Raw genomic sequence first — 216,343 nt, 5'->3', positions numbered from 1 at the left:
GATCCGAGGGATGTGCTGGTATCCGGTTACTATTCCTACAGCAAGAGCCACGCCGTCCCGAAGTCCGAGGAGAAGGCGCAGGAATTCCTCGCCTTGAGGGAGCGCTTGAATAAAATGACCGTGGACGAATACGTCGTGGAGATGACTGAGAATGCCCGCTGGCGGATGGAGCAGTATCTCGATATCAGCCGGACGGGGCCTGCCGTGTGCATCCTGAAGTACGAGGATATGCTCGCCGATTTCCCCGCGTGGCTGGACCGCTTGATAGCGCATTGCCAGTGGCGGATAAGCCCGGCGCTGAAAGACCGCCTGCTGTCAGAGGCGGACCAGGGGAAGCGCGTCAAGCAGGAAGACACCGGCAAGCACAGGCGCCAGGTGACGCCGGGGGACCATCGGCGCAAACTCAAGGACGAGACCGTCGAATATCTCAATTCCCATCTGTCCGGGATACTGACGGCGTTTGGATATCGATGACGGTGTCCGGAGAGGGTGAATGCCATGAATTGCACGGAGTATCACCGTTCGATGGCGTTGCCGGCAGAGTTTGGTCCGGAACGTGCCCCGCCGTCCGGTCCGCGATTCGCGACATAGGGCAGGCAGTATGTTTCAGTTGAGGCGCCGGTGGACGTCGTTCTGGGTGAAGCGGTCAGGGTTAACGCCCACAGGCCGCGTCGCGTCCCGGCTGGCGACTCTGTTCGTACCGCCCTATAAGGGGCAGGTGCGGTTGGCCAGGCTCAACGTCAGGGGCTTCGTGTCTCCGTCCGCGGCTGTCCACCACGACCGGCTTGTGATGGGGCGCAACGTCTACATCGGGGATCGCGTGGTGATTTACAATGCGAAGACCGGCGGCGAAGTCCGGCTGGGTGACGGGGTCGCCTTGTACAGCGATATCGTCATCGAGACATGCGATGATGGCGGCGTTTCCATCGGCGAGGAAACGCACGTGCAGCCGCGTTGCAGCATCATCGGCTGCAAGGGGTCGGTGTACATCGGAAAACGGGTTGAAATCGCCTCGAATTGCGCCTTCTATCCCTACAACCACGCCATTGTGCCCGGGGTCAGGATCCGCGAGCAGCCGCTGGTGTCCAGGGGCGATATCCACGTGGGTGACGATGCCTGGCTGGGCTACGGGGTGATCGTGCTCGACGGCGTTCGCATCGGCGCGGGAGCGGTCATCGGCGCGGGTTCCGTCGTGACCCGTGACATTCCCCCCGAGGCGATCGCCATGGGAGTCCCGGCCCGCGTGGTGGGTTCCCGGAGCGGCCCTGACGCCAGTGCGGGTGCCGGACAGGGCGAAGGCGCTGGCGGAGAATGAGAAATTCCCCGGATTATGCTTGCGTATCCGTGCCGGCTGCCGTTAACTTAGTAGGCACAGTTTAGGTTTAAGTGAAACAAGAGTCTGATGTACGAGCAATTTTATAAACTCAACGTCAAGCCGTTCGCGCTCAATCCCGATCCGAAGTTCTTTTTCGGGAGCCGGGGTCATAACGAGGCGATGTCCTATCTGCGTTACGGCCAGCAGCAAGGCGAAGGTATCGTTGTCATCACCGGCGATATGGGGACGGGCAAGACCCTGCTCGCACGCAACCTGCTGGTCGAACTCGCCAAGGAGAACGTGGTGGCGGCGCACCTTGGGGCCGCGCAACTGGATCCTGACGAGATGCTCCACATGGTCGCCGCCTCGTTCGGGATCCCGCACGAGGGAAAGGACAAGGCCGCGTTATTAAGGGATTTGGAAAATTTTTTCACCAGGAAGGCGCGGGAGCGCCGGCGGCTGCTGTTGATTGTCGATAATGCGCATGGCCTTTCGACGCGTTCCCTGGAAGAGTTGCGTATGTTGTCCAACTTCGAACTGGAAGGACGCATCCTGCTGCAGACCTATCTGATCGGACAGCCCGCGCTGCGCGGCACCCTGCAGTCGCCCGGCATGGAGCAGTTGAGGCAGCGCGTGATCGCGGCCTATCACCTGAACCCGCTGGGTATCGATGAGATCCGGGGCTACATCGAGCACCGTCTTCGTTTGGCCGGCTGGCAGGGAATCCCCCGGCTGCATGAATCCTCTTTTGCAGCGATCCATGCAATCACCGGCGGCGTACCGAGACGAATCAACCAGCTTTGCGAACGACTGCTTCTGTTCGGATACCTGGAAGAACTGAATGAACTCGGCGAGGCGGAGGTCTGGAAGACCGACCAGGAGATCAGGAATGAAATCTCCATGATCACGCCGGCGATGGAGCCCGCCGTTGAGATGGATTCGCCCAGGCCGGATACCGGGCAGACGCTCACGGAAGGTGCGGGCAAGGTGGTTACGTTCGAATCAAGGCACCGGTCGAATGACCCTGGCGGAAGGGGGCTGGAGCAGTCCGCGCCATCCGCCGGGACGCGTTCAGGTAATCCCCGCCCGAACGAGTACGGCGACGATCGAACCGCGATGATACTGGAGCGTCTGCAGAAGGTCGAGGAGCAATTGCGCGCGCTGGACGACATCGCGACACGACAGCAGGGAGACGATCACATCGAGCTGATGCGCAGGATCGACGAGATTCAGGAGCAGGTGAATATGCTGCTCTCGGGTCTGCGGCCCAGCAGGCACGCCGGCGAGTAGGACGGTTCGGGTAACCTACCGGGGTTTCTTGACGAACGGGCGCAACAGGGGTTTGACCAATCTGACTACGGGATTCGCGGCGAGCCGCGAGTAGAAGCCCTGGTATTCGGTTAACTGGTCAGCCAGTTTGTCCAGATGTTTCCTGACGTAAGGTTCCCCTCCGGCCCGGATAACCGTGAGTGAGCAGTCCACGATCATCCTGTTTCGGAAGGCGGTCGTCTTGGCGCCTTCGTGCGCGAGAGCCGTCGAAAGCAATGCGTCGATGGCCTGGAACCTGACGTGCTTGACCATTCTCAGCCACAGGTCGACGTCGAGCGCAATGTGGATGTTCTCGTCGAGCGGGCCTGCGGCCTCCCAGGCGGAACGGCGGAAGAAGCATGAGGGCTGCATGAAGTTTCCGCCTTCCAGCCACTGACAAAAGCGCTCGAATGTCAGTTCCCCCGGTTTTTTCAGATAGGTAATCTCCCCGCCTACGGTGATTTTCCGGCCTGTGCCGACAAAGGCGCCGGCATCAGGATGGGCGGCAGCGTACGAAGCGACTGTGTTCAGCGCGTCAGGCTCCAGATAATCGTCCGAGTTCAGCCAGCTCATGATCTCGCCCGTCGCCCGGGCGAAGCCCTTGTTTATGGCATGGCTCTGGCCGCGGTCCTTCTCGCTGACCCAGTAGTCAAGATGCGGTGCGTACTTGCGGATGATGTCGAGGCTGTCGTCAGTGCTGCCTCCGTCGATGAGGATGTATTCGAGATTCGGGTAGCCCTGCGATAATACCGAGTCGATGGTTTTTTCCAGAAAGGCGCCCTGGTTGAATGAGGGCGTCACGATGGAGATCTTTGGGGGATGTGTCATGCAGGTGTCGTGCGGTCAGTTGCGTCAAGGTGGCTGCGGAGTCGCCAGGCGTCATACCGGCCCGCGCAGAGGCGGGGATTCCCCCGCGAGCGGTCATTTCTTCAGCAAGACATTGATGCCGAGGGTCCATTGAGTGTCCTGATAATCCGAGGACTGTATGGTCGAGTCGCGGTTTTCCTTCACGTATCCAAACGTTATTCCGAAATTTCTGGTCAGGTTATAACGACCCGACAGGCTCATCCAGTCGGTATCGTCTTCACGGGACAGGCCTTCGTAGCTGATGTTCTCGCGGGTGAATCCGCCGGTGACGGTGACCTTGGCGGTCACATCCCAGTCGCCGTCGATGCGCATGCCGCGCGTGAAATAGGAGTTCGTCAGCTCGGAGCGCGACGCGTGCTCCTGCCAGCTGCTGAGATTGAGGGTCGATTTTCCGGTGATCCTGTTTTCATAATCGACTCGCCACACCCGGTTCTGATTGTCCCGGTCCGTGAGTTCGTCGTAGCGTTGCTTGTCCCGGCCGAGGCTGGCATTGAGGCTCGATTTCCCCGTGGCCTCCCAGTAGAGCACCCCGCTGTATCCGGTCTGGTCGTAATCGTTATTGGTCGGCGTTCCGCCCACGAGCTGTGAGTTGAGGTAGTCCACCGTTGTAGACCTCGCGCGAACGCCGATGCGGGTATTTGCGCCCGATCGGTACAGGACCTCGACTGAGTTCGAGGTGATGGTGCGCTCAAGATCGGGACGTTGCTGCTGCTCCAGTTTCCTGTCCGAGAGAGCGGCGGTCAGCCACCAGCTTGGATGAAAGTGGTAGGAGGCATTAAAGCCCTGGACGCGGGTTGTTTCGATATCCAGCACGTACTCGTCCAGTTCCAGAAAGGATGACAGCTCGCGCTGGTATTCGGATGACAGGCTGCCCGACCAGAGGTTGCCGACCTTCCACAGCCAGTTGGCCTTTGCGCGTCCGTTGGTATGATCGAGTTCATTGAAATAATCGTAACTGGTCTGGTTGATGTTCGCATTCAGCTCAATCGCCTGCCGGCTTAGGTCCAGGCGGGAAGCCAGGCCGAAACCGTAGGTGGTAATCGCATCGTCCTTCTTGGTGCCCCCGGTCACGGCGATGGCTTCCGCGTCATCGACGACCCGGAAGACATTGTCATCCAGTCGTACATTGACAAATGCATAAGGGTCGAACTTCTCGACCGTGACCGCTTGCGCGGGAAACGCGGCCAAGGCGGCAATCACGGTGAGTGGCGCCGGTAACAGCCTGGTCATGTAGCGTCGGTCTCCGTTTTGTATCCGTGGCAACATCAGTATGATGCCCATGTGACTCTATTAAGCAACATTGGTGCCATTACTGGACGGCAGAGGCAGGTTGTCGATGCAGTCGAGAATGGCCCCCGCATGTCTCTTCCAGGAGTTTTTCTCGAGCCAGGCGCTATTGCGGGGATATTGGAAATCCTGTCGGGACAGCGACTCGCACACCCGGTCCAGCTTTTCGGCGGCATCCTGGAGATCGCCCGGAGTGAAACTTTCGCCCCACCAGCCCTCCATGGATTCACGGAAGCAGCCAGTGTCCGGGTAGACGGCCGGCCTGGCGAAGGTGGCGGCGAGCGGTAAGATGCCGGAGTTGAGCGCGCGGTGCTGACCGAGGAAGAGCAGATCGGCGGCGCACAGGACAGCGGCCATTTCTTCCTCGTTGAACTTCTTGTAGATAAAGCGTACCGAGTCTCGTGGCAGTGACTCTCGAACGTGATTTTTCAGCCGTAGCAGCGCACGTCGCATGGTGCCCGCGGGCGGGTAGACGAACTCGCCGGCAATCAGCAGGCATTTATCGGGGTATCGCATCTTTCGTAGCGCGGAGATCACGAATGGCTCGTTCTTGTACGGCCTTTGTTTTCCGAAGTTGAGGATGATCAGGCCGTCTTCCGGGAGATGCAGCCGGCGGCGTGCCTCGAGACGGTCTATCTCGTGGAAATTTATCAGGTAGTCCCCATGATGACAGACGATGTTCTGCTTGTGGCGAGCCGCGGGGAAGCGCCCGGTCAGTTCCTGGATCGAATTTCTGCAGTGATGGACGAGGATGTCCGCGTAGGCGATGACCAGGCTGAACACGGACGTGCTGTCGGCAACGCGGGACTCGTGCGGTTGCAGGTTGTGCACGGTATGGACAATGATGGTTTTGTTTTCCCGATACCATCGCAGGCGTGCTTCGATGAGGTTGCGCCACGCCTCTGGATCGCCGCCTCTATGCGGGTACCAGTCGTACAAACGCTCCGGCCAGTGAATGTGCAAAACATCGGGAACCACGTTGGAATGGAAAAAATTGGTGACATCGCCGATCACCGAGTGCCCGGCCGCCTTGTAGGCATCCAACAGGGACTCGATGTAGGCGTTGTCCGAGGGTTTTTCCGTGACGAGTATCAGCATGGGCGCGGCTGCTTGAATCGGGATGACGGGATGATCAGCGTGCGGTCAGTCTGACCCGGCTGCCGGCGGAAATTCTCTGCTCAGGTGGCGCATCGCGCCAGCGAGGACAGTTGGCCACGGGCCGTGCATTTGACGTCCGAAGCGGTGAGGTAATAAATTAACTTATTGTTATACATTGGATTATAACCGCCGTGCTAGAATTTTCATGATCCTGCCGTCGTCAGGTGCGAGTTTTGCATTACAAACAGAACGGCATGTGTTCAGTTAGTTTATACAACAAGCGGGATTCCAGGATAGGCCCCTTGCGGCAATTCGGGTTGAATAGAAAGGACTTTTGAAGACTCAATGTACGAGGAATTTTACCAGCTTAGGGAAAAGCCCTTCCGGTTGAGCGCGGATTCCAGGTTTTTCTTCGAAAGCGGCGGTCACAAGCGCGCCCTGGCCTACCTGAGCTACGGTCTGGAGCAAAAGGAAGGTTTCATCGTCATCGCCGGCAGCATCGGCGCCGGCAAGACTACGCTGCTCGAAAAACTGATCAGCCAGATCCGGGACAAGCGGATCGTGGTAGCGAAGCTCGTCTCGACTCAACTCGAGCCCGATGATTTCCTGCACATGGTGGCGGCGGCCTTCAAGCTGACTCATGAACCGCAGAGCAAGGCGGGGATTTTGAAGGGCCTGTCGAAGTTCTTCCAGCAACAGGCCATGAAAAATGAGGGCGTGCTCCTGGTCGTCGACGAGGCGCAAAATCTTCCAAAGCGCTCTTTGAACGAGCTGTTGACGCTCACGTACATCCACGCGGAAGGCGTGCCGGGGATGCAGGTTGTCTTGCTGGGCCAGAACGAGCTGCTCGCCACCCTCAAGTCACCGGAAATGGAGGAATTCCGCCAGCATATCATCACCACTTACACCCTGCAGGGCATGACGAAGGAGGAAACCCGGCGCTACATCGAGCACCGGATGAAGCTGGTGGGATGGAAAGGCGACCCCGCCTTTTCCGCGGACGCCCACGATGAAATCTTTGCCCAGACAGGCGGGGTGCCGCGGCGTATCAACACATTCTGCAACCGGCTGTTGCTGTACGGGTATCTGGAGGAGCTTCACGCCTTCACGCGGGAGACGGTCAGAGTCGTCGCCGATGAACTCAAGACCGAGTTGGGGCAGAAGTCGGGCGGGCTGTCATACCCCGACGATGGCCCGGCCGCGGCGCCCGAGCCGGAAGCCTCCATGCCGTTGCACGAGGAATCGGCGCCGGTCAGGGAGGCAACGGCTGCGCCAGATGCACCAGATGCGCCAGTCGGCGCGTCGCAGGCCCCGGATTCCATACCCGTCGTCGAGACGGTCCCGGACCCGGTCGCGCCATCGGAGCCGCCCGCCGATCCGGTCGATATCCCGCCTCCTGATAATGTCCAGGCGGTGCCCGCGGGCCCGGCTCCCGTCGCCACCGCAAGTGAGACGCCGGGGGGGGCGCGGCAGCGGCGCGTGTTCGCCCTGGATCAATCGACGATCGCGCTGGTGGGCGCCGTGATCCTGGTGGTCGTGGTCTATCTCATCGTGCTTCCAAACCGCGCCCCGGATGATTCCGAACAGGATTTGGGTCTTTCTTCCGTTTCCGGTGAGAAGGTCACCGGCAGCCTAGAGCTTCGCACCCCTCCAGCAGCGGATGTCGGCCAGGGAGAAGGGGCGCCGTCTGGGCCCGACATGGAGCTGAAGGATATGTCTCCGCCATCCATGGCGGACAGCGGACTGCCCCAGGAAGCGGCGCCGGAGACCCCGCGGGCGGCGGCTGCGCCCGTAGCCCCGGTGGTGGACAATAAATCCGTTGCGGCCGCCGGATCCGCGGCCGCCGTGCGGGCAGACCGCGCCTCCGGAGACCGGCTTGCCGCGGCAGGTTCGCCGGAGCCGGCCGCCAGGGCGAAGGCGCCGCCGACGGGTGCCGGTGGTGCCGGCGATTCGCCCGCCAGGAAGCTGGAATCGCTTCGTCAGCAGCTGCAGGCGGATGATCCGGTGGCCTCGCCGACGACGGTACCTTCACAGGAAACGAACCGGGTCCCGGTGACGCAGACGACGCCCGGCAGGCCCGTCGCGCCCAGGACGCCGCCCAAACCTGCCGAGGAATCGAGCCGGACGGCCAGCGCAGAGCCGCGGCCCTCGGCGGCGAGCGTCCCTGCGTCCCCGCCCGCGGATCGGTCGCCTGCGCCGCCGTCGGCGCGACAGGACAATAGCATCACCATTCAGGAACTGGACCGGCTCGCCGGGACCTTTTCCCGGGCCTATGAAGCCGGGGACCTGAGTACCCTGGTAGGTTTGTTCGCGGAAGACGCGAGCACCAATGATCAGAACGACAGGGCCGGCATTGCCCGTGACTATCAGGAACTGTTTCAGCTCAGCGAGAGGCGCAGCTTCACGATCAGCCGCTTGCGGTGGGAGCAGGATTCCGGCGACGGGCTGAAGGGAGAGGGGGACTTTCAGGCCAATGTCGTCCTGAAGAATGGCCAGGGCGTGACCTCGGTCGACGGCAAGGTGGTTTTCCACGTAAAAAAAGGGCCGGACGGCGTCCAGATCACCGAGATGCTGCATACCTATAACTGACGGGTTCGCCCGGCGCCGTGTGGCATGTGGCTCCCCGAGCCGGTATGATGAGCTACGTCGTCTTGAGATGATCCGCGGTGTCCCGGGCGTGATGCGGAAGATGCCGATTTTTCAGAGGGGACCATGAACGTGCCAAAACTGTGCCTTGGAGCTGGAATCGTCATGGCCCTGTCTTTGCCGGTTTGGGTTTATGCGCAGGAGCACGACGCTCAGCCGCAGCCCAGGCCGGTTGTGTCCCCGCGCCTGGCGGCGCCGCTGAACTGAAATTGGCGGCCGCCATCGGCATCATCAAATCTGCCCCCGAACCCGAGAAGGCGGAAACCCCGCCCGCGCCAGCCCCGGCGCCGGCGGCGGCGCCCGAGCCGCCAGTCGCGCCGGCGCAGCCCCCGCTGGCCGAGGCTGAGGAAACCGTTGTGGCCGAGGAAGACACGACCGGATCGGCCGGGGTTTCCCGAAACCAGGTCCTGATCGGGGCCGGTGTTGCCGTCCTGCTGGGTGTCCTGGCCGGCAGCGGCGGCAGCTCGAGTACCTCTTCGCACGGACAATAATGAACGGGACGACCGGGCACGGCATGAGAGGACAGAGACCGGCTCTGTTGCCTTAACCCGATCGACGGGCACGGACTCCGAATGCATTCCCGTCTGCGCCGGTTTCTCGCCCAGGTCCTGTTGCTTCCGGCGCCCCTTGTCCTGCCGCACGTGAGCGTGCTCGCCGAGCCCTCGGTGCTGGGTCAGACCGGTCTTATCCACATGCCGGATGCGAGGCTGGCGCCAGACGGCGGGTTCCGCATCGGTATCAGCGACGACTCTCCCTATTCCGCGATCTGGAGCAGCGTGACCCTCCTGCCCCGGGTCGAGGTGTCGGCGAGATACACCACGATCGACGGCATCCCGGTATTTGAAGACGACGCCAACGTGGGCGATTTCCGCGATAAGGCCTTCGACGCCAAATTGTTGTTGTTCCGCGAGCGCGGACCACTGCCCCAGGCGGCCGTCGGGATACAGGACTACCTCGGTACCCGGCTGTTCTCGGCCCGCTTCCTTGCTCTCGGCAAGCAGCTCGGAAACGCCGATCTCACGCTTGGATATGGCGATGACCGGATCGACGGATGGTTTGGCGGAATACGATATCGCCTGGGTCGAGGCGGGCGTTTCAGCCTGGTGGCTGAATACGACGCGAATGATTATTCGCGCGACTACCGGGCTGAGTCGTCCGGGGCGGCGTCACGGGCGGGCGGCGCCACGTTGGGGCTCGAATATCGATACGGCTGGTTAGGCGCTCAGATTGCCTCGCAGGATGGTGACGTCGGTTTCAATGCCTACGTATCGATCCCTCTGATGGAGCGCGAATTCATCCCGAAGATCGATGAGCCGGCGCCTGTGCCGGCCTCGGCGTTGCCACAGACAGATCTTGAGGCCTGGAGCGTCGACGGGCGATATGCGGGGTCTCTTGAGGATGGATTGAAGCGCGAGGGGTTCCAGAACATACGGGTCACATTGCGTGGAAACGCCGTCTCCGCCAGTGTGACGCATCCCCGCATATCTTCGGTCCGTCGCGCTGTCGTTCGGGCCGCTCGCATTCTGGTTCAGGAGGGCCCCCGCGATCTGGCGGCCGTGAACGTGACCTATACCGCGAACGACCTGCCGGTAGTTACCTATCAGTTCCGGGATATTCCGCTGTTGCGTGAATACCTGGCGGACGCGCTCCCCTGGGAGCAACTGGAGCCAGGGCTTGATGTCGTCTACGCGGATGTGCCGCCCGATGATTCGGTTCGGGATGATTTCGATGAGGCAACCGGATCCGGCCAGGCAGAGGACGCAGAGCCCGTAGCGATTATCGACCAGGGCGGGGGACGCTACGCTCAGGATGAATTCAGCTTCAGCCCGCTGGCCTTGAATTTTCTGTTCAATATCACGCGCACCGATCCCGGCCGCGCGTTCCACTATGACGTGTTTTCCCTGCTCGGCTACAGGAAACATTTCGGTGAGGGCCTGTTCTTCTCTGCCGCGGGCCGGATCCAGATCTATGAGGATGTCAGTGACGCGGCGGTGGAGTCCGACAGCCTGCTTCCCCATGTGCGTTCCGATATCGCCGAATACAAACAGGGCGGTCGGCTGAGCCTCGATTCGTTGCTGGTGAATAAATATCTTGATCTGCCCGGGCGCGTGAACGCGCGGGTGTCGGCCGGATACTATGAGGAGATGTACGGGGGTATCGGCGGTCAGCTCCTGTACTTGTCTCGAGACGGAACCTGGGCCGTGGATCTCGCGATGGATGGCCTCAGGCAGCGCGACCCGGGGGACAATCTTGCATTCCGGGATTATTCAGTACTCACCACTCTGTTGTCGGGCCACTACCGCTGGCCCGGGTATGGATTGACGGGCACGGTTCGGGTAGGGCAATTCCTCGCCAGGGACGAGGGCATCCGTTACGAATTGAAGCGCAGATTTGGTTCGGGAGTGGAGATCGGCGCCTGGTACACCATTACCGACGCGCATGACGAAACCGGGCCGGGAAGCCCGGGAGATCCGTATCGGGACAAGGGGGTGTTCGTGAGCATTCCGCTGAGTTCCATGCTGACAATGGATACGCAGGAGAGCGCCAGTCTGTCGATCTCGCCCTGGCTGCGGGACGGGGGGCAGATGGTGGCTTCGCCGGGAGATCTCTACGGTTTGATGGAGCGCGGAGTGATTGGCGGGCCGGATTTCACCGCCGGCTATTGAACCGCGGCATCACGCCTGATTGGTGATCTTCCGGTAGAGTTTCTTCAGGAGCAGTATCATGACGTGCGCCGACCGCGCCGCGTCTTCCCCTTCCGCCTCGGGCGTGACGCTCAGGACGTGGCGGAGCACCTTCTTGTAATAGAAGCGACGGACGGGGTTGTCGATCAGGGCGGCGAAGTAGTCGGGGGATGAGCGGAAGAAATAGAGATGGCGATCCCCGCCCCCCGCGATGGCACGGGCGGGGTTGAGGTTGAATAATTGTTCCAGCAATTCATCGATCACGCGCCGGACCGAGGGGGTCTCGCGCAATCTCGCGGCGATCAGGGCGGGCAAGGGCATGTCGTAGAGCGTGTGAACGACCCCCAGTGCCGCCATCAGCATGCGTTCACACCGGAGCGCGCGCGCGCGACCGGTGATCCGCTCCCAGTCGAGATCTGCATGATGCAGCAGGAATTCGGGGATATCGCAGTAGGCGTAGAGCCGTTGCTCCCAGAATTCCTTGGTGGCATTCACGCACAGGATGAGAAACATGTCATCCCTTGAAAAGGTCGGTATTTTCATTCCCCCGAGGGTGGTATACGCGCGGTTTCTCAGGATCTCGCCGGCATGGATGCCGAGTTCACGCGGCGGAATTCCCCAGTGCAGGTCGATTTTCAGGCGGCGGTCCTCATGCCACAGGCCCGACTGCAGGCAGGCAATCTCGGCCTTGTCCGACATGGTCGACAGGAATCCCTCGGCAAGAAACAGTTCCTTGGCCCGGGGGTAGTCGGACTCCGGCACCAGGAGGTCGATATCGCCGCACTTGCGGGCGGAAAAGTCTCCATAGGCGAGTTGAGTCGTGATGAGGCCCTTGAAGACGGTGCACTCGATACCCTGCGCACCCAGCCGCACCGTGAAGAGCACCTCCTTCAGCAGGCTGAGGTTGGACTGGGTGGTGGCGATTGAAAGGATTTTCAACCGTTCGATCATCTCCGCGGGCGCCATGTCTTCGAAATGACGCCGCAGGTTCCGATATGCGAGGCTGCCGACGCCGTGATCTTCCGCGAGTCTTTCGACTTCATGCCAGTCAACGCCCGCCGCCAGTTCTCGTGCCCGGATGAGTTCTGCCGGCGTCATCGCCGAGCGCGCGCAGGCCAGCAGCAGGGCCTCGGCCGCGGGCAATTCCCGCACATAGGGGGTATTACTGGGCTTGGACATGATCCAGGTCAATTCAAAATAGGGTAAATATAATCCGATCAATAAATTAAGATATTCCAGGGTATGTGCTGGTTGTCGGCCCGGGGGGGATTTTCGTGAGTAAAGGGACGCGGTCTTTCGAACCGTTTCTCTGGTCGCCGATTGTTGTTTCCCCCCTGTTTTAGTAGACTGAAAGCGGTTTTCTCGGGGGAGAGAATGCAGTATCGCAAACGTGAAAACTTAACGGTTCAATCGGTTGATGAAGAAACTCTGATTCTGGATCTGGATAGCAATCATATACATCAGCTAAATCCCACGGCAAGTTTCATCTGGGAGTTGTGTGACGGAAACATGTCGGTTGATAGATTGGCGGAGCTGTTTGCCGAGAACTATGGAATCGACGGTGCATCGGCGCGAACGGATGTGGAGAATGTTATCAGGCAGTTACTCGACTTGGGGTTGATCAAAACAGATTGAGATACATGATCAGGACATGCAGTGCGCAGGACGCGGTAATTCGGAGGGTTGGAAAATGAGTGATGTGCAAAGCAATTCCCGGCGTGATTTTCTGAAGAAGTCCGCCTATGTGGTTCCGGTCATCATGACGATGTCGGCTACGCCCGCGCTGGCCGGTCAGGGGTCGCACCACAAGGACTACGACAAGAAGAAGCGCAAGAAGAAAGAAGACAAGTACAGCAAGAAGAAATACGACAAGAAGAGCAGGAAGCACTAAGTAGCTTTCTTGTTACTTGGTATCTCGCCTGATTCGGACGAACCCGCTCTGATTTCTTGAAGATACTGAGCCTCCGCATTCTGGAAGTCGGAATAAGGGTCCGCTGCGCGGACCCTTATTCTTATGGCTTGCTGTTGAAGGGTTACAGCGCCTTTGTCACCGGGTCGATACCCGATCCCGTTCTCGAGTACTCCGTTCATCCCCTGGATCCCTCCGGGTTCGAACTCCTCTTCGCCGGCGAACTCGCGCAGACGGCGGAGGACGAGTACGATCTGCTCTACTATTTCGAGAAGCACATGACCATGGAGGTCCAGAAGCTGCGGCAGGACCTCCTGTTCATGCACGCGGCGGCGCTGGAATACGACGGCCGCGTACTGTTGCTGGTCGCGCCCTCCGGCAGCGGCAAATCGACCACCACCTGGGCGCTGATCAACAGCGGATTCCGCTATCTGAGCGACGAACTCGCCCCGATCCATACCGGGACCCTGCAAGTGCATCCCTATCCCCACGCACTGTGTCTGAAGGCGGAGCCTCCCGAACCCTTCGGCTTGCCCGGCGAGACCCTGCACACCTCCTACACCCTGCATGTGCCGGTGGAGAGCTTCCCGGGCGACTGGGGCCGGGAGCCCGCTCCGCTCGCGGCGATATTCTTCCTGCGCTACGACCCGGAGATCGGCGATCCTCAGGTCAGGCCGATCTCCAAGGGTGAAGCCGGCGCCCGGATCTACAGCAATGCCCTGAACCTGCTGGCCCATGCCCGCTACGGGCTGGATGCGGCGGTGAAAGTGGCGGGCCACAGCCTGTGCCTGGAGCTCGTCACCAACGACCTGCGCAAGACCTGCGACTTGATAAAATCCACGCTGCGGAACTGACGCGGTCCCCGCCGCGGTCTCTTGCTCCACGTCCGGATCTGGTATTGTGGCGCGGTAGCCGGAAAGTCCGCCCGCGCGCGCCGTCCGATGCGCGCAGGGACGATGCTGCGCGAGATCGGGAACGGGCCATGAGCGATGCCATGAGGATGAAATGATCGATCGACGGTTGCGCGCGCGCCTGCTGTCCGCCAGCGTGCTGTGCCTGTCCGCCGTACTGGCGCAGGCGGCCGACGCGCTGCCGGGCGCGGACCAGCTGAGACAGCAGTTTGAACAGCTCTCCCCCGAGCAGCGCCAGGCGGCGGCGCGCGCCCTCGCGATGCCGTCCGCGCCGGCGACCGTCGCGCCACAGCCGGTGGGAGAATCCCGGACTGCGGCCGTGATGCCATCCGATGCCGCGCCGCGCCCGCATGCCGCCGATGACTCCCGGTCCTTGCGCGGGGATACGCTGCTGCTCACGCTGCGCACCCCGCTCGCGGCGGAGGCGGGGGCCGCCGCCGAGAAGAGACTCTACCGGCTGGACCAGGCGGGGGCCGTCGTGCTGCCGGATGCCGGCCGTGTCGTACTCGCGGGCCTGAACGAACGGGAGGCGGTCGAGCGGCTGTCGGTCGAGCCCGGGCTCGCGGGACGCGTGATCGCGGTGCAACGGCTGCCGATCGATCCCGAGCTGAAGCTGTTCGGACTGGATCTGTTCAGCGGCGCGCCCACCACCTTCTCTCCGGCGGTCAACATCCCGGTTTCCGCCGACTACCTGATCGGGCCGGGCGACAGCGTGATCGTCCAGTTGTTCGGCAAGGAGAACAACCAGTACGAGTTGACCGTGACCCGGGACGGCACGCTGCTGTTTCCCGGCATCGGCCCGCTGTCGGTCGTCGGACTCACCTTTTCGCGCCTGCAGGACGAGATCCAGACCCGCGTGCAGCGGCAACTCAGCGGCGTGACCGCATCGGTCACCCTGGGCCGGATCCGTTCCATCCGCGTCTTCGTGCTGGGGGACGCGCAGACGCCCGGGTCGTACGTGGTCAGCGGGATGTCCACCCTGACCAACGCCCTGCTCGTGAGCGGCGGCATCACGCCGGTCGGCAGCCTGCGCGACATCCAGCTCAAGCGGGAGGAAGGCCCTGTCTCCCGGCTGGATCTTATATGACCTGCTGCTGCGCGGTGACACCCGCGGCGACGCGCGCCTGCTGCCGGGCGATGGATCTTCGTGCCGCCGAGCGGCAGGCAGGTCGGCATCGCGGGACAGCGGTGCGCCGTCCGGCGATCTATGAGCTCAAGGACGAGAAGACCGTCGAGGACCTGATCGGGCTCGCGGGCGGGCTGCTGCCGGAGGCCTTCCCGCGCAAGGCCCGGATCGAGCGCATCGGAGCCGACCACGAGCGCATCCTGCTCGACCTCGATCTGACGCGCGCGGAGGACAGGCGGACCGAGCTGCGCGACGGGGACCTGGTCCGGGTCGATTCCGTGCTGGATCGGCTCACCGGCGCCGTCACGCTGTCGGGTCACGTCAATCGGGCGGGCGATTATCAGTGGTTCTCCGGCATGCGCCTCACGGACCTCATCCCGGCGCTGAGCGACCTGCAACCCAGGGCGGACGCGCGTTACCTGCTGATCATGCGCCATGATCCGGTCAGCCGGAACACCGAGTTCCTCGACGCCGATCTCGCCGCGGCCCTGAGCGGCGCGGAGGCGGCGCGAAATCCCGAATTGCAGCCGGGGGACGAGATCCGCGTCTTTGCCCTCGACGAGGACCGCGCCGCCACGATCCGGCCGCTGCTGGCGCTGAGCGAGGCGCAATCCTCGCCCGGCCGTCCGTTGCACATGGTCGGCATCGACGGCACGGTGCATCACCCGGGGCAGTACCCCCTCTCGCCCGGCATGCGAGTGAGCGATCTGCTGCGCGCGGCGGGCGGTCTCACCGATCGCGCCTACACGCTCGCGCTGGAACTGACGCGGCACGACATCGTGGCGGGCGACCGCCGCGTGATGTCGCGCCACGACATCGATCTCGCCGCGGTGCTGGGGGGATCGGCCGCCGCCGACATGACGCTGGCGGCCTATGATCAGGTGATCGTGCGCCGCATCCCGCGCTGGGACGAGGCCGGCAGTATCGAGCTCAGGGGAGAGGTGCGTTTCCCGGGCAATTATCCGGTGGCGCGCGGCGACAAGCTGTCCGAGGTCATCCGCCGCGCCGGCGGGCTGACGGCCGAGGCGTATCCGCGCGCCGCGGTCTTTCTGCGCGAATCGGTGCGCCAGCGCGAGCAGGACTCCCTCGACCAGCTCGCGCTCCGTCTCGAGCACGAGCTGGCCAACATGAAGCCCGACGAGGGCGAGGTGGCGGTCGTCGAAGGAGGGCTGTTGCTCAAGCAGCTCCACGCCGCGCGCGCGACCGGGCGCGTGGTGATCGATCTCGAGCAGTTGTTGCGGGAGGAAGACTACGACATCTCCGTCAACGTCGGCGATCGGCTGTACATACCGCAGAAGCCCGAGGAAGTCACCGTGATCGGCGAAGTGTACAACCCGACGTCGCATCTTTATAATTCCAGGCTCGGTCGTGACGACTATGTCCGTCTGAGCGGAAACGTCACCGAAAGCGGCAACGGGAAGGCGATCTACGTCATCCATGCGGATGGGTCGGTGAGCCCGGATCCCGGCTGGTTCGGCGGCAAGATCGTCATGGGACCGGGTGATACGGTCGTGGTGCCCATGAAGCTCGAGCGGCTCAGCAAGCTCAAGCTGATCACGAGCGTCAGTCAGATCCTGTATCAGCTCGCTCTCACTGCGGCCAGCCTCGACGTCGTCGGCGTGTTCTGAGCCTCGGACCGTCTCTACGCTGGCAATCATGGGTCGGCGGCACTTCCTGGACGCGGCTTGATGGATGACAAAACCCGCCAGCGCTATCCGGCGCCGAATCTCTACCGCGAGGAAGACGAGGAGATCGACCTCGCCGACGTCTGGCGCGCGCTCGTCGCCGGGCGCACCCTGATCGCTGTCCTGACCGTTCTCTCCGTCGCGGCGGCGGCGGCCTTCGCCTTCCTGGCGACGCCGGTCTACCGCGCCGAGACCCTGCTCGTTCCGGTCGAGAACTCGGACAAGACGACCAGTCCCCTGCTGCAGCTCGGCGCGCTGGAGAATCTCGCCGGGATCGGCGCCGGCGGCGCGTCGGCCGAGGCGCTGGCGGCGCTGGGCTCGCGCGTATTCACCGACGCCTTCATCCGCGAAGAGAAGCTGATGCCCGTGCTCTTCTCCGAACGCTGGGACGGCGCGCGCGGGACCTGGAAGACGGACGCGGAGATCCCGACGGCGTGGGACGCCTATCAGACGTTCAACCGCAAGGTGCGTTTCGTCAGCAAGGACGTCAAGACCGGACTGGTGACCCTGGCGATCGAGTGGCGCGATCCGGAACTGGCGGCGCAATGGGCCAACCGCCTGGTGCAGAGGATCAACGCCGAGCGGCGCGCGGAGGCGATCCGCGAGGCGGAGACCAGCATCACCTACCTGAAGGAGCAGCTCGCCGAGACCAGCCTGGTCGAGATGCAGCAGGCGATCTATCAGTTGATCGAGGCGAAGATCAAGAAGATCATGGTGGCGAAATCGCTCGATGAATACGCCTTCAAGGTGATCGATCCGGCCGTGCCCCCGCAAGAGATCTCCTCTCCCGGCGCGTCCCGCTCATCCTCCTCGGGCTGCTGTTCGGCCTGATCGTGTCGGCGCTGGTCGTGCTCGTGCGCGCCAGGATTTCCGGCCGCGCCCCGGCATGAAGCCCCCGGCCGCAAGCTACTGACGCGAAATATGTTTGGCCCCGGCCAGCGCCCGCCCCGGGACGCCGGGCGCTGGCCGCGTGTCCGCTCCCACAATGACTTTTCTTGGGAAATGATTGTGTTATCCTTGTAAGCTCTCGGAGGGTCCTATTCTCGTCAAGGGCTATGCCAGAAGTGTCCCGACAGAGGATACCGGTCCAATAATCTATAAAAACAGGCGGGTAAAATTATGGAATTGGATTTCATGGCCAAGATGCGCGTTGTGTTCAGTGGGGTGCTGGCGGGTGCTGTGCTGTCGATCGGCTCTGGAAACGCATTCGCCGCGTTCGAGGGCGGGGATGCCGCCGCGGGTGAAGCCAAGGCCGCCCTCTGTGCGGGTTGCCACGGCGGTGACGGCAACAGTCCCGCCGCCGATTTCCCGCGCCTGGCGGGTCAGTACGCGGGTTACATCGTCAAGCAGGTGAGGGATTTCCAGAGCGGCCTGCGCGCCAATAACGACACCATGGCCGGCATGGCGGCGACGGTGGCCAGCGTCGAGGATGCCAAGGACATCGCCGCTTTCTTCGCCAGCAAGAAGATGGCGAAGGACCCCCTGATGCCGGTCAATGCCGACCTGGCGAAGAAGGGGGAGAAGCTGTTCAATGACGGCAATGCGCAGTCCGGCGTCTATGGCTGCGTCCACTGTCACGGTGAGCGCGGCAAGGGCAAGGCCGCCAACATCACGCAGTTTCCGCGCATCGGCGGTCAGCATCGCGATTACATCACCAAGCAGCTGAACGATTTCCGCGCCGGCACCCGCAAGAACGATCCCGGCGGCATGATGGCGGACATCGCCAAGAAGCTCTCCGAGGACGAGATCAAGTCGGTCGCGGAATATCTCTCCGCGCAGCTGCCCTGAAGGTTTGATACTCCCCGGGCTGGCCTTGCGCCGGCCCGGGAATGTTCCGATCGATTTCCGGATTCCACTGCGCCATATCCGGGCTACCACGCGTTCTCGTAGGTTGGGCTGAACGCAGTGAAGCCCAACGAATAACGAGCCGATTTCCGACGATGTCGGGCTTCGCTTTTGCTCAACCCAACCTACGTCCCCCGATCAGCCTTGCCGTCCCGCCGTCACTCGGCGGCGAACGCGACCACGTGTTCGGCGCACACCCGCAACCGTACCTGTTCTCCGACCGCGTGGTCGCGGTGACTGGGGAACAGGGACAGCAGATGGATTCCGGTGGCCAGCTTCAGGGTGTAGAGTATCTCCGCCCCCTTGAACGCCTTCTGGACGATCTCGGCCCGCAGTTCGCCCTCGGGGTCGGGGACGATGTCGTCCGGACGCAGCAGGACGTCGACCGCGGTGCCCACGGGCCAGGGGTAGGCCTGCCGTCCCCGCAGCGCGCCGAAGTCGGTCTGGACGGCGTTCGCCGCCGTCAGCATGCCCTTCACGAAGACGCCATTGCCGATGAATCCCGCGACGAAGCGGTTCGCCGGCTGATGATAAAGATTGAACGGCGTGTCCCACTGGATCAGGCGCCCATCCTTCATGATGCCGACCCGGTCGCCGAGCGCGAAGGCCTCCTGCTGGTCGTGCGTCACCAGCAGGGCCGTGATGTGGCGGGACCTGAGCAGCTCGCCGACCTCCTTTCCGAGCCGTTCGCGCAGCTCGACGTCGAGGTTGGAGAACGGTTCGTCCAGCAGGATCAGATCGGGGTTGACGGCCAGCGCCCGCGCCAGCGCGACGCGCTGCTGTTGCCCGCCCGAGAGTTCGTGCGGGTAGCGCCGTTCGGCACCGGACAGGCCGATGACCTCCAGCAGCTCGCCGGCGACCCTGCGCTGTTCCGCCTTGCTCCGGCCGCGCAGGCCGAAGATCACATTGTCGTGGACGTTGAGGTGCGGGAACAGGGCGTAGTCCTGGAACACCATGCCGAGTCGCCGCTTCTCCGGGGCCGTCAGGCGTCCCGGGCGGGAGACGACGGCGCCCTTCAGGGTGATCTCGCCGCGCTGGACCGGCTCGAAGCCGGCGATGGCGCGCAGCACGGTGGTCTTGCCGCAGCCGCTGGGCCCGAGCAGGCAGGCGATGTCGCCGCGTTCGATGGCCAGGGTCAGCCCGTCGATGACGGTATGATCGCCGTAGCGGCACTCCAGGTCCGTGATTTCCAGTTGCCGCGGCATCGGTTCAGGATAATCCGGGTTGCGGATGGAATCCGGGGTATGGAAATGAGCGGGTCATATTTGTGTGTGGGAGAATCCGCCTGCAGTTCTCTCGTGTTGGGCTTCACGTTGTCAGCCCAACCTGCATAACTGTGCTTCGGTGATCAATCCGTAGGGTGGGCACGGTATTTTTTGTGCCCACCGAATGCATGACCTGTTTCCGCTGGCCGCCCCCCTACGTGAATCAGCCGGCTCCCCACCACCCTGACCGGCGTTGGGCTCATTGTCGTAGCCCGGATGAAGCGCAGCGGAATCCGGGGATAATCTGCTCCCGGATTCCGGCGCTGTGCGCCTCCATCCGGGCTACGAGAACACGGCACCGTGCCCAACCTACGTGATTCAGACCGGCTTGACCAGCAGAAATTCGAGCAGTGCCTTCTGGGCATGCAGGCGGTTTTCCGCCTCCTCCCAGGCCACGCTCCGGGGTCCGTCCATGACCTCGGCGCTGACCTCCTCGCCGCGGTGCGCCGGCAGGCAGTGCATGAACAGCGCGTCGGGGCGCGCGCGCCGCATCACGGCGGCGTTCACTTGGAAGGACGCGAAGGCCTGCTCGCGCTGTTGGGCCTCTTCTTCCTGGCCCATGCTGGCCCAGACGTCGGTGACGACGAGATCGGCGCCGTCCGCCGCCGCCAGCGGGTCCCGTCCGAGCCGGACGACGGCCGCGTTGTCGCGGTCGTCCAGGATGGTCGGGTCGTAGCCTTCCGGGCAGGCGATGCGCAGCTGGAAACCGAAGCGGCGCGCGGCATGGATGTAGGAGTGGCACATATTGTTGCCGTCCCCGATCCAGGCCACGGACTTGCCGCGGATGTCGCCGCGCAGCTCGAAGAAGGTCTGCATGTCCGCCAGCAGTTGGCAGGGGTGATGCAGGTCGGACAGGCCGTTGATGACCGGGACGCGCGAATGCGCGGCGAAGCGCTCCTGCATCTCGTGGGTATTGGTGCGCAGCATGATGGCGTCCACCATGCGTGACAGCACGCGCGCCGTGTCCTCCACCGGTTCGCCGCGTCCGAGCTGGGTGTCGCGCGGGGACAGGAAGATGGCGCCGCCGCCGAACTGGATCATCGCGGTCTCGAACGAGACCCGGGTGCGCGTCGAGGATTTCTCGAACACCATGCCGAGCACGCGATTCTTGAGCGGTTCGTAGATCTCGCCGCGGTACTGCATCGCCTTCAGTTCGCGCGCGCGCCGGATCAGGCCCAGCAGTTGCGCGGAGTCGAGGTCGAGCAGCGTGAGGAAATGACGGGGCGGGGTCATGCGCGTGTGGACGCGATCAGGCGGCGCGCGCCGCCTCTTCCCGGACGAGGGCGCCGATACGGGAGACGATCTCGTCCGCCTCGGCGTCGCTGATGATGAGCGGCGGCAGCAGGCGGATCACCTTCTCCGACTGCACGCTGAACAGGATGCCGCGCTCCAGGCCGATCGCCGGCAGGTGGGTCGACGGCCGCGTGAGTTCGATGCCGAGCATCAGTCCGCGGCCGCGGACGTCCGCGACGAGTTCGCAGCCGGCCAGTGTCGCGCGCAGACCGTCGAGCAGGCGTTGCCCGAGGCTCGCCGCGCGTTCGGTCAGGCGCTCGGTGCGCATGGTCGAGACCACCGCCAGCGCGGCGCTGCAGGCGAGCGGGTTGCCGCCGAAGGTGGAGCCATGATTCCCCGGCTGGTAGACGTCGGCCGCGGCGCCGCGCGCCAGGCAGGCCCCGATCGGCACGCCGTTGGCGAGGCCCTTCGCCACCGCGATGACGTCCGGGTACAGAGCGTGGTGCTGGTAGGCGAACCAGCGTCCCGTGCGCCCCATGCCGGTCTGGATCTCGTCGAGCATCATCAGCCAGCCGTGCCGGTCGCACAGCTCGCGGATGTGTTGCAGATAATCGTCGGCGGGGATGTTGATGCCGCCCTCGCCCTGGATCGGCTCGACCAGCACGGCGACCACCTGCGGCGAGTTGCGCGCCACCGCGTGCAGGGCCTCGACGTCGTTGTAGGGCACGCGGATGAAGCCCTGCACCAGCGGCTCGAATCCGGCCTGCACCTTGCGGTTTCCGGTGGCGGAGAGGGTGGCCATGGTGCGGCCGTGGAAGCTCTTTTCCGCGACGATGATCGCGGGCTGCGCGATCTGGCGCTGATGACCGTAGAGGCGGGCCAGCTTGATGGCGGCCTCGACGGATTCCGCGCCGGAATTGCAGAAGAAGACGCGATCCATGCCGGCGACCTCGGTCAGCGCGTCGGCCAGCCGTTCCTGTAGTGCCACGCCGTACAGGTTGGAGGTGTGGATCAGGCGGCCCGCCTGCTCGCACAGCGCCGCGCTCACGGCTGGGTGCGCATGACCGAGCCCGCACACGGCGATGCCGCTCAGCGCGTCAAGATACTTGTTGCCCCGGGTATCCCACAGCCAGGCCCCTTCGCCGCGTTCGAAGGTGACCGGGAGTCGGGAGTAGGTACTCATCAGATGATCCACCTGGATGCGCCCGTGCCTGGTTCGTTGATCGAAGCCGCGCGTGGGTCGCGGCCCGTGGCCGCTGAACGCGCGAGGAAACCGCCAATTATACCGATTTTTCCCCGCGCGCAAACCGCGCGGCCGAAGGGTTCAGGCGCGCGCCCGCGCGCGCGTCTTCGCCACCATGCGCCCGATCGACGGTCCGCCGCCCAGGGCGGCGATCTCATCGAGGCCGAACCAGCGCACCGCGTTCGACTCCGGGGAGACCTCGGGCTGCGCGCCGGCCTCGGCCTCGAGCAGGAAGCGCACGTCGTAATGCAGGTGGGCAGCCTCCGCGCCGCGCGCCGGTATCGGGTGGATGTCGATGTCGAATACCGCCTCATCCGCCGCGCGACAGGCCAGCCCGGTCTCTTCGCGCGCCTCGCGCAGGGCGGAGTCAAGCAGGGAGGCGTCGTCCTCGATGTGGCCGCCCGGCTGCAGCCAGCGGTCGAGCTTGCCGTGATGGAGCAGCAGCGCGCGCCGGCGCTCCGGGTCGACGATCCAGGCCGAGGCGGTGAGATGTCCCTGACTCGTATCGCGCCGGTGGAAACCGGGGGTCTCCCGCACGAAACGGAGCATCTGTTCGAGAAAGCCGCGTTCGGTCTCGTCGTGCGGGGTGTGCGCGGCCAGCAGGCGGAGGACGGCGGACTGTTGCATGGCCGCGGGTCCGCTCAGGTGAGCAGCCGGATCACCTCGGCCACCTCGCCCTTGGCCTCGTCGATGACCTTGAGGCTGGCCTGCGGGGAGAGCGTTTCCGGGGCGAGCTTGGCGAAGGCGGGCAGCTGTTCCATCTGCGGATAGAGCGCGCCCTTGCCGGCCTTCATGTAGCTGTGCAACTGGGCGAGGATGACGAGATCCGCGTAGTCGGCCCTGGAACCGGAGTCGTACTGCCATTCGTCGGCCATCCGCGCCGCCTGCGCCAGGGCTTCGTGGAAACCCCAGCGCCGGAGGATCATCGCGCCGACCTCGCCGCGCAGTTCCGCGCTGGCCTGGTCCAGTGCGGCGGCGTCGGCGGCGAGGGCGCTGTCGTTCTGCACCGCGCACAGGATCGGCACCACGCCGATGTCGTGCAGCAGGCCGGCGAGCAGCGCCTGCTCCGGATCCAGGTGTTCGGTGAGCTTGGCCAGCACCATGCTGATGGCGCCGACCTCGGTGCTGTGGCGCCACGTTTCCTGTACGCGGCGCTTCAGCTCCGGGTTGTTGATCCGGAACAGGTCGCGCAGCGCGAAGCTGATGACCAGTTGCTTGGTGGTGTTCATGCCGATGCGCACGATGGCGGCCTGGCAGTTGTCGATCGGCACGTTGCCGCGGTAGAGTGGGCCGTTCGCGGCCTTGATCAGCTTGGCCGTGATGGCGGGGTCCGCGCTGACGATCCTGGCGATCTTGCTGATGTTCGCGGTCTCGCTCTCCACCGCCTTTTTGATGCGCAGCGCGATCTCCGGCAGGCTGGGGACGCTCAGGCGGTCGGCCTCGAGGTCGGCGCGGAGGGCCTGGTAGACCCGGTTCTCCCGCAGCGCGGCGGTGCGTCCGGAGTCGTCTTCGGGGCCGGCGCCGTCGGTCTTGCCGAGTTTCGCCAGCACCTCCTCCCCGATCGACAACAGACGCGCCGGAGACAGGGCGATCACGCCGTAGTCGCAGGGGCGCGCGGCCGCGATCGCGCTCCGCGCCTTCCCGTCACCGCTCTCGATGACCTGGCGCATGCCGTCGCGCGCCTCCAGTTCCAGCGTGCCGGACAGCAGGAAGTATTGGTGGGGAGAGGCCTCATCGAGGGCGAGGATGCGCGTGCCTTCCTTGATCTCTTCCTGCCGGGCGAGGCCGGCGAGCAGGATCAGTTGTTCGTCGCGCAGGGCTTCGAAGGGCGCGAAACGGCGCAGGTCGGCGGCGTGCAGCGGAGGGTGTTGCGTGTCAGTCAATGATGAACCGCCATGGTGTGTTGCGTTTCATCGCATCCGCCCCGCCCGACGTTTGCCGCGGGCGGGACGGCGCAATGAGAAGCGTGCTGTGCTTAACCGAAATTCCGTGCGACGTACTCCCAGTTCACGAGTTCCCAGAATTTCTCCACGTACTTCGGGCGCGCGTTGCGGTAATCGATGTAGTAGGCATGCTCCCACACGTCGCAGGTGAGCAGCGCGGTCTTGCCCTCGGTCATCGGCGTGCCGGCGTTCGAGGTGCTGGCGAGGGCGAGCGAACCGTCCGCGTTCTTGACCAGCCAGGCCCAGCCGGAGCCGAAGGTCGTGATCGCCGTCTGGCTGAACTTGGTCTTGAACTCGTCGAACGAGCCGAACGTGGCGTCGATGGCCTTGGCCAGCGCGCCGCCCGGTTTGCCGCTGCCGTTCGGGCTGAGGCAGTTCCAGTAGAAGGTGTGGTTCCATATCTGCGCCGCGTTGTTGAACACGCCGCCGGAGGATTTCTTGATGATGGCCTCCAGCGAAAGGGATTCGAATTCGGTGCCCTTGATCAGGTTGTTGAGGTTGGTAACATACGTCTGGTGATGCTTGCCGTAGTGATATTCCAGCGTCTCCGCCGAGATGTGCGGCTGCAGGGCATCCATCGCGTAAGGCAGTTTGGGCAGTTCGTGTACCATCGTTCGCTCCTCATGGGGTGTAAAGCGACGCTCTCTCTGGAATCGTTATTATGCGAGACCGTCGCCTGGGATATTCAAGTTGACAGCGCGTGGTCCATGGCTCCCGGCTGCCGCCGCTGCGCCCGCTTTCCGCCGGGCAAGTTATTCGCAAGGGAACAGACTGGCGGGAACGGCTTAGTGGAACGCTTGAGCAAGTGTAGAGCAGCCTCCTGACCAGTTCAAGAAATCGGGGACAGATTTATTTATTGGAAACCCCTACATTTACAAGAGCATGCAAAAAATAAATCTGTCCCCGATATGAACTCTGTCGAACTCAGTCTGTTTGCCGGCCGCATGGCGGCGGTGTGCGAGGAGATGGGCGCGGTGCTGCGGCGCACGGCATTTTCCCCCAACATCAAGGACCGGCTCGATTTCTCCTGCGCGGTGTTCGACGCCGCGGGCGAGCTGTGCGCGCAGGCGGCGCACATCCCGGTGCACCTCGGCAGCATGGCCTTCGCGATGCGCACCATCGTCGGCGGGCTGGAATGGCGGCCGGGCGATATGGTGATCCTGAACGACCCGTTTCTGGGCGGTACGCACCTGCCCGACGTGACCCTGATCGCGCCCGTGTTCGCCGGCAGCGGGGCGGAGCCCCGGCTCGCGGGCTTCGTGGCCAATCGCGCGCATCACGCCGACATCGGCGCCGTGACCCCGGGCTCGATGCCGATCTCGGGCCGGCTGGAGGAGGAGGGCATGATAGTGCCCCCGACCTTCATCCTGCGCGATGGCGAGATCGATGCCGCCGTGATGGGGCGGATCACCGGCGCGACGCGTAACTCGTCGCAGAACCACGGCGATTTCGCCGCGCAGATCAGCGCCAACCGCTGCGGTGGCGCGCGCCTCGAGGCCCTGGTCTCGGCCCTCGGCCTGCCGGCCTATCGCGAATCACTGGAGGCGCTCAACGATTATGCGGAGCGGCTGGCGCGTTCCGGGCTCAGCGCGATCCCCGACGGCGAATACCGCTTCCGGGACGTGCTCGACGACGACGGACGGGGCACGCGCGATATCCCGCTGGCCTTGACGCTGCGCGTCGCGGGTTCGGACATCGAGGCCGATTTCACCGGTACCGCGCTTCAGGTCCCCGGCAACGTCAACTGCCCGCTGGCGGTGACGGCCGCGGCGGTGTACTACGCCTTCCGCTGTCTGATGCCGCCGGAGGTTCCAGACTGCCTGGGGAGCTTCCGGCCGCTGCGCCTGACGGTGCCGGAGGGCTCGCTGCTGAACGCGCGCCGCCCCGCGGCCGTCGCGGCGGGCAATGTCGAGACCAGCACCCGCGTCGTCGATCTGGTGCTGGGGGCGCTGGCGCAGGCCGTACCCGAGCGCATCCCGGCGGCCAGTCACGGCAGCATGAACAATATCGCCATGGGCGGGCGCTCCGGCGCGCCGGGCTGGGATTACTACGAGACCCTGGGCGGCGGCATGGGCGCGGGGCCCATAGGCGGTGGACTCAGCGGCGTGCAGACCCACATGACGAATACGCTGAATACCCCGATCGAAAGCCTGGAGCTGCATTACCCGCTGCGCATCCGTCGCTACGAACTGCGCGACGGCTCGGGCGGGGCGGGCCGGCGGCGCGGCGGTGACGGCCTGGTGCGCGAGTACGAGCTCCTTGCGCCCGCGACCGTCACGCTGATCACGGAGCGCCGTACCCATGCGCCCTGGGGGCTCGCGGGCGGCTCCGCGGGGGCTCCGGGGGAAAACCGGCACAACGAGCGCCTGCTACCACCCAAGATCTCGTTCGAGGCCGCGGCCGGGGATTGCGTGCGGGTCGAGTCCGCGGGCGGCGGAGGCTGGGGGGAATCTTTGGACTAAGGATGTAGCGCGGATTCCGGCGCTGCGCGCCTCCATCCGGGCTACATTGGTTTTTTCCTGCCGCCGCGGGCGAGGGGTTTGCGCGCCAAGCCTTGGATTTTGCCTGCCGCGCCTATAGTTTAGTGCGTGTTGCCGGTTGGGAGGTCTGACCAGGGCGCGTAATACCTGATTGAAATAGTCGGGTATTGAATCTATCATTTGAACACAGTTGAGATCCGCCGATCCCGGCGGGTATGAGCCGAAACGAGGTGTGGTCATGGATGTAATGGAGAGGATCAAGCAGCAGGTCGAAGGCAACCCGATCGTGTTGTACATGAAGGGCAACCCGGATTTCCCCCAGTGCGGCTTTTCGCAGCGCGCCGTGCAGGTGCTGCGCGGCTGCGGCGCCCAGTTCCAGTACGTTGATGTCCTGCAGGAACCGGAGATCCGCCAGAACCTCCCGCGCTATGCCAACTGGCCGACCTTTCCCCAGCTCTACATCAAGGGCGAACTGGTCGGCGGTTGCGACATCATGATGGAGCTCTACCAGAGCGGTGAACTGCAGAGGCTGGTGAAGGAAGCGGCTTAAGAACCGGTGAGGTGTGAGGGGTGAGGAGTTAGGAGTAAAAAACCGGAATATTCGGTAAAGATAAAGTCTTGACAGCTCATGTGAGGCCGGCAAGCATTTTGCTCACGCCTCACGCCTCACGCCTCACGCCTCACGCCTCACGCCTCACGCCTCACGCCTCACGCCTCACGCCTCACGCCTCACGCCTCACGCCTCACGCCTCACGCCTCACGCCTCACGCCTCACCTTGTCCCATTCATTCACGATCGCACAGAACAGGTCCGCCGTACGTTCGGCGTCATAGATGGCCGAGTGGGCCTCGTCCTGGTTCCAGGTGAACCCGGCGCACTGCACCGCGCGGGCCAGCACGGTCTGGCCGTAGGCGAGTCCGGCCAGAGAGGCGGTGTCGAAGCTGCTGAAGGGATGGAACGGGTTGCGCTTGATCCCGTTGCGTTCCACCGTCGCATTGAGGAAGCCGAGATCCAGGATGGGATTGTGGCCGACCAGGATCGCGCGCGTGCAGCCGGTCGCGCGCACCTTGTGGCGCACCTCGAGGAACAGCGCCTGCAGGGCCTCTTTCTCATCGACCGCGCCGCGAAACGGGTGATGGGGATCGATGCCGTTGAAGGCGAGCGCCTCCGGATTCAGCACGGCGCCGGGAAACGGATGCACATGGTGGCTGTGCGTCGCGGTCGGCGCCAGCCGGCCCTGCGCGTCATAGTCGAGCAGCACGATCGCGATCTCCAGCAGGGCGTCGGTGGCGGGATTGATCCCGCCCGTCTCGACATCGACGACGACGGGGAGGAAGCCGCGAAAGCGGTCGGCGATGCGCTTGGGTTCTGAAACTGACACTGAATGTGATCCTGACGGGGTTTAGCGCAGGGTACCCATCGCCGCGTGTTCAGTAAAGCTCGAACCCCGTTCCGGTGCCAGCATTCAGTCGGGGAGGCGGCGGAACGGCGCGGGATCGATGCCGAGCTTGCGCATCCGGGAACGCAGCGTGTGCGGGTTTATATTGAGCAGCCGCGCCGCGCCCTGCGGCCCTTCGACTCGCCCCAAAGTGCGGCGCAATGCATTGCGTATGTGATCCGCCGCCGTTTCCTCGAGCGTGGAGAAGGTTATCCGGCGATCCGAGTGCGGGTTGTCCGCGGTCGCGCCGCCGGGGGTGGGTCCGAGACCGAGTGCCGCGCCGATCGCCAGCCGCTCGCCCTGGCCCAGGATCGCCGCGCGTTCGATCACCGCCGCCATTTCGCGCACGTTTCCCGGCCAGGTGTAACCGCGTAACTGCTCGATGTCGGCGGTGGTCGGCAACTGCAGATGCAGGCCGAGTTTCATCGCCGCGCGGCGCGCGAAATGGCGCGCCAGTTCGGGGATATCGTCCAGCCGTTCGCGCAACGGCGGGATCAGGACCGGGAAGATCGCGATGCGATACCACAGGTCCTCGCGGAAGCCACCCTGCTGCACCATGGCGGCAAGGTCGCGGTGGGTCGCGGCGATGACCCGGATGTCGACCTGGAGCGGTTGTTCGCCGCCGACGCGGGTCAGGCTGCCATCCTGCAGGACCCGCAGCAGGCGCACCTGCACCGAGGCGGGCAGTTCGCCGATCTCGTCCAGGAACAGCGTGCCGCCGTCGGCGCGCTCGAACCAGCCCTTGCGCTGCGCCAGCGCGCCGGTGAAGCTGCCCTTCTCGTGGCCGAACAGCTCCGAATCGATCAGCTCGGGTGCGATCGCGCCACAGTTCACGCGGATGAATGGTCCCTGCGCGCGCGTCGAGTGCTCATGGATGGCGCGCGCGACGACTTCCTTGCCTGAGCCGGTCTCGCCCAGCAGCAGCACCGAGGTATCGGTGCGCGCCACCTGGTCCGCCCGCGCCAGCACGGCGCGCAGCCCCATGTCGGCGCCGACGATGGTGTCGCTCACCTTTTCCCGCCCCAGCCGTGTCAGCAGTGACTGCTTGTCCGCCTCGGCGCTGGCGCGCAGCTGGCTCAGTTCGCGGAGCCGGCTGTCGTTCTCCAGCGCGACGGTCAACGGTTCGAGCAGGCCTTCCAGCAGGCGGTGATGGCGCGGTTTGAGTTGGCCGCGATCGAGCAGGATCACGGCCAGGCCTTCGGGGTGCCGGGCGCGATTCTTCAGTACCCCTATCAGCACATCCCTGCCGGCGTACAGATCCTGCAGCGGCACCAGGGCATCGGGCCAGTCCGTGCCGGCGGGCAGTGCCGCCATGGGTTCCCGGCGCATCCATTCGACCAGGCGCTCGAGGCGCATCGTGGTCATGCCGAGGCGGCGGCCGTGTGCGGACGGGCGCCCATCGCGCACGCCGACCGCGCTGGTCTCGATGTCGCCGCGCCTCGCATCGAGGTGGAGTATCTCCAGGACGGTGAGCGGCAGGGCAGGGGCCAGCAGGGTGCAGATGTTGTCCACCGCCTCACTTAGCTCCATGTGGCGTCCCACCTCGCGCCATACGTCCAGCAGCAGATGCTCGAATTTATCCATCAGGTTCGTTTCATTTAACGGTTTTCCGATATTTATTAACAGAAATCCATGAAATAAAACAGTCAATATTGGCACGATGCATCACGTCATATCGAACAATCAATTAATTAACAAAGGGTTAAAAGGAATTTTCGGCTCTGGCACGAAAGCTGAAATACCCGAATTGGACCGGAATGACAGACCGGCATGCAAACCGGCCAGGGATGGCCACCCCGGAACACATGAGAACGGGCGCAATCACGAGGCGCGGTAAACACAATGAAGCCACTGCATCTGATCGGCAAGGAAACCGACGAGGTCATCGAGGTCCTGCGCGAGACCCTGGGTTCACTGCGTTTTGGTTCCATCGAGATCGTTGTCCATGACGGACGCGTGGTCCAGATCGATCGCAAGGAGAAGCTGCGTTTCCAGTCCGCGTCGGAGCACGGGCCCCAGGGCGCCCGGGGAAGCCGGACCAGATGAAGCGCAGCTTCTGTCCATTCTGATAAATCCATTGCCGACCGGGTATCCGGAGGTTTTTACCTTGACCACCCTGCAGTCTGAAACAGTTCGCGCTGACCGGATGTCCGGAGGCCGCGCTCATGTTTCCGGCGAGAGATGAAGACATGAAAAGCAAAAATCGAATTCTGGTACTTGCGATCGGCCTGGTCGGTGGATTGACGGCACAAGATACATTTGCCGCGGCATCCATTTACGGTCAGCTCAACGTTTCACTGGACAGCCTGGATAACGGCACCGACAGCGCGCTCAATATCTCCAGCAACTCGAGCCGGATCGGCTTCAAGGGCGATATCCAGGTCGGCGGCGACGTCGCCGGCATCTATCAGGTCGAATCCGAGCTGCGCGCGGATACGGCCGCGCCCAACGAGAACAACGTGCTGGCCACGCGCAACACCTTCCTCGGGTTGCAGGGCGGCTTCGGTACCGGGCGCATCGGTCGCTTCGATACCCCGGTCAAAGTCATCGGCCGCGCGGTCGATCTGTTCGGCGACCAGGTGGGGGACGCGCGCAACATCACCCGCGCCGGCTCCGGCATCAACCGCTTCGATGAGCGCCCGAACAACAGCATCGACTACACCTCGCCGGAGAAATCCGGCTTCAAGGGTACGTTGCAGTATTCCACCAACGTGGACACCGCGGTCACCCCGACCAACGACAACGACCTGCTGAGTCTTGCGGTGAACTACGCCCAGGGCCCGCTGTTCATCGGCCTGGGTTACGAAACCGCAGGTAACCCGACTGGCGCGCAGGATGATCCGAACATCATCCGGGTGGGTGCCTATTACGATCACGACGCCTGGCGCTTCACCGGCCTGTGGCAGGCGATCAGCGGGGCGGCCAGCGACGGCAGCCAGGACGAGGATGCCTTCGGCCTCGGCGTGCGCTACAAGCTCGACGCCTGGACGTTCAAGGGCCAGTACTACCTGCTGTCGGCGGAGGCCGGGGACCGGGATGCCGGTTTGGCGGCGATCGGGGCCGAATACGCCCTGCAGAAGGGGCTTGCGCTCTATGTCGACTACGCCGCCACCGACAACGATGACGGTCGCGGTGTCACCCCGTATCGCGAGGGCCGCAGCGACAACCTTGCCGTGGCCGCCAACGGCGATTCGGCCAGCGCCATTTCGCTCGGCGCAATCATCAAGTTCTAGGCCCCGATCGGGGACAGATTTCTAATCTGTCCCCTTACCCATATGAACGAGGAGAATGGATCATGAAATGCATCATCACCGTCATCGCCGGCATCGCGCTCGCCGCCGGCGCCAGCGCCGCTGCGCTGGCCAAGGACATCAAGCTGCTGAATGTGTCCTATGACCCCACGCGTGAGCTGTATCAGGACTTCAATCAGGCCTTCGCCAGGTACTGGAAGGAAAAGACCGGCGACCACGTCGTGGTCAACCAGTCCCATGGCGGCGCGGGCAAACAGGCGCGCGCCGTGATCGACGGCCTCGAGGCCGACGTGGTCACGCTCGCGCTGGCCTACGATATCGACCAGATCAGCGAGAAGACCGGCTGGTTTCCCAAGGACTGGCAGAGCCGCTTGCCCAACAACAGCTCGCCCTATACCTCCACCGTCGTGTTCCTGGTGCGCAAAGGCAATCCCAGGGGCATCAAGGACTGGGACGATCTGGTGAAGCCGGGCGTCGGCGTGATCACGCCGAATCCGAAGACTTCGGGCGGCGCGCGCTGGAACTATCTGGCGGCATGGGCCTACGCGCTGGACAAATACGGCTCCGAGCAGGCCGCCCGGGACTTCGTCACCAAGCTGTTCAGGAACGTGCCCGTACTGGATTCCGGCGCCCGCGGTTCGACCAACACCTTCGTGCAGCGCGGCATCGGCGACGTGTTCCTGTCGTGGGAAAACGAGGCCTTCCTCGCGCTGAACGAACTGGGTCCGGACAAGTTCGAGATCGTGCTGCCCTCGCTCAGCATCCTGGCCGAACCGCCGGTGACGCTGGTGGACGCCGTGGCGAAGAAGCACGGCACCACGGAGGTGGCGAGCGCCTACCTTGAGTACCTGTACTCGCCGGAGGGGCAACGCGTTGCCGCGAAGCATTATTACCGCCCCATCAAGCCCGAACTTGCCGATCCGAATGACGTCAAGCGGTTTCCCGCGTTGAACCTGGTCACTATCGATCAGGTGTTCGGCGGGTGGCAGAAGGCGCAGAAGGCGCACTTCAGCGATGGCGGGATATTCGACCAGATCTACGTACCGTCGAACTGAGCAATCATCACTTACAAGAGAAAAGAGAGAGGAATACGCCATGGCCGTCATTGCCCTCAATTCACGCAACCAGTTCCGCGGACGGGTCACGCGCATCATCCGCGGCCCGGTGGTCTCCGAGGTCCAGTTGGAGACCCCTGCGGGCACCATCTCGTCGGTGGTGACGTCCAGCTCGCTGGAGGAACTGGGATTGCGCGAAGGCCATGAGGCCATGGCGGTATTCAAGGCGACCGAGGTGGTGCTGGCCAGATTCCAGCCGGTGTCCGGCGATTCGGGTCGGGAGTGAAGACGATGTCCGCGTCCCTGTTCACACTGCGTCGCCCGAGCGTGATTCCCGGCTTCGGCATCACCATCGGGATCACCCTGTTGTATCTGAGCCTGATTATCCTGATCCCGCTGTCCGCCACCTTTCTTAAGTCCACCCAGCTGGGCTGGGACAGTTTCTGGGCGACGGTGACCGCGCCGCGGGTGGTCGCCTCCTACAGGCTGAGCTTCGGGGCCTCGTTCCTCGCCGCCGTGATCAATCTGGTCTTCGGCCTGCTGGTCGCGTGGGTGCTGGTGCGGTACCGCTTCCCCGGCCGGCGCCTGATCGATGCGCTGGTCGACCTGCCGTTCGCCTTGCCGACCGCGGTGGCGGGCATCGCGCTGACCGCGATCTATGCGCCGAACGGCTGGATCGGCCGGTATCTCGAGCCACTTGGCATCAAGGTGGCCTTCACGCCCACGGGCGTGCTGGTGGCGCTGATCTTCATCGGCCTGCCGTTCGTCGTCCGCACCGTGCAGCCGGTCCTGCAGGAGCTCAAACCGGAGCTGGAGGAGGCGGCGGCGAGTCTCGGCGCCTCGCGCCGGCAGACCTTCTTCCGCGTCCTGCTGCCGAGCCTGTGGCCGGCGCTGCTGACGGGCTTCGCGCTCGCCTTCGCGCGTGCATTGGGGGAGTACGGGTCCGTGATCTTCATCGCCGGCAACATGCCGATGGTGTCCGAGATCACGCCGCTGCTGATCATCACCAAGCTGGAGCAGTACGACTACGCCGGCGCCACCGCGATCGCCGTGGCGATGCTGGTCATCTCGTTCCTGCTGCTGCTGCTCATCAACCTGCTCCAGTGGTGGGGCAGACGCCGTCACCAGTGAGGTTCCCATGAATCCGACCGTGCCCCCGACATTGAACGAACCCGCATGGTTCCGCCGCCTGCTGATCGGCGCCGGCCTGGCGTTTCTCGGGTTGTTCCTGCTGCTGCCGCTCGCCGCCGTACTGACCGAGGCGCTGCGCCAGGGGCTGGACGCCTACCTGGCCGCGCTGCGGGAACCGGTGGCGCTCGCCGCGATCAAGCTGACGCTCATCGCCGCGCTCATCGCTGTTCCGCTGAATCTCGTTTTCGGCGTCACCGCCGCGTGGGCGATCGCGAAGTTCGAATTCCGCGGCAAGAGCCTGCTGATCACGCTGATCGATCTGCCGTTCTCGGTATCGCCGGTGATCGCGGGGCTGATCTACGTGCTGGTCTTCGGCGCGCAGGGCTGGTTCGGCCAGTGGCTGTTCGACCATGACATCAAGATCATCTTCGCTGTGCCCGGCATCGTGCTGGCGACGATCTTCGTCACCTTCCCGTTCGTCGCCCGTGAACTGATCCCGGTGATGGAGGAGCAGGGCACGGCGGAAGAAGAGGCCGCGCTGACGCTGGGCGCCAGCGGCTGGCAGACCTTCTGGCGTGTGACGCTGCCCAACATCAAATGGGGCCTGCTGTACGGCGTGATCCTGTGCAACGCGCGTGCGATGGGTGAATTCGGCGCCGTGTCCGTGGTGAGCGGCCACATCCGCGGCGAGACCAACACACTGCCGCTGCACGTCGAGATCCTCTACAACGAGTACAACTTCGTCGCCGCCTTCGCCTGCGCCTCGCTGCTGGCGCTGCTCGCGCTGGTCACGCTCGCGGCCAAGAGCTTCGTCGAATGGCGCGGCCAGGCACAGCGCGCCGCGACGCCGATTTCCATGCCGGCGTTACAGCCGTCCACCTGACACCCGGGAGACCTGTCCATGAGCATCATCATCGAGAACGTCAACAAGCACTTCGGCGGCTTTCACGCGCTGCAGGACGTCAATCTGACCATCCCGACCGGCGAACTGGTGGCCCTGCTCGGCCCGAGCGGCTGCGGCAAGACCAGCCTGCTGCGCATCATTTCCGGGCTGGAGCAGCCGGACAGCGGCAGCATCCGCTTCGACGGCCAGGACGCCACGCGCCGCCATGTGCGCGAACGCGGGGTGGGCTTCGTGTTCCAGCACTACGCCCTGTTTCACCATATGACGGTGTTCGATAACGTCGCCTTTGGACTGACGGTACGCCCGAAGGCCGAGCGCCCGGGAAAGGAGGCGATCCGGGAGAAGGTCCGGGAGCTGCTGCGCCTGGTGCAACTGGAGTTCGTGGCGGACCGCTACCCGAACCAGCTGTCCGGCGGCCAGCGCCAGCGCATCGCGCTCGCGCGCGCGCTGGCGGTCGAGCCCAAGGTGCTGCTGCTGGACGAGCCGTTCGGCGCGCTCGACGCCAACGTGCGCAAGGAACTGCGCCGCTGGCTGCGGAGATTGCACGATGAGATCCATGTCACCAGCGTGTTCGTGACCCATGACCAGGAGGAGGCGATGGAGGTGTCGAGCCGGGTGGTGGTGATGAACAAGGGGCGCATCGAGCAGGTCGGCACGCCGGACGAGGTCTACGAGCAGCCGGAGACCGCCTTCGTTTCACGCTTCCTCGGCAGCGTGAACCTGTTCCACGGCCGTGTCCACAACGGCTGGGCGCACATCGGCGACCTGAAGGCGCCGACGCCGGAAGGCGCGGCCTTCGCCCCCGGTTCCACCGCGGTGGTGCACCTGCGCCCGCATGAGATCGATCTGTCCGCGCTCGCCGAGGGTTCGATCGGATCGGGGCGGGTGAGCAGCATCTTCACCATCGGACCGATGGTGCGCATCGAGCTGGAGCGTGAAGGCGAGGAGGACGGCCTGGTCGAGGTCGAGTTCACGCGCGAACGGTATCAGCGGGCGCCGCTCGTGTTGGGTGAGCGGGTGTTCATCAAGCCGCGCAACCTGCGGGTGTTCGTGGGCAGTTAATCGAGATCGGGGGCGGATTTGAAATCCGTCCCCCTGGCTATTTGATTCGCCACTCGATGCGCATGCCCGCCCGCAGCGGCACCAGCGCGCCGTCGCCGAGCGGGTACTGCTCCGGTGCATCCCAGGCCTGCCGCACCAGCGTGATGCGGTCGCTGTTGCGCGGCAGGCGGTAGAAATCGGAGCCGTGATGGCTCGCGAAGCCTTCCAGCCGGTCGAGCGCGCCCGTCTGCTCGAAGGCCTCGGCGTACAGCTCGATCGCTGCGTACGCGGTGTACGAGCCGGCGCAGCCGCAGGCGGTTTCCTTGCGCGCGCGCTCGTGCGGGGCGCTGTCGGTGCCGAGGAAGAACTTCGGGCTGCCCGAGGTGGCCGCGCGCAGCAGGGCCTGGCGGTCCGCTTCGCGCTTCAGCACCGGCAGGCAGTAGTAATGCGGGCGCACGCCGCCGGCGAGCAGGGCGTTGCGGTTGTACAGCAGGTGATGCGCCGTGATGGTCGCGGCGATCGTCGCGGGCGCGCGGGTGACGAAATCCACCGCGCCGCGGGTCGTGATGTGCTCGAACACGATGCGCAGCGCGGGAAAGCGTTGCGTCAACGGCGCCAGCACGCGCTCGATGAAGGCGGTCTCGCGGTCGAAGATGTCGATCGCGGAATCGGTGACTTCGCCGTGCACCAGCAGCGGCAGGTCGTGGGCCTGCATGGCCTCGAGCACCGGATAGACCTTCTCGATCGCCGTCACGCCGGAGTCCGAGTTGGTCGTCGCGCCGGCCGGATACAGTTTCAGCGCCGCGACCCCCGCCGCCTTCGCGCGCCGGATCTCCTCCGCCGGGGTGCTGTCGGTGAGGTACAGCGTCATCAGCGGAGCGAATGTCACGCCGGCCGGCACGTGCCGCAGGATGCGCGCGCGGTAGGCCAGCGCCTGCTCCGCCGTGACCACCGGCGGCGCCAGGTTCGGCATGACGATCGCGCGTGCGAACTGCGCCGCCGCGTGCGCCACCGTCGTCTTCAGCGCCGCGCCGTCGCGCAGGTGGATATGCCAGTCGTCGGGGCGGGTGAGGGTGAGTTCGTTCATGGGCCGGCGGCGATGGGGACGGATTTGAAATCCGTCCCCATGGCGGATTACTCGTCCTTAGGCAGTTCGGCGTTACAGCCCGCCAGGCGGTTCAGCGCCGCGACGCCGAACAGGCGGAAGCCGCGCAGGGCCTCGGGCGGGTGGCCGGCGACGCAGACGATGGGCTTGCCTTTGGCGTGGCCCATGATCAGCGGGCGCCCGGAGCGCATCGGCACGCCGTCGACGAGCAGTTCGCCGACGGCCTTCACCAGGTCGGAGATGAAGTCGCGGCCGCCGACGGCGGTGCCGCCCGAGATCAGGATCATGTCCGAGCCCTCGAGCGCCTTGCGCACGGCGGCGACGAAGGCATCGAAGTCGTCGTTCATGATGCCGCCGGTGAGCGGGCTGGCGCCGGCGGCGGTCACGGCCGCCGCCAGCATCAGGGTGTTGCTGTCGCGGATCGCGCCCGGCGTCAGCGCCTCGGTGTAGGGGATGACCTCGTCGCCCGAGGCGAAGACCGTGACCTTCGCCCGCGCCGACACGTCGATGCGCGGGATGCCCAGCGCGGCGATGGTGCCGATCGCGGCGGCATCGATTTGGGTCCCGGCCGGCAGCGCCGTGGCGCCCTGCTTCAGGTCGCAGCCCTTTTCCTCGATGAAGAAGCGCGGCGGAAAGGGGCGGCTGATGGTGAAGGACTCGCCGTCCTCCTTCGCCTCCCACGCGCGCACGCTCGAATAGGGACCATCCGGCACCAGGCTGCCGGTTGCGATGCGCACCGCCTGGCCGCGCTTGAAGGTCGGGCACTGCCGGTCGCCGGGCTTCACCGCGCCGACGATCCTGAACGAGGCCGGTTTCTCCTCGGAGGCGCCGGCGCCGTCCTCGGTGTGGATCAGGAACCCCTCGACGATGGCGCGGTTGTACGCCGGCATATCCTCGGGCGCGGTGATATCCCGCGCTGTCACGCGGCCGAGCGACTGTTCGAGCGCGCAGCTCTCGCTGCCCAGGCGGCGGAAGGGGATGGCGTCGCTGAATTTCTGTTGTGCCTCGGTGAGTGGAGATGGCTCGCTCATGATGGGCCCTTTTTCGGCTGGATTTTGGAGGGGTTTCGAGTCCCAGCAGTATACGCGGAGTGTTTGCGAAGATAAAAGGCCAGAGAGACAGTAATCGTAGCCCGGATGAAGCGCAGCGGAATCCGGGAATGGATCTGCGCTCCCCCGGATTTCGGTGCCTCGCGCCGGCATCCAGGCTGCGAAAACACGAGGCCCGATGCAGACCCGCGAGCAACCTCAGTCAGATCGCAATCCATCCATGATCTTACGGTCGAGCAGCAGGTTGAGCGTGAAGCGCACGCCGAAGCCGGTGACGTCGGAGGGGATATGCGCGAGGCCGCCCTTGTTGTTGCCGGCCGACAGGTCGATGTGCAGCCACGGGCGATCGGCGACGAAGCGCTTGAGGAAGCGCGCGCCGAGGATGTGATCGGCCTCACCCTCCAGCGTGCACTGCTTGATGTCGGCGATCGTGCTCTGCAGCGCCTCTTCATAGTCCTCGTCGAGCGGGAACGGCCACACGCGCTCACCGCTTTCGCGACCGGCCGCGATCACCTCGGCGATGAGCGCCTCGCGGTTGGTGAAGGCCCCGCTGTAGCGCGTGCCGAGCGCGTACACGCAGGCGCCGGTGAGCGTCGCATAATCGATGATCAGATGCGGTTTTGCGCGGCTTGCAAGCGCCAGCGTGTCGGCGAGTACCATGCGTCCCTCGGCATCCGTGTGCACGACCTCGATGGTAGTGCCGTCGCAGGCGGTGACGACGTCGTTCTGCTTGTAGGCGTGCGGGCCGATGTGGTTCTGCGCCAGCGCCAGCCAGCAGTCCACGGCAAACGGGACCTTGAGACGGCTCAAGGCGAGCAGGGTGCCGAGCGCCACCGCGCTCCCTTCCATGTCCTCGTGCATGCCGTGCATGTGCTTGGCCGATTTCAGGTTCATCCCGCCGGTGTCGAAGCAGATCCCCTTGCCGACCAGGGCCAGCCTCGGCGCGCGGCGGGCGCGCGGCGGGGTGTAGCGCAGGTGCACGATGGAGGCATCGTCATGCGCGCTGCCCTGGGCGACGGCGAGGAATGCGCCGGCCTTCAGCCGCTGCAAGGCCCGGCTGTTCAGTGTCGACATCCGCCAGCCTTGCTGGCGCGCCAGCAACGCGATCCGTCGCCGGTATTCACCGGGCGTCAGCAGATTGGGCGGCAGTGTGGTCAGCGAACGGGCCAGGTGATTGCCCTCGGCCTCGGCCGTCAGCCGTTCGGTATCGAGGGCGGCCGCGACACCGTAGATGTCGATCGTGTTCAGGCGGCGCGCCCTGGCCGGCGTGCTCTTGAGCGTTGGCAGTGTGAAATGGCCGGCCAGCGCCGCGGCGACCAGCGCCTCGGCGGCGCGCCGTGCCGGTTCCGGAGCGAAGCCGGCGACCAGCAGCCCGATCCGGCGCGGATTGCGTTGCAGCACCGGGGCCAGCAACTTGCGGGCCAGCGTCAGCAGTGTGAACGGACTGGCCGCGTCGTCGGCCAGCGCCAGCACCACGTGCGTGGCGCGGCGGTTCGGCAGATCGGTCGCAAACGGGCCGGTGGCGTCGTCGCCCAGCGCCCGGTGCAGTCGCTGCAGCAGCAGACCGGCGTCGGTGAACCCCGGTGGCGGCCGGTGGCGCCGGGAGGCGGGCAGCAGCACGACGAGGTGTTCCAGCGCGGCCAGCGGCGCGGCGCCCGGGACTTTATCATGTTGTTTCAGAGTGACTTTCATTTTTGTCAGGTCCGGGCAGTTCGGGCGTCAACTTGACCTGACCGGGGAAAAACCTGATCATGTCTGCCCGAATTTTGATGGTTTGGCACGGTCGCCGAATCGGATCCGGTGGCGAGAAAAAGCGTAGCAAAAACAACTGCGATTGCCTATAAGCGGCCGTGATGGGACCGGTCCTGCGGGTCCCCACGGCGGTTCGAGGGTCAGCCTGCATCGGCCTGTGCAAACGGAACACTCTGTTCAAGTTCCACCGCTGACGATTGACCTCAACAGTGCCGGGCTGATCGAGTTTAGCGAGGTTGGAACCATGTCTCAGCAAGCGGAATACCTAGATGTCGATGCGATCGAAACCCAGGAATGGATCGATGCGCTGGAGGCCGTGATCGCCAACGAAGGCGTCGAGCGTGCCCATTACCTGCTGGAGCAGATGATCGACATCGCGCGCCGGACCGGTGCGCACCTGCCGTTTTCGGCCAACACCGCATACGTCAATACGATCCCGACCCAGCTTGAGGTCCCGATGCCGGGCGATCCGGCGCTCGAGGACCGGGTCCGCGCCTATATTCGCTGGAATGCGATGGCGATGGTCGTCAAGGCCAACCGCAAGGCCTCGGAACTCGGCGGCCACATTGCGACCTTTGCCTCGGCGGCGACCTTGTACGACGTCGGTTACAACCATTTCTGGCGCGCGCCGAGCGAAGGTTTCGGCGGCGACCTGATCTTCTCGCAGGGACATGCCTCGCCGGGCACCTATGCCCGGGCGTTTCTCGAAGGCCGGCTGACCGAAGAGCAACTGGATCATTTCCGCCAGGAGGTCGACGGCAACGGGCTGTCATCGTATCCGCATCCGTGGCTGATGCCGGACTTCTGGCAGTTTCCGACCGTGTCGATGGGACTGGGGCCGATCATGTCGATCTTCCAGGCCCGCTTCATGAAATACCTGGGCGACCGCAAGCTGGCCGACACCGACGGCCGCAAGGTGTGGTCGTTCCTCGGCGACGGCGAATGCGATGAACCGGAGAGCCTCGGCGCGATCTCGCTGGCGTCGCGCGAAAAGCTCGACAATCTGATCTGGGTCGTCAACTGCAATCTGCAGCGGCTCGACGGCCCGGTGCGCGGCAACGGCAAGATCGTCCAGGAACTCGAGGCGATCTTCCGCGGCGCCGGCTGGAACGTGATCAAGGTGCTGTGGGGCAGCTACTGGGATGCGCTGCTGGCCCGCGACAAGGACGGTCTGCTGAAGCAGCGCATGATGGAGGCCGTCGACGGCGATTTCCAGAACTACAAGGCCAAGGACGGCGCCTATGTGCGCGAGCACTTCTTTGGCAAGTATCCGGAACTCAAGGCCATGGTCGCGAAGATGACCGACGCCGACATCTGGTCGCTGAACCGCGGCGGCCACGATCCGCACAAGGTGTACGCGGCCTATCATGCCGCGGTCAATCACGTCGGCCAGCCGACCGTGATCCTGGCGCACACGGTCAAGGGTTATGGCATGGGGGCGGCCGGCGAAGGCCAGATGCGCACCCATTCGCAGAAGAAACTGCAGGCCGAGGACATGATCGCGTTCCGCGATCGCTTCAACATCCCGCTGTCCGACGAGGATGCGGCCGAAGGCAAGTACTACATGCCGCCGGCGGACAGCCCGGAGATGCAGTATCTGCATCAGCGCCGTCAGGCGCTGGGCGGCTACCTGCCGGCGCGCCGCACCCAGGCGCCACCGCTCGAGATCCCGGACCTGTCGGTGTTCGCGCCGTTGCTCGAGGGCAGCGGTGACCGCGAGATGTCGACGACGATGGCCTATGTCCGCCTGCTGACGCTGCTGTGCCGCGACAAGAAGATCGGCCAGTACATCGTGCCGATCGTACCCGACGAGGCGCGCACCTTCGGCATGGAGGGCATGTTCCGCCAGCTCGGGATCTATTCGTCCGTCGGGCAGCTGTACACGCCGCAGGACAAGGACGAGATCATGTTCTACAAGGAGGACAAGAGCGGCCAGATCATCGAGGAAGGGATCAACGAGGCCGGCGCGATGTCGTCGTGGATCGCGGCCGCGACCGCCTACAGCTCACACGGTGTCAGCACGATCCCGTTCTACATCTATTATTCGATGTTCGGTTTCCAGCGCATCGGTGACCTGGCATGGGCCGCCGGCGACATGCAGGCGCGCGGTTTCCTGATCGGCGGCACCGCCGGCCGTACCACGCTGGCCGGGGAAGGCCTGCAACACCAGGACGGCCACGGTCTGGTGCTGGCCGGGACGATTCCGAACTGCATCAGCTACGATCCGACCTTCAGTTACGAACTGGCCGTGATCATCCACGACGGATTACGCCGGATGTATGTCGAGCAGCAGAACGTCTACTACTATGTCACGGCGATGAACGAAAACTACCACCACCCGTCGATGCCGGCCGGGGCCGAGCAGGGCATCATCAAGGGACTGTATCAGTTCAGCGCCGCAAAGCAGGGCGCGGCCGCACAGGTGCAGCTGCTCGGCTCCGGAACGATCCTGCGCGAGGTCATCGCCGCCGCCGAGCTGCTGGCCGCCGACTGGGGCGTGCAGGCCGATGTCTGGAGCGCGACCAGTATCAACGAGCTGGCCCGCGAGGCCCAGGCGGTCGAGCGCTGGAACCGGCTGCATCCGACCGCGCCGGCGCGGACTCCGTATGTCAGCGAGTGTTTTGCCGGACGCGGCGGCCCGTTCATCGCGGCGACCGACTATATCCGCAACTATGCCGAGCAGATCCGGCGCTGGGTGCCGGGACGTTACGAGGTGCTTGGCACCGACGGCTTCGGCCGCAGCGACACCCGCGCCCAGTTGCGCAAGCATTTCGAGGTCAACAGCCACCATATCGTCATCACGGCGCTGAAGGCGCTGGCCGACGAGGGCAGGTTCCCGCTGGCGAAGGTCGGCGAGGCGATCGCGAAGTATCGCATCGACACCGAAAAGACCTATCCCCTGTATGCATAGCCGCAGGGGAATCCCGTCATGAGCAAGCAGATTCTGGTGCCGAATATCGGCGATTTCTCCGATGTCGAGGTCATCGAGATCCTGGTCGCCCCGGGTGATACGGTCAAGGCCGAGGATTCGCTGATCTCGGTCGAGTCCGACAAGGCCTCGATGGAGATCCCGTCACCGGAGGCCGGCACCGTCAAGGAGCTCAAGGTCAAGGTCGGTGAAAAGGTCTCGGAAGGCAGTCTGATCCTGCTGCTCGAGCCCAGCGCCGGCGGCGCCACCGCCGCGGCTTCGACCGGGACAGTGAAGGCGGCGCCGGCCGCCGCGCCCGCTCCCGCGTCACCGCCCGTCGCGACGAAGCCGGCCGCGCCCGTGGCGGCGCCGGTACGGGCCGCGCCATCACCGGCAGCGCCGGTAACGACGCCGATGATGGCGCCGGGCCGGTTCGACGAGGCCGGATTCGCCCGGGCCTACGCCAGCCCCGGCGTACGCAGGTTCGCCCGCGAACTCGGTGTCGATCTCGGCCGGGTCGGCGGTTCCGGGCGCAAGGGCCGGATCACCCAGGACGACGTCAAGGCCTTCGTCAAACAGGTCATGACCCAGGGCCTGCCGGCGGCCGGCGGCCTGCAGGTCGCGCCGCTGCCCGCGATCGATTTCGCCAAATGGGGCGAGGTCGAGACCCGGCCGCTGACCAAGATCAACAAACTGACCGGCCAGTTCCTGCACCGCAACTGGGTCACGATCCCGCACGTGACGCAGTTTGACGAGGCCGACATCACCGACATGGAGGCGCAGCGCAAGGCGATGGCGGCCGAGTACAAGGCCAGGGACATCCGGATCACCCCGCTGGTGTTCCTGATGAAGGCGATCGTCAAGGCGCTGCAGGAATACCCGCGCTTCAATTCGTCGCTGGATGCCGGCGGCGAGAACCTGGTGTTCAAGAAATATTTCAATGTCGGGATCGCGGTCGACACGCCGGACGGGCTGGTCGTGCCGGTGGTGCAGGACGTCGACCGGAAGAGCCTGGTCGACCTCGCGGTCGAACTCGGCGAGATCAGCGCCAGGGCGCGCGACAAGAAGCTGAAGCCCGCGGACCTGCAGGGCGGCTGCATCACGATCTCCAGTCTCGGCGGCATCGGCGGCACCAAGTTCACGCCGATCGTCAATGCGCCGGAAGTGGCGATCCTCGGCGTGTCGCGCTCGAAGATGCAGCCGGTGTGGAACGGCAAGGAATTCATGCCGCGGCTGATGTTGCCGCTGGCGCTGTCCTACGACCACCGGGTCATCGACGGTGCGGACGGCGCGCGGTTCACGACCTTTCTGTGCGGCGTGCTGGCCGACCCGAAGACCCTGGCGTAATCACCGTGAGCACTGTCATCGAAATCAAGGTGCCCAACATCGGCGACTTTTCCGGTGTCGAGGTCATCGAAATCCTGGTCAAGCCCGGCGATACGGTCAGCGCCGAGGATTCGCTGATCTCGGTCGAGTCCGACAAGGCCTCGATGGAGATCCCGTCGCCCCAGGCCGGCGTCGTCAAACAGGTGCTGGTGGCGCTCGGTGACAAGGTCTCGGAAGGCAGTTCGATCCTGACGCTGGAGACCGCCGCCGCGGCCCCGTCGGCCGCGCCGCCGGGCAAGGCGGCGCAGCCGTCCCAGCCGGCCAATCCGGATCAGGGGGGGGCGCCCGTCGCGGCACCGGCGCCGGCCGCCGCGAGCTACCACGGCAAGGTCGACATCGAGGCCGAGGTCGTCGTGCTCGGATCCGGACCGGGCGGCTACACGGCGGCGTTCCGCGCCGCCGACCTCGGCAAACAGGTGGTGCTGATCGAACGCTATCCGGACATCGGCGGCGTGTGCCTGAATGTCGGCTGCATCCCGTCCAAGGCGCTGCTGCATACCGCGCAGGTGATCAACGAGGCCGCGGAGTTCCACGACATCGGCGTCGGTTTCAATACGCCCGAGATCGACCTCGACAAGCTGCGCGCCCACAAGAATGCCGTGGTCGGCAAGCTGACCGGCGGTCTGAAAGGGCTGGCGCGCCAGCGCAAGGTCAAGATCGTGCAGGGCTACGGCAGGTTCACGTCGCCGCATACGATCGAGGTCGAGGCGACCGACGGCGGCAGGACCGTGATCGGTTTTCAGTATTGCATCATCGCGGTCGGCTCGCGGGTCACGAAGCTGCCGTTCATCCCGTGGGATGACCCCCGGGTCATGGATTCGACCGACGCGCTGGAGATCCGGCAGGTGCCGCGCCGGCTGCTGGTCGTCGGCGGCGGCATCATCGGCCTCGAGATGGCGACGGTCTATGACGCGCTCGGCGCCAAGGTCACGATCGTCGAGTTGTCACCCGGCCTGATCCCCGGCGCCGACCGCGATGTGGTGCGGCCGCTGGAGCGGCGGATCAAGAAGCGCTACGAGGCCATTTACACCAATACCAAAGTGACCGCGATCGAACCGGCCGCCGACGGGCTGGTGTGCCGTTTCGAGGGCAAGGGCGCGCCGGCCAGCGATACCTTCGACCAGGTGCTGGTCGCGATCGGCCGCAGCCCGAACGGTTTGTTGATCGCCGCCGACAAGGCCGGCGTCCGCGTCGACGAACGCGGGTTCATCGCGGCCGACAAACAGCAGCGGACCAATGTGCCGCACATCTTCGCGATCGGCGACGTCATCGGCCAGCCGATGCTGGCGCACAAGGCGACCCACGAGGGCAAGGTCGCGGCCGAGGTGATCGCCGGACAGAAGTCCCACTTCGATGCCCGGACGATCCCGGCGGTGGCGTACACCGATCCCGAGGTCGCATGGATGGGCAAGACCGAGGACCAGTGCAAGGCCGAGGGCATCGCCTACGAAAAAGGCGTGTTTCCGTGGGCCGCGAGCGGTCGCTCGCTGTCGCTGGGGCGCGACGAGGGTATGACCAAGGTGCTGTTCGATGCCCAGCACCGGATCATCGGCGCCGCGATGGTCGGCCCGAACGCCGGCGAGCTGATCGCGGAGGCGGTCCTGGCGCTGGAGATGGGGGCGGATGTCGCGGACATCGCGCTGACGGTGCACCCGCACCCGACGCTGTCCGAGACCTTCAATTTCGCCGCCGAGGTCGCCGAAGGCAGTTGCACCGACATCTACGCACCGAAGCGCAAATAGCCATCGAGACAGCCATAATCGGGGACAGATTTCAAATCTGTCCCCCATCTCTTGCCGTCTCCTGATGGATTTACACATCTTTACCTTCCGCTGACCCACGTTTGCACCATGCCCGTCTAGTATGTCGGGCATGGACATCGTGGATCGTGCGGTATCGACAGGTGAGACGGGGAGGGTGCCAAGCCTGTCCCCACCGCTTGGGGTTGCGGTAAACTACGCCTCACACCTGATTCCTCACACCTCACGGGATTAACCATGGCAGATATCAAGAAAGTCGTCCTCGCGTACTCGGGCGGTCTGGACACCTCCGTCATCCTGCGCTGGCTGCAGGACACCTACGGCTGCGAAGTCGTCACCTTCACCGCCGACATCGGCCAGGGCGAGGAACTCGAGCCGGCGCGCGCCAAGGCGCTCAAGCTCGGCATCAAAAACCAGAATATCTTCATCGACGACCTGCGCGAGGAATTCGTGCGCGACTTCGTGTTCCCGATGTTCCGCGCCAACACCGTCTATGAAGGCGAGTACCTGCTCGGCACCTCGATCGCGCGCCCGCTGATCGCCAAGCGCCTGGTGGAGATCGCCGACATCACCGGCGCGGACGCGATCTCGCACGGCGCCACCGGCAAGGGCAACGACCAGGTGCGCTTCGAGCTCGGCGCCTACGCGCTCAAGCCCGGCGTCAAGATCATCGCGCCGTGGCGCGAGTGGGACCTGCTGTCGCGCGAGAAGCTGCTGGGCTATGCCGAGCGCAACGGCATCCCGATCGACATGAAGCACAAGCAGGGCGGTTCGCCCTATTCGATGGACGCCAACCTGCTGCACATCAGCTACGAGGGCCGCCACCTCGAAAATCCCTCCGCCGAGGCCGAGGAATCGATGTGGCGCTGGACCGTGTCGCCGGAGGCGGCGCCCGACGCGGCCGAGTACGTCGAACTGGAATTCGCGCGCGGCGACCTCGTCGCCATCAACGGCAAGCGCATGCCCGCGCATGCCCTGCTGGCCGAGCTCAACCGGCTCGGCGGCAAGCACGGCATCGGCCGCCTCGACCTGGTGGAAAACCGCTATGTCGGCATGAAATCGCGCGGCTGCTACGAGACCCCGGGCGGCGCCATCCTGCTCAAGGCGCACCGCGCCATCGAATCGATCACGCTCGACCGCGAGGTCGCGCACCTGAAGGACGACCTGATGCCGCGTTACGCCAGCCTGATCTACAACGGCTACTGGTGGAGCCCCGAGCGGGTCACGCTGCAGACGCTGATCGACCACACGCAGCAGCACGTCAACGGCTGGGTGCGCGTCAAGCTCTACAAGGGCAATGTCATCGTCAGCGGGCGCGATTCGAAGACCGATTCCCTGTTTGACGCGACCATCGCCACCTTCGAGGACGATGCCGGCGCCTACGACCAGAAGGACGCGGGCGGCTTCATCAAGCTGAACGCCCTGCGCATGCGCATCGCGGCGCGCAAGAAGCGCCCGCTCGCCTGACGCGCACGGGCTCCCGCGCGGCCCCGCCGCGTCGGGAGTCCGCGGATCGCGCTGCCGCCGCTACGGGTTTATTTTTGAACAAGGCTGGACGGTTTTTCGCGCAGATCCTTATGAGGCATCCCTTCGATTTCCCGCGCGCCCTCAGGCGCCCCGTCCCGTGGATGGCAGCGTCCGCGGCGCTGATCCTCGCGCTGGCCGGATGCGCCGCCGCACCGTCCGCGCGCCAGACGCCGGACCCCGGCGTCGCCGTGCCCGCCGCCTGGAGCGACGCGACGCCGGCCGCCGATGCCGCCTCCGTCGCGCTCGCGCACTGGTGGGAGCGCTTCGACGATCCCGTCCTGACTGACCTCGTCACGCGGTCGCTGGCCGCGGGCACCGACGTGCGCGCCGCGCAGGCGCGCCTGCGCCAGGCCCGCGCCCAGCGCGACGTGACCGCGGCGGGGCTGGGTCCGTCCGTCACCGCGTCCGCCTCGGCCCAGCGCAGCAAGACGGGCGGCGACAGCGCGGTGAGCCAGTATCGCGCCGGGTTCGACGCCAGCTGGGAGCCCGACATCTTCGGCGCCACGCGTTCCGGCGTGGTCGCGGCTGATGCCGACGTCGAGGCCAGCGCCGGCAGCCTGGCCGATACGCGCGTGTCGGTGGCCGCCGAAGTAGCGGTGGCCTACCTGCAGTTGCGCGGGTTGCAGGCGCGCCTCGCCATCGCGCGCGCGAACCTCGCCAGCCAGGAGCAGACCCTGGAGCTGACGCGGTGGCGCGCGCAGGCCGGGCTGGTGACTTCGCTGGAGGTGGAGCAGGCGCGCGCCGCCGTCGAACAGACGCGGGCGCAACTGCCGGTGCTGGAGACGAGTATCGCGCAGACCCTGAACAGCCTCGCGGTGCTCGCCGGGCAGGCGCCCGGCACGGCGCCTGCCGCGCTGTCCGCGGCGGCGCCGCTGCCCGTGGCGCCGGAGGATCTGGCGCTCGTCATCCCGGCCGAGACCCTGCGCCAGCGCCCCGATGTCCGCGCCGCCGAGGCGCAGGTCGTCGCGGCCGCCGCGCGCGTGGATCAGGCGACGGCCGATCGCCTGCCCGCGTTTTCGCTCGGCGGCTCGCTCGGTCTCAGCGCGCTCACCGTCGCGGGCCTGTCCGAGGGCGAGGCGGTGGTGCGCTCGCTGCTCGCCAGCGTGAGCCTGCCCGTGTTCGACAACGGCGGCCGGCGCGCCCAGGTGCGCCTGCGCCAGGCGGCGCTCGACGAGGCGCAGGAAAATTACCGCGCCGTCGTGCTGGCCGCGCTCCAGGATGTCGAGGACTCCCTGGTCGCGCTGCGCAAGGCGCGCGAGCAACTGGCGGCGCAGCGGCGCGCGGCGGAGGCGGCGCGCAACGCCGCGCTGCTGGCCGACAACCGCTACGCGAGCGGACTGATCGATTTCCAGACGGTGCTCGAGACGCAGCGCACGCTGCTCAGCGCGCAGGACGGCGTGGCCGGCACCGAGGCGGAACTGGGCGCCGATTACGTGCGCCTGTACAAGGCGCTGGGCGGCGGCTGGACGCCCGCGGCCGCCGACGAAGACAGCGAACGCATGCCGCCCGCGGCGGCGCAAGGGAGTACCTGATGGTGACGCAGAATTCCACGACCCCCGATTCGAGCGGGGACATCGACCGCCTGCTCGGCGACGGCGGCGCGCGCCCGTGGTGGCGCCGGCCCGGGACCTGGGTCGTGAGCGTCCTGGTCGCCGCCGCGATCGGCGCGGTCCTGTTGTGGCAGTCGTATCAGCGCGCCGACGCGCTGCCGCGTTACGTGACCTCGGCCGTCGCGCGCGGCGATCTCACGGTGCTGGTTACCGCCAACGGCATCCTGCAGCCGACCAATCAGGTTGACATCGGCAGCGAGCTGTCCGGGACGGTCGCGCGCGTGCTGGTGGACGTCAACGATCACGTCAGGAAGGGACAGGTCCTGGTCGAGCTCGACACCGCCAAGCTGAACGACCAGGTCACCCAGGCGCGCGCCGCGCTGACCTCGGCCGAGGCCACGGTGCGGCAGGCCGCCGCCACGGCCAGCGAGGCGCGCGACAACCTCGCGCGCCTGGAGGAAGTGTCGCGCCTGTCCGGCGGCCAGGTCCCCTCGCAATCCGAACTCGCCACGGCCCAGGCGGCGCTGCAGCGCGCGCTGGCGGACGAGGCCGGCGCCGGCGCCGGCGTGGCCGAGGCGCGCGCCGCGCTCAGCTCCGCCGAGACGAACCTGTCCAAGGCCGCCATCCGCTCGCCCATCAACGGCGTCGTGCTGGCGCGCTCGGTCGATCCCGGCAACGCCGTCGCGGCCTCACTGCAGGCGGTCACGCTGTTCACGCTGGCCGAGGACCTGACCCAGATGAAGCTCGAGGTCAATGTCGACGAGGCCGACGTCGGACAGGTCAGCGAAGGGCAGCGCGCCACCTTCACCGTCAGCGCCTATCCCAATCGCGATTATCCCGCCACCGTCACCCGGGTCGATTTCGGCTCGACGACCCAGGACAACGTGGTGACCTATGTCACCGTGCTGGCGGTGGACAACTCGGATCTCAGCCTGCGTCCGGGCATGACGGCGACGGCGCAGATCACGGCCACCGAGCGGCGGGACGTGCTGCTGGTGCCCAACGCGGCGCTGCGCTTCACGCCGGCGGACGGCGCGGAGGCCGGCGCGGCGCCGCGGCAGGACGGCGGCGGACTGGTGTCGAGCCTGATGCCACGCCCGCCGCGCACCGGCGTCAAGAGCAAGACCGTCAACGACAAGGTCGTGGTGGCGCGTCAGGTGTGGGTGCTGCGCGACGGCCAGGCCGTCGCCGTGCCGGTGGAGGCCGGCGTCAGCAACGGCTTCCTGACCGAGGTCAGCGGCGAGCAACTGCAGCCGGGCATGGCGGTCATCACCGGGCAGCGGGCGGCGGGGGCGTCGTGAATGCCGCGCCGCTGATCCGGCTGCGCGGCGTCACCAAGGTGTACGGCCAGGGCATCGCCGCGTTCCAGGCCCTGCGCGGCGTGGACATGGACATCGAGTCCGGCAGTTTCGTCGCGATCATGGGGCCGAGCGGCTCGGGCAAGTCCACGATGATGAACATCCTCGGCTGCATGGACACGCCGACCGGCGGCGACTACCTGTTCCTCGGCACGCACGTCGAACGCCTGACGCGCGACCAGCGCGCACGCCTGCGCCGGCGCTATTTCGGCTTCGTGTTCCAGGGCTTCAATCTGCTGGCGCGCACCTCGGCGCAGGAGAACGTCGAGTTGCCGCTGCTCTATCGCGGCGAGGGCGCGGCCGCGCGCCGCGCCGCGGCGCGCGAGGCGCTGGCCTCGGTGGGGCTGGCGGGCTGGGAGCATCACAACCCGGCTGAGCTGTCGGGCGGACAGCAGCAGCGCGTCGCCATCGCGCGCGCGATCGTCACGCATCCGCGGGTCCTGCTGGCGGACGAACCGACCGGAAACCTCGATACCCGGCGCAGCCACGAGATCATGGAGCTGGTGCGCGCGCTCAACGCGGAACGCGGCATCACCGTGCTGATGGTGACCCACGAGTCCGAGATGGCGGCCTACGCGAGCCGGGTCGTGCATTTCCTCGACGGCCGCATCGACGGCGACGGCGCGCCGCGGGCGCCGCAACGCGCGGAGACGGTCTGATGTGGTGGAATGCGCTGCTGCTCGCGCTGCGCGAGATCCGCCGCAACCTGCTGCGCTCGTTTCTCACCATCCTCGGCATCGTCATCGGCGTCAGCGCGGTGATCACCATGGTGACGCTCGGGCGCGGCGCGACGCAGGCGGTGTCGGACCAGATCTCCAGCCTGGGCAGCAACCTGCTCATGGTGCGCCCGGGCCAGCGCCTGGGGCCGGGCGGCGGCGGCTTCGGCGCGCCGCCGTTCAAGGAGGCCGACGGCGTGGCGATCGCGACCCAGATCGGCGGCGTGCGGGCGGTGGCGCCGCAGGTGACGTCCACCGTGACGGTGGTCTATGGCGCCAACAACTGGTCCACCAGCGCCTCCGGCTCCAGCGCCAATTACTTCGACATCAGCAACTGGACACTGGCCGGCGGCCGCATCTTCGACGCGGCGGAGGAGCGCGCCGGCGCGGCGGTGTGCGTCATCGGGGCCACGGTGCGGCGCGAGCTGTTCGGCGGCGCCGACCCGCTGGGACAGAGCATCCGCGTCAAGCAGTTCTCCTGTGTCGTGATCGGCCTGCTGGCCGCGAAGGGGCAGGGCGCCATGGGCATGGATCAGGACGACACTATCGTGCTGCCGCTGCGGACCATGCAGCGCCGCGTGACCGGCAACCTCAATGTCCGCACCCTGCTGGTGTCGATGGAGGACGGCGCCGACAGCGCGCAGGTGCAGGCGGCCGTCACCGAGCTGCTGCGCGAGCGCCGCAAGCTGTCCGCCGCCGACATCGACAATTTCAACGTGCTCGACACGCGCCAGATCGCCGATACCATGTCGAGCGCCACCCGCGTGATGACCACGCTGCTCGGCGCGGTCGCCGCGGTCAGCCTGCTGGTGGGCGGCATCGGCATCATGAACATCATGCTGGTCAGCGTCACCGAGCGCACGCGCGAGATCGGCCTGCGCCTCGCGATCGGCGCGCTCGAATACGAGGTGCTGCTGCAGTTCCTGATCGAGGCCGTGGTGCTCGCCTCGCTGGGCGGACTGATCGGCGTGCTGATCGCCACCATCGCCTCCTTCGTGCTGGCGCAGGTGATGCAGGTGCCGTATCTGTTCCAGCCCGGCATCAACCTGGTGTCCTTCCTGTTCTCGGCGGGCATCGGCGTGCTGTTCGGCTATTTCCCCGCGCGGCGCGCGGCGCGGCTCGACCCGATCGAGGCGCTGCGCCACGAGTAGGGCGTCCCCGCGCCGCACTTTTCTCGGGCGGCGTTTGCCCGTACACTGGCGCCATGCGCATTCTCCATACCATGATCCGCGTCGGCGACCTCGACCGCTCGCTCAAGTTCTATACCGAGGTGCTCGGCATGCGCCTGCTGCGGCTGCAGGAGTATCCCGAGGGCAAGTTCACGCTGGCCTTCGTCGGTTTCGGCCCGGAGGCCGAAGGCGCGGTCATCGAGCTGACCTACAACTGGGGTACCGACAAATACGAGATGGGCACCGCCTTCGGCCACATCGCCGTCGAGGTGGCGGATGCCTACGCGGCCTGCGACGAGATCCGGCGCCGCGGCGGCAAGGTGGTGCGCGAGGCGGGCCCGATGAAGCACGGCACCACCGTCATCGCCTTCGTCGAGGATCCCGACGGTTACCGCATCGAACTGATCCAGGCAAAACCACACTGAGGGGATCATGAAACGCACCTTTGTTCTGACCGTCCTGTTGGGGCTCGCCGCGTGCTCCGGCTGGGGCGACGCGCAGACGACCACGGTCGATGGCTACACCGCCGCGCTGCGCACGAACCCGGCGCCGCTCAAGGTGGGTTCGCCGGCGGAACTGAAATTCACCCTGAGCCGTGACGGATCACCCGCCGACGGCTGCGCCGTCACGCTGCAGCAGCACATGCCCGGAATGGAAATGTCGAGCGATACCACCGTCATCCCGATGAAGGATGCGGGCGGCGGCGCCTACACCGGGACCGGGTTCGAGTACTCCATGGGCGGCGACTGGCGCATCGAGGTCACCTTCACCTGCGCCGGCCAGGCCCGCACCGCGGCGTTCGAATACACGCTGGAATGGCCGGAATAAAACGTGAGGTGTGAGGAGTGAGGCGTTAGGCGAAAGTTTGGACGTGATTCATACTTGACTCCTCACACCTAACGCCTCACTCCTTACCGTCGTTTGTATGGGCCCCCACTATCTCGATCGCCTGTTCGCCCCGCGTTCGGTCGCCGTCTTCGGCGCCACCGAGCGGCCCGAGGCGGTGGGGGAGATCGTGCTGCGCAATCTGCGTGCGGGCGGTTTCCGGGGCGCCATCCATCCGATCAATCCCAAGCACACGACCGTACAGGGGTTGACGTGCCACGCCACGCTGGCGGAGGCCGGCGCGCCGGTTGATCTCGCCGTCATCGCGACGCCGGCCGCCACCGTGCCCGCGATCATCGATCAGTGCGGGGCCGCCGGCGTGCGCGCGGCGGTGGTGCTGTCGGCGGGCTTCGGTGAAACGGGCGAGCCCGGGCGCACGCTGGAACAGCAGGTGCGCGCGACCGCGCAGGCTCGCGGCGTGCGCCTGGTCGGGCCGAACTGCCTCGGCATCATGGTCCCGCGCGTCGGGCTGAACGCGACCTTCAGCAACAACCAGGCGCCGCCCGGCCAGCTCGCGCTGGTCTCGCAGTCCGGCGCGCTGTGCACCGCCATCCTCGACTGGGCGCAGGCGCGCGGCATCGGCTTCTCCGCCGTGGTCTCGCTCGGCAACGCCATCGACGTCGATTTCGGCGACCTGCTCGGTTACCTCGCGCTGGACGCGCCCACGCGTGGCATCCTGCTCTACATCGAGAGCGTGCGCGACGCGCGCAACTTCATGAGCGGCCTGCGCGCGGCCGCGCGCCTGAAGCCGGTGGTGGCAATCAAGGCCGGGCGCCACGGCGAAGGCGCGCACGCGGCGATGTCGCACACCGGCGCGCTGGTCGGCGGCGACGACGTCTTCGATGCGGCCTTGCGTCGCGCCGGCGCGGTGCGCGCCTTCACCGTGCAGCAGATGTTCTCCGCCGCCGAGATCCTGGCCGGCGGCAGCCATGCGCAGGGCAACCGTCTCGCCATCGTCACCAACGGCGGCGGTCCCGGCGTGATGGCGGCGGATCGCGCGGCGGAGCAGGGCGTGGCGCTGGCGCGCCTGTCCGATGCGACCGTGAACGCGCTTGCGCAACAGCTCGGCGCGCGCTGGTCGCGCGGAAATCCGATCGATCTGCTCGGCGATGCCGGCCCGGAGCTGTACCGCGCGGCAGTCGCCGGCTGTCTCGCCGACCCAGCCGTCGACGGCGTGCTCGCGATGCTGACGCCGCAGGCGATGACGCACCCGCGCGCGGCGGCCGAGGCCGTGGTCGCCGCCGCGACGGGCGCGTCCAAGCCGGTGCTGGCCTGCTGGATGGGCGATACCCAGGTGGAGGCGGCGCGCGCGCTGTTCGCGCGCCACCGCATCCCGCAGTTCGAGACGCCGGAGGAGGCGGTCGAGGCCTTCTCCTATCTCGCCAGCCACCACCACAACCAGCAGTTGCTGCTGCAGGTGCCGGCGCCGCTGTCCTATCACGAGCCGCCGGACCTCGCGCGGGCGCGCGGGCTGGTGCGGGTCGCGCTGGCGCAGGGGCGCGATACCCTGACCGAAACCGAGGCCAAGGCGCTGCTGGAGGCCTTTCACATCCCGGTGATCCCCAGTATCGCGGCGCGCGATGCCGACGCGGCGGTCGCGGCGGCGGAGCGGCTGGGGTATCCGGTCGCGCTCAAGATCGATTCCCCCGATATCACGCACAAGACCGACGTCGGCGGCGTGCGCCTCGACATCGCCGGCACGGCGGAGCTGCGCGCGGCCTGCGCCGACCTGCTCGAATCGGTCCAGCGGCAGCGCCCCGACGCGACGCTGCATGGCGTGACCGTCGAGCCGATGGCGCGCAACCCGAATACGCGCGAACTGCTGGTCGGCGTGGTGGCGGACCCGGTCTTCGGCCCCGCCATCAGCTGCGGCGCCGGCGGCACGCTGGTGGAGGTGCTGCACGACCGCGCCGTCGCGCTGCCGCCGCTGAACGACTTCATCGCCAGCGAGATGATCGCCGGCACGCGCGTGTCCCGCCTGCTGCGGGAGTTTCGCGGCATGAAGCCGGCGAAGCTGTCCGCGCTGGTGACGGTGCTGCGGCGCGTGTCCGACCTGGTCTGCGCGCTGCCCGAGCTGCGCGAGCTGGACATCAATCCGCTCGTCATCGACGATCGCGGCGTGCTCGCGCTCGACGCGCGTGCGCGCATCGCGCCGGCCGTCCCCGGCGCGCGGCCCTATGCCCACATGGCCATCCATCCCTATCCCGCCGAGCTGAGCATTTCCTACCCGTTGCCCGACGGTACCGACGTCACACTGCGTCCGATCCGCCCTGAGGACGCGCACATCGAGCAGGAATTCGTGCGCGGCCTGTCGCCGCAGGCGAAATACCTGCGCTTCATGCAGAGCCTGCAGGAACTCACGCCCGCGATGCTGATGCGCTTCACGCAGATCGACTACGACCTCGAGATGGCGTTGATCGCCGTCGTCAGCCAGGGTGGTCAGGAGCGCGAGGTCGCCGTGGCGCGTTACGTCGTCAACCCCGACCACCGCTCCTGCGAGTTTGCCATCGTCGTCGCCGACGCCTGGCACCGCAAGGGCATCGGCCACCGCCTGATGCAGCGCCTGATCGAGATCGCCCGTGCGCGCGGACTCGAAAGCATGGAGGGCGAAGTGCTTGCGCAGAACACCGAGATGCTCGCGCTGGCGGAGGCGCTGGGTTTTTGTGTCAGCGAAGTGGCAGGGGCGGAGAATGTCAGGCGGGTGACGCTGGCGCTGTAATGATATGAAGATACTAAGACTTTCGGGTAATCGATGCGGTCATCTATACAATGCAGGCGATCCCGATTGAAGCTATGAGGGCTGACACCAATAAATTATCCGTATTCCCTGGAGCCTGTCTCGAATACGGCATGGAATCAATGGATTCATCGGTGCGGATGCGTGTTATGTATAGAATTACTACGTTATAACGTATAACTTTTATACCTACTCAATACTGGGTGCTCCATGCGGCACGTTAGAAACGGTATCGTTATGCTTTAATGGATCTACTTGGGTGATCTTCTTGGCGAGAGGAATACATGTCTGAACTGAGATCTTATGCGGTCTGGGACGCGGGCACCCGCTGGTTCCATTGGATCAATGTGGTCTGCGTCATCGCCCTGGGGGCTGTGGGCTTCACGATTCTCAACGCGGGCGATCTCGATGTGTCCAATGCCGGCAAAGTAACCCTCAAGACAGTTCACGTTTTGATCGGGTACGTCTTCGCATTGAACTTTCTCTGGCGCATCGCATGGGCCTTTATGGGTAACCGCTATGCTAGGTGGCGTTCGATCCTTCCGGGCGGTGAGGGATACTTCCACGCGGTACGCAGCTATGTCGCAGCCTTTATCGCGGGTCACCCGGAGCAGTATCTAGGGCACAACCCGGTAGGACGGCTGGGTATTGCGGCTCTGTTTATCCTCATTTCCTGTCTCGGTATTACCGGCCTGGTTCTCGCGGGTACTGATCTGTTCTACCCCCCGATCGGGCATTGGATCGCGCAGTGGGTAGCGGCGCCGGGTATCGATCCGGGCTCCCTGTTGCCCTATGCCCGCGAGATGTATTCTGCCGCGGCCTACGAAAGCATGCGCGCGTTCCGCAAGCCCTTCGCAGCAATACATCTCTACAGCTTCTATGTCCTCGTGGTCGTCGTCGTTGTGCACATAGCCGCAGTGGTTATCACCGAGCTGAAGGAAGGCGGCAGCATCATTTCGGCGATGTTCACGGGACGAAAGATAGTTCGTGGACGTCCTCGGGACGAAGATCGCAATGACCATGACTGAGTCCGTTCGGTTCAAGCGAGCGCCCAACAAGGCGCTCAAGCGGGCGCGCTTTGCGCGCTGCTTAGCTCTGCGTTAGATACGCTAGGAGATGTCGCGTGTCCGCTGACCAAAACGACTGGCACTTGCAGGAAACGTATCGCTCGATGATTGAGTACGGGCGCTGCACGTACAATACGGGGTAGCTCAGTCTGTCCTCTATTATTCCGAGACATATGGTGCTAACCAGTGCATCGAATTTGATAAGCGCAGCCCCTTGATTGTAACTACAGTATAACTACAATATAATGCCATGGATGGGCTGAAATTCGAATGGAATCGTCGGAAGGAAACGACAAATCGAAAGAAACATGGTGTTTCTTTCGCAGAAGCTAAGACTGCATTTCTTGATGAAAATGCGCGCGTTATTTTAGATCCTGACCACTCTGACGAGGAAGATCGCTTTATCCTGCTGGGTCTGAGTTCGCGGCTTCGCCTTCTTGTCGTATGTCATTGCTATCAAGAAGATCAGGATACCATTCGAATCATTTCGGCCCGTAAGGCAACTCGCTCTGAGCAGCGTGAATACGAGGGCATTGGTCATGCGTGAAAAATATGATTTTTCAAATTCAAAAAAGAATCCCTATGCTTCGAAACTGAAGAAGCAGATTACCATCAGGCTTGATGAGGACACTATTGCCTACTTCAAAGCACTGGCTGAACAGAAAGGCATCCCATACCAGAGCCTGATTAATTTGTATCTCCGGGATTGCGCAGAACAGAGTAGGGATTTAAAGATAAAGTGGGCATGATGTACAGGGGAAAATGCAGGGGAAAATGGGGACAGCCCACAGTTTCAAAAATGCAATATTAAGCTTCCCGGATTTCGCTGCGCTCCATCCGGGCTACATCGATGGGGCTGTGGTGGAGGGGTAGGGCAGTGAAGAGGATGCGGCTCAATAAGGCCTTCACCCTGATGGAATCCGGCCCGGTCGTGTTCATCACGACGAGCGACGGCAAGAAGGCCAACCTTATGACCATCTCCTGGACCATGGTCATGGACTTCACGCCGCTGTTCGCCATCACCACGGGGCCCTGGAATCATTCCTATTCCGCGCTCAGGAAGACGCGCGAGTGCGTTATCGCGATCCCGACGGTGGATGTGATCGATACAGTCGTCGGCGTGGGGACCTGTTCCGGCGCAGACACGGACAAGTTCGCGCGTTTCGGGTTGACGCCGGTGAAGGGCAAGTATGTCCGGTCGCCGCTGATTCGTGAGTGCCTCGCGAATATTGAATGCAAGGTCGTTGATATCGTGAAGAAGCACAATATCGTCGTCCTCGAAGGCGTGGCCGCGTATTTCGACAGTGTTCGTAAGGAAAAGCGCACCCTGCATGCCGTCGGCGACGGCACCTTCATCGTCGACGGGCGCCGGCTGGATCGCCGCAGGGCGATGCGTGCCAGGCTTCCGCCGGGCATATAGCCTTCCGGTACGCCGCTGCGGTCATCTGTTTATCTCGCGCGCTGGGTAGTTGGGTCCGGGACGGAAACGCAGTACAGTATCCCTGTTCCATCCTGCGGGCGGCGACGCTTTCCACACAGAACGGGGAGGTACGATCATGGCGGGCTACACATGCAAGAAATGCGGCATGTCGATCGGCAGCATGACATGCGGCAAATGCGGCACGGAACTCAGGCACGGCACCATCACCACGGCCGACGGCAAGTCGGTGCACGTCTCGGAATGCCCCAACGGTCACGGCAAGGTGAAGTCGCCGATGTGCTGTGGCCAGGACATGGCGTGCGCGGTGTGAGGTCAGGCCGGGTGGAGACGGCCAGGTAGGTTGCGGTGGGATTCGGAGCGGTGTACCGGTGAGGCCTTCTCCCGGATGCCGCTGCGCTTTATCCGGGCTACATGGATATCGTGACGTGACCCGGATGGAATGCAATGGAATCCGGAGTGGTGACGTTCAGATCCTGTCGCGCAGGCCCAGCGGGTCATTCGGGTCGATGCCGGCCTTGAACGGCAGTTTGCGGTCGAGGTGGGTGACCTCGTAGACCTTGCCGATCCAGTTGTCGAGCACGCCCTCGGCGGTGTCGTGCCAGGTGTTGTGCAGCGACCCGGTGACGTGCTCCTCCGGGAACGGCGGCGCCGGCTCGCCCTTCGCCAGGGCGGCGTCCATGCGGTCCTGGTATTCCTCCAGGATCGCCTCCGACTTCAGCGTGAAGTAGTTGTGCGGGAACGGCGGGTAGTCGGTGCGCTGGCCCTGCGCATAGAGCTTGACCTCGCGCTTGTATTCCTTGAGCAGGCTGATGGTGTCGTATTCCGGGTGGCCCTGGAAGTAGACGAAGCGCAGCAGGTCCTCGCTCACCGCGAGGTGTACGCCGGCGGTATCGCTTTCGACCAGCACCCGCAGCCCGGCGGCCTCGAACTGGTCGCGTCCGATCTCGTTGAAGCGTGAGTGCGGCACGTCGAACAGGGAATTGACGTCGGCGACCAGCGGGTGGAGGTCGTTGACGACCTTGTGCGGGTACACGCCCCAGCACTTCGCCGGCAGGCGGCGGCGGTGCTGGCCGTGGCGGAACTGCAGTACGGCGTGCGTCGCCAGGCAGGAGCACAGGATCGAGGTGACGTGCTCGGCGGCCCAGTCGATGACCTCGATCAGCGGCTCCCAGAACGCCTCGGCCGCGAGGTCGGGCTGGGTGACGTTGGCGCCGGTGATGATCAGCGCGTCGAGCCCGTCCTGCTTGAGCTGGGCGAAGGAGTCGTAATAGGTGTCGATGTACTCCTGCGTCGGCGCGCCGCGCTTCAGCTCCTTCAGCGTGAACGGGTGCATGAAGAACTGCGCGATCTGGTTGCTCTCGCCGACGAGGCGGAAGAACTGGCGCTCGGTGGCCTGCAGCGCCGCGTCCGGCATCATGTTGAGCAGGCCGATGTGCAGCTCGCGGATGTCCTGGCGCTGCGCCTCGTCGCTGGTGAGCACGCGCCCGCCTTCCCGGCGCAGGTAGTCGAAGGTGGGCAGATTGGATTTGGCGACCAGTGGCATGGGGCGTACGGTTCCGTGTCAGTTCAGTGTGTCGATGGCAAGTACGTCATCCGCCGCGTTCGACGGCCTGTTCGACCAGGCGCAGGAATCCCGCCGCGTCGCGCACGGTGGCCAGTTCATCGGTGGTGACGGTGTAGCCGTATTCGGCCGCGATGCGCTCGTAGCGCGGGATGCGCGCGTAGAACAGGCGCGGGAACACCCAGCGCACGAAGTCGTCGGGCACGATCTCCGCCACGTATTCGACGCCCTTTGTCCGCATGTACTCGGCGAGCTGCTCGTCGAGGAAGTCCTCGCGGTAGTAGAGTGGCTTGGGGTCCCTGACCGCGCGCTTGATGAGCTGCTGCTCGTCGGTCGTACTGGCCTTGATGTAGAGGATCAGCGTATGGCGGCTGAGCACCTCGATGACGCCGCTGTTGTCGAGTTCGCACAGGCTGCCGCCGGCGTCGTTGAGGAAGTGCTCGTAGCCGTAGATGATCTGCGCGTTGCGGATGAAGGCGGGCACGTCCTTCATGGCGGCGATCTCGGCCAGCCGGTGCAGCTCCTGGCGGCGCTTGAATTCCTTCAGCGGCAGGCCGCCCAGCTCGGGGTCGCCGAGCTTGCCGAGGAAGCTCGACACCGGCTGCAGGTTGTGCACCGAGATGTTGTTGCGGATGTAGATCGAGTCGGTGCGCAGCAGGTCGCGCAGGAACGGCACCTCCATCGCCATCAGCTTGATGTTGTCGATGATGGCCTCGTCGAGGTAACGGGTGCCGATGCGGTAGTCGCCCGAGTAGTGGAACCAGTGATCCTTCATCAGCAGGTTGGACAGGTGGGTCTTGCCCACCCCCGACATGCCGAGCAGGGTGATCGACTTGTTCTTCCAGTGCCTGAAGTCCGCCGCGCTGAATTTCATGGGGTCATCCTTTCGGTCGTGCCGGTATTCTACCGCAGACTCGTCCCCGCTGCCGAGGCGGTCGCCGGCCGCGCGGGTCGCTGTCCGGTTTTGGTATCATCCCCGGAGCGATTCTCCCGGGGCACTGGCCGCGCCCGGACGCCGGAGACCAGACCATGAGCGACGACGAAGCATTTCCCCTGCGGCTGGCGACGACCATCCCGGTGCGGGCGCTGTTCCTCGGTTCCCGCATCCAGGCGCGCGCGCTGGAGAAGCGCTCCGCGCTCGCGCTGGCCCCGCTGACGCTGCGCGTGGGCGAACGCGGATGCGCCGTGGTGTTCCGCTACGGGGCGGTGGTGTTCTTCGACGTCCCGGTCGCGGATGAGGCGGGCTTTCTGGATTACCTGCGCCCCTACCTGGTCGAGCCGCGCCCGCAGCCGGAGCACGAGGAGGTCCTGCTGCGGGTCGATCCCGGCAGCGGGGACATCGTGCAGGGCGGCGAGGTATTCCTGGCCGCGGTCAGTCTGCAGCATCTGCAACTGGTGGCCGAGGTGCTGGCCCGGAGCGTCGTCCTCGAGTACTACGAGTCGCGCACGGCGCGCAGCTTCGATCTGGTCGAGCCGTTCGCGCGCCGCCTGGTGCGGCCGCAGACGCGCTGGAGCCGGCCGGGCGAGTTGCTCGTGCATATCGGCGAGGTGCTGCTCAACCAGCAGGAGATGGTCGGCCGCATCGAGATCAGCGAGAAGCCCGAGCTGCTGTGGGATCATCCGGCGCTGGAACGGCTGTATGCCCGACTCGAGTCGGAGTACGAGCTGCGCGATCGCTATCGCGCGCTGGAGCGCAAGCTGGAACTCATCTCGCGGACCGCCGAGACGGTGCTGGAGATCCTACAGGCACGCCGCAGCCTGCGCGTGGAGTGGTATATCGTCATCCTTATCGTGGTCGAGATTGTACTGTCGCTCTATGAAATGTTCTATTTCGGCCACGCCTAGGCGCCCGGCGGAGGATTTATGGATGGCACGCCGCGGATGTGCCTGTGCGCTTGTGCTAGCATCGACTTGAGCTCGCACGTGATCATCACCGGTCGGTCCTATGACCGACCTGGCCGCCGGAACCCGATACGTGACGGTGCTTCGCCTCAGCTGCCACAACTAGGTAACACCCGCAACGCTTGCTTCGAGATACAATTCGTTCAGCCCTGCCTTGCGCGCTGGACGCATGAGATTCGTTAACCTTAGATCGGCGCAGTCGAGCAGACTGGAGAAATTGACAACGCCAGGGACGCAACCTGTAGGGCATGACGTATGAGCCATGTATTTCCCCTTGAGATACTGCGCGGGTTGCGCGTGCCTGCCAGTGGATTGAGCACCCAGGATGTCGCGGCGCGCCAGGAACAGTATGGGCGTAATGTCATTATCGAGACGGTTGATGCCGGCTGGCGGAAAATCGTAGCGGAAACCTTCAAAGATCCCATGTTGTGGTTCCTGCTCGGCACCAGTGCATTATTTGCGGCCATTGGCGAGATGACGGACTCCCTCATCCTGCTTGCGGCATTGATACCGCTGTTTGGTATGGATGCCTTCCTGCACCGGCGTACCCGGGCATCGATGGAAGGCTTAAGCGGTCGATTGGCCTCAGATGCCGTGGTGGTTCGTGATGGCGCACAAATTACCGTGACAGCAACTGACCTGGTGCCTGGCGACGTGGTGATCCTTAAGATTGGTGATCTCATACCGGCTGATGGCCTGTTTTTTCATGCAGACCAGACACAGGTCGATGAATCGGCATTGACAGGCGAGGCGTACCCGGTACGCAAGCACGCGCTGCAATCACTGCCGCTCGCGGAGGACGAAACCAGATTTGATGAATGTTATTGGGGCTACGCCGGCACGCGCATGCTCACCGGTAATGGGCGATTGCTTGTCGCATTTACTTCGAGAAATACACTGTACGGAGAGATTGTGCAGGCGGTTGCCAGCAGCGCGCACGAGCGCACGCCTTTGCAGCGTGCCGTTATGTCGCTGGTAAAAGTTTTAATCGTTGCCGCGGTTCTTTTCTGTCTTATCCTGGCGAGCGTCAGGATCAGTCAGGGGTATGGGTGGATTGACGCGCTCTTGAGCGCCCTGACGCTGGCGGTTGCGGCCATCCCCGAGGAATTCCCCGTCGTGCTGACGTTCTTCCTTGGGGCCGGGGTCTACCGATTGGCTAAAATCCAGGCCCTGGTTCGTAGAAGCGTAGTCGTGGAAAGCATTGGTCGTGTGACCTGCATCTGCACCGACAAGACTGGAACCCTCACTAAAGGATCACTGCAGCTGATGCATCATGTGACGTCAGGTGCCGTCTCAGAATCACGACTGCTTGCGCTGGCTGGGGCCGCGTCTCGGCGCGAGACGGGTGATCCGATGGATGTCGCCATCCTGAAAAGTGTACCTGACTTCTCAGGATTGGTTCCCGTCACAAGCTTTCCATTTACCGAAGACCGGAAATGCGAGGTCGGCGTATTTCGAGAAGACGATGTACTGATTGCGGCTGTCAAAGGCGCCCCGGAAATCGTGTTTAAGCTCTGTGACTTTGATGCGTCAGCCGAGTCTGCGTGGATGGATCGGGTGGGCGGCCTGGCGAACGCTGGGCACAAAGTCATTGCCTGTGCCTGGCGTGAGCTGAACCCGGAGATTTGGGAAGGCGGTGAGCCCGTCAGCGGTTACCAGTTCGCGGGATTGCTCGCCTTCGAAGATCCGGTTCGGGGCGGCGTGCCTGAAGCCCTGCAGGCATGCCTGCGCGCCAATATCCATGTGATTATGGTGACTGGAGACCATCCTGCCACGGCGGCTGCCGTGGCCAGGGAGATTGGCCTGTCCAGCGACGCACCGAGAATGATAGATGGAAATGAGATGGAGATACGGATTAAGCGAGATGGGGGTGCGTTCCTGCAGGATATCGATGTGGTGGCGCGCGCCATTCCCATGCATAAATTGCGTCTGGTGAAGGCGCTTCAGCAGCAGGGGGGGATTGTAGCGGTAACCGGGGATGGCGTTAATGACGTACCGGCATTACAGGCTGCCGATATAGGGATCGCGATGGGACAGCGTGGCACGCGCAGCGCTCGCGAAGCCGCAGCGATTGTCTTGCTGGACGATAATTTTAGAAGCATTGTGCGGGCGATTGCCGAAGGCCGGCAGCTCTTCAGTAATCTTCAAAAGAGTTTTCAGTACCTGTTGATGATTCATTTGCCGCTGGTCATGTCGGCCGCGCTCATTCCCATGGCTGGCTACCCGCTGCTGTATTTGCCGATTCACATCGTATGGCTGGAGTTGATCATTCACCCCACTGCAATGCTCGTGTTTCAGGGGATGTCTCGCCATGATCAGCTGGAGTACCGGCCGCCGCATAACGGGGTGAAATTCTTCGATCGACGGCAATGGGCCTCCATCTTGATGACGAGTGCCGCGATCCTTGTCGTCGTGATCTCAGGGTATGTTCTCGCCTTGGATGATGGTGGTGATGTTGCTCATGCGCGGGCCATGGCCTTGGTAACGTTAACAGTATCGAGTGCTGGTATTGCCGCGGTTCTGAGCGGGCTGCGTGGGCTGACGGCGCAGGTTACCGTCGGCGCATCGCTACTGGTATCCATGATGCTGGTGCAGATGCCAGGGCTTTCGACACTATTACATATAGAGCCTCTGCACCCAAAAGATCTGGCATATGCCGTGGGCGGTGGTTTGCTGGCATCTTTCATCTCGTTCTCGGCCAGGCACGCCCGATATCGAGGCTAATCGCGCCTGGCATCCATTGGACGCTCGCATCTAAGGAAATTCAATAATACTGCGGGTCAGTTCGGGATGGATGGTGGTCAGCTGATGAAGAGTTTGCGCAGGCAGCCGAGGTAGGCCGCCTCGTCCGGCGCCGTGCCGCTGCGCTGCGCCTGCCACAGGGCCTCCGCGAGGCAGTCCATCATGCGGTGTTCGGCGTCGTGCGCCGAGGCCGCGCCGCGCAGGATGGCCCGGTGCAGCTCGGCGATGCCGGCCGGGCGCGCGCTCGCGATCTGTTCGCGCAGCGCGATGTGCATGCCCATGTGCAGGAACGGGTTGGGGGCGCCGGACTCGGGCGAATAGTCGCGGTCGATCCGCGCGGGGTCCAGCAGCGCGTGGTACTCGGGGTGTTCGGCGATCACCTCGGCGACGCGGTGTTCCAGCGGCGACAGCGGCAGTCCTTCCCGGTGCTTGCGCCAGGAATCGAGATAGACCTTCCGCAGTTGTTCGCGGTCGTTTCCGTACAGCATGGGTTCGGCTCCGTCTCAGGCCCGCCGCGTGGCGCGGGCCGGCGCGGCCGCGGGCTCGGCGGTTTCCTTGTGGGGATATTCGCACAGGTCCGCGATGATGCAGCTCGCGCAGTGCGGGCGGCGCGCGGTGCAGACGTAGCGCCCGTGCAGGATCAGCCAGTGATGGGCGTCCTGGCGGAACTCGGGCGGCACCGCGCGCAGCAGCGCCTTTTCCACCTCCAGCACGTTCTTGCCGGGCGCGAGCCCGGTACGGTTGGCGAGGCGGAAGATGTGCGTGTCCACCGCGATCGTGGGCTCGCCGAAGGCGGTGTTGAGGATGACGTTGGCGGTCTTGCGGCCGACCCCGGGCAGGGCCTCCAGCGCGGCGCGCTCGCGCGGCACCTCGCCGCCGTGACGCTCGACCAGCAGCCGGCAGGTCTTGAGGATGTTGCCCGCCTTGGTGTTGAACAGGCCGATGGTCTTGATGTATTCCTTCAAGCCCTGCTCGCCCAGCGCCAGCATGGCGGCCGGGGTGGGCGCGGCGCGGAACAGCGCCGGGGTGGCCTTGTTGACGCCCTTGTCGGTCGCCTGCGCGGACAGGATCACGGCGATCAGCAACTGGAACGGCGTGGCGTAGTGGAGCTCGGTGGTGGGGCTGGGATTGGCTTCCTTCAGGCGCGTGAACAGGGCGCGGCGCTGCCGGGCGTTCATGCGGCGGACATGATCAAGGGATCAACGGGGCCGGCTCAAACGGCATGCGGTTCCGGCGCGGTGACGGCGGCGGGGGCGGTCCTGCGTTCGGCGCGACGCCGGTCGATGGCGTTCTTCAGCGCGATCAGCAGGCCGAGTCCGATGAAGGCGCCCGGCGGCAGGATCGCGAGCAGCATGCCGTGATAATCCCCGAGCCTGACCGTGAGGCCGCGCGCGCCCTCGCCGAACATCAGGTGGGCGTTGGCGAACAGGGTCCCGGAGCCGATCATCTCCCGCATGGCGCCGAGCGTGACCAGCACGAGCAGGAAGCCGGTGCCCATCATCAGTCCGTCGAACAGCGCGGGCAGCAGCGGATTGCGCGAAGCGAAGGCCTCGGCGCGCGCGATGATGTTGCAGTTGGTGACGATCAGCGCGATGAAGATGCCGAGCAGGTTGTAGAGTTCATGGAAGTAGGCGTTCATCGCCAGCTCGATGACGGTGACGATGCAGGCGATGACGAGCACGAACACCGGCAGCCGGATTTCCGGGGTGACCCAGTTGCGGATCAGGGAGACGATGCCGTTTGAGATCACCAGCGTCATCATGGTGGCCAGGCCGAGTCCGATCCCGTTGATCGTGGTATTGGTCACCGCCAGCAGGGGGCACAGGCCGAGGATCTGCACCAGCGCCGGGTTGTTGTTCCACAGTCCGTCCCGCGCGATGCCCGCGAAATTATTCTGCGCCATGCTCGCCTCCCGCCGCGCCGTCCGCGGCCGCTTCGTTTCCGAACAGTTCGTCTTTGTGTGCGTGGAAGTATTTTAAGCTGTTGTGCACCGCCTTGACCACCGCGCGCGGGGTGATCGTCGCCCCGGTGAACTGGTCGAAGATGCCGCCGTCCTTGACGACGCGCCAGCCCAGTTCGTCGGGGTCTGACAGGGAATGGCCCGTGAAATGGCTGATCCAGTCCGAGCGTTCGGCGTCGATCCAGTCGCCCAGCCCCGGGGTTTCCCGGTGGTGGATTACCCGCACGCCCATGATGGTTTCCTCCTGGTAGCGCACGGCCACGAGCAGGGTGATCGCCCCGGTGTAGCCGTCGGGCGCCACCGTGGTCATGACCGCGGCCACGGGCGCGCCCTGCTTGCGCGCGCGGTACACCGTCATCGGCTTCGCGCTGCCGAGCATGGGTTTCGAGGTCGCCTCGACGGTGTCGGTGGTGATGCTGTTGTCGTAGGCGTCCTTCGGGATGACCTCGTTGAGCTTGCGGCGCAGGGCCTCGCGCTCGTTCTGCGCGATCAGGTCGCGGGTGTCGTTCTCGGTCAGGGCCACGAGCGCGGTGCCGAGCACGGCGAAGGCGCCGAGCAATGCAGCCGTGATCGCCATGTGACGCAGCAGCACGGGTGCTACTTCCTGCCGTGCCCGAACACGCGGGGCTTGAAGTGATCGTCGATGATCGGCACGACCATGTTCATCAGCAGCACCGAGAAGGCGATGCTGTCGGGATAGCCGCCCAGCACACGGATGACGTACACGAGGATGCCGATGCCGGCGCCGTAGACCAGGCGGCCGGTGGGGCTGGCGGCGGCGGTGACTGGATCGGTGGCGATGAAGAAAGCGCCGAGCATGACCGAGCCGCTGAACAGGTGGAACAGCGGCGAGGCGTGGTGCTCGGGGTCGTAGAAGGCGAACGCGCCGGAGATCAGCGCCAGGGCGCCGAGCATCGCGACCGGGATCTGCCAGCCGATGATCTTGCGGTACATCAGCCACAGGCCGCCGAGCAGGAAGCCCGCGTTGACCCATTCCCAGCCCTTGCCGCCGATCGCGCCGAAGATCGGGATGACGCTGAGCAGCAGGCTGGTCACATCGTCGAGACCCAGCTGGGCGCGGATCTCGGCCACGGTATTGCCCTGGCCGAGGTTGTTTTTCAGGGTGTCGAGCGGCGTGGCCTCGGTCAGGGCGTCGAAGGTGATCCCGGGCGGCAACTGGCCGCCGAAGATGAAGGCGGCCGTCTCGGCGAAATTCATCTCATAGCTGCTGAAGGTGCTTATGGGCAGCCAACTGGTCATCTCGACCGGGAAGGAGACCAGCAGGACCACGTAGCCGACCATCGCCGGGTTGAAGGGATTGAAACCCAGTCCGCCGTACAGTTGCTTGGCGATCACGATGGCGAAGAAGACGCCGATGACGGTCAGCCACCACGGCGACAGCGGCGGCAGGGCCAGTCCCAGCAGCAAGGCGGTTACCAGGGCGCTGCAGTCGCCGAGGTACTGTCGTAGCGGGCGCCGGCGGATCATCAGCATGACGGACTCGGCGGCCACCGCCGCCGCGGCCGCGATGGTGATGTTGATGATGACGCCCCAGCCGAAGAACCACACATAGGCCACGATGCCGGGGACGAGGGCGAGCAGCACCTGCAGCATGACCGCGGTGACCGAGGCCGGAGCCCTGGTATGGGGGGAGGACGATGTCGTGAGTGGCATGGTTATTGTTATGGTGCGTGGCCGCGCGCCGGCGGCGTCCGTCTAGTTCGACTCGCGATTGCTCTCCCGCGGGCGGTCGGTGTCGTCCTTGTGTCCCTGCCAGCCTTCGCCGCGGCGCTTCTCCGCTTCCCTTAGGGCGGCGTCGCGGCGCGACTCGGCCTGCTGCTGGGCGGCCGCCGCCGCCTCCTGGCCTTTCTCTGCCATGGCGGCGGCATCGAGGGCGGATTTCTTCTGCTGGCGCTTGGCCTCGCGTTCAGCCTTCTCGCGCTCGAGCCGCTTCTGGCGGCTGTCGTGACGTCGGCGCGCCAGCTCGGCCTTTTCCTTCTCGCGCTCGCGCGTCCAGATGTCGCCCTTGGCGTAGCGGAAGTATTGTACCAGCGGGATGTTGCTCGGGCAGACATAGGAGCACGCGCCGCATTCGATGCAGTCGAACAGGTCGTATTCCTGCGCCTTGTCCAGGTTCTTGGTCTTGGCGTGCCAGTAGAGCTGCTGCGGGAGCAGGTTCACCGGACAGGCGTCGGCGCAGGCGCCGCAGCGGATGCACGGCATCACCGGCTTGACCGGCGGCAGGTCGTGCGCGGTCGCGGCCAGCACGCAGTTGGTGGTCTTGATCACCGGCAGGTCGGTCCGGTGCAGCGCGAACCCCATCATCGGGCCGCCCATGATCAGGCGGTCGATGCGATTGATGTTGCCGTCGCACTGGCCGATCAGCTCGTTCATCGGCGTCCCGATCAGCACCTCCATATTGCAGGGCCGGCCGACGGCGCCGCCGGTGACCGTGACGATGCGGGAGATCAGCGGCTCGCCGAGATGGATGGCGCGGTGCACCGCGGCGGCCGTGCCCACGTTGACGCAGACGACGCCGACGTTCAGGCACAGGCCGTCGCGCGGCACTTCCTTGCCGGTCAGCACCCTGACCAGCTGCTTCTCGCTGCCCTGGGGATACAGGGTCGGCACCTGCACCGCCTCGACCTTGTCCATGCCCGCGACCGCCCGGCGCATCGCCTCGTAGGCCGCGGGCTTGTTGTCCTCGATGGCGATCAGGCATTCCTCGGCCTGCAGGGCGTGGCGGATGATCTCGATGCCGCCGCGGATAGCGTCCGCGCGCTCCCGCATCAGCATGTCGTCGCAGGTGATGAACGGCTCGCATTCGACGCCGTTCAGTATCAGCGTCTTGATCGTCTTGTGGTGGCCGGGATTGAGCTTGATGTAGGAGGGGAAGCCGGCGCCGCCGAGGCCGACGATGCCGGCCTCGCGGATCAGGTTGCGCAGGGCGCTCGGCGGCAGATCGCGGTAATTTTCCACCGGGCCGTGCTCGATCCAGCGCTCTTCGCCGTCGGGCTCGATGACGATGCAGGGGGCGGACAGTCCGGACGGATGCGGGATCGGCGCCTCGCCGATCTCGACCACCGTGCCCGAGGTCGAGGCATGCACCGGCGCGCTGACGTAGCCGCTGGCATGGGCGATCATCTGCCCCTTCAGCACGCGCTCCCCGACCCGCACCAGCGATTCCGCCGACTCGCCGATGTGCTGGTGCAGCGGCAGGACGATGCGCCGGGGCAGACGCGGCTGCTGGATGGGCAGATGGGTCGAGACGTGCTTGTGCTGCACCGGATGGACCCCGCCGTGGAATGACCACAGGCGGCGCTTGAGGGCGCCGATCACGATGCCTGTCCCGCCGTCTTCTGTTCCGGATAGGGCCACTTCCAGGCCAGGATGTGCTGCTTGACCGGCACCATGTCGATGCAGTCGACCGGGCACGGCGGCACGCACAGGTTGCAGCCCGTGCACTCCTCCGCGATCACGGTGTGCATGTGTTTCGCCGCGCCGACGATGGCGTCCACCGGGCAGGCCTGGATGCACAGCGTGCAGCCGATGCAGCGCTGCTCGTCGATGACCGCCACGGTCTTGGGTTTTTCCACGCCGTTGTCCGGGTTGAGCGGCTTCGGGTCGCGGTCGAGCAGGTCGGCCAGGGCTATGATGGTGGCCTCGCCGCCGGGCGGGCACTGGTTGATGTCGGCCTTCCCGCCGGCGATCGCCTGGGCATAGGGGCGGCAGCCCGGAAAGCCGCACTGGCCGCACTGCGTCTGCGGCAGCAGCGCGTCGATGCGGTCGACCAGCGGGTCGCCCTCCACCTTGAAGCGGATGGCGGCATACCCCAGGGTGAGGCCGAACACGACCGCGAGCACGCTGAGGGCGATGATGGCGGCGATCATGCGTGATTACTCCCGGATCAGTCCGGTGAAGCCCATGAACGCCAGCGCCATCAGTCCGGCGGTGATCAGCGCGATGGGCGGTCCGCGGAAGGACAGCGGCACGTCCGCCGCCGCGATGCGCTCGCGCATGGCGGCGAACAGGATCAGCACGAGCGAGAAGCCCACCGACGCCCCGAAGCCGTAGACGGCAGATTCGAGGAAGCCGTATTCCTGCTTGACGTTGAGCAGGGCGACGCCGAGCACCGCGCAGTTGGTGGTGATCAGCGGCAGGAAGATGCCGAGCACCTGATACAGCACCGGGCTGGTCTTGTGGATCACCATCTCGGTGAACTGCACCACGGCGGCGATCACCAGGATGAAGGTGATGGTGCGCAGGTATTCCAGTCCCAGCGGGGCGAGCAGGTAGGTGTCGGTCAGGTAGCTGCACACCGAGGACAGCGTCAGCACGAAGGTGGTCGCGAGCCCCATGCCGACGGCGGTCTCCAGTTTCCGCGACACGCCCATGAACGGGCACAGGCCGAGAAACTTGGTCAGGACGAAGTTGTTGACCAGGACGGTGCTGACGAGGATGAGGACGTACTCGGTCATGGCGGGGGAAGACGGATCGGCGCTGACTTCATGGGTTCGTGCATTTTATCTGATCTCGGTTGAGCCGGTGAATCGAATATGCATATAAGCCCGGAGAAGTCCGGTATAAAAAACCGTTATAACGACCGCGGCCGGCACGAGTTCGCAATGCACCGATCGCGCGCGTCCGTGCGCTCCGGTCCGGCTACTTCACCCGCATGCCGGCCTGCGCGCCCGCGTCGGGCTGGATCAGCCACAGGTCCTTGCCGCCCGGCCCCGCCGCGAGCACCATGCCTTCGGACACGCCGAAGCGCATCTTGCGCGGCGCGAGGTTGGCGACCACGACGGTGTGGCGTCCAATCAGTTCGGCCGCCGTGTACTTGCCCTTGATGCCCGCGAACACCTGCCGCGTCTCGCCGCCGCCGATGTCGAGCGTCAGGCGCAGCAGCTTGTCGGCGCCTTCGACGTCTTCCGCCGCCAGAACCCGCGCGATCCGCAGGTCTATGCGCGTGAAGTCGTCGATACTGATTGTCTCAAGGGCGGGAGGGTTATCGTGCTGCTGGGCCGCTCCCCGGGCCGATTGGGGTCGGGTCTCGCTGTGCGGCGCTCCCCCCGTCGCCGTCAGCTGCGCCTTGTTTTCGCCGATCAGGGCGTCGATCTGCGCGCGCTCGACCCGCTTGGCCAGATGCGTATACGTTTTGATGGCGTGCCCGGCGAGAAGTTCCGCCGCGTCCCGCCACGCGAGCGGCGGGATGGCGAGAAATTCCTCCACCGCGGCGGCCATGCGCGGCAGGATCGGCTTGAGGTACAGCGTCAGCAGGCGAAAGGCGTTGATGCCGACGCTGCACACCTCCCGGGCCTGTTCCAGCGCGGCGGGATCCTTGACCAGGCGCCAGGGCTGGCGGTCGTTGATGTAGGCGTTGGCCTGGTCCGCCAGCTCCATGATCTGGCGCACCGCCTCGCCATAACGACGCTCCTCGTAGGCGCGGGCGATGTCGTCCGCCGCGCCCTGCATGCGCGCCAGCAGGGCGGCGCCGTCGGCGTCCGGGCGCGCGGCGAGCGTGCCGCCGAAGCGGTCGCTGATGAAGCCGGCGGTGCGGCTGGCGATGTTGATGTATTTCCCGACCAGGTCGCTGTTGACGCGCGCGGTGAAGTCGTCGAAGTTGAGGTCGAGGTCCTCGATGCGCTCGTTCAGCTTGGCGGCGAAGTAATAGCGCAGATATTCGGGATCGACGTGGTTCAGGAACGAGCGCGCGGTGATGAAGGTGCCGCGCGACTTGGACATCTTCTGGCCGTCCACGGTGAGGAAGCCGTGGACGAAGATGCGGTCCGGGGTGCGGTAGCCGGAGAAGTGCAGGGTGGCCGGCCAGAACAGCGCGTGGAAGTAGAGGATGTCCTTGCCGATGAAGTGATACAGCTCGGCCGTGCTGTCATGCGCCCAGAACTCGTCGAAGTCGAGGCCCTTGCGGCTGCACAGCTTGCGGAAGCTCGCCATGTAGCCGACCGGGGCGTCGAGCCAGACGTAGAGGAACTTGCCGGGCGCGTCGGGGATCTCGAAGCCGAAGTAGGGCGCGTCGCGCGAGATGTCCCAGTCCCGGAGGCCGGCGTCGAACCATTCCTCGAGCTTGTTGTGGGCCTCGTCCTGCAGCGGGGCCGCGCCGCGGCGGCGCCCGTGGCGCACCCAGTCCTGCAGGAAGTCGCGGCACTCGCTCAGCCGGAAGAAATGGTGCTCCGATTGCTTCCGCACCGGCGTGCTGCCGGAGATGGCCGACACCGGATTGATCAGTTCCGTCGGGTCGTAAGTGGCGCCGCAGCGCTCGCAGGCGTCGCCGTACTGGTCCGGGGCGTGACAGCGCGGACATTCCCCCTTGATGTAGCGGTCGGGCAGGAACATCTCCTTCACCGGGTCGTAGAACTGCTCGATCGGGCGCACCTCGATCAGCCCCTTCTGCCGGAGACGGCGGTAGATTTCCTGCGACAGTTCCCGGTTTTCTTCCGAATTGGTCGAGTAGTAATTGTCAAAGCCGATGTGGAAGTCGGTGAAATCGCGCAGGTGCTCCTGTTGCATGCGCGCGATCAGTTGTTCCGGCGCGATCCCCTCCTGCTCGGCGCGCAGCATGACCGGCGTGCCGTGGGTGTCGTCCGCGCAGACGTAATAGCACTCGTGGCCGCGCATCTTCTGGAAGCGGACCCAGATGTCGGTCTGGACGTATTCGACCAGGTGGCCGAGGTGGATCGAGCCGTTGGCGTAGGGCAGCGCGCTGGTGACGAGGATCTTCCGGGTCGGGGCCTGGGGCGGATGGCTGGGCATGATGTGGGCGCGTTTGAGTGTTTTTTTGGGCCGGGATGGCGCTAAATCGCGGTATTATAACCCAGTTGCCCGCGGGATGGTCATGTCCGGGCGGTATCCGCGGACGCGATGGTGTAGAATGCTCCGCCTGGTTTTTTACCCGCGCGCCGCGCCGGCGCCGGACGCAGAGGAGATCGGACATGCAGACGCCCGAAGCGCAGATCGAGGCCGCGCTGAAACAGTACATCGACCCGTATTTCAAGCGGGACCTGATCGCGGCCGCGGTCGTCAAAGGGATCGCCGTGCGCGACGGCCGGGCGGAGATCCGCGTCGAGCTCGGCTATCCCGCGCGCGGCTACGAGGCCGCGCTGGCGCAGGCGGTGCGCGAGCGCGCCGCGACGGTGCCCGGCATCACGTCGGTGGACGTCGAGATCCGCACCAGGGTGATCACGCACGCGGTGCAGAAGGGCGTCAAGCCGCTGAAGAACATCAAGAACATCATCGCCGTGGCCTCCGGCAAGGGCGGTGTCGGCAAATCGACCACCGCGGTCAACCTCGCGCTCGCGCTGGCGGCGGAGGGGGCGAGTGCCGGGATCCTGGACGCCGACATCTACGGGCCGAGCCAGCCGCGCATGCTCGGCGCGCGCGAGCAGCCCAAGTCGCGCGACGGCAAATCGATGGAGCCGATCATCGCCCATGGCATCCAGTCGATGTCGATCGGCTACCTGATCGACGAGGAGACGCCGATGATCTGGCGCGGGCCGATGGTGACGCAGGCGCTGGAGCAGCTGCTGCGCGACACCAACTGGCAGCCGATGGACTACCTGGTCATCGACCTGCCGCCCGGCACCGGCGACACCCAGCTGACGCTGGCGCAGAAGATCCCGGTGAGCGGGGCGGTGATCGTGACGACGCCGCAGGACATCGCGCTGCTCGACGCGCGCAAGGCGCTGAAGATGTTCGAGCGCGTGGACGTGCCGGTGCTCGGCGTGATCGAGAACATGAGCACCTATGTCTGCAGCCACTGCGGCCACGAAGAGGCGATCTTCGGCTCCGGCGGCGGCGCGCGCATGGCGGAGCAGTACAATGTCGACCTGCTCGGGCAACTGCCGCTCGATCCGCGCATCCGCGCCGAGGCCGACAACGGCAATCCGAGCGTCGTCACCGATCCGGAAGGGCGCATCGCGCATGCCTACCGCGAGATCGCCCGCCGGGTGGCCGCGAAGTTGTCGCTGCAGGCCAAGGACTACAGCGCGAAGATCCCCAACATCGTCATCGAACAGAACTGAAGCCGACACCGAAACCTGATACAGAAACAGGGAGCAGTCACCGACATGAGCATCAAATCCGACCGCTGGATCCGCGAAATGGCGCACAAGCACGGCATGATCGAGCCCTTCGAGCCGGGCCAGGTCCGCGAGCACCATGGCGGTCGCGTGATCTCCTACGGGACTTCGAGCTACGGCTACGATATCCGCTGCGCCGACGAATTCAAGATCTTCACCAACATCAACTCGGCGGTGGTCGACCCCAAGAACTTCGACTCGAACAGCTTCGTCGACCTGAAGTCGGACGTCTGCATCATCCCGCCCAACTCCTTCGCGCTGGCGCGCACGGTGGAGTATTTCCGCATCCCGCGCAGCGTGCTGACCATCTGCCTCGGCAAGTCCACCTACGCGCGCTGCGGCATCATCGTCAACGTCACCCCGCTGGAGCCTGAATGGGAAGGCCACGTCACGCTGGAATTCTCCAACACCACCACCCTGCCGGCGAAGATCTACGCCAACGAGGGCGTGGCCCAGGTGCTGTTCTTCGAATCCGACCAGGTGTGCGAGACCTCGTACAAGGACCGCGGCGGGAAGTACCAGGGGCAGCGGGGAGTGACGCTGCCGAGGACGTGAACGAGCAGGACTGAGGACTCAGGGTTAAGCTAAAGAAAAAACTCGCAGGGATGTAGCCCGGATGAAGCGTAGCGGAATCCGGGCCCACGCCTCACGCCTTACGCCTATGGCTCGAAGCCTCCCCCGTCAGTTCGCCAGAATCAGCCCCGCCTCCTTGCTCTTACTTAGTCCTGTGTCTTAAATTCCATAATCTCCATCGTCACCACCTTCCCGTCCTTGTGCTGCTCGATGCGCACGGGCAGGTACTCGAGGGCGCTGGCGCACCAGATCAGGTCGCTCCGGCTGCCGTGGAGGCGTTGCAGCTTCACGGTCTCCAGTTTTCCCAGCGGGGTGCTGATGACTTCCGTGCCGACGCGCTCGAAGCGGAAGTTCTTCAATTCGCCGCCGTCGGCGATTTCATAGGAGAGGGTTTTGCGTCCCGCCTGCAGGTCGCGCATCAGCGTGTACTGGTAGAGCAGCTTGTCCTGGGTCCCCGTCGGCACCTTCATGGTCCACGGGTCGTTGTTGATGCGGTTGGTGACGACGCCTTTCTTCCAGTCGAAGGTGAGCACCGCATTGCGCTCGTCGCCCTGCTTGCGGCCGGTGTGGCTGTACTGGTACCTGAGCGGGCGCGGCTGGCCGTCGCTGAGGGTCCAGATGCTGCTTTCCTCGATGTTGTCGTTCAGCACCAGCGCCAGCAGGCCGGTCGCCTCCATGCTCGAGGTGAAGGTGTAGCTGCCGTCGGTATTGCGCGCCAGCCGCCGCTCCATCTTCGCGCTCAGCAGCATGCCGGCCTTGTAGTGGTAATCGGCCTTGTAGTGCGCGGTGAACTCGCGCACCGGTGCGTCGGCCGCGCGTCCCGGGCCGCCGGGCCATGTGGCGAGGCACAGGCACAGGGCCAGCAGCGCGGTCGCGCGCGTCATCACGCAAGTCCTCCGTCCGCGGGCAGGTCCGCGAGGTCGAGCGGGGCGTCCAGCGGGCGCCCGTCGAAGTATACGCGGTCTCCGTCCTTGCGCAGGCGCCCGGCGGCGAACCAGCCGATGACACGCGGCAGGATGCGGTGTTCCACCCGGTGCACCCGGTCGGCCAGGGCGTGCTCGTCGTCGCCGGCGCCGACCGGCACCCGCGCCCGCAGGATCACCGGCCCGCCGTCGAGTTCCTCGGTGACGAAGTGGACGCTCGCCCCGTGCTCGGTGCTGCCCGCCGCGAGCGCGCGCCGGTGGGTGTGCAGGCCGGTGAAGGCGGGGAGCAGCGAGGGATGGATATTGATGAGGCGGCCGTCGTAATGACGCACGAATTCCGGGCTCAGCACGCGCATGAAGCCGGCCAGCACGACCAGGCGCGCGCCGCTGGCGTCGATGCGTTCCCGCAGCGCGTGATCATAGCTCGCGCGGTCGGCGTGGCCGGCGGATTCGATCACCGCGGTCGCGAGACCGGCCGCGCGGGCGCGCGCCAGGCCCGGGGCGTCGGGGCGGTTGCTGAGCACCAGGCGGATGTCCGCGGCCAGCTCACCCGCGCGCACGGCGTCGATGATCGCCTGCAGGTTGCTGCCGCGCCCCGAGATCAGCACGGCGACGGGCAGCGCCTGGCGCGGAGAGCTCATGTGTCCGCCGCGCCGCCGCGAGTGCCGGTGGTCGCGTCCATGGTGTTACCGGATGATGACGTACGCGTCGTTTGCGGCGCGGGCCGCGATGGCGCCGATGCGCCAGGCGCGCTCGCCCGCGCGCTGCAGCAGCGCCAGCGTGCGTTCGACGTCCTGTTCCGCCACCACGAGGGTCATGCCGACGCCGCAGTTGAAGGTGCGGTGCATCTCGTTCGCCTCGACCTTGCCGGCGCGCTGCAGCCAGTCGAACACCGCCGGGCGCGGCCACGAGGCGGCGTCGATGACGGCCCGGGTGTCGTCCGGGAGCACGCGGGGGATGTTCTCGAGCAGGCCGCCGCCGGTGATGTGCGCGATGCTGCGCACGTCGACTTCCTGCAGCAGCGCGAGGACCGGCTTGACATAGATGCGCGTCGGCGCGAGCAGGGCGTCGCCCAGCGTGGCGCCGTCGAAGGGCTGGCTCAGCGCGGCGCCGCTGCGCTCGACGATCTTGCGGATCAGCGAATAGCCGTTGGAATGCGGGCCGGAGGAGGCGATGCCGATCAGCGCGTCGCCCGCGCGGGCGCGCGAACCGTCGATGATGCGGTCCTTCTCCACCACGCCGACGCAGAAGCCGGCGATGTCGTAATCCTTGTGCGCGTACATGCCGGGCATCTCGGCGGTCTCGCCGCCGATCAGGGCCGCGCCCGCCAGCTCGCAGCCGGCGCCGATGCCCTTGACGACTTCGGTGGCGACCTCCACATCGAGTTTCCCGGTGGCGTAGTAATCGAGGAAGAACAGCGGTTCCGCGCCCTGCACGACGAGATCGTTCGCGCACATGGCGACGAGGTCGATGCCGACGGTGCCGTGGCGGCCGAGTTCGATCGCCAGCTTGAGCTTGGTGCCGACGCCGTCGGTGCCCGCGACCAGCACGGGCTGGCGGTAACGCTTGGGCAGTTCGATCAGGGCGCCGAACCCGCCCAGGCCGGCGAGTACCTCGGGTCGGGTGGTGCGGCGCGCGATCGGCTTGATGTTCTCGACCAGGCGGTTGCCGGCATCGATGTCGACGCCGGCGTCGCGGTAGCTGAGCGGGGAGGAGGCTTTCTCGGTGTCGTCCACGGGATTGTGCTCTAACGCTGGATGATCGGCGGTCGCGATCCGGCGCGACAGTGGCGCGACGCGGATTTTTTCGGCGCCATTGTAGCGCATTATCACCTGCCCTCCTAGTAAGCCGTACGCCGGCGCAGGTGAAACACGCGGGCGTTTCGCTTAGACTGGAGCACGTGTAAAAACGTCTCCGTTCAACCGGATCCGAGGATATGAACTGCATGTGGTTCGCTGATGAGTCGTCCCTGCGCCGCGGACTGCGTCTGGGCCTGCTGCTGTGTCTCGTGCTCGGCGCCGCCGGCGCGCGCGCCGGCGAGGTCGAGGGGCTCTACGAGGCGCAGGTGCCGGTTGCCGGGCAACGCGAGGCGGAGCGCACGCAGGCCTTGCGCGAGGTCTTCGGCCAGGTACTGGTCAAGATCACCGGCGACCGTGACGCGGCCACGCGTCCCGGGCTGCAGGCGCTGCTGCGCTCGCCGCTGACCTACGTCCAGCAATACCTCTATCGTCCGCTGCCGCCGGGATACCTGCCCGAGGCGGCGGTCGATCCCGCCCCGACCCAGATGTTGTGGGCGCGCTTCGACGCCCAGGCGGTCAACCAGTCGCTGCAACGGGTCAACGAGCCGGTGTGGGGGCGCATGCGGCCGTCCACCCTGGTGTGGCTCGCCGTGGAGGAACAGGGCAGGCGCTACCTCACCGGGAGCGAAGCCGGCGCCGATCTGCGCCGCGAGGTGGAGGAACGGGCGGACGCGCGCGGGATTCCGCTGCTGTTTCCGCTGCTGGATCTCGAGGACCAGCGCCGCGTGAGTTTCGGCGACGTGTGGGGCGGCTTCGATCAGGAGGTGCGCGCGGCCTCGGCGCGCTACCAGTCCACCGCGGTGCTGCTCGGGCGCGCCTACCGCGCGCCGTCGGGCGCGTGGTCCGCGCGCTGGTCGCTCTATCTGGACGATGGCGCGGAGCACTGGCAGTCGGCCGAGGGGACGCGGGCCCAGGCGCTGGCGGACGGTGTCGATGGCGCCGCCGACCGGCTCGCCGCGCGCTTCGCCCGCGCGCTCGACGACGGCGCGGCGGAACCGGTGGATCTGCTCGTGACCGGCGTGAACAGGCTGGAGGACTACAGTCGCGCGCAGCATTACCTGCGTTCGCTCGACGCCGTGAGCGAACTCGAGGTGCGGCAGATCGACGCGGCAGGCGCGCATTTCCATCTCGTGCTGCACGCTGACCGCGCGGCGCTGGTTCAGGCCATCGGCTTCGGCAGGGTGCTCGTTCCCGCCGCCGGCGCGGCCACGGGGGATGAGCTGGCCTACCGGTTGGTGCCGTGACGCGCGCCGACATCCCCAACATCATCAGCGTGCTGCGCATCGGGCTGGTGCTGCCGGTGGTGGCGGCGCTGGTGCACGAGCAGTTCACGCTCGCGCTGCTACTCTATACCGTCGCGGGGGTCTCTGACGCCCTGGACGGCTACATCGCCAAGCGCTTCCATTACACCAGCCGGCTCGGCTCGATCCTCGACCCGCTGGCCGACAAGCTGCTGCTCGTGTCGACCTATGTCGTGCTGGCCTGGCTGGACCTGCTCCCGGTCTGGCTGGTCGCGGCCGTCGTGGCGCGCGATGTCCTGATCCTGGCCGGCGCGGTCTCCTATCACCTGCTGGTCGGCGAGTACGAGATGGAGCCCACGCTGATCAGCAAGCTCAATACCTTCGCGCAGATCGCGCTCGGGCTGGCGGCGGTGTTCTCCGCCGGCGTCTATCCGCTGCCACCGGCCCTGCTGGCGGGAATGGTGTGGGCGGTGCTCGCCACCACGCTGCTGAGCGGCATCGATTACGTCTGGACCTGGGGGGTGCGCGCCTGCCGCGCGCGCCGGCTCCCGATGAGACGGCTGCGGCGCGGCGGAGACGGGCGATGAAAGGTCCGCAGGTGGCGGGCTGGGTGGCCGCCGGCGCGGCGGCGGCACTGCTGGTCTATCTGCTGGCGCCGATCCTGACCCCGTTCCTGATCGCCGCGCTGCTGGCCTATCTCGGCAGTCCGCTGGTCGAGCGCCTGACGGCGCGCCGCCTGCCGCGGGTCGCGGCGGTGGTGCTGGTATTCCTGCTCATCTTCGGCGTGCTGCTGCTGGCCCCGGTGGTGGCGTTTCCGCTGCTGGAGCGCCAGATCGCCGTGTTCATCGAGCGCTGGCCCGACTACCTGAATGCCCTGCAGACCCGGCTGATCCCGTGGCTGCGCGATACCCTGGGCATCGGCGTGCAGACGCTCGACCTGACACAGATCCGGCAGGCGCTGCTCGATCAATGGCAGCAGGCCGGCGGCATCGCCGCGCGGGCGGTGGTCGCGGTGACGCAGTCCGGCCTGGCGATCGTGCAATGGCTGCTCAACCTGACGCTGGTCCCGGTGGTCACGTTCTATCTGCTGCGCGACTGGAACGACCTGGTGCGCCGGCTGCGCGAACTGCTGCCGCGCCCGATCGAACCCGAGGTGGCGCGGCTCGCGCGCGAGTGCGACGAGGTGCTCGCGACCTTTCTGCGCGGACAGCTCTGGGTCATGCTGTCGCTCGGACTGATCTATTCGGTCGGCCTGTGGCTGGTGGGGCTCGATCTCGCCTTCCTGATCGGCATGGGCGCCGGGCTGGTCAGCTTCGTTCCCTATCTGGGGCCGGTGGTCGGCCTGCTGGCCGGCGGCATCGCGGCGGCGGCGCAGTTCCACGACCTGCTGCACCCGCTGCTGGTGCTCGGGGTGTTCATGCTCGGCCAGGCGCTGGAGGGCATGGTGCTGACGCCCTGGCTGGTGGGCGATCGCGTCGGCCTGCATCCGGTGGCGGTGATCTTCGCCGTCATGGCGGGCGGGCAGCTGTTCGGGTTCGTCGGCGTGCTGCTGGCCCTGCCGGTGGCCGCGGTGATCGCGGTGCTGGTGCGCGACCTGCACCGGCGCTATCTGCACAGCGAGGTCTACGGGATGGACGATGAGACGCCGGACAAGGGCTGAGCCGGCGCGGCGGCGCGCGCGCCCGACCGGGCCGTGGGTGTCGTGAGCGGGCAACTGCCGCTGCAGATCCGCTTTCGCGACGACTCGACCTTCGCCGGATTCGAGCCCGGGCGTAATGCGGAGGCGGTGCACTACCTGCAGTCCGGTTTCGCCGCCGGCCAGTCCGTCTACCTGTGGGGCGGGGCGGGCGCCGGCAAGACCCACCTGCTGGAGTCGGTGTGCCGCCTCGCCGCCGCGCGCGGCGAGTCCGCGGTCTATCTCCCCCTGCGCCAGCGCGCCGATCTGGCGCCCGCCCTGCTCGAGGGACTGGAGGCGCTGGCGCTGGTCTGCGTCGACGACATCGACGCGATCGCCGGCGACGCCGACTGGGAGGCCGCGCTGTTCCACCTGTTCAACCGCGTGCGCGCGGGCGGCGGCCGCATCGCCATCGCCGGCGCCGCGTCGCCGCGCGCGCTGGGCCTCGGCCTGCCCGATCTCGCGACGCGGCTGTCCTGGGGCCTGGTGTTCCAGCTCCAGCCGCTGCTCGACGATGAGAAGGCCCGGGTGCTGCGCCAGCGCGCGCGCGCGCGCGGCATGGAGATGCCGGAGGCCGTCGCCCACTACCTGCTGCAGCGCCATGCGCGCGACATGGGCGCGCTGTTCGAATTGCTGGAGCGTCTCGACCGCGCCTCGCTCGCCGCGCAGCGCCGGCTCACCGTGCCCTTCGTGCGCGAGGTCGCGGGCGAGGACTGATCCAGCGCGCGCCGCTTAGTCCAGCAGCGGGCGCAGGTATTTCCACACGTTGTCGAGGATGACCGCCTGCGCCTCCCGGTTGGGGTGAATGGCGTCGGCCTGGAAGTCCGCGGTTCCGTCCTCGAGTCCCGCGAGCAGGAACGGAATCAGGGTGACCTCGTATTCCCCCGCCAGCTCCGCGTACACTTGTTCGAAGCCCCGGGTATAGGCGCGGCCGTAGTTCGGTGGCAGCCGCATGCCGGCGAGCACGACCCGCGCCCCGCGCGCGCGGCAGGCCGTGATGATGTCCGCCAGGTTGCGCCGCATCTGCTCCAGCGGCAGGCCGCGCAGGCCGTCATTGCCGCCGAGCTCGACCAGCACGAGGGCGGGTTTGTGCTGCGCCAGTTCCGCCGGCAGGCGCGCCAGCGCGCCGCCGGTGGTGTCGCCGCTGATGCTGGCGTTGACCACGTCCACCGGATAACCTTCGCGCGCGAGGCGCCGTTCCAGCAGGCTCACCCAGCCGTCGTTTTGATCGAGGCCGTAGGCGGCGCTTAAACTGTCACCCAGGATCAGGAGTGTCGATGCGGCATGCGTCGCGAGCGGCATCAGCAGCAGGAGCATCAACAGGAGTCGTCGCATCATGTCGGATCAGTCGCAGCATCCCGTGGTCGAAGTACGCGGTGTCGGCAAGCGCGTGGCCAGCCCCGAGGGCGAACTCGAGCTGTTGCGCGACATCCAGTTTAGCATCCGGGCCGGCGAGGCGGTCGCCGTGCTCGGCGCCTCGGGCTCCGGCAAGACCACGCTGCTCGGCATCCTCGCCGGGCTCGATACCCCCAGCGACGGCACGGTGCTGATCGAGGGCGTGGACCTGTTCGCGCTGGACGAGGAGGGGCGCGCGGCCGTGCGCCGCGAGGCGATCGGCTTCGTGTTCCAGTCCTTTCACCTGCTGCCGACGCTGACCGCGGCGGAAAACGTCATGCTGCCGCTGGAACTGGCCGGGCGCGCCGACGCCCGCGTCCAGGCGGAACAGCTGCTCGCCCGCGTCGGTCTCGAGCGGCGCCTGCGCCACTATCCGCGCCAGCTCTCCGGGGGCGAGCAGCAGCGCGTCGCCATCGCGCGCGCCTTCGCGACCCGCCCGCGCCTCTTGTTCGCCGATGAGCCGACCGGCAATCTCGATCTCGCCACCGGCCGCCGCGTGATCGATCTGCTGTTCGATATCAATCGCGAGCAGGGCACCACCCTGGTGCTGGTCACGCATGACGACACGGTCGCCGCGCGCTGCACCCGGCGCCTGCTGCTGGACGGCGGCCGCCTGCGGGACGCCGCATGAGCGCGCGGATTCGCGTGCCGGTATTGGGTTTGGCGCTCCGCATGCTGCTGCGCGACTGGCGCGCGGGGGAGCTGCGCGTGCTGGCGGCGGCGCTGGTGGTGGCGGTCGCCGCCGTCACCGCGGTGGGGTTCTTCTCCGACCGCGTCCGCCTCGCGCTGGAGCTGCAGGCCACGGAGCTGCTCGGGGCCGATCTGGTGATCAGCGCCGATCATCCGCTCGACGCGGCCCTGCTGGAGCGGGGCGGACGGACGCTGCGCCGCGCCGAGGCGGTCGAGTTTCCCAGCATGGTCATCGCCGGGGAGCAGGCGCAGCTCGCCTCGGTCCGCGCGGTCAGCCGCGAGTATCCGCTGCGCGGCCGCCTGCGCATCAGCCGTGAACTGTTCGCCCCCGATGCGGAGGCGGACGGCATCCCGCCGGCGGGCAGGGTCTGGCTGGAGGCGCGCCTCGCGAACCAGCTCGGGATCGCGGTCGGGGACACGGTCGAGCTCGGCGATGCGCGCTTTTTGGTCGACGCCATCCTGACCGTCGAGCCCGCGGGCGGCGGCATCGGCATGTTCAATCTCGCGCCGCGTCTGCTGTTTAACGCGACGGATCTCGCGGCCACCGGCCTGGTGCAGCCGGCCAGCCGCGTGCGTTACCGCTACCTGTTCGCGGGCGAGCCGGCGGCGGTGCGCGCGTTCCGCGCGCGGGTCGAACCCGCGCTCGGCCGCGGGGAACGCCTCGAGTCGGTGGGCGACGCGCGTCCCGAGATCCGCGGCGCCCTCGATCGCGCCGGACGCTTCCTCGGCCTCGCGACCCTGGTCAGCGTGCTGTTGTCCGGCGTCGCCGTCGCGCTGTCCGCGCGCCGCTTCATCGCCCGCCACCTGGATTACTGCGCCATCATGCGCTGCCTCGGCGGCAGCCAGCGCCTGATCCTCGGCATGTACGGCCTGCAGCTTTGCCTGCTCGGCGTCGCGGCCGCGTTGCTCGGCTGTGCGCTGGGCTATCTCGCCCAGTATGGACTGGAGTCGCTGCTGGGCGCGCTGCTCGGCATCGGGCTGCCGCCGCCGTCCGCGCGGCCGGCGCTGTTCGGCGCGGGCGTTGCGCTGGTGACCCTGCTGGGTTTCGCGCTGCCGCCGCTGCTGCATCTCCGGAACGTGCCCGCGCTGCGCGTGATCCGCCGCGAGCTCGGCGGCCCCGGCGCCGCGCGCCTGCTGACCTGGCTCGCCGGCGCGGCGGCGATGGCCGCGCTGGTCTGGTGGCAGGCGGAGGATCGCGTCCTCAGCCTGTACATCCTGCTCGGCGCGGTTGCGGCGCTCGGGCTGCTGGCCGCCGTCGCCGCCGCGCTGATCGCGTTGCTGCGCCAGCTGCGCCACCGCGTCGGCTCGACCTGGCGCTTCGGCCTGCTCAGCCTGACGCAGCGCGCCGGCACCGGGGTCGTGCAGGTGATGGCCTTCGGTCTCGGCATCATGGTGCTGCTGCTGCTCGGGGTCGTGCGCGGCGATCTGCTGCGCGAATGGGAGCGCGAGCTGCCGGAGCAGGCGCCCAACCGGTTCCTGATCAACATCCTGCCGGAACAGGTCGACGCCGTGCGCGGCTTCTTCGCGCGCGCCGGCCTGCAGCCGCCGGAGCTGTACCCGATGGTGCGCGGCCGGCTGGCGGAGATCGACGGGCGCGCGGTCTCCACCGACGCATATCAGGATGACCGCGCGCGCCGCCTGGTGGAACGTGAATTCAATCTGTCCTGGGCCGAACGGCCGCAGCCGGACAACCGCATCGTCGCCGGCGCGTGGTGGGGTGCGGACGCGACCGGCGCCGCCGAGCTGTCGGTCGAGGCGGGTCTCGCCGAGACGCTGGGCATCCGGCTCGGTGACACCCTGACATTCCGCATCGCCGGCGTGGATCTGCGCGCCCGGGTCACGAGCCTGCGCGAGGTCGAATGGGACAATTTCCGCGTCAACTTCTTCGTGCTGACGCCGCCCGGCGTGCTGGACGCGTTCCCGGCCACCTGGATCACCAGCCTGTACGTCCCCGCTGACCGCTACGCGGTGCTGAACGAACTGGTCAAGGCCTTCCCGAACGTGACGGTGATCGACGTGTCGGCCATCATGGACCAGGTGCGCCGCATCATGGACCGGGTCGCGCTCGCGGTGCAGTACGTATTCCTGTTCACGCTGATCGCCGGCGTGCTGGTGATGGCGGCGGCGATCCACGCCAGCCTCGACGAGCGCGTGCGCGAGACCGTGCTGCTGCGCACGCTGGGCGCGAGCCGGCGCCAGTTGCTGCGCGGCCTGGCGACCGAATTCTTCAGCCTGGGCCTGGTGGCGGGCGCGCTGGGGGCGCTCGGCGCCGGGCTGATCGCGCAACTGCTGGCGCGCAACGTGTTCCAGCTCTCCTATGGCTGGGATCCGGGCCTGTGGCTGATCGGCGCCCTGGGCGGCGGGATCGGCGTCGGCGTGGCCGGCGTGCTCAGCACGCGTTTCGTCTTGAACATGCCGCCGGTGCAGGCGCTGCGGGGGATATAAAGACAGGACTAAGGACTGAGGACTGAGGACTAAGTGAAAGATCACATCGTAGCCCGGATGGAGCGCAACGGAATCCGGGGATTCGGTCTCCCCGAATGCCGGTGTCATGCCTCTCCATCCGGGCTACATTGAGGCCCGTCCACACCGCAAGTGTTTAAGTGTTTTAACTTAGTCCTCAGTCCTGTGTTTTCGCGGTTTAGACGCCAACGACCGGCCTACGCTACACTAGGCGCCACGTGTACCTGAGGGATACGGGAGGAGAGTCGATGTCGCGTGGGTTCTGGGTCCTGATCGCCTGTCTGGCGGGTGCGCCGGCATACGCCGACGGCGAGGTTGCCCCGCTGCCCGCGTCCCGTCTCAAGGAAGTGGTCGAGCCGCCGGTCCAGCCTGTCCCGGGCGGGCCGGAGCATGTGAGCGCGATCGAGGGGCACATGGTTACCCTGCCCACCGCGTTCAGGACGCGCTTCGATGCCTATCAGGCCGGGCCGGATGACGCCCGGGTCGGCGTGCTGATCGTGCCGGATCGCTGGGGCCTGAGTCCCGAGGTCAAGGCCTGGGCCGATCGCGTCGCCGGGCTCGGCTACCGCGTGCTGGCCGTCGATCTCTATGACGGCCGCCATGCCAGCGACGCGCGGATGGCCGCCGAGGTCTGGCGCTCCATCGATCCGGTGTGGATCGATGCCGACCTCGACGGGGCCGTGGCGTACCTGCGCCGCGCGCAGGATCGCATCGTCCTGATGGGCTGGGGCAAGGGTGTCGGCGCGGGCATTCCGCTGCTGGCCCGCCACCCCGGCGTGTTCGGGGCCATGGTCACCTATTACGACAGCGAGACGGTCACCGCGGGCGATCGCGCCGGCAAGCAGGCCATCCCGGTGCTCGATATCCTGACCCCGCGAACCCTGGCCGGCCCGCCGGCGGACGCGTTGCCGCCGCAGGCGGTGGCGGACGCCTGGACCGCGACCGAGCAGTTCCTCGCGCGCCAGTTCCCGTAATTCCGCCTCAGCCGAAGGTGTCCCCGTTCCAGCCCCACAGGTGGGCGGGGGCGTCCGCGAATTCGATGTAGATCCGCTCCGGCGCGATGCCGAGGCATTCCCCGACCGCCCGGCACAGCGTGCGGGACAGTTCCCCGGTTCGCGCCGGCAGCCCGATGCTCTTCAGTTCCAGGTAGGCGAGCGGGGCATCGGTGCCGGCGAACAGCATGGGGGTCCCGGCCTCCAGCGCCACCATCACATAGCGTTCCCCCTTGCCGAGGGCGGCCGCCGTTTCCTTCGACAGCGCGGCGAGCAGGCCGGGCGTCGCGGCGGGCTCCGGTCGGACGTTGGTCTGTATCCTGAGATAGGGCATTGCGTTTTCTCCTCGGGTCCGCGGGATGAAGGGGCAGTCTAGCGCGTCGGCGGCGCCGGGGAATACCCCGTCGCGCGCCCGGGATTTCGCCGAATCCCTACGCGATTCAAGGCGCTTCCCTATCTTTCAGCGGGCGATCTCATTACAATGGATAATTTTCCGAGGACGCCCGTCCGCTTCGCGGCCGGGTCCGGGATACAGCACACAGACAATACGAACGAGAAGGTCGAGAGCGTGGAACTCACGGGTGCGGAGATCGTGGTGCGTTGCCTGCAGGAAGAGGGCGTCGAATATCTGTTCGGCTACCCCGGCGGGGCGGTGCTGCACCTTTACGACGAGCTGTTCAAGCAGGACAAGGTCAAGCACGTCCTGGTCCGCCACGAGCAGGGCGCGGTGCATGCCGCCGACGGCTATTCGCGTTCGACCCGGAAGACCGGCGTGGCGCTGGTCACCTCGGGTCCGGGTGTCACCAACGCCGTGACCGGCATCGCCACCGCGTATATGGATTCCATCCCGCTCGTGGTCATCTCAGGCCAGGTGCCGACCTACGCCATCGGCGAGGACGCCTTCCAGGAATGCGACACCGTGGGCATCACCCGACCCTGCGTGAAGCACAACTTCCTGGTCAAGGACGTGAAGGATATCGCCGTCACCATCAAGAAGGCCTTCTACCTCGCCGCCAGCGGGCGGCCGGGGCCGGTGGTGGTGGACATCCCCAAGGACATCACCGCGCCGTCGCACAAGGCGGTGTTCGACTACCCGAAGTCGGTGACCATCCGCTCCTACAACCCGGTGGTCAAGGGGCATGTCGGCCAGATCAAGAGGGCGCTGCAGACCCTGCTCAAGGCCAGGCGCCCGATGGTGTATGCCGGCGGCGGCGTGGTGCTCGGCAACGCCTCCGAGCAGCTCACCGCGCTGGTGCGCGCCCTCGGCTTTCCCTGCACCAATACCCTGATGGGCCTGGGCGGCTATCCGGGCACCGACCCGCAGTTCGTCGGCATGCTGGGCATGCACGGCACCTACGAGGCCAACATGGCGATGCAGCACTGCGACGTGCTGCTGGCGGTGGGCGCCCGCTTCGACGACCGCGTGATCGGCAACCCCAAGCACTTCTTCCAGCAGCCGCGCACCATCATCCATATCGACATCGATCCGTCGTCGATCGCCAAGCGCGTGAAGGTGGACATCCCGATCGTCGGTGACGTGCGCGAGGTGCTGGCCGATCTGGGCGAGCAGCTGCGCGCGGGCCGCGAGGCGCCGGACGCGGCGGCCCTCAAGGACTGGTGGAAACAGATCGATGAGTGGCGCGGGCGCAACTGCCTCAAGTACGACCGTTCGAGCCAGAGCATCAAGCCGCAGGCCGTGATCGAGGCGCTGTGGAAGGTGACGGGCGGCGATGCCTTCATCACCTCGGACGTGGGGCAGCACCAGATGTGGGCCGCCCAGTACTACAAGTTCGACAAGCCGCGGCGCTGGATCAACTCCGGCGGCCTCGGCACGATGGGCTTCGGCCTGCCGGCGGCGATGGGCGTGCAGCTCGCCAATCCCGGCGCCGACGTGGCCTGCGTGACGGGCGAGGGCAGCATCCAGATGTGCATCCAGGAGCTGTCGACCTGCCGCCAGTACCGGCTGCCGATCAAGATCGTGAATCTCAACAACCGCTACCTCGGCATGGTGCGGCAGTGGCAGCAGATCGACTATTCGAGCCGCTATTCGGAGTCGTACATGGATGCGCTGCCGGATTTCATGCAGCTGGCCGAGGCCTACGGCCACGTCGGCATGCGCATCGACAAGCCGGGCGACGTCGAGGGCGCGCTGCGCGAGGCCTTCAAGCTCAAGGACCGGCTGGTGTTCCTCGACGTCATCACCGACCAGACCGAGAACGTATGGCCGATGGTGAAGGCCGGCAAGGGGCTGACCGAGATGCTGCTCGGTTCGGAGGACCTGTGAGGCGCATCATTTCCATCCTGCTCGAAAACGAGTCGGGCGCACTGTCGCGCGTGGCGGGCCTGTTCTCGGCGCGCGGCTACAATATCGAATCGCTGACGGTGGCGCCGACCGAGGATCCCTCGATGTCGCGCATGACCATCGTCACCAGCGGCTCGGCCGAGGTCATCGAGCAGATCACCAAGCAGCTGAACAAGCTGATCGACGTCATCAAGCTGCTCGACCTGACCGAGGGCGCGTACATCGAGCGCGAACTGCTGCTGCTGAAGGTGCGCGCGGCGGGCCACGACCGCGACGAGGTGCTGCGCCTGACCGAGAGTTACGGCGGCCGCGTCATCGACGTCACCGACAAGACCTACACCATCGAGCTGACCAGCACCAGCCAAAAGCTGGACGCCTTCATCACCGCGATGGATGGCGTGCCGATCGTCGAGACCGTCCGGTCGGGCGTAACCGGTATCGCATGCGGGGAGAAGAGCCTCGGACTGTAGTCGCCCGCACGACACGCAGGCCCCCGGCCCGGTGCCGGGCCGGCCAGTGGAACTGAACGCAAGCCAACGAAAAGCAGGGAAACCACCCATGAAAATCTACTACGACAAAGACGCCGACCTTTCCATCATCCGCAAGCTCAAGGTCGCCATCATCGGCTACGGATCGCAGGGCCACGCCCACGCCAACAACCTGAAGGATTCCGGCGTGTCCGTCGTCGTCGGCCTGCGGACCGATTCGGCCTCGGCCGTGAAGGCGAAGAAGGCCGGCCTCGACGTGAAGCCGGTGAAGGATGCCGTTGCCTGGGCCGACGTGATCATGATCCTGGTGCCGGACGAGCACCAGGCGCGCCTGTACCGCGACGAGATCGTGCCGAACATCAAGCAGGGCGCGGCGCTCGCCTTCGCGCACGGCTTCAACATCCACTTCGGCCAGATCGAGCCGCGCGCCGACCTCGACGTGATCATGATCGCGCCCAAGGGTCCCGGCCACCTGGTGCGTTCCACCTATACCCAGGGCGGCGGCGTGCCGAGCCTGATCGCGGTGTACCAGAACGCGAGCGGCCGCGCCAAGGACATCGCGCTGTCCTACGCCAGCGCCAACGGCGGCGGCCGCGCCGGCGTCATCGAGACGAATTTCCGCGAGGAGACCGAGACCGACCTGTTCGGCGAGCAGGCCGTGCTGTGCGGCGGCGCCACCGCGCTGGTGCAGGCCGGCTTCGAGACCCTGGTCGAGGCGGGCTACGCCCCCGAGATGGCCTACTTCGAGTGCCTGCACGAGCTGAAGCTGATCGTCGACCTGATGTACGAGGGCGGCATCGCCAACATGCGCTACTCGATCTCCAACACCGCCGAGTACGGCGACCTGACGCGCGGCCCGCGCATCATCACCGACGAGACGCGCGCCGAGATGCGGCGCATCCTGAAGGAGATCCAGACCGGCGAGTTCGCGCGCGAGTTCATCCTGGAAAACCAGGGCGGCGCCGCGACGCTGAAGGCCAAGCGCCGCATCGGCCGCGAGCACCCGATCGAGGAAGTGGGCGCGCGCCTGCGCGACATGATGCCCTGGATCAAGGCCAACAAGATCGTCGACCGGGAACGGAACTGAGCCCTCTCCTTCGGCGCGTCGAGCCCGCGGGGTTGCCCTTGCTTGAAGGGCAACCCCGTTTCCTTATAATAGCCCTCACTTCCCCCGGTTAGCGGCATGCACGACGAGACCACGGAAACCCGGCGCCATCGCGGCATCTACCTGCTGCCGAACCTGTTTACCACGGCGGCGCTGTTCGCCGGTTTTTACGCCATCGTCGCCGCCTCGCGCGGAAACTTCGATACCGCCGCCATCGCGATCTTCATCGCGATGATCCTCGACGGCATGGACGGCCGCATCGCCCGCCTGACCAACACCCAGAGCGACTTCGGCGCCCAGTACGACAGCCTCTCGGACATGATCGCCTTCGGCCTCGCGCCCGCGCTGGTGATGTACGAATGGTCGCTCGCCAGCCTGGGCAAGCTCGGCTGGACGGCCGCCTTCATCTACGCCGCCGCCGCCGCGCTGCGCCTGGCCCGTTTCAACATCCAGGTCGGCGTCGTCGACAAGCGCTATTTCATCGGGCTGCCGTCGCCGTCCGCCGCGGCCCTGATCGCCGGCCTGGTCTGGGTGGGCGCGGACTACGGAATGCCCGGCGAGGACATCCCGCTGCTGACCTTTCCGCTCACCGTGCTGACCGGCCTGCTGATGGTCAGCAACGTCCGCTTCAAGAGCTTCAAGGACCTCGATCTGCGCGGCAAGATCCCCTTCGTCGCGATGCTGGTTATGGTGCTGGTCTTCGTCTTCATCTCCATCGATCCGCCGGTGGTACTGTTCAGTATCGCGCTGGTCTACGCGCTGTCCGGTCCGGTGGCCTGGCTGGTATTGCGTTACCGGCGCCCGCCGCCACTGCCCGCGCCGTCCCAGCCCCCGCGGGAGCCGGGCGAGGAACCCGCCAAGGACGACCATCACTCCTCGCGGTAAAGCCCGCGCGCCTTCCGGCCGATGGCATACCTGTAGCCCGGATAATGTAGCCCGGATGGAACGCAGTGGAATCCGGGGATCTACCCCCGGCTTGGCATCCTCAAAGACTTCGACTATAGTTGAGCCCATGGGTAATGTAATGACATCCGGTTCGATCTCCCCCCGCGCGGCCTCCGCCGTGCGCGCCGGTGTCCCGTTTGCCCGTGCTTCCCTGCTGTCCCTGCGACTGCTGCTGCCGTAAGGCAGCCACCGACCCGTTTCCCCCAATTCGTTGTTTCCACGCCCCGACCCCGGTGCGGCGCCGATTTGTCCGCGCCGGTGGGTGGGGTAAACTGAGCGCAAACTTCAGGAGCACACCCCAATGAGCGGCAAAGACAGACTCATCATCTTCGACACCACGATGCGCGACGGCGAGCAGAGCCCCGGCGCGGCCATGACCCGGGAAGAGAAGGTTCGCATCGGCAAGGCGCTGGAGCGCATGCGCGTCGACGTCATCGAGGCCGGCTTTCCGATCGCGAGCCCGGGCGACTTCGAGGCCGTGCAGGCGGTCGCCGAGGCGGTCAGGGACAGCACCGTGTGCGGGCTCGCGCGCGCGCTGGACAAGGATATCGATCGCGCCGGCGAGGCGCTGAAGAAGGCGAATTCCGGCCGCATCCACACCTTCATCGCCACCTCGCCGATCCACATGCAGCACAAGCTGCGCATGACCCCGGAGCAGGTGCTGGAGCAGGCCGTGCGCGCGGTCAAGCGCGCGCGCCAGTACACCGACGACGTCGAGTTCTCCGCCGAGGACGCGGTGCGCTCCGATTTCGATTTTCTCTGCCGCGTGTTCGAGGCGGCGATCGCGGCCGGCGCGCGCACCATCAACGTGCCCGATACGGTCGGCTACAGCCTCCCCGTCCTGTGGGGAGAGCGCATCCGCAAGCTGATCGAGAGCGTGCCGAACGCCGACAAGGTGGTGTGGTCCACGCACTGCCACAACGACCTCGGCATGGCGGTGGCGAACTCGCTCTCCGCCGTGCTCGCCGGCGTGCGCCAGGTCGAGTGCACCATCAACGGGCTGGGCGAGCGCGCGGGCAACGCCAGCCTGGAGGAGATCGTCATGGCGGTGAAGGTGCGCCGCGACATCTTTCCCTGCGACTCGCGTATCGACACCACGCAGATCGTGCCGACCTCCAAGCTGGTGAGCCAGATCACCGGCTACCCGGTGCAGCCCAACAAGGCCGTGGTCGGCGCCAATGCCTTCGCGCACGAGTCGGGCATCCACCAGGACGGCGTGCTGAAGAGCCGCGAGACCTACGAGATCATGCGCGCGCAGGACGTGGGCTGGAGCACCAACAAGCTCACGCTCGGCAAGCTCTCCGGCCGCAACGCCTTCCGCGCGCGCCTGCAGGAGCTCGGCATCCAGCTCGACGGCGAGGAGGCGCTCAACGCCGCCTTCGCGCGCTTCAAGGACCTCGCCGACAAGAAGTCCGAGATCTTCGATGAGGATATCCAGGCGCTGGTCAGCGAGACCCATCAGGGGGAGAACGAGCACATCAGGCTCGCCTATCTGCGCGTGACCTCGGAGACCGGCACCCAGCCGGAGGCGCAGGTCACGCTCACCGTGGGTGGCGAGGAGTGCCGCGCCCAGGCCGCCGGCGGCGGCCCGGTGGATGCCGCGTTCAAGGCCATCGAGTCGGTGATGAACAGCGGTGCGCAGCTCCAGCTCTATTCGGTCAACAACATCACCAGCGGTACCGACTCGCAGGGCGAGGTGACGGTGCGGCTGGAGAAGGGCGGGCGCATCGTCAACGGCCAGGGCGCGGATACCGACATCGTCATCGCCTCGGCCAAGGCCTACATCAACGGCCTGAACAAGATCTTCGATGCATCGCAGCGCCAGCACCCGCAGCGGGCATCGCTGTGACGCGGTGAGCCGATGAGCGAGACGCGCCGACTGCGGTACCTGGAGGCCATGGGCATCCAGGCCTGGGCGGAACGCGGGGCGGACCCCGCGCCCGCCGCGCGACCGGAACCCGCGGCGGCGCCAGCGCCCGTCGTTATGCAGGCTGCGCCTGCAACAGATGTGGCGGGCGGCGACGTCGCGCGCCTCGACTGGGACGCGCTGCAGGCGCGTGTTAAGGGCTGCACGCTGTGCGGGCTGGAAAAGACGCGCACGCAGACGGTGTTCGGCGTCGGTAACCGCCAGGCGACGTGGATGGTGGTCGGCGAGGCCCCCGGCGCGGACGAAGACCGCCAGGGCGAGCCCTTCGTCGGCCGCGCCGGCCAGCTGCTGAACGAGATGCTGTGGGCGCTCGGGCTCGCGCGCGAAGCGGTCTACATCGCCAACGTGCTGAAGTGCCGCCCGCCGAATAACCGCGACCCGAGTCCGGACGAGGTGGCCTGCTGCGAGCCGTACCTGAAGCGGCAGGTCGCGCTGATCCGGCCGCGGATCATCCTCGCCGTCGGCCGCATCGCCGCGCAGAACCTGCTCAAGACCGACACCCGCATCGGCGCGCTGCGCGGCCGCGTGCATCGCTACGCCGATACCGGTGTCCCGCTGATCGTCACCTACCATCCCGCCTACCTGTTGCGCTCGCCGCTGGAGAAACGCAAGACCTGGGACGACCTGCAACTCGCCGCCCGCACCCTCGGCGCGGCCGCGGGCTGAGGCGGGCGACATGGCCTCGGCGCGCATCGACGAACCCCCGTTACCCGCGCCGTCTCTCCGCTTCCGCCCGATGCGCGCGATCGACGTCCCGGTCGTCATGGACATCGAGCGCCGCGCCTACGACTTCCCCTGGACCGACGGCATCTTCCGCGACTGCCTCGCCGTCGGCTACCGCTGCCATGTCGTTCTGCAGGACGGCATGATCGCCGGCTACGGCGTCATGACCGCCGCCGTCGGCGAGGCACACATACTCAACCTCTGCGTCGACCCCCACCAGCGCCGCCGCGGCCTCGGCCGCGCGCTGCTCAATCACCTGATCGAAGACGCCCGCGCCGCCGGCGCAACGACCCTGCTGCTCGAAGTGCGCCCGTCGAACGCGGCGGGCATCGCGCTGTACGAGCAGTTGGGATTCAAGCGTATAGGGATGCGGAAGGATTATTACCCGGCCAAGGGCGGGCGGGAGGATGCGATTATGTTGGAGTGCAATATTATAAAATGCTAAGAATGTTGATGGTATTTAAGATACCCTCGAAAAAAGGGTGGTGACCTATTTGTTGTGCTCAATTGACTAGTTATCCTCAGACTGGTGTTAAAGTAAATAAATTATGGCTAGTCTAGCGAAAACGTATCCTGGTGGTTCAAAGTCGCGCGTAAATCGTGCCGGTGAGAATATACGTATAGGAACTCCAACCGCGGAGGATCTTTCCGTAATTGAGGAGTGGCGCGCTGCGCATCGTGCTGTCCTTAATACTTTTCAAGCGGTCTTGAGAAATCGGACTCGGCAAACTGGCATAACAGTTGCGCAGCGCCACAAGAGAAAGCGAACAATTTTTGATAAATTGCGGCGCCTGCCTCAAATGCAATTGTCGCGCATGGATGATGTGGCTGGTTGTAGGTTGATTTTTAAAAATATACAGCAGCTATATGCATTTCGGAGTGAGTTCCATAGGGCTCGCTTTAATCATAGACGACGCAATGAACTAGATAAGTATGATTATATAAAGAAGCCCAAAGTGACGGGATATCGTGGAATCCATGATGTGTATGAATATGATGTTCGATCTGAAATGGGTAAGGCGTTGGCTGGCCTATATGTTGAAATTCAATATCGCACACTGGTGCAGCATGCGTGGGCAACTGCGGTTGAATTAATAGGGTTTGTCACTGAGAGTCAGCCAAAATTCCAAGAAGGAGATAAGCGCTATGAGAATGCAATGGCGTTAGCAAGCGAGATTCTTGCGCGAGCATCTGAGGGATCAAAGGGCCCATTTCCTAATGTTAAAGATCGTCAATTGGTGCGGAACTTTCAAAATTTGGATCGTGAAATTGGACTTTTACGTACTTTGCGTGGATTAAATGCCGCAGATAAGGCTGTTACTGAAAATAGGAACGCTATCCTCATATTTTCCAGTACAGGAGATTTAGAAGTTCAAACTTATCGTGATGCCACAGTCGCTTTGCAAGCGTTATTTGAGTTGGAGGAACAATATCCTGATAGAGATGTCGTTCTGGTGCGGGCGGATAAAAGCGATGAAGTAAGGTTGGCATTTAAGAACTATTTTTCTGATGCGCGTGATTTCATTCGTTTAGTTGAGAGCGGTTGTGACAAGCTCTTGGTTGGTAAGCAGGCTAAGCGAGGCGTGAGGTTAGTCAAAAGAAAAAATATTAGGGCCAAGCGAAAAAAGAAATAACGCCGAAATAAGGGGTTAGTGCCCTTTAATACTGGCCCTTTTGTTCCTCTGTCCTGCGTACGCGAGCGATCACACCCAGCGCGTGCTTGATCAGTACCGAATAATAGGGGGGCAGACCACGGTTTTCGCGAGAGTTTCCCCGCACACTATGCGTGAAGTATGCAGATCCCTCTGCTATTAATTTCTAGGGCTTGCGCGTTTGCGCGAATTCGGCGACATCTCCGTTAACGCTTCCGCCATGCGCGTCTGCCAATCTGGGCCACTGGCCTTCCGGCGTGCCAAGGTCTGGAGTGGAGTCCGCAGGCTGATCGAGACCTTCGCATCCGGTGATTCCGGTCAGCCCCGAGGTTTCAGTAGGCGTTTCGCTGTTTTCTTGCCGACCATTTTTGGTAACACCTCACGAGCCGGGTGCGCGCGCTTGAAGTCCGCCGCGGTCCATCCCGGGTTTTCTTCATCGATCAATTCAGGGTCAGGTTTTCGCTTCTTCATAGCGCCGTAACTCTCTGTCGTTCGCCTTGCTCAGGCTGGCGGCCAACCCCGCCTGATAGCCGGATGGAATTAATGTATATGCGGCAAATTAAACTGGAGGGAGTCGTAGTAATCCGAGCAGCGGGGACAGATTATGGAATCTGTCCCCTTGCGGTAGGTGCTGCCGCAGCCGTTGGATGCATTGTCTGCGGTCGTCTAGTTCGTTTGGATTATAATCACAGGCCGGTGTTCGGTCATGGCGCAGCGGCGGGTGACCGCTGGCGCGCGGGCGGGGTGGCGCTGTGGCGGGCTCGCGTTCGGATGACTGGCTGAAGGTTTATGCCGCGCTCGGTGCGATCGGCGATCCGGCGTGGAGGCGGGTGCTGCGTTCCGTCCGGCACCTGCATCTCCCGGCGGGCGCGCAGGTGTTCCGCGACGGCGAGGCCTGCCAGTATTACCTGCTGGTCGTCGAGGGTTCGGTGCGGGTGCGCAAGACTACGCCGGACGGGCATGAGATCGTGCTCTATCATATCGATGCCGGCGGCACCTGTGAGCTGACCACTGTCTGCATGCTCGGCGGAAAGCGCTACGCAGCGGACGCGGTGGCCGCCACGCCGGTCCATGTCGTGTTGATCCCCAGGGAGGAGTTCCAGTCGGCGGTGAACGCATCGCCGGCCTTCCGTGACTTCGTCCATTCCTCGCTCGACAAGGGCGTCGGTGACCTGATCGCGCTGGTGGAGGCGGTCGCGTTCGGGCACATCGACCAGCGTCTCGCCCGGTATCTGCTGGCGTATCCCGGCGTGGACGGACGGATCGAGGCCACGCATCAGGAGATCGCGCACGAGCTGGGGACCGCGCGGGAGGTCGTCAGCCGGGCGCTGAAGCATTTCGAGCACACGGGCTGGGTGCGCCTGCACCGGGGCTGGATCGAGGTCGTGGACGCGACGGCGCTCCGGGGGTTGGTCGACCGGCCAGTGTGACGTTGTCACTGTCCTCGCCGGGAAATTCTGGCGGAATATCGGCGTCTGTCACCAATGTCGCTCCTGATCGACGGGAGGTAGGCGTCATGGAACGTATCCGTTCAAGATTGTTCGTTGTGCATAACATCGGTCTGATGGACAGGATGTTGCGCGTGTTCATCGGCACGGCGCTGCTGGCGGGCGGTATCGTCAGCATGTTCAACAATGCCGTGCTGACCTGGGAACCCTACGCGATGCTGATCTCCGTCTATCCGCTGATGACGAGCATGCTGGGATGGGATCCCTTCTATGCCGCGCTCGATGCGAGGACGTGCAGCCTGGAAGGCGGACGCAACGCCTGCGGCACATTTCCCTTCGAGGTGGATGCGCTGGTCTCGGGGGACAAGCTGGTGCCGGATTCGGACTATGACCACAGCCTGACCGCCGCGCATCACGAGCCGTTCCGCAAGCGGGCCGCGTGAGGCCTCGATGGCCCGAGGAGGCGTGCCGAACCGGGGATCCGCCGCTGAGCCCCCGCGGTACAGAGGGCGGATCTATGTCGACGGGGACGGATTTATAAATCTGTCCCCGGCGTACCCTGCCCCCGCAGCACGGGTCCTCCTGGGCGGTTTTCGTTCGGGCTTCGGCGTGTCGACGGGGACGGATGTACGTCGATGGGGACAGATTTATTAATCTGTCCCGCCCCCTCAGCGGGCCCGTGGAGGCGTTGTGTGCCGACCGGGATGATTTCTGGATTCCGCTGGCGCTCCATCCGGGCTACGGGCGGTTCTGAAGCAGAGGGGCGGATCTATGTCGACGGGGACAGATGTATAAATCTGTCCCCTTGTGGATCTTGCGGGTTTATTTCGTCAGCTTCTTGTACTTCAGGCGATGCGGGGCGTCGGCATCCGTGCCCAGGCGTTTGTGCCGGTCGGCCTCGTAATCCGCGTAGTTGCCCTGGAACCATTCGACGTGGCTGTCGCCCTCGAAGGCGAGCATGTGGGTGGCGATGCGGTCGAGGAACCAGCGGTCGTGCGAGATGACGACGGCGCAGCCGGGGAAGGCGAGCAGGGCCTCTTCGAGCGCGCGCAGGGTCTCGACGTCGAGGTCGTTGGTCGGTTCGTCGAGCAGCAGCACGTTGCCGCCGCTCTTCAGCAGCTTGGCCAGGTGCACGCGGTTGCGTTCGCCGCCGGAGAGATTGCCGATGTGCTTCTGCTGGTCGGTGCCCTTGAAGTTGAAGCGCGACAGGTACGAGCGCGACGGCGTCTCGAACTTGCCGACCTGGATGATGTCCTGGCCGCCGGAGACCTCTTCCCATACCGTCTTCTTGTCGTCGAGCGAGTCGCGCGACTGGTCGACGCAGGCGAGGCTGACGGTCGTGCCATAGACGATCTCGCCGGCGTCCGGCTTGTCGGTGCCGGCCAGCATGCGGAACAGGGTGGTCTTGCCGGCGCCGTTCGGGCCGATGACGCCGACGATGCCGCCGGGCGGCAGGCTGAAGCTGAGGTCGTCTATCAATAGAGTGTCGCCGAAACCCTTGCGCAGGTTCTTCACCTCGATGACCTGGTCGCCGAGGCGCGGGCCGGGCGGGATGTAGATCTCCTGCGTCTCGTTGCGCTTCTGCGATTCCTGCGAGGCCAGTTCCTCGAAGCGGGCAAGGCGCGCCTTGCTCTTGGCGTGGCGCCCCTTCGGGTTGCTGCGCACCCATTCCAGCTCGGCCTTCATCGCGCGCTGCTTGGCGCTCTCCTGTTTCTCTTCCGTCTCGAGGCGCTTCTCTTTCTGCTCCAGCCAGGAGGAGTAGTTGCCCTCCCACGGGATGCCGTGGCCGCGGTCGAGTTCGAGGATCCAGCCGGCGACGTTGTCGAGGAAGTAGCGGTCGTGGGTGATGGCGACCACGGTGCCGGGGAAGTCGTGCAGGAAACGCTCCAGCCAGGCGACCGACTCGGCGTCGAGGTGGTTGGTGGGCTCGTCGAGCAGCAGCATGTCCGGTTTGGACAGTAGCAGCGTGCACAGCGCGACGCGGCGGCGCTCGCCGCCCGACAGTTTGCTGACATCGGCGTCCCACGGCGGCAGCCGCAGCGCGTCGGCGGCGATCTCCAGCGTGCGGTCCAGCTCCCAGCCGCCGGCGGTGTCGATGGCGTCCTGCAGCTTGGCCTGTTCCTCGAGCAGGGCGTTCATCTCGTCGTCGCCCATCGGCTCGCCGAACTTCATGCTGATCTCGTTGAAGCGGTCGAGCAGCGCCTTCACCGGGCCGACGGCCTGCTCGACGTTGCCGCGCACGTCCTTGGACGCGTCGAGCTGCGGCTCCTGCGGCAGGTAGCCGATGCGGATGCCGGGTTGCGGGCGCGCCTCCCCGAGATGGTCCTTGTCGACGCCGGCCATGATGCGCAGCAGGCTCGACTTTCCTGATCCATTCAGGCCCAGCACGCCGATCTTTGCACCAGGAAAGAACGACAGCGAGATGTCCTTGAGGATTTCGCGCTTGGGCGGGACGACCTTGCCCACGCGGTTCATCGTGAAGATGTATTGCGCCATGAATGCTTCCCGGATAATGTTGGTGAACGCGGATTGGGCGCAATCTTAGCACAATCCCGGTGGAGCGTGCCCCCCGCCGCCCGCGCGGATGGACGCCGTACAGCAGGTGTGATGCAGGGCCCGGTGTCCGATGCGATTCGCCATCCTGTCGCGCAAACCCAGCCTCTACTCGACCCGCCGCCTGGTCGAGGCCGCCCACAATCACGGGCACGAGGCGGTCGTGATCGACCCGCTGCGCTGTTACATGAACATCGCCACCCACCGTCCGGGCATCTTCTACAAGGGAAAGGCGCTCGGCCCCTTTGATATCGTGGTGCCCCGCATCGGGGCGTCCATCACCTTCTATGGCACCGCGGTGCTGCGCCAGTTCGAGATGATGGGCGTGTATCCGCTCAATGAATCGGTCGCGATCTCGCGCGCGCGTGACAAGCTGCGTTCGATGCAGCTGCTGTCGCGCAAGGGGATCGGCCTGCCGGTGACGGCCTTCGCCCATTCGCCGGACGACGTCGAGCACGTCATCTCGATGGTGGGCGGCGCGCCGCTGGTGATCAAGCTGCTGGAGGGGACGCAGGGCATCGGCGTCGTGCTGGCGGAGACGCCGAAGGCGGCGGAGAGCGTGATCGAGGCCTTCTACGGCCTGAAGGCCAACATCCTGGTGCAGGAATACATCCGCGAGGCCGGCGGCGCGGACATGCGCTGTTTCGTGATCGGCGACAAGGTGGTGGCGGCGATGAAGCGGCAGGCGAAGGAGGGCGAGTTCCGCTCCAACCTGCATCGCGGCGGCGAGGGCTCGAAGGTGAAGCTGACGCCGGAGGAGCGCTCGACCGCGGTGCGCGCCGCGCGCGCCATCGGCCTCAACGTGGCCGGCGTCGACATCCTGCGCTCGAATCACGGCCCGGTGGTGATGGAGGTGAATTCCACCCCCGGCCTGGAGGGCATCGAGGAGGTGACCGGTGTCGACATCGCCGGACTGATCGTGCAGTTTGCGGAGAAAAATGCCAAGGCGAACCACACGCGCACGCGCGGCAAGGGCTGAGACGGCCGCGCCGTTCGAGATCGCCGGGACGCGGATCGCGCCCGGCGAGCGCCGCACCGTCGATCTCAGCATCGCGCGCTTCTACACCCACAGCGAGATGACCATGCCGGTGCACGTGGTGCACGGGCGCAGGCCGGGTCCGCGCCTGTTCATCTCGGCCGCGATGCACGGCGACGAGATCAACGGCGTCGAGATCATCCGGCGCCTGATCCGGCTGCCGCTGCTGGAGCGCCTGCGCGGGGCGCTGATCGCCGTGCCGATCGTCAATGTGCACGGCTTCATCTCGCAGTCGCGTTACCTGCCCGACCGGCGCGACCTCAACCGCAGTTTCCCCGGCAGCGGCCACGGTTCGCTCGCCGCGCGGCTCGCGCACCTGTTCACGGAGGAGGTGGTCAGCCGCGCCACCCACGGCATCGACCTGCACACCGGCGCGCTGCATCGCAGCAACCTGCCGCAGGTGCGCGCCCGCCTGGAGGACGCGGAGACCTTGCGGCTGGCCGAGGCCTTTCATGCCCCGATCCTGATCAATGCCGAGGTGCGGACGGGGTCGGTGCGCGAGGTCGCCACCCGACGCGGGATCCCGCTGCTGGTCTACGAGGGCGGCGAGGCGCTGCGCTTCGATGAGGAATCGATCCGCGCCGGTCTGCGCGGGGTGGTCGGCGTGATGCGCGCGCTGGAAATGCTGCCGGCGAATCCCGCGCGGCGGCCGCGCCCGGCGGGCGAGACGGTGATCGCGCGTTCCACCTCCTGGCTGCGCGCGCCGTCCGGCGGCATCCTGCGCACCGTACTCCCGCTCGGCAGCCATGTGCGCAAGGGCGAGGTGCTGGGCGTGATCTCCGACCCCTTCGGCGAACGCGAGCTCGCGTTGCGGGCGCCGGCGCACGGCATTGTCATCGGCTGCCTCAATCTGCCGCTGGTCAACGAGGGCGATGCGGTGTTCCACATCGCGCGCTTCGGCCGCCTGCGCGCGGCCGCCGCGCGGGTGGCGGAATTCCGCAGCCGCCCGCGCGAACTCGACCCGGAGCTGGTGGAAGCAGAGCCGGCGGGGTGAGGTGGAGAATTCCTTGGGGACAGATTTACGGGCAAAACGGGGATAGATTTATATAGGGTGTAATGGGGACAGATTTAAAATCTGTCCCCATACTTCCCGAGATTTATAAATCTGTCCCCATGACATCTCAAGGCAGGTGAGCAGTTCAGTGCGCCACCGCCGGAGGCTTGCCGACGAGGTAGGAGGCGTTGGGGATGATGTGGAGCCGGTTGTCCATTGCGGTGCGGCCGAGCAGCATGCGGAAGCGCATCGGGTCGCGCGGGGTCAGCGTGATCTCGATGGGCCAGACGTGGGGCCCGAGGTGCAGCGGCGTCGAGATCACGTAGCGCAGTTCGCGGTGCCCCCCGGAATCGCTGACCCAGCGGCGGTCGATCACCTGGGCGCGGCAGGTGACCACCGTGTCGGTGTGTTTCTGCAGGGGGTGGATGCTGAAACGCACCATGTCGCGGCCCTTCTCGCGATAGGCCATCAGTTCGAAGGTGTGCAGCGCGGAGGTGCGCGCGCCGGTATCCACCTTGGCCTTGATGGCGTGGATCCCGAGTTCGGGCAGGGAGACCCACTCCCGCCAACCGATCAGGATGCGCCTGTCCTGTGGTATAACAGCCTGTCCCATATCGCGGCGTGCGTCGTCTGTTGTGAGGAATTGATCGGCGATCCCGCCGACAAGTGTAGTGGTAACCGTTCGCGGCGGCAAACGCGCGGCGGCAGGATGGAAGTATGACGCAGGATAAAGAACCCACTCTTGAGCAGGCGATACGCGCCACCGCCGCGCGCTTCGAGCGCGCCGGACTGAGCTTCGGCCATGGCACCGACAACGCGCTGGACGAGGCCGCCTGGCTGGTGCTGGCCGCGCTCGGCCTGCCGCCGGAGGTGCCGGACGCGGTGCTGGCGACCGTGCTGACCCCGGAAGAACTGGACCGGCTGGAGGTGCTGGCGCGCCGCCGCGTGGAGGAACGCATCCCGACGGCGTATCTGGTCCACGCCGCCTGGTTCTGCGGCCTGAAGTTCTATGTCGACGAACGCGTGCTGGTGCCGCGCTCGCCCATCGCCGAACTGATCGAGCGCGGCTTCGAGCCCTGGCTGGCGGCGGACCATCCGGTGCGGCGCGTGCTCGACATCGGCACCGGCAGCGGCTGCATCGCGATCGCCTGCGCCTATGCCTTTCCGGAGGCCGAGGTCGATGCCGCGGACATCTCGCCGGAGGCGCTTGCGGTGGCGCGGCGCAACATCGAGGCGCACGGCCTCGCGAACCGCGTGCATGCGCGGGAGTCCGATCTGTTCGCGGGACTCGCGGGTCGTCGCTATGACATCATCGTCAGCAATCCGCCCTATGTCGACGCCGACGACATGGCGGCGCTGCCGCGCGAATACCATCACGAGCCGGGGCTCGGCCTCGCCGGCGGCGCGGACGGGCTTGACCTCGTCGTGCGTCTGCTGCAGGCGGCGTCCGATCATCTGGAGCCCGGCGGCATCCTGGTGGTCGAGGTCGGCAACAGCGAGGACGCACTCGCGCGCCGTTTCCCGGATGTGCCGTTCCTGTGGCTGGAGTTCGAGCGCGGCGGTGGCGGGGTGTTCCTGCTGACCGCGGAGCAGCTGAATACGTTTCGCGCGCGCTTCGCGGCAGCGCTTGACTGAGGAGCGGGGATGTCTAGGGAGTATGGGGACAGAATTACCAGTGAGTAGGGGACAGATTTATAAATCTGTCCCCATTTAGCATTTCGCGATCCGGGGACGATTTCAAATCCGTCCCCATACCGGGTAGTAAGGTGACAGATTTAAATTCGTCCCCGGTGCATGCTGGAGAGTAGAAGGAAAAAACATGGCGGTGGACCGCAAAATTCTCTCCTGGGCCTTTTACGACTGGGCCAATTCCGCCTATGCGACCGTGGTGATGGCGGGATTTTTTCCGGTGTTCTTCAAACAGTACTGGGCTGCAGGCCTGGCGCCGGCGGAGAGCACCTTTGCGCTTGGCCTCGGCAATTCGGTCTCGAGCATCGTGATCGCATTGTGCGCCCCGGTGCTGGGCGCTATCGCGGACCGCGCCGGGGCGCGCAAGCGCCTGCTGCTGTTCTTCACCGTGATCGGCGTGAGCGCGACGGCCTCGCTGTATCTGGTGACGCAGGGCGCGTACATCGCCGCCGTCGCGTTCTATGCCGTCGCGACGTTCGGCTTCATGGGCGGCAACCTGTTCTATGACGCGCTGATCGTCGAGGTCGCGACGGAGGACCGTTTCGATCGCGTGTCGGCCTGGGGTTACGCCCTCGGCTATCTCGGCGGTGGACTGCTGTTCGCCGTGCTGGTCGCGATGGCGGTGTTTCCGCAGCGTTTCGGCTTCGACGACGGGGCGCAGGTGGTGCGGCTCTCCTTCGTGATCGTGGCGGTGTGGTGGATGGTGTTCTCGCTGCCGGTGCTGCTGTTCGTGCGTGAGACCGCGCCGGCGCAGACCGGCTCGGTCGGCGCGGCGGTACGCGCGGGCTTGCGCCAGCTCGCGGAGACCTTTCATCACCTGCGCCAGTTGCGCGTGGTGATGCTGTTCCTCGCGGCCTACTGGCTCTATATCGATGGCGTCGACACCATCATCCGCATGGCGGTCGACTACGGGCTCGCGCTCGGTTTCAACTCCAACGACCTGATCACCGCGCTGCTGATCACCCAGTTCGTCGGTTTTCCGGCCGCGATCGTCTTCGGCCGCATCGGCGAGCGCTTCGGCGCCAAGAGCGGCATCTTCATCGCGATCGCCGTCTACATGGGGGTGACGGTGTGGGCGGCATTCATCGAGACCGTGGCCGGGTTCTACCAGATCGCGGTGGTGATCGGCCTGGTGCAGGGCGGCATCCAGTCGCTCAGCCGGGCGCTGTACGCGCGCCTGATCCCGCCGGACAAGACCGCCGAGTTCTTCGGCTTCTACAACATGCTGGGCAAGTTCGCGACCGTGATCGGCCCGGTCGCCATGGGCTGGGTCGCGCTGCTGACCGGAAGCGCGCGCTTTTCGGTGCTGGCGTTGCTGGTGCTGTTCGCGCTGGGGGCGGTATTGCTCTATTTCGTCGATATCGAGAAGGGACGTGGTCTGCGCGGCGGGCTCTGAGCCGTTCCGCCCGTCCCGTCCGTCGCGTATAATGGCCTTTCATCCAATGGGGGAAAGGCATGGATCAATCGCTGTCCATCGACGAGGGCCTGATCGCGCGCTACGACCGGAGCGGGCCGCGCTACACCTCCTATCCGACGGCGGACCGTTTCCATAACGGTTTCGGCGCGGACGATTACCGCGCCTGCGCCGCGGCCACCCGCGCCGAGGCGGTCGTGCGGCCGCTGTCGCTGTATTTCCATATCCCGTTCTGTGACACGCTGTGCTTCTACTGCGCCTGCAACAAGATCGCGACCAAGAACCGCGCGCACGCCATCCCCTATCTGGAGGCCCTGCACCGCGAGATCGCGCTGCAGGGCGAGCTGTTCGGCCGCGCCCGCACGGTGAACCAGTTGCACTGGGGCGGCGGCACGCCGACCTTCATCAGCCACGAGCAGATGCGCGCGCTGATGCGGGCGACGCGCGAGCATTTCACGCTGCGCGATGACGATCGCGGCGAGTATTCCATCGAGATCGATCCGCGCGAGGTGAAACCGGACACCGTCTCCCTGCTGCGCGAGCTCGGCTTCAATCGCATGAGCATGGGCGTGCAGGACTTCGACGAGCGCGTGCAGCGCGCGGTCAACCGCCTGCAGGGCGAGGCGGAGACCTTCGCCGTGCTGGACCAGGCGCGCGCCGCCGGCTTTCATTCGGTCAGCATCGATCTGATCTACGGCCTGCCGTTCCAGAGCCGGGAGAGTTTCCTGCGCACCCTCGACACGGTGATCACCGCCGGGCCGGACCGCCTGTCGGTGTTCAATTACGCCCACCTGCCCGAGCGCTTCGCGCCGCAGCGCCGCATCAGGGCGGAGGATCTGCCGCCGCCGGCCGACAAGCTCGCCATCCTGCACGCGACCATCGACCGGCTCACCGCCGCGGGCTATGTCTACATCGGTATGGATCACTTCGCGCGGCCGCAGGACGAGCTCGCGGTGGCGCAGCGCGAACGCACGCTGTACCGCAACTTCCAGGGCTATTCCACCCACGCCGATTGCGACCTGATCGGCCTCGGCGTTACCTCGATCGGCATGGTCGGCGACTGCTACGCCCAGAACGTCAAGGAGCTGGACGAGTATCAGCAGCGGCTCGCGGAAGGTCGCTTGCCCGTCTATCGCGGCATCCGTCTCGATGCCGACGACCGGCTTCGGCGCGAGGTGATCACGCGCCTGATCTGTCATTTCGAGCTCGACATGCGGGCGCTCGAGCGTGAGTTCGGCATCGACTTCGCGGCGTATTTCGCGGCCGAGCTCGCCGAGCTCGAGGCGATGGCGGCGGACGGCCTGCTCGACCTCGGCACCGACCGGATCGCTGTGCGCCCGGTCGGCCGCCTGCTGATCCGCAACATCTGCATGGTGTTCGATCGCTATCTGCGCGGCGGCGGCGAGCGGCGCTACTCCCGGGTCATCTGAGTCTTCATTTTCCCGGCGCCGGAGGCAAGACGGCGCCGCGTTTACCCGCTACAATAGCGCGCATGTCAGGCAACTCCATCGGCAGGCTGTTCACGGTGACGAGCTTCGGCGAGAGCCACGGGCCCGCGCTCGGCTGCATCGTCGACGGCTGTCCGCCGGGACTGGAGTTGTCCGAGCAGGATCTCCAGCACGACCTCGACCGTCGCAAGCCGGGCAAGTCGCGCCATGTGACCCAGCGCCGCGAGGACGATCTGGCGCAGATCCTGTCCGGCGTATTCGAGGGACGCACCACCGGCACGCCGATCGGGCTGCTGATCCAGAATCAGGACCAGCGCTCGAAGGATTACTCCGAGATCATGGACCGCTTCCGTCCCGGTCACGCCGACTACACCTATCAGCAGAAGTACGGCGTCCGTGACTATCGCGGCGGCGGGCGTTCCTCGGCGCGCGAGACCGCGATGCGGGTCGCCGCCGGCGCCATCGCGAAGAAGTACCTGCGGACGCGTTACGGCATCGAGATCCGCGGCTATCTGGCCCAGCTCGGCCCGATCCGGCCGGCGCGTTTCGACTGGGACGAGGTGGAGCGCAACCCGTTCTTCTGTCCCGATGCCGACCGGGTCGCCGAGATGGAGGCCTTCATGGATGCGCTACGCAAGTCGGGCGATTCGATCGGTGCCCGTATCAACGTGGTCGCGAGCGGGGTGATGCCGGGGCTCGGCGAGCCGGTGTTCGACCGCCTGGACGCCGATATCGCGCATGCCCTGATGAGTATCAACGCGGTGAAGGGCGTCGAGATCGGCGCCGGTTTCGCCTCCATCGAGCAGCGCGGCAGCGAGCACCGCGACGAGATCACCCCGCAGGGTTTCCTCGGCAACAACGCCGGCGGGATCCTCGGCGGCATCTCGAGCGGGCAGGATATCGTCGCGAGCATCGCGCTGAAACCGACCTCAAGCATCCGCCTGCCCGGACGCACCGTCGACCTGCGCGGAGATCCGGTCGAGATCGAGACCAAGGGCCGCCACGACCCCTGCGTCGGCATCCGCGCGACGCCGATCGCGGAGGCCATGCTCGCCATCGTCCTGATGGACCATGTGCTGCGGCATCGCGCGCAGAATCTCGATGTCCGCTCCGGGACCCCGGTGATACCGGCCTCGACGTCCGGGAAGTGAGGCGCGAGGCGTGAGGTGTGAGGCGTAATAGATCTCAAGACGGTCTCCGCATCGCTCTTCACGCTTCACCCCTTGCCCGGTAATGTACTTCCGTCTCTCCGGCTTCTATCTGTTCTATTTCGCCGCCCTCGGCGCGCTGCTGCCGTACTGGGGGATCTATCTCAAGTCGCTCGGTTTTTCCCCGGGCGACATCGGTGAGTTGCTCGCCCTGCTGATGGCGACCAAGATCGTCGCGCCCAACCTCTGGGGCTGGATCGCCGACCACACCGGGCGGCGCATGGCGGTGGTGCGCTCGGCGTCGCTGCTGGCGGTGATCGCCTTCTGCGGCGTGTTCTTCGGCCAGGGCTTCTGGTGGATGGCGGGGGTGATGGTCCTGTTCAGTTTTTTCTGGAACGCGGCGCTACCGCAGTTCGAGGCGGTGACCATGAGCCGGCTCGGCGCGGATTCCCATCGCTACAGCGGCATCCGGCTGTGGGGCTCGATCGGATTCATCGCCGCCGTGGCCGCGCTCGGTCCGCTGCTCGGACGCTATGACGCGGGCCTGCTGCCCTGGGTGCTCGTCGCGCTGTACGCGGCGATCTGGATCTCCACACTGCTGGTGCCGGATCAGCACATCGAGCCGGCGCATCACGAGCGCACCCGTTTGTGGGAGGTGCTGCGCCGCCCGCAGGTGGCGACGCTGCTGCTGGTGTGTTTCCTGATGCAGGCGAGCCACGGGCCGTACTACGGCTTTTATTCCATTTATCTGGAGGAGCATGGCTACGCGCGCTGGCTGATCGGACAGTTATGGGCGCTCGGCGTGATCGCCGAGGTCGCGGTGTTCATGCTGATGCACCGGTGGTTGCCGCGCTTCGGTGCGCGCCGCCTGTTGCTGGCGAGCCTGGCACTGACCGTGCTGCGCTGGCTGCTGATCGCGTATTTCGTCGACAGTCTCGCGGCGCTGGTCTTTGCGCAGACGCTGCACGCCGCCAGTTTCGGTGTCTACCATGCCGTGGCCATCACCCTGATCCACAAGTCCTTCACCGGTCGTCACCAGGGTCGCGGCCAGGCACTCTACAGCAGCCTGAGCTTCGGGGCGGGCGGCGCGGTGGGGAGCCTGTATGCCGGCTATCTGTGGGGCGCCGCGGGCGGCGGGGCGACGGCGGCGTTCCTGACCGCCGCCGCGCTCGCCGCGGCGGCCCTGCTGATCGCCCGGCGCGCGCTGACAACGGTCGAGTGACACGGCCACGCGGCCGCGTGGAGGTTTGACGCGCCGTGGGCTACGGCGTATCATCCCCATCCTTGCGGCGGCCGGGCGACCCCGTTATGCTCACACCCCGGTACTACGGGGTATAGCGCAGTCTGGTAGCGCGCCAGCTTTGGGAGCTGGATGTCGGGGGTTCGAATCCCTCTACCCCGACCAAACAGATACGCCGGCAGCCAGGCACCGGTGGTACGGATGGATCAGGGTGGTGCCTCAGCCTGCGCCCGTAGCTCATCTGGATAGAGCATCGGCCTTCTAAGCCGAGGGTAGCAGGTTCGAGTCCTGCCGGGCGCGCCATTTTCGTGCCGTGAGATGGCGCTGCCGGAATGAATGATGGTGAACGTAGCTCAGTCGGTAGAGCCCCGGATTGTGATTCCGGTTGTCGTGGGTTCGATCCCCATCGTTCACCCCATTTTATTGAGTGACAGGTATCGCGCGGGTGTCCGGCGGTTTCCGTCCTAAGCTTGTAATCAGGGCCGTTAGCTCAGTTGGTAGAGCAGCTGACTCTTAATCAGCGGGTCGTAGGTTCGATCCCTACACGGCCCACCAATATGGTGGTTTTTTGAGATCCTGGAAACCCTGAAGAACCCGCTCACCGCGGGTTTTTTTATTTCCGTCGACCGCCCGGCGCCGGCGCGACAGGGGGCGCCGGGGTTTCAGCCGTGTCCACCTCCACCGGGACTTCTCCGGGTCCTGCGCGGCGGGAGATCGAGCCCGCGAGTCAGCGTCGTATCATTTTCCTTTGGGACTTGAATAATAATTATTATCATTCATAATAGTCCGGCGCGCGCGAGTGTTTCCATACACTGGTGTCGTGTTACAAGCAAAGGCAAGTTGATTTTGACCACATAGTCCGTCCCGGTGTCGCGGATTCCGCGCGCGAACGGACAGCCAGCCAATCTGCCTCCGGCGGAGACAGCCAGCCAGTGATAGCGATATCAGGTTGGGCATCTCTGTCAGGGAGGTCCCGATGTTGTATTCGCAGATGACCCCCGCGCCGTTTCGGCGCGCACGGGCCGTTTCGCCTCTATACCGCCTGATCTCGCCGCAGTTCCATGGCCCGCCGTTCAGCGGCGGTGCTGATCAACGGGGTATTCATTGGGGAGGCTTTCGATGTACATGCATTCGCAGCGATATCAGTCGTCAAAAACGATAACAGGCTTCAAGTTCAGGCCGCTGTCGGCGGGGGTGCTGGCGCTGTCCGCGACAGCGTCCTTGCTGTTCGCGCCGGGCGCGTATTCCGCCGATGAGGATGCCGTGATTCTCGAGGAAGTGACCGTGGAGGCGGACGGTCAGCAAGGCGGTTCGATCATCGAAAAGACGGCGTCCCGCAAGGCGGAGGGAAGCAAGATCGATGCGCCCGTCATGGAAACACCTTTTTCGGTCACGGTGGTCGACCAGCAATTCATGGCCGACAGTGGGGCGAAAAACATCCAGGACGCACTGCTGTATTCCTCTGGCGTTTATGCCGGACAGTACGGTTTCGATACGCGCGGCGACTGGACATCGGTGCGCGGGCTCGACGCGAATAATTACCAGGATGGCCTGCGTTCGATCTACGGGTTCTATAACAACGTACGCACCAATATATACACCCTGGAAAGCATAGAGGTGCTGAAAGGCCCGACCTCGGTTTTATACGGCCAAAGCGAGCTCGGCGGTATCGTCAACGCCGTTTCGAAAGTGCCGCAGGCGGAATCGAAGGGGGAGATCTGGGCCCAGCTCGGCTCCTACGATCGCAGGCAAGTGGCCGCGGACGTCACCGGGCCGATCGACCGGGAAGGAAAGTTCCTCTACCGTCTGATCGCACTGACGCGCGACAGCGATACCCAGGTGGATCATGTCGCCGACGACGGCTATGTGGTGTCGCCCGCCATCACCTGGCGGCCCAATGAGGCGACGTCCCTGACCGTGCTGGCGAACCTGCAGGAAACGGAGGGCCAGGTTTCCGCACAGTTCCTGCCCTCGAAAGGGACCATCGACCCGGCGCCCCTGGGCCAGATACCCACCAATACCTTCGTGGGAGAGCCCGGCTGGGACCGCTATGACAGGGAGCGGCAGGATCTGACCGTCATGTTCGATCACCGGATCAACGAGGACTGGAAATTCGCGTCCATCCTGCGCTCCACCGAATCCGCCACCGAGACGCGCGAGCACTGGATATCCATTCCCACCGTGCCCGCGGACGACGGCACGGCGCAAAGGACGATTTACGCGGTGGACAGGGACACCGAGGTGCTCGCCTTCGACGCCCGCGTGGAGGGTGGGGTCGACGTCGGCGCTACGACGCACCGGCTGGCCGTCGGGATCGACTATCAGGATGCACAGTGGAACGGAGACAATACCTTTTCCGGGGATGGCGGCCCCATCAATCTCTACAATCCGGTGTACGGAAATCTTGCCACCGGGTTCACGCCGGCGGATCTGGCGGACAGCGCCCTGAAACAGACCGGTTTCTATCTGATCGATCATGTCGATATCGGCCGCGCCATCGTCACCGCGGCCTTGCGGCACGATAAGACCGAGGATACGACGCTCAGTCTCAGCGGACCCGATGAGACGCATGAGTCGGATGCGACGACCGGGCGCGTGGGGCTGATGTATCGGTTCGATTCGGGCGCCTCCCCGTATGTCAGCTACTCGGAATCCTTCGTCCCGAACGGTGATGACGGATTCGGTAACACGCTCGAGCCGACGACGGGGGAGCAGGTGGAGGCGGGGGTGAAATACCTTTCGCGCGATCAGGCATTGGCCGTCACCTTCGCCTACTTCGACATCGAACAGGAAAATCGCGTCAGCGACGGCCTGACGCCCGGCGGCGTCACGCAGACGGGCGCGGTGATCGAGGGGTGGGAGCTCGAGGTGAGGAAGCTGTGGGAGCAGCTGGAACTGCTGGTGAATCTCACCGACTTCAGCGCCGAGGATGGGGAGTCCGGCGAGCGTCTGCCGTTCGTGGCGGAGCGGCTGGCGTCGTCGTGGATCAGTTATCACTTCCCCCGCGGGATCCGGGCGGGATTCGGTGTGCGTTACACCGGCGATAATCTGGGCTTTGACCTGGGCGGCGGTCCCTCGCCGAAGGTGCCATCCGTCACCTTGTACGACGCCATGATCGGGTACGAAACCGGGCCCTGGGATTTCAGCCTCGATGCGAAGAATCTCGCCGACAAGACCTATATCTCGTGGTGCCGCTATGAAGGGGCCGACTGTGGATACGGTGAGCGTCTGCAGGTGACGGCGAACTCCCGCTACCGGTTCTGACGCTGCGATTGTGGTGAGCCATGGCGGCGGGATGCGGATCGCTCCCGCCGCGTGACGTCGTTCCGTAATCTTCGATTTCTTTCTGTGCCGAGTCATTCCCCGGCGGAGCGTTGCCGCGTCCCGCCGGCTTTCATTTGCGATTGACCGGCGCTATTCTCGGCAGATCTTCGCTACCCGCGCCGGGAGCCCCGGATCGTCGACATGAACCGCCGCAGAGTGCTCTCCGCTGTTGTGATCTGCGCCGTTTTCTACGGCGCCCTCGCCACGGCCGATTCGTTCGAGATCCCGCCCGGCGCGCGCGTCGGACTGGTGCTCAGCGGTGGCGGGGCGCGCGGCCTTGCCCATGTCGGCGTCATCCGTGTGCTGGAATCGCAGGGCATCCGGCCCGCGATCATCACCGGCACGAGCATGGGTTCCATCATTGGTGCGTTATACGCCACGGGCCGCTCCGCCGACGAGATCGAACGGCTCGCGCGCGGCATGGACTGGCGGCAGGCGCTCAGCGACGCCTCGCCGCGCCGCTACCAGCCCTATACGTTCCGGGAACTCGAGGCCGGCATGACGGCGGATTTCCGGATGTCGATCACCCGCGCCGGGATCGCCTTTCCGCGCGGGGTGATCGAAGGCCAACACCTGGAGCAACTGCTCGACCAGATGTTTGAGGAACGCGGCGAGCCGCTGCAATTCAGCCAGTTGCCGCTGCGCTTCGCCGCCGTGGCCGCGGACCTCGAAACCGGTGAACAGGTGGTGATCGATCGCGGCGACGTGGCTTCCGCCGTGCGCGCGAGCATGTCCGTCCCGGGGGCTATCGCGCCGGTCGAGCGTGACGGCAGGCTGCTGGTCGACGGCGGCATCGCCAACAATATGCCGGTGGACGTCGCGCGCGCCATGGGGGCGGATTTCATCATAGCGGTCGATGTGTCCGCGCCGCTGCGCAAACGTGACGAACTCAACTCCGTCTTTACCGTGGCCAATCAGACCATGGGCTTTCTGGTCCGACTGAACACGGTGAGACAGCGCGAGAACATGCGGCAGGGCGATGTGCTGATCGTGCCCGACTTGCAGGGTTACAGCTCGACCGCGTTCGACCAGGCCGACGGCATCATCCGGGCGGGCATCGATGCGGCGGTGGCCGCACTGGGTGTGACGGGAGATGTCTCCGTGGAGGGCGGCGCTACGGAACCGGACCGCGCGCGCCACGAGCCGGTGATCGGTTTCATCCGCGTGGTCAATAACAGTCCGGTGAGTGATAACGTGGTGCGGTCTCTGATTCGCCAGCCGCTCGGACAGCCGTTGGACCGGGTCCTGATCGAGAATGACATCACCAGACTGTACGGGCTCGATTACTTCAGCCTGGTGCGTTACCGCATCGTCGAGCGCGACGGAGCGAAGGGGATCGAGGTGAGGTGCGTGGCGCGGGAATCCGGCAACAACTGGCTGAAGCTGGGGCTGGAACTGCAGGACGATTTCAGGGGCAACAGCCAGTTCGGCCTGTCCGCCAGCCTGCGCTCCGCCGGACTCAACCGCTATGGCGGCACCGCCTTCACGCGCATACAGCTCGGTACGACCCCGGAGGTAGAATTACGCTTCCTGCAGCCGCTTGATCCCGGATTGCGTTATTTCATCGAGCCGGCCGCGGGCTATGCCGCCGATGCATTCGACCTCTACGTGGACGACCTCCAGGAGCAGCCGCTCTCGCGCTACCGCAAGAGTGACCGCTGGATCGCGCTGTCCGTCGGGCGTCTGCTGTGGCGGGAGGTCGCCGAGATCCGCCTCGGCGCGGTGCGTGAATACGGCACCCTGGACTTTCTGAGCGGGCTCGACGTGGTGAATCAGGGCAGCGACCAGAGCTACCAGGACGGGTTCTATTTCGTGCGTATCGGTTGGGATTCACTCGATGACCTGGGGTTTCCCAGTGAAGGCGCGCGCTGGAGTGTTACCCGTGAAGCGCACGATTCCGGTCTCGGTGCGGACGAGGATTTCGGCCGCGTGCTGACCGATTTCACGCTCGCGGTCACGTCCGGGCGCAACACCTATCTGCTGGAGGGCGATACCGCGATCAGCGACAGCGATGAGGCGGATTTCGTCGACATTCCGTTCATCGGAGGTTTTCTGGAACTCTCCGGTCTGCCGCCCCGGTCGCGGTTCGGGCGTCACCGCGCCCTGCTGCGCGGTATTCTGTACCGGCGGCTGGACCAGGACGGCCCACTGCCGCTCGGGGTGCCGGTCTATCTCGGTCTGTCTCTGGAACGCGGGAATGTTTGGCTCGATCGGGACAATATCTCCTGGTCCGACGCCATCGGGGCCGGCAGCGTGTTCATCGGGGCGCGTACACCGCTCGGTCCGGCCTATCTGAGTTACGGCGCCACGGAGGAGGGGGACCGCAGCCTGTCGATTTTCCTGGGCCAGCGATTCCGCTGACTGCCGGGGATCGGGCGGGCGCCGCTGGTGCATTGGCCCGATGTTTTTCCTCGAACCTTGTATAATAGCGGGACGGTTTCCTGCGCGCCGTCAGCCCCTGAGGGCGCGTGCGCGGGCCCGCCCGGCAAGGCAGTCCTTTCCACCCGTAGGGCGTCTGTGGGAGAATTCATCTAAATCTATACCGAACATCCTGGAATTCAACGCGCCCCGGTCCGTGCGGCGGGGGAACTGCGTCCGGTCGATTCCTCAGTCGGTATTAACTAACCATATATTTCTCATAATTAATGAGGTCGTGCCATGCAGGTTTCGGTTGAGACTACGCAAGGGCTGGAGCGACGGATGACGGTCTCGGTGCCCGCGGAGCGCATTGAGAGTGAAGTCCTGAGCCGCCTGAAGAATCTGTCCCGGACGGTGAAGCTGAAAGGCTTCCGGCCCGGTAAGGTGCCGTTCAAGGTCATGGAGAACCGCTACGGTCCGAGTGTACGCAGCGATGTGCTCAATGACATCACGCGCAGCACCTTCTACGAGGCGGTGAGTCGCCAGAACCTGAAGCTCGCCGGTTTCCCGCGCTTCCAGCAGCGGGTGGCGGAGCCCGGCCACGACCTGGAGTACGAGGCGATCTTCGAGGTGATGGAGAAGGTCGAGCTCGCGCCGCTGGGTAGCGTAAGCATCCTGCGGCCGGTCGCCGAGATCTCCGAGCAGGATGTGGACACCATGGTGGATAATCTGCGCCGCCAGCGTGCGGAGGCCGTGCCGGTCGAGCGCGCGGCCCGGGAGGGCGATCGGGTGACGGTGAGCGGCACCATCGATGACCAGCCCTTCGTGGGCGAGACGCAGAAGGAGATCGTGGTGGGGGCCGGCGTATTCCCGGACCTGGAGAAGGCGATGATCGGGGCGGGACGCGGCGACTCGCGGACCCTGGATCTGCGCTTCCCCGACGACTACCCGGTCAGGCTGATGGCGGGCAGAACGGCGCACTTCGAATTGAAGGTCGAGGTCGTGTCCGAGTTCAAGTTGCCCGAGGTCAATGAGGAATTCATCCGCTCCTTCGACATCAAGGACGGCACGCTGGAGTCGTTCAGGCAGGAACTGCGCCGCACCATGCAGGATGAGATGGCGGAGGCCATCCGTTCCAAGATCAAGGCGCGCGCGCTGGAGGCCCTGCTGAAGAATAATCCCATCGAGGCGCCGCGCGCCCAGCTGGAGCAACAGGCCGCGCTCATGATGGAGCAGGCGCGGCAGAACCTGCTCGGCCAGGGGGTCCCGGAGTCCGAGATCAAGCTCAATCAGCCCTCCTTCGAGACCGAGGCACGGCGTCGCGTGCAGATCGGCCTGCTGGTCAGCGAGATCGTGCGGGAGCAGCGTTTCAGGGCCGCTCCCGAGCAGGTGCGCGCCCGCGTGGAGTCGCTGGCGTCGAGTTACGAGAACCCGGCCGAGGCGATCCAGTGGTACTACGCCGACCGCAACCGTCTTTCCACCGTCGAGCAGCTGGTGCTGGAAGACCAGGTCGTCGACTGGATCATGGGCCAGGCCCAGGTGACCGACGAGAAGACCAGCTTCGCGTCGCTGCTCCGGGAACGCCGTACGCTCTGACGGCGCGCCGGCGGGCGGGGAATTTGCATGTCAAGCCTGCCTTGCGGGGTATTTTAGGGGTAAAATGTGCCGTTAAAGGGCCCATACCCCATGACCGATATGCTGAAAGAAGATTAGGAAGGCAGAATGACAAGTATGAATCTGGTTCCGATGGTGGTTGAGCAGTCGGCGCGCGGTGAGCGGGCCTATGACATCTACTCCAGGCTGTTGAAGGAGAGGGTCATTTTCCTGGTCGGTCCGGTCGACGACCATATCGCCAATCTGGTGGTGGCGCAGATCCTGTTTCTGGAGTCCGAGAACCCCGACAAGGATATCCACTTCTATATCAATTCGCCCGGTGGCTCGGTGAGCGCCGGCCTCTCGATCTACGACACCATGCAATTCGTCAAGCCGGATGTCAGCACGATGTGCATCGGGCAGGCCGCCAGCATGGGGGCCCTGCTGCTGGCCGGCGGCGCGGCGGGAAAGCGCTACTGTCTGCCGCATTCGCGCATGATGATCCACCAGCCCCTCGGCGGGTTCCAGGGCCAGGCAACCGACATCGACATCCATGCGCGCGAGATCCTGCGCGTGCGCGACCGCCTGAACCAGATCATGGAAAAGCACACCGGCCAGCCGATGGATCGCATCCGGGTGGATACCGATCGCGACTATTTCATGTCTGGAACGGAAGCCGTAGAGTACGGTCTGATAGACAAGGTGCTGAGCAGCCGGCAGATCGCCGACTGATGACAGTTGGATTTCGCAGACGACGCCCGCAATATCTGTAGTAGCGGCTGCAAACGGAAGATGCGCCGGCCCCGGATGGGTGGCCGGCGTCGATTCTGGAGGATGACGAAATACGTTTCCAGTGGTGCATGACCAGCGGGGTAGTCTATGAGTGACGACAAGCACAACAAGGGTGGTGACGGCGACAAGCTCCTGTACTGTTCCTTCTGTGGCAAGAGTCAGCACGAGGTCCGCAAACTGATCGCCGGTCCGTCGGTATTCGTCTGTGACGAGTGCGTCGAGCTGTGCAACGACATCATCCGCGAGGAAGTGCAGGAAAAGTCCTCCGCCATGAAGGGCAGCAAGCTGCCCGTGCCGCGCGACATCAACCGCATCCTGGACGACTACGTCGTCGGCCAGGTGCGCGCCAAGAAGATCCTTTCGGTCGCCGTCTACAATCACTACAAGCGTCTGGAGGCCGGCGTCAAGAAGGACGAGGTCGAGCTGTCCAAGAGCAACATCCTGCTGATCGGCCCCACCGGTTGCGGCAAGACCCTGCTTGCGGAGACCCTCGCGCGCCTGCTCAACGTGCCGTTCACCATCGCCGATGCCACCACGCTGACGGAGGCCGGCTACGTCGGCGAGGATGTCGAGAACATCATCCAGAAGCTGCTGCAGAAGTGCGACTATGACGTCGAGAAGGCGCAGCACGGCATCGTCTACATCGACGAGATCGACAAGATCTCGCGCAAGTCGGACAACCCGTCGATCACGCGCGACGTCTCGGGCGAGGGCGTGCAGCAGGCCCTGCTCAAGCTGATCGAGGGCACCATCGCCTCGGTGCCGCCCCAGGGCGGGCGCAAGCATCCGCAGCAGGAGTTCCTGCAGGTGAACACCTCGAACATCCTGTTCATCTGCGGCGGCGCCTTCGCGGGCCTCGACAAGATCATCCGTGACCGTTCCGAGAAGGGCGGGATCGGATTCTCCGCCGAGGTGAAGAGCAGGGAGGACCGCAAGAGCGTGAGCGAATGGCTGCATGCGGTCGAGCCCGAGGACCTGATCAAGTACGGTCTGATCCCCGAGTTCGTCGGCCGCCTGCCCGTGGTCGCGACGCTCGACGAGCTGGACGAGGACGCGCTGGTGCGTATCCTGACCGAGCCCAAGAATGCCATCACCAAGCAGTTCAGCAAGCTGTTCGAGATGGAATCCTGCGAGCTGGAGTTCCGTCCCGAGGCCATGACCGCCATCGCGCGCAAGGCGATGGAGCGCAAGACCGGCGCCCGCGGTCTGCGCTCGATCCTGGAGCATGTGCTGCTCGACACCATGTACGAGCTGCCCTCGCAGGAGAACGTGGCCAAGGTCGTGGTCGACGAGGGCGTGATCAACGAGGTCTCCGAGCCGATCCTGATCTACGAGGGCGGCGATCAGCAGGCCTCGGTCAGCAGAAAAGATTCGTGATAATTCATCGACATGGCCGCCACCGGCGGCCATGTGATTGAATACGGCGGCGCGCGGCCGCATATTCACGCTATTGAGTCCACGCTGACCGCGGCGCCACCGGAAAGGGAATTCGTTCTCCCGGGGTGCGGTCGGTCCAACCGAGGAAAGCCAAATGGCGGAGAAAGACAAGTCCACCCCCCCCTCTGATCAGCCTTCGACCGCGCGGGAACTCCTGCCGGCGGATCAGCAGATCCTGCCGGTGCTGCCGCTGCGGGATGTGGTCGTTTACCCCCACATGGTCATCCCGCTGTTCGTCGGCCGCGAGAAATCCATCCAGGCCCTCGACAGCGCGATGGAAGGCAACAAGCAGATCATGCTGGTCGCGCAACGGAGCGCGGCCCTGGACGATCCCAAGGCCGATGATATCTACCGGACCGGAACCATCGCCACGATCCTGCAGCTGCTCAAGCTGCCCGACGGCACCGTCAAGGTGCTGGTGGAAGGGCTGGAGCGCGCGCAGACCGTGCGTTACATCGAGACCGACAAGCAGTTCATCGCCGAAGTCACGCTGCTGAAATCGACCCTGGTGTCCGAGCGTGAGGCGGAGGTGCTCGGCCGGTCCGTGCTCAACCAGTTCGATCAGTACGTCAAGCTCAACAACAAGATTCCCCCCGAGGTGCTGTCGTCGCTGGCCAGCATCGAGGACGTCGGCCGTCTGTCCGATACCATCGCCGCGCACATGACCCTGAAGGTCGACGAGCGCCAGTCCTTGCTGGAGCTGCTCAACGTGCGCGAGCGCCTCGAGAAGCTGATGGCGATCATGGAGTCCGAACTCGACCTGCTCCAGGTCGAGAAGCGCGTGCGCGGCCGCGTTAAGCGCCAGATGGAGAAGAGTCAGCGCGAGTATTACCTCAATGAGCAGATGAAGGCCATCCAGAAGGAGCTCGGCGAGCTCGAGGACGTGCCCAACGAGATCGAGGAGCTCACGCGCAAGATCGAGAAGTCCGGCATGCCGAAGGAGGCCAAGAAGAAGGCCAGCGCCGAACTCAACAAGCTCAAGATGATGTCGCCGATGTCGGCGGAGGCCACCGTCGTACGCAACTACATCGACTGGATAGTAAGCGTGCCATGGAAGAAGCGCACCAAGATCTGCCGCGACCTGTCGCGGGCGGAAGCGGTGCTGGAAGAGGATCACTACGGCCTCGAGAAGGTCAAGGAGCGCATCCTCGAATATCTCGCCGTGCAGCAGCGCATCGAGAAGGTCAAGGGGCCCATCCTGTGCCTGGTCGGTCCGCCCGGCGTGGGCAAGACCTCGCTCGGTCGTTCCATCGCGCGCGCCACCAATCGCAAGTTCGTGCGCATGTCGCTCGGCGGTGTGCGCGACGAGGCCGAGATACGCGGTCATCGCCGCACCTACATCGGCTCCATGCCGGGCAAGATCATTCAGAATCTGGCCAAGGTCGGCACCAAGAACCCGCTGTTCCTGCTCGACGAGATCGACAAGATGGCGATGGATTTCCGGGGCGATCCGGCCGCGGCGTTGCTCGAGGTTCTGGACCCCGAGCAGAACAACACCTTCAATGATCATTACCTGGAGGTCGATTACGATCTGTCCGATGTGATGTTCGTGTGCACGGCCAACAGCATGAACATTCCGGCGCCGCTGCTCGACCGCATGGAGGTCATCCGGCTGTCGGGCTACACCGAGGACGAGAAGGTCAGTATCGCGGAGCGTTATCTCGTGCCGAAGCAGATCGAGTCGAACGGGCTCAAGGAATCCGAGCTCACCATCAGCGAAGGCGCCGTGCGCGACATCGTGCGCTATTACACGCGCGAGGCGGGCGTGCGCAACCTGGAGCGTGAGATTTCCAAGATCGGCCGCAAGGTGGTGAAGGAGATCCTGCTCAAGGGCAATGAAGCCACCGTGGTCGGTTCGCGCAACCTGGCCAAATATCTCGGGGTGAAGCGCTTCCGCTTCGGTCTGGCCGAGGAGCAGGACCAGGTCGGGCAGGTCACCGGGCTGGCGTGGACGGAGGTGGGCGGCGAACTGTTGACCATCGAATCCGCCGTCGTGCCGGGCAAGGGCAAGCTCACCATCACCGGGCAGCTCGGCGAGGTCATGCAGGAATCGGTGCAGGCGGCGATGACCGTGGTGCGCAACCGCGCCCCGATGCTGGGTCTGGAGACGGATTTCTACCAGAAGCACGATGTCCACATCCATGTGCCGGAAGGCGCCATTCCGAAGGATGGACCCAGCGCCGGTATCGGGATGTGCACCGCGCTGGTGTCCGCGCTGACCGGGATCCCGGTGCGCGCGGCGGTCGCCATGACCGGTGAGATCACTCTGCGCGGCGAGGTGCTCCCGATCGGAGGCCTGAAGGAGAAACTGCTGGCGGCGCATCGCGGCGGCATCAAGGTGGTGCTGATCCCCGAGGACAACAAACGCGATCTCGCTGAGATACCGCGCAACATCAAGCAGAACCTCGATATCCGCTTGGTGAAGTGGATCGACGAGGTGTGGCAGATGGCGTTGCAGCACATGCCGACGCCCGTGGTGGAGAAGGAGGCCGAACCCGAGATCGAACCGCGCAAGAAATCCCCGCGTTCGAAACGGGGCGGCCACATCCGCCCGCACTGAGATCTCGCGACAGTCGTTTCCATACCTCTATCGCCCCCGGACGGTTGCCGTCCGGGGGCGATCCTTTTTGCGGGATGCGAATCCCGGGCGCCTTGCTTGACAGGGGTTTAGGCCGATTGGTATAAAAGGCGGGCATTTTGTTCCCGATGGCCCGCGCCTCGGCGCAGACGTGACGGTGCGCTCAATACCCCGGGGCGCGCACGTCGGGACGGCTGGTAAAGCACCTGTGGATGCCATATGATAGGCGATCTTTCCGGGTGCTTAGCTCAGCTGGGAGAGCGTCGCCCTTACAAGGCGAATGTCGGGGGTTCGATCCCCTCAGCACCCACCATGCAATCTTTGGGAGTGGTAGTTCAGCCGGTTAGAATACCTGCCTGTCACGCAGGGGGTCGCGGGTTCGAGTCCCGTCCACTCCGCCAGTTATCGCAAAAAAGGGTGCCCCTGAGAGGGTACACACAGGGCGCGCCCTTGATTGATCGTCGCCATGATTCCACACAAGCTTTCCGGCCCGGATCCACGTCCGGATCGGGACGCTGGTGCGGCAACAACCTCAGGAAGAATCTTTCGTCATGATTCAATTCATCCGTGATCACGCCCAGGGCGTCATCGCCTGGATCATCATCATCCTGGTCACCATCCCCTTCGCATTGTGGGGAGTCAATGAATATTTCCAGGGCGGCGGCGAGCTCCCGGTCGCCGAGGTCGGCAAGCGTCCGATCTCCTCCCAGGAATTCCAGCAGGTGTACCAGCGCGAGCTCGGCATGCGCCGGCAGATGCTGGGTGACGATTTTATCGCGCAGAACGAGGCCGCGATCAAGCGCGCCGTGCTCGAAGGCCTGGTCAACTCGGAGGCGATGGTGCAGGCGGTGCACAAGGCGGGCTTCCGCGTCGACGATGCGCGTGTCGGCAGCCAGATCCGGGCCATCAGCCAGTTCCAGCGCGACGGCAAATTCGATCCCGAACTCTATGATCGCATGTTGCGCGGCGCCGGACTGGCGCGGGAGCAGTTCGAGAGCGACGTGCGCCGCGACCTGCTGACGGCTCAGCTGGCGGCCGGGGTGACGGACACCGTTCTGGTCACGGGGCATGAGCTGGACCGCTGGCTGCGCCTCAACGAGCAGCGACGCAAGATCGGATATTACCAGGTCAGCGCCGAGGATTATGCGGGCCGCGTCGAGCCGTCCGAGACCGAGGTTGGCAAGTACTATCAGGATAATCTCGAGCGCTTCGCGGTGCCGGAGCGGGTCAAGGCCGAGTACCTCCAGCTTTCCCGCGACAGCCTGATGAAGGACGTCAAGGTGGATGATGAGACCCTGCGCCGGCTGTATGAGGAGCAGGCCGCGAGCTTCACCCAGGGAGAGGAGCGCCGCGCGCGTCACATCCTGATCAAGGCGACGGAAGATTCCGGTGCGAACGCCGATGCCGCGCGGGCCCGCGCGGAGGAGTTGCGCGCACGCATTACGGCAGGGGAATCGTTCGCCGCGCTGGCGCGTGAATATTCCGACGACAAGGGTTCGGCCCAGGATGGCGGTGAACTCGGCTTCTTCGGCCGCGGTGTCATGGTCGGCCCGTTCGAGGACACGGTCTTCGCGATGCAAAAAGGCGAGATCAGCGCGCCGGTGCGCACCCCGTTCGGCTGGCACATCATCGAGCTGGAGGACATCAAGCCGGGTTCCAAGCGTCCCTTCAGTGAAGTGCGCGCCAGCCTCGCGGAGGAGTACCGGAAGACCCAGGCCGACGAGCAGATGTTCGATCTGACGGAAACCCTGACCAATCTGACCTACGAGCACCCGGAAAGCCTGAAGTTCGCTGCCGAGCAGCTCGGGCTCGCCGTGCAGACCACCGGTCTGTTCAGTCGTGATCAGGGCGAGGGCGTGGCCGCGAATGAAAACTTCCGTCTGGCCGCGTTCGGCGAGGATGTGATCGATGGCGGCAACAACAGCGAGGCGCTCCAGCTCGACGGCGGAAGCGTCGTCGTGTTGCGCATCGTCGAGAAGCAGCCGGCCACGCACCGCTCGCTGGATGAGGTGCGGGCTTCCATCCGGCGCGAACTCGTCCACCAGGGCGCGCAGCGTCTCGCCGAGGAGGCGGGCAAGGCCATGCGTGAACGCCTGCAGGGTGGCGAGGGGGTCGATGCGATCCTGAAGGAGTACCCCGCTGCCGCCTGGCATGCGCCGATGCTGCTGGGTCGCGAGGACGCCGATGTGCCGTCCGAGGTGCTGGATGCCGCCTTCGCCATGCCGCGGCCGTCACCGGACCGCACCGCGGTCGATGGCGTGTCGCTCGGCGGTGGGGATTATGCCGTGATCGCGCTGTACGAGGTCGTCGACGGGGATCTGAAGACCGTCACGGACGTGGAGCGGAATGCCCAGCACGGCGAACTGCAGCGTCGTTACGCGCAGCGCGAGAGCGCGGATCTCTCCGCTTCCATGCGCGCGCGCGCGAAGGTCTCGCTGTTCGAGGACCGGCTTTAGTCCGTTCCCGCGGCGGGGTTCCCGGCGGGGGCGCGCCTGAGCAACCGGTCGATCACGGCCGCGCCGACCGCATCTCCCCAGACGTTGATCGAGGTGCGGAAGCGGTCGAGGAACCAGTCCACGGTCAGCAACAGGCCGATGCCCTCGAGCGGAAGGCCGACCGCGTTCAGCACGATCACCATCGTCACCAGGCCCGCCTCCGGGATCCCCGCCGCGCCGATCGCCGCGAGGGTCGCGGTGACAAAGACCACCGCCTGCGCCCCGAGACCGAGTTCCACCCCGTAGGCCTGTGCGATGAACATCACCGCGGCCGCTTCGTACAGCGCGGTGCCGTCCATGTTCACGGTGCTGCCCAGCGGCAGCACGAAGCGCACGCTGCGTTCGTCGACCCCGTTCTCCCGCGCGCACTCCATCGTCAGCGGCAGCGTCGCCGATGAGCTGGCGGTACCGAAGGCGGTCATCAGTGCGCGCAGCATGTTGACCAGGTAGCCCCAGCCGCGTCCGGCGACGAAGAACAGGATCGCCAGCAGCACGACGAAATGGATGGCCAGTCCGCTGAGCACCGTGACGACGTGCCAGCCCACCGCCGCGATCTCGTTCGCGACGGCAGCGCCGCCGCCCGCCGAACCCAGGCGCGCGGCGATCAGTCCGAAAATGCCGAGCGGCGCGAAGTACATCAGCCAGGTCACCAGCGTCATGATGGCCTCGTTCACGCCGTCGAAAAACTCGATCACGCGCGCCCCGCGCGCGCCGAGCGTGGTCAGGGCGGCGGAGAACAGGATGCCGAACACGATCAGGGGGAGCAGCTGCATATCCGCCGCGGAGGCGATCAGGTTCGGCGAGATGAGCGAGAGCAGGATGTCGCTGACGCCGGTGTCCTGCTTTTCCAGGATTCTCTCCGGCACCGTCGCGTCCCCGATCTGGAGTCCGTCTCCGGGGCGGATCAGGTTCACCATCACCAGGCCGATGAGGACGGCGATCGCGGTGGTGCAAAGATAATACGCGAGGGTGGCTCCGCCGATGCGCCCGAGTCGGCGCACGTCACCCAGCGAGGCGATGCCGCTGATCACCGCCGCCAGGATGAGCGGTACGATCAGCATCTTGAGCGCGTTCAGGAACAGGGCGCCGAGCCAGGCCACGCTGTCCATCGCCGGGCCCCAGTACCAACCCGCGGCGATTCCGCCCGCGACGGCGACGACGGTGAGGATCAGTACCGCGAGCGCATGCTTATGGGGCATCGCGCTGGAGTTTCGGATCTGCCGGAGCGCCTCTGATCATGGCCGGCCCGCGCGGCTAGATCAGCGCCATCCCCTGGATGTTGTAGCCCGCGTCCACGTAGACGATCTCGCCGGTCATGCCCGAGGCGAGATCGGAGCAGAGGAACGCGCCGACGTTGCCGACTTCCTCGATGGTCACGTTGCGGCGCAGGGGGGAATTCTGCTCGGAGTAATCGAGGAAACGGCGGAAATTGCTGATGCCGGAGGCGGCGAGCGTCCGGATCGGTCCGGCGGAGATGGCGTTGACGCGGATCCCGTCGGGACCGAGGCTGCTCGCCATATAGCGCACGTTGGCCTCCAGGCTGGCCTTGGCCAGGCCCATAACGTTGTAGTTCGGGATGGTGCGGACGGCACCGAGATAACTCAGCGTCAGCAGGGCGCCGTTGCGCCCCTTCATCAGGCGCTGGCCGAATTTGGCCAGCGCGGCGAAGCTGTAGGAGCTGATTTCATGCGCGGTGCGGAAGCCGTCGCGGGTGACGCTGTCGAGGTAGGAGCCTTCGAGTTCCTCGCGCGGGGCGAAGGCCACCGAATGCACGATGATGTCGAGATGGTCCCAGCGCCGGGCCAGGTGCTCGAACGCGGCATCGATCTCCTGGTCGCTGGCGACGTCGCAGGGCAGGGTGATGTCCGACTGGACTTCCGCGGCGAGCGACTCGACGCGTCCCTGCAGTTTTTCATTCTGATAGGTGAAGGCGAGTTCGGCGCCTTCACGGCGCATCGCCTGCGCGATGCCCCATGCGATCGAGCGATTGCTCGCGACGCCGACGATCAGTGCACGTTTTCCCTGGAGGAATGCCATGGCGATATCCCGAAGCTGGTTGTGATTTTTCCGCTGATGACGGCCGCGGCCGAATTGTCGTGTAATATAGCACTCGCGGACACGCCCGCGCCAATCGCCGCGGGAATGCAGGTGAGCGGCCGGCGGCGATGATAGCAGGATTTGCCGGATTTACGAATGATCGCGGGCGGGCGCGCGCCCGGATAGCGGAGTCGTTGGAACAGGCATGAGCAGCGCAGCATCGATCGGAGACGGGAGTCGCGCGCGACGCGCGGTATGCGCCGTGCTTCTGGTCGCCGCCATGCTCACCGGCTGCGGCGAACAGCCCTGGAACGACCCGTATCCCGCCGTCGACGCCGGCGCCAATATCGTCTATTCGAGTTTCGAGGAGCGGCCCAAGCACCTCGATCCCGCGCGATCCTACAGCGCCAACGAGGCGGTCTTTACCGGCCAGATCTACGAGCCGCCGCTGCAATACCATTACCTGAAGCGGCCCTACACGCTGATACCGCTCACCGCCCGGGAAGTGCCGACGCCGCAGTATCTCGACCGCGACGGTCGGCCGTTGCCGGACGATGCGCCTGACGCCGAGGTCGCCTTCAGCGTATACGAGATCCACATCCGGCCGGGCATTCACTACCAGCCCCACCCGGCCTTCGCCCGCGACGCGGACGGGAATCCCGTCTATCGGGACCTCTCGCCCGGGGATCTCGCGCAGATCCACGCGCTCGGCGATTTTGCCCGCACCGGCACGCGCGAACTGGTCGCCGCCGACTACGTCTACCAGATCAAGCGGCTGGCCCACCCGCGCGTGCATTCGCCGATCCTGGGGCTGATGGGGGAATATATCGTCGGCCTGCGCGACTATGCCGCGGAGCTGGCGCGTGCTTACGCCGAGCAGAGCGCCGCCGCGGGCGGCGTGCCGGTCTATCTCGACCTCGAACGCTATCCGCTCGCCGGGGCGGAAACGGTCGACCGTTACACCTATCGCATCAAGGTCAACGGCAAGTATCCGCAGCTGCTCTACTGGCTCGCGATGCCGTTTTTCGCGCCTGTCCCGCCCGAGGTCGACCGCTTCCATTCCGCGCCCGGGATGGAGGAGAAGAATCTGACCCTCGACTGGTACCCGGTGGGCACCGGACCCTACATGCTGACGGTGAACAATCCCAACCGGCGGATGGTGCTCGAGCGCAATCCGAACTTCCACGAGGAGTTCTACCCGGACGACGGTGATCCCGGTGACCGCGAGGCCGGACTGCTCGAGGATGCGGGCCGGCGCCTGCCGTTCATCGACAAGGTGGTGTTCAGCCTCGAGAAGGAGACCATCCCCTACTGGAACAAATTCCTGCAGGGCTATTACGACACCTCGGGGATCTCATCCGACAGTTTCGATCAGGCCGTGCGCATGGGGCCGGGCGGCGAGGCCACGCTCACCGAGCGCATGAAGGAGAAGGGCATCTCCCTGCGCACGGCGGTGGGGACGTCGATCTTCTACACCGGATTCAACATGCTCGACCCGGTGATCGGCGGCTACGGCGAACGCCAGCGCCTGCTGCGCCAGGCGATCTCGATCGCGTTCGACTACGAGGAATTCATCTCGATCTTCACCAACGGGCGCGGCATCCCCGCGCAGGGGCCGATTCCGCCCGGAATCTTCGGGCACGTCGAGGGCGAGGCCGGGGTCAATCCCTACGTCTACGACTGGGCGGACGGCGGGCCGCGGCGCAAATCGCTGGAAGAGGCCCGGCGCCTGCTCGCGCAGGCGGGTTATGCGAACGGCGTCGATGCCGAGACCGGCAAGCCCCTGGTGCTCAACCTGGACATCACCGCCGGCGGCCCGGAGGACAAGGCGCGCCTGGAGTGGTTCCGCAAGCAGTTCGAGAAGCTCAGTATCCAGCTGGTGATCCGCAATACCGATTACAACCGCTTCCAGGACAAGATGCGCAACGGCAATGCGCAGATCTTCATGTGGGGCTGGAACGCGGATTACCCGGATCCGGAGAACTTCCTGTTCATGCTCTACGGACCCAATGGCAAGGCGCGTCACAACGGCGAGAACGCGGCGAACTACGCCAACCCGGAGTTCGACCGCCTGTTCGAGCAGATGAGGACGATGGCGGACGGTCCGCGCCGCCAGGCGCTGATCGACCGCATGGTGGACATCGCGCGGCGCGACGCGCCGTGGGTCTGGGGACTGCATCCCAAGAGCTTCGTGCTTTATCACGCCTGGTCGTCGCCCACCAAGCCCAATCTGATGGCGAACAACCTGCTCAAGTACCGCCGCATCGATCCGGCGCTGCGCGAGCGCCTGCGCGCCGGGTGGAACCGCCCGATCCTGTGGCCGCTGTTGCTCGCCTTCGGCCTGCTGCTCGCACTGGCCGTGCCGGCGGCGATCAGCCTGGTCCGGCGCCAGTACCGTGCGCCGGCCGCGGGCGGTCGGGCCGGGGTGTCGTGACATGCTGAATTACATCCTGCGCCGCGCCCTGTACGCCCTGCCGATCCTGGTCGGCGTCAACGTCATCACCTTCGTGCTGTTCTTCGTGGTCAATACCCCCGACGACATGGCGCGCATGCAGCTCGGCATGAAGCATGTGACGCCGGAAGCCGTGGAGCAGTGGAAGCAGGAGCGCGGCTATGACAAGCCGGTGCTCTACAACGGCGCCGCCGCCGGCATGGCCAGGGTGACCGACACCATTTTCTTCGACAAGTCGCTGCGGCTGTTCGTGTTCGATTTCGGCGCCTCGGACGCCGGCCGCGACATCGGACACGACATCCGGCAGCGCATGTGGGCGAGCCTCGCGCTCGCCATCCCGGTATTTATCATCGGCCTGCTCACCAATATCACCGTGGCGCTGCTGATCGCCTTTTTCCGCGCCACGTATGTCGACATCATCGCGGTCGTGACCCTGGTGGTGCTGATGTCGATCTCCGGACTGTTCTACATCATCGCGGGCCAGTACCTGGTCGGCAAGCTGCTGCACCTGGTGCCGATCTCGGGCTATGACGACGGCCTCAACGCGGTGAAGTTCGTCGTTCTTCCGGTGCTGATCGGGGTGGTCAGCGGCATCGGCTCGGGCAGCCGCTGGTACCGTTCCATCTTCCTGGAGGAGATCGGCAAGGATTACGTGCGCACCGCGCGCGCCAAAGGCGTGCCGGAAACCGCGGTGCTGTTCAAGCACGTGCTGAAGAACGCCTTGATCCCGATCCTGACCGGGGCGGTGGTGGTGCTGCCGCTGCTGTTTCTCGGCAGCCTGATCATGGAGTCGTTCTTCGGCATCCCGGGGCTGGGAAGCTATACCATCGATGCGATCAACACGCAGGATTTCGCCGTCGTGCGTTCGATGGTGTTCCTGGGATCGGTGCTGTACATCGTCGGCCTGATGCTGACCGACATCTCCTATACCCTGGTGGATCCCCGGGTCCGCCTGAACTGATCGAGGCACGCCGCAAGACCGCATGATCAAGCCCGTCATTCTCTGGACCGATGCCCTGCTGTTCCTGCTGATCGCGGCGGTGCTCGCCTTCGCCTGGTACGCGCGCGGGCGGGAGCACCTGCGCGCCCCGTGGGCGCGGGTGCTGGAGAGCCGTCTTGCGGTCGTTTCCCTGGTGGTCCTGTCGGCCTACGTCATGGTGGCCCTGCTCGATTCCCTGCATTTCCGCCCGGCGCTGGAACAGCGCGGCGAGCAGGTGCAGGAGACCTACTACTCGGTCGAGGTGCTGAGCGCGCTCGACATCATCGCGCGGCCGCTGAAGGAGAACGTGGAGAAGACATACTCGGCGCCCTTCGCGACCCGGCTCTACGCCCGCGAGGCGATGGAGGGCCCCGGCGGCGTAACGGTGTGGGATTACCCGCGCCTGCGCCACGGCGGCGCGCACCTGGACGATCCGGATGCCGGGCGGCTCGCGGACATCGTCCGGCGCGCGCTGGGCGGTGTCGCCGCGGGCGGCGCGCTGTGGCTGCTGCTGGCGGCGATGCTGGTATTCGCCGTCGCGCGCGCCCGATCGGAGGGATTCGTTTCCACCCTGACGCAGGTCGCCGCCGGGCGTACGCGCATACCCTGGCGCGCCGGACTGCTCACCGCGGGCGTGCTCATCGTGCTCATCGCGGCGACGGCGTCGTTCGCGGGCGCCTATCATGTGCTCGGCACCGACCAGGTGGGACAGGACGTGTTCTATCAGGCTATCAAGAGCATCCGCACGGCGCTCGTCATCGGTACGCTCACCACGCTCGTCATGCTGCCGTTCGCCATGCTGCTCGGCATCATGGCCGGCTATCTGCGCGGCTGGATAGATGACCTGATCCAATACCTGTACACTACCCTCAATTCCATCCCCGGGGTTCTGCTGATCGCCTCCGCCATCCTGATGCTGCAGGTCTACATCGACACCCATCCCGAGCTGTTCCAGACCGACGCCGAGCGGGCCGACCTGCGGCTGCTGTTCCTGTGTCTGATACTCGGGGTGACGAGCTGGACCGGCCTGTGCCGCCTGCTGCGCGGCGAGGCGCTCAAGCTGCGCGAGGTCGAATACGTGCAGGCGGCGGTGGCGTTCGGCGTCACGCGCCTGCGCATCATGACGCGCCACCTGCTGCCGAATGTGATGCACATCGTGCTGATCACCGTGGTGCTCGATTTCAGTGGCCTGGTGCTGGCCGAGGCGGTGCTCTCCTATGTCGGCGTCGGCGTCGATCCCTCCACCGACAGCTGGGGCAATATGATCAACGGGGCGCGGCTGGAGATGGCGCGCGAGCCGGTGGTGTGGTGGTCGCTCGCCGCGGCCTTCATGTTCATGTTCGCCCTGGTGCTGGCGGCGAACCTGTTTTCCGACGCGGTGCGCGACGCCTTCGATCCGCGCCTGCGGGGCAGCTGAGCGGCGGGCCGGCATGAGCGAACCGCTGCTGAGAGTCGAAGGGCTGCGCACCCGCTTCGAGACGCGGGCCGGCGTGCTGCACGCGGTCGATGACGTGAGCTTCGATATCCGCCGCGGCGAGACCTTCGCCCTGCTGGGCGAGTCGGGCTGCGGCAAGTCGATGACCGCGCTGTCGCTGATGCGGCTGGTTCCGGCCCCGGCCGGGCGCGTCGTCGGCGGGCGCGTGCTGCTCGGCGGCGAGGACCTGCTGGGTCTGTCGGAGGCCGCGATGCGCCGGGTGCGCGGGAAGCGCATCGCGATGATCTTCCAGGAACCGATGACCTCGCTCAATCCGGTGCTGACGATCGGCGAGCAGATTGCCGAGTCGCTGCGCCGGCATCGCGGACTGAAGGGCGCGGCGGTGACGCGCACGGTGCTGGAGCTGCTCGACGCGGTCGGCATCGCCGACCCGGCGCAGCGCGAGCGCGAATATCCGCATCAGCTGTCGGGCGGCATGAAACAGCGCGTGATGATCGCGATCGCGCTGGCGGGGGAACCTGATCTCCTCATTGCCGACGAGCCCACCACCGCGCTCGATGTCACCATCCAGGCGCAGGTCCTGGCGCTGCTGCGGCGCCTGCAGCGCGAGCGCGGCATGGCCATCCTGCTGATCACGCATGATCTGGGCGTGGTGTCGGAAATGGCGGACCAGGTCGCCGTGATGTACGCGGGGCAGATCGTGGAGCAGAGTGCGCGCGGGCCGTTCTTCGCCGCCCCCCGGCATCCGTACAGCCGCAAGCTGTTCGAGTCGCTGCCCGAGATCGAGAAGCGCGCGCAGCCTCTCGCGGTGATCCCGGGAATGGTGCCCTCGCTGGCGCGCACCTTCACCGCCTGCCGTTTCGCCGAGCGCTGCGATTTCGCCTGGCAGACCTGCCGCGAGGTGATGCCGCGCTGGATCCGGGTGTCCGAGGGCCAGGCGGCGCGCTGCCATCTGCTCGATGCGGAGCTGACCCAGCCCGCCGATCGCACGGCCCCGCCGCCGGCGCCCGTCGCGCACCGGCAGCGCGTCGCGGTCCGGGTCGAGCCGTTGCTGGAGGTGGACGGGCTGAAGGTGCATTTTCCGATCCGGCGTGGTCTGCTGAAACGCGCCGTCGGCCAAGTCTACGCGGTGGACGACGTCTCGTTCAGCATCGGCCGCGGGCGCACCGTCGCCCTGGTCGGCGAGTCGGGCTGCGGCAAGACCACGATCGGCAAGGCCATTCTCCAGTTGATCCGCCCCACCGCCGGAAACATCCGTTTCGATGGCGAGGAACTGACCACGCTCCAGGGCGAGCGGCTGCGCCGGCGGCGCTCCGATTTCCAGATCATCTTCCAGGATCCGTATTCGTCGATGAACCCGCGCATGCTGGTCGGGGACATCATCGAGGAGGGCATGCGGGCGCTCGGGCTGGAAACCGATGCGGCGCGGCGTCGGGCCCGTGTCGAGGCACTGCTCGAGCAGGTCGGCCTCCCGCGCGACGCCCTACAGCGGTATCCGCACGAGTTCTCGGGTGGACAGCGCCAGCGCATCTGCATCGCGCGCGCGCTGGCGGTTAACCCGCGTCTGCTGATCTGCGACGAGCCGACCAGCGCGCTCGATATCTCCGTGCAGGCGCAGATTCTGAATCTGCTACAGCGGCTGCAGGACGAGATGGGCCTGTCCTATCTGTTCATCACCCACAACCTGTCGGTCGTGGCGTATCTTGCCGACGAGGTGGCGGTGATGTACCTCGGCCGCATCGTCGAGCACGGCACGGTGGACGAGGTCCTCGGTGCGCCCAGGCATCCCTACACCCAGGCCCTGCTGTCGGCGATCCCGGTGATCGATCAGTCCAGCCGGCGCGAGGTGATCCGGCTGGAAGGCGACCTGCCGTCACCGGCGAGGCCGCCTTCAGGCTGTCATTTCCATGTGCGTTGCCCGCACGCCACGGCGCAGTGCCGGGCGCACTATCCGGCGGTCACCCGGTTCGGGGCGTCGCATACGGTGCGCTGTTTCCTGTACGAGGCCGACGAAGCGGCCGAGGCCGGCTGCTAGCCCTGGCCTTGCTGCGGCGGACGCGCCAGCGCGCTGTGGCGCATCGAATACAGGAAATAGACCACCATTCCCAGCGCCAGCCAGACCACGAACCGGATCCAGGTCACCAGCGGCAGGCTGGTCATCAGATACAGGCAGAAGGCGATGCCGAGCAGCGGCGCGACCGGCATCCACGGGCTGCGGAACGGGCGCGGCAGGTCGGGGTGGGTGCGACGCAGGGCGATGACGCCGCCGCACACCAGCACGAACGCGGCCAGCGTGCCGATGTTGACCAGTTCGGCGACGTCCCCGATCGGGGTGAATCCCGCGATGGCGGCCATGACCACCCCGCTGGCCAGGATGGTGCGGACCGGCGTCTTCGTCCCCGGGTGGATGCGCGAGATGCCCGGCGGCAGCAGACCGTCGCGCGACATCGCGAGGAAGATGCGGGTAAGGGCGTAGAACAGCACCAGCATCACCGTGGTCAGGCCCGCGATCGCGCCGGCCGCGATCACCGCGGACGCCCACTGGTGGCCGAGGCGCAACAGGGCGTCCGCCACCGGCGAGGCCACGTTGAGCGTGTGATAGGGCACGATGCCGGTCAGCAGCCCCGACACGAGGATGTAGATCACCGTGCAGACCCCGAGCGAGGCGATGATGCCGATCGGTACGTCGCGGGGCGGGTTGACGGTTTCCTCCGTGGCGGTCGAGACGGCGTCGAAGCCGATATAGGCGAAGAAGATCAGCGCCGCGCCGCTCGCCACGCCCTCCCAGCCGAAGGGCAGGAACGGAACCCAGTTGCCCGGGTCGACATGGCCGGAGGCGACCGCGATGAAGACGGCGATCGCGCTGACCTTGATCAGCACCATGGCGGCGTTGAAGCGGGCGCTGTAGTGGACGCCGACGGCAAGCAGGACCGCCAGCACCAGGATGATCGCCGCCGCGGCGAGGTTGACGAGCCCGCCTTCCGCCGGGCCGTGCGTCAGCTCGGGCGGGAGCGGCAGGCCGATGGCTGTGAGCGCGTTGTTCAGATACCCCGACCAGCCGATGGCGACGGCCGCGGTGGCGACGCCGTATTCGAGGATGAGGTCCCAGCCGATGATCCAGGCGATGAATTCGCCGAAGCCAGCATAGGCGTAACCGTAGGCGCTGCCGCAGCCGCCCACCGCCGCGGCCAGCTCCGCGTACGCGAGTGCGGCGAAGGCGCAGGCGAACCCCGCCAGTACGAAGGACAGCATGATGGCCGGCCCGGCCTTGGTGGCCGCCGCGATTCCGGTCAGCACGAAGATGCCCGCTCCGATGATCGCGCCGATGCCGAGCATCGTCAGGTCGAAGGCGGATAGGCAGCGCCGCAGCCCGGTGTCGCAGTACATATCGGCGTTGATTGCCTTGGTTCGGAAGAGATTCATCACGGAAGGTCCTCTGCGCAGCGCATTGATATTACTGGAGCCCAAGGGAAACCCCTGTGCGAGCAATAATGACAGAAAGTCTGAGCAGAGCAAGCTATGTGATTCATTGATCGAGTGAAATCCGTTCGTGCTGTGGTCGCGGACCGGTTCGCGCCGGGGCGAATGTTGCGCCAGATGGGCGCATGTATTGATCACTGACCTGAGAGTTCAGGGTTATCTGATTGAATTATCATGCGCCTCGCCGGTCATCACGGTGTCCTGCGCGGGGCGGGGTATCGGTGGTCAATCCGTGGGGCGCTTGTGTCCCCGACCGGAGATGCGCCGCCGCACGCGGCCTCCCATCGGGAGGCGCGGCCGGCGGGCGGGTTTCGCTTCAGCCGTTCTGGTAGGCTTCGGCGAGCGAGACGGTGCGTTTCCTGGCCTGGCTCAGTGCGCTTTCCATCAGGGTGACCATGCCGTGCTTGATGGCCTGTTGGCGGAGGTCAGCCGCCGTGGCGCCGTTTTCCAGCAAGGTGTAGATCTCCGGAGTCATCTCCAGCATCTCATACACGATGATGCGCCCCTGGTAGCCCGTATGGTTGCAGCGGTGGCAGCCCTTGCCGCGGTAGAAGACCTCGTCCGTGCCGACGCCGAGTGCGCGGCGCATCTCCTCCGGCGCGTCCTCGCTCTCCAGGCAGTGGCTGCAGTTCAGGCGCAGTGCACGCTGGGCGAGTACGCAGGGCAGCGAGGCCTTGAGCTGGCGCGGTTTGATACCCATCTGCGTCAGTTTCATGACGGCTTCGATGGTATTGTCCGCATGCAGCTTGCCCAGCACCAGATGTTTGTTCAGCGCGGTGTCGATGGCGCAGGCCACGGTTTCCTCGTCGCGCAGTTCGCCGAACATGACCACGTCGGTGCTCTTCAGGTCCATGTGACTGATCAGGCCCGCGTAGCCGGCCCTGGGTTCGAGCTGGATCTGATCGATGCCGGGCAGGTGATAGCTGACCGGGTCCTCCAGCGTCAGGATGCGCAGGTTCTGTGCCTTCAGCGCGAGCATCGCGGCGTACAGGGTAGCGGACTTGTCCGAATTCTCCGGACCCGTGACCAGAACCATGGAATAGGTCTTGCTCAGCTCCTCCATGAACAGGAACTCGTCATGCGTGCTCAGGCCGAGCTTGCCCAGCGGACTCAGCCGCGTTCCGGTATTGAGCAGGTGTATCACCGCTTCCTCGCCATCGGCGCCGTTGCGCAGGGAGATGCGCAGCTCATGGATCAGGTCATTGCTGACGATCGAGGTGCGGCCCTGGCGCGCGCCGGAAGCGGAACCCATGCCGGCCATGATCCGGAGGCGATCCAGCACCTTCGGGTACAGGACCTTGCTGAAGCGCCGGATCGGGATCAGCGCGCCATCGATGCGGAACAGCAGCTCGACGTAATCCCGCTTGGGTGCGAAATGCACATCGACGGCGTTGCGCTGGATGGCGTCAAGGAAGGTGTTGTCGACGAAGCTGATGATCGGTTTGGCGCTGTCGGTCGCGGCGGATTCCGCAGGCTTCTCCGCCGGCGCGGTGGACGCCTTCTCGATCGTCGCTGCGGGCGCCGGCGCGGCCTGTGCCCTGACGGCGCCGTAATACTTGCCGAGCGCCCAGTGGATATCCTCCCGCGTGGCGATGGTCGGCTCGATGGTGAGGCGGGTGATGAAGCGGAGCAGTGTAAGGGCCTCGGTGTTGGCGGGATCGTCCATGGCCACGACCAGACGGTTCTGGTGGATGACCAGGGGGATCAGCATGTATTTCTGCGCGACGTCCGCCGGCACCAGATTCAGGCACTCCAGATCGATATAAAAGTTGCGCAGCAGCACGAAGGGGAGCCCGAACTTGTGGGCGAGTGTGCGGTAGATGTCGTGCGCCGACACGGTCCCCATCCGGACCAGGATCTCCCCGAGTTTTTGTGTACGGTCTTCCTGTTGGGACTTCAGCGCGGCCTCGAGCTGCTCGGGCGTGATGATGCCGGCCTCGACCAGCATCGCGCCGATCTGTTTCGCGCCGAGCAGCGCATTGCCGGTCTGCCCCGCCTGCTTGTCGAGCGCCTGTTCGAGCTGTATGGAGTTGGCCGCCAGCCCACTGGCCTTGCGATCCGTCTTGCGGCGGTTGTAGGCCGGTTTCTTTTCACCCGCTACCTCGGACTTCTGGGTCCTGGTGCCGCCGTGCGGGTGCGTGGTGACGGATTTGCCGTTGCCGATGCTGTATTTCTTCACGACCTGGGCCGGAATGAATATGCGGCTGATGTAGGCGCTGCCGACCAGCTGAAACAGGTGCAGCCCGACGTCATCGACGAAGGATCCGCGGGTGCGTCCGGCCAGAAACCGGCCATCGGTGAAGGTGACGTGAAAATCCTCCACCGCGCGCGGCATCGAAACGACCCCGGCATTATCCTGCAGCAGCGGATGCTTGGCGGTGTTGGTCGGGTGTTTGCTGATGAAATTCAGTTGCCGCAGATCGGAGAATTTAATGATCGAGCGCCCTTTCTCGCTGCTGTGCAGGGTCAGGACCGCCTGCGGCCCGTCGAGGGTGACCAGTCGTCCGGTGACGGTCTTGCCGCTCATCAGGGTGGCCGCCACCGGCGCGTTCAGCAGATTTCCTTCCGCCACCGTGGAGCGCAGTGGAGATACGGGAAGATCGATTACATGGCTGGCGCTGCTCATAATTCTGCATCCTATTGTTATCTAAAAAATATTCCGTTCTCCGCGGGCCGCCTGGACAGGAAGGGCGGCAGCGGATTTCGGGCTACGACTTTAGTATCGGCAGGATGCGGAACTAGATAAAAGGTAAGGGAATTATTTCCCCGCCTCCCCGGGGACCTGGAGGGCGGACCCGGCGCCTCAGTGACGGAACAGGGTATGGCCGAGGCCGAGCAGGCGGGAGAGGATGTTGCTGCGGAATTGGGTCAGATCGATGCCGTACGCGCCGTCCGGGAGACCCTTCTGGATGTCGACCGGTTGTCCGTCGCTGTCCTGGGTATAGGTCAGGAGGTCGATCTCGGTGGTCTTCTTCATCGGTTGCTTGTCGCGATCCAGGATCAGCATGATCTTGGGACGCAGCCGGCGGTCGTGATTCTGTTCGGTGATGATGCCCACCTCGCCGGTGCTGAGTTCGATCAGCGAGCCGGCCGGGTAGATGCCGATGGCCTGGATGAATTCGTCGACCAGTTCGGCCTGGAATTCCTCGTCGCGCATATCGTGCAGGCGGGCCATCGCGTCCGCCGGCGACAACGCCTCTTCGTCAAAGCGCGGCGCGATCACGGCGTCGTAGAAATCGACGATACCGGCGATCTTGCCGAGCAGGGGGATCTGGTTGCCGCGCAGTCCCTTGGGAAAGCCCGAGCCGTTGTAGCGTTCGTGATGGGTGCGCACCGTCCACAGGATATCTTCGTTGATCCCCTGAATCTCCCTCAGGATCTCCACACTGTACTCGACGTGTTTTTTCATGACTTCGTGCTCATCCGCCGTCAGGCCTTCCTTCCGGGTGAGGATCTCCGTCGGCAGGCGCGTGTAGCCGACCTCGGACAGCAGCACGCCCATGGCAAGATTTTCCAGACGTTCCTTGCGCAGGCCGAGATGGCGCCCGAAGGTGATGGCCCAGACGGACGAGCGCACGCTGTGGCCGTAGGTATAGGTGTCCTTGTCACGGACGCGCGCGATCCAGATGGAAGCGTCGGGATTGCGCAGGATGCTGTCGATCATCCGGTTCGCCACCCTGCGCGTCGCCGGAATGTTCGCGGGCTTCCCGCTCGCGATCTCCTTCATCACGCTGTCGACCGCGGCGGCCATGTCCCGCTGGAGATTGCCTGCGGCGGAGATTTCCTGCCGGATGCTGCGGGTGCGGGGGTAGCTCGATTCGTCGACCCTCAGGTTGACGTAGGCGCGCGCCTGCCTGCTCTTGCGTTCGCTGCGGGCGGGTTTGCCGTTCGCCGCCGGGGCCGCGATCGCCTCGATCTTGCTCTTGACCATGTCCACGTAGACATATCTGCAATAGCTGCCGAGGGTACGGATCTCATCGAGGCTTTTGATGTGAAAGCCCTGGATCGGGAAGGGGGTGCCGATCCAGGGGCGATCGAGGCGGGCGACGTACATGCCGAGGACGAGATCCTGCACGCTGACCTTTTCCTGTGTGAATTCAACCATAGCCTGTGTGCGTAGTGGATTGCGGCCGGGCGGGTGCGTGCTTCGGGGTTCCGAAAGATACCGCGGGGCTGTGTATTCTACTTCTTGGGTATCGGCAGGTCGCAGGGGTTTCTGATGGGACGGCCCCGGGCTCGAAACATTTTATATATTAAAAACAGTAAATTGCCTTGTATCTCTGAGAGCGGGCTCCTCGGTTGGACAGAGGCGGGTCTCCGTTTCAGACGCGGAGCGGCGGGGAAGGGTTCCCGGGGCGGGTGCCGCGGATCAGATATTCTCGGTCTGGTTTATGACGTCGACGTACAGCGTCAGCTTCTGGCCGGGGTGGAGGTAATCGTTTTTGTGCAGGGCGTTCCAGTCGCGCAGTTCGGAGACCTTGACGTTGAAGCGTTGTGAGATGCGCGCGAGCGAGTCGCCCTTGCGCACGACGTAGTTGATGCGCCGGGTGGCGCTGCTGAGCGGATGCTGGGCGTTCGGCCCGGTATCCACGCTTGCCGTGGCGCTCTGCGTCTGCCAGATCACCAGACGCTGTCCGATGTGCAGCGGGTCGCGCGGTGATATGCCGTTCCAGTTCGCCAGGTGCGTCACGGCGACACCGTGCGCGCGCGCGATATCCCACAGCGTGTCGCCGCCGCGTACCGCATACACCAGTTTGCTGCCCGAGCGCGGGCTGTTCTGCACCGTGCGGAGCCGTTCGTCCTGGCTCAGGGCGTATCCGGACAGGCTGCGCGAGGAGACCGGGATGAGCAGGGCATTGCCGGCGCGGATCATATTGCCCTTGATGTCGTTGACCTGACGCAGAACCTCGATCGTGGTGTGGTGGCGCTGGGCGATGGTGCCGAGGGTGTCTCCCGTGCGGATGATGTAGCGCTGCCAGGTCAGCCGGTCGGCCTCGGCCAGGGTCGGAATCCTGGCCTCGAACAGATCCGCCTTGTCGAGCGGAAGCAGCAGTTGATGCGGGCCCTCGGGATCGGTCGCCCAGCGATTGAAACCGGGATTGAGGCGATAGAGCTCATCCAGGCTGACTTCGGACAGTTCGGCCGCCTTGGCCAGATCGATCTGGGCGCCGGTCTGTACCGTGCGGACCACCGGCATGTCGGGGACCGACTGAATCTCGAGCGCATGCGTGTCGGGGCTGGCGAAGAGTTCGGCGAGGGCGAGCAGTTTGGGTACGTAGGCGCGCGTCTCGGCCGGCAGTTGCAGGGACCAGAAATCGGTCGGCTTGCCGCGCCGCTGATTCGCCTGTACGGCGCGTTTCACCGTGCCGGCGCCGGAGTTGTAGGCGGCGAGGGCGAGCAGCCAGTCATTGTCGAGTTCGTCGTGCAGGGCCTGGAGGAAATCCAGCGCGGCGCGCGTCGAGGCGAGAATGTCGCGGCGACCGTCGTACCACCAGTTCAGTTTGAGTCCGTAGTGGCGCGCGGTCGACGGGATGAACTGCCAGATTCCCGCGGCGCGGCCGTGCGAATAGGCGAACGGCTGGTACGCGCTTTCGACGATCGGCAGCAGCGCGATTTCCATCGGCATGCCGCGCTGCTCCAGGTCCTCGACGATGACATAAAGGTAGGGGCGCGAGCGGTCGATGGTGCGATCGAGGTAATCGGGATGGCGGGCGTACCAGTCAAGCTCGGCGCGTACGCGCGGGTTGTCGTGACGGGGAATACCATACCCGGCCCGGATGCGGTCCCACAGATCCGGGGTGCCGTTGTCCGCCCCCGAGGCTTCCGCATCACCCGTTTCGTTCCCCGGGTCTGTGCCTTCCGTGTCGGCCAGTTCCGGATGGGTTTCCAGTGTCTGGTGTTCCGGATCCGGGGGGAACAGGGCGCCGTTGATTCCGTCCCAGTCCCCGGGTGTCTCTTCCGCATAGAGGTCGCCGGTGTCGCCCGTATCGGAGACGTCAGCGGGTTCGAGTGAGGCCTGATGCGTCGTCGCGCACCCTGCCAGGATAGAAAGCAGGAGGGCAAGCAGGCCGTTCCGGATTGGCGCCAATTTATTATTGTCCATAATGCGGATTGTCTGAGCGAGCCTGGAGTATAACAGTAAATCGGCACGTTTGAAGTTAACCTTAGTCCGGATCGATTTCCGCCCGGCTGCGCTGTTCCGGCGATGGTGTCTTACTGCATATCCTTCCACCGGCGTATCGTCGCAAAAACATCGAGTTCGCTACCGAGAGACCGGTCGCAAAATCGTTCGGCCGCCCGCCGGACAGCCGCGGTATGGCAGCGCAGGAAGGGATTGGTGGCCTTTTCCTCCGCGAGAGTGGCGGAGGCGGTGGCGAGATCCAGGCTGCGCAGTCGCCGCGTTTCCTCGAGGCGCGCGGCAAGGCGGGGATTGTCCGGCTCCACCTGCATGGCGAAGCTCAGGTTGGCCAGCGTGTACTCATGTCCGCAGTGGATGCGTGTCTCGTCCGGCAGGCTGGCGAGCCTGTGCAGCGCCGTCAGCATCTGCTGCGCGGATCCCTCGAACAGCCGTCCGCAACCGCCGGTGAACAGCGTGTCCCCGCAGAACAGCAGTCCGCGATCATGGTAATAGGCGAGATGATCCAGGGTATGTCCCGGTATCTCGAGCACGCGCAGGCGCAGGCCGCCCGGGAAGAGTTCGTCGCCCTCGTGGACAGCGTGATACGAGGGGCCGAGACGCAGTCCCGCGGGTCCGTGGACGGGGATCGCGAAGCGATGCATCAGGGCGGGAACTCCGCCGACATGATCGGGATGGTGATGTGTGATCAGCATCGCGACGGGTTGCAGTTTGTGCGTCGCGAGGGCGGAGAGGACCGGCGACGCCTCGCCGGGATCCACGATGATCGCCGGCGCCGGTCCCTCCGCCGTCCCGTCGAGGCGGATCAGCCAGATATAATTGTCGCGCAAGGCGGGGACGGGGATTACCTGTATCATGTGTGTACCCGGAGCAGGCCGGTGACTTCCGGTGCAGGCGATGCGAATCAGGATAGCCCATGCCGCATGACGCGGAAAGCAAACCTATGAAAACGGTCAGGGAAACTCTCTCCGGGGCGGAGGAGCGGCGTCGGCTGCGCGCATGGTACGAGGGGCGCCTGGGCCGGTTGCTGCTGGAGTGCGAGCGGCGCGAACTGGACGAAGTGCTGGCCAACCTGTTCGGTTATTACCTGCTGCAGGTCGGCGCGGTGATGGACGCCTATCTGCTCGAGTCGAGCCGCATACGGCATCAGCTCGTCGTGGACAGCGCCTGGCCGGCGGAGCCGTGTCGCGCCTGGCCGGGACAGATTGCGAGCCTGTGCGGCCGGCCGCAGCAATTGCCGGTGCAGAGCGACAGTGTGGATGTGGTGCTGCTGCCGCATACGCTGGAGTTCGCGCCGTCGGCGCACGAGGTGCTGCGCGAGGTCGAGCGGGTGCTGGTGGCCGAGGGACATGTCGTCATTCTGGGATTCAATCCCTGGAGCGTGTGGGGGATGCGCCGTCTGCTGCGCGGGCGCCGGCGCCGGCATGCGCCCTGGCACGGCACGTTTCGCGGCGTCTACCGCATCAAGGACTGGCTGTCGCTGCTCGGGTTCGATATCGTGCAGGTGCGGCCGTATTTTTTCCGCCCCCCGCTGCAGCATGAAACCACCATGAGGCGACTGGAATGGCTCGAGCGCCTGGGGCGGCGCTGGTGGCCGGTGCTGGGCGGCGCCTACCTGATCGTCGCGAAGAAACGGGTGACCACGCTGACGCCGATCAAGCCGCGCTGGCGGCCGCGGCGCAGCCTGTTGCAGCCGGATGTCCCGAAGCCCACCGCCTGAACTGGATCCGAAATGAAGGATATCGTGGAAATCTTTACCGACGGGGCCTGCCGCGGGAATCCGGGACCCGGCGGCTGGGGCGCCCTGCTGCGCTACAAGGGCAAGGAGAAGCGCATTCACGGCGCCGAGCCGCATACCACCAACAATCGCATGGAACTGACCGCGGCCATCGAGGCCCTGGCATCGCTGAAGCGGCCCTGCCGCGTCAGCTTGACCACGGATTCCCAATATGTGAAAAAGGGCATGAACGAATGGCTCGCCGACTGGAAGCGGCGCGGCTGGAAGACGGCCGACAAGAAGCCGGTCAAGAACGCCGACCTGTGGCAGCGGCTGGACGCGGCCGTTGCGGGCCATACCATCGAATGGCATTGGGTGCGCGGCCACACCGGGCACCCGGAAAACGAACTGGCCGACGCGCTCGCCAATCAGGCGATCGACGCCATGATCGCGCGGGGCGGAGTGACGGAATCCTAGTCCGGCGCGCAGTCGTCCACTACGGATTTGAACGGGGATTTCAACAGGGATTTGCACGGGATACATCCATGCGCCAGATAGTGCTCGATACCGAAACCACCGGCCTGGAGCCCTCGCAGGGCCACCGCATCATCGAGGTCGGCTGCGTCGAGATGGTCAACCGCCGCCTGACCGGAAGGCATTATCACCAGTATCTGCAGCCGGACCGCGAGATCGACGCCGGCGCCGCCGAGGTGCACGGGATCACGGGCGAATTTCTGCGCGACAAGCCGCGCTTCGCCGACGTGGTGGAGGAGTTCCTCGATTTTGTGCGCGGCGCCGAGCTGGTCATCCACAACGCGCCCTTCGACCTCGGTTTCCTCCGTCACGAATTCGGCCTGCTGGGGCGCTCCTGGGACGAGGCGGCCTGTGGCGTGATCGACACGCTCGCGCTCGCGCGTGGACGCCACCCCGGCCAGAAGAACAATCTGGACGCCCTGTGCAAGCGCTACGGCATCGACAATTCCGAGCGCACGCTGCACGGCGCGCTGCTCGACGCCGAGATCCTGGCCGATGTCTATCTCGCGATGACCGGCGGGCAGAGCCGCCTGCTGCTGGAGACGGAGCCGGAGGCCGTGACGACCCTGGTCAGCCAGGCCCCGGTGATCCGGCTGTCGAAGGATCGCGCCCCGCTGCCGGTGATCCCCGCGAGTGCCGCCGAGCGGGAAGCGCACGCGCGGCAGCTCGAGGGGATCGATCGGACCAGCGGCGGCAAGTGCATCTGGCTGCGGCTGGACGCCCAGGTCTGATGCGCGGGTTGCCGGTGGCGCCATGATCGGGAAGATCGGCCGTTTTTTCCAGGAGCGCATCCAGCCGCCCGACGCCGGCGACGGTCATGAGCAACGGCTTCGTCTCGCCACGGCTGCGCTGCTGATCGAGATGACGCGCGCCGATTTCAGCGTGACCGATTTCGAGCGCGCGGCGGTGGACCGCCTCTTGCGTGAACATTTCGGGCTGGACGATGCCGAAACGCGGGAGCTCGTCGAGCTGGCCGAGCTCGAGGTGAAGACGAGCGCTTCACTGTTCCAGTTCACGCACCTGATCGACAAGCATTTCGCGCTCGAGCAGAAGATCGCGATCGTCGAGCTGATGTGGCGCGTGGCATATTCTGACGCCGATAAGGACCACCATGAGGAGCATCTGGTGCGCAAGGTGGCCGAATTGCTGCATGTTCCGCATTCAGCCTACATTCGCGCGCGCGAGCGGGCCGCGGCTGACATGGAAGGGTGAGGCTCGCCCGAATCGTTACATCAGGTGCGCGTTGAGGTACATGTGGCTGGCGATGCTGGCGACGTAACCCAGCGCGACCGCCCATGACCAGCGCAGGTGCGCGAAGAAGGTGTAGACGCCGCGCGCCTGTCCCATCAGCGCCACGCCCGCGGCCGAGCCGACCGACAGCAGCGAACCGCCGACTCCGGCCGTCATCGTGACCAGCAGCCATTGTCCGTGCGACATGTCCGGGTTCATGGTGAGCACGGCGAACATGACCGGGATATTGTCGACCACGGCGGACAACAGGCCAATCATTATATTGGCCCAGGTCGGCCCGAGATCGACGTAGAGAAACTGCGAGACCAGCGCCAGATAGCCCACCGCTCCAAGTCCGCCCACGCAGAGGATGACACCGTAAAAGAACATCAGGGTGTCCCATTCGGCCCGCTTCATGCTGATAAAGATGTCGAACGGCTTGCGTGGGGGGGCGGTCGAAATGTCGATGCCGCCGTCCTCCGGACCGCCGATGTGCGGCGCGCGGGTCTCGCACATCGTCAGGCGGTAGCCATACAGCTTGAGCAGTCCGAGTCCCATCATCATGCCGACGACGGGGGGGAGATGCAGGAAGTTGTGCATCAGAACCGTGATCGTGATGGTGAGAAAGAACAACCCGATAATAATGAATCCACCCTGTTTGACCCGGATCGAATCCGCCCGGCCGCCGGGGCGTACCCTGGGCACGGTGAACGACATGATCATCGCCGGGACGAACCAGTTGACCAGCGAAGGGATGAATAGATCGAAGAATTCGAAAAAGTCGACCACGCCCTTCTGCCACACCATCAGCGTGGTGATGTCGCCGAACGGGCTAAAGGCCCCGCCGGCATTGGCGGCGACCACGATGTTGATGCAGGCCGCGGTGACGAAGCGGCTGTTGTCCGCGCCGACCGCAATGACCACCGCCGCCATCACCAGCGCGGTGGTCAGGTTGTCCGCGACCGGCGAGATGAAGAAGGCGAGCAGGCCTGTGATCCAGAAGATGGCGCGCAGCGAATAGCCCGAGGTGATGAGCCGGGCGCGCAGTGCCTGGAACACGTTGCGTTCGTTCATGGTATTGATGTAGGTCATCGCCGCGAGCAGGAACAGCAGCAGCTCGGCATACTCCAGGATGTGGTGCAGCACCTCGCGTCTGACGGTCTCGGTATCGCCGGCCTCGGTGTACGCGATGGCGATCAGTATCCAGATGATACCGGCGGCGAACACCACCGGCTTGGACTTGCGCAGATGGATGAATTCCTCGAGCACGACGAAGCTGTAGGCAATCACGAAGATGGCGAGGCAGGAGATGCCCACCCAACTGCCGGTGAGGTCGAGCAGCGTGCTTGCCGGCGTCGTCGATGTTTCCGCGAACGACAGCGGCGACCAGACGGACAGCATCAGCAGCGCGAATATGGTCCAGTGGCGCGACGGCGGGTGTTTCTCCGGAGCGGAGCGGACGGGGAATGTCGATCGATGAGTCATGGGCCAGGTCTTGCGCGATGGATGGCGGATTCTCCCATGCCAGGCCGGCCTGGTCCAGTGCAGCGGCGTGTCGGGACGGAGCGGGGCCGACTCACGCGACGTTGTCTCGGTGCGCGATATTATTTACAATTTTCGCTTCCCGCGGGGCATTTCCCGCGATTTCCGTCCGTCTTTATTCTCTTCGGCGCGGCCGGGTCCGCGCCGGGACAGCAGTACCGTCATCCGAATCCTGAATCGCAAGGGGACGCCATGAAGCATCCGCATGATGAGGCCGCATCCATCGGGATGCGCGGCGCAACCGGGGGCGGCCTGCTGTCCACGCTGTTCGCCCTGATCCTGTCGTTTCCCGCGGCAACTGCCGGCGCGGTGGACCTGGGTCCGGTTTCCAGCGCCGTCGTCAAGCTCTACGTCACGCGCCAGGGCTGGGACGTCCACCAGCCCTGGGCGCGCGAACAGGCGAACCGGCGCACCTGTTCGGGGTTCATCATCAAGCAGGGCATACTGACCAACGCGCATTGCGTGATGGACGCCACCTTCATCCAGATCGAGGTGCCCGGCCTGGCGGACAAGATCGAGGCAGAGCGCGTCGCGGTCAACCACCAGAGCGACCTCGCGCTGCTCCGGCCCAGAAACCCGGAGGCCATGCCGCGCGGCATCGTCCCGATCCGTTTCGGAAAACTGCCCGAGCCCCGCGATAAGGTGGTGACCGTGGGTTACGCCATCGGCGGCCGGCAGGTTTCCTACACCGAAGGCGTGGTGTCCCGCATCGATATCATGTCCTACGCGCACAGTGGTTTTGAGAATCTGCTGGTTCAGACCGACGCGGCGATCAACATGGGCAACTCCGGTGGCCCGGTGTTCTCGGATGAAACGGGCGATTGCGTCGGGGTCGCGACCCAGCGCTTCTCGGGTACGATCGGTTATTTCGTTCCGGGCATGGTGATCGAGCACTTCCTCGCTGATCTGAAGGATGGCCGGGTGGACGGTGTGCCGTTCATCGGCGTGAATACCCAGACGCTGGAGAATCCCGCGCTGCGCGCTTCCCTGGGAATGACGCCGGAGCAGAGCGGCCTGCTGGTGACGCGGGTGGCGGCCGAGGGCGGAGCCCAGGGCATCCTGGAGGTCAACGACGTGCTGCTGTCCGTCGCCGGGGCCAGGGTCTTCAACGACGGGCGGATCACCCTGCGCGACAACAGCCGGATCGGCGTCGGCTACGAGATTTCCCGCCGCCAGGTGGGCGAGTCGATTCCCCTGACGGTGCTGCGCGACGGCAAGGTGATCAAGAAGACGATCATGCTGAGCAGCCACGAGTTCAAGGTGATCCCCACCTTGCCGCAGTACGACACCCAGCCGGATTACTACATCGTGGGCGGGCTGCTGTTCCGCACGGTCGAGCCGAGGTACTACATACCCACCGATCCACAGGCCACCGTGGCGGATATCCCGTTCAACATCCGCAGATACTTCGATACCGCGCGCGACGAGGCGGACGACATCGAGGAACTGGTGATCATCAGCGACGTATTCGAGGCCGAAGTCAACGTGGGGTATGGCGGACTGGTGGAGAATACCCGCGTCGCGACGATCAACGGGCGCGACATCCACCGGCTGGCGGATGTGTCCGCCGCAATCGCGGAGAATACCGGCCCCTATCACGTCATCGAGCTGGAAGACAAGCGCAGGATAGTGCTGAATCGCGCGCAGGTCGATGCCGAGGAGCGCAGCATCCGCCAGCGCTACAACATCCCGTGATGCCCCGTGTTTGGCGGGGCTCCGGTTTTGCAAATTCGGCGAATGTGCTTCTATACTAGCCCCTCGGTATCCGCGCTGCGCGGTCCTCCGTTATTCAGCATGAGGTGAGTGAATATGCAGAACGAAGCCGGCAATTGGTCACTGGCGTGCCATCTGGATTTCGGCGGCTCGGGCAAGGTCGCGGTGATCCGGCACCGGGATGGCAAGACCGCCGTGCACGCGGTGCCGTCGGCCTCCGCGAGTGGCAAGGCGCCCGGCTACCGTCCGATGTACCTCGGCGTACGCCAGGATGGCCGGGGCGTGCTGCTGATGGACCCCGTCAGCCAGGCGGTCAGTGCGGCGGATGCCCTGCCGGCCGATGCCGCCGCCCATTACGCGTATCCCGAGGCCGGCACCAGGCGCTGGTGGTACTCCAACGACGGCGACGAGAAGACCGGCAATGACCCGCTGTGCAGCGGCGGCGGCGCGACCATGACGGTGGTTGCCGAGGGGGCGGGCGGCGCGCCCGAGATCCTCAAGTCCATCTGCGTCGGGCGCGGACATCATGTGCCCAGCTTCAGTGGTCCGGGCGCGGGCAATCCCGCCATGCCGCGCCGCGTCTACATCAGCAATCTGCAGGATGGCACGATCTCGGTGCTTGGCAATGACCCGGCGGACAAATCGGGCTATCTGGCGGAAGCCGGCATGATCAATCTGTGCGAGCCGGCGAAGGAGAAGGAAGGCGCCGTGCAGGCCCCGAACAACGCCTTTCCGCACGGCAACGTGTATTCGCCGGTCAGCGGGCGCGTCTACAACCTCAATAACGGCTACGGCACCGTGGCGGTGATCGACCCGTTGCGCAACGAGATCGAGGCGCGCATCGAGTTCAAGGGCTGCAGCAATCTGCTGCTCTCTCCCGACGGCCGTTTCGTCGTCGGCAAGGGCGCCGACCGCAAGGGCGATTCCGAACACGTCATCGGGCGCCTCATCGTGCTCGACGCCGTCGCGGGCAAGGTTGTGGCCAGTTTCGACCTGCGCGACGTGTATCCGAGCACCTATCGCTTCAGTCCGGATGGCAGCCGGCTCTACGTCACCACGGCGGCGACAGGGAAGGGGGCGCAGCATGCGAATCTGAAGAAGTCGTCGGTGCTGGTCTATGACAGCTCCGACCTGCCCAATCTGCGTCTCGTGCAGGAGATCGCCGTCGGTCTTGCCGATTGCGGCCGGCGTCCCATCGCGTTCCTGCGCCGACAGCAGACGATCGAGCGCATCTTCGTTCCGAACCCGACCGACGGCACGCTGTCCGTTCTGGACGGCGCCGGCGGACTGATGGAGACGGTGCGGGTCAGTGAACAGCCGGTGACCGAGCTCAATTTCTCCCTGTTCGGGGCCGACAACATCTACGGAAGCTGACGCCCCGGATTATTCATGTCCCGTGCTCAGGTATATGCCGGGGCGCAGGGTTCCTCCTGCAGGAAGCGCAACTAGACAGGACGTCGATCGATACTCGCGGCCAGGGATGCCTCGCGCCGCGGGTGTCGGGTGTTTGATAACTATAATATTCGCCGGGCGATCTCGATGGGCCCGGCGCCTTTGTCTTGGAGAGGGTTGTTTCAATGAGAGGGATTGTGCGCGGTACCCGCAGGCAGACGCTGAATCGCTATTATCTCAAGGACGGCAAGTGGTATGTGGAGTCGCGGGAGGGGGTCCTGGGACCGTTCGTGCGTCGCGAAGAGGCCGCCGCCAGCCTGGAAAAGCATAAGCGCAAGTTCGTATCGAAACGCGGCTGACGGCGCCGCGAATTCAGTCGAGTTCCCTTAGCCAGGCCAGGACGGCCGCCGGTATTTCCTCCGGTTCCCGGTAGCGCAGCAGCGTGAACCGGCGCGGGTATTCCAGCGCGAGCTGGAGGACATTGGAGAGGTTGAGCGTGTCGCCCAGGCGGCCGGCATTGTAGAAGCCGAGCACAGGCTTGCCCGCGGTCAGGAAGCGCATCGTGTTCACTCCGGAGCCGAACCCCGCCTCGTCATAGCAATACAGCGCCGCCCGCGCCTCGGCACGGAAACGCTCGTCACGTTCCAGCATGAATTCCGTCGCCGCCTGCACCTCGTCCCGTGTGTCTCCGCGCGCCGCGAAATACCCCGGCCACTCCTTGTCATAGTATTCGATCGGATCGCAGATCAGGCGCGCCAGCGCGCCGCGTTCCATGTCGGGGAACTGCGCGGTGTAATAGCGATAGCGGGTGTCATAGCCCAGTCCGGAGGTTTCCAGGGCGTCGATCACCAGCGTCTTGAAGGCCCAGGTCGTCGAGGTGGCGTGCATGCCCTTGCCGCTGACGTAGCATGGAATCATGAGGTTCGCGTCTCCTAGCATCTCCGCGAGGCAGGGCGCATCCGCGCCGGTCCGGGATGATGGTACGGATTGGTCGCGCGGGCCGCAATAGCCGCGCTAGGGCGCGCGGCCGGGAAGGGATAGAATGGGGGAGATCCGCCGCCGGCAGGTGCGGGGACGACATACCCATCACCATCGAGGAGTTTGCCATGAAGACATCCGCCGTCGCTGTCACGCTGCTGTTCATGCTGTCCCCGCTCGCCCTCGCGGACGACAAGCCCACGATCGAGTCTGAGTGCAAGGCCATCGCTGAATCCCATGGCGTCACCGCCGAGAAGCTCGACGACTGGATGAAGCGCTGCGTCGAGCGCACCAGGGAGATGCAGCACAAGATGGAAGAGGGGAACAAGGACCATGGCGGCAACGGACAGGGCGACATGGGTGACATGCACGGAAAGTCGAAGTCGGAAAGCCAGTGAGGTAGTGAATCAACGCTGCGTGGCGGGGTGGGATCGAAGCGCATGTATTGAAGATTCCAGAGGGTCGGTGGACCTGGTAATGGTGCCGGTATGGAATGGGAACCGAGGCGAAATGCGGAGTGTTTCTGCGGCAGCGGGCTTCGTTTCAGAGAGTGCTGCGGATCACTGGCGGAGGACAGGCCGCCGCCACGTGGGTTACATGTGATCGAGGGATATCTCGGCGCCGATCAGTGCCGGCAGCTGGCGGAGTACGCGGATACCCGACGCGGGGAACCGCTGATGGTCGTGGATACCGCCGCGACCACCGCCAACAAGGTCGTCAGAAAGCTTGATCCGGGCAGGGTGACGGAACAGGTTGATCTCGGGCCCCGACAGGCGGAGCTGGAGGGGATCGTTCGCCGGACACTCATCGATGTGATCGAGCCGGCGATCGCTGCCAGGATCGAGTGGTTCGAGGCTCCGCAGCTCCTGCGCTATCGCACGGGCGGTTTTTACAAGGGGCACGCGGACAGCGATCGCTTCGATCCGGCGACGTCCACCTGGGCGAAGGTGCTGGACCGGGATGTCAGCATGCTGCTGTATCTGAATGACGCCTACACGGGCGGCGCGCTCAGTTTCCCCGGGTTTCACTACACGCTTCGGCCCAGGCCCGGGATGCTGGTCTTTTTCCCTTCCGATCGCCGCTATTACCATACCGCCGAGCCGGTGTTATCGGGGATCCGCTATGCCGCGGTGAGCTGGGCGGCGTTCCAGGATGTTCCGAAGATCCACAGTGGACCGACGTCGGCGGCGCTGTCCTTGCACGGGAAGACATCCGTGTGATGCGTCGGTCTTCAATCCGATCCGGAGGGTAAACCCGGCATCAGTTTTTGAGAGAAATATTGCCGGAAACCGAAATGCGCGTGATGTCGGATTTGAAGGGCAGGACAAAATGCTTGAGGCTGGCGGGAAACAGGTAGATGTCCCCGGTTTTTGGCATCTGATGCACCATGGAAATACACAGATGCCCGCCTTCGCCGTAAAGCCAGGAGATGCCGCCCGGTCCCTGGAGTGTTCCCGTGAAGTTCTGGTTTTCTTCGATTAGTTCGTCAGGGATATCGGGAAAGATCACGAAGGACAGATCCCCGCCGTGGTCATGCGGAGGATTGAAATCTCCGGCCTTCATATAGTTGATCCAGAGATCGATCAACTCCGCCCTGGGCGGCAGGTGGCTGTTTCCGCCCAGCCATTTTTGATAACCGATGCGATAGGCTTCGACGTATTCCTCGAGGTGCTCCATGATCCTCATGGCCGGCAGCCTGTATTCCTCGTCCAGATGCCCGGCCAGCATCTTCACGTGTAATCGTGCTTGGTTCCCCCGAACCTTTTCTCCCTCTTCGAGGATAAGTTCCCGGAAATCCTCGTTGATCGTCGAGCCGAATAAGTAGGGCCCCCAATTGAAGTATCGATAGGCGATTTCTCGCATCATGTATCCCCCTTCGAGCAGCTTTATGTCATCGTGGTGACCCTTTGGATTTACGGTTAAGTCGCATTTGAAATAATGAACTTCGAACCACATGTGAGCAGTGATTCGATACGGGTCGATCAAATTGTCCAGGTTGTCGAACAGTCGGGCCGGAGGGTTTGCCAGCCGTAATCGTCTGATTGAATTAAGTGTCAGCGTGTTCGGTCATGGGCGCAGGAACATGGTTGCCCATACTGCGTATAAGCCGCGGATAATCCGCGCCGGCGTGGATGAGCCGGTAATCTTGTAGATGCGGGTTACTGTCGAGTAGCGACTCCTCCCACTCTGCCTTCGGAGTTTAGCCATGATCGCGCGTTTGATTCAACCCATTGACTGACTGGGTTTTGGGTGTGGTTGATGTTGGTGCTGCCAGCTCCATGGAGCTCCGGGAGAGTCGTAGAGCGGAGAAATTGATGGATAGTCACCACCAAACAGGTGGTTAGGGGCGTTTAACGAGGGCGTGTAGGGTCTTGATGTAAATCTCGCGCGACGTCCGACACGATGATGTGCCCATGATGCTGGGAAGTTACACGGGACAGTCCGGACAACTGAGTTACATGGTGGGCGATGCAAGGTTCGAACTTGCGACCCCTGCCGTGTGAATTCTATTCAATCTACATTTATTTATTAAAGTCAAATGGTTGCGCGCAAGGCCCCGCGTATATTTTGACTGGAGATGCAGATTAAGGCATTGAAATGTGTTCTAACAGGCACAGCCGTGTCACGGTAAGAAATTAGTTGAATAGCGAGTATGCAACATGACTATTATTATTCGTGTGTATTAAGCAACACTCGAATAATGCTTGAGGATTAGATTGCTTCGGAAACACTCGGTAATGATTTACGCCAAATGATGGCGAAATGGAGGGCCTAATTAATAATTTGTTTGTGAATTTTGTTGTAAAGCTATTGGGCCGCTTTATTCCGTGGTCTATCCGCTGGCTTTTTCCGCCTGCTCGGCTTTCAAAACTTATAAAAATCCAAATTGCGGGGCAGAGTAGAGGAATAGAGTACTGGGCTGGTGACCTCCCCAAAATTAGGGTCTATCTTGAGGTGATCAATCTGTCGCCATTCGTAGTCGAGATAGACCGTATATTTGGGCATTTTAATCTTGGTTCGCAGGTTGCTAGCTTTGCCTATTTGCGCAGAGCTAAGGTACTTTCTCCGTCAGAGGTGGTGGTCTTTATCGAGGCTGATCTTTCGGATAACCAGATAAAATATATTAGAACCAATAAAGATGCTGTAGAGAAAGCTGGAATAAATCTTATTGCTGAGTTTAATTGCAAAGTAAATGATTTCACTTAACAGATGGAAATATCAACAACTCATTTTGAGTTCTTCAACTTCAATATACCTTAGGGCAGCCCTCTCAAACCAAAATCGTATTTTGTTATTACTCGATTATGCTGGATGCAGAATTAAAGGAGCTGTCAGGGAGTGTTCCTGTCATTCTTCGCAATAGCACTTGTGTGTATTGTGGCCGTGAGCTTTCACGCTCAATAGTTACGAGAGAGCATGTGATAGGAAGACGGTTCGTTCCAAAAGGAAAGCTGAACGGCCAATGGAACTTGATTGTTAATGCATGTGCCTCATGTAATGGAAGGAAGGCCGATTTAGAAAACGATATTTCGGCAGTAACAATGCATCCTGATGCTTGGGGAAAGTACGCGGCTGAGGATCAAGCTCTAATTGAGGACGCGAGTCGAAAGGCGCTTAATTGTTTTAGTCGCCGCACAGGGAAGCCAATTCATAAAAGTACCGAGAAAATTGAGTTAACCGGCTCGCCTTTCCCTGGGCTCAACATAACGTTTCAACTAACATCTCCACCACAACTAGATAAGGAGCGTGTTTTTGAGTTAGCGAGAATGCAGTTGATGGCCCTTTTCTACTGGGTTACGTATAACGACGTAACTAAGAAGGGTGGTTATTGGTTGGGTTCTTATTGCCCACTACTCGAAGCTTCTCGCTCAGATTGGGGGAACTCAATGCATTTGGATTTCATGAATTCAGTAATCACCTGGGATCCAAGAGTTATTGTTGTTGGTGCAGATGGATATTTCAAGGCCGCCATTCGCCGTAATCCATCGGCGATCTGTTGGTCATGGGCAATTGAATGGAATCAGAAGTATCGAGTGGTAGGTTTTTTCGGTGAGGAGGAGCCAATTCGAGACATGGTAAATACCTTCAGAATTCCGGAGACCACTTCAATTGCAGAAGCGCCAGGTAAGTATTTGCGTTATCGTTCAGAACAACCTCTAGATGAGGATAAGGATATATTGTTTGCATTTGATAATACGTTATCCCCGTAGTCCCCAGCCCTTTAGCCCGCGTCGGGCGATTGTATAAACGCCCAGAGGCGCGGGGCCGCGCAGCGGCGGCTGTGGACCCACGGGGATAACGCTAGGCAGGCAGGGGCATGCGGGTGATTATTCACCCTTCGAGATTGGAGCCAGCCATGCCCCCGAAGAGCCTCACCGATAAGGAAATCGTCAAACTCTGCGAGGATGCCGTCGAGAACTTCAGCGGTAACTCCCATGAGCTGGAGCGAGCCATAGGCAGCCTGTTCGTTGGGCGCAAGATGGGCTGGAAGGTGCTATACCTGATCCACGACCAGAAGACCGTCCGCAAATACGAAGAAATCTTAAACCTCAGTTTCAAGGACGTACTACCCGATAAAACTGAGCGATCCAAAAAGTCCATCGCCTATAACGCCGTCCGCAAGATGTAGAATTTCTGGAAGGCCGTGAAGGGCGAAATCCCCGGCGTGAAGACGCCCGAGATTACCTAGCACATCCAACTATTTACACAGTACCGAGGAGGGGGTTTGATGCCCAGCGGTTCCTCAGTTAGAGACCGCACATACACATTCAGGTCACGCTGAAGATGTAGTAGTGAAGAGGGAAGTTTGTAAGTAACTGAGTTGCATGGTGGGCGATGCAAGGTTCGAACTTGCGACCCCTGCCGTGTGAAGGCAGTGCTCTACCGCTGAGCTAATCGCCCGCTGAAGGGAACAGCGATTTTACGGGGTCCGGCGGGCGGGCGTCAAATTCCGGGGGCTGGGTCCACAAACCGCGCAGTCCTGCTAGAATACCCCGTTTATTCAGGGTCTCTGGCCTACATATGACCGTTCGCACACGTTTCGCCCCCAGCCCCACGGGCTATCTGCACATCGGCGGCGCCCGCACGGCGCTGTTCAGCTGGCTCTATGCCCGCCGCCACGGCGGCATCTTCATCCTGCGCATCGAGGACACCGACCTCGAGCGGTCGACCGCCGAATCGGTGAACGCCATCCTCGAGGGCATGGCCTGGCTGGGTCTCGCCTACGACGAGGGACCGTTCGCGCAGAGCGAGCGCATGGACCGCTACCGGGAGGTCATCGGGCAGATGCTGGCCGCCGGCAAGGCCTATCACTGCTACTGCTCGAAGGAACGTCTCGAGGCGCTGCGCGAGGAGCAGATGGCGCGCAAGGAAAAACCGCGTTACGACGGGCTGTGCCGCCATCGCCAGGGGCCGCCGCCGGAAGGGGTGAATCCGGTGGTTCGCTTCTGCAATCCGCTCGAGGGCGCGGTGGTGGTGGAGGACATGATTCGCGGTCGCGTGGTGTTCGCCAACAGCGAGCTCGACGACCTGATCATCGCCCGCTCCGACGGTTCGCCGACCTACAATTTCACCGTAGTGGTCGACGACTACGACATGAAGATCACCCATGTGATCCGCGGCGACGATCATCTCAACAACACGCCGCGCCAGATGAACATCCTGTGCGCGCTCGGCGCCGAGCCGCCGGTCTATGCCCATGTGCCGATGATCCTCGGCGAGGACGGCAAGCGCCTGTCGAAACGTCACGGCGCGGTCAGCGTGATGGCCTATCATGAGGAAGGCTTCCTGCCCGAGGCCCTGCTGAACTATTTGGTACGCCTCGGCTGGTCGCACGGCGACCAGGAGATCTTCACGCTGGACGAGATGATCCGCCTGTTCGACGCCAGGGACGTCAACAACTCGGCTACCGCCTTCAATGTGAGTAAGCTGCTCTGGCTCAACCAGCACTATATAAAGGAAGGCCGGCCGGAACATATCGCACCGCAGCTCGGCTGGCAGCTCGGCCGGCTCGGCATCGACCCGGCGCGGGGCGGGCCGGAGCTCAGCGAGGTGGTCACGATCCAGCGCGAGCGCGCCAAGACGCTGAAGGAGATGGCCGAGATCAGCGCCTATTTCTACCAGGACTTCGCCGACTACGAGCCGGACGCCGCGAAGAAACATTTGACGGCGGCGGCGCGTGAACCGCTGGCGCGGGTGCGCGCCGTGCTGGCGGCATTGCCGTCATGGACGCCCGAGCCGCTGCATCAGGCCGTGATCACGACGGCGGAGGAACTGGGCATCAAGCTCGGCAAGCTGGCGCAGCCGCTGCGGGTCGCGGTCAGCGGGCGCGCCGCCACGCCGGGTATCGATCAGACCCTGTATCTGATCGGTCGCGAGGCGGTGTTGCGCCGCATCGACCGGGCGGTCGCCTGGATCGATCAACGGGAATCCTCTGCAGAGGGCGCGGTTTGACATGAGCGAGACTGAACCGGCACGTCCCGTCAACTTCATCCGCCAGATCATCGAGGCGGACCTCCAGGCCGGCAAACACGGCGGCCGCGTCGCGACGCGCTTCCCGCCCGAGCCGAACGGCTATCTGCACATCGGCCACGCCAAATCGATCTGCCTCAATTTCGGCGTGGCGGAAGATTATCGCGGCACCTGCAACCTGCGTTTCGACGACACCAATCCGGGCAAGGAAGACATCGAGTTCGTCGAGGCGATCCAGCGCGACGTGCGGTGGCTCGGCTTCCATTGGAACGGTCAGCCGCTGTTCGCCTCCGACTATTTCGAGACGCTGTACGGCTTCGCCGTTGAACTGATCGAAAAGGGCAAGGCCTATGTCTGCGACCTCAATGCCGAGCAGGTCCGTGAATACCGCGGCACGCTGACCGAGCCGGGCCGCGACAGTCCCTGGCGCAACCGCCCGGTGGAAGAGAACCTCGACCTGTTCGCGCGCATGCGCGCCGGCGAGTTCCCGGACGGCGCGCGCGTGCTGCGCGCGAAGATCGACATGGCCGCGCCCAACATCAACCTGCGCGACCCGACGCTGTACCGCATCCGCCACGGCGTAACGCATCATCACATCGGGCAGGCCTGGGTTATCTATCCGACCTATGACTACACGCACCCGATCTCGGACGCGCTGGAGGGCATCACCCATTCGCTGTGCACGCTGGAGTTCGAGGATCACCGCCCGCTCTACGACTGGGTGCTGGACAATATCACCGTCCCCTGCCATCCGCAGCAGATCGAATTCTCGCGCCTCAACCTGCAGTACACCGTGATGAGCAAGCGCCGCCTGACGCGGCTGGTGGATGAGGGCTTCGTCGAGGGCTGGGACGACCCGCGCATGCCGACCATCGCCGGCCTGCGCCGGCGCGGCTATACGCCGGCCTCGATCCGCGAGTTCTGTGCCCGCATCGGCGTGACGCGCTCCGACAACATCGTCGAGATGGGGATGCTCGAGGACTGCATCCGTGGCGACCTCAATGACACCGCGCCGCGCCGCATGGCGGTGCTGCGACCGCTCAAGGTCGTGATCGGGAATTATCCCGAAGACCAGGTCGAGGAACTCGAGGCGCTGAATCACCCGCAGAATCCCGCCATGGGCGCGCGCCGCCTGCCGTTCTGCCGCGAGATCTACATCGATCGCAACGACTTCATGGAAGAGGCCTCGAGCAAGTTCAAGCGCCTAGTCACGGGCGGCGAGGTGCGGCTGCGCTATGGCTATGTGATCCGTTGCGACCAGGTAATCAAGAACGGCGATGAAGTGGTGGAACTGCGTTGCAGCTACGACCCCGCGACGCTGGGCGCCGACCCGGTCGGGCGCAAGGTCAAGGGCGTGATCCACTGGGTGTCGGCGCGGCACGGCATCCGCGCCGAGGTGCGCTTGTACGACCGGCTGTTCACCCACCCCTTGCCCGATGCGGCGCGGGAGGAGGGGAAGGAGTTCACCGATTTCCTGAATCCCGATTCGCTGCACACCCTGACGCGCAGTGTCGTCGAGCCAGCCTTGGGTGAGGCGCGGCCGGGCGATGCCTTCCAGTTCGAGCGCGAGGGGTATTTCTGTCTCGATCCGGCCCATGTCCACGGCGCCGAGCCGGTGTTCAACCGCACCGTGACCCTGCGCGATACCTGGGCGAAGATCGCCGGACAGGGCGGCTGAGGCGACGCCGCGCGGGACGCCCGCGGTTTCCCCTCTAAGGTCTTGTTCGGAAACTATCTTCCGTGCGCGTTTGGCGTTGTTTTTGCGTTTCTTTTCTTGACAGACTCCGGGGCATGGCTTAAAGTCCGCGTCTTGTTCGCGGGCGGGGCTATAGCTCAGCTGGGAGAGCGCTTGCATGGCATGCAAGAGGTCGGCGGTTCGATCCCGCCTAGCTCCACCAATCCGGCCACCGGGAATATCCGGCCGGTTTGACCCCGCGCAACGCTGAATTTCTTTCCTCAGGTCCCCATCGTCTAGCCGGCCTAGGACATCGCCCTTTCACGGCGGTAACAGGGGTTCGAATCCCCTTGGGGACGCCACCTTATTCCGCAAGTCAATACCGATGCGGTAGTCGATTTGGCACTCGTGGGTGGTTGGATTGAGCGTGATCTGACCAATGAGGCTGGATAGAAAATCTTTGAGTCCCTCCCTATCCATAATTTCCATATTCTCGGCGATACCGCCCAGAAACCGCTCAACGTGAGTTTCCGTGATATTGTCCAGCAGCGATGCCGCTGTGTATTCCTTTTCCTGTCGCTCAATCTCATCCGCTAGGGTGAGTCGGGTACCCTCCAGTTTTTCTACTTGGCGAAGCGCAGGGGCGGGGGTATCCATTTGTGTTGCCATTTCCATCAGTTTAGAGATGCGGGCTTCAACTTCCTTGATTTCAATTCGGAGGTTCTTGGCAGGATCCTCTCTATGTGCCTCGCGGTACTTGATGGCTTCTCTCGTCAGAGTTTTGACGAAGTCAGGGGAATGTAGATCAGTTAGAACCTGATCAAGCACGGATTGTTCTAGTAATTTCTGGTCGGCTTTCCGGTTTTCCCTTGCTGGGGTACCTTTGGGTATGTAGCCCCCTCGTCCATTCCCGAACCAAGGCCCGCCATGTGGAGTCCTCAAAAGACCTGACAGGAGGTAATTGGCCGGTGTCCTCCGGCCCTTGGAGACTGGGCTTTTTTCAAGTTGAGCTAGTATGGCCTCGGCTTCTTGAGTTGTGATCAACGCTTCGTGCGTGTTTTCATTGATGATCCATTCAGACCGTGGGCGACGCTTGGTGCCGCCCTTGTAGCCTGAGCCTTTGGTGTTTTCGTTATGTACGTTCCAAACCGTGTGGCCAGCGTAGGTCAAGGCATTCCATTCAACACCTACTGCACTGGCTTTTGCGATGCTTAGATCGAGTTCGTCAAGCGCTCTTTTCCGCGAGACCCCGGCCGCGCGCATCTTGAGGTATCGAGAGATAACAGGCGCATCCTCATTGGGCTCGATTTTAGATTTCGTGACCGCTTCACCTTCCCTGATCGCGCCGGTAGGGATCTTAACCAGCTTATAGCCCTTCGGGGCGCGTCCCCCCGCCCGGTATCCCTGACGCACGTTCTCTGCCATACCGGCCAGACCTTTTTCTTTCGACATCACGCTGTGCAACTCGTCGAATACTTCCATGACCCCGATAATCACCATGTCCGCGATGGGGTCCGATTCGGGAAGTTTGGAATAAATAATCTGTACGTTGCGTTTTTTAGCTTCGTGCTTGAACACCTGGGCCATGTACCGCCGCCGGGACAGACGGCTGGTATCGACCATCATCAAGGTGTTCCAATCGCGGGAGGAAGATTTCAAATCATTGAGGAGGCGTTGAAAGCCGGGGCGGTTCTCGTCCTTAGCGGACTCAACAACATCCGAATATTCTTTGACGATGATGATGCTTTGATTAGTCGCTAGTTTCTGGAGTTCGCGGCGCTGCGCATCGATCGAGACATCCTTCCGATCCTTGCTCGATCGAAGATAGATTGCAGCCGTCTTGGTTTCTTTTCTCATTGGAAAGTCCCTCCAGTAGCAACGGGAGCATGAAACAAACCGCCGTTTTGACATCAGGTTTGCCGTTCGATGGCAACATTCTGATCCTGGATTCTCTCATAATTATTTCGCGGCTTGCATCAAAAATTAGATAGCTGGAAAGGACGCTGGAATCTGTTTATCCAGGTTCTATTCTAATTTTGATATTTACCGGAAATAACTCGGAAAGCGCGCGTATGGATTGGGGCTTTTAGATGGTTTTATAAAGGATAGTCACGCACTTGGATGTGCATGTAAATGGTGGTTGGTAACCCTTTTTCTTGGAGATACCTTCGGAATTAGGCGGCTGTAGCTTGGGTAGAGATAGACAGTATATTCAGGGGATGGGAATCTCACCCATGGTGGGTCAAGGGGATAGGAAGACAACTCTGCATATTTATACGATCCGGATCCGTCCGTCCGTTCGTAACGCTATCGTGTCGATGTAATCTTTTCAACTCGGTTACGACCACGATCTTTGGCCAGATAAAGAGCCTCATCAGCACGCTGCAAGAGATCATTGGGAAGATCGCTTGAGCTAAATTGGGCAACACCAAGTGATATCGATATCTGGTCAAGTGTTTTCTTATTGTTCAGGTCCTTGATGGTACCTAAGAAAACAGCCTGTCGAATCTGTTCCGCTACGGTAGACGCTCCTGATATGTCCGTATTATCGAGAATCACCGCAAATTCTTCGCCGCCAAAGCGTGCCACCAGATCTTTCCCCTTGACGCATCGTTTAAGGCTGGAGGCTACGAACCTGAGTACCTTGTCGCCAACAAGGTGGCCATAGGTATCATTCACCTGTTTGAAATGGTCTATATCTGCAATCAGGACTGAAAAGACAGATTTTTCTCTTCGTGCTGTATGGATTCTGTCTTCCAGGGCACAGTCAAATGCCTTCCGGTTGGAGACGCCCGTCAGAGAATCCGTCAACGACTCTTCCCTAATTTGAGCCAGTTCTTTGCGCAGTGAATCCAGATCGGTCGCAAGCTGGGAGACTTGCGCATTTACAAGACGCTGGGATTGTTCTGCGTCGCGTGTGGCTTCAATGATATTACTGACCTCGGTCTCCATGGCCTGTGGTGAGGAAGGGCCGGTCAGAACAGCAGTGAATTGGTTGAGTTTGTTCAAATAACCGGAAAGTTTACCTCCTGAACCTTCGAGATCACGTTGGATGCTGATGATGATATTCTTTAACTCCTCGCGAATCGTATCCAGTGTTTTGTCATCATGAATATATGAGCGCTGATATACGGTCCATAAATACTCGGTAACCGACCGTTCCGGCTGCGCATGCAGCTCCTCCAAGGCCCTTTTTAATACATCGTTCGATCCCACGACGCAGTCATAACCCATCCGGTAATTAAAGGGCGATACAGGGATCTTGTTATTCGCCAGGAGGGTAAGGGCCAGACGCAAATGTTCAGCGGCTTGCTCTGTTGCTTCGCGGTAGGGATTCTCATTCATCAATATTACCTGTTGTTTTTCTTCTGGCTCAACGCGGATTCGTGTGAATGATTATCGCATGATTTGGGAGCGCGGGTAAGAAATGAGTGATGATTTTCATGGCTAGGTATTCCTCGTCGCGAAAGCCGTACGCCTTGCGTTGGATGACACGGATGGCGTTATTCAATCCCTCGACGCAGCCAAGCGAGACTTTGTTCTCGGGTTTGCAATAAGAGACGATGCCATCCCAATGACGTTCGATCATGGCCGCGAATTTCTCGAAGGGCTCCAGCCGCTGCCAGCGCAGGCTGCTCTTCCAGTTCTCGAAGAAGCGTCGTGCCCAGCCTTCGCGTTCGTAGTCCCAGAGCTGGCCGAAGGACTCCTTGAGCAGGTAGGCGGTGTTGAGCCGCTTGTTGGCCGCGAGCAGTGTCTTGAGCGCCTGCCGACCTTCCAGCGACAGGTTGTCTCGATGCGACAGCAAGGTATAGCGGTTGCCCTTGATGAAGCGGCGCTGGTCACCCTGCACCCGTGCATATTCGCTGCGGCGCACCGCATCCAGGGCATCGTTCAGATGGCGCAGGATGTGGAACTTGTCAAACACGATCTCGGCGTGCGGCGCATACGTGTGCGTCGCTTCACGAAACGGTTTCCACATGTCCATCACCGCCACCCGAATCCCCTTGCAGCGCCGTTCTCCGTAGGCCGCGAAAAACTGCTCAAGGTCCACCTGTTTGCGACCTGTACCCCGAACCAGATCGGCCGCTGGCCAACGAGGTCGCTGACCACCACTCGGTACTCGTGCCCCTTGCGGATCGCGATTTCATCCACACCGATCGCCGTGGTGGCCGGCATCGGATGCCGGCGCAGTTGTTCGGCCATGTACAGCTTGTCCAGGTCTTTGACCGTGGCGTGATGCAGTCGCTCGGACTGAGCCACATCCTTGACGGTCATCTTGCGACACAATGCCCCCACCTGCAGCGCATAGCGGGCCGTGTAACGCGGATTACGGGCCAGCCAGTCCAGGTACTCCATGCGCACCCCGCAGTCCGGACAGCTTACGCGGACCCGCTCGAACTCCAGCACGATGCGAAAGCCGCCAGCCGAAAGATCCCGCGTCCGCGACAGGCGCCGGTCATAGACCGGACAGCGCTGCCGATTACAGCACGAACAGGTACCGGTCTTTTTTTACGCCGCAATCGCACCACGCGCACATCCGGATCGCCGAAGACACCCTTGAGTTGCGCCGCTGCCCTGAACCCGGGAAACGAATACAACTCACAAAACGTCCGTGCACGCTTCATCGGCGTTCCCATTCAGCAAGGAGTATAGATACATGAAAAACGCTATCCTACAGCTACGAACCTGGACAATACTACGTAAAATCGTTCACACGAATCCGCGTTGACCCTTTCTTCTTGGGTCATCAGATTACGTCTTACGGTAATGCTAACAATTGCGTTGTTGAAGCCTCACCCTTCAACGACTCTTACTATGACATCAGGGTATCCAGAAATGTTCCCATAGGCTTTGTAAGGTAAGGTGAATCAAGTTTGAGTGTATCGGCACGAAGGGAGGTAAAGATAGGTTAGCCGGTCACAAAATAAATGAACACTATAGTTTGTAGCTCTATAGTAATCAATAGTTTTAATTAGGTGTCCCACTATTCGGGATACTTAGATGAAAACTAAATCTGCTTTTTCCAAGGCGCTTAAAGAGATTCGTCACGCCCGTGGATTAACCCAAGAGGATTTCTCTGATATTTCCAGCCGAACCTACATCAGCATCCTGGAAAGGGGCTTGAAGAGTCCAACACTGGATAAGGTCGATGATCTGTCTAGCGTGATGAAGGTGCACCCAATGACCCTATTGGCACTGACCTATCTAAGGACTGGGAAAATCAGAGAAATCGATGACCTATGCAAAATAATCCGGAGTGAAATATCCAAAATAACTAATGACTAAGAGTTATCTTATTCATTTCGGGTGAGTCGGTAATGGCGGGTACTAGGTTCCAATGAATTTGATTGCGAGTCACATCACTGAGGCTGAATAGCCGGTTAAATGTATTTCTTGAAATAAGCCACGGTCACCCGAACAGAAATCGCTGATAAGCAAAGGAAGGACGGTATCACCCAGCGAGGGTCAAGTGGAACGGGTGGCACCAGGTAGATCACCCAGAGGGCCAGCACCGAGAGCGCCAGTCCTCGCTTGCTTCGATGATAGATGAAACCGGATTCACGCCCCGCGCCGGTGCGACGCAGGTACCAGGGGATCAGCCCATCCGTAGCCGCTGCGATGGCGGTTATTAGAAACAGGGGCATGGCCAGCACCAGAACGCCTATTCGCAGGGCGAAGAGTTGAAGCCCCACAGCCGCCGTCTCAAGAAAGACCCAGAACCCTCGCGCAAAACCTCGCATGATTTCGTTCAGCGGGGACAGGGGGGTGGGGTCCGCGGCCTGGCGCAGCAGGTCATCCATACCCGACCAGCCGAATACGATTTGATACATCGAGTCGGTGATCGTGCGGATGGTCGCCCAGGCGCGGTCATCCGACAGGCGACTGACCAGTTCCACTTCAACTGCAAGATTGGTTTTCAAGGCCTCGACGCCGTGCGCACCGTGTGGATAGGGCCAGAACACATAGATCATGTCTACGGACAGCACGAGCAGGCAAACGATGAAGAACCACGTGAGTGTCCAGAGCACACCGGTCAGACGCCCCCTCCTCATACCTCTGCCTGATTTCTCTGCATGACCCAATCCCGGATTTCATCCATGTCCCGGGGGAGGAGGGGATCTTTCCCTGGCAGCGGCAGCCGCAGTTTATACAATCGTCCCCCGTCAAGCAGCGCGAAGGCCTGGCCCTTGGGCAGCTGCACCAGATCCGCAGGCGTGAGCATCTCGGCTTCCACCTCCGTGAGCCGGTCTGCGTTCTGTGAGACGAAGTCCACCGGCGTATCAGGATCATTGTTGTCTGTGATGCGGGACTCGGCCACCTTGGTGTAGACCCGCACCATCGGCAACTGGTCGGTGAGTATGGCAGCGGTCTCCTCGTTCTTGACCCGCAGCATGATGAGGGTGTTGAGGTTGCCGCTGACTTGGCCAGCTTTAGCGCGATCGCCGATGCCGGCCTCGATGTCCGAGGCGGTCTGGGTGTAAGCGGTGACCTGGACTCCGGCGCCGCCCGCCTTGTTCAGCAAGGGGATGAATTCATCACCGATGAGTTCGTTGAACTCGTCGGCGTGTATGGCGATACGAGCCCGGCGATGTCCGGCGACGAAGGGCAGGCCCAGGGTATCACCGTGTTTATAGAGCCGGCCCGTGACCGAGGTCAGATCCGCGAACATGGAATTGCCCACGGCTCCGGCCACTTCAGGATCGGAGAGTGCGTCCAACCCCACGTAAATGATGCCCTGCTCCCGGATCACCCGCATCCAGTCCAGTATCGGTCGGGGATCCCGAATGTCCCCGTAATCGGGCGCCAGTAACTCCCCGGTTTTGCCGCTGGTCAGTTTCTCCAGCAGCGGCAACAGGCTCGCGGTGAGCTTGTCGAAGTAGGTCTTGTCGTATTCGAAGGCCGAGCGCAGGCCGTCGGCGACGGGGTCGTAGAGATTCCGCCCTTTGGCGTAGCTGACCAGCGCCACCGCGTGGCGATCTCGTCCGCGTAAGGCCAGAGACAGTTTCTTGTCGTCGATGTTGCCCTCGATGGTTTGAACGGTCGCGCGCCACTCGCCCGGAACGACGCTTTCCAGCCACAGGTGGTAGTAGTCCACCAACAGCGGCTCGATATTGGTGACGTAGCGGGCGATGGCGGCATAGCCGGGTTTGCGGCCTAGCCCCACCAGTGCCCGGGCCACGATGTTGGTGAACCGCCAGGCGAACTCGCGAAAGGCCGCGGAATTGCCTTGAGAGGGCAGCTGCGAGGCAATACGCGTGGCCACTTCCGTGATGCGGCCAAACTCGCCCACCGGATTGTAGCGTTCGGAGAGTTCCGGAAACCCGAGATGGAAGATATGAAACTGCTCCAGCCGTCCGGCGCGCTTCGCCTCCGCGAACATGCGCCGCAGCAGATCGAGATCCCCCTTGGGATCGAACACGATCACCGTTTCGCCGCGGCGGATGTCCTGGCTTACCAGCAGTTCGGCCAGACGCGTCTTGCCCACGCGTGTCGTGCCTAATACCAAGGTATGACCGACACGGTCGCTCAGGTCCATCCACGCGTCGTGCTCTTCCTCGAGCCCGACCCCATGCAAGGCGGGATCGCCTCCCAGGGGTGGCAGGGGCCGCACGGGATTCCACCACGCCTCGCGGCGCGTGAGGCGGGTCAGCCAGCCGAACAGACGGGAGTGTTCGAACCGCATCTCGAAGGCCCGCGCGGTCCGGTACAGACTATTGTGATTCAGCCACCGTTTGGCCTGTGGTGAGCGGGCCTCCACCAAGCGCTGGCTGTGGCGCTGATCCCAGGCAAAGCCGCGACCCAGGAACAGTTTGTACTGGGAGAGGGGGATATGGTCCGCATCCAGTAGATAGAGGGGTAACTGTCGCAGCTGCCAACGATAGCGCATGATGCGGCATCCCTGCCACAGCCGAACCAGACCAAGCAACCCGCAGCCTGTCGCGACGACTTCTGATAAGCCAGGCAGCAAGGGAAAGAACAGGGCGGGGTCGTGAATCAGTACACTGCCCAGGCCAATGAGTACCGTGGCCGGAACAAACTCGATGACGGGACGCAATCGATTATCGAAGATCTGAGCCATCCGCTCATACCTTCAACGTGAGGTGAGTATTGGGTGGCGGCAGGCGTAACCCCAGCACCGCTTCCGGCTCCGCAATCAACAGTCCATTGATACGGCTCTGTTTACGCGCGCCCTTGACCTGATAGGTCCAGACATTAGTGCCGAGCGTTGTGCGCTGATGCAGTTTCTGTTTCAGGAAGCGCTTCTGCACCCGCGACCAGTTTTCACGATCGTAATCTTTGAAGATACCGGGACTCACCAGCATCAGGCCTTCGGACACCGTATGAACGCGGGCATTGACAGTATTGATGGGTAGACGCCCTGAACTGAGTCCCTCTTTGATCCAGGCGAGAAAGCGCCGGCCTGGATCAACTTCATCGGTCAGATCCGTTTCCTGTGAGGGGGAAAAAGAAACGTGGCCTGCAGTGCGGGAGGATGATTCATCTGAATCCGATGACGGTGTATCGAATGCAGATACCGAGTTGGCGTTCTCCCTTATCGAAGCAGCATCATCGGTTTCGACACCAGGTTTTGTCGTCTGTGAATGCTGGTGTATCACCTGTTCCATTTGTTGGGAAGGCCGATCATGTAACACTGCGACGGCATGGTCCGCGACTTCATCAACCTCGTTGTTTTCCACCGCCGAGCTTGTTGTGTTGATCGGCGTCACCGTTCCTGCGAATACCGGTGGCCGTGCATCCGGCTCCGGCCAAAGGGTGTGTACCGGAAAGCGCAGCACGGTGAGCTGTTGCGACCAGTCGCCATCGATCACTTGCACGGTCCAGATGGCTCGATCGTCGTTGGGTCGCAGGATGCCATGCTGTTGCAGCTCATCCATCAGTCGGTCGTTGCGGGTCGGCACTCCTTCCTGTCCTTCGTGGTGGAGGTGTTCACGCAGGATATCCAGCACGCGTTTGCTGACCAGCCACAGATCTTCTTCAGAGCGCCAACCGGCTGCACCCGGTCGATTCAAGGGGAGGTCGCCCTGGTCCAGGAGGTAACGCAGACCGGTGAGCAGCCGCATCGACAGTGACTTGCGTCGAGCCGTGGGCATGGATGCCGGAGTGCCGGCCAGGTCGCTCACTACCGAGAGGCCGTCCGCCTGGTGCACCATCTCGCCGATAATCCCGGCCTGTTCCGCATCCCCGCTGATAGTCGCCAACCAGGCTTGCAACACCTCCGGATCGGATGCCAGCCAGCTCAGACCCTGGCGCGGGAAGATGAAGTGCACCAGCAGGGGCGGGACGCGTTCGTGAAAGCGATAGCGACGGTCACGGACGAATTCCACGCGATACCAGGCCGCATCGCCAGTCATGGGTCCGCCCCAGGGATCCCACCATCCCAGCCCCCGGTCGTTTTCGTTATAGAGCCGAACCCGCAGGTCGGTCACCGGCTTACCGAGGTCGTGGAGCAGGGCGGCGGTCGCGGTAGCGTAGGTCCAGCGGTCCTGGCGGGCGACCATCTCTTCCGCGGCGGCGCCCGAGGGGAGCAGTCGGCCACGGCGGAGCTTCAGGGCCTCACACACGACTTCCAGTCCATGGGTCAGCATGCCGCCGGGACCGGCGTGATGGTGGGCTTCCGAGGCGGGTAACTGTTGCACGAAGAGGGCATAAGCCTCGAAGGCAGCGGCATAGAGCTCGTCCCAGTGTGCTTGGGGAACGCCTACCAGTTGCCGGATCGTGTTGAGCAGGGCGCGATGTGGCTGGAGCAGGGTGTCGGCATCCAGTACAGGTATGGTTCCCTCGGTCGGTAGTTCAGAAAGACGGGTTCCGCTCCAAAATTTCAGTAGCGTACCCATCGGTCCAGCCATTCCGAGACTGCCTCTGGCCGAGACCACGGGCCCAAGCCGGCGTGGTGAATCCTTTCGATAAAGAACTGATGAGAAGGTGGTGTGCACATGAGGGGGCACTTTGCCGGCTATAGCACGGGGGTGCCACAGAAAACGTGACTACCGATTTGAGAGGGTTTTCATGAAAGTCCCCTTTGATTGACCCTTTCCCGCCGCGCGTCATTTCAAGCGCGGTGGCCCTTTGGGGTAGGGCCTTTGCCGTTATTAACCTCTTCCCTTGGATGAAGTCCTTTCGGATCCCTTTCAGAGCGCGCCAGAGATCGGATCCAATCTACAAAGGAAGGATGAAGCTGCGCGGTGCTGATGGCTACTTGATCATGTAGGATTTTTGTGTGGCCGCGTCGGTCAAGCTGTCCGCGCCAATGAGCTGCGCTCCCTCTTCGAACTTAACGCCAGAAAGGATCTTTGTGCCAATCATCGGCAAAGCCCATCCTCCCGGTGGAACGTCGGGGTGCTTCTGGAACAACTCATGCAGCCGGTGCTGCCGTCGGAAGTCCGATGCGATGACATTCATGAGTATGTGCAGCATAGCGGCTTGCGCGCGGAAGGTCGTGTTGGGCTCCATGTGCGGTTTGTACTCCTTGGGCACCTCGGGTGTGATGGTGAAACGGCGATTCCACAGCCTGGAATGGTGCGCGCAGAGGTTTCGCAGATAGGCGATGGCGTGGAGCCAGGAGCGAATCGTCCACGGCGACAGTGGGAGCGGCGCGGAGATCAACTTCTTATCGCCTCGGTTTTCGAGATTGGTGAAGACGATCGACCAGGTGCCGATAGATAGGACCTCGGCGACCATCCAGCTCGGGGGTGTTATACTTCTTGAAGTAATGCTGAATAAACGTCTCGCGCTTCTTGTCCTGAGGCGTTCCGTCCTGGGCGGAATGCCGGTCTGTGACCTTATCTAGTCCAGAAGCTTGTCGTGTCGGTACTGTTTGCGGAACAGCTTCTTGTCAAGGTACCAGTGTGGCCCATAGCGCTCGGACATCTTTTGGAGATTGCAACGCGGGCGTCGACCTCAATGCGCTCGATGGCGTCCACGACCAGGAGCCGCAGTTCCCGTTCGAAGATGTACAGATCCAGGACGGCGTCGAATACGACTCCATCGCGGAAGGTGTGGGCGGGCAAAGCGGGATCGTTGCGCTGGAACGTCTGGGCATAACCGCTCAGGCGGTAGCAGCCGAGGAAACGCAGGTCGTGGAGCGCCTTTCCTTTGTCTGGAAACGAGGCCCCGCTCGATCAAGAGTTCGAGTTGTTGGTCGAGGGCGAGCGCCGGCTTGTCGAACTTGGTCTTCCTGTGATTTTCTGGCATAAAACCTGCTTCCTGGTGCGCCGATCTGACGAGAGGCGTGGCGGGTGTTGTTACCCAATATTCTCGACATCCCGCCGGAAAAATCAAAGCAATCTCGAAAGATCCTTCTCTCCCAGGGCTCTCCATGTCATAAATTCTTCCTCCTATTTGGTAAAGGCAACCATTGATCTCGGCAGGTGGCAGTTAATAGGCGCCGTAAATAACATTATATATATCAATTATTTGCTGTGAATTTGGGTAAGTGGCTACGTAGAAATTGTCCGCTTGCCCAGGAATTCCTCGACCCATTATGTGTTTTTTCCTATGATGATGCCATCTTTGGTCGTGTCTATTGGACAAAGGGCGACAGCCAGGTCGTTACGAACTGAATTAACCCTGCGGAGGGGCCACCGAAACCGGTTTAAAGCAGATGAGCGAGACTATCGAAAACCGTTGGCTGTCCGTCGATGAGATTGCCACCTATCTGGGGGTCAAGCGAGATACCGTCTACAAGTGGATCGAGCGTAGGAACATGCCGGCTCACAAGGCGGGGCGACTGTGGAAATTTAGGGTGGAGGAGGTAGACAAATGGGTGCGGCATGGAGGTACTGCGGCGGTGAGAGGCGTTGCAACGGGCACCAAGGACCAAGCTGCTAAGTGAGACGCCCGGATGAGCATGACACGCTCTGAGAGCTCAGTGGGTAAGACACGCCACCAGGTGGATCGGCGCACACCCCAGAGGCGTGCAGAACAAGTAAACAGTCCACTAAAGCGGGTCAAGTCCAATTCTCACTTCAATCTGGGGACAACTGAAATTATGAAAGGCTGACAATGGGCTTTAGATACTCTGGCCATGAGACGTTTCCCTGCCGCTATGCGTGGCTGCCCAAGGCATTCGCCGCAATTGAGACGGATCACGGCGCATTTGCGGACGAAGAGAAGGCGATGATTCGCCTTGGCGTGGGAAAGAACATGGCCAAGGCTATCCGCTTCTGGATGGTTGAGATGTCTGTTGGCATCAAACACGCCAACGGCGGCTATCAGCCCACAGAGTTTGCCAATGCAGTGTTCAACAGAAAGAAAGGCATTGATCCATTCCTTCAGGACATCCGCACGCTCTGGCTGTTGCATTGGAAGCTATCGACCCATAGTGTTGAGGATCCCCTCTTTGCCTGGGACTTTCTGATTAACCACTGGCAGTCGCCGGAACTCTGCCGATCATCTGTGCTACAGGCATTTCGGCGCGCTGCGGACAAAGAGATTCGCCCTCCATCCGATGTAACGCTTGAGCAACACTTCGATACGTTCCTGCACACCTATGTGCCGACTAGAAGTCGCAAGGGCGGCATTCAGGAAGACAACCTGGATTGTCCTCTCGTGGAGCTTGAGTTCATCACGCATGTTGGAGAGCGTCGTATTGACGGAACGGGCAAGCGGGAGCCGATCTACGCATTTCGCATCGAAGACAAGCCGGACATCACGTCAGAACTCTTCGCCTACGCACTCGATGACTACTGGAAGAAACGACGTGGCACTGAGCGGACCCTGACCTTTAAGGACGTTACGTTCGGGCATGGAAGTCCGGGCCAGGTCTTCAAGCTGCCGGAGTGGGCAGTCCGCCAACGCCTTGAAGCGATCTCGTCAGATTCGACCGGGCCGTTCCTTTACCAGGAGTCGGCCACGCAGCAACAAATCTCGCGACGTGAGGGAGTGGCGGCACCTTGCATCAAAGCGGCATACGGCGAAGGTGTACCATGCTGAACACGAACCGAATCGCAGACATCTTCGACATCAAGAAGCGGTTCCTCCGCTCGACACACCTTGAGCGGGATTTCGAGGACAGCTCGGCGCTTCGTGGTTACGTCTTGACGCCACCTGCCCAGGAGGGGTTTGAACGGCTTCTCCAAGGTCTCTCACCCAAGTCCGGGCAGCGCGCCTGGCGTGTGACCGGTGACTACGGCACGGGCAAATCGTCCTTCGCGCTGGCCTTGGCTCATCTCCTCTATGAGGACGGCGGGGGGCTGCCGCAAGAAGTACGCAAGAGTGTCGATTTCCGCAGCCTAGGGGTGAAACGGCCGAACCTGTTGCCGGTGTTGGTTACGGGCACGCGCGCACCACTTGGCGAATCGTTGCGGATGGCACTGGCACGGTCATTGGAATTGCAGCGCGTACGCGGCAAGCCGCCGCAACTGATTTCCCGGTTGCGGGCAACTGTGGGGAAGACGTCGGAACCGCAGGATGGATCGGCAGAGATCGGGTTACTTGAGGAAACTGTTCGCTACCTGCGCCATTCCGGTAAGGCGGACGGAATCGTCATCATTCTGGACGAACTCGGCAAGTTCCTAGAGTTTGCCGCGCTCCATCCAGACCGGCAAGACATCTATTTGTTGCAGATGCTTGCGGAAGCGGCGTCGCGAAGCGGAGACATGCCGATCTTTGTGGTGGGCCTGCTCCACCAGGGGTTCCATGCTTACGCGGAACAGTTGACGTTGGCCACGCAGAAGGAGTGGGACAAGATCGCCGGTCGTTTTGAAGAGATTCTCTTTAATCAGCCGTTGGAACAGACGGTGTTCCTGGTAGCCAACGCACTCAACATCCCGCGTGACAGGCTCCCTCGCGGAGCGATGGGTCGGCTCGAAGACGAAATGTCCAAAGCGGTTGGGCTTGGCTGGTATGGTATCGATGCGGTCAAACACCGCCTGCTGGCCATTGCCCCGGAGATCTTCCCGCTTCATCCGACTGTGATTCCTGTTCTGGTGAAGCTGTTCCGTCGGTTCGGGCAGAACGAGCGTTCCCTCTACAGCTTCCTCTTGTCGAACGAACCGTTCGCACTCCAATCATTTGCCGATCAGCCCGCGAAGGCCGGTAGCTTCTATCGCCTTCACAACCTCTACGACTTCGCACGCGCGGCGTTCGGGCATCGCCTGGCGCTCCAGACGTTCCGCAGCCACTGGACCCAGATTGAGTCGGTGGTAGAGAGCTTTCCACGCGACCAGACGGCGGAGCTTCAGATTCTGAAGACCGTGGCAATCCTGAACCTCATCGATTCGCCGCAACTTGTGGCGTCTGAGAATGCGATTGCAGTCACCGTTGATTCCTCTTCGGAGGACGTCGCGACGAAGGTCAGGCGTTCTCTCAAATCGCTCCAACGCGGGAAGGCTGTCCTCTATTTTCGCGGTGCGGCAGGCGGGTACTGCCTCTGGCCGCATACCAGCGTCAATCTGGAACGGGCCTATCAGGATGCACGCGATTCTATTCCTATCCCGCAGCGAATCGGCCCACTCATTCGCGAGAAACTGGAGACGCGACCGCTGGTCGCTCGCCGCCATTACATCGAAACGGGCAATCTCCGCTATTTCGACGTACAGTTTGTGCCGGCTGAGGAAATAGCGGGTGTGGTCGCCGAGTGGACAAGCGCAGACGGGAAGGTCGTCGTAGCCCTCTGCGAAACTGAATCGGAACGCCGAAAGGCCATCGAGTTCGCAACATCGCAGGCGATGGGCAGCCGCAAGGCGGTTCTGACCGCAGTGCCAAAGCCATTGCAAGGGCTGGCAAACCTTGTCGCCGAAGTGCAGCGGTGGGAATGGGTGCTGGGGAATGTCCCGGAGCTGAATCACGATAGCTATGCCTTGGAGGAAGCTACCCGGCAGTTGGCAGCTGCGCGGCAGGTCCTCGCCAAATGTCTCCAGAGCTATGTCGGGCTGCGTCAATTCGCCGAAACGCTAGGGCTTCAGTGGTACTACCGTGGCCAATTGGTTGAGCTTCGTACCGGGCGGGCCTTGCTCGAAAAACTGTCGAATGTCTGCGACAAGCTTTATCCGAGTGCGCCGAAGATTCAGAACGAACTGGTCAACCGTCATGATCTCAGTTCAGCGGCGGCGGGGGCTCGCTTGCGGCTGATCGACAGGCTCCTGAAACAGTCGGCAGAGCCGTACTTGGGCATGGACCCGGCTACCAAACCGCCCGAGATGTCAATGTACCTTTCGGTACTTCAGGAGGCCCACCTGCACCAGAACGGCCCCGAAGGATGGGCCGCACGCATCCCTAACGAGGACAACGACACCTGCCGCGTTCGCCCCGTGCTTCTGCACATGCAGGAGGTACTAGAAGCCTCCAAGGGCCGTCGTGTAAAAGTTACCGACCTTTTCATGGAGATGAAGTCGCAGCCTTACGGCGTCAGAAAGGGACTTTGCCCCATGTTGCTAGCCGTCTTCGCCGTGATCCACGAGCAGGACGTTGCGTTCTATGACCAGGGCAGCTTTATGAAGCAGGTGGCCGGCCAGGATTTCCTCCGACTGATCAAAGCCCCGGAGAACTTTGAGGTTCAATATTGCCGAATTGCGGGCGTTCGGACGGTGGTGTTTGAGCAACTTTTCAAAGTGCTGAATCCTGACAAGAAACCCAAATCCATCGACCTGCTCGACGTGGTGCGGCCGCTTTGTGTGTTCGCTGCACAACTGCCGGATTATGCGAAGAAGTCGAACCAGGTCTCGAAAATGGCATCCGAGGTGCGCGATGCCCTGCTACGTGCCGAAGAGCCGGCCACTCTGCTGTTCCAGACGCTTCCTGAGGCATGCGGCTGCGAACATTTCGAGGCCGATGCTGCTCCATCGCAACAGAAAGTGAAGCGATTTGTGAATCGGTTGCGGGAGAGCATCGACGAACTTCGTGCTGCCTTTCCGCAACTTCTTCAGAAGATGAAAAACGAAATCCAGAACTGCTTCAATCTGCCAGGCAGCCTCAGCGCTGTTCGAGCGGAGCTGTCGCAATCCGCCAACCGCGTCCAGTCGTCCGTCAAAGAGCCGCGACTCAAAGCGTTCTGCCTTCGTCTGGCCGATCAAGCTCTGGAGGACGACCCGTGGGTTGAGGCAGTGGGCAGCTTCCTTTGCTCAAAGCCTCCTTCGAAGTGGATCGATCACGACTTGTCGCAGTTTGAGGATGAGTTGCATCGGTGCGCGAGGCAGTACTTCCGCGTAGAGAGCACGCTGTTCGATCAAGGCAGGGAGCCGTCCGGCTCTCACGCAATGCGTGTCTCTATCACTTGCCAGGACGGTAGTGAAGTGGACAAGGTTATCCACCTGAGCGACGGAGAGTTGACGATGGTAACGGCGCTGGAGGAAAAGATTCGCTCCGTGCTTCGCGAGGATGATCGGTTGGGACTGGTAGCCGCGACAAGGGCTATCATGACGCAATTACAGGGGCTGAAGGACTAAGGTGAAGGTGGTCGGCTGAGATTGGCCAGACGCCGGAACGCAACGCGAAGGTGGGGTGATGCCAGGAAAAGAGGGAGACGAGCCGAAACGCTTCCGCGTGAGCGCGCGTACGATCCTGCAATTGGGTGGCGAGCTAATTAGCTCCGATGGCATCGCATTCTACGAACTTATCAAGAACGCTGTTGACGCTGGCTCGAAGAAAGTCCACGTCGAAGTGCAGATGCAGTTGCCTCTCTATGTTATTCAGAAGCTCAGGGGCATTGCGGAGGAATCTGGCACCGTAGGAAAGAACGACCTCAAGAAGCTGAAAGCCGAGGTTACGTTGGCCGTCTCTTCGGATGCTCCTAACGGTGAAGCATTGCGTGAAGCGATCGCGGAGGCTGACTCGTTTGATGACCTACTCTCCGTCGCACTCGATGCGAACTCGATTACGTTCCACGATACGGGCAGCGGCATGACACGTGCCGACCTTGAGAACATCTACCTCACGGTCGGCACGCCGCATCGACTCAATGAACGCAAGGCCGGAACGCAACGGGTCATTCTGGGAGAAAAGGGGATTGGCCGCCTCTCGGCAATGCGCCTCGGCAACCGGCTTTATGTCACGACCAGTACAGCCGCAGACAAGGCTTGGAACGAACTGGAGATCGACTGGAATGACTTCGGCCGGGATGCGAGCCAATTACTAGAAGAGATCGAGGTCACGCCATATCGCGGTGAAGCCAAGGATGAGCCCGCGGCCCACGGAACGACTATTCGCATCACAGACCTCAACACGACCTGGTCGCTGAGGAAGCTTGCCGACACTGCTGCGTCTGAACTCTGCCGTTTCACCGATCCATTTGCCGAAAGATACCGCTTCCCGATCCACCTGCGTCTGAACGGGAACGCGGTTCCGATTCCGCGTATGAATGAGATCCTCAATGAGCACGCACACGCTCATGTCGAAGCGAAGTTGAGTGTCGAAGATGACGAAGATGATCCTGTTGCCATCCTCGAAGGTAAGGTCCAGTACCTGATTTCGGGATCGAGCGGAAACCCACTTTCCGGACGGACCCTGACCTTCCGGTATGAAAACGCTGAAATCGAGTCACTGCTGACGAAACGAGAAGATCCCGACGTTGACCTTGACTCTGTCGTGCGCTTGGGCCCGTTTACCATGAGGTGTCTGTGGTTCAATCGGCGGCTTTTGAAAGCTGTCGAAATCGACGACAGCACGCTCGATCTGAAAAAGGCGGTTCGTCAGTGGTCGGGTGGGCTGATGGTCTACCGGGACGGCTTCCGGGTCCCGCCCTATGGCGGCCCCGACGATGACTGGCTCGATCTTGATCGCGGGGCGCTTGCTGCCCAGGGCTACAAGGTCAACCGCGCGCAATTGGTGGGGAAAGTGGATATATCGGCCCGCGCCAATCCCGAGCTTCGGGACCAGACAAACCGTGAAGGATTGCGCGACTGCCCTGAGAAAAAAGCACTTGCAGGACTGCTGAAACATATTCTCGAAGTGGAGTTCCGGGGATACCTGAAGGAAGTGGATGAGGAAATTCGGGACAGGGATCGGATCAGTTTCACCGCGTTTACGGAGCGACTGGCGGAAGCCGAAGAAAAGATAAATAATTCCCTGGATGAGCTTTCCGAAATCGACAACGAGCATCCCGATCTGGAAATTGGTGCACTGTCAAAGCGGCTGCAACGCGCGTTCAGTGCCGTGGTCGAGGTGGTCACCGAGGTTCAGGACACGGTCGAGACCGTAGAAGATGAAAAGGCTCGCGTCTTGCACCTTGCCGCGCTCGGTCTTTCCATCGAGAAGCTTGCCCATGAGCTAAACCGGGCATCGAAGCATGCGCTCGAGGCACTTTCCCAGATGGAAGGTAGCCCCAATGCCTCGGCATTGAAGCGATCTGCTGTCCTCCAATTGCAATCGCTTCGCAAACGCCTCCAAAACCTCGACCCCTTGCTGACGCCTGCGCGTCAAACAAAGCAAGAATTTGACCTGGGCAAGGAAATCCAGGCCGTGCTGGACGGGTTCCAGGCCAGATTCGAGCGGCACGATATCACGCCAAAGCTAGTCACCAAGGGGGAAGGGCCGGTCAAGGTCAAGTTTGTTCGTGCCATGTTCATTCAGGTGCTGGAGAACCTGATCGACAATTCCGTGTATTGGCTGTCGGTAGGCAAGCGTCGCAAGATCGCCGACCAAGCCCCAAGGGAAATTCGCATTGTGCTCGACGGAAACCGCAATGTCATTGAGGCGTCCGATACCGGCCCTGGCATCGCGCCGGAGAACCGTGACCGGGTTTTTCAACCCTTCTTTACGCTGAAACCTGCCGGACATGGTAAGGGGCTTGGGTTGTACATCGCCAGGGAGATCGCCGAATACCACGGAGGCACGCTAAAACTCACTGACAAAGGCCTGAAGGCAACGGGCCGGCTGAATACGTTCGAACTGGACTTTTCGTCGGGTAGGGTGTGACGTGCCTGCGCCTGCTCAACAACAAAGCGTCAGCCCCGTAGCATCCTGGCGCGTCGCGATCATCGATGACGTGTACGCCGGACCTACGCGCGAAGCCGTTAAGCACAGTCTGGCAGAGTTTTGTGCTGACGTTGGCGCGGATGAGTCGCTGATACAAGTGCTCCACGACCGTACCCAATGCAACTTCGCAGACGCAGACAATGTCACAGATGCAGGGATCGTTGCTCTGTACACGTGTCGGGAGCAGTTAACCGACATTGCCGGGCAACTGGAAAAGCTGTTCCTTGAGTTCGACCAGCGCCATAACGAAGTGGCAACCATTGAGCAGAACCTGAAGGCCTACGGTTTTGTCGATGCAAATATCAAGACCTTCCAGTCTGTCCAGGACTTGTTTTCGGGGGAGCCATTCCAGCTGGTCTTTCTCGATTTGCTGCTGGCTAAAGGCGAAGCCGAATCGCAGTCCATTGCCAAGGAGATCTACGAAAAGTTCAAGGCGTTCATACTGCTGATGTCGAACTCACCGATCATCAATCCCCAGCAGGTCGAAGGCTTCCGACGGGAAACTCGGCTCCTAAGCGGCTTCTTCGAATTCCGGGCGAAATCAGATCTGTGCGACAAAGATAAGTTCCGCATCCAAATCGAGACTCTGCCCAAAGACCCGGTAGTCTGTCACGCCGTTCACAACTTCGTGATGGCATTGGAAGAGGCTCTGGGAGGCCCGATTGATGAGCCGGCGATGAATGAGGGGGCCGCGGCCGCTGATCCACGGCCGTCCGTCCTCCCGCAATTCATGCACTCGTTGCGGGCTTTGGGCCTTCACGATTATGCCTTGCTTTGTGAGTTGACGCTTCGAAACGAGGGACATCCGCTCGGCGACTACATGCTGCGCCTGCTTGGCGCACATTTGCTCGCAAAGATTCTTTTGCATCCACGCGTGAAGAGTGCGGTCTCCGCGCTCGACACGCTGCGCTTTACTGAATTCCTGCCGTTTGGCGACGAATGCTCAACTTCCTTTCATCGGATGTATGCCGACGCAACAACTGAGGCCGTCACTGGACCGTGGGGACCGCACCCGTGGAGTGTGGTTCGAGATCCTGCGGCCAGCGGCGCTGCAGCTGGTGAGGCTACAACAGACAAGCCTGCCGAAACGGACGAAGCTGCGGCTTCGCAACCCGATGCGGCCGCTGTCCAGGATGCCGAGAATGTGTCCGAAATCCTGGCTTTGCTCGGCATGCATGACGACGAAAAGGAATTGCCCTACATGCAGATGGGAGACCTTCTGGTCAAGGACGAAAAGTCGCTCGTGTTTGCGGTCTTAAGCGCCTCCTGCGAACTCCAGTTTGTGCCGACGCATATTCACAAGGACCGGGAGCGATTGAGGGATGACACGGTCCTGCTTGTTCCTGGCCGCATGAGGACGGTAGGTGCCCCGCAGGCGAAAAAATCGCAGACAACGGCCGGACTGATCGAATGGAACGACACCCCGTACTGCATCGACTGGTTTGACGGGAAACTCGTCGGCCTCCCGCACTGCACGCTGAGGAAACTGCTAGAGGACCGCGGCTACCTGCACCATCGCCGGCTTCAGACGGCGCGAGCCCTCGAACTGCAACAGGCCGTCTTGTCGAAGTTGTCGCGTATCGGATTGGAAGTGCGGCCGCCGTTTCCTCGGGACATCAAGATCACTCTCTTCAACCGGCAGACAGATCAGTCGTTTGTCATGCTGGGCGATTCCGTTGCGCAAGGCGGATTGCTGTTCCACGGCCGAAAGACGGATCAGCGCGTGCTTGTGCTGCGCAGGAGCGCGTTTTTCTATTTTACTGGAGAAATGAAGAAGCATGCGGATCAAGTAGCATCTGACGCAAGTGCTGACCCAAAGTTGAAGGCCGGATTGCCAACGGCTGCCACGGCATTCATGGCGGCCATGGGTGGCCTGAAGATGCCTATCGAGATACCCACCTCGACGGAAGCGAAGGCCATCCAGCTTGTGGACAGCTCCGGGAAAAAGCAGGCAGTCAAGCAGGTTGCGTTACGATTTGGCGCTTTCACGGAGGCACCGGTATCAACCAACAAAGAACTCATGTTCTGCCTATCGGCGGAAGAGGAATGAACGCATAGGAGGCGCGCATGACAGATCAACCAATTCGACACATTTTGAGCCTATCGGGCGGCAAGGACAGCGCCGCTCTGGCGATCTACATGCGCGACCGAGTGCTGGACATGGAGTACATCTTTCACGACACGGACAAGGAACTGCCAGAAACCTACGATTATCTCTCCCGCCTGGAAGCTGTTCTGGGCAAGCGGATCACCAAGACGACGGCTGATCAGAGCTTCGATCATTGGCTTACGGTTTTCGGTGGCATGATCCCGTCGAACCATCGCCGGTGGTGTACGAAGATGCTCAAGCTGAAGCCGTTTGAGAAATACGTGGGTGAGTCGCCGGTCATCAACTATGTGGCGATCCGCGCAGACGAAAAACGCGAAGGCTATATCAGCCACAAACCTAATATCACGACGGTCTATCCGTTCCGCGACGACGGGCTGGTAAAGGCAGACATTCTCCGGATTCTTGAGGAAAGTGGGATTGGGTTACCTCGTTACACGGAATGGGGGCGGACCCGTTCCGGCTGCTTCTTCTGCTTTTACCAGCAGAAGATCGAGTGGGTTCGCCTCAAAGAAAAGTACCCCGACAAGTTCGAGGAGGCCAAAACCTACGAGTATGCCACGAACAAAGGAGAGGGCGATCCGTTCTACTGGTGCGGCGATGAGCCGCTGGTCGAACTGGAGCGGCCCGAACGCATGGAGGAGATCAAACAGAAGTGGCTCGAACGGGAGGAAAAACGAAAGAAGAACGGCAAGAAGAGGAAGCTCATCAACATCCTTGGCGACGGGGACGAGGATGAAGGGGACACCGGCGGCTGTCTCATTTGCCAACTTTGACACTGATCAGGAGACGCATGATTTCGCAACAGGCTATGCGGTGGATCAGGTTCATACGGCAGTACGGGCCGATCCCCCGCAACGACAACATGTACGATGAGCACATCCGGAAATCGGCCAAGCGCGCCGGTATCCGGCCGCTCGCGTTTGTACATCCCGCCGAGCAGGACGTTCTCGATTTGTTTCGATCGGAACGTCAGGATCGGCGGTCGGTGGTCCTGACCGGAACCGCGGGCGACGGCAAGAGTCACCTGTGCGGAAAAATCTGGACGCTTCTGGGCGGCAGCGAAACGCAATGGTATTCCGACGACGTTTACCACACCCTGGACATTCCAACCGGTGGAGGGATGCTGACCATCCATGTCATTCGCGACCTGACTGCGCTGCCGCCGCACGATGCAAAAGGCCGATACGCCGACAAAGCGGAACTGCTCACGCGCTTCTGCGATTGCCTGTGCGAGCCCGACGAGAAGGTGCAGTTCCTAGTGGCCGCGAACGACGGACAGCTTGTCGAAAACCTGCACCGGCTTCCCACGACCGATAATGTGGCCCGCGTGCGGACCATCGTGGAAACGCTGCTGGTCGATGGCCGAAGGGAGGGTGCTGAGGCACCGCTTACGCTCTTCAATCTCAGCCGCGTTCCCTGCGCCGCGTTGTTCGACTTGGCGCTCGACGTTTTCCTGGAGCATGAAGGCTGGTCGGAGTGCTACGCGAGTGAGGTCGTTGACGGCTTCTTCGGGAATCGCTGCCCCATCCGCCACAATTACGAGCTGTTGAAATCACCGCTGGTCAGGGGGCGGTTGCGGTTACTGTTTGAGCTTTGCGACTGCAACGAGTTGCATGTGCCGATTCGGAGGATGCTGCTGCTGTTTGCCAACGCTATCTTGGGACACGCTGATGCCAAGGACCGGCTGATGCAGGCAGGTGATGTTTCGATGTTCCTGCAGAAAGGCACGACGGCAAAGGCGAGCCTCTTCAACAACCTGTTCGGCGGCAACCTGTCGGAGGTGCGGCGCGATTCGCTCGAAGTGTTCGACTACCTGAATCGGTTCCGCATCGGCCACGAAACGTCGAACCGCGTGGACAACATCCTGATCTTTGGCGAAGCCGACGAAAACCTGAAGCCGTACTTTGACGCCTTGTTGCGTGCCGACTCCATGTACGGGGCAGACGATAGCTACTATGCCGCGCAGCGTTCGTATGTCGAAGGCGACGATGCAGACCCGGCCAACGACGTGTTCCTGCGTCTCTTGATAAGCCAGCGGCGTGGGTTGTTCTTTAAGATCCAGCCGGAGTGGGAGCAGGAACTTTCGCTCTGGGAACTGACCGTGTTCAAGTATGCAGGAGAGTACCTGGAGAAAGTGCTTAAGCCGCTCGGAAACGGCGCACGAGTGGAACGCCCGTTCCTTGCCCGGCTGGTCAAAGGGCTGAACCGGATTTTTGTCGGGATGCTGGTGAATTCCGACCGCGACCTTCTTCTGGCAACCAGCATTTCCTTTTCAAGCTCGAAGGTAAGCCAGGTATTGGAGGACCGCATTCCTGTGACGCCGCGGCTGAACGAGCGGGTGGAACTGGTTCTTGCCAACGGGAAGCCGGCGCTCCATGTGCAGTTTTCACAGGCGATCTCCGCGTCGCTGCCTCTGAACCTGACCCGGTACGAGTTCCTGAGCCGGGTGGCCGAAGGAGCACTGCCGGGGAGCTTTTCAAGGGAATGCTACGAAGACATGCTGGCCTTTAAGTCCCGGCTGCTTACCTGCTTAAACGAACGACGGCGAGGCGAGGGGGGCGCCGAATCTAACACGGTAGCCTTCCACCTACTGACGCTCGATCCTGCGGGCAACCCGCTCGATGACGTTGTGGAGGTGACTCATGGCTGATTTCTCATCCATGCTGCCGCTTCCACCTCGTGAAGATTACCGAGACAACAGCATGTGGGTCGATGAGCAGATGTGGGGCCATCGCCTCTGGGATTCCCAAAGTCCCTGGCTGCTCTTTCTCGAATTCCTCAACGTGGCCGAAGCCAGCCTCCGCAACGGGCAATTGTTCCAAAACGGCAACCATCCCCTGCTGTACAAGCCGTACAAGCGCCTGTACCTGCGGAACATCTTGTTCAACAACCAAGTACTGTCGCGGATCGCCGAGCGGTATCCCGACAGCAATTCGGCGTGGAACGCCTGGCTGGAATGGATGAACACGAATGCGAAGGGAGTCCTGCCCCGGGATTTCCACTATCTAAGGGGGCGATTCCATACGTTCCAGCAGTTCGCTTCGCTGGTAGGCATCCTGCGCGGATCGGCCGTGGAGAGCGAAGCGAACAAGCGATGGAGTTCCCGCTTCGTCTTTCCCTTCGGCCCGAATGCACTTTACGAAGACCTGAATATCTCGCCGGCTGGCAAGGTGAGCCGCGAGTACATCTATTTCGGCCGCACCGGCGAAATCATGTACCTAATGCTCAGCCGCTCCAAGAGGAAGGACGAACTGGCGTCGCGCTTCGCCTCGTTGTTGTCGGGACAGAATCAGTGGAACAAACTCCTGGCGCTATTCCAGCCTGAGGTCGGTGAAGACCAGGAAACACGGGCCAACAGTTTCCTTCCATACTCGCAGCACCCCGTCTTCGACCTCCTTGCCGACGACTGGTTGCACGTGCTTTCCCTGGAACTACCGGGATTCGATGCACTGCCCCATTTGGTGACACTCGGCGCGCTCCATGTGATGCTGTACCAGTTGCGAGTTAGCAGCGAAATCCAGTCCAAGTCCCTGCATTTCATATGCGAGGTCGTAGCCCCGAAAAAGACGCTGGTGCGGGAACTGTCTGCGTTCAACTACCAGGAAAACAGCCTGCTTTCGCAGAAGGCTATCGAAGCGTACCTAGCGGGAATTACTACGTCAGAGCGCTGGCAGCAGGCCAAGTCACAGGCAAGCGCATTTGCCGCGTGCAAGGCGATCCTGGAAGAACTGGTGCGCTGGCCGAACGACCCGGAGGATTATGAAGGCTGTTCGGAACCCGATGCGCTTGCGTCTGAACTCCAGCGGGCGGCGATTGCCCGCCACAAGCAGCATGTGGCCAGTGTCCACCGCCAGTACGGGCGTGACGTGGGTCTGGTGTCGAAGCGTGGCACAAACCGGCTGCGGTACGCTCCGACCGATTCGCTGCTGAAAACGCTGGTCCTGGCAAGTGTCTCGCGCCGCATGGAATACAAAGAGTTTCTCGATGTGCTATTTGCCCGCTACGGCTTTGTGATTGGCGAGCGCGAAGCCGAACGAGTGCTCTCCCACGAAGACTTTGAAAAGAAGGCGTTCCAGACGAACTCGCACCGGCTGGAGCAACGGCTTTCCAGCCTTGGGATGCTCCGCAGGCTCTCGGATGCATGCGCTTACGTCCAGAATCCGCTTGCACGGGGGCAGTCTTGAACATATCAGAACTCATCGGCAAGATTGTCACATTGTTGCTCAAGGATGAACTATCGGGTGAACGTGGTACGCAGTCTGAAGGCACGGCCCGGTTCACCATAGATTGCCTAAGCGCGGAACACACGGCGGCGGTGGCTCGCCAGATTCTTTCCGAACCATCCCTTGCAGCGCAGATCGACCTCAAGCTGCCCAAGGCGTTTCTTGATGGGCAGCAACTTCCCGAGGGGGTGCTGACGTCACTTCCGGCAACATATTTCCGTAACGCAACAACGGAAAAGCCGGTGCTGCTGATTGCAAACACCGGTGACGACGAGGAACAGTCGCTCAAGGAATTCACCCGCATCGGTGGGCCGGAGTTGCAGGAACATCCGGAGTTGTGGGTCAGGGTTGCAAGTGAAGGGCTTTCGCTCTCCGAACAACATGCCAAGTGGTGGGAGAAGGCGCTCACCGGCCTTCAGGATTTGCGTGTCGCACCGCTGGACCGGATTGCGGGCTACGTCTTGCAGACACGTTCGGCGATCCAGGCCGAAGGGTATCCCATCCACCAGGCGCTGGGGGTCGCCCTTCCGGCACTTCGGCTGCCGAAAGATTCGGTGTTTTCCAGTCGCGTCAAAGAAGGCTCGCGGGGACATGTCTCCGCTTGGAAGAAGGAATACAGCGCGGGATTCCGCAGCCGTGGCTGCTACCTACTCAAGCAGACGCCTTCCCAGCTTCTACTGGGCGAGGAGGAACTGGGGATCGCCTTTGAAAATGCCATCGACGCCATTCCTGTCGGGCTTCACCCGGCCATTGAAGCGTTCATTCATGCTCCGAGCGGTTGGAATGCTGATTCGGCGACGCTTTCCGAATGTGAATGGGAACAGGTACGGCCCCTCTTCGACGGCGTGAAACGGGAGAAGTTCAACCTCGCGAAAGAGACGATCCACTTCTTCGATGAACGGGAGCCGGAACTCCTGTCCGATGAGGAACGTCAATTTCTCCAGAGCCTGGTGACCCGTTCCGGCAACGAACCTACCGATGACGACACAGAGTTTTATGAGGCGCACCGTAATGAACTGAAGGAAGACCGGAAGCTCAAGTCCGCTTGGGATCGTTTTGTCTTCGGCAAGGCTCGGGAAACCGATGACTTTCTGCTTGGCATTGCCATGTGCATGGAATCGCTCTTCAGCCAGGGTGAGGCGGGAGCCAAGCGCAAGCTCAAGGTCAGGTGCGACCGGGCCACGAAGAAGGAACTGAAGGATCTGAATGTCGATGCGGGCTTGTATTTCGCCCTGCGTTACGCCGGGGCCAAGGCGCTCTTCGGCGACCGGGTATCGTGGAATGTCGGCCAACTTTTCGACTTCCCGAAGCTGGTCGCTGAATGGGGACAGCAGAAGAAGACAACGCTCAACCGTTCGACGGCCAAAGCTGCGATTCAGCTTAAGTTCGTCCTGGAACTTGAGGTCGATGTCTCGACCGGTGGCACGCAATCCTATTCGACGCAGTTGCTGTGGAAGTACGAACCGAACGCCGTGTCGTCGCAACTCGTTGATGACTGGAACCGGTTGGCCGAACACCCTCTCGTTTACTGCCGCGCGCTCCAGGAGCCGGTCAGCACCAAAGGCACGCTCCAGACGGTGGACCTGGCAAACGTGAAGACTTTTGTCCCCGCCTACGATCGGGATCGCGGCTCCTTCGTAAGCGTCTACAAGAAGCCAGACATCGCCATTCAGTTCCGCGCCAACGTGAAGGAGGCCGTCGACCAGCGACTAGTGACCGAAGCTCTAGGGGCGTTGATCGAAACGAAGTTCGGTGAGTTCGAGGCGGAGTACACGAAGGCGATCAAAGACCTGTGCGCGGCCGGGCTGCATAGCAGTTCGCTGCGCTCACAAGCCGTAGCCTACTCAGGGCTGCTGGATGTCATCGTCCGGCAGGCCAAGGGCGACCGCAACCGCGAGTTGCTTCTGCGACCGCTACTGTCGATTGGCGCGGCCCACATCGAAGGCGGAACGACCGCGACCGTGGTTACTCCGTGGCATCCGTTGCGGCTTTCGGCCATGCAGGTAAAGGCCGCGATGGCTGTGGGACTCGTGCGGCACTTGCTTACCGCCCCGGAAGTGTTCTTTGGCGACACGCGGCTCTACTTCAAGGACTTGGCGCAGGAAATGTCGCACCCGTTCTACCCGGAGGTCGTGCTGGGGTGGCGGGGCAACAAGCCCGAGTTGATGGCGATGACTGATGCGATGCAGGACTACACGCTCCATGAATCGCCGATCATCAATGACACTGAACCGGACGACACGAACGAAAATCCAACGACGGGAAGCAACTGCGTCCTAGAACTGGTCCAGCGTTACCTCACGCTTCACCCGCATGAACACGCCAACATGTCCGTGGTGCTATACAACTGCGATTCGGCACGTCTGCCGCAGGCGGTAGTGGATCGCATTGGGCAGCTTTACGAAGACGAAGACGACGTTCGCTGCCAGGTACTGCTTCGCCACGGCGACGCCAGCCGCCTGCGTGACCTGTACCGCGCTATCATCAGCCAGGGGGATGCGGACGTTGACTCATTCAACGCGAGCGAAGCGACACAGGATTTCATGGCCAGGCTGCGCATCTGTATCATAGCTGACCAGGCGCCGCCACCTAATCCCAAGGACGGCTGCCCTTACGACATCGTGTTCTCGCAGGACGTGATCGCTCGTCACTCACAGGTCGAATGGTATCCAGAAACGGCCACGCCCGTTTCGATGGACACGCTTGTTCCGGCGCGGTGGTCGCGCCGCCGTGCTGCTGCCATCGACGATATGAAATCCGTCGTTTACCTGTGCTGCCCGGTACAAACGGCGGAAGGCTGGAGCTTCCTGACAGCTCTTACCACGTTCCTCAAAGGCGATTGGGACGAGAATGAGGGGAAGAGACTCCTGCCCGCCCGGCAACTGGATTTCCGGGACAATCGCACGGCTAGGATTTTCGAGGAGACTCACAATCTGGGCAACTGGGTAGTTAACTACGACGAGCTTCTGGATCGCCGTCAACTACTGAACCTGCACGTGCGGGTGATTCGCTACAAGCAGTCCACGACTCAGGGACGTAACGTCATCATCTCGTCGAAGGCCCCCTTGGGTTTGCTCATCTCGATGGTCTTGCAGCGGATCAAGGCCTTGAACCTCGGGCTGTCCGACACGCAGTGCCGCGAGCTGGCGGAGCGATTTGTCAATGACGCCAACGACGTATCGGGCGACATCGTGCTGCGGGCTGCAAAACGGGGGCGTAACGCGAGTGAGTTGATGGGTATCGTCCTCAGCCGGTTCCTGCTGCGGCACGAGTTGGGTCAGCGGCGTTACCACGGATGGTACTTCTTGGACGACTATGCAGACTGGCTGGGCCAGCGCGAGGAGCAGATTGCCGACATCCTGTGTTTGTCCCCCGAGGTCACGGAAGAAGGTACCCTTCGCCTTACCGTCCTTGTGTCGGAGGCGAAGTACATCGAACTTGCGGGGCTGTCGACGAAGCGCAAGGAATCGCAGAAGCAGTTGCGGGATACGGTCAAGCGCATCAACGAAGCCGTCTTCGGCGCGCCCGAACGGCTGGATCGTGACCTCTGGCTTGCCCGCCTGTCCGACCTGATTCTGGATGGGGTCCAGTTCCCGGCGAATGCCCGGATTAACCTCGCGGACTGGCGGCGGGCCATCCGCGAAGGCGCGTGCGAAATCGCTATCCGCGGCTATTCGCATGTGTTTGTATGGGGACCGGATGACCCTTGCGACTGCTCGTCCTTTGCGCCAGTGGCCGAACTGGAGGGAGCATACCAGGAGGTCTTCGGACGTCCTGAACTCCGTGAGTTGGTTCGCTGCTACTTCGAGAATCGCGACCCACTTACCTTGAGGCGGAATCTCGCGCAGCAGGATGTCTGGTCCGAAATCGAATACCAGCGACCTACGGACTGCGCGAAGATCAAGGTACCGCACATCCACATACCGGAGATCAACGACGAGCCTCCAACCGCCGATAGGGGGACAGGTGGAAGCCCCGTTTCTCCTCCCGCGCCCACGACGCCGGGCGGCGATACGAAAATGCCGGTGCCAAAATCCGGGGAGCAGACACAGGCACGTCCCGGTCCGAAGTGGGCATATCCTGGAATCGTCGGTGTTGTGTCGGGTGCGCAGCCCCATGCCGAATCGAACGACGACAGCGAGTGGCTACACTCAGTCGAGATCAAGACGAAACACGCGCTTCAGCAGTTTCAGCTTCAAGCAAAGGTGGTATCGAGCACGCTTACCCCTAACTGTGCTCTGATCAAGTTCGCGGGCAGCTCTAACCTGACGGTCGAACAGGTCAGCCGGAAGCGATCCGAGTTGCTTACCACCTATGGCCTGAATGTCGTGGCAATTCGTCCCGAACCGGGACTGGTAAGCCTTTCGATTGAACGGCCCAAGCGACGGGTGATTCGGACGCCGGAACTTTGGGCGCGGTGGCAACCGGCACCTAGTTGGGGCAACCGCTCTTTGCTCATCGGCGTGAGGGAGGACGACGGAGAGTTGCTGTTTCTGTCTCCCGGTAAAACCCATGCCCCGCACACGCTCATCGCCGGTTCAACAGGAAGCGGTAAATCGGTCCTGATGCAAAACATCATCCTCGCCATTGCAGCGACGAACACTCCGGGCCAGGCCCGCATCGCGCTGATCGATCCGAAACAGGGCGTTGACTATTTTGCGTTCGAGAGCCTGCCGCACCTGGACGGCACGCTCGTGGTCGAGCCTGACGCGGCTATTGCCAAGCTGGAGCAACTGGTTGCGGAGATGGACGCCCGGTACGGAAGGTTACGAGCCGCCCGTTGCCCGAGCCTGGACGAGTACAACAAGCGATCCAGTGAAGCTGACCGCCTTCCGGTCATCTGGGTGGTCCACGACGAATTCGCCGAGTGGATGATGGTCGATGATTACAAGGAGGCGGTGACGAACATCGTCGGCCGCTTGGGGGTAAAAGCCCGCGCCGCTGGAATCCACCTGGTCTTCGCGGCGCAGCGGCCGGATGCCAACGTGATGCCCATGCAGCTACGGGCGAACCTCGGCAACCGGCTCATCCTCAAGGTGGACTCAGCAGGCACGTCCGAGATTGCCCTGGGCGAACCCGGTGCCGAATTCCTGCTTGGGCACGGGCACCTTCTTGCGAAACTCGAAGGCACTCCGGGGCTTTGTTTTGCCCAGGTACCCTTGGCGGACGCCGACTTCGTCGATGCAATCGTAAACTCAATGACCCACGGTTGATGAGACATGGGGATAGTGACATGAGAAATCCGGATTGGGTACGCGAAGAGGTTATTCTGGCAATGGATCTCTATTTGCGCGCCGGCCGGAAGCAGCTTCCGCCTAGCCACGACGAAGTAGTTCGGCTCAGCCAACTCCTTAGCTGCCTCCCGATACATCCACCTTCGTTACGGGACGAGAACTTCCGAAATCCCAATGGTATCTCAATGATTCTGGGGAACCTCCTCGGCATTGACCCTTTGCATAACCAACCGGGGCTATCCAAGAACAACCAATTGCAGGCATCCATCTGGAAGGAGTTTATGGATGTCTCTTCTCTGTTGCACCGCACGGCCGAGGCGATTCGAGCCGTTGCATCCTCGGAGGATCTCGCGGATAGTGCTGACTCAACTGGCGAAGAATGTGTATTTCCTGAAGGATACGTGCTCACGAGGCTGCATATTTTTCGGGAAAGAAACCGAGCGGCAGTCGATTCCAAGATCGACGAGGTCTGGTATCGAGAGGGCCAACTTGCCTGCGAGGTGTGTGAGTTCGATTTCCTTGAAGTTTATGGCGAAGTGGGACGAAGGTTCGCTGAATGCCATCACACCATCCCGCTTGCCGATGCAGCATTCAGACGGAAAACACGGATCGCTGATTTGGCAATTGTCTGCGCGAATTGTCACAGGATGTTGCACCGCGCGCGGCCTGTGCTAATCATTGAAGAACTCAAAAGCCTCGTTGCACGGCACAAGCACACGCAATATGGAGGCGTGTCGTGAGTAGCCCTATCTACCTCGACAACAATTCGACGACTCCCGTCGATCCGGTGGTGTTCGAGGCGATGCAGCCTTACTTCACCGAGTTCTGCGGTAATCCATCCAATCAGCACCATTCTGCCGGAAGCAAGGCGGCACGCGCTGTTGAAAAGGCGCGGTCGCATGTCGCCGCCGCGATTGATGCGGAGCCTGATTCCATCGTCTTCACGAGCGGTGCAACCGAAAGCAACAATCTTGCGATCCTTGGCGTATGCCGGGCAATTCGTACCTCGCCGGGGCACATTATTACGTCGGCCATCGAGCACAAAGCGGTTATCGAACCGTTCCGCTATCTGGAGAGAGCCGGATGGAAAGTGACGTTTCTGCGACCAGACAGTCAGGGCATTGTTGACTGGCAGGCCGTGGAGGATGCCATCACGCTGGAAACGGTATTGGTGAGCATCATGGCAGCGAACAATGAGGTAGGCACGATTCAACCTGTCGAACGGATCGGAGAGGTGTGCGACCGGCACAGTGTAATGTTTCACTGTGATGCCGCGCAAGCCCTCGGCAGGATACCGATTGACGTTGGCCAGTGGAACGTTGATCTGCTCAGCCTATCCGCGCACAAGGCATATGGTCCCAAAGGCACCGGAGCTTTGTTCGTTCGGGAGAAAGTTAAGGCGGACATCCTCGCACCGATCAGCTTTGGCGGGGGTCAGGAGTCCGGCATCCGCCCGGGAACACTCGCTGTACCGAACATCGTCGGTTTCGGTGTCGCTTGTGAACTGGCAACCTCGAGCCTTGCTGCGGAGACAACTCGCCTTCGGATGCTTCGGCAATCGTTGCTCGCAAAGCTCAGGAGTTGCTGCCCGGACATGGTCGTTCATGGACATCCGATGCATTCCCTTCCCGGGTTGTTGTCCGTTGCCTTTCCCGGAGTGGATGGCGACCAATTCTTGTTCGCGATTCGCGATGTGGCCATTAGCCAGGGTTCGGCCTGCACCGCCGGAAGCCCCGAACCTAGCCATGTGCTTACTGCCCTCGGTGTGGGATATGAGCTGGCCCGGTCAAGCTTTCGTTTTGGCATCGGGCGGTTTACGACGCCTGAGGACATCGAAGCCGCGGCAACCGAAGTAGCTAGGGTTCTCGCCATCCTTCGATAGGTTGCCTATGTCGGCGAGTGTTTCGCACTCTGTATTCCGGGAAGCAGGGGTGATGGTAACCAATCAGGACGTATGTAATACTTAAACGCATGAAATCCCCTGCCGTCTGGAAAATCACCGATATCCTGGTGACCGCGCTCATTACGCTGGTCATTGGTCTACTGTTTGCCTGGTGGTCCGGCGTGGTGGTATTTCTTGCTGGACTGGCACTTATCTTCCACACTAAGGGAAAGGGTCCAATGTGGTTGTACAAGGAGTGGATCTCGAATAGAAGGGAGTCTGACGAATGGCTCGAAGAATTGCATGACGACTTGCGGCGTCGGCAGATCGGTCCCTACGAGTGGCGGGATTGACTGCCGGACCCTATTCGTCCTTATCCTTGAAGAACCTGTCTTTTAGCTGATCAAGCTGCTTTTCGTTGGGCAACGACTGCTCGACACCGTTCGTGATTGCATCGCCCAGGAGCATCTGATTGTCGCGGTCAGTACGTCCACCAGCTTCGGTTTTCACCGTATTGCCGGATTCCCGGACATCGCGCTCCCCGCGGTTGATTATATTGCTGCTGCTGGCGCGCTCTTCTTCCACTTCCTTTTTGATGGTGGCGAATCCTTGGCGGACCTGAGCCTCGTTCGGGACGCCGGCATGCGTGGCCGCGTGCCGGGCGGAACCCTGGAATTCGGCCGCTCGGTCCCGGATTCCGCCGGTCCCGGTCTCGTTGTTTGATACTCCGGACTTGTATGTTTGGTTTTTAGCCAACACATTGCCCCTGGTTGGCGTCTCCCGCACCCCTGCAAGTTCCAGACCCTCCCGCCGTCCGTATTCCTCGGCATAATGGGAGATGACCCCCATGGCCATGGCGTCGCCTGCCGCCGCGCGGGCAAACAGGGTGTCCACATCGCGGTCGGTCCATTTGGGATCGAGGCTGCCGGGACGCGCAAAGACTCCCTTCTCGGCGCCGATCATGTGACCGCGCACTTGCATCGCCATATCGGCGCTGAAGGCAAAGCTCTGTTCTTCGACCCGGGACTGCGCCTCATGCCAAGCGGCAGTCTCCTGCAGGGTGGCAATGGTGGCGTGGCGGTGGCTGACCTGTTCCAGCAGACCGCCGGCAAGTTCCCGCGCCAGGGCATCGCCGGTTCGCTGATGGACTCCGGTGGCCGTGGCATGGCCAGCATCCATGGTTGCCTGCCAATTTTGGCCAAAATGGGTATCCTGGACATATCGCGCAGCCTCGTGCCAGTCCTCTTTTATTTGCGCGTCACTACGGCCGCTAAGCAGCAGTTCTCCACGCAGAGCGACTGGACTAACAAGGTCGAGCAGTTTCGGGTTTTGGGCGGCCAGCGAGGCCAACCCGAGTATCTGAGCCGCTTGACTCGCGCTGTATCCCCGATTCTTACCAAACTCATCGGCAAGCCGCTGTGTCTCGCCGAATTCCCGGCGAAACGCCGCCATGTCGGACCGGTTCCAGTCGAGGTTCACACTGGTCTCCGTGGCTGTCTGGCCGACGAAACGTTCCATGTTGCTGTAGTTGGCCGACGTAAGGGTTGCATAGTCGGCTAACTGAGTCTGCGCCGCTTGCAGCGATTCGGTTGCCTGCGTGTTGACCGAGGACTTGATCGCATCACTGATGCTGGCTGAGAAGGGCAGGGTGGAGTGCGGCACATCGACATACCGGCCTTCCGGCGTGGTGGTATACGCCGCGCCCGTTGCCGGGTGGGTCAGGGTCGAGACCCCTGTGCGCCAGGTAGGGCTCTGATTCTGCTGCCACCAGCTGGCGTTCCCGATGCTGGTATTGCCGAGGCTGATGTTCCCGGCGGAGGCTTCGTCGGCCGCCTTGCTTACCGGGGCCTCGTAGCTCTGGGCCACGCGGCTGGCGAGACTTGCCATCATGGCGCCGCCCTGGTTGACCACCAGATACGAGATCATTGGGATGGAGAGACTGAGATAACCGGCAATAAGGGCGGCATCGCTCATGACCTGGCCAAGGCCGGTGTAATTAGCCAAGGACAACACTGTACTGCCGTCGGGCAGCAGCAGACTGCTCATGGCCGGGTAATGACTGTAGAGTGTCATGGCGAAGTGCAGTACAGCATAGAGCGGCGCCCACAGCTGGATCCAGACCAGGCTCTTCAGGTACGTCATCGCCACCTTCGCCACACTCGGCAGCATGGCCAGAAGAAAGACGATGGGGAAGACCGCATAGATAAACGCCTCGAACAGATTGCGCAGGATCGGCAGGGTGCGTCCCGCCAACTCGCCCAAGACGGCATAGGTGGTGCGCCGTTCCTGTTCGGCCCGCGCCAGTGCGAAATCCTGGGCGGCCGCGGGTGCGCCGGCGCTGGCGGCGAACTGACTCAGGCCGCGTTTCAAGGCATTCGAGAGCGCATTCTGCCGGATGATTTTCTCGGCGCTGACGCTCAAGCCCGTGAGGTATTGATAGGAGACCGGCATGGCAGCCGCGAATTTCGTAACGGCCGCGGTGACTGTGGGGGCCTTGACCAGTTTTGCACCGTAGTATTGCTGGGCGCGGGTGACATCGTCGTTGAGGTCCGTGCCGAGCTGAGTGCCGGCGCCGTCCCGACATCCGAGGATCAGACGATTATTCGCCGCGTCGTGGTAGGTGAAACTCTGGGAGACCGAGGTGTGTGCCTGAATATAGGCCCACAGATCCGAGGCATTGAACAAGTCATCCCAGCCGTAGCGTCCCAGCAGGATGTCGTAGAAGACGCAGGACTGCCAGAAGTCGCTGAAGTTGGCGGCCAGGCGGCTGTCGGTGATCTCGAAACGGGTGGAGGCCTCCACCAGATACTGCCCGAACAACATACCGTTCTGCTGGTACTGCATCTCGTTCGGCAGGCTGAACACGGTCTCATAGGCGTGCGTCAGCCAGTCGCCCACCAGACTCGCCGTGCCGGCGGCCATGCCCAATCCCATCGGCACATTGGAGACCACAGAGGACTGGGTGGGATCGATGCGATCGGTGATGATGACATCCACCTTCGGCACCATGAAGGCGAGGTAGATGAGGATGATGCCGAACAGCCACTGCAGGTTCATGGCGCGCTGCTGGAAGGCGCCTTCGATCAACACCCACAACAGGCCGATGAGCGCCGTCATCTTGAGCGCGGTGAGATAACCGCCGTTGCCGGTGATGGCGGCGACGCCGTTGAATACCAGGCGCAGGAATTCGCCGCCGCCGTAGGTGAAGATCTCCCAGCTCATCTCTGAAATCCGTTATTGTGACGACGACCACACCAGATTGCGGAACATCCCGGGGGACAGTTTTCCGACCAGAGCCTTCTCGTACTCGCGCACCCGCTGGGTGAACACCAGTGCCTCATCAAAACTCAGGCGCACATCGTCCTTGTAGGCGCGGATCTCGTGGCGCGCCGTGTTCACGCCCTCGTGAAACTCCTTGATGCGGGCATCCTCCTGGTTGTCCAGGGCAAGGGTTGAGGCCGTGAGCTTGCCGAGCAGGTCATTCAGATAGCTGTAGAGGATGTCCTTGGCGATGAGCGTGGCGTAATTGTCGATCTCGGGCGCGAGCGCGCCGGGGATATAGGCCACGCCGACGGTGAGGTACTTGTGGACCGGCAGCGAGGTGGAGGCGAGCAGGCCGCGCTGTACCTCATCAAGCGGGGTGTCGCTGTGTATCCTGGTCACGATGTCATCGAGGATCACCCGCACCTTATCGACCAGCCCCTGGTGGACGGTGACGGTGTGCGAGCCGGTCATCTCGGTGCAGGCGAATTCATCGTCCGTCCCGTTGGAGCAGGCCTTCACGTCGATGCTGCCGCCTTCCAGCAGCACCCGGAGCAGATCCTGTCCGCCACTGCCGATGAGGACGGAGGGTATCGTCTGGTAGGTCGTGGTGGTGTCCTCGCTCCCGGGCTGGTCCACCTTGATGATCACCGTGCCGGACAGGTTCATCATGACCTGGGCGAGGTCCTTATCGTTCACGAAGAAGGGATTGCGCATCATGGCGCGCCAGGCGAGATTGCCTTCGGTCACCATGAGCTGCTTCATCGGACTGTTCTGGAGGGTGGCCATGCGCTCGCCGCCCGTGGTGCAGGCCACCTCGGCCTCCGACCAGCTCTCTCCGCTGCTGTTGACCCGCTCCATGATGCAGGCCTGCTTCGACATCCCGAAGGATTTGAGCGCCCCGCCGGCGAGCGCGGCGCCGGCCTCGCAGCTGTTGATGCTGTTGAGGCCGTACTTCTGCGCCCAGGTCTGGATCTGCTCCAGGGTGGAGGCGATCTGCGGGCTGATGGTGCGCAGCGCCAGCAGGAAAGCCTGGCTCACGGCCACCGAACCGATGTTCTGCAGCATGCTGACGAACTCCGAGGCATTGATGAAGGAAAAGCCCCCGCTGAAGAAATCGATGCCGCCGCAGCCGCTGCGAAAGCGGGGCCACTGCACTGAGAACAGGGTGTAGTTGCGTTGCGGCACGCGCAAGAGAACGCCGCCGCCGGTGTAGTAGCCCGCACTCTGGCCCTCATACACGCCGGGCTTGGTGACCGTGCTGAAATTGATGTCGTTGAAAAAGGTGTCCATGTCGCTGGCCATGTCCGCCCAGGCGGTCGGCGCCAACAGGCCGATCCATAGGGTCAGAACGAAGAGGACTGTCTTACTCATCACCATGGCTGAGGTCTCCCGGGAGTTGTGCCTGCACCAGCGGTTCCGCCTCCTGCCCGCTCATCAGGGTGTAGATGCGCTGCCTGAGCTCCGAATCACTGACGTATCCGAAGGCGACGGGATGGATGGTGCGGTCCCTGGGATTCACCAGAAACACGGCGGGCACCGTATCCACCTTCAGTTTCTCGGCGATGTCGGCGTTGTTTCGTGGCGCGGGAAGTCGGGCAGTGCGCCCCCATCCAGGCTGATGGGAACGATCCGAAACCCGTAGGTTTCGGCGAAGGCCTTCAGTACCGGGGCGAAGCGATGGCAGAAGGGACAGGAGCCTTTGAAGAAGAAAAACAACCCGTGGGTGCGCGCCGTATCGGCCAGGAATTCGTCGACCCGGCGCAGCTTCTCATCGTTGAAGACCTGCACGGCCTGATCGTTGACGGGATGGGTCAGGCGGGTGTCGAGATCCGGCGTGGTCCACACCACCCGCTGCCAGGCCTGCGCGAACTCGCCCGCGCGGTTCATGGCCAGCTGATTCAGCTGCAGGTAGGCCTTCACGTTGTCGTCGGTGGGCTCGAGGATCGCGCGTGCCCTGGCGCTATCGACCTGCTTCTGAAACGCCGTCATCCTCTCCAGGGGATCGGCTGGTGCTGGCGGCTGGGCTTGGGGTTCGGCGGGTGTCTGTGGTGGAGCGGGATCCTGATACCAGAACCACCCCTCGGCATGGCGGTGATAATAGACCCGGAGGCCGTTGTCCTCCGCGTGTGCGCCGCTGATGGCCAGGAGCCCCGCCAGCAATGGCCAGAGCTTCACGGCAGGAGGCCCTGGATGCGCTGCTCGATGATCTGCTGCATCGCCGTTCCGGACGGCCGGTCGGCCGAGGCCGCATTGGCGTAGGCATCGGCATAGAATTCGCTGAAATCGATCTGCGAGAAATCGATGCTCGTCAGCTCCTCCGGGGTGAAGCCCCGGCAGTCCGGGTTTTTAGGAGATCCCCAGCCGAGGCCGAGCTGCGGCCGGCCCTGCTCCTGGATGATGCGTCCGAGTTTCGAATTGAAGCAGCAATAGGTGTTCTTGCGCGTAAGGCAGCCGAACAGGGAATCGTGACTGCAGTAGTCGCCGATGGCATGGCATTGTCCGGCCTGCCGTTGCTGACCGAGGATCTTCTCCTCCTCCGAGCACTGTGCGAGCGACAGGTCGATCCCCCAGCCGCTGTCCTTGCAGCAATTGGAGAAGCCGAGAACGGTCTTGTCACAGCGCAGGTCCTGACCCTTGAAGACCACCATCTCCGTGGTGTTGAAGTCTTGGGCGGCGGATTCAAGCGATCCGAGATGACTTGCGGCGAGGGCAAAGTCCGAATTGGGCGTGTAACCGGTGTCGAAACAACTGCCGTCGAGACAGAAGGTCTGCCCGCCGCAGTCCATCACGGTCTGAGAGACCGCGTTGCCCTGCGGGCAGCGGTAGGACTGCCGGTATTCGTAACAACTCCCGTCCGGCAGGGTGGTCACACAGGTCGAATCGATCTGGCTGCAGCCGCGGTCCCGCAGTTCCTGACAATAGGGCTCCTCGCGGGTCTCACCCGTGGCGCACTGATAGGTGAGGTCATACCGCCAGCAGTCGCGCGTGACCGGGATGCCGTCGATCACCCGGGTCTCCGCCGGCTCGGCGCAGGTCTGGGATTGCTGCACGCATAGTCCGGATTGAACTTGTTGATCCAGCGTGCTGCAGCCGTCGTCCCAGGTTTCCGACCATTGGCAGTCGCAGTATTGAGTCGCCTTGAACCGGGCCCAGCCTTCTCCGGCTCCGGCAACCACCACGCGCATCTCGATGGTGTTTGACCCGGTGTGCAGATACGGCTTGATGTCGATGTTGAGGTTCATGTTCCAGCTCGTACTGAGTTCGCAGGCGCCGAAACTGGCGGGGCCATACTGCACGCGTTGGAGTGTCAGTCCGGTAAAGACTTCGTAGGTATCGATGTCCAGACGATCACCCCCGTAGGGGCCGATATAGACCGGATGGCCGTTTACCGAGAGGCTGATCCAATCGTCGAAGCCCGCCTGAATCAGGGTGAACTCCTGGACCTTGTCGATATCCGTGATGGTGAAGGTGGTGCTGCGATCGAACACCGCGCAGTACCCGCTCCAGTAATTGTTGCTCAACGTGCCGATCGTCAGCGTGGGGTAGGTGTAGGTCCAGAGCATATCGCTCTGTACTGACTCCAGATTGATGCCGCCGGCATCGCATTCGATGGGTCGGGTGCACGTGAGGTTCAGCGTCTTCTGGCAACTCAGGGACTGGTCCAGCCCCCAGGCCGTGCAGACCTCATCGGTGTAGGTGGCCGGGGCCACGGTCGTCGTGACAGGCTGACAGTCACTGTATTGCCCCGTGAGTTGCTGACCCAGCAGCGCCTGCGGGTCGGCCGCGATGGCATCGCCGCGCTGGACGATCGGGTCGGTCCGGTCGAGGGTGAACAGCGGGCGGCTCAAGGCGCTGTCCTGCACATAGCTGCCGACGGGACTGTCGGGCAGGGCCTGTCGAGCGGTATCCTCGATACCCAGTCCGGCGCCGTAATACCGGGTCTCTGGCACATCGGTGCCCTGGTAGCCGGGGACGGTCGAAAGATCGGGATTCGTAGCGGCATTCGATATAGTCGGATTATTCGTGATACCCAGTTTCTTGCCAAGCAACAGGGCCTGGTCGCGGGTGAGTTCCTCCGCTGATAGACCGATCGGCAGGCCGAGACACAACACCATCATGACGGCGAAACGGTTTCCGATCATGGCTGCGCCTCCAGGCGTTTATGCCACTGCTCGGCGCGTAGTCCCAAGGGTGTGCCCGTGCCCTCCCGTGCCATGACGCCGAGGGCGTAGGCAAGACTCACATCGCCTGCCAGTTTCAGGTGATCGGGTACGGGGCAGCCGGCGGGCGTGCAGGGGGCGGCGGCATCCAGCAGGAGGATAAAGGTCGGGACTTTATCCACGCCGAAGCGCTCGAACAGGGTGGGATCGATGGCCAGCGACGGGGCGGGACCATCAACCACATCCTTGCCGGGTTTTCCGGTGCCCAGCAGTTCCCCTATACGCTCCACGGTGCGCTTCATGGAGTTATCCACCATCCCGCGCAGCACCAGCGGTGAACCCGTGCGCTCGGCATCGCGCAGCAGCGCACGCAGAGAATCATCCGGCATGGAAAAGGAGATGAATACCAGTGGAGGTGGATCTCCATCCCCGGAGGTTGAATCTTGTGGAATGGTCAGTTGCGGATCGGCGAGTAAGGCTCGAATATCTTCCTGTGCTTTGGTCAGGGACCTTACGTCAACAACGGGGGCAATCACACTGGCCGATCCGGATACCCTGTCTTGGCTAGCGCGATTGGCGTCCGCGATGCCCTGTTCCCCGTTTATTCGAATCTGTCGGTTGAAATCCTCGTCCTTGCTTAGACGCCTTGCCTGCTCGACGGCATCCTGAGAGCGAGTAGTTGCGGAGTTAAGGTCCTCCCCAGTAGGCGTTGCTGCCCACAAGGTCGGAGCCGTCATCAGGCAAAGTCCGATAGACATCATCGTGGTCAGAATGCGCAACATACTTTCTTTCTCCAGACGAGATAGGCCCAGTCCTCGCCGCGGACCGGAAACTCGTGTCCCGCCGCCCAGGGAATCGTCACGCGGCCGAATGGCTGCGCGGTAAAGGGTGTGGGAATGGGATACAGCATCTGCGTCTTGTATTGGGATTTGCGCAGGATGGGCAGGGGCAAGGGCAGACACATCGCTGCTTGGCTGGAGGTATCCAGCTCCAGCATCTGGCGGTGGAGCTTCGCTGCCATGCGCTGCACCAGAAGCAGGGAACTATCCACACCGCCTTCGTGGTGTTTCACGTTACCGTCGATGGGATACATGGATCCCTGACAACCGGCGCACCAGAACAAGGGATCAAGCGGAAATCCCGTGGTGGCCGCGACGCAATCGGCGGCACAGGCGGCCTGGGCGGCGGGGTTCGCGAACAGTGCTGCCTCCGGGTTGATCAGGAAGGCGAGCTCGTCATCCTCCCACAGCGGATCTAACTCGGTGAGGTAGAGCACGTCGAAGGATTCCGGCTTTACGCAGGAGATATCCGTCAGCAAGTTCATCCATGAGAGCAGGGGATAGATGTACCAGTGAACGTGGTAGAAGGCTTCCTTCCTGTCGCTGGTCTTGGCATTAGTGCCTGCAGGGGCAGCTAATGATCCCAAGGTGACTCCACCCAACAGGGGTGAACAAAACGGCGTACGTACCACCTCGGCGACCCGTGCCGGCTCCCAGAACCCGGCGCCAAATCCGATCCGGATAAAAACGGGTGGCGGGGCAGGACAGGTACAGATCAGAGGAACGCTATCACCGGAATCCTCCATACCGAAATTCACCTTGAGTGGTCCGATGCTGATTGGGAATACGCATTTCCAGCACACGTCGGTGAAGGGGTTGGGGAAACGCCCGTAGCAGGGCGGGTCGGCAGATGCCTGTGGTGTGGGTAGGCAGGTCAGCAGCACGGTCAGGCCTATTACGAATAGACCCCGATGGAATAGCGGGTGTTTCATGGCGCCCATCGTGGGCAGCCGCGGTGCAGAGAGGAAGAAAAAACGTTATTTCAGGCGCGAGGAGGTTTTAGGACAGGTTTCGAGGATGTGAAATGATTGACTCGAAACAGGTCGACATCGATACGGGCTAGCGGTGTAACACCCGTTTGCTATTCGCATCGTTAAAATTATGGTCGATTAGACCTTTCTAATGGAACAAGCTTTTGATCCAGTTCCAGATGTCAGTAAGCCAAGACTGCGCTGGTTGTAAGTAGTAGTCACGCTTTTCAGCCTCATCGTATGCGCGGCCTTCTTCGATCTCCGTTTGTCCCATGGTTCGTGCCCTTATCACCTGGCTGTTACGGATCACGTAATGTGATTGGCATGGGTGATTCCAGTTCCCGATCGACGGGTAGAGAGAGATTTTCCCACCGACATCGGTAAGGCGGTACTCGGTGGGGCGAAGGGGCGTGACGATCTTGGTTCCACACCCGCAGCAGCAACGATGGCAGGCGGTGCTGAACTGCCGCGAGATATAAAGGATCCCATTCTCCAGTGTCTTGGGGAAGGACTCCACGTAGATGGGCCTAATTGTGCTAATCCTCACAGCACTACGCCCTTTATCAGACTGCCGGTCTGGACGTTGTAGAGACTGTGGTATTCGTTGGCATCGTCGCCATAGAATCCCAACCACTTTTTCCATCGGACGACCGCGAATGCGGCGTTCAGCATATTCAAGTCCGCCACCTGGATATTCCGATATATGTTGTTTTCTGAGCCGTCGGCAAACGACACGACCTGCTCGATGTGGGCATTTACAGTGGGAGTGCCAACTGTAATCCGAACCTGACCTCTCAGAGCAACATCGCGATCCAGCGATACATCCATCCCGACATCAATGAACGGAATCTTTTCCGACAAGAGAAAGTCCACAATCACCTTTTTCGCTTTGGGATCGTCTATGGCAAGGAAAACGAAACTCATGTCGCGAAGCTCAGCCAGCTGCGGTGACTTGACGTGATAGGGATGTCGTACGATGCCCTTGCGCATGCGGTCGTATATGGTACCGAACCAGTCGACCTTTTTCGGCTTCGTAAGATCCTCCTTGGCGGGGGCGCCAGGCGCACGAAAGGCATTGTGGAGTTCGAGCTCGTCGCCATCGAAGAGGTGTATCTCCCCCACAGGGGACTTGGCAACGAGGTCGAGTATGTACGATCCCGTGCCGCCTAGCCCGATGATCGCCAACTTGCCGACGAGGAGCTTTGCCGTCGCGGCTCCAATCCCCGCTCGAGTGGTTGCCATATCTGGGTAATAGAAGACGCTTGCCTGAGCTTCGACTACGGCTGGGACAGGCCTATCGAGCTTTGGTGTGCAGGTGGGATTGATTTGGACGGCAGGCGGCCAGATCAAGGCGATGTAGGTGGTCAGCTTGATGTAATAGTCGGGATAGGGAATCGGACCGTTACCAGATTTTAGCTTCCTGGACATGCCGACCCGAGTTTTAATGCCATCGCCCTTGTCCTCGGGCTCCGTGTTTGCGATGAGCTCATCCAAGGTCCTGCCGGTGTAATCGCATGGTGGGTCGTTGCCGATCCACCAGCACTGGTGGTTCGCCACCGGGTGTCTAACCTTGCTATCGGCGTCAATTTCCAGCGGGGTGTACAGGTCGCCGTAGACGACCTCGCCCTCGGTGTTCACAGCGGGGATGCCCTCGACGATGAGGTGGTTGGCAACGCCGCGGACGATGCGGAGGCGGTATCCCTCCGTCTCCAGCTTCGCCAGATCAGGATTAAGACTTGTCGGTGTTTCGGACATCGAACTTCATCCCGTCGACAACCTTGACCTTGCCGCCCTTAAGCATGGCACCTTCCGAGCCATCTGGCTTGGTCCACGTGATGCTATAACGCACGTTGTCGTCGAATGGACCGTTCGGGAATGCTAGCTTCACCAGCTCGTCATAGCTGATCTGCGGGCGGTCCCAGACGACTGGATCGGTGTTCACGTAGATGGTTGTGCCGGCCGGCTCGGGCTTGCCGGTACGGAAGTGGTCGCCGTTCTTGAGCACGACTGTGGTGCCGTCGTTGGCGATCGGAGAATCGTCGTTATGTTCATGTTCTTCCTTGAAAAGTTGCAGTACGGCCGGGACGTGGGCGAGCACGTAAAGTGCCGCGCCAGTCGTCGGAGTAGGTGACTCGTAGAGCCTCTTATCGATATGGATGTGTGCCACGTGCTGGCTATTAACATTTGGATTCATAAGCGTATATTCTCCCTTTTGTGACTGGATAGGTAATGAGCGGGTGCTGTTCACTCGCCCTTACTAGGTAGTGCTCTTCGGCGAGGCCATTTGGACGAGAAAAAAATTTTCGTTGTCGCGTCCGGAACTACGTTCAGACGAGCCTAAGTACTTAAAGACAGGAAGAGGCCGACCTATGCTGGTGCCAGAACCCGAACCGCCGAAACATTTGCAGCACTCTGAAGTGAACGCTGCATTGGCTAGTTTTGTGCAGGACCCTGGCGAAATGGCCCGTGCGTTGAAAGTCGCACGCGTAAGAGCCCATGGTTTGCCGGCCATGAATGAAAAGGACCTACTGCAAGAAGCGATGGTCCGCTTGATGTCGGGAGCGCGGACTTGGCCGCGCGAGCTCCCGACCCTTGTGATACTCAGTGGCGTGATGCGGAGCATCGCGTCTAACGCGCGCAAGAAGGAGGACTATGTCTTGGCCGACGACGTTGGTGCCCCTTCTGATGACGACTCCAAAGAAGAACCCTCGCCACTTGCGGAAGGCATAAGTGCGGAGACAAACCCTGCCCGTACGGTCGAGGCCGAGTCGGACCTGGCTGTAGTTCAGAATGCGGTCAAGGGCGACGAAATGCTGGAATTACTCGTAGAAGCTCTTGCTGAGGGTCTGACCGGTATGGATATCGCAAAGGAACTTGGCTGGGACAGTAAAACATACGACGCAACGCGCAAGCGATTAAGCCGGCGACTTGCCGCGCTTAAGACAGACCGGAGTGAGCCATGACCAACCCCAACGGAGACAAAACCAGGAATGATCAATTCCTGGACGCACTCGTCGAAGAACTGCGGACAATGTCCGACACAGACGTGCTTGAAGGCGAGAACGCCGAAGAGCTCGTCAAGCTTGGTGAACACCTTCTAAAAAGTGCGCGCGGGGAGGCTGGGAAGCTGCGCATGGCGGATGCAAAGCACAAGCTTTCTGTCGTCTCAAAGACTCGAGAAATCATTACTCCTCCTTCTGTGGAAGAGGCCAAGAGGTACCTGGAATCCCACCCTAATCTCACCCTTGCTGCACGCGGCCTGAATGAGTTGTCAGATTCGGATGTGCTGGATCTCTTTAATCAAGCCAAAAGCCTTGAAAAAGCGTCCAATGCAGACGCTGAGGACAGCGAAGAGTGAAACCTGGAGAGCTGGCGGAGTCCATCATCGATGGATTTATGATTCGCGATCCTAGGGACATCGATGTAGAAGCGATAGCCATCGATGCCGAGATGCAGGTCCAATTCCGCAAGCTCAACGGTTGTTCTGCAACGCTACTAGGCATCGGGGACCGTGCTATCGCCACGATCAGCCCCTCGGGTAACAAGGGGCGCGACCGATTCTCAATTGGACACGAGTTTGGGCACTGGTCGATGCACCGTGGGCAGTCGTTCTACTGCCGGGCACAGGACTTCGGGAACTACACGAAAGCGGATAAGCGGAAGGAAAAACAGGCGGATGAATTCTCCGCCCACCTCCTGATGCCCACGTCATTATTGCGACCTAAAATCGGTAAGCTTCGTGTGTTGTCTCTGGACGATATTAACGGGCTCGCCGAAGACTTCTCGACAAGTGACGCGGCGATGGCTTTTCGAGTCACTTTGATGGACGATTTTCCAGTAATCTTATGTTGCTACTCGGCTGAGGGCTGGGAATGGTCCTTGCCTGCTCCGATGGTGCCATCACGGTGGAAGTTAAAGCAAAAGCTTGATGATGATACGTTTGCTATCGACTACGTACGAGGGCGCAACACCACTTCTGGCTCTGGAAAACAACCTGCGGACGTCTGGTTCGAGAACTCCGACGCACACAGGTACGAGATCAGGGAAGAATGCATTCCCTATCGGTCAGGACAGGTTTTAGTACTACTGTACTTGCAGGATGAGATGCTGGACGCCACGAGGGATTGGGACGACTGGCGAACACGCTATCGCAGATAGTCCTAACAACGTTAGGAACCCGCATTCATGGAAAAATAGTATAAAAGATAGAGATACATGTTGGATGGATTCACAAGATTACAGCGAGTCGAAGATAGTTCAGTCTCGATTGTTGAGATTATGTTCTACCACTTTAAGTCGCGACCCATCCTGACTTACTACCGCCGGCACCCCCTGAATGCCGAACCGGCTTGCCAACCGATTGCGCTGATCGAAATACAATCGCGCTTGCCATTCTTTCATTAATTTCATGACTGGTCCATTGGTGAGGATCAGTTTTATTTGCGCCGGATTCTGTTTGAGTATGGATCGTGTCCATTCCACTTGTGCCGGGTCATCGCCATCGAAAAATATCAGCTTTTTCGAGAGGTTCATATGTTCCAGCGGGTTCACCGTCGTGCCGGCCGGGTATAGGAGGCGGCCTTGGCTGTCCTTGATATCATAGGGAATCGTAATGCTGGGATCGACGTAATAAGTCCGGTTCCGAGTAGCGCGAGGCAAAGCGACACCCGTGAGCCGTTCCGCATAGGATTGATACCGTGCTTTCGACTCTTCTTCAATTCGCTCTAGCCCACCGTTTTCCTCAAGTGCCTTGAGACGGTTCCCGATGGTCACGAGCATATCCTGCTCGGCAATGGGGTATACAGGTCCCACAACGCCGAGATCCTGTGCGAATACGCATCTACAACAGACGCACAGCGCGACCGATAATACTTTCTTTCGAAATCCAACCAATGTCTTCATAACGGGAGTCATAACTGTCAGGGTGGGGTGTCCATACGAAATACTTGCCTTCCGGGATCACGCCTGTCGGACCAGGCTTCAATAAAACCCCGGAGTGTGAATGTGTTTTCGCGGTGCCAATATAGTCATCGTTAAGGTAGAAATCCTCTCCCTTGCGACTGACCATATCGCCCGGCAGGCCAATCGCCTTCTTGATGAAAAACATTCTTGAAGAGTAAAAGCGGTTCGCGGGCGGATAGAACGCGATCAGGTCGCCGCGAGTCTCGGGGACCTCGTTCTTCCACACCAAATAGAACAGACCCGGCAGGCTCTCTGTGCCATTGATCCCGAGGCGAATCCATGGAGAACATGCTACGGATATCAGCCAAATCGATGCGATGATAGCGAGCGTGAGGCCCAGCCAGCGCTTGAAGCGCCGGATCTTCACCAGCAGTTCTGCCGCGGCGGGAGGCCAGACGGAGGTCGTCATGGTGCTTTGTCCTCGAGACGCTTGCGCAACACGGCCGTGAGATCGGGCGCGCCGGTGATCACCGCTGGAGAGGCGAGTATGACCGCTTCATACTCGTGGGCCAATCGCGCGGTCTCCTGTTCCAGACGAGCGGCGAACCGCGCCGCATCCACCGATCGTTCCGATTCCGACAGCTTCATCAGTTCGGGGCGTCGCATGTGTTCCGAGACCAGAGCCGCCACGTCGACCTGAATGGTCGCGGGAGGAGGGTACAGCATGCGTTCGGCCAGCAGGGCGATCAGCCCGCCCGCGATCCCGAACAACACCCCCGCCAGCCATCGGCTCATCTACCGTTCCTCCGCCGTGTTCACCAGCTGCTCGATGGCCTCGACCAGGCTCATTCCTTGGCGCTGCATCGCTTCGATCGCAGAATACTCCTCGGCGCGAGTGGAATAGAGCTTCTCGGCGAAGGGATCGACCACCAGCCGGCCGACGGTGGTGCCGCCGGGACCCATGATGGCGATCTCCGAATACTTGCCCTGCTGGGTGTCCACGCTGGTGAGCAGTTTTCGGAGTGCGTCGTCCATCATGATGCGATCGCTGTTCTCGGCCGCCTTGATCGACTCGGGTTTCTGGCGCAGCAGGAACACCCAGTCGGCGTTGTCCAGTGCGGCCTTGGAGGTGCCGGACTTGAAATAATCGTCGATGCCCTGGGTGATGGTCATGAACGCCCCACCAAACTTGCGCGCCGTGCGATACCCCTGTTCGATGAACTGACCGGCGTTGCCATTGCCCATCAAACGCCAGGCCTCGTCGATGATGCACAGCTTGCGTTGATTGCGGTCGCCGAGATACATGGTCTCGGTGATGCGCATCATGAGCAGCAGCAGGACGACGGTCTGCAGGTCGGGTTTCGCATCGAGTTCGCCAAGCTCCAGCACCACGAAGGGATTGTTCAGATCGATATTGGCCTCGCCTTCGAAGAAATGACCGTAGCTGCCCTCCCGCGTATAGGGATAGAGCATGCGTCCGACCCGGCGCGCGCTGTCGTCCTCGTGGGCGAGCAACCACCCCGCGACCTGGGTGATGGTGGTACGGTCGCCCCTCTCGATCCAGCTGGCCTTGATGGCCTCCTCCAGAAAGGCGGTCTGCAGGCTGTTGAGACCCTGGTGCGGAGCAGCCATCTGCGCCAGCACCGATTTCAGCATCGGCGTCTCTTCCCCGATGTCGCGCAGGCCGGTGAAGGGGTTGAGGTTGATCTGCGTGCCTTCCGAGAACTCGAGGTAGGTGCCGCCGACCAGGCGACACAGTCGCTCGTAGCTGCGCCCGGAGTCGATCACCCAGACCCGGCCGCCAGTACCGAGTAGACTCGTCACCATCTCCTGGGTGAAGAAACTCTTACCCGCCCCACTCGCCGCCGCCACGGCGACGTTGAAATTTCCCTTCTTGTTGTCGAAGGGATCGATGTGCATGATCTGGCCGCGGCGGCCGAGCAGCATTAAGAGGGGCGTGCCGGTGCCCTTCCACTCGCCGATCATCGGTGCGGTGTTGATGCACGACCAGGTCAGCGAGGTGCGCAAACGTCCCAGCACCCGCATCTCCTCCACGAAGCCCGGTCCCGGCATGAGCGGCAGGCCGGCGAGAAAGGCAGGCACGGCCGTGAAGCGGTCCTTCTGCAGGGTCCACCCGCGTGACTCGAACAAGGCGTTGAGTCGTTGCTCGGCATAGTCGCCTTCCCCCTGGAGCGGAAACAACAGCAGCTGAATATGCGATTTCAACAGCTTGTGTCCGTCTTCCACCAGTCGGGTGACGAAGTCCCAATCCTGCTTGCGTTCGCGCCAGGCGGGGAGAAAGCGCCCCATACCCGATTCGGTCATCTGGGTCGCGCGGGCCGCCTTCATCTTGGCGCCATGCGCCGCCGAGACCTGGTCCGGCATGTGCACCGTGAGGGTGTAGAGAAACGGGCAGGGCAGCCGCAGGGAGTTGCCGAACAGATCGCCGATGAGATCGCTCATGCCCCACCCGGCCCAGGTCTGCGGGTACTGGCGCACCGAGTAGGGCCGCACCTCGACGAGATGCTCGCGCCGGCTCAGGGTCAGGCCGTCGCGTCCGACCAGCAGCAGGGTTTCCGCATCGACCGCCTGCTCGTTCAGCAGGCGGTCGTCTTCCCAGTGCAGCGGCACGCGCCGCCCCGGGGTGGGATTCAGCAGGGTATCGATCACATTGAGGAAGGCCTCGGCATCGATCGTCCGGCTGGACAGCCCCGCCGACGAGAGTATCCCCCGGAGGGCATCCCGGGTGCGCGACAGCCAGCCGCTCTCGACGACGGTACAGGCGGTCCCGCGGATCACGGGGCGCACCACGGTGATGAACAGCCGAAAATCCCGCACCAGCATGGGTTGATCCGAAAACAGCGAGCGCCAGTTGCCGCGGCGCAGGTAATCGACGCGCTTGCCGGCGAGAAACTCGAATATCCTGGATTGAGCGTCGGGACGGCTTGCGTGCCGGGCCAGGGCCCAGTGATCCAGCAGGGGGAGGATGTCCGGCGAGGCGTAGAGCAGGATCTGCACCGAGGTGCCCGGTATCAATCCCTGCGTGAACAGCCCGCTCAGCACCTTGAGCTGGTTCTCCCCGAGTCCGACGGCGGGCGTCGTCTCCACCATGAATCCCATGCTGTCCTGGCTATGGAACAACTGGGTCTCCGGATCGAAGCGCTCGTAGGGCAGCAACGAAGACAATCGGTGACTGCGCGTGAGATCCCGGGCGGCGCGGAGCGACGGCGGCAGTTTGCCGGCCGCATACGCCGCCCCGGGCGACTCTTCCTGGAACCACCGCCGGATCTCGTTGGCGATTCGTTGCCGGACTTCGGAGACACGGATCATGGGGTGAGCCGCCAGGCACCGTTGTCGAGGCGCAGATAGAGATAGGTTTCATCGTGCAGATCGCCCGTTGCATCCTCCCAGCGTTTGATCCATACCCGGATCTGCTTCGGCGGCGAGAGCAGCGGGTCGCTCGGTTTCACCGTGGCGACGACGGCGGTGTTCCCGCCTTTGGCGAGGGTCGATGGCTGATCCAGGGATTTCTCTTCCTGGCCGGGTCGGTTACGAGCCAATGTCCCGGCGAGGGAGGCCTGATAAACCTCCCCGACGGGTTTGCAGCCGACCCCCTTGGGTAGTCCGCAGGCGTACCTGGGGGTGCTGGCGCAACCGGCCAGCAGACTCAAGAGGAAGAAAACGACGAGAGACTTAGTCATGACCACCCTCCTGCCTGGGGGATTCCTCGAGCCAGGCCTTGAGTTGATCCGCAGGCAGGTAGCCACTGCGGAGTCGTCCATCGGCGGCGACCAGGGTGGGGGTCCCCTCGATATGGTGGGCATGCGCAAAGGCAATCGCCTGATCCACGCGTTGTTGCGCGCGCTCGAGACAGTCTTTCGTGGCGACCTCGCCCTTCAGCGCCTGTCCCGCCATGATTTGTGTGAGGGCCTCAACCGGACGCGGGTGGCAGAGCAGGCTGACCGCCTTGTCGCGCGCGCCCGGATGCAGCTCGGTGACGGGAAACATAATCTCCCACACCTCGATGCCTTTGACATCGCGCAACCATTCATGGAGTTTGCGGCACCAGGGACACTCGGGGTCGGAGAACACGGCGAGCTTCAAGGGGCCGTTGCCGTAGTGCACCGCCGCCTCCAGCGGCAGCTCCCCCCAGTTCAGGCGCGCCAGCGCATCGATGCGCTCGGCGGTCACATCATGAGAGGTCTTCAGATCGTAGAGGTGGCCCACCATCAACCACCGTCCCGAGGTGTCCGCGTACAGAACGTTGCGACCCGCTTCGACCTCCATCAATCCCGGGATCGGGGACGGACGGATGGCATCGATCTTGGTTGATGGCAGGGCCTGACGGATGGCCTGTTCGATGGGCGCAAAATCCTGCGCCGCCCCGGGGATTGCCGGCCCGAGCAGGGCCGTCAGCATCGCGGTCAGTGCGAGCAAAGCGCGTTGATATTTCTTCATGGTGTTTCTCCCGTGTTATTACCCGTGTCATGCAAATCCACGCCAAGCTCCAGTCCCTCGTTCAAGACCACCTCCACGCGGCGGCCGGCATCCACCTCGAGCACGGGATAGATTTCGTTGGCCCGTTCCAGATACCACTGGGAGATGCGATCCAGTGCCGAGGCAAAGCCATTGGCCACACCGTATTGCGCGATCCTGCCGGGATCGATGCTTTGCACATTCCCGAGCGCGTTGGTGGACAACGAGGTAAATGACTGGGCCACACCGCTGCCGATCCCCCCGGCCACGCCGGCGATCAGTGCCCGGGCGATCATCTGCCCCTGCTTACTCACCACCCGGCCGCGCAGCCCCGCCTTGCCGTCTTCGCCGGTGACGAAGCCCTTGAGGGCGGCTTCGAGGACCTCCCCCGAGCGCAGCACGCAGCTCAGCTTTTCGAGGCGCAGATACGCGCGCTCCGAGGCGAGATCCCCGTAGCCTGCGGCGGTGACGAAGCATTCCTGGATGCGGGAGCGGAAACGATTGGGCAGTGTGCCGTGGTCCAGCAGGCGCAGCAGCACCGGCTGGGGATTGGTCTTGGCGAGCCCGCCGGTCGGCGCATCGAGTCCGGAGAGCATCACCGCCTGGGCAAACGCACCGGCGGGCAGGAAGTTGTGGATATCGTGGCCGCTGGTCTTGCCGGCGGGCTCTGATGTGTCGCCCGCGGTTTTATGTGTCGTCGTGACATTCGACTCCGCGGTTAGATCAACGACCAGGATGCTGGAGCCGAGGGTGTTTCTCGGGGTGGCTCCCCGTGGGTTGCCGCTGTCACCCCTTTTGGGCGGTGACGGGGGTGGCGGGAGGAACGGCTGGGCCAGGGAAGCCGATGCGTTGTCGCTGTCGGTCCGCGCCGCGGGCTCCTTGCCGAACGACAGATCCGGGGTGGGGAGCGGCGGGGGCGGGAGCGGCGGTAATGCCCGGTCGAGGGGACGGCTGGATTCCTCTTGCGGGCGCCGCAGGCGCTCGAGCTTGTCGCGGAGCTCGGTGAGGTCACGGCGCAGTTCCTCGTTGGTGTGCTTGAGATCATGGAGTTCCGTCTCCGACCGCGTGATCCACACCTCGCTGGGATCGAGGCTTTGTGCGGGTGTGCGATAGCTCTTCACGATCTCACCGGCGCCCGCCGCCTGTTTGATGCGCCGGGAGGGGTCGGAGAGGTAGAGCCCCAATACCACCAGCGACACCACGGCCGTGACTGCGGCGAGGGTTAGCCCGATCTGGCGTCGTTTGATGCGGGCGCTGTCCTCCATCTAGCGACCCTCCCTGACCAGGTAGAGTCGGGTGCTTTGCGCGGGCGCCAATACGTGGTCCTGGATGGCCACCGCCTTGATGTCGGTGGCGAGCGCCGCGACTTCCCGCTCATCCAGCCGCATGTCCTGAGTCGAGGTATTGGTGAGCCGGTAGATCTCTCCAGTGAAATCCCCGGTATAGCGGAGGATCTCAACGACCTTGGCCTCCGACCACAGCGGGACTTCCCGCTTCTCGGTGGTGGGGACGTAGCCCTCCGGGACCGCGCCACGCGCCATCGCCCGGATCAAGTGCTGGATCGACTCGATATAGGGGCTCGATCGTGCGTCGGATACCGCATGGGCATCACCCGCATGGGATTGGGTGCGCAGCAGCACCGTGTCCGACGGCATGTCCACGGGCACCGCGAGGAGGGTGTGGGTCGCGCCCTGGTCGTCGCGGAGGAAGAAACTGAACGCCTGGCCGGCCATGCCGGGCACCGGCCGCAGGAACAACTGACCGCTCTCCTTGTCGGGCTCCACTTGCAGGTGATCCTCCATGCCCCAGACGCGCACGATCCGCCCGCCGTCCGCCATGGCGATGCGGGTGAGGTCCCGGGTGGAGACCTTGATGGTGACGGTCTGGCCGTCGGTCACCTCGACCAGCTGCAGGGCCTGGGCCTCAAGGCTCAGTCCGAGCAGCGCCGTTATCAGCAGCAAACGGATTCCCACTGTCTTGCACCTCCGTGAATTTCGATACAAAGAGTCGCCCCTCGCGGTACTCGAATCCGATGAGGAACCTCGCCTGACGTTGTTCGGTCTGTTTATTGCCCACCAGCGTTGTCAACTGACCGGAGAGCGCCGCCAGATGTCCCTTGATCCGGATCTCCTGCGGATAGAACACCGAGGACAGGCGATTGCGCTCGACCTTCGCCGCATCGCCCTGCAGGCGCGAGGCGAGCGCGCCGTAGGATTCCGGGTCCGCGTAGCGCAGGAACAGACCGGCCTGGTGGCCGACGTTATCGGGGTTGTAGGTGAGCGCGAGCCCGGCGAAGAACACCGCCATCTGCTCCAGGTACTCAGGCGAGACCTCATTGCCGTGCACCCAGAAGGCCTTCTCGAACGCCGGCGGGACGACGATGGTCTTTTCCCGCACATCGGTGTTGATCACCCAGAACGTGAGCGCGATGTTGGAGATGGCCATCGCCACTGCGATGGCCATCCACAGGTTGCGACGCCACAGCGTGTCCGCGAACAGCGAGCGGTACCGACCCTCCCTCATCCCACGTACTCCCGCACGTGGCTTGCGGCACGGCCGCGAAACCACCACTGCGATGGCGTGTACCAGTAGAGGAAGCGGGTGATCACGCCCCGGCCGCCGTCCGCCTTCACCCGGGCGAACGCCCGTGACAGCAGCAGGCCGACCGCGATGCCGACCAGGATCTGACCGAGCAGCGCACCCATCAGCGTGAAGAAGATCACGAGGATGGCCTCGTCCGCGTCCCAGAAGAAGAACTGAACCGGATCATCCAGCCGGCGGGGGATGAGGTAGTGTTCCTGATCCATCGATTACACCACCGCGGATCCAAAGACCGCATCGATGATGGTCGGACCGAGCGCGCCAAACACCGCGAGGATCACGCCGAGTACCGCGGGCAACGGGCTGCCCTTGGCGGCGCCGTAGCCCAGCCCGATCAGGCCACCGACGATGGCGATACCGCGGCCGAGGTAACCGGTCGCCGCGTCGTAGAAGAACTGATAGGCGATCTGGAATTCCGCGCCCGTTGTTGATCCCAAGGCGGCCAGTGGAATCATCAGGATGAGCAGGGCGGGTACATAGGCAGGAATGCGCTGAGCAGACAGTTTCATGGTAGTTCTCCTTTGGGTTGGGATGAAGGTGATGGATCGGGGTGGAGCGTCGAAAACGGGAGGGAACTGATCCGCAGCTCGGTGCGCCGGTTGGCGGAGCGACCGGCGTCCGTGTCATTGGATTGCAGGTAACAGCATTGCCCCTGGCCGCTGACCTCGATGGCATCGCCCTCGAGGCCGATGGCTACGAGATACTCTTTCAGGTACTGGGCACGGCGTAACGCCAGCCATTCGTTGAAATCCTGTGGGCCTGCGCTGTCGGTATAGCCGGTGAGTACGAGGCGTTGGTGTTCCAATCTGGGGAGCAGATCACGCAAGGCCTGTTTTTCTGAGGCCGAGGGCAGCGCGGTTCCGAAGGCGAAATGGGCGATGTGCAGAACCTGCGGCTGGGGATCAGAATCTCTTGTCGGCCGTATATTGACGATAGGAGTTGTCTTCTCGATAGCCTCGATCATGGCAATGCTACGACTGATCGGAGTCTTCACGGTCGGAGCCGGGCAGTTGGCGCAGATCATGAAAATACGCTCACCCTTGTCATCGGGCATTTGTGTGATACCAAGACGTACGGTTGCATTCGATTCAGTCCCGCCTGGCGGTGCCATCGCACAACCGGCTGTGACCGCAAGGCAAATGCCGATAAACCCGAGCCGCATACGCCTTACGCCGCCTGTCCGGTTCCGGTCCGTGTCTTGTGCCGGCGTTGTAGGCGCCGATGGCCAGCCAGCCATACCCGTAGCGCTGAATGTTTCCGGCCAGGATCCACGCGCCGACATGAATGTTCAGGCAGGGATCCCAGAGATCTGCCGGCGTGATGGCATACTCTTTCAAGACGGGAAACCATCGGGAATTGATCTGCATCAGACCCAGATCGGACGATCCGTTGGTGTTGATATGAATCGCACGCGGATCGAAACCACTTTCCGCGGCGGCCATGGCCTGCAGGAGTACTGGAGCGATGCCATATCGCTGACCGGCTGCGGTGAAGCACGCGGTTAGCGGATCCGCAAGGGTGATTATGGGCGCCAGGAATATTGCGAATGTTATGATCCAGTTCCATAACCAATCCTTTATGTTCACAGAACAGTTAAATCGCTCGAGTCGACTTGTCACCGGGTGTGACATGGGTCGATTCACTGAAATATCGAAGGGATAATATGTTGTGTTTCATAGGCCAACCTCGTTGGTCTCGCCTGATCAGGCGAGCGCGATACCCGGTGTGGCCAGCATCTTTGCTGAAAGGAGACGGATGCGGAAGTAAAAACCTTACTCGATTCAGGAATGGATTTATGGGGATGGATTGAAAGGGCTATTACTCAAAGTACTGACGGATTAATCTTTGGAAGACGAGAATGGCCAATGCAAAGTTACGCCAGCGGAATAAGATGAGGTCGACTTGATGGTGGCATACCCTTACGGCATACCAGAAAGCACGGACGAGTAAATAGCCACCGCCCGTCGGAATCCGGGCAATCTACTTGTCGGCCAGATGAAATGCGCTTTCAGTTGCTTGAACGAGACTCTTTAGAAAACGAATCGCCTTTACCAGATCTTCCTTGGTAACTGGATGAGCTTTCGGCGGCCCCGGCGTGATGGTTCGTGATCGGTGGACGACGTCACCCCGTAGTTTCATGTACTGATTCAGGCGGTCACGTACAGTATTTTCGTCATTGTTGTTCCATGACCATTTTCCCGTGAGATCGACTCCAGCATAGTCACGAAACAGTTGAATAGCTTTGTCGGACGTTGGGTTGTGCAGCCTTTTGATTTCATCATCGAGCTTGGACTGAACGAAGGTAGAAATTGGACTGTCCGGCAATTCGCGCAACCGCTCATCGGCCGCATCCAAGACCCGGTCTTCGACGTATGTTTCCCAAGCAGTCATTGCCATGATCAACCCCGCCCGCTTCAACACCTCAAATTCCGGCGAGGGTGGCTTCGTATGTGGTGTGTTGAAGTGCTTGAGCAAATATTCCGCATCAAGGATCGATTGTGCGAAAGTGTCACTGGCTCTGGACATCGATATACCCAGGGTGAATGTTTGAGCTTAAGTTTCTCATTTTACTCACGAGGATGCACGAAGGTCGGCAGTTTCCACGCCCGCTGAACGGTGCACATCCATGAGCTGGGCATAGTGCTTGAATCACGTTTTCAATATCGACATCGAGACCTGCCAGGCCTGCGGCGGCCCGGTCAGGATCATCGCCAGCATCGAAGACCCGGCGGTGATCCAGAAGATCCTCGCTCACCTGAAGAGCACAGAGGAAACCCACGAACCCTTCCCGTTGCCCGAAAGCCGGGCGCCGCCGACCGGCGAACAAGCCGACCTGTTCCGCTGACGCCCTGAATCCACAGATTGACTTACGATGCTGCGACCGGCAGCATGGCAGGGTTCCGTTCGGCCGCACGGTCAGGCGGGGTGGTATTTCAGGATGAAGTGGCTCGAGTTTGGGGGGTGCCGGGGGCAGAATTCAGGGCGGAATCCACGGCATCGAACGTCCACCATGCAAGGTATCGGCGGTGAGAGAACGCTGGACGTGGGCAATATGGGTGTTTATTCTTCCTATACTCCGCGACAGGCAATGGAGGCCGCCTTCGAGAGCCTCCGCATAATAAGGGGATGACAATGAATTTAATAAGAGCGTCTTTGATTTCCCTGGCCATAACAATTCCTGCATTTCCTGTATTTTCTGCGGATTCGCCCGCACATGACAATATGCAAGGCACTTCAGGGGAAATACAGGTTCCGACATCGCTTTCAGGTATTATCACGTCGCTTCAGCAATTCGGTTATTGCATGGATGGTGGCACACATCTTATTCATACCCCGTTGGGAATTTATAGACTCAAAGGGCGCAATGCTGACGCAGCTAAAGCGCTTGAAACAGCGGCAGACAAGAAGGAAAAGGTGACTGTAATGGGATACCCTGTTGTGGGAGCGGAGTGTTCATATATATCTGTGTACCACGTATCAAAAATGAAATTGCTCGATCAAAATTAGTAACGAATATATTTTCTGATTGGCTGGGCACAATTAGTGCCCCGCATCCATTGTGATGGCCGTATCCTTTCGATCCTCCTTGATCACCATGTAGTCTGTTAAACGGAAGCTATTCCGATTTCCCCCGTTCGCTGCCGGGCGCTCTTTCTTTTGCATCCAAAAATATTCGTGAATATACGACGTAACCAGTCAACTATTCATCGACCTAAAATCGCTTCAGAAATATGACAGATGTAGCATTACGCAGATTGGGCATCAGTCGATCGAACTCAAAGAATGCTTCATGGGAAAATGTGTATAAATGATATAGGACATTTTCTGGTCGATAGGTATAACTTTCTATTACATCCAAAATCTATTGCCTTTTAGGGTTATCGATATAACAATTGTGACGCTCATTGAAATGCGTCTGTTTTTAATTTTATTAGTCTTAAGGAGAGATGCTACATGAAGCGTTCGTTCTGTTTGATGATAATTCTTCTATCAGGAAACGTCTTGGCCTATGATGACGATGAAGTTCCAATCGACAATTCAACGCAGCTTCGTGAATGGTGCAAATCAGAGTCAGAGGCTTATTTTATCGCTCAGGATATTGAGCCACGTAATTGGTCTGCTTCATATTGGGATGAAGGAAATATCCTTAACGTCAAAGGAAGTTGGCGTGTAGGAGACAAAAATGTGGAGGTCCAATGCCGAATTAGAAGGGGCGCTCAAACGAAATACGCGATGCTTCAAATCATGGATGAGTAACGTAGTTGAATAAAAGCGGTTATGGCGAAGTTCGGATTTAATCTGATTACGGAGGATAAAATGAAGACATGGTTAGTTGCTGCCGCATTTATATTCCCAATATCTAATGTAGTTGTTGCGGATGATCTTAGTGCTGAAATTACATACTCTGACGATGTTACTGTTGTTGATGACACATTTGAAGCCACCATCACTGAAAATGCTGTGGTTATTGAGTCTGAAGATTCGCCGACAGTCGGAGAGACTGTTGACGATGATGTATTAACTGCTAATGGCTATTTCCCTTCCTCAGAAGATCGTAACACAACTTATTTGTCTCCTGTCTTAGGGTTCACCTCATCTGGTGAGGTCGTTACAGACCCCAGCCAGATATTCGAATAGAAGACGGGAATAAACGATCTAATCATTTCGAAAATCATAGTGACAGGGAGATTGCCATGAAGGCTAAAATGAACTTGATTGCTTTGCTTTACGTGCTGTTTGCTTTGCCGGGCCTTGCATTCGCTGCTACTTACTATGGTGACACCAATGGAGATGGTGTCTCGGATACGGTCACTACCACGACATCGAGCATCCAGATTTATCATCCAAATTTAGGCACTACAAAAACGTACAACATCAGCGGTACATTTGCAGTATATACGCTAAGTGACACTGATGGTGTTACGGGCTTGGAAGTCGTGGTTGTTAGGCCGAACATAATTACTGTAATTAATGACCGGCTTGCAAGTATGGGTAATTACAATTACCCGAGCACTACTTATGCCATCCATAGTGTATCGAATACGAATAGTGTTGCAGGTAATGAAATTATTGTGACTATGCCAAATTACGTTAATGTCATCCATGATTCAAACGGCAGTATATCGTCCTATCCATTCCTGGGCACAACGTACGGTATCAATAGCGTTGCAGATACTAATGGTGCTGCCGGGAATGAAATCGTAGTGACCATACCTAATGCAATTAAAGTAATTAAGGACGCCAGCGGTACAGTGAGAACGTATTCATTTCCTGGCACAACCTACGCAATAAATAGCGTAGTAGATACCAATGGTTCAGCAGGTGGTGAAATTGTAGTGTTAATCCCTAACTCGCTTAAAGTAATTAGGGATGCAACTGGCACGGTAGTTTCTTATAGCTTTACAGGTACTACATACGGCGTTAATACGGTGGTCGATACTAATAACGTTTCTGGTAACGATATTGTAGCGACCACACCTAGCAACATCAGGATCATACATGATAAGAACCAAACCACATCGACGTATGCAGCCAACGGCACTTACGCGATTGTTCAGGTCAAAAATTATGATTCGATAGCGGATAAGGAGGTGTGCTACAACACTAATGGCTCGCCGAATTATTGGCTAATAACGGATAGAACAAGCTCGCAAGCATCGCGAGCTAATTGCAACTAACGATACGATTAGTAATTAGGGAGGAGACGCAGGAGTGTCTCCTCCTATATTTTCCCACCTTACTGGAAGTATTGAACTAGGCGGTGGCCGTATCCCGTTCGGTCTACTATGGCCAACGTGCAGTCTGTTCAGCCTTCACTTCGCGGGCTCCGGACGAGCAGTGCCGCTCTTTCCCGTTCGCCGCCGGGCAGTGAATGACCGTCCCCGCGGAAAGACTGATCTTTCCGCGGGGAGGCGAGTGTTCGCCCTAACGGTCGGTGGGGTGACAATGACGCCGGCTGATTCCGTGTCGGAGTATGACCAGCGGGCCTCCGAGGGAGGCCAGGTGGGTTTCAATGGTGTCGTCCGTGATGCCGAAGATCGCGTACTCCACCAGGACAGTCAGGGCCGCGGCCTCGCTCAAGCCATGGACCCGTTGCACGGACCGGAGGAGTCTCGGATAGCGCTGCCGCATCTGATCGCCCATCGTCATGATCAGTCCTCCCCAGGTAACAGGAGGGTGATGACAGGTTCGCCATCATCACCG

Annotated in this window: 189 protein-coding genes, 9 tRNA genes and 2 pseudogenes; 122 read left to right on the top strand and 78 right to left on the bottom strand. The window is 62.9% G+C overall.

Features of this window, described 5'->3' with window-relative positions; genetic code table 11:
* The 3 genes from IPM20_13360 to IPM20_13350 all read left to right on the top strand — a co-directional run.
* The coding region (locus IPM20_13360; protein MBK9132603.1) for a sulfotransferase domain-containing protein at positions 1 to 474 on the top strand (474 nt) is incomplete at its 5' end.
* 316 nt (positions 475 to 790) lie between these two features.
* A complete protein-coding gene (locus IPM20_13355; protein MBK9132602.1) occupies positions 791 to 1,315 on the top strand; it encodes an acyltransferase in 525 nt (174 codons plus the stop codon).
* An 87-nt stretch (positions 1,316 to 1,402) separates the two neighbouring features.
* Positions 1,403 to 2,605, top strand: coding sequence for an AAA family ATPase (locus IPM20_13350; protein ID MBK9132601.1), 1,203 nt, complete (start codon positions 1,403 to 1,405; stop codon positions 2,603 to 2,605).
* A gap of 15 nt (positions 2,606 to 2,620) precedes the next feature.
* Here the strand turns inward: IPM20_13350 and IPM20_13345 are convergent, their stop codons facing one another.
* The 3 genes from IPM20_13345 to IPM20_13335 form a co-directional block, all read right to left on the bottom strand.
* Positions 2,621 to 3,451 (bottom strand): glycosyltransferase, encoded by an 831-nt coding sequence (locus IPM20_13345; protein ID MBK9132600.1) that lies wholly within the window; start codon positions 3,449 to 3,451, stop codon positions 2,621 to 2,623.
* Between the two features lie 93 nt (positions 3,452 to 3,544).
* A complete protein-coding gene (locus tag IPM20_13340) occupies positions 3,545 to 4,720 on the bottom strand; it encodes an outer membrane beta-barrel protein (GenBank protein MBK9132599.1) in 1,176 nt (391 codons plus the stop codon).
* Positions 4,721 to 4,780: 60 nt separating this feature from the next.
* Positions 4,781 to 5,875 carry a hypothetical protein gene (locus IPM20_13335; GenBank protein MBK9132598.1) on the bottom strand — a complete coding sequence of 365 codons (1,095 nt, stop codon included), beginning with the start codon at positions 5,873 to 5,875 and terminating at the stop codon, positions 4,781 to 4,783.
* Between the two features lie 345 nt (positions 5,876 to 6,220).
* Between IPM20_13335 and IPM20_13330 the strand changes: the two genes are divergently transcribed.
* From IPM20_13330 to IPM20_13320, 3 genes are all read left to right on the top strand, one after another.
* Entirely contained in the window at positions 6,221 to 8,464 is a 2,244-nt protein-coding gene (locus IPM20_13330) for an AAA family ATPase (GenBank protein ID MBK9132597.1), read from the top strand.
* A 266-nt stretch (positions 8,465 to 8,730) separates the two neighbouring features.
* Positions 8,731 to 9,012, top strand: coding sequence for a hypothetical protein (locus tag IPM20_13325; protein ID MBK9132596.1), 282 nt, complete (start codon positions 8,731 to 8,733; stop codon positions 9,010 to 9,012).
* A gap of 81 nt (positions 9,013 to 9,093) precedes the next feature.
* Positions 9,094 to 11,187 (top strand): YjbH domain-containing protein, encoded by a 2,094-nt coding sequence (locus tag IPM20_13320; protein ID MBK9132595.1) that lies wholly within the window; start codon positions 9,094 to 9,096, stop codon positions 11,185 to 11,187.
* A gap of 9 nt (positions 11,188 to 11,196) precedes the next feature.
* On the opposite strand, the gene IPM20_13315 is transcribed toward IPM20_13320, so the two are convergent.
* Positions 11,197 to 12,384 carry a nucleotidyltransferase family protein gene (locus IPM20_13315; GenBank protein MBK9132594.1) on the bottom strand — a complete coding sequence of 396 codons (1,188 nt, stop codon included), beginning with the start codon at positions 12,382 to 12,384 and terminating at the stop codon, positions 11,197 to 11,199.
* A 195-nt stretch (positions 12,385 to 12,579) separates the two neighbouring features.
* On the opposite strand from IPM20_13315, the gene IPM20_13310 reads away from it, so the two are divergent.
* The 7 genes from IPM20_13310 (at position 12,580) to IPM20_13280 (ending at position 18,624) form a co-directional block, all read left to right on the top strand.
* Entirely contained in the window at positions 12,580 to 12,840 is a 261-nt protein-coding gene (locus IPM20_13310; protein ID MBK9132593.1) for a PqqD family protein, read from the top strand.
* Positions 12,841 to 12,895: 55 nt separating this feature from the next.
* On the top strand, positions 12,896 to 13,096 hold the full coding sequence (locus IPM20_13305) for a hypothetical protein (protein ID MBK9132592.1): 201 nt from the start codon (positions 12,896 to 12,898) through the stop codon (positions 13,094 to 13,096).
* Between the two features lie 128 nt (positions 13,097 to 13,224).
* Positions 13,225 to 13,968 carry a hypothetical protein gene (locus tag IPM20_13300; protein MBK9132591.1) on the top strand — a complete coding sequence of 248 codons (744 nt, stop codon included), beginning with the start codon at positions 13,225 to 13,227 and terminating at the stop codon, positions 13,966 to 13,968.
* A 151-nt stretch (positions 13,969 to 14,119) separates the two neighbouring features.
* Complete coding sequence (locus tag IPM20_13295; protein ID MBK9132590.1) at positions 14,120 to 15,112, top strand: polysaccharide export protein; 993 nt, start codon at positions 14,120 to 14,122, stop codon at positions 15,110 to 15,112.
* On the top strand, positions 15,109 to 16,779 hold the full coding sequence (locus IPM20_13290) for an SLBB domain-containing protein (GenBank protein ID MBK9132589.1): 1,671 nt from the start codon (positions 15,109 to 15,111) through the stop codon (positions 16,777 to 16,779). Before IPM20_13295 ends, IPM20_13290 begins: the two co-directional genes overlap by 4 nt.
* A gap of 60 nt (positions 16,780 to 16,839) precedes the next feature.
* The gene (locus IPM20_13285; GenBank protein MBK9132588.1) at positions 16,840 to 17,667 is read left to right on the top strand and encodes a hypothetical protein; all 828 of its coding nucleotides are present in this window, start codon (positions 16,840 to 16,842) and stop codon (positions 17,665 to 17,667) included.
* Between the two features lie 303 nt (positions 17,668 to 17,970).
* Positions 17,971 to 18,624: a c-type cytochrome gene (locus IPM20_13280; protein ID MBK9132587.1), complete on the top strand. Its 654-nt coding sequence runs from the start codon at positions 17,971 to 17,973 to the stop codon at positions 18,622 to 18,624.
* Positions 18,625 to 18,839: 215 nt separating this feature from the next.
* Here IPM20_13280 and IPM20_13275 read toward each other — a convergent pair whose 3' ends face one another.
* From IPM20_13275 to IPM20_13250, 6 genes are all read right to left on the bottom strand, one after another.
* Positions 18,840 to 19,886, bottom strand: a complete 1,047-nt coding sequence (locus tag IPM20_13275) for an ABC transporter ATP-binding protein (protein ID MBK9132586.1) — start codon at positions 19,884 to 19,886, stop codon at positions 18,840 to 18,842.
* A gap of 378 nt (positions 19,887 to 20,264) precedes the next feature.
* Positions 20,265 to 21,179 (bottom strand): ornithine carbamoyltransferase, encoded by a 915-nt coding sequence (gene argF / locus IPM20_13270; protein MBK9132585.1) that lies wholly within the window; start codon positions 21,177 to 21,179, stop codon positions 20,265 to 20,267.
* 16 nt (positions 21,180 to 21,195) lie between these two features.
* Positions 21,196 to 22,362, bottom strand: a complete 1,167-nt coding sequence (locus tag IPM20_13265) for an aspartate aminotransferase family protein (protein ID MBK9132584.1) — start codon at positions 22,360 to 22,362, stop codon at positions 21,196 to 21,198.
* Between the two features lie 141 nt (positions 22,363 to 22,503).
* The gene (locus IPM20_13260; GenBank protein MBK9132583.1) at positions 22,504 to 23,049 is read right to left on the bottom strand and encodes an NUDIX hydrolase; all 546 of its coding nucleotides are present in this window, start codon (positions 23,047 to 23,049) and stop codon (positions 22,504 to 22,506) included.
* Positions 23,050 to 23,063: 14 nt separating this feature from the next.
* A complete protein-coding gene (locus IPM20_13255; protein ID MBK9132582.1) occupies positions 23,064 to 24,305 on the bottom strand; it encodes an HDOD domain-containing protein in 1,242 nt (413 codons plus the stop codon).
* A gap of 92 nt (positions 24,306 to 24,397) precedes the next feature.
* Positions 24,398 to 24,976 carry a superoxide dismutase [Fe] gene (locus IPM20_13250; protein ID MBK9132581.1) on the bottom strand — a complete coding sequence of 193 codons (579 nt, stop codon included), beginning with the start codon at positions 24,974 to 24,976 and terminating at the stop codon, positions 24,398 to 24,400.
* Between the two features lie 297 nt (positions 24,977 to 25,273).
* Between IPM20_13250 and IPM20_13245 the strand changes: the two genes are divergently transcribed.
* Positions 25,274 to 26,827 carry a hydantoinase B/oxoprolinase family protein gene (locus IPM20_13245; GenBank protein MBK9132580.1) on the top strand — a complete coding sequence of 518 codons (1,554 nt, stop codon included), beginning with the start codon at positions 25,274 to 25,276 and terminating at the stop codon, positions 26,825 to 26,827.
* A 256-nt stretch (positions 26,828 to 27,083) separates the two neighbouring features.
* Entirely contained in the window at positions 27,084 to 27,395 is a 312-nt protein-coding gene (grxD, locus tag IPM20_13240; protein MBK9132579.1) for a Grx4 family monothiol glutaredoxin, read from the top strand.
* Positions 27,396 to 27,602: 207 nt separating this feature from the next.
* Here grxD and rnt read toward each other — a convergent pair whose 3' ends face one another.
* Together rnt and IPM20_13230 are read right to left on the bottom strand one after the other, a co-directional pair.
* Positions 27,603 to 28,226: a ribonuclease T gene (gene rnt / locus IPM20_13235; protein ID MBK9132578.1), complete on the bottom strand. Its 624-nt coding sequence runs from the start codon at positions 28,224 to 28,226 to the stop codon at positions 27,603 to 27,605.
* Positions 28,227 to 28,310: 84 nt separating this feature from the next.
* Complete coding sequence (locus IPM20_13230) at positions 28,311 to 29,867, bottom strand: sigma-54-dependent Fis family transcriptional regulator (GenBank protein ID MBK9132577.1); 1,557 nt, start codon at positions 29,865 to 29,867, stop codon at positions 28,311 to 28,313.
* A 258-nt stretch (positions 29,868 to 30,125) separates the two neighbouring features.
* Between IPM20_13230 and IPM20_13225 the strand changes: the two genes are divergently transcribed.
* From IPM20_13225 to IPM20_13195, 7 genes are all read left to right on the top strand, one after another.
* Complete coding sequence (locus tag IPM20_13225) at positions 30,126 to 30,329, top strand: YezD family protein (GenBank protein ID MBK9132576.1); 204 nt, start codon at positions 30,126 to 30,128, stop codon at positions 30,327 to 30,329.
* Positions 30,330 to 30,472: 143 nt separating this feature from the next.
* Complete coding sequence (locus tag IPM20_13220; protein MBK9132575.1) at positions 30,473 to 31,516, top strand: porin; 1,044 nt, start codon at positions 30,473 to 30,475, stop codon at positions 31,514 to 31,516.
* Positions 31,517 to 31,578: 62 nt separating this feature from the next.
* The gene (locus tag IPM20_13215; protein ID MBK9132574.1) at positions 31,579 to 32,589 is read left to right on the top strand and encodes a sulfate ABC transporter substrate-binding protein; all 1,011 of its coding nucleotides are present in this window, start codon (positions 31,579 to 31,581) and stop codon (positions 32,587 to 32,589) included.
* Between the two features lie 40 nt (positions 32,590 to 32,629).
* Entirely contained in the window at positions 32,630 to 32,875 is a 246-nt protein-coding gene (locus IPM20_13210) for a TOBE domain-containing protein (GenBank protein ID MBK9132573.1), read from the top strand.
* Positions 32,876 to 32,880: 5 nt separating this feature from the next.
* A complete protein-coding gene (gene cysT, locus IPM20_13205; GenBank protein ID MBK9132572.1) occupies positions 32,881 to 33,720 on the top strand; it encodes a sulfate ABC transporter permease subunit CysT in 840 nt (279 codons plus the stop codon).
* A 7-nt stretch (positions 33,721 to 33,727) separates the two neighbouring features.
* Positions 33,728 to 34,603 carry a sulfate ABC transporter permease subunit CysW gene (gene cysW / locus IPM20_13200; protein ID MBK9132571.1) on the top strand — a complete coding sequence of 292 codons (876 nt, stop codon included), beginning with the start codon at positions 33,728 to 33,730 and terminating at the stop codon, positions 34,601 to 34,603.
* Between the two features lie 18 nt (positions 34,604 to 34,621).
* Positions 34,622 to 35,686 (top strand): sulfate ABC transporter ATP-binding protein, encoded by a 1,065-nt coding sequence (locus IPM20_13195; protein MBK9132570.1) that lies wholly within the window; start codon positions 34,622 to 34,624, stop codon positions 35,684 to 35,686.
* Between the two features lie 37 nt (positions 35,687 to 35,723).
* Here the strand turns inward: IPM20_13195 and pyrC are convergent, their stop codons facing one another.
* From pyrC to IPM20_13180, 3 genes are all read right to left on the bottom strand, one after another.
* Complete coding sequence (gene pyrC, locus IPM20_13190) at positions 35,724 to 36,752, bottom strand: dihydroorotase (protein MBK9132569.1); 1,029 nt, start codon at positions 36,750 to 36,752, stop codon at positions 35,724 to 35,726.
* Positions 36,753 to 36,799: 47 nt separating this feature from the next.
* A complete protein-coding gene (locus IPM20_13185) occupies positions 36,800 to 37,801 on the bottom strand; it encodes a molybdopterin molybdotransferase MoeA (protein ID MBK9132568.1) in 1,002 nt (333 codons plus the stop codon).
* Between the two features lie 216 nt (positions 37,802 to 38,017).
* A complete protein-coding gene (locus tag IPM20_13180; protein MBK9132567.1) occupies positions 38,018 to 39,511 on the bottom strand; it encodes a leucyl aminopeptidase family protein in 1,494 nt (497 codons plus the stop codon).
* Between the two features lie 304 nt (positions 39,512 to 39,815).
* Here IPM20_13180 and aceE point away from each other — a divergent pair, with 304 nt between their 5' ends.
* The 16 genes from aceE (at position 39,816) to IPM20_13100 (ending at position 58,385) form a co-directional block, all read left to right on the top strand.
* Positions 39,816 to 42,482, top strand: coding sequence for a pyruvate dehydrogenase (acetyl-transferring), homodimeric type (gene aceE / locus IPM20_13175; protein MBK9132566.1), 2,667 nt, complete (start codon positions 39,816 to 39,818; stop codon positions 42,480 to 42,482).
* 18 nt (positions 42,483 to 42,500) lie between these two features.
* Positions 42,501 to 43,826, top strand: coding sequence for a dihydrolipoyllysine-residue acetyltransferase (gene aceF / locus IPM20_13170; protein MBK9132565.1), 1,326 nt, complete (start codon positions 42,501 to 42,503; stop codon positions 43,824 to 43,826).
* Between the two features lie 5 nt (positions 43,827 to 43,831).
* Entirely contained in the window at positions 43,832 to 45,607 is a 1,776-nt protein-coding gene (gene lpdA / locus IPM20_13165) for a dihydrolipoyl dehydrogenase (protein MBK9132564.1), read from the top strand.
* 255 nt (positions 45,608 to 45,862) lie between these two features.
* A complete protein-coding gene (locus tag IPM20_13160; GenBank protein MBK9132563.1) occupies positions 45,863 to 47,092 on the top strand; it encodes an argininosuccinate synthase in 1,230 nt (409 codons plus the stop codon).
* A gap of 161 nt (positions 47,093 to 47,253) precedes the next feature.
* Positions 47,254 to 48,684 (top strand): efflux transporter outer membrane subunit, encoded by a 1,431-nt coding sequence (locus tag IPM20_13155; protein MBK9132562.1) that lies wholly within the window; start codon positions 47,254 to 47,256, stop codon positions 48,682 to 48,684.
* Complete coding sequence (locus IPM20_13150; protein MBK9132561.1) at positions 48,684 to 50,003, top strand: efflux RND transporter periplasmic adaptor subunit; 1,320 nt, start codon at positions 48,684 to 48,686, stop codon at positions 50,001 to 50,003. Before IPM20_13155 ends, IPM20_13150 begins: the two co-directional genes overlap by 1 nt.
* Positions 50,000 to 50,719, top strand: a complete 720-nt coding sequence (locus IPM20_13145; GenBank protein ID MBK9132560.1) for an ABC transporter ATP-binding protein — start codon at positions 50,000 to 50,002, stop codon at positions 50,717 to 50,719. Before IPM20_13150 ends, IPM20_13145 begins: the two co-directional genes overlap by 4 nt.
* On the top strand, positions 50,719 to 51,927 hold the full coding sequence (locus IPM20_13140) for an ABC transporter permease (protein ID MBK9132559.1): 1,209 nt from the start codon (positions 50,719 to 50,721) through the stop codon (positions 51,925 to 51,927). Before IPM20_13145 ends, IPM20_13140 begins: the two co-directional genes overlap by 1 nt.
* Before the next feature lie 53 nt (positions 51,928 to 51,980).
* Positions 51,981 to 52,370 carry a lactoylglutathione lyase gene (gloA, locus tag IPM20_13135; protein ID MBK9132558.1) on the top strand — a complete coding sequence of 130 codons (390 nt, stop codon included), beginning with the start codon at positions 51,981 to 51,983 and terminating at the stop codon, positions 52,368 to 52,370.
* A 7-nt stretch (positions 52,371 to 52,377) separates the two neighbouring features.
* Complete coding sequence (locus IPM20_13130) at positions 52,378 to 52,773, top strand: FixH family protein (protein MBK9132557.1); 396 nt, start codon at positions 52,378 to 52,380, stop codon at positions 52,771 to 52,773.
* 97 nt (positions 52,774 to 52,870) lie between these two features.
* Complete coding sequence (locus IPM20_13125; GenBank protein MBK9132556.1) at positions 52,871 to 55,549, top strand: GNAT family N-acetyltransferase; 2,679 nt, start codon at positions 52,871 to 52,873, stop codon at positions 55,547 to 55,549.
* Positions 55,550 to 55,851: 302 nt separating this feature from the next.
* On the top strand, positions 55,852 to 56,595 hold the full coding sequence (locus tag IPM20_13120; GenBank protein MBK9132555.1) for a cytochrome b/b6 domain-containing protein: 744 nt from the start codon (positions 55,852 to 55,854) through the stop codon (positions 56,593 to 56,595).
* A 289-nt stretch (positions 56,596 to 56,884) separates the two neighbouring features.
* Positions 56,885 to 57,181, top strand: coding sequence for a BrnT family toxin (locus IPM20_13115; protein ID MBK9132554.1), 297 nt, complete (start codon positions 56,885 to 56,887; stop codon positions 57,179 to 57,181).
* Positions 57,174 to 57,383, top strand: a complete 210-nt coding sequence (locus tag IPM20_13110) for a BrnA antitoxin family protein (protein ID MBK9132553.1) — start codon at positions 57,174 to 57,176, stop codon at positions 57,381 to 57,383. The genes IPM20_13115 and IPM20_13110 overlap by 8 nt, the downstream gene beginning before the upstream one ends.
* Before the next feature lie 128 nt (positions 57,384 to 57,511).
* Positions 57,512 to 58,054: a flavin reductase family protein gene (locus IPM20_13105; GenBank protein ID MBK9132552.1), complete on the top strand. Its 543-nt coding sequence runs from the start codon at positions 57,512 to 57,514 to the stop codon at positions 58,052 to 58,054.
* A 136-nt stretch (positions 58,055 to 58,190) separates the two neighbouring features.
* The gene (locus IPM20_13100) at positions 58,191 to 58,385 is read left to right on the top strand and encodes a hypothetical protein (protein ID MBK9132551.1); all 195 of its coding nucleotides are present in this window, start codon (positions 58,191 to 58,193) and stop codon (positions 58,383 to 58,385) included.
* Between the two features lie 156 nt (positions 58,386 to 58,541).
* Here the strand turns inward: IPM20_13100 and IPM20_13095 are convergent, their stop codons facing one another.
* Positions 58,542 to 59,618 carry a homoserine O-succinyltransferase gene (locus tag IPM20_13095; protein ID MBK9132550.1) on the bottom strand — a complete coding sequence of 359 codons (1,077 nt, stop codon included), beginning with the start codon at positions 59,616 to 59,618 and terminating at the stop codon, positions 58,542 to 58,544.
* Between the two features lie 46 nt (positions 59,619 to 59,664).
* A complete protein-coding gene (locus IPM20_13090) occupies positions 59,665 to 60,510 on the bottom strand; it encodes an ATPase (protein ID MBK9132549.1) in 846 nt (281 codons plus the stop codon).
* A 155-nt stretch (positions 60,511 to 60,665) separates the two neighbouring features.
* On the opposite strand from IPM20_13090, the gene IPM20_13085 reads away from it, so the two are divergent.
* Entirely contained in the window at positions 60,666 to 61,481 is an 816-nt protein-coding gene (locus IPM20_13085) for an RMD1 family protein (protein MBK9132548.1), read from the top strand.
* A 312-nt stretch (positions 61,482 to 61,793) separates the two neighbouring features.
* Positions 61,794 to 64,262: a cation-translocating P-type ATPase gene (locus tag IPM20_13080; protein ID MBK9132547.1), complete on the top strand. Its 2,469-nt coding sequence runs from the start codon at positions 61,794 to 61,796 to the stop codon at positions 64,260 to 64,262.
* Positions 64,263 to 64,339: 77 nt separating this feature from the next.
* Here IPM20_13080 and IPM20_13075 read toward each other — a convergent pair whose 3' ends face one another.
* The 9 genes from IPM20_13075 to metG form a co-directional block, all read right to left on the bottom strand.
* Positions 64,340 to 64,765: a DUF1841 family protein gene (locus tag IPM20_13075; GenBank protein ID MBK9132546.1), complete on the bottom strand. Its 426-nt coding sequence runs from the start codon at positions 64,763 to 64,765 to the stop codon at positions 64,340 to 64,342.
* Positions 64,766 to 64,783: 18 nt separating this feature from the next.
* Positions 64,784 to 65,458, bottom strand: coding sequence for an endonuclease III (nth, locus tag IPM20_13070; protein MBK9132545.1), 675 nt, complete (start codon positions 65,456 to 65,458; stop codon positions 64,784 to 64,786).
* A 35-nt stretch (positions 65,459 to 65,493) separates the two neighbouring features.
* Positions 65,494 to 66,183 (bottom strand): electron transport complex subunit E, encoded by a 690-nt coding sequence (locus tag IPM20_13065; GenBank protein ID MBK9132544.1) that lies wholly within the window; start codon positions 66,181 to 66,183, stop codon positions 65,494 to 65,496.
* The gene (gene rsxG / locus IPM20_13060; protein ID MBK9132543.1) at positions 66,170 to 66,817 is read right to left on the bottom strand and encodes an electron transport complex subunit RsxG; all 648 of its coding nucleotides are present in this window, start codon (positions 66,815 to 66,817) and stop codon (positions 66,170 to 66,172) included. The genes IPM20_13065 and rsxG overlap by 14 nt, the downstream gene beginning before the upstream one ends.
* A 20-nt stretch (positions 66,818 to 66,837) precedes the next feature.
* Positions 66,838 to 67,914 (bottom strand): electron transport complex subunit RsxD, encoded by a 1,077-nt coding sequence (rsxD, locus tag IPM20_13055; GenBank protein MBK9132542.1) that lies wholly within the window; start codon positions 67,912 to 67,914, stop codon positions 66,838 to 66,840.
* 42 nt (positions 67,915 to 67,956) lie between these two features.
* Positions 67,957 to 69,576 (bottom strand): electron transport complex subunit RsxC, encoded by a 1,620-nt coding sequence (rsxC, locus tag IPM20_13050; protein MBK9132541.1) that lies wholly within the window; start codon positions 69,574 to 69,576, stop codon positions 67,957 to 67,959.
* Positions 69,576 to 70,130 (bottom strand): electron transport complex subunit RsxB, encoded by a 555-nt coding sequence (gene rsxB, locus IPM20_13045; protein MBK9132540.1) that lies wholly within the window; start codon positions 70,128 to 70,130, stop codon positions 69,576 to 69,578. The genes rsxC and rsxB overlap by 1 nt, the downstream gene beginning before the upstream one ends.
* A gap of 6 nt (positions 70,131 to 70,136) precedes the next feature.
* The gene (rsxA, locus tag IPM20_13040; protein ID MBK9132539.1) at positions 70,137 to 70,718 is read right to left on the bottom strand and encodes an electron transport complex subunit RsxA; all 582 of its coding nucleotides are present in this window, start codon (positions 70,716 to 70,718) and stop codon (positions 70,137 to 70,139) included.
* 184 nt (positions 70,719 to 70,902) lie between these two features.
* Entirely contained in the window at positions 70,903 to 73,008 is a 2,106-nt protein-coding gene (gene metG, locus IPM20_13035) for a methionine--tRNA ligase (protein MBK9132538.1), read from the bottom strand.
* A 179-nt stretch (positions 73,009 to 73,187) separates the two neighbouring features.
* On the opposite strand from metG, the gene apbC reads away from it, so the two are divergent.
* The gene (apbC, locus tag IPM20_13030) at positions 73,188 to 74,276 is read left to right on the top strand and encodes an iron-sulfur cluster carrier protein ApbC (GenBank protein ID MBK9132537.1); all 1,089 of its coding nucleotides are present in this window, start codon (positions 73,188 to 73,190) and stop codon (positions 74,274 to 74,276) included.
* A gap of 45 nt (positions 74,277 to 74,321) precedes the next feature.
* Entirely contained in the window at positions 74,322 to 74,888 is a 567-nt protein-coding gene (locus IPM20_13025; GenBank protein MBK9132536.1) for a dCTP deaminase, read from the top strand.
* 164 nt (positions 74,889 to 75,052) lie between these two features.
* Here IPM20_13025 and IPM20_13020 read toward each other — a convergent pair whose 3' ends face one another.
* Genes IPM20_13020 through purM form a run of 3 tightly spaced genes read right to left on the bottom strand, consistent with a single transcriptional unit; the run spans position 75,053 to position 77,655 of the window.
* Positions 75,053 to 75,790: a DUF3108 domain-containing protein gene (locus tag IPM20_13020; GenBank protein MBK9132535.1), complete on the bottom strand. Its 738-nt coding sequence runs from the start codon at positions 75,788 to 75,790 to the stop codon at positions 75,053 to 75,055.
* Complete coding sequence (gene purN / locus IPM20_13015; GenBank protein ID MBK9132534.1) at positions 75,790 to 76,470, bottom strand: phosphoribosylglycinamide formyltransferase; 681 nt, start codon at positions 76,468 to 76,470, stop codon at positions 75,790 to 75,792. The genes IPM20_13020 and purN overlap by 1 nt, the downstream gene beginning before the upstream one ends.
* 45 nt (positions 76,471 to 76,515) lie before the next feature.
* Positions 76,516 to 77,655 (bottom strand): phosphoribosylformylglycinamidine cyclo-ligase, encoded by a 1,140-nt coding sequence (gene purM, locus IPM20_13010; GenBank protein ID MBK9132533.1) that lies wholly within the window; start codon positions 77,653 to 77,655, stop codon positions 76,516 to 76,518.
* 119 nt (positions 77,656 to 77,774) lie between these two features.
* On the opposite strand from purM, the gene IPM20_13005 reads away from it, so the two are divergent.
* The 4 genes from IPM20_13005 (at position 77,775) to hda (ending at position 81,261) form a co-directional block, all read left to right on the top strand.
* Complete coding sequence (locus IPM20_13005) at positions 77,775 to 78,872, top strand: DUF2066 domain-containing protein (GenBank protein MBK9132532.1); 1,098 nt, start codon at positions 77,775 to 77,777, stop codon at positions 78,870 to 78,872.
* A complete protein-coding gene (locus tag IPM20_13000; protein MBK9132531.1) occupies positions 78,869 to 79,456 on the top strand; it encodes a CDP-alcohol phosphatidyltransferase family protein in 588 nt (195 codons plus the stop codon). Before IPM20_13005 ends, IPM20_13000 begins: the two co-directional genes overlap by 4 nt.
* On the top strand, positions 79,453 to 80,529 hold the full coding sequence (locus tag IPM20_12995; protein MBK9132530.1) for an AI-2E family transporter: 1,077 nt from the start codon (positions 79,453 to 79,455) through the stop codon (positions 80,527 to 80,529). The genes IPM20_13000 and IPM20_12995 overlap by 4 nt, the downstream gene beginning before the upstream one ends.
* 66 nt (positions 80,530 to 80,595) lie before the next feature.
* Complete coding sequence (gene hda, locus IPM20_12990) at positions 80,596 to 81,261, top strand: DnaA regulatory inactivator Hda (protein MBK9132529.1); 666 nt, start codon at positions 80,596 to 80,598, stop codon at positions 81,259 to 81,261.
* A gap of 15 nt (positions 81,262 to 81,276) precedes the next feature.
* On the opposite strand, the gene IPM20_12985 is transcribed toward hda, so the two are convergent.
* Positions 81,277 to 81,879, bottom strand: a complete 603-nt coding sequence (locus tag IPM20_12985; GenBank protein ID MBK9132528.1) for an arylesterase — start codon at positions 81,877 to 81,879, stop codon at positions 81,277 to 81,279.
* Between the two features lies 1 nt (position 81,880).
* Between IPM20_12985 and IPM20_12980 the strand changes: the two genes are divergently transcribed.
* From IPM20_12980 to IPM20_12970, 3 genes are all read left to right on the top strand, one after another.
* Complete coding sequence (locus tag IPM20_12980; protein MBK9132527.1) at positions 81,881 to 82,570, top strand: ABC transporter ATP-binding protein; 690 nt, start codon at positions 81,881 to 81,883, stop codon at positions 82,568 to 82,570.
* On the top strand, positions 82,567 to 85,074 hold the full coding sequence (locus tag IPM20_12975) for an FtsX-like permease family protein (GenBank protein MBK9132526.1): 2,508 nt from the start codon (positions 82,567 to 82,569) through the stop codon (positions 85,072 to 85,074). Before IPM20_12980 ends, IPM20_12975 begins: the two co-directional genes overlap by 4 nt.
* Positions 85,075 to 85,340: 266 nt before the next feature.
* The gene (locus tag IPM20_12970; protein MBK9132525.1) at positions 85,341 to 86,066 is read left to right on the top strand and encodes a dienelactone hydrolase family protein; all 726 of its coding nucleotides are present in this window, start codon (positions 85,341 to 85,343) and stop codon (positions 86,064 to 86,066) included.
* Between the two features lie 7 nt (positions 86,067 to 86,073).
* Here IPM20_12970 and IPM20_12965 read toward each other — a convergent pair whose 3' ends face one another.
* Positions 86,074 to 86,418, bottom strand: coding sequence for a hypothetical protein (locus tag IPM20_12965; GenBank protein MBK9132524.1), 345 nt, complete (start codon positions 86,416 to 86,418; stop codon positions 86,074 to 86,076).
* A 147-nt stretch (positions 86,419 to 86,565) separates the two neighbouring features.
* Here IPM20_12965 and IPM20_12960 point away from each other — a divergent pair, with 147 nt between their 5' ends.
* The 8 genes from IPM20_12960 to IPM20_12925 all read left to right on the top strand — a co-directional run bounded on the left by IPM20_12960 (position 86,566) and on the right by IPM20_12925 (position 95,208).
* Positions 86,566 to 88,368 (top strand): acetolactate synthase 3 catalytic subunit, encoded by a 1,803-nt coding sequence (locus tag IPM20_12960; GenBank protein MBK9132523.1) that lies wholly within the window; start codon positions 86,566 to 86,568, stop codon positions 88,366 to 88,368.
* A complete protein-coding gene (ilvN, locus tag IPM20_12955; protein MBK9132522.1) occupies positions 88,365 to 88,856 on the top strand; it encodes an acetolactate synthase small subunit in 492 nt (163 codons plus the stop codon). The genes IPM20_12960 and ilvN overlap by 4 nt, the downstream gene beginning before the upstream one ends.
* A gap of 88 nt (positions 88,857 to 88,944) precedes the next feature.
* Positions 88,945 to 89,961 (top strand): ketol-acid reductoisomerase, encoded by a 1,017-nt coding sequence (gene ilvC / locus IPM20_12950; protein ID MBK9132521.1) that lies wholly within the window; start codon positions 88,945 to 88,947, stop codon positions 89,959 to 89,961.
* A 96-nt stretch (positions 89,962 to 90,057) separates the two neighbouring features.
* Positions 90,058 to 90,864, top strand: coding sequence for a CDP-diacylglycerol--serine O-phosphatidyltransferase (pssA, locus tag IPM20_12945; protein ID MBK9132520.1), 807 nt, complete (start codon positions 90,058 to 90,060; stop codon positions 90,862 to 90,864).
* 361 nt (positions 90,865 to 91,225) lie between these two features.
* Positions 91,226 to 92,773: a 2-isopropylmalate synthase gene (locus tag IPM20_12940; GenBank protein ID MBK9132519.1), complete on the top strand. Its 1,548-nt coding sequence runs from the start codon at positions 91,226 to 91,228 to the stop codon at positions 92,771 to 92,773.
* 12 nt (positions 92,774 to 92,785) lie between these two features.
* A complete protein-coding gene (locus tag IPM20_12935; protein ID MBK9132518.1) occupies positions 92,786 to 93,517 on the top strand; it encodes a uracil-DNA glycosylase in 732 nt (243 codons plus the stop codon).
* A 10-nt stretch (positions 93,518 to 93,527) separates the two neighbouring features.
* Positions 93,528 to 94,019 (top strand): ribosomal protein S18-alanine N-acetyltransferase, encoded by a 492-nt coding sequence (gene rimI, locus IPM20_12930; GenBank protein MBK9132517.1) that lies wholly within the window; start codon positions 93,528 to 93,530, stop codon positions 94,017 to 94,019.
* Positions 94,020 to 94,122: 103 nt separating this feature from the next.
* Positions 94,123 to 95,208 (top strand): RelA/SpoT domain-containing protein, encoded by a 1,086-nt coding sequence (locus IPM20_12925; GenBank protein ID MBK9132516.1) that lies wholly within the window; start codon positions 94,123 to 94,125, stop codon positions 95,206 to 95,208.
* A 177-nt stretch (positions 95,209 to 95,385) separates the two neighbouring features.
* Here the strand turns inward: IPM20_12925 and IPM20_12920 are convergent.
* Positions 95,386 to 95,697: pseudogene (locus IPM20_12920) on the bottom strand (BrnA antitoxin family protein).
* Positions 95,698 to 95,978: 281 nt separating this feature from the next.
* On the opposite strand from IPM20_12920, the gene IPM20_12915 reads away from it, so the two are divergent.
* Together IPM20_12915 and IPM20_12910 are read left to right on the top strand one after the other, a co-directional pair.
* Positions 95,979 to 96,656, top strand: coding sequence for a Crp/Fnr family transcriptional regulator (locus IPM20_12915; protein MBK9132515.1), 678 nt, complete (start codon positions 95,979 to 95,981; stop codon positions 96,654 to 96,656).
* Positions 96,657 to 96,742: 86 nt separating this feature from the next.
* Positions 96,743 to 97,117: a DUF2892 domain-containing protein gene (locus IPM20_12910; GenBank protein MBK9132514.1), complete on the top strand. Its 375-nt coding sequence runs from the start codon at positions 96,743 to 96,745 to the stop codon at positions 97,115 to 97,117.
* Positions 97,118 to 97,496: 379 nt separating this feature from the next.
* Here IPM20_12910 and ettA read toward each other — a convergent pair whose 3' ends face one another.
* A complete protein-coding gene (ettA, locus tag IPM20_12905; GenBank protein ID MBK9132513.1) occupies positions 97,497 to 99,170 on the bottom strand; it encodes an energy-dependent translational throttle protein EttA in 1,674 nt (557 codons plus the stop codon).
* 130 nt (positions 99,171 to 99,300) lie between these two features.
* On the opposite strand from ettA, the gene rimK reads away from it, so the two are divergent.
* Complete coding sequence (rimK, locus tag IPM20_12900) at positions 99,301 to 100,206, top strand: 30S ribosomal protein S6--L-glutamate ligase (protein MBK9132512.1); 906 nt, start codon at positions 99,301 to 99,303, stop codon at positions 100,204 to 100,206.
* Complete coding sequence (locus IPM20_12895) at positions 100,166 to 101,257, top strand: succinylglutamate desuccinylase/aspartoacylase family protein (GenBank protein MBK9132511.1); 1,092 nt, start codon at positions 100,166 to 100,168, stop codon at positions 101,255 to 101,257. Before rimK ends, IPM20_12895 begins: the two co-directional genes overlap by 41 nt.
* Before the next feature lie 145 nt (positions 101,258 to 101,402).
* On the opposite strand, the gene IPM20_12890 is transcribed toward IPM20_12895, so the two are convergent.
* Positions 101,403 to 101,870: an ATP-dependent zinc protease gene (locus IPM20_12890; protein MBK9132510.1), complete on the bottom strand. Its 468-nt coding sequence runs from the start codon at positions 101,868 to 101,870 to the stop codon at positions 101,403 to 101,405.
* 104 nt (positions 101,871 to 101,974) lie between these two features.
* Here IPM20_12890 and prmB point away from each other — a divergent pair, with 104 nt between their 5' ends.
* The 18 genes from prmB (at position 101,975) to IPM20_12800 (ending at position 122,734) form a co-directional block, all read left to right on the top strand.
* Positions 101,975 to 102,892, top strand: a complete 918-nt coding sequence (prmB, locus tag IPM20_12885; protein ID MBK9132509.1) for a 50S ribosomal protein L3 N(5)-glutamine methyltransferase — start codon at positions 101,975 to 101,977, stop codon at positions 102,890 to 102,892.
* A gap of 184 nt (positions 102,893 to 103,076) precedes the next feature.
* Positions 103,077 to 104,342, top strand: a complete 1,266-nt coding sequence (locus tag IPM20_12880) for an MFS transporter (GenBank protein ID MBK9132508.1) — start codon at positions 103,077 to 103,079, stop codon at positions 104,340 to 104,342.
* Positions 104,343 to 104,401: 59 nt separating this feature from the next.
* Positions 104,402 to 105,790: an oxygen-independent coproporphyrinogen III oxidase gene (gene hemN, locus IPM20_12875; protein ID MBK9132507.1), complete on the top strand. Its 1,389-nt coding sequence runs from the start codon at positions 104,402 to 104,404 to the stop codon at positions 105,788 to 105,790.
* A 62-nt stretch (positions 105,791 to 105,852) separates the two neighbouring features.
* Positions 105,853 to 106,959, top strand: a complete 1,107-nt coding sequence (gene aroC, locus IPM20_12870; protein MBK9132506.1) for a chorismate synthase — start codon at positions 105,853 to 105,855, stop codon at positions 106,957 to 106,959.
* An 82-nt stretch (positions 106,960 to 107,041) separates the two neighbouring features.
* Positions 107,042 to 108,178 (top strand): MFS transporter, encoded by a 1,137-nt coding sequence (locus IPM20_12865; protein MBK9132505.1) that lies wholly within the window; start codon positions 107,042 to 107,044, stop codon positions 108,176 to 108,178.
* Positions 108,179 to 108,284: 106 nt separating this feature from the next.
* Positions 108,285 to 108,361: transfer RNA gene (locus IPM20_12860), tRNA-Pro, on the top strand.
* A 61-nt stretch (positions 108,362 to 108,422) separates the two neighbouring features.
* Positions 108,423 to 108,499 (top strand) — tRNA-Arg (locus IPM20_12855).
* Between the two features lie 39 nt (positions 108,500 to 108,538).
* A tRNA-His gene (locus IPM20_12850) sits at positions 108,539 to 108,614 on the top strand.
* Between the two features lie 61 nt (positions 108,615 to 108,675).
* A tRNA-Lys gene (locus tag IPM20_12845) sits at positions 108,676 to 108,751 on the top strand.
* A 570-nt stretch (positions 108,752 to 109,321) separates the two neighbouring features.
* Positions 109,322 to 111,460, top strand: a complete 2,139-nt coding sequence (locus IPM20_12840) for a TonB-dependent siderophore receptor (protein ID MBK9132504.1) — start codon at positions 109,322 to 109,324, stop codon at positions 111,458 to 111,460.
* Between the two features lie 201 nt (positions 111,461 to 111,661).
* The gene (locus IPM20_12835) at positions 111,662 to 113,881 is read left to right on the top strand and encodes a patatin-like phospholipase family protein (GenBank protein MBK9132503.1); all 2,220 of its coding nucleotides are present in this window, start codon (positions 111,662 to 111,664) and stop codon (positions 113,879 to 113,881) included.
* 297 nt (positions 113,882 to 114,178) lie between these two features.
* The gene (locus IPM20_12830; protein ID MBK9132502.1) at positions 114,179 to 115,474 is read left to right on the top strand and encodes a trigger factor; all 1,296 of its coding nucleotides are present in this window, start codon (positions 114,179 to 114,181) and stop codon (positions 115,472 to 115,474) included.
* 126 nt (positions 115,475 to 115,600) lie between these two features.
* Positions 115,601 to 116,203: an ATP-dependent Clp endopeptidase proteolytic subunit ClpP gene (gene clpP, locus IPM20_12825; GenBank protein MBK9132501.1), complete on the top strand. Its 603-nt coding sequence runs from the start codon at positions 115,601 to 115,603 to the stop codon at positions 116,201 to 116,203.
* Positions 116,204 to 116,350: 147 nt separating this feature from the next.
* Entirely contained in the window at positions 116,351 to 117,640 is a 1,290-nt protein-coding gene (clpX, locus tag IPM20_12820) for an ATP-dependent Clp protease ATP-binding subunit ClpX (GenBank protein ID MBK9132500.1), read from the top strand.
* 154 nt (positions 117,641 to 117,794) lie between these two features.
* The gene (lon, locus tag IPM20_12815; GenBank protein MBK9132499.1) at positions 117,795 to 120,260 is read left to right on the top strand and encodes an endopeptidase La; all 2,466 of its coding nucleotides are present in this window, start codon (positions 117,795 to 117,797) and stop codon (positions 120,258 to 120,260) included.
* A gap of 255 nt (positions 120,261 to 120,515) precedes the next feature.
* Positions 120,516 to 120,591 (top strand) — tRNA-Val (locus IPM20_12810).
* A gap of 11 nt (positions 120,592 to 120,602) precedes the next feature.
* A tRNA-Asp gene (locus IPM20_12805) sits at positions 120,603 to 120,679 on the top strand.
* Positions 120,680 to 120,829: 150 nt separating this feature from the next.
* On the top strand, positions 120,830 to 122,734 hold the full coding sequence (locus tag IPM20_12800) for a SurA N-terminal domain-containing protein (protein MBK9132498.1): 1,905 nt from the start codon (positions 120,830 to 120,832) through the stop codon (positions 122,732 to 122,734).
* Here the strand turns inward: IPM20_12800 and IPM20_12795 are convergent.
* Together IPM20_12795 and IPM20_12790 are read right to left on the bottom strand one after the other, a co-directional pair.
* Complete coding sequence (locus IPM20_12795) at positions 122,731 to 123,972, bottom strand: dicarboxylate/amino acid:cation symporter (protein MBK9132497.1); 1,242 nt, start codon at positions 123,970 to 123,972, stop codon at positions 122,731 to 122,733. The genes IPM20_12800 and IPM20_12795 overlap by 4 nt on opposite strands.
* Positions 123,973 to 124,027: 55 nt before the next feature.
* A complete protein-coding gene (locus IPM20_12790; protein ID MBK9132496.1) occupies positions 124,028 to 124,810 on the bottom strand; it encodes an enoyl-ACP reductase in 783 nt (260 codons plus the stop codon).
* Positions 124,811 to 125,015: 205 nt separating this feature from the next.
* Between IPM20_12790 and IPM20_12785 the strand changes: the two genes are divergently transcribed.
* From IPM20_12785 to IPM20_12770, 4 genes are read left to right on the top strand one after another with little or no spacing between them, the layout of a single operon-like run.
* Positions 125,016 to 127,244 carry an ABC transporter substrate-binding protein gene (locus tag IPM20_12785; GenBank protein MBK9132495.1) on the top strand — a complete coding sequence of 743 codons (2,229 nt, stop codon included), beginning with the start codon at positions 125,016 to 125,018 and terminating at the stop codon, positions 127,242 to 127,244.
* Between the two features lies 1 nt (position 127,245).
* Positions 127,246 to 128,223 carry an ABC transporter permease gene (locus tag IPM20_12780; GenBank protein ID MBK9132494.1) on the top strand — a complete coding sequence of 326 codons (978 nt, stop codon included), beginning with the start codon at positions 127,246 to 127,248 and terminating at the stop codon, positions 128,221 to 128,223.
* 22 nt (positions 128,224 to 128,245) lie between these two features.
* On the top strand, positions 128,246 to 129,658 hold the full coding sequence (locus IPM20_12775) for an ABC transporter permease (GenBank protein ID MBK9132493.1): 1,413 nt from the start codon (positions 128,246 to 128,248) through the stop codon (positions 129,656 to 129,658).
* A gap of 13 nt (positions 129,659 to 129,671) precedes the next feature.
* On the top strand, positions 129,672 to 131,711 hold the full coding sequence (locus IPM20_12770) for an ABC transporter ATP-binding protein (GenBank protein ID MBK9132492.1): 2,040 nt from the start codon (positions 129,672 to 129,674) through the stop codon (positions 131,709 to 131,711).
* Here the strand turns inward: IPM20_12770 and IPM20_12765 are convergent.
* The 5 genes from IPM20_12765 to gloB all read right to left on the bottom strand — a co-directional run bounded on the left by IPM20_12765 (position 131,708) and on the right by gloB (position 140,149).
* Positions 131,708 to 133,099 (bottom strand): amino acid permease, encoded by a 1,392-nt coding sequence (locus IPM20_12765; protein MBK9132491.1) that lies wholly within the window; start codon positions 133,097 to 133,099, stop codon positions 131,708 to 131,710. The genes IPM20_12770 and IPM20_12765 overlap by 4 nt on opposite strands.
* A 373-nt stretch (positions 133,100 to 133,472) precedes the next feature.
* Entirely contained in the window at positions 133,473 to 135,782 is a 2,310-nt protein-coding gene (tadA, locus tag IPM20_12760; GenBank protein MBK9132490.1) for a Flp pilus assembly complex ATPase component TadA, read from the bottom strand.
* A gap of 177 nt (positions 135,783 to 135,959) precedes the next feature.
* Positions 135,960 to 137,261, bottom strand: coding sequence for an HD-GYP domain-containing protein (locus tag IPM20_12755; GenBank protein ID MBK9132489.1), 1,302 nt, complete (start codon positions 137,259 to 137,261; stop codon positions 135,960 to 135,962).
* Positions 137,262 to 137,525: 264 nt separating this feature from the next.
* Entirely contained in the window at positions 137,526 to 139,259 is a 1,734-nt protein-coding gene (locus IPM20_12750) for a LysM peptidoglycan-binding domain-containing protein (protein ID MBK9132488.1), read from the bottom strand.
* Positions 139,260 to 139,369: 110 nt separating this feature from the next.
* Complete coding sequence (gene gloB, locus IPM20_12745) at positions 139,370 to 140,149, bottom strand: hydroxyacylglutathione hydrolase (GenBank protein MBK9132487.1); 780 nt, start codon at positions 140,147 to 140,149, stop codon at positions 139,370 to 139,372.
* Positions 140,150 to 140,316: 167 nt separating this feature from the next.
* Between gloB and IPM20_12740 the strand changes: the two genes are divergently transcribed.
* The 4 genes from IPM20_12740 to IPM20_12725 all read left to right on the top strand — a co-directional run bounded on the left by IPM20_12740 (position 140,317) and on the right by IPM20_12725 (position 142,755).
* Positions 140,317 to 141,012 carry a methyltransferase domain-containing protein gene (locus tag IPM20_12740; GenBank protein ID MBK9132486.1) on the top strand — a complete coding sequence of 232 codons (696 nt, stop codon included), beginning with the start codon at positions 140,317 to 140,319 and terminating at the stop codon, positions 141,010 to 141,012.
* Between the two features lie 12 nt (positions 141,013 to 141,024).
* On the top strand, positions 141,025 to 141,486 hold the full coding sequence (rnhA, locus tag IPM20_12735; GenBank protein ID MBK9132485.1) for a ribonuclease HI: 462 nt from the start codon (positions 141,025 to 141,027) through the stop codon (positions 141,484 to 141,486).
* A gap of 68 nt (positions 141,487 to 141,554) precedes the next feature.
* Positions 141,555 to 142,274 carry a DNA polymerase III subunit epsilon gene (dnaQ, locus tag IPM20_12730; GenBank protein ID MBK9132484.1) on the top strand — a complete coding sequence of 240 codons (720 nt, stop codon included), beginning with the start codon at positions 141,555 to 141,557 and terminating at the stop codon, positions 142,272 to 142,274.
* Positions 142,275 to 142,296: 22 nt separating this feature from the next.
* The gene (locus tag IPM20_12725; protein MBK9132483.1) at positions 142,297 to 142,755 is read left to right on the top strand and encodes a TerB family tellurite resistance protein; all 459 of its coding nucleotides are present in this window, start codon (positions 142,297 to 142,299) and stop codon (positions 142,753 to 142,755) included.
* Positions 142,756 to 142,770: 15 nt separating this feature from the next.
* On the opposite strand, the gene nhaD is transcribed toward IPM20_12725, so the two are convergent.
* On the bottom strand, positions 142,771 to 144,174 hold the full coding sequence (gene nhaD, locus IPM20_12720; protein ID MBK9132482.1) for a sodium:proton antiporter NhaD: 1,404 nt from the start codon (positions 144,172 to 144,174) through the stop codon (positions 142,771 to 142,773).
* 333 nt (positions 144,175 to 144,507) lie between these two features.
* On the opposite strand from nhaD, the gene IPM20_12715 reads away from it, so the two are divergent.
* From IPM20_12715 to IPM20_12705, 3 genes are all read left to right on the top strand, one after another.
* On the top strand, positions 144,508 to 146,010 hold the full coding sequence (locus tag IPM20_12715; GenBank protein MBK9132481.1) for a trypsin-like peptidase domain-containing protein: 1,503 nt from the start codon (positions 144,508 to 144,510) through the stop codon (positions 146,008 to 146,010).
* Positions 146,011 to 146,124: 114 nt separating this feature from the next.
* The gene (locus IPM20_12710; GenBank protein ID MBK9132480.1) at positions 146,125 to 147,402 is read left to right on the top strand and encodes a YncE family protein; all 1,278 of its coding nucleotides are present in this window, start codon (positions 146,125 to 146,127) and stop codon (positions 147,400 to 147,402) included.
* Between the two features lie 203 nt (positions 147,403 to 147,605).
* Entirely contained in the window at positions 147,606 to 147,779 is a 174-nt protein-coding gene (locus IPM20_12705) for a hypothetical protein (protein ID MBK9132479.1), read from the top strand.
* Between the two features lie 13 nt (positions 147,780 to 147,792).
* Here the strand turns inward: IPM20_12705 and IPM20_12700 are convergent, their stop codons facing one another.
* Positions 147,793 to 148,338 carry a hypothetical protein gene (locus IPM20_12700; GenBank protein MBK9132478.1) on the bottom strand — a complete coding sequence of 182 codons (546 nt, stop codon included), beginning with the start codon at positions 148,336 to 148,338 and terminating at the stop codon, positions 147,793 to 147,795.
* Between the two features lie 188 nt (positions 148,339 to 148,526).
* Here IPM20_12700 and IPM20_12695 point away from each other — a divergent pair, with 188 nt between their 5' ends.
* The 3 genes and pseudogenes from IPM20_12695 to IPM20_12685 all read left to right on the top strand — a co-directional run bounded on the left by IPM20_12695 (position 148,527) and on the right by IPM20_12685 (position 149,618).
* Positions 148,527 to 148,796, top strand: a complete 270-nt coding sequence (locus tag IPM20_12695; protein ID MBK9132477.1) for a hypothetical protein — start codon at positions 148,527 to 148,529, stop codon at positions 148,794 to 148,796.
* 90 nt (positions 148,797 to 148,886) lie between these two features.
* Positions 148,887 to 148,958, top strand: a pseudogene (locus IPM20_12690) (SEC-C domain-containing protein).
* 39 nt (positions 148,959 to 148,997) lie between these two features.
* Positions 148,998 to 149,618 (top strand): 2OG-Fe(II) oxygenase, encoded by a 621-nt coding sequence (locus IPM20_12685; GenBank protein ID MBK9132476.1) that lies wholly within the window; start codon positions 148,998 to 149,000, stop codon positions 149,616 to 149,618.
* Between the two features lie 40 nt (positions 149,619 to 149,658).
* On the opposite strand, the gene IPM20_12680 is transcribed toward IPM20_12685, so the two are convergent.
* Positions 149,659 to 150,354, bottom strand: coding sequence for a hypothetical protein (locus IPM20_12680; GenBank protein MBK9132475.1), 696 nt, complete (start codon positions 150,352 to 150,354; stop codon positions 149,659 to 149,661).
* A gap of 807 nt (positions 150,355 to 151,161) precedes the next feature.
* Here IPM20_12680 and IPM20_12675 point away from each other — a divergent pair.
* From IPM20_12675 to IPM20_12665, 3 genes are all read left to right on the top strand, one after another.
* A complete protein-coding gene (locus IPM20_12675; protein ID MBK9132474.1) occupies positions 151,162 to 151,605 on the top strand; it encodes a hypothetical protein in 444 nt (147 codons plus the stop codon).
* 98 nt (positions 151,606 to 151,703) lie between these two features.
* Positions 151,704 to 152,609, top strand: coding sequence for an HNH endonuclease (locus IPM20_12670; GenBank protein MBK9132473.1), 906 nt, complete (start codon positions 151,704 to 151,706; stop codon positions 152,607 to 152,609).
* A 146-nt stretch (positions 152,610 to 152,755) separates the two neighbouring features.
* The gene (locus IPM20_12665; GenBank protein ID MBK9132472.1) at positions 152,756 to 153,028 is read left to right on the top strand and encodes a hypothetical protein; all 273 of its coding nucleotides are present in this window, start codon (positions 152,756 to 152,758) and stop codon (positions 153,026 to 153,028) included.
* A 197-nt stretch (positions 153,029 to 153,225) separates the two neighbouring features.
* On the opposite strand, the gene IPM20_12660 is transcribed toward IPM20_12665, so the two are convergent.
* Positions 153,226 to 153,300 (bottom strand) — tRNA-Val (locus IPM20_12660).
* 120 nt (positions 153,301 to 153,420) lie between these two features.
* Here IPM20_12660 and gltX point away from each other — a divergent pair.
* From gltX to IPM20_12640, 4 genes are all read left to right on the top strand, one after another.
* Complete coding sequence (gene gltX / locus IPM20_12655; GenBank protein ID MBK9132471.1) at positions 153,421 to 154,851, top strand: glutamate--tRNA ligase; 1,431 nt, start codon at positions 153,421 to 153,423, stop codon at positions 154,849 to 154,851.
* A 1-nt stretch (position 154,852) separates the two neighbouring features.
* Positions 154,853 to 156,547, top strand: a complete 1,695-nt coding sequence (locus IPM20_12650; GenBank protein MBK9132470.1) for a glutamine--tRNA ligase/YqeY domain fusion protein — start codon at positions 154,853 to 154,855, stop codon at positions 156,545 to 156,547.
* A gap of 144 nt (positions 156,548 to 156,691) precedes the next feature.
* Positions 156,692 to 156,767: transfer RNA gene (locus IPM20_12645), tRNA-Ala, on the top strand.
* A gap of 62 nt (positions 156,768 to 156,829) precedes the next feature.
* A tRNA-Glu gene (locus tag IPM20_12640) sits at positions 156,830 to 156,906 on the top strand.
* Here the strand turns inward: IPM20_12640 and IPM20_12635 are convergent.
* Complete coding sequence (locus tag IPM20_12635; protein MBK9132469.1) at positions 156,866 to 158,044, bottom strand: recombinase family protein; 1,179 nt, start codon at positions 158,042 to 158,044, stop codon at positions 156,866 to 156,868. The two genes, IPM20_12640 and IPM20_12635, sit on opposite strands and share 41 nt — an antisense overlap.
* On the opposite strand from IPM20_12635, the gene IPM20_12630 reads away from it, so the two are divergent.
* Positions 158,003 to 158,305 carry a hypothetical protein gene (locus IPM20_12630; protein MBK9132468.1) on the top strand — a complete coding sequence of 101 codons (303 nt, stop codon included), beginning with the start codon at positions 158,003 to 158,005 and terminating at the stop codon, positions 158,303 to 158,305. The two genes, IPM20_12635 and IPM20_12630, sit on opposite strands and share 42 nt — an antisense overlap.
* A gap of 546 nt (positions 158,306 to 158,851) precedes the next feature.
* Here IPM20_12630 and IPM20_12625 read toward each other — a convergent pair.
* The 3 genes from IPM20_12625 to IPM20_12615 are packed head-to-tail and all read right to left on the bottom strand — an operon-like array spanning position 158,852 to position 160,900.
* Entirely contained in the window at positions 158,852 to 159,889 is a 1,038-nt protein-coding gene (locus IPM20_12625; protein MBK9132467.1) for a GGDEF domain-containing protein, read from the bottom strand.
* Positions 159,890 to 159,917: 28 nt separating this feature from the next.
* Complete coding sequence (locus tag IPM20_12620) at positions 159,918 to 160,595, bottom strand: ISL3 family transposase (GenBank protein ID MBK9132466.1); 678 nt, start codon at positions 160,593 to 160,595, stop codon at positions 159,918 to 159,920.
* Complete coding sequence (locus IPM20_12615) at positions 160,529 to 160,900, bottom strand: ISL3 family transposase (protein MBK9132465.1); 372 nt, start codon at positions 160,898 to 160,900, stop codon at positions 160,529 to 160,531. The genes IPM20_12620 and IPM20_12615 overlap by 67 nt, the downstream gene beginning before the upstream one ends.
* Positions 160,901 to 161,545: 645 nt before the next feature.
* On the opposite strand from IPM20_12615, the gene IPM20_12610 reads away from it, so the two are divergent.
* On the top strand, positions 161,546 to 161,830 hold the full coding sequence (locus IPM20_12610) for a helix-turn-helix transcriptional regulator (GenBank protein ID MBK9132464.1): 285 nt from the start codon (positions 161,546 to 161,548) through the stop codon (positions 161,828 to 161,830).
* A gap of 95 nt (positions 161,831 to 161,925) precedes the next feature.
* Here the strand turns inward: IPM20_12610 and IPM20_12605 are convergent, their stop codons facing one another.
* From IPM20_12605 to IPM20_12585, 5 genes are all read right to left on the bottom strand, one after another.
* Positions 161,926 to 162,573 (bottom strand): DUF4400 domain-containing protein, encoded by a 648-nt coding sequence (locus IPM20_12605; GenBank protein MBK9132463.1) that lies wholly within the window; start codon positions 162,571 to 162,573, stop codon positions 161,926 to 161,928.
* 20 nt (positions 162,574 to 162,593) lie between these two features.
* Positions 162,594 to 164,624, bottom strand: a complete 2,031-nt coding sequence (gene traD, locus IPM20_12600; GenBank protein MBK9132462.1) for a type IV conjugative transfer system coupling protein TraD — start codon at positions 164,622 to 164,624, stop codon at positions 162,594 to 162,596.
* A 4-nt stretch (positions 164,625 to 164,628) separates the two neighbouring features.
* Complete coding sequence (locus IPM20_12595) at positions 164,629 to 166,401, bottom strand: helicase/relaxase domain-containing protein (protein ID MBK9132461.1); 1,773 nt, start codon at positions 166,399 to 166,401, stop codon at positions 164,629 to 164,631.
* Positions 166,402 to 166,759: 358 nt separating this feature from the next.
* The gene (locus IPM20_12590; protein MBK9132460.1) at positions 166,760 to 167,245 is read right to left on the bottom strand and encodes an Abi family protein; all 486 of its coding nucleotides are present in this window, start codon (positions 167,243 to 167,245) and stop codon (positions 166,760 to 166,762) included.
* Positions 167,246 to 167,346: 101 nt separating this feature from the next.
* Entirely contained in the window at positions 167,347 to 167,640 is a 294-nt protein-coding gene (locus IPM20_12585; GenBank protein MBK9132459.1) for an Abi family protein, read from the bottom strand.
* A 539-nt stretch (positions 167,641 to 168,179) separates the two neighbouring features.
* On the opposite strand from IPM20_12585, the gene IPM20_12580 reads away from it, so the two are divergent.
* The 12 genes from IPM20_12580 (at position 168,180) to IPM20_12525 (ending at position 189,279) form a co-directional block, all read left to right on the top strand.
* The gene (locus IPM20_12580; protein ID MBK9132458.1) at positions 168,180 to 168,398 is read left to right on the top strand and encodes a helix-turn-helix domain-containing protein; all 219 of its coding nucleotides are present in this window, start codon (positions 168,180 to 168,182) and stop codon (positions 168,396 to 168,398) included.
* A 170-nt stretch (positions 168,399 to 168,568) separates the two neighbouring features.
* Positions 168,569 to 169,498: a DUF4007 family protein gene (locus tag IPM20_12575; protein MBK9132457.1), complete on the top strand. Its 930-nt coding sequence runs from the start codon at positions 168,569 to 168,571 to the stop codon at positions 169,496 to 169,498.
* Complete coding sequence (locus tag IPM20_12570) at positions 169,492 to 172,950, top strand: hypothetical protein (protein ID MBK9132456.1); 3,459 nt, start codon at positions 169,492 to 169,494, stop codon at positions 172,948 to 172,950. Before IPM20_12575 ends, IPM20_12570 begins: the two co-directional genes overlap by 7 nt.
* Before the next feature lie 58 nt (positions 172,951 to 173,008).
* Positions 173,009 to 175,417 carry an ATP-binding protein gene (locus tag IPM20_12565; protein ID MBK9132455.1) on the top strand — a complete coding sequence of 803 codons (2,409 nt, stop codon included), beginning with the start codon at positions 173,009 to 173,011 and terminating at the stop codon, positions 175,415 to 175,417.
* Position 175,418: 1 nt separating this feature from the next.
* Positions 175,419 to 177,527: a hypothetical protein gene (locus IPM20_12560; GenBank protein ID MBK9132454.1), complete on the top strand. Its 2,109-nt coding sequence runs from the start codon at positions 175,419 to 175,421 to the stop codon at positions 177,525 to 177,527.
* Between the two features lie 17 nt (positions 177,528 to 177,544).
* Entirely contained in the window at positions 177,545 to 178,360 is an 816-nt protein-coding gene (locus IPM20_12555; protein MBK9132453.1) for a phosphoadenosine phosphosulfate reductase family protein, read from the top strand.
* 17 nt (positions 178,361 to 178,377) lie between these two features.
* Positions 178,378 to 180,237: a hypothetical protein gene (locus IPM20_12550; GenBank protein MBK9132452.1), complete on the top strand. Its 1,860-nt coding sequence runs from the start codon at positions 178,378 to 178,380 to the stop codon at positions 180,235 to 180,237.
* Positions 180,238 to 180,247: 10 nt separating this feature from the next.
* Positions 180,248 to 181,771, top strand: a complete 1,524-nt coding sequence (locus IPM20_12545) for a hypothetical protein (GenBank protein MBK9132451.1) — start codon at positions 180,248 to 180,250, stop codon at positions 181,769 to 181,771.
* Positions 181,768 to 187,023: a DNA translocase FtsK gene (locus tag IPM20_12540; GenBank protein MBK9132450.1), complete on the top strand. Its 5,256-nt coding sequence runs from the start codon at positions 181,768 to 181,770 to the stop codon at positions 187,021 to 187,023. The genes IPM20_12545 and IPM20_12540 overlap by 4 nt, the downstream gene beginning before the upstream one ends.
* Before the next feature lie 20 nt (positions 187,024 to 187,043).
* On the top strand, positions 187,044 to 187,784 hold the full coding sequence (locus tag IPM20_12535) for an HNH endonuclease (protein MBK9132449.1): 741 nt from the start codon (positions 187,044 to 187,046) through the stop codon (positions 187,782 to 187,784).
* On the top strand, positions 187,781 to 188,926 hold the full coding sequence (locus IPM20_12530) for a cysteine desulfurase (protein MBK9132448.1): 1,146 nt from the start codon (positions 187,781 to 187,783) through the stop codon (positions 188,924 to 188,926). The genes IPM20_12535 and IPM20_12530 overlap by 4 nt, the downstream gene beginning before the upstream one ends.
* 89 nt (positions 188,927 to 189,015) lie before the next feature.
* The gene (locus IPM20_12525) at positions 189,016 to 189,279 is read left to right on the top strand and encodes a hypothetical protein (protein MBK9132447.1); all 264 of its coding nucleotides are present in this window, start codon (positions 189,016 to 189,018) and stop codon (positions 189,277 to 189,279) included.
* A 10-nt stretch (positions 189,280 to 189,289) separates the two neighbouring features.
* Here IPM20_12525 and IPM20_12520 read toward each other — a convergent pair whose 3' ends face one another.
* The 9 genes from IPM20_12520 to IPM20_12480 form a co-directional block, all read right to left on the bottom strand.
* Complete coding sequence (locus IPM20_12520; GenBank protein ID MBK9132446.1) at positions 189,290 to 192,148, bottom strand: conjugal transfer protein TraG N-terminal domain-containing protein; 2,859 nt, start codon at positions 192,146 to 192,148, stop codon at positions 189,290 to 189,292.
* A 12-nt stretch (positions 192,149 to 192,160) separates the two neighbouring features.
* Positions 192,161 to 193,561 (bottom strand): conjugal transfer protein TraH, encoded by a 1,401-nt coding sequence (locus tag IPM20_12515; protein MBK9132445.1) that lies wholly within the window; start codon positions 193,559 to 193,561, stop codon positions 192,161 to 192,163.
* Positions 193,554 to 193,754, bottom strand: coding sequence for a conjugal transfer protein TraF (traF, locus tag IPM20_12510; GenBank protein MBK9132444.1), 201 nt, complete (start codon positions 193,752 to 193,754; stop codon positions 193,554 to 193,556). Before traF ends, IPM20_12515 begins: the two co-directional genes overlap by 8 nt.
* Positions 193,739 to 194,365, bottom strand: a complete 627-nt coding sequence (locus IPM20_12505) for a conjugal transfer protein TraF (GenBank protein ID MBK9132443.1) — start codon at positions 194,363 to 194,365, stop codon at positions 193,739 to 193,741. The genes traF and IPM20_12505 overlap by 16 nt, the downstream gene beginning before the upstream one ends.
* Entirely contained in the window at positions 194,362 to 196,332 is a 1,971-nt protein-coding gene (locus IPM20_12500) for a conjugal transfer protein TraN (protein ID MBK9132442.1), read from the bottom strand. The genes IPM20_12505 and IPM20_12500 overlap by 4 nt, the downstream gene beginning before the upstream one ends.
* A complete protein-coding gene (trbC, locus tag IPM20_12495; GenBank protein ID MBK9132441.1) occupies positions 196,329 to 197,132 on the bottom strand; it encodes a type-F conjugative transfer system pilin assembly protein TrbC in 804 nt (267 codons plus the stop codon). The genes IPM20_12500 and trbC overlap by 4 nt, the downstream gene beginning before the upstream one ends.
* Positions 197,117 to 198,130 (bottom strand): TraU family protein, encoded by a 1,014-nt coding sequence (locus tag IPM20_12490; GenBank protein ID MBK9132440.1) that lies wholly within the window; start codon positions 198,128 to 198,130, stop codon positions 197,117 to 197,119. The genes trbC and IPM20_12490 overlap by 16 nt, the downstream gene beginning before the upstream one ends.
* Before the next feature lie 573 nt (positions 198,131 to 198,703).
* The gene (locus IPM20_12485; GenBank protein ID MBK9132439.1) at positions 198,704 to 199,915 is read right to left on the bottom strand and encodes a ThiF family adenylyltransferase; all 1,212 of its coding nucleotides are present in this window, start codon (positions 199,913 to 199,915) and stop codon (positions 198,704 to 198,706) included.
* Complete coding sequence (locus IPM20_12480; protein MBK9132438.1) at positions 199,890 to 200,354, bottom strand: multiubiquitin domain-containing protein; 465 nt, start codon at positions 200,352 to 200,354, stop codon at positions 199,890 to 199,892. The genes IPM20_12485 and IPM20_12480 overlap by 26 nt, the downstream gene beginning before the upstream one ends.
* 175 nt (positions 200,355 to 200,529) lie before the next feature.
* On the opposite strand from IPM20_12480, the gene IPM20_12475 reads away from it, so the two are divergent.
* From IPM20_12475 to IPM20_12465, 3 genes are read left to right on the top strand one after another with little or no spacing between them, the layout of a single operon-like run.
* Positions 200,530 to 201,123, top strand: a complete 594-nt coding sequence (locus IPM20_12475; GenBank protein ID MBK9132437.1) for a sigma-70 family RNA polymerase sigma factor — start codon at positions 200,530 to 200,532, stop codon at positions 201,121 to 201,123.
* Entirely contained in the window at positions 201,120 to 201,518 is a 399-nt protein-coding gene (locus IPM20_12470) for a hypothetical protein (GenBank protein ID MBK9132436.1), read from the top strand. Before IPM20_12475 ends, IPM20_12470 begins: the two co-directional genes overlap by 4 nt.
* Positions 201,515 to 202,318 carry an ImmA/IrrE family metallo-endopeptidase gene (locus tag IPM20_12465; GenBank protein MBK9132435.1) on the top strand — a complete coding sequence of 268 codons (804 nt, stop codon included), beginning with the start codon at positions 201,515 to 201,517 and terminating at the stop codon, positions 202,316 to 202,318. The genes IPM20_12470 and IPM20_12465 overlap by 4 nt, the downstream gene beginning before the upstream one ends.
* A 99-nt stretch (positions 202,319 to 202,417) precedes the next feature.
* Here IPM20_12465 and traW read toward each other — a convergent pair whose 3' ends face one another.
* From traW to IPM20_12395, 14 genes are all read right to left on the bottom strand, one after another.
* Positions 202,418 to 203,062: a type-F conjugative transfer system protein TraW gene (gene traW / locus IPM20_12460; protein ID MBK9132434.1), complete on the bottom strand. Its 645-nt coding sequence runs from the start codon at positions 203,060 to 203,062 to the stop codon at positions 202,418 to 202,420.
* The gene (gene lepB, locus IPM20_12455) at positions 203,001 to 203,531 is read right to left on the bottom strand and encodes a signal peptidase I (protein MBK9132433.1); all 531 of its coding nucleotides are present in this window, start codon (positions 203,529 to 203,531) and stop codon (positions 203,001 to 203,003) included. Before lepB ends, traW begins: the two co-directional genes overlap by 62 nt.
* Entirely contained in the window at positions 203,528 to 203,857 is a 330-nt protein-coding gene (locus IPM20_12450) for a TrbI F-type domain-containing protein (protein ID MBK9132432.1), read from the bottom strand. Before IPM20_12450 ends, lepB begins: the two co-directional genes overlap by 4 nt.
* Positions 203,858 to 206,392 (bottom strand): type IV secretion system protein TraC, encoded by a 2,535-nt coding sequence (gene traC / locus IPM20_12445; GenBank protein MBK9132431.1) that lies wholly within the window; start codon positions 206,390 to 206,392, stop codon positions 203,858 to 203,860. It lies immediately after the preceding gene.
* Positions 206,389 to 206,763 carry a TraV family lipoprotein gene (locus IPM20_12440; GenBank protein MBK9132430.1) on the bottom strand — a complete coding sequence of 125 codons (375 nt, stop codon included), beginning with the start codon at positions 206,761 to 206,763 and terminating at the stop codon, positions 206,389 to 206,391. Before IPM20_12440 ends, traC begins: the two co-directional genes overlap by 4 nt.
* Complete coding sequence (locus IPM20_12435; protein MBK9132429.1) at positions 206,756 to 207,520, bottom strand: DsbC family protein; 765 nt, start codon at positions 207,518 to 207,520, stop codon at positions 206,756 to 206,758. Before IPM20_12435 ends, IPM20_12440 begins: the two co-directional genes overlap by 8 nt.
* Positions 207,517 to 208,803 (bottom strand): hypothetical protein, encoded by a 1,287-nt coding sequence (locus IPM20_12430; GenBank protein MBK9132428.1) that lies wholly within the window; start codon positions 208,801 to 208,803, stop codon positions 207,517 to 207,519. Before IPM20_12430 ends, IPM20_12435 begins: the two co-directional genes overlap by 4 nt.
* Entirely contained in the window at positions 208,804 to 209,511 is a 708-nt protein-coding gene (locus IPM20_12425) for a type-F conjugative transfer system secretin TraK (protein ID MBK9132427.1), read from the bottom strand.
* On the bottom strand, positions 209,462 to 210,061 hold the full coding sequence (gene traE / locus IPM20_12420; GenBank protein MBK9132426.1) for a type IV conjugative transfer system protein TraE: 600 nt from the start codon (positions 210,059 to 210,061) through the stop codon (positions 209,462 to 209,464). The genes IPM20_12425 and traE overlap by 50 nt, the downstream gene beginning before the upstream one ends.
* Positions 210,058 to 210,345: a type IV conjugative transfer system protein TraL gene (gene traL, locus IPM20_12415; GenBank protein MBK9132425.1), complete on the bottom strand. Its 288-nt coding sequence runs from the start codon at positions 210,343 to 210,345 to the stop codon at positions 210,058 to 210,060. Before traL ends, traE begins: the two co-directional genes overlap by 4 nt.
* A 3-nt stretch (positions 210,346 to 210,348) precedes the next feature.
* Positions 210,349 to 210,648: a conjugal transfer protein TraB gene (locus IPM20_12410; protein MBK9132424.1), complete on the bottom strand. Its 300-nt coding sequence runs from the start codon at positions 210,646 to 210,648 to the stop codon at positions 210,349 to 210,351.
* Positions 210,645 to 211,193 carry an OmpA family protein gene (locus IPM20_12405; protein ID MBK9132423.1) on the bottom strand — a complete coding sequence of 183 codons (549 nt, stop codon included), beginning with the start codon at positions 211,191 to 211,193 and terminating at the stop codon, positions 210,645 to 210,647. The genes IPM20_12410 and IPM20_12405 overlap by 4 nt, the downstream gene beginning before the upstream one ends.
* A 34-nt stretch (positions 211,194 to 211,227) precedes the next feature.
* Positions 211,228 to 211,770 (bottom strand): lytic transglycosylase domain-containing protein, encoded by a 543-nt coding sequence (locus IPM20_12400; protein MBK9132422.1) that lies wholly within the window; start codon positions 211,768 to 211,770, stop codon positions 211,228 to 211,230.
* Between the two features lie 349 nt (positions 211,771 to 212,119).
* Positions 212,120 to 212,665: a hypothetical protein gene (locus IPM20_12395; GenBank protein MBK9132421.1), complete on the bottom strand. Its 546-nt coding sequence runs from the start codon at positions 212,663 to 212,665 to the stop codon at positions 212,120 to 212,122.
* Between the two features lie 118 nt (positions 212,666 to 212,783).
* On the opposite strand from IPM20_12395, the gene IPM20_12390 reads away from it, so the two are divergent.
* The 5 genes from IPM20_12390 (at position 212,784) to IPM20_12370 (ending at position 215,817) form a co-directional block, all read left to right on the top strand.
* Positions 212,784 to 212,984, top strand: coding sequence for a hypothetical protein (locus IPM20_12390; protein ID MBK9132420.1), 201 nt, complete (start codon positions 212,784 to 212,786; stop codon positions 212,982 to 212,984).
* Between the two features lie 287 nt (positions 212,985 to 213,271).
* On the top strand, positions 213,272 to 213,646 hold the full coding sequence (locus IPM20_12385; GenBank protein ID MBK9132419.1) for a hypothetical protein: 375 nt from the start codon (positions 213,272 to 213,274) through the stop codon (positions 213,644 to 213,646).
* Positions 213,647 to 214,093: 447 nt separating this feature from the next.
* Positions 214,094 to 214,396, top strand: a complete 303-nt coding sequence (locus tag IPM20_12380) for a hypothetical protein (GenBank protein ID MBK9132418.1) — start codon at positions 214,094 to 214,096, stop codon at positions 214,394 to 214,396.
* Between the two features lie 60 nt (positions 214,397 to 214,456).
* Positions 214,457 to 214,777 carry a hypothetical protein gene (locus IPM20_12375; protein MBK9132417.1) on the top strand — a complete coding sequence of 107 codons (321 nt, stop codon included), beginning with the start codon at positions 214,457 to 214,459 and terminating at the stop codon, positions 214,775 to 214,777.
* A 56-nt stretch (positions 214,778 to 214,833) separates the two neighbouring features.
* Entirely contained in the window at positions 214,834 to 215,817 is a 984-nt protein-coding gene (locus tag IPM20_12370; protein ID MBK9132416.1) for a hypothetical protein, read from the top strand.
* A gap of 247 nt (positions 215,818 to 216,064) precedes the next feature.
* On the opposite strand, the gene IPM20_12365 is transcribed toward IPM20_12370, so the two are convergent.
* Positions 216,065 to 216,289, bottom strand: a complete 225-nt coding sequence (locus IPM20_12365; protein MBK9132415.1) for a hypothetical protein — start codon at positions 216,287 to 216,289, stop codon at positions 216,065 to 216,067.
* Positions 216,290 to 216,343 lie beyond the last annotated feature (54 nt).

This window comes from Gammaproteobacteria bacterium (assembly GCA_016716465.1).
Lineage (GTDB): Bacteria > Pseudomonadota > Gammaproteobacteria > SZUA-140 > SZUA-140 > JADJWH01.
The sequence above is the reverse complement of the archived record's forward strand: the minus strand, read 5'-3'. Positions and strand labels throughout refer to the sequence as shown.

Bases quoted from the DNA above. Each gene is read 5' to 3' on its own strand.
- nhaD (MBK9132482.1), bottom strand. From the start codon at position 144,174: ATGCTGTCCGTCTGGTCGCCGCTGTCGTTCGCGGAAACATCGACGACG.
- purM (MBK9132533.1), bottom strand. From the start codon at position 77,655: ATGCGCTACAATGGCGCCGAAAAAATCCGCGTCGCGCCACTGTCGCGC.
- IPM20_13185 (MBK9132568.1), bottom strand. From the start codon at position 37,801: ATGAGCGAGCCATCTCCACTCACCGAGGCACAACAGAAATTCAGCGAC.
- IPM20_12615 (MBK9132465.1), bottom strand. From the start codon at position 160,900: ATGGAGTACCTGGACTGGCTGGCCCGTAATCCGCGTTACACGGCCCGC.
- IPM20_12770 (MBK9132492.1), top strand. From the start codon at position 129,672: ATGAGCGAACCGCTGCTGAGAGTCGAAGGGCTGCGCACCCGCTTCGAG.
- IPM20_13125 (MBK9132556.1), top strand. From the start codon at position 52,871: ATGGGCCCCCACTATCTCGATCGCCTGTTCGCCCCGCGTTCGGTCGCC.
- purN (MBK9132534.1), bottom strand. From the start codon at position 76,470: ATGAGCTCTCCGCGCCAGGCGCTGCCCGTCGCCGTGCTGATCTCGGGG.
- IPM20_12570 (MBK9132456.1), top strand. From the start codon at position 169,492: ATGCTGAACACGAACCGAATCGCAGACATCTTCGACATCAAGAAGCGG.
- IPM20_13350 (MBK9132601.1), top strand. From the start codon at position 1,403: ATGTACGAGCAATTTTATAAACTCAACGTCAAGCCGTTCGCGCTCAAT.
- IPM20_12525 (MBK9132447.1), top strand. From the start codon at position 189,016: ATGAAATCCCCTGCCGTCTGGAAAATCACCGATATCCTGGTGACCGCG.
- aceE (MBK9132566.1), top strand. From the start codon at position 39,816: ATGTCTCAGCAAGCGGAATACCTAGATGTCGATGCGATCGAAACCCAG.
- IPM20_13080 (MBK9132547.1), top strand. From the start codon at position 61,794: ATGAGCCATGTATTTCCCCTTGAGATACTGCGCGGGTTGCGCGTGCCT.
- IPM20_12515 (MBK9132445.1), bottom strand. From the start codon at position 193,561: ATGAGTAAGACAGTCCTCTTCGTTCTGACCCTATGGATCGGCCTGTTG.
- IPM20_13095 (MBK9132550.1), bottom strand. From the start codon at position 59,618: ATGCCACTGGTCGCCAAATCCAATCTGCCCACCTTCGACTACCTGCGC.
- IPM20_12575 (MBK9132457.1), top strand. From the start codon at position 168,569: ATGGGCTTTAGATACTCTGGCCATGAGACGTTTCCCTGCCGCTATGCG.
- traD (MBK9132462.1), bottom strand. From the start codon at position 164,624: ATGGCTCAGATCTTCGATAATCGATTGCGTCCCGTCATCGAGTTTGTT.
- IPM20_13355 (MBK9132602.1), top strand. From the start codon at position 791: ATGGGGCGCAACGTCTACATCGGGGATCGCGTGGTGATTTACAATGCG.
- IPM20_13160 (MBK9132563.1), top strand. From the start codon at position 45,863: ATGGCAGATATCAAGAAAGTCGTCCTCGCGTACTCGGGCGGTCTGGAC.
- IPM20_12550 (MBK9132452.1), top strand. From the start codon at position 178,378: ATGATTTCGCAACAGGCTATGCGGTGGATCAGGTTCATACGGCAGTAC.
- IPM20_12985 (MBK9132528.1), bottom strand. From the start codon at position 81,879: ATGCGACGACTCCTGTTGATGCTCCTGCTGCTGATGCCGCTCGCGACG.
- IPM20_12430 (MBK9132428.1), bottom strand. From the start codon at position 208,803: ATGGAGGACAGCGCCCGCATCAAACGACGCCAGATCGGGCTAACCCTC.
- lepB (MBK9132433.1), bottom strand. From the start codon at position 203,531: ATGACGACCTCCGTCTGGCCTCCCGCCGCGGCAGAACTGCTGGTGAAG.
- IPM20_12780 (MBK9132494.1), top strand. From the start codon at position 127,246: ATGCTGAATTACATCCTGCGCCGCGCCCTGTACGCCCTGCCGATCCTG.
- IPM20_13280 (MBK9132587.1), top strand. From the start codon at position 17,971: ATGGCCAAGATGCGCGTTGTGTTCAGTGGGGTGCTGGCGGGTGCTGTG.
- IPM20_13250 (MBK9132581.1), bottom strand. From the start codon at position 24,976: ATGGTACACGAACTGCCCAAACTGCCTTACGCGATGGATGCCCTGCAG.
- IPM20_13245 (MBK9132580.1), top strand. From the start codon at position 25,274: ATGAACTCTGTCGAACTCAGTCTGTTTGCCGGCCGCATGGCGGCGGTG.
- IPM20_12520 (MBK9132446.1), bottom strand. From the start codon at position 192,148: ATGAGCTGGGAGATCTTCACCTACGGCGGCGGCGAATTCCTGCGCCTG.
- IPM20_12385 (MBK9132419.1), top strand. From the start codon at position 213,272: ATGAATTTAATAAGAGCGTCTTTGATTTCCCTGGCCATAACAATTCCT.
- IPM20_12440 (MBK9132430.1), bottom strand. From the start codon at position 206,763: ATGACTAAGTCTCTCGTCGTTTTCTTCCTCTTGAGTCTGCTGGCCGGT.
- gltX (MBK9132471.1), top strand. From the start codon at position 153,421: ATGACCGTTCGCACACGTTTCGCCCCCAGCCCCACGGGCTATCTGCAC.
- IPM20_13345 (MBK9132600.1), bottom strand. From the start codon at position 3,451: ATGACACATCCCCCAAAGATCTCCATCGTGACGCCCTCATTCAACCAG.
- rsxB (MBK9132540.1), bottom strand. From the start codon at position 70,130: ATGATCGCCGCCATCATCGCCCTCAGCGTGCTCGCGGTCGTGTTCGGC.
- IPM20_13215 (MBK9132574.1), top strand. From the start codon at position 31,579: ATGAAATGCATCATCACCGTCATCGCCGGCATCGCGCTCGCCGCCGGC.
- IPM20_13320 (MBK9132595.1), top strand. From the start codon at position 9,094: ATGCATTCCCGTCTGCGCCGGTTTCTCGCCCAGGTCCTGTTGCTTCCG.
- IPM20_12490 (MBK9132440.1), bottom strand. From the start codon at position 198,130: ATGGGCGCCATGAAACACCCGCTATTCCATCGGGGTCTATTCGTAATA.
- IPM20_12670 (MBK9132473.1), top strand. From the start codon at position 151,704: ATGCTGGATGCAGAATTAAAGGAGCTGTCAGGGAGTGTTCCTGTCATT.
- IPM20_13220 (MBK9132575.1), top strand. From the start codon at position 30,473: ATGAAAAGCAAAAATCGAATTCTGGTACTTGCGATCGGCCTGGTCGGT.
- IPM20_12370 (MBK9132416.1), top strand. From the start codon at position 214,834: ATGAAGGCTAAAATGAACTTGATTGCTTTGCTTTACGTGCTGTTTGCT.
- IPM20_12970 (MBK9132525.1), top strand. From the start codon at position 85,341: ATGTCGCGTGGGTTCTGGGTCCTGATCGCCTGTCTGGCGGGTGCGCCG.
- apbC (MBK9132537.1), top strand. From the start codon at position 73,188: ATGCAGACGCCCGAAGCGCAGATCGAGGCCGCGCTGAAACAGTACATC.
- IPM20_12435 (MBK9132429.1), bottom strand. From the start codon at position 207,520: ATGAAGAAATATCAACGCGCTTTGCTCGCACTGACCGCGATGCTGACG.
- traW (MBK9132434.1), bottom strand. From the start codon at position 203,062: ATGAAGACATTGGTTGGATTTCGAAAGAAAGTATTATCGGTCGCGCTG.
- IPM20_13150 (MBK9132561.1), top strand. From the start codon at position 48,684: ATGGTGACGCAGAATTCCACGACCCCCGATTCGAGCGGGGACATCGAC.
- IPM20_12765 (MBK9132491.1), bottom strand. From the start codon at position 133,099: ATGAATCTCTTCCGAACCAAGGCAATCAACGCCGATATGTACTGCGAC.
- IPM20_13110 (MBK9132553.1), top strand. From the start codon at position 57,174: ATGCGTGAAAAATATGATTTTTCAAATTCAAAAAAGAATCCCTATGCT.
- clpX (MBK9132500.1), top strand. From the start codon at position 116,351: ATGAGTGACGACAAGCACAACAAGGGTGGTGACGGCGACAAGCTCCTG.
- grxD (MBK9132579.1), top strand. From the start codon at position 27,084: ATGGATGTAATGGAGAGGATCAAGCAGCAGGTCGAAGGCAACCCGATC.
- IPM20_13315 (MBK9132594.1), bottom strand. From the start codon at position 12,384: ATGTCCAAGCCCAGTAATACCCCCTATGTGCGGGAATTGCCCGCGGCC.
- IPM20_12545 (MBK9132451.1), top strand. From the start codon at position 180,248: ATGCTGCCGCTTCCACCTCGTGAAGATTACCGAGACAACAGCATGTGG.
- IPM20_12710 (MBK9132480.1), top strand. From the start codon at position 146,125: ATGCAGAACGAAGCCGGCAATTGGTCACTGGCGTGCCATCTGGATTTC.
- traL (MBK9132425.1), bottom strand. From the start codon at position 210,345: ATGGATCAGGAACACTACCTCATCCCCCGCCGGCTGGATGATCCGGTT.
- aroC (MBK9132506.1), top strand. From the start codon at position 105,853: ATGTCAGGCAACTCCATCGGCAGGCTGTTCACGGTGACGAGCTTCGGC.
- IPM20_12700 (MBK9132478.1), bottom strand. From the start codon at position 148,338: ATGATTCCATGCTACGTCAGCGGCAAGGGCATGCACGCCACCTCGACG.
- IPM20_13330 (MBK9132597.1), top strand. From the start codon at position 6,221: ATGTACGAGGAATTTTACCAGCTTAGGGAAAAGCCCTTCCGGTTGAGC.
- IPM20_13025 (MBK9132536.1), top strand. From the start codon at position 74,322: ATGAGCATCAAATCCGACCGCTGGATCCGCGAAATGGCGCACAAGCAC.
- rsxD (MBK9132542.1), bottom strand. From the start codon at position 67,914: ATGCCACTCACGACATCGTCCTCCCCCCATACCAGGGCTCCGGCCTCG.
- IPM20_12595 (MBK9132461.1), bottom strand. From the start codon at position 166,401: ATGGGTACGCTACTGAAATTTTGGAGCGGAACCCGTCTTTCTGAACTA.
- IPM20_13180 (MBK9132567.1), bottom strand. From the start codon at position 39,511: ATGAAAGTCACTCTGAAACAACATGATAAAGTCCCGGGCGCCGCGCCG.
- IPM20_12830 (MBK9132502.1), top strand. From the start codon at position 114,179: ATGCAGGTTTCGGTTGAGACTACGCAAGGGCTGGAGCGACGGATGACG.
- prmB (MBK9132509.1), top strand. From the start codon at position 101,975: ATGACGCAGGATAAAGAACCCACTCTTGAGCAGGCGATACGCGCCACC.
- IPM20_13195 (MBK9132570.1), top strand. From the start codon at position 34,622: ATGAGCATCATCATCGAGAACGTCAACAAGCACTTCGGCGGCTTTCAC.
- IPM20_12480 (MBK9132438.1), bottom strand. From the start codon at position 200,354: ATGAATCCAAATGTTAATAGCCAGCACGTGGCACACATCCATATCGAT.
- IPM20_12590 (MBK9132460.1), bottom strand. From the start codon at position 167,245: ATGGTCGCCGAGGTCCTATCTATCGGCACCTGGTCGATCGTCTTCACC.
- IPM20_12715 (MBK9132481.1), top strand. From the start codon at position 144,508: ATGAAGCATCCGCATGATGAGGCCGCATCCATCGGGATGCGCGGCGCA.
- IPM20_12635 (MBK9132469.1), bottom strand. From the start codon at position 158,044: ATGGTGATTATCGGGGTCATGGAAGTATTCGACGAGTTGCACAGCGTG.
- IPM20_12395 (MBK9132421.1), bottom strand. From the start codon at position 212,665: ATGTCCAGAGCCAGTGACACTTTCGCACAATCGATCCTTGATGCGGAA.
- argF (MBK9132585.1), bottom strand. From the start codon at position 21,179: ATGACCCCGCCCCGTCATTTCCTCACGCTGCTCGACCTCGACTCCGCG.
- dnaQ (MBK9132484.1), top strand. From the start codon at position 141,555: ATGCGCCAGATAGTGCTCGATACCGAAACCACCGGCCTGGAGCCCTCG.
- aceF (MBK9132565.1), top strand. From the start codon at position 42,501: ATGAGCAAGCAGATTCTGGTGCCGAATATCGGCGATTTCTCCGATGTC.
- cysW (MBK9132571.1), top strand. From the start codon at position 33,728: ATGAATCCGACCGTGCCCCCGACATTGAACGAACCCGCATGGTTCCGC.
- IPM20_12410 (MBK9132424.1), bottom strand. From the start codon at position 210,648: ATGAAACTGTCTGCTCAGCGCATTCCTGCCTATGTACCCGCCCTGCTC.
- pyrC (MBK9132569.1), bottom strand. From the start codon at position 36,752: ATGAACGAACTCACCCTCACCCGCCCCGACGACTGGCATATCCACCTG.
- IPM20_13295 (MBK9132590.1), top strand. From the start codon at position 14,120: ATGATCGATCGACGGTTGCGCGCGCGCCTGCTGTCCGCCAGCGTGCTG.
- IPM20_13130 (MBK9132557.1), top strand. From the start codon at position 52,378: ATGAAACGCACCTTTGTTCTGACCGTCCTGTTGGGGCTCGCCGCGTGC.
- IPM20_13275 (MBK9132586.1), bottom strand. From the start codon at position 19,886: ATGCCGCGGCAACTGGAAATCACGGACCTGGAGTGCCGCTACGGCGAT.
- IPM20_12475 (MBK9132437.1), top strand. From the start codon at position 200,530: ATGCTGGTGCCAGAACCCGAACCGCCGAAACATTTGCAGCACTCTGAA.
- IPM20_12840 (MBK9132504.1), top strand. From the start codon at position 109,322: ATGCATTCGCAGCGATATCAGTCGTCAAAAACGATAACAGGCTTCAAG.
- ettA (MBK9132513.1), bottom strand. From the start codon at position 99,170: ATGGCGCAATACATCTTCACGATGAACCGCGTGGGCAAGGTCGTCCCG.
- IPM20_12895 (MBK9132511.1), top strand. From the start codon at position 100,166: ATGCCAAGGCGAACCACACGCGCACGCGCGGCAAGGGCTGAGACGGCC.
- IPM20_13305 (MBK9132592.1), top strand. From the start codon at position 12,896: ATGAGTGATGTGCAAAGCAATTCCCGGCGTGATTTTCTGAAGAAGTCC.
- IPM20_12485 (MBK9132439.1), bottom strand. From the start codon at position 199,915: ATGTCCGAAACACCGACAAGTCTTAATCCTGATCTGGCGAAGCTGGAG.
- IPM20_12790 (MBK9132496.1), bottom strand. From the start codon at position 124,810: ATGGCATTCCTCCAGGGAAAACGTGCACTGATCGTCGGCGTCGCGAGC.
- nth (MBK9132545.1), bottom strand. From the start codon at position 65,458: ATGAACGCCCGGCAGCGCCGCGCCCTGTTCACGCGCCTGAAGGAAGCC.
- cysT (MBK9132572.1), top strand. From the start codon at position 32,881: ATGTCCGCGTCCCTGTTCACACTGCGTCGCCCGAGCGTGATTCCCGGC.
- IPM20_13020 (MBK9132535.1), bottom strand. From the start codon at position 75,790: ATGACGCGCGCGACCGCGCTGCTGGCCCTGTGCCTGTGCCTCGCCACA.
- IPM20_13120 (MBK9132555.1), top strand. From the start codon at position 55,852: ATGTCTGAACTGAGATCTTATGCGGTCTGGGACGCGGGCACCCGCTGG.
- IPM20_12865 (MBK9132505.1), top strand. From the start codon at position 107,042: ATGTACTTCCGTCTCTCCGGCTTCTATCTGTTCTATTTCGCCGCCCTC.
- tadA (MBK9132490.1), bottom strand. From the start codon at position 135,782: ATGAGCAGCGCCAGCCATGTAATCGATCTTCCCGTATCTCCACTGCGC.
- IPM20_12775 (MBK9132493.1), top strand. From the start codon at position 128,246: ATGATCAAGCCCGTCATTCTCTGGACCGATGCCCTGCTGTTCCTGCTG.
- IPM20_13210 (MBK9132573.1), top strand. From the start codon at position 32,630: ATGGCCGTCATTGCCCTCAATTCACGCAACCAGTTCCGCGGACGGGTC.
- IPM20_12380 (MBK9132418.1), top strand. From the start codon at position 214,094: ATGAAGCGTTCGTTCTGTTTGATGATAATTCTTCTATCAGGAAACGTC.
- IPM20_13155 (MBK9132562.1), top strand. From the start codon at position 47,254: ATGGCAGCGTCCGCGGCGCTGATCCTCGCGCTGGCCGGATGCGCCGCC.
- IPM20_12375 (MBK9132417.1), top strand. From the start codon at position 214,457: ATGAAGACATGGTTAGTTGCTGCCGCATTTATATTCCCAATATCTAAT.
- rnhA (MBK9132485.1), top strand. From the start codon at position 141,025: ATGAAGGATATCGTGGAAATCTTTACCGACGGGGCCTGCCGCGGGAAT.
- metG (MBK9132538.1), bottom strand. From the start codon at position 73,008: ATGCCCAGCCATCCGCCCCAGGCCCCGACCCGGAAGATCCTCGTCACC.
- IPM20_13285 (MBK9132588.1), top strand. From the start codon at position 16,840: ATGGATGACAAAACCCGCCAGCGCTATCCGGCGCCGAATCTCTACCGC.
- IPM20_12675 (MBK9132474.1), top strand. From the start codon at position 151,162: ATGGAGGGCCTAATTAATAATTTGTTTGTGAATTTTGTTGTAAAGCTA.
- IPM20_13310 (MBK9132593.1), top strand. From the start codon at position 12,580: ATGCAGTATCGCAAACGTGAAAACTTAACGGTTCAATCGGTTGATGAA.
- IPM20_12680 (MBK9132475.1), bottom strand. From the start codon at position 150,354: ATGTGGTTCGAAGTTCATTATTTCAAATGCGACTTAACCGTAAATCCA.
- IPM20_13115 (MBK9132554.1), top strand. From the start codon at position 56,885: ATGGATGGGCTGAAATTCGAATGGAATCGTCGGAAGGAAACGACAAAT.
- IPM20_13260 (MBK9132583.1), bottom strand. From the start codon at position 23,049: ATGCAACAGTCCGCCGTCCTCCGCCTGCTGGCCGCGCACACCCCGCAC.
- IPM20_13100 (MBK9132551.1), top strand. From the start codon at position 58,191: ATGGCGGGCTACACATGCAAGAAATGCGGCATGTCGATCGGCAGCATG.
- IPM20_12750 (MBK9132488.1), bottom strand. From the start codon at position 139,259: ATGGACAATAATAAATTGGCGCCAATCCGGAACGGCCTGCTTGCCCTC.
- IPM20_13340 (MBK9132599.1), bottom strand. From the start codon at position 4,720: ATGACCAGGCTGTTACCGGCGCCACTCACCGTGATTGCCGCCTTGGCC.
- IPM20_12705 (MBK9132479.1), top strand. From the start codon at position 147,606: ATGAGAGGGATTGTGCGCGGTACCCGCAGGCAGACGCTGAATCGCTAT.
- rimK (MBK9132512.1), top strand. From the start codon at position 99,301: ATGCGATTCGCCATCCTGTCGCGCAAACCCAGCCTCTACTCGACCCGC.
- IPM20_13140 (MBK9132559.1), top strand. From the start codon at position 50,719: ATGTGGTGGAATGCGCTGCTGCTCGCGCTGCGCGAGATCCGCCGCAAC.
- IPM20_12800 (MBK9132498.1), top strand. From the start codon at position 120,830: ATGATTCAATTCATCCGTGATCACGCCCAGGGCGTCATCGCCTGGATC.
- IPM20_13230 (MBK9132577.1), bottom strand. From the start codon at position 29,867: ATGGATAAATTCGAGCATCTGCTGCTGGACGTATGGCGCGAGGTGGGA.
- IPM20_12935 (MBK9132518.1), top strand. From the start codon at position 92,786: ATGAGCGAGACGCGCCGACTGCGGTACCTGGAGGCCATGGGCATCCAG.
- IPM20_12785 (MBK9132495.1), top strand. From the start codon at position 125,016: ATGAGCAGCGCAGCATCGATCGGAGACGGGAGTCGCGCGCGACGCGCG.
- clpP (MBK9132501.1), top strand. From the start codon at position 115,601: ATGACAAGTATGAATCTGGTTCCGATGGTGGTTGAGCAGTCGGCGCGC.
- IPM20_13225 (MBK9132576.1), top strand. From the start codon at position 30,126: ATGAAGCCACTGCATCTGATCGGCAAGGAAACCGACGAGGTCATCGAG.
- traC (MBK9132431.1), bottom strand. From the start codon at position 206,392: ATGATCCGTGTCTCCGAAGTCCGGCAACGAATCGCCAACGAGATCCGG.
- rimI (MBK9132517.1), top strand. From the start codon at position 93,528: ATGGCCTCGGCGCGCATCGACGAACCCCCGTTACCCGCGCCGTCTCTC.
- IPM20_12940 (MBK9132519.1), top strand. From the start codon at position 91,226: ATGAGCGGCAAAGACAGACTCATCATCTTCGACACCACGATGCGCGAC.
- IPM20_12470 (MBK9132436.1), top strand. From the start codon at position 201,120: ATGACCAACCCCAACGGAGACAAAACCAGGAATGATCAATTCCTGGAC.
- IPM20_12835 (MBK9132503.1), top strand. From the start codon at position 111,662: ATGAACCGCCGCAGAGTGCTCTCCGCTGTTGTGATCTGCGCCGTTTTC.
- IPM20_12535 (MBK9132449.1), top strand. From the start codon at position 187,044: ATGAGAAATCCGGATTGGGTACGCGAAGAGGTTATTCTGGCAATGGAT.
- IPM20_12960 (MBK9132523.1), top strand. From the start codon at position 86,566: ATGGATAATTTTCCGAGGACGCCCGTCCGCTTCGCGGCCGGGTCCGGG.
- IPM20_12665 (MBK9132472.1), top strand. From the start codon at position 152,756: ATGCCCCCGAAGAGCCTCACCGATAAGGAAATCGTCAAACTCTGCGAG.
- trbC (MBK9132441.1), bottom strand. From the start codon at position 197,132: ATGTTGCGCATTCTGACCACGATGATGTCTATCGGACTTTGCCTGATG.
- IPM20_12555 (MBK9132453.1), top strand. From the start codon at position 177,545: ATGACAGATCAACCAATTCGACACATTTTGAGCCTATCGGGCGGCAAG.
- IPM20_13065 (MBK9132544.1), bottom strand. From the start codon at position 66,183: ATGGCGCAGAATAATTTCGCGGGCATCGCGCGGGACGGACTGTGGAAC.
- IPM20_12975 (MBK9132526.1), top strand. From the start codon at position 82,567: ATGAGCGCGCGGATTCGCGTGCCGGTATTGGGTTTGGCGCTCCGCATG.
- IPM20_13085 (MBK9132548.1), top strand. From the start codon at position 60,666: ATGAGCGACGACGAAGCATTTCCCCTGCGGCTGGCGACGACCATCCCG.
- IPM20_12880 (MBK9132508.1), top strand. From the start codon at position 103,077: ATGGCGGTGGACCGCAAAATTCTCTCCTGGGCCTTTTACGACTGGGCC.
- pssA (MBK9132520.1), top strand. From the start codon at position 90,058: ATGCACGACGAGACCACGGAAACCCGGCGCCATCGCGGCATCTACCTG.
- IPM20_13090 (MBK9132549.1), bottom strand. From the start codon at position 60,510: ATGAAATTCAGCGCGGCGGACTTCAGGCACTGGAAGAACAAGTCGATC.
- IPM20_12500 (MBK9132442.1), bottom strand. From the start codon at position 196,332: ATGATCGGAAACCGTTTCGCCGTCATGATGGTGTTGTGTCTCGGCCTG.
- IPM20_12625 (MBK9132467.1), bottom strand. From the start codon at position 159,889: ATGAATGAGAATCCCTACCGCGAAGCAACAGAGCAAGCCGCTGAACAT.
- IPM20_12450 (MBK9132432.1), bottom strand. From the start codon at position 203,857: ATGAGCCGATGGCTGGCGGGGGTGTTGTTCGGGATCGCGGGCGGGCTG.
- IPM20_12365 (MBK9132415.1), bottom strand. From the start codon at position 216,289: ATGACGATGGGCGATCAGATGCGGCAGCGCTATCCGAGACTCCTCCGG.
- IPM20_12650 (MBK9132470.1), top strand. From the start codon at position 154,853: ATGAGCGAGACTGAACCGGCACGTCCCGTCAACTTCATCCGCCAGATC.
- rsxA (MBK9132539.1), bottom strand. From the start codon at position 70,718: ATGACCGAGTACGTCCTCATCCTCGTCAGCACCGTCCTGGTCAACAAC.
- IPM20_13265 (MBK9132584.1), bottom strand. From the start codon at position 22,362: ATGAGTACCTACTCCCGACTCCCGGTCACCTTCGAACGCGGCGAAGGG.
- IPM20_13290 (MBK9132589.1), top strand. From the start codon at position 15,109: ATGACCTGCTGCTGCGCGGTGACACCCGCGGCGACGCGCGCCTGCTGC.
- gloA (MBK9132558.1), top strand. From the start codon at position 51,981: ATGCGCATTCTCCATACCATGATCCGCGTCGGCGACCTCGACCGCTCG.
- traE (MBK9132426.1), bottom strand. From the start codon at position 210,061: ATGAGGGAGGGTCGGTACCGCTCGCTGTTCGCGGACACGCTGTGGCGT.
- IPM20_12980 (MBK9132527.1), top strand. From the start codon at position 81,881: ATGTCGGATCAGTCGCAGCATCCCGTGGTCGAAGTACGCGGTGTCGGC.
- IPM20_12610 (MBK9132464.1), top strand. From the start codon at position 161,546: ATGAAAACTAAATCTGCTTTTTCCAAGGCGCTTAAAGAGATTCGTCAC.
- hemN (MBK9132507.1), top strand. From the start codon at position 104,402: ATGGATCAATCGCTGTCCATCGACGAGGGCCTGATCGCGCGCTACGAC.
- IPM20_12795 (MBK9132497.1), bottom strand. From the start codon at position 123,972: ATGCCCCATAAGCATGCGCTCGCGGTACTGATCCTCACCGTCGTCGCC.
- IPM20_12725 (MBK9132483.1), top strand. From the start codon at position 142,297: ATGATCGGGAAGATCGGCCGTTTTTTCCAGGAGCGCATCCAGCCGCCC.
- IPM20_12565 (MBK9132455.1), top strand. From the start codon at position 173,009: ATGCCAGGAAAAGAGGGAGACGAGCCGAAACGCTTCCGCGTGAGCGCG.
- IPM20_12695 (MBK9132477.1), top strand. From the start codon at position 148,527: ATGAAGACATCCGCCGTCGCTGTCACGCTGCTGTTCATGCTGTCCCCG.
- IPM20_12755 (MBK9132489.1), bottom strand. From the start codon at position 137,261: ATGGTTGAATTCACACAGGAAAAGGTCAGCGTGCAGGATCTCGTCCTC.
- IPM20_12405 (MBK9132423.1), bottom strand. From the start codon at position 211,193: ATGCCCGATGACAAGGGTGAGCGTATTTTCATGATCTGCGCCAACTGC.
- ilvC (MBK9132521.1), top strand. From the start codon at position 88,945: ATGAAAATCTACTACGACAAAGACGCCGACCTTTCCATCATCCGCAAG.
- IPM20_13005 (MBK9132532.1), top strand. From the start codon at position 77,775: ATGTGGTTCGCTGATGAGTCGTCCCTGCGCCGCGGACTGCGTCTGGGC.
- IPM20_12910 (MBK9132514.1), top strand. From the start codon at position 96,743: ATGGAACGTATCCGTTCAAGATTGTTCGTTGTGCATAACATCGGTCTG.
- gloB (MBK9132487.1), bottom strand. From the start codon at position 140,149: ATGATACAGGTAATCCCCGTCCCCGCCTTGCGCGACAATTATATCTGG.
- IPM20_12400 (MBK9132422.1), bottom strand. From the start codon at position 211,770: ATGTCACACCCGGTGACAAGTCGACTCGAGCGATTTAACTGTTCTGTG.
- IPM20_12890 (MBK9132510.1), bottom strand. From the start codon at position 101,870: ATGGGACAGGCTGTTATACCACAGGACAGGCGCATCCTGATCGGTTGG.
- rsxG (MBK9132543.1), bottom strand. From the start codon at position 66,817: ATGGCGATCACGGCTGCATTGCTCGGCGCCTTCGCCGTGCTCGGCACC.
- lon (MBK9132499.1), top strand. From the start codon at position 117,795: ATGGCGGAGAAAGACAAGTCCACCCCCCCCTCTGATCAGCCTTCGACC.
- IPM20_12965 (MBK9132524.1), bottom strand. From the start codon at position 86,418: ATGCCCTATCTCAGGATACAGACCAACGTCCGACCGGAGCCCGCCGCG.
- IPM20_12925 (MBK9132516.1), top strand. From the start codon at position 94,123: ATGGCTAGTCTAGCGAAAACGTATCCTGGTGGTTCAAAGTCGCGCGTA.
- IPM20_12995 (MBK9132530.1), top strand. From the start codon at position 79,453: ATGAAAGGTCCGCAGGTGGCGGGCTGGGTGGCCGCCGGCGCGGCGGCG.
- IPM20_13335 (MBK9132598.1), bottom strand. From the start codon at position 5,875: ATGCTGATACTCGTCACGGAAAAACCCTCGGACAACGCCTACATCGAG.